Below are 230,686 nucleotides of genomic sequence, written 5' to 3'. Positions count from 1 at the left end.
AAAATGGCGGTCAATCCACCATTCCAATTTAAAGCGATCTGTCGGAAGTCCGGCATTCAGCGAATCATCCATATTTCCATAACAGTTTTCCACGTATGTCGAGCAAATTCCGCCCAGCTTGGATAAATTCAAGTAAGCATTTTTGCTTTCAAGAGGATCATACGTCCAAGTCATCATTGTATATCCTAGTTTTAATGCGGCTTCTTTCTGCTCTTCCTTTAACTGTCTTCCAATCCCTTTATGCTGGTAGTCCGGATGTACACCGAGCAAATGTGAGCATAAATAAGTGTTTCCATTGACATACCCGGGAAAGCTGTAGCTGACACCTACAAGCTTATCCTCAATGAAAGCTCCTAACATCAGCCCGCCATTCTTGACTGCCGTAATCGTTTGATGGACTGGAATAGGCTCCATGCCCCAAACCGTTTTCTCTAATTCCTGTACAAGCTGTAACTCTTGAATTGTTTGAAGTGTACGTATTTCAACCATTTCAATTACCTCTTCATTATCAAATTCGCCTTGGCGTATTTGCGCCCAGATTTTATCGAGCCCCGCTCGATAAATTTCCTCTGAAAATCTGTGGCATCCGCCGGAGGCTTTGACTTTATTCAGCCGGGGTTTGAACCCCCACTGAATGGAATACCAATATGCATTCATCTCACCACTTACAGAAGTGGGAGATTTCTGCTGAATGAAGTTAAAATTAACTAAAGAAAAATCCTTCGCTATTGATTCGGTCGTAATCTTCTTTTCGTTTTTCAAAATTAGCCTTATTCTTGATGGTTACACCAGCAACAATGGCATTGATGAATGAAATCAATGCCGGGGCAATATCCAGGGTGGACATTTCCGCAGAATGGAGCGGTAACAGAATATCGGCTACATCCCTGATCGGAGCAACCGGAGAATCTGTAATTCCAATAATACATGCCTCTTTGCTTTTGGCAATTTCTGCAATATGAAGTGTTTCCTTCATATACCGATGAAAAGACAGAGCAATGAGGACAGAACCGCTGGTCATCCCTGAGATCATAGATAGAACATCGTCTGTATCCCTGCGGATCAATTGAACATTTTTTCTGACAATTCCAAGTGAAAAAGCAAGCCAGTTTGCAATTGGAAAAGATGACCTCAACCCGCATATATACACCTGCTCAGCTGAAGCCAAACGATCAATGGCTTTATGGAAATCCGCCTCGTTGATTCGCATGATCGTTTCTTGGATGAACTGGCTGTCCTTTCCCATCACCTGTTCAAAAAAACGAGGTTCGTCCATTAATTCTAATTTCGAAGAATAGTAGCTGGTCAAACTGCTTTTTTCAAAAACAATTTGATCCCGCACCGTTTTTTGGAGCTCTGAATATCCTGACAAACCAATCGCATAACAAAAACGGATGACCGTCGTCTCACTAATACCGGATTGCTCTCCAATTTCTTTGGCTGAATGTAGCGCAAATTCCCTTGGATTCTTGAGTAAATATCTAGCAACCTTTTGCTGTCCCTTTGACAGGTGGTTGTACCGGGCCTGAATCAATTCCATCAGTTTCATCACTGTTCACCCACATCAAGAAGTTATAACTTTATAATTAATTAAATTTGAAGTTTAAACTTCATTCCATTTTATAAACTTATCATACTTATCGTCTCGGCACAATTACTTTTCAGAAAATTTATGGTTATTTATTCTCAGGCATAGAAAGCTATTCCTTCGGAGTTGATGCTATTCAGTCTTTTGAAAAAAAGTAAAGACACCCCTTTAATTTATTATCAAGACCTAAATTATAAAAAGTTAAATAAATAAAAGGACATCACATATTATATATGACTAATATGTGATGTCCTTTTTTCAGCTAACGCCCCCTTTAGTTATAAAAAAGTTTGATTATTTCAGTGCTCCTTATTCCATTAAAGCGCCCGATTATTGAACAAAAATTAGTTTTTACTCCACTCCATTAAGTATTCTTGCTTATCAGTTTGCTCATCTGTTAATTCTTTTTTTATAACAAAACCATTTTTTTTATAAAAACGTACTGCCGTTACATTTTCTTTATATACTTTCAACTGAATCATATCTCTTTGTCTTTTTACAAAGTTCAATAACTCTTTCCCAGTCCCATTATTTTGATATGCTACATCAATAAAGAGCGCTGCTAAATAGTCATCTACCATTGAAATGAATCCTGCAATTTTTGATTGACTAGTTATAACGTGAGTTTCTGACATCGGAATATACTTTTCTTTCATCTCCTCAATTTGAGCCTTCCAATAATCAGCATCAATAAAATAATGTGCTTGTAAAGAACCTTTGTACCAAATATTAATCAATATATCAATATCGGTATCTTTATATGCCCTTATCATAATATCCCTCTTTTTCTAATTAACTCATACTAAATAAAATGGCCCGAATCTGGAATACTGGACGATTATCTTTATTCCAGATAAGCGCCCGTTAATTGAATAAAGAAAAACAGATATTTATTTGTTATCTAATTTCCTTTCAAGCAACTCTACCCGTTTTTCTAAAGAATCCAATCTATCTTTTTGTAATATGCTGTTGTTTATTGTTGGCTTTAAATTTTTGTAAAGTTGTTTACTCAACCAATACATAAGTGAAAACAGTATTACAAATACGGCTAAAAGAATTCCAATACCAATTAAAGTATCTATAATGCAACAACTCCTCACCCAATAATCTGGCCCGATAATGAAAATAGGACGCAAATCCTTATGTCAGATATGCGCCCGATTGCTTAGTTTGCTAATTTCTTAAATACATTTGCTGAATTTTAGTTTTTTTATTACTATTAACTACCAGGTTAACAATTAGCCATACAACTTGAATTATTACCGGGAATATAAATGCAATTAATAAAACTATAAATGCTGATAATTTTGCCTCAGGTGTTTGAGTAACACCTGCGCCATCAACCTCCCTAAACCAAACGAAAGCTGTACCTACTGCAAAAATAGCTACCCAAAAAATGTTAGCAATCCACCAAAAGAGCCATAGCTTTTTCATTTTCTCACTCCTTATCTTTCTTCATAATTACTGAAAACAATCCAAAATCATTTTTTCCATTACTTCCCATTTTATATTTCTATCTTACAGTGCGAATGAATTCCTGTAAATGGAACTGAGATGTATTTTATGCTAAGGCTTGAGATGTATAAAACTCCACTATTTCCTTCACTGTCACAATACACAACTCCACAATATGGCCCGAATAAGAAAAAATCCTGCTTTGATACAGGATTTTTAATCAAACTTTATTATAAATGATCAATCTTTTTTATAAAACTTCTACAAATCGTTATTCCTCATCCTCATAAAATCGATATAACCCTTTATCTGTTAATTGTTTAATGACTTCTTCTTTAAATGGAATGTTCCCTTCGATTCGAAATAGAACTGTATTATCCAAGATGGATTTCTCTTTAGAAATGGCTATTTCTTTATATTTTGCAATACGCTCTTTCATTGCTTTTAATTCAGCTTCCCGTTTTTTAGATACGAATGCTCTATAATACTCGTTGAAGTCATCCTCTGAACAATTATTAACCTTTATAAAGTGTAATATTAGCTTACTTGTCTGCTCATTATTTAAAACACTAAATGTTCGCCCTATATGGTGAAATGCATGGCAATTTTCACAAATTAAATCTAACCCTTTTAGAATACATAGTAATTCATCTTGGGCATATCCCTCTATTTCATGAACATGAATTCTCTTTAATTCTTCAAAAGGTGGGGCATATCCGCATATAGAACAAGTATAATTGTGTTCTTCTAATACCTGAAGCCTAATCTTCTTCCATAGTGTTTGTGAAAGATTCGCACATGAGTTTCTGGAGCCATTTCATATTCATACCTTTGAATATCTTCAAAAAATTTTTGAATGATTGATAATGATTTATGTACATATTGTTCAGGGCGTGAATTTCGGTGTTTCAGACTATTTTTAGCTTATTCGTGTAAATGTTCGATGTACTTCTCAACATGTGTTCGTTTTAAAGATTTTAAATCCTTCCACGCTGGATCTAAAGAAAATACAAATGTAAAGAACTTTGACAGAAAATGAACATAAATTATTGCTGAACTCCAAGAGAATTTATTTTTACTTAGTAAGTTTACAGTATTTTTTGACTTGTTCTCGAACCTTATCGTCAATCTTTGAGAAGTCAAGGAAATAGTCATGTTTACTTTTGTTGTAATCAATACCGTATTTATCATGTAAAATACGAACATCCCATTTGTCTTTTTCCCATTCTTCACGTTTATCGGTGAATTGGAATAGAGCAATATAAATGTTTGATGGCTTGTCCTTATTAACATGATGTAAGAAACTTTTGTAACGTGAGTTACCCCCTGTAAACACTTGCTTTATCAACTTTTCCATCATGTCATTTTGTACTTGTTCATTTCGATATAAATAGTCATAGAAGTTTGCTATAACTGTAATTGTAAGGTTAATTGTTTTTTCCGTTCGCTTTGCTTTCTCTTGTTGTAGGGGAGTGACTTTTGAACTCTCATAAGGACTTCTTAACCACCCCACAAATTCTACTAAATCTTCTAGCCTAAACTTATAATCTTTTTCTTTAATCTAAGTAGGTAAAAAAATGTTTTAAGGAATAACAATATGTTTTTGAATATTCGGACTTTTTCCTGTTTTATCTAAATACTTTATGTATTTCATGACTGGCATTACAGGGAATCCCTCTTGATCCAGTAATATGTATCTCTTATGGTTATTCTCCAAAATAACTTCTTGTACCTTAATAGCACTTCCCCCTAAAAATCATAGTAACGCTCGGTCTATCGACATTACTACGCCTCCCGCTGTGGGATACATCCTCCACTCGAAACAAACATATGCTTCTATTTATTGTATACATATTAAACTATATTTTTATTGTCTAATTAATGAATCTAATACGTATGAAAAAGGAGGATATATGCTCATATATTGAACATAATATCCTCTTATTAGTTTCTAGTCTATTTAATTTTTAATAAAGATGTCTTTTCATTTGCCATTGATCACAGACATAATCGCTTCGTTGATTTCCTGATAGCTTGTGCACCTGCATATATTCGATGAGAGCCAGCTTTTGATCGTTTCTTTTGAGGGGTTTGGATCGTTTTGGAGCAATGAATGGCAATTAATGATAAAGCCCGGCGTACAATAGCCGCATTGAAAAGCAAATTGTTCGATAAAAGCGCGCTGAATTGGCGTGTCACGCAACCCTTCAATCGTAGTGATTTGATAACCTTGAGCTTCCACAGCCAGCATAATACAGGATTTAAAAGGAAGCCCTCCAACCATGACCGTGCAGGCTCCGCAATCACCATTCAAGCAACCGGGCTTGGCGCCAGTCAATCCAAGCTTAGTTCGAAGAACATGTAAGAGAGTTTCTCCGGCTCGTACGTCAACATCAACCAATTCACCGTTTACTTCTAATTCTACTGAATATCTGCGCCTTTCCACTAGGCTCCCTCCAATTCAAGCAAAAAATCCATCAATAGGTTTCGTAATACGAAGAGACGATACTCTTTTGATCCCTCAATATCTTCCAAGATTGGTTCAGGCACATGTTCCAAAGCTCGCTCTATCCTATTCTCAATAGATACTTCCGATCTGTTTAATTCATTTTCCACCGCTGATGACCGAAACGGAAAGGGACAAAGTCCGCTGAAAGCTGTCCTTATCTGGCCGGATGCATTGATCGCAGCCCCGGTGATGAGGGGATAACCAGTCTCCCACTGCATTCGAATTTTCTGAGCCATAAAAGGCAGCTGAAGAAAGGCTACGTCTGTTCGAATAGATACAAGGAGTTGACCTTCTTCCAATGTTAGTTCATTAATAGGAACTTCCTTGCGTCCTTGAGAATCTGCTATAAGAACATGGCTGTCCGCCAGCAGGAAAGGCAAAACCGCTTCTCTGTAAAAAATTTTTCCGCAAATATTTCCTCCAATCGTAATCTTGTTTCGGGCGGTCCGATCGGCGACTTCCCCTGAAACTTCCGTTAATAACGGAAAGCTATTCTCCTCTTCCAGAGTGGTCAAAGGAATAGAGCTGCCGATTGTTAAAAATTTTGCTGTTTTTTCCAGCACCATCGTTTCCGGGATTTTCTTTATATCAATAATGGAACCTGGCGTATCAATATTCAGCCGGCCAAGCGTTAAAATTTCGGTTCCGCCGGACCAATACATTGGTTCTTTGTTTTCCTGTTTTAGCCTCTGAAACAATTCCACCGCTTCTTCCAACTGCCCAGGACGGTAATATTCCACATAATCCGGCTGCAATTTATGTCCTCCCTTCTTTTGTTCGCCATAATAATTCAGGGGTAAGAGGAAGGTGATGTAGATTCACCTGCAGCGCCGTGGATAAACTATTCGCCAGTGCCGCCGGCATGCCAATCAGGCCATGCTCCCCTACGCCCCGTGCCCCATATGGCGAATCAATTTGAGGGGTCTGAACAAAATCGACAATGTATTCAGGCTGCTCTCCAAACCGAATCGGTCGGTACGTTCGGAGCTGGGGATTAAGAACCCTAGCATATTTGTCAAAAAGAAAGGTTTCCCGCCCTCCAAAGGACAAGCCCATATTCATTGCTCCCATCACCTGGCCTTCGGCTGCCTTTTGGTTTAAAACCCTGCCGATATCAATGACGGATACAGCTTTTAATAACCGATAACGGTATGTTCTTGTATCAATTTCAATTTCCACGCCTTGCGCGCCGACAGTCCATTCAGGGCCCGGCTTGCCTGCACCTGTTTCTTTATCCATCCGGGTCAGATGTCTGAGTGTGTATGTTCCGCTGCCGATGATCTGGCCGCCGACGGCATTCCCGTTTGGATATACATAACCATAAGCAATATCTTTTACAGGAATATGGATGCCTGGGTCATCCCGAAGAAATACTTTTTCATACCCCACTTCCAAATCTTCAACCGGGGCGCGCAAAATGCAAGCGGCTCGTTCCTTTAGTTGCAAAATCACATCGTCGGCTGCTTTAAGGACCGCTCTTCCGGCCATAAATGTGCCCCTGCTTGCAACAGTTTTCCAATGCTCCGGAGTATTTTGAGTATTCACCAGCATTTGAACGTAGACTTTTTCAACCGGCATTTTTAATCTTTCTGCTAAAATCTGTGCCAAGATCGTTTTTGTTCCCGTTCCGATTTCTACAACACCGGACATTAGGTTAATGCTCCCATCTGGATTGAACATTAAGATGACTCCTGAGCTTGAATTTGTATCAATTGTTGAAGTTTTCCAAATACAACTGACTCCTTTGGCTCTTATTATGTTTTCATCAACTTCAATCCTTTGCCAATCATCCCAACGGATTAACTCTTTCAATCTGGTAATGCATTTTTGTACGTTGCCGATGTTGCTTCTATTTAATTTTACCTGAGTAGGTGTCGTATCACCCGGCTTAATTGCGTTTATATATCTAAAATGAAGCGGATCCATGTTTATTTTTTTTGCAAGCATACCCATCGCCCGCTCAAAAGCGAAGTGGACCTCCGAATGGCTAAACCCCCTAAACGGAGCGGGATATGGGTGATTCGTATATATGGAAAGCGAATCGCAGTAAATATTTTCAATCCGATAAGGTCCCGTGCAGTCTACGGCACCTGCCCTAGCCAGGTCGATCGATTTATCGGCATAGGCTCCGCTATCCCATAAATAAAGAAGCTCTGCAGCTTTTAATATCCCGTCTTTTGTGCAACCAAGTTTGACGGTAGCCTCCAGGCCAATATGTCCAGGTGAGGTAACCATATCTTCTTCCCTGTCGTTAACAATTTTCACCAGCCTGCCATCTACCGCCTTTGAAGCAATATATGCCCATATTTCTAGCTGAACAGACGCCTTCCCGCCATAGGCTCCTCCCACCAGCGGAGTTTTCACACGGATGCTGCCTGTTGGAAGGCCAAAATACAGCGCGATCAGTTTTTTAATCATAAAAGGGGCTTGTGATGAAGAAGTAATTTCTACCATTCCATTTTCATGGATTTGCGCAAAGGAACAACGAGTTTCCATTGCCGCATGCTCCGACGGGTTAAACGAAAAAGAGCCTTGTATAGTGACATCGCTCTCTTCCCAGCCTTTCTTGATATTCCCTTTGCGGATTTTGATTTTCGATGCGATATTTGTCCCGGGTACCGGATATACACCGGCAATTTTTTCATAGCTTCCGAGGTTTTCATGAAGCAGGGGGGCGCCCGGTTGAAGAGCTTCACTTGGGGAATTCACAACCGGAAGAGGAGAATATGTAATGCCGATTTGAGTTGCTGCAAGTTGTGCTGTTGCAAGGGTATCTGCGACAACGATGGCAACAACCTCTCCGTAGTACCGTACACGACCAACAGCAATCGGCGGGCGATCACGCATTTCTTCACCCGCGAGCGGAAAATTTCCGCCTGTAATAATGGTGCGGACTCCTGTGATTTCAAGTGCGTTGGATGTATCGATTTCTTCAATTTTTGCATGGCCGTATGGGCTTGTCACAAGCTTTCCGTAAAGCATTTCCTGCGACTCAAAATCGTTTGTATACTTTGCTTTGCCGTTCACTTTTTCCCAAGATTCCTTCCGGGGCACACTTTGTCCAATAATATTCATTCCAACCACCTCCATCCGCATTAGGCATGTTATTTTATCTTATGATGGAGGTGTGAGTTAGATGATATTTTGCTGAAGATGTTAGTTCTTGAACCTCTCGCCACTTAACAACCTTATGGTCTGTTTGAAGTGGGAGATTCCTAATAATACCTTCATAACCGAAAGTTTTGATTAGGCTATCCCCGTAGTTCCTACGGTTAGAAGTCTTATAGCTTCGTTTCTAAGGTTTTGTCCTGCGTTAATATCTCTATCGTGATGTGTGCCACAAGATGGACAGTCCCATTCACGAAGATTTAGATTCTTAACGTCTTTATTTTGGTAACCACAACATGAACATAGTTGTGAACTTGCGAATGTCTTTGACACAGCCACTACTTGCTTGCCATACCATTTTGCTTTGTATTCAAGCATCGTTCTAAATTGTGACCACGATACTTCACTAATCACTTTCGCTAATTTGTGGTTTTTGACAATATCAGTAGAGATCCGACACATTTCGGAAAAACACAGCAGAATGGATTTATCAGATATTAACCTGATTACCGCTTTCCTGTTGATTTCGAGTCAAAATCAAATGCGCCTTGGCGTATTTGCGCCCAGATTTTATCGAGCTTAATCTCGATAAATTTCCTCTGAAAATCTGTGGCATCCACCGGAGGCTTTGACTTTATTCAGCCGGGGTTTGAACCCCCACTTAATGGAACTTCTGCTGAATGAAGTTAAATAACCCCGCGATTGCCAAAAAACTGAGCCACTAGCACCTTTCATATCTTGTCGATGGAGAATAACCGATTAAAAAGACACCATATCCTTGTTATTCTTTACCTCCTCCTCACTTTCTTTAAAAATGGCAAATCCCGTAACTGCATAGATTGCCGCCACCAATGGAGATAATATTGCAAAAAATGCATATGGCAGATACTCTAATGTCGCAACCCCCAAAACCCCAGAAGCAAAAATGGCTCCAGACGACCATGGAACAATAAATGTAGTAATTGTTCCAGCATCTTCTAAAGTTCTTGAGAGAACTCGTTTTGATATGTTTAACTTTTCATACGCCGAACGGAACATTTCACCTGGTATCATTATCGCGACATATTGACTGGCTGATAGCATATTTGTAAAAAAACAACTAAATATTGTGGTAATAATTAACTTTGCTTGAGTATCTACAAATGAGCCCATTTTTCCTAAGATCACAGATATAATTCCTGTTCTCTGCAATATTTCACTAAGGCTAAACACAAGGATCACTAACGTTATTACGGTAAACATTCCTGAAATACCTCCACGCTGAAGAAGCTTATCGATCTCATCAACACCTGTTTGGTATGCAAAGCCGTCCGTTAATGAATTTAGGATAACATCAGGCCCGAATGATGGCTGGAAAATAAATGCAGTCAAAACCGCTGCAAATGATCCAATATTTAATGCAATGACAGGCGGTAATTTTTTTATTATCAGAAAGATTGTTAACATGGGAACCAATAGCAACACTGGGTTAATGGTAAAGTGTTCCATTAATGTGTCCGTGATTAATTCAGTTTTTCCCGACTCATAATCACCGCTGTACTTTAACCCCAATAGCCAATATAAAACTCCAGAAATGAATACTGCAGGTATAGTTGTGTATAACATTGAATGAATATGTTTAAAGATATTTACACCAGCTACCCCGGAAGCTAGGTTTGTAGTATCTGAAAAAGGAGTCATTTTGTCTCCAAAGAGCGCACCTGAAATCACCATTCCCGCAATAATGGGTGCAGGTATCCCCATTCCATAACCAATCCCTATGAATGCAATCCCCAAGGTTCCAATCGTTGCATAAGAACTCCCTGTAAAATAAGTAACTATACAGCATATGATAAAACCTGTAATTAAAAAATATGTCGGGCTTAATATGTTTAATCCGTAATAGATGATTGCAGGAACAATACCCGATACCACCCAAGTCCCAATAATCATCCCAACACTCATAAGAATCAAAATAATCAAAACAGACTTCTTCGTTCCGCATATTAGATACTCTTGAATTTCAGATAACGGAAAACCATTGAACTTCGCTAATAAAACAATTGAAAATATCGCTATTAAAAACACACTTATTACTGAAAACTTAAAATAGGCCAGTCCAACAATTAATACCACTGCAAGTATGAAAATATTCACTAAGGCAAAACCAAATGATGTACCTTTCCTGCTCTTATTCATAATCATCCTCCCTTTATCCTATACTCAAGATTGTTTGTACACAAAAGTGCTCCAAACTTTTGTATCAATTGAATCATGCAGATCAAACACTAAAGAAAGGAGCACCATAAAACTATTTCATATAAAGTTAATTTTCTAAATGAAAAACATCTATCTTACTGATATTATTTATTAAATACCTTACACTTATTTAGAGCTTACTCGCGAAAGATCGTAACGAACAACGTCTTCATACGTTTCCCGGCGTACCACGAGCTCGGCCTCTCCATCTTCGACAAAGACGACTGCCGGGCGAGTGAATCGATTATAGTTGTTTGCCATTGAATAGCCATATGCGCCTGTACTGAACACGGCCAAAATATCCCCATAATTTATCTCCGGCAATGACAAATCCCAGATGAGCATATCACCACTCTCACAACATTTCCCCGCAACTGTAAATTGATCGATCGGCTGCTGATTCATTTTATTGGCAATAGCCCCTTCATATTTAGCTGAATATAGGGCTGGACGTAGGTTGTCATTCATTCCACCGTCTACAGCTATGTACCTCCGGCAACCCTCAATATCCTTGGATGAACCGATCGAATATAATGTTGTGCCTGCATTTCCCACAAGGGACCTTCCTGGCTCAATCCAAATTTCCGGCATGGGCATTTCTCTTTTTTGCACTTCCCCGGCAACTGTCCGACAAATTTCATCAATATATTCTGATGGCGACTTCGGAATATCCGAATCGGTATAACGGATTCCAAAACCTCCCCCTACATTTAAAACTTTAGGGTAAAATTGACATTTATCATATGATTGATCACACAAAGAAAAAAGCTTTTGAATCGCTTGCACAAATTCACTGGAATCAAATATTTGCGAGCCGATATGACAATGAAAACCAAGAACGTGAAATTGTTCCTCCTTCAGAACTTCCCGCAAAGCTGCAAGTGCCGATCCATTATTCAAATCAAATCCGAACTTTGAGTCTTCTCCTCCTGTTGAAATATATTTATGTGTGTATGCCAGTACGCCTGGAGTGACTCGGAGCAGAATGGTTAATTTCTTGTTGTATAGATGAGCAGCATCCCGTAGAAGTTGAATCTCTGTAAAATTATCAACAACGAAACAGCCGATACCTGCCTTAACAGCCATTCCAATTTCATCCCGACTTTTATTACTTCCATGAAAGTGTATCTTTTCCGGCGGAAATCCAGCAAGAAGAGCCGTGTACAGTTCTCCTCCGGATACGACGTCAAGATATAAATTCAATTCATCAATTAGTTGAATCATAGCTACGCAGGAAAAAGCCTTACTTGCATAGGCTATTTTTCCATACGTGTTATTCGAAATAAATGATTGTTGATATAGTTTTGCCATTTTTTTAATGTGCGCGACATCATACACATATAACGGGGTCCCAAATTCCTTTGCAAGACACACTGTATCTACCCCGCCAATTTCAAGATTTCCTTTTGCATTTATCTTGCTTGTACCATGTAAATACATTCTTTTTACCGCCTTTAACTTACAAGTAATCGAACTTCATTATTAAGAAACTGGCTACCTAGCTGTTTAATGCATAATCATATATAATTTTTCCGATGTCTCCCATTACATTCCATGCCGTCTCCGAAGAAACATTGTCCGACAATACGGAAACAATCATTGTTCTGTTTCCCGTAAATAAGATACCGACATCATGTTGGCGGTCGGTATCCCATCCCGTCTTATGGGCCAACTCCCATTTCGGGATTCCTCCTGCCATTTTAGGCATGGGACTTGGAAGCTTTGATGGGAGGCCATTTCTAAATTGCTGCCATTTCAAAATTTGAATCATTTGTTCGCAGGCATGACGAGATACAAGTTGACCGTCAATTAATTTTCTCAACATGAGGTTTACATCTGCCACCGTTACAGTATTTTGCAAGTCCGATTGTGCAGGATATACCATGAGTTTGCGCTGAAAACTGCTATCCTTCATTCCCGTTTCCGATAAAGTCTGCTGTATATGTTCGATTCCGACAAGATCAATCAGTGCGTTTGTAGCCGTGTTATCACTTTGAACAATCATCAGAACCAATAAATCATATACGGATAATTCTATGCCAGGTGTTAAATATTGCAAGGCACCGGCGCCGCCGACCCGGTCGTCCAGATGAACCTTTACATGGTCGCATAATTTTAACTTCTTATTTTCCACAGCCGAAAAAACAGCAGCCATAATAGGAATTTTAATAACACTTTCAGCAGGGAATGAAGCAACTGTCCGATATCCCCAACTGATATCGTTCTCTACGTCTTCAACCATGATTCCCCAGTCTCCGCCCGCTTGGTCAATGAGTTTTTTTATCTGCATTTCAGCTGTTTTCATTTTCAGCTCCCCTTTTACGCTTCATTGCCCCTTCGAATCACTTGGCCGGCCGTTTCTCCTACGTATTTCCCATTAAATACAGTAAGTTTTCCATTGATCAACACGTGAAGAATCCCGGACGGAAGTTGATGAGGTTCTTCAAATGTTGCACAGTCCACCACTGCAGCCGGATCAAAAACAACAAGATCCCCCCAATATCCTTCACGAATCATTCCTCTTTTGCGCAAACGTAATAACTGGGCGGGAGCACTAGTCATTTTACGGACAGCTTCCGGGATTGAAAAAATTTGTTCTTCCCGGGCATATTTACCCAATACGCGTGCAAATGATCCATATAATCTTGGATGCGGTTTTCCACCGAATACACCATCCGATCCGACCATCTGCAAAGGATTTTTCATCACTTTAGTCACATCTTCTTCAACGCCCCAATGGATAATCATCGTAGCCGCCGCTTCCTCTGAAATCAGAAGATCCAATGCGGCATCTGCCGGGTCCTGTTGTTGCATCTCTCCTATCTCTTGTATGCTCTTGCCTTCAAATTTTCGGTTTGATTCTAGAGTGACAGAAGCGATTACAATATGATCCCACCCATTATTCCTGACCGGATTATCATACTTTCCATTATGGAGCATTTCTTCCTTTATCCTTTGACGAAGCTGCGGGTCCCTTAATCGGCTTAGGATTGCACCCGTCCCATCCGCCTGTGCCCAAGGAGGTAAAATGGCCTGAAGCATAGTGGAAGCAGCCGTATACGGATATTGATCAAAAGTAACTTCGATTCCTTCCTGCCGTGCATCTTCTAATTTGTGCAAAGCTTTTTCAAGTTTATCTCTATTGATTTTCCCGCATACTTTAAAGTGGGAAATATGCAAACGGATCCCCGATTGCCTTGCAGCTTCAATCACCTCGTCAAGTGCTTCCAAAGATAGGTTGCTTTCATTTCGAATATGAACAACGAAACAGCCATCATATTTTGCCGCTCCTTTGCATATTTCAATCAATTCTTCTAGGGTTGCATATGCACAAGGAGGATATTGAATGCCCGAAGAAATTCCAAATGCTCCCTGGCGCATTCCTTCTTCAACTAATTCACGCATTTCCTTGCACTCTTCTTTGGTTGCTTGGCGCCCTTCAAATCCAACAACAAGAGTTCGAATATTTCCGTGGGGGATTAAATAAGCCGCATTACCAATGATGTCAGAGCCCTCCAAAAAGGACAGATAATCATCGACTGTCTGCCATGGCCATTCTCCAATGTCCCCATTTAAGCCTTTTAATTGTTTCTGCCATTCCAGCTTTGTGTTTTCGGATACAGGAGCTACGGATATACCGTCCTGCCCAAACAATTCAGTTGTAATCCCTTGAAGGACTCTTATGTTATGGATCTCTGGCTTTGTGCACAGCAAATCCGAATGAACATGCGGATCAATAAATCCGGGAGAAACGATACTACCCGAAGCATCTATCTCCCTTTGCGCTTGTTCGTGAATCATTTTGTCCAATCTAATTATTTTTCCATCAGTGATGCCTATATCAAGTTTGGTCCAGGGATTGCCTGTCCCATCACATACCATTCCGTTGCGGATTATTACATCGTACACGGATCATCGCCCTTTCTATCATTTCTGTTATAAGTCACAATCATCTTAAGTAGTCCGATTTGATACCGATAGATCGGATTTATCGACAATATGAACATGGTCCGTATCAAATACAGGATTGGGCATCGCACTTTTTGCTCCCCAATAATAAGTAACAACAGACAATAACGCTACAAATATTTGATCCCAAGGGGCCAGAATCCATCCGTTTCCGCCAAAGGTGCCTAACCAGCTGAGAATAAACATGGATACATTGTAAAAAACCAACCACGAAGCAGTCTTCATTTGCTTCCTCAATATCGTTTGAGACTTCCTTTTCCCTTTCCAAACGACTATATAAGCAACGAATAAGAATAATTCGAATGCAAATAACCAAGAAATCGTTTTCCAACCGCTCCAATAAATAATAAATGAAGAGATAATGAAAGCGATCGGGGCAATGACAGCAAATCCTTTCAGTTTAAACGGGCGGTGAAGATCAGGTGCCGTGATTCTGAATGCTGCCGCCGAGATTGGCCCGGTAATGAATGCCATAATAGCGGAAGATGCCGCGACACTAACCAAAGCTTCCCAAGAAGGGAATGGCAATGTCCAAAAGACGGCCAGAATAAATGTAAACCAAAGGGCAACTCGCGGTACACCGGTTTTTTCATCCACATTGGTGAATATTTTAAAGAACGTTTTATTTTTTGCCCAAGCATAAATGATTCTTGCAGTCGCGCCAAAACCGACATTTGCAGCGCCGCCTGGTGAAAGAATGGCGTCTGCCATTAGAAGATTCATGAGCCACATCAGTCCCAATAAAGCGGTTAAATCGGCAAATGGGGAACCTAATGATAAACCGGCCCATCCGTTTTCCAAAAGATGACCTGGAATCGCTCCAATATAGGCAAATTGCAACAGAAAGTATAATAGCCCTGCCAAACCGATAGACAGCATCGTCGCAATCGGAATCGTTCTTCCAGGATTTTTCGCTTCCGCGGAAAAATTGATTGTCTGCTGAAATCCTATAAATGCGTATGCAATCCCTGCAGTGGCAATTGCTGATTCCACTCCGCCAAAACCATTGGTTAAAAAGCCATCAACATAAAAATTGGAAGGCGTAAAATAGTTTAGTAGTACAATAATTGTCAAAACCGGAACAGCAAACTTTATAATCGTGACGACGGAATTTATTTTACCGAACACATTGACGCTCCAATAATTGATGAGAAAAAATGTGATAAGCAAAAATAATTGAATCAGCCATCCAAGCACTGTTGGATTATGGGAGCCTAAAGACGGCCACCACGCACTTAAATAGGTTCTTATGGCAACAACTTCTAATGAAGCGCTCACAGAATAGGTGATAAAGGACATGCAGCTAATGATAAATCCTACTAAATCGCCGTGGGAATAATTGGGGTAGCGGATAAATCCTCCTGCACTGGGAAGCGCCCCCCCTAATTCCGCATAAACGAGCGCTAGCATTCCCAAAGCGATGGCAGCTATGACCCATGATAATAATGCTGCCGGTCCAGCAAGTTGTACAGCGGTTTGTGGAGCAAACATCCAAGAAGATCCGATCATAGCACCCAAACCGATGAATGTAACATCAATTAAACTTAATTTTCTCTTAAATGGTTCTTGTTTGCTTTTCAATCCTAAGACCCTCCCGCCTGCCATAAAATATTGTCTGGATGTTTCATTTGGTATGCGCTTACAACCAGATCATCCTTCCATATCATAAAAAAAGAAAAATCATCCCCTTTTCTAATTTTTCAAATAATCAAGGCATGTTATGTACTAAGGTTACACGGCTGTCAACAATACGGTCAACGACCTTAAGTGGCCCGTTTATTCACACCGTTCAACATTTCATATTCCAACCGTCAAAAAAATCACTCTGATATTAGATAAAACCCGCTCTTGCCAATTCTCTGCAAGAGCGGGTTTTGATTTCATTTTCACTTTTACTTACTTCTGGTTTTGAAATAATGAATATTCATTTGTTTTGTGATAATCATATTTTACCCTGAAGCAAGTGATGGACTTAATTCGGCGTGGAATTTGCAGGATTAGGAAATATAATAACCTCTACGATCATACAGTAGAGGTATGCTTTCACTCTATTTTTTTCCTGATGAACCAAATACATTGAACTGAAGTTCATATATTTGCCGCGGACGCCCTTTGTTGATTGGCTGTTCTTCCCCCACAATTAAAGCCAACTCCCTTTCCTCCAGCTTATGTAATATTCTTCTGGCACTGCGGGCGGTGATTCCAAAGCCGTTTGCCAGTTCCGCAGCGGTAATCGTTGTTTTTTTGTACTTTTGACAGTACGAGACAAGTTTATTCATTGTGCCGACACTTAAAGATGCTTTCTTGGCCATGTTGAGCAACTCGGGGTTATCCGATCTGGCGGAATACGCCATGTGCTGCCATTGGCCTAGAGGGCCGAATACATGTCCATCTTGCATCATTAGGTAACAGCTTCCGTCTTTTCCAGCCTTGGCCTTTGATAATGCCTCTCTTGCTTTCAATTCAGCATCGTTGGCTGTATTCCCCAAGCCGATCCCTATACTGATTCTCAGATTTAATTCATGTATCATTGGGTCCTTTAGCGGAAACTCACTAAAGCCTTTTGTTGACTTCTCTATATTCCTGCGTGTTGTGATAAAAGTAATTTCGTCACTTCTATTCCATTCCATTAATGCCTCAACTTCTTCTCCATAGTCCATTAAAAATTTCTGCAGCATTAATTTTTTTTTGCGCATGTCATAATTTGTGAGACTGATATTTTTAGAATAAGGGTCGATATGTATAATACCAATCGCCAATTGCGAACCTTTAAGATGGATGCTTTTACCTTCAAGCATCACCCAGTGAAAGCCTTCTTTAATTGTGGTCTTGCTTGGAAAAATTCTTTGGCACGGTACTTGTAATTCCAATAATTGCTGATAGACGGAATGATAACAAGTGAGCGCCACATCGATTTTTTTGTTTTTCCAAAGCTGATAATGAAATTTCACAACTTCTTGAGGGGTATCTGCCAATTGATATTCATGAGCATATAAGGAATGCAATTGGATTTCCAGCTCTTCAAGCCTTTCCATCACTTCCTGCCTATCTAAAATATCAATGCTGATCTTCAACCTGTCCTTTTCTTTAAAACCGGTCTCCATAAAAACCTGAAACAGGGCCCTATAAAGACTTGCACCAGAATGGGGGAGGTAAATCATCGGTTTATCATCCACATGGGCACATGCCATTTGATAGGGGATCGGCCCTGCGAAAAACAACACATCCACTTGATCCTTACATCTTTGAACAATATCCACTGTTTCCGCAATATTTTCATATGAATATGGGAACATTTCAAGAGATGAAAAGGTCTTACCTACAACCAATATATTTTCTATAAAATTTCGCGGTGATATAACAGCTACCTTAATGTTCATCGTTTTCCCCCATTTTTCTAAGACACCTCAGGCAATTATTTTTTCATGGTTACGAGATTTCTGAGAAATAAATAAAGTTTATTGAAAGATCAGTTAACTACTTGCATGCTGTTTCAGCGCAACACAAGACAATGTCAGGATTTTGGTTCACTGTGATTGCTATTAATAGAATCAACATTAAATGCTCTTCAAGTTGTTCCTTGATGCTATTATAGACCCTTTCCTTTAACGAGTCATCAACACTCCTGGGTCTCTACTTATTAAAACAGATTCATCATAGACCCCTGTCTCTTCTTCCGTATAGCCGAGTCTCGAAAATCCATCACAAAAAAGGATGAAAATGACGAATAAAGGCGCTGGGCACTATTGAGTTTCAGCCAGCAAGTCCGTTACGAATGATTTTTTCAAGTAAATTCAGTTAGAAAATCATGTTAATATCCTTTATATTGATAAAAGGTATATGACTAAAGAGGGTGTAGCAATTGGAGATCCACTTGATAGCAAAACACGAGTTAGAGGCACAAGGAATACAATGGATGGTGACATCGCATCTTACCGGCGTTCATTTGATTCCATGGAATTCAATGGAAGAATTCAAATTTGGTGTAACAAAGCATCAGCCAGACCTTATCATTTTAGATATGGATGGCTGGAAGGATGAGAGCCAAAAGATCGGTGAGATTCTGCAGAAGAAGAGCATCCACTGGCTGGGCCTTTCATCTGAGCGGATTTTCCAGACGGTCTATCAAGCGCTCCGTTTCCGGGCGGAAGATGTCCTCTTTCGGCCATTTTCTCCTATGGATCTGATTAAACGGATTCAGCAATTGCGCTATCAATTAAGAAATGACAAGCACAGTCTGCCGAAACAAACATCAGAAAATGATGGGGCATTGGCCATTGAATACACTGATCTATTTGTGAGCGGACGAAAATACCATGCTCCTTATATGATGGCCGCTTTTTTGACCCCTAAAGCTGAAATCCTTCCCGTCATATTAAACGAATTAGAACAATATCCATTTACCGGGAGATACTGGACATTCGCTTTAACGGATTTTATTTTATGTGTGCGTGAAACACAGGAGCATGATGTATTTCAAGAGGAACATCATGCATTTCTTGCACGCTGGAAGGAAATGATGGATGAGCCACTTGCAATTGTCATTAAAAAAGCCTCTCAGGAAGATTCATTAAAACATACCTATCAACAGATACGGCAATTAATAAGACGGGTCTTTTTCGAAGGGTACGATATTATCCTGACAGAAGAAGAACAAATTACATATCAAGAGATGGATCCATTTCTTACTCCATTGGAACAACGGGAGTGGATTGAAATGCTTGAGCGAAGAAATATAAAAGCAATCCGTGATTGGATGGAGAGTGAATTTCTGACTTTTTTCGAGCCCTATCCAGACCCAGAGGTTGTTCGTGTCCGATTGACCAGCGTACTTGCGCAAATCCGACGTTATATGAAATCACATGATATTAAAACATCCCCCTGGGAATCAGCCTACCACCATGTTTTCCTTCAAATTGTCCAAAACCCGGTCATTTACGACATTATCCAAGAACTGATCAAGTTTACAACAGGATTGCTCACGGAGAACTGGGATAACGGACAAGAAAGAAAACAGAAGCTTGTTGAGAAGGCCAGAGAGTTGATTGAATCCAATTATTGGGATGCCCAATGGAACCTGGCCAAATGTGCCGATACACTTCGGGTAAATAAAAGCACCTTAAGCCGCCGTTTTGCAGCCGAATCCAGACATTCATTCCAGAACACGCTCCATCGTGTGCGAATTAGAGAAGCAAAACGCCTATTAATGGAAACAGAATTATCTATGGAAGAAATTGCACGGTTGAGTGGATACTCTCACCAAACCTATTTTAGCGCCAAATTCAAGCAGCTTGAAGGCTGTTCACCCTCAGCTTACCGTTCAGGGCTGTAAGGTTCGTCCTCCTATCCCTGTACAGTGAGCTTTTTTTATTGGTTCATTTTTCTGAAAGAAAAAATGAAATATATTATAAATAAACGCGAAACAGCTACGAATTAATCAACATTTTATAAAAGCGCAAATAAAACGAAAGAAATTTTTGAAATATTTACTATAAAATAAAATTAACAATGTGAGGAGGTAATGAATATGAACGCGGTCTCAAAAACGAAAGTCATTCGTTACAGAGGGACAAAATTAAATACAAAGGGCTGGCAGCAAGAAGCGGCACTCCGCATGCTGATGAACAACTTGGATCCCGAAGTGGCAGAACATCCGGACAAACTCGTCGTTTATGGAGGTATCGGAAAAGCGGCACGCAACTGGGAATCATTTGACGCAATTGTAGAAACGTTGAAAGAACTTGAAGAAGATGAAACTCTGCTTGTACAATCAGGCAAGCCTGTCGTTGTCTTCAAAACCCATACTGACGCTCCACGCATACTGATTGCAAATTCCAACATTGTTCCCGCTTATGCGAACTGGGATACATTCCATGAACTGGATAAAAAAGGTCTCATGATGTATGGACAGATGACTGCGGGAAGCTGGATCTATATCGGTTCGCAGGGAATCGTTCAAGGAACATATGAAACATTTGCTGAACTTGCGAAGCAACACTTCAATGGCACATTAAAAAATACAATTACCGTTACAGCAGGACTTGGCGGCATGGGCGGGGCACAGCCATTGGCTGTGACAATGAACGGCGGTGTAGTCATAGCTATTGACGTCGATGAAACAAGAATTGACCGCCGCATTGAAACGCGCTACACCGACATGAAAGCCCATTCATTGGACGAGGCCATTCATTTGGCTGAAGAAGCGAAGAAAGCAGGAAGGGCTTTATCTATTGGTTTGGTCGGCAACGCTGCAGATATTTTGCCAGAAATGATTAAACGTAATTTTATTCCGGATGCCCTGACAGACCAAACATCCGCGCATGATCCGCTGAACGGTTATGTACCATCAAAAATGTCATTGGAAGAAGCAGCACAGCTTCGTGAAGCCAATCCGGATGAATATGTAAAGCTATCAAAAGCATCAATGGCCACCCATGTTAAAGCGATGTTGGAAATGATGGAGAAAGGCGCCATCACTTTTGACTATGGAAATAACATCCGTCAGGTTGCCAAAGACGAGGGTGTCGAAAATGCATTTGATTTTCCGGGATTCGTTCCGGCTTATATCAGGCCACAGTTCTGTGAGGGTAAAGGCCCTTTCCGCTGGGTAGCACTTTCTGGAGATCCAGAGGATATCTACAAAACAGACGAAGCCATTCTGCGTGAATTCAGCGATAACGAACACCTTTGTAACTGGATTCGCATGGCACAGGAAAAAATTGAATTCCAGGGTTTACCTTCACGAATTTGCTGGTTAGGATATGGCGAACGTGCCCGCTTTGGAAAAATTCTAAACGACATGGTTGCCAGCGGCGAATTGAAAGCGCCGATCGTTATTGGGCGCGACCACTTGGACTCTGGTTCGGTTGCCTCTCCTAACCGTGAAACAGAAGCGATGAAAGATGGTTCGGATGTTGTGGCTGACTGGCCGATCCTCAATGCGATGGTTAATGCTGTCGGCGGCGCGACATGGGTATCCGTGCACCACGGAGGCGGAGTAGGTATGGGTTATTCCCTTCACGCAGGGGTGGTTATCGTAGCTGATGGTACGAAAGAGGCGGAAGCCCGTCTGCAGCGTGTACTTACAACTGACCCTGGCATGGGTGTTGTCCGCCACGTTGATGCAGGTTATGATATTGCAGTCAATAAGGCACGCGAAACAGGTATGAAAATTCCAATGCTAGATAAAGGGAGTGACCAAAATTGACAAAGCCTGTTTGGATCAAACACGCGGCGCAGCTTGCAACGCTTGCTTCTGATGTGAACGGACCGCGTTCAAAAGAGGCAATGTCGGAATTGGGATTAATTGAAGATGGAAGTGTGTGGCTCGAAGACGGTGTCGTCAAGGCAATAGGCACAACGGTGGAGCTTGAACAGCAATATGCTTCAAAAGCGCATGAAGCGGAAGTTGTGGATGCAACAGGCCACCTGGTGACCCCTGGTCTTGTCGATCCTCATACACACGTAGTATACGGAGGCAGCCGTGAACGGGAATTTGAAATGCGGCTCCAAGGTTCCACGTATATGGAAATCATGAACGCCGGTGGCGGCATACATGCCACCACCCGTATGACAAGGGAAGCGTCAGAAGAAGAGTTGATTGAGCAGTCAACAAGACGCCTGAACTCCTTCCTTGCCCATGGTGTTACAACAGTTGAAGGGAAAAGCGGCTATGGAATGGATCTGGAGACGGAATTGAAGCAGCTCCGCGTCATGAAAAAGCTTCAAGAGACTCATCCGATCGATCTTGTACCTACATTCATGGGCGCCCATGCGGTTCCGCCTGAGTACAAAGGGCGTGAAGATGAATTCGTCAACATTGTCATTAACGAAATGCTTCCTGTCATTGCTGAGGAAAAATTAGCCGAGTTTAACGATGTATTTTGTGAAAAAGATGTCTATACGCCTGAACAGTCCGAACGGATTCTGGAAGCGGGCAAACGTTATGGGCTGACTCCAAAAATCCATGCCGATGAAATTGAGCCATACGGTGGAGCTGAGTTGGCTGCCAAAGTTGGAGCGATTTCGGCTGAGCATTTATTGAAGGCATCTGAAGTGGGAATTCGCGCGATGGCGAAATCCGGTACGATTGCCTGCCTTCTTCCTGCAACTGCGCTTTATTTGCGTGAACAAGCCGCTGCTGGCCGGGTCATGATTGATGAAGGTGTTGCCGTGGCAATTTCGACCGATGCCAATCCTGGTTCATCACCTACAACTTCCATGCCGCTCGTCATGAACCTTGCCTGCATTTCCATGCGGATGACACCAGCTGAGGCACTGACGGCAGCTACATACAACGCCGCCTGTGCAATCAACCGCCAGAATCAGGTTGGATCGCTGGAAGTAGGCAAGCTGGCAGATGTAGTTCTGTGGAATGTGAAAAACTATCAGGAATTGCAATATTTATTTGGTATGAATCATGTACAATCAGTTTGGAAAAAAGGAATCCAGGTGGTGTAACGGATGGGAGAAAATTGGCTTAGTAGACCAGAGTGGTTCTGGAATTCAATTGAAGGGGAGCCTTATTTTGTTCACCAATGGGTTCGCCCGCTTAATGAAGGAACGGGGTCACCTGACCTGCTGCTTTATGGCGCTCCGATTTCACGCTCCTCCATCAGCGTGTCCGGCGCATCTTTATATCCACAAGAATTCCGGAAAATGTGGAAGAACTTCACTACTTACAATTTAGATGAGGATATCGACTTATCAGCATTCCGAGTATCAGATGCTGGAGATGTTGTCATGCATACAACCAATATTTCGGAATCGCATAAAAGGATTGAGGCTTCCACGGCATATCTCGCCCAACAATATCATAAAGCTACTATTTGTATGATTGGGGGAGATCACTCCACGACTGCCTGCGCTGTTCGTGGAATTAAGCAAGCTTTTCCCAATGAAACTATCGGCATTCTGCAACTTGATACACATTTGGATGTCCGAGATCCAGCTGAGCTTGGGCCTGCGAATGGAACGCCGATTAGACAACTTATTGACGGTGGCGTAATAAAAGGTAGGGATGTCTATAACATCGGATTACACGGCTTTTTCAATGCACGACCTCTCGTAGACTATGCGAAAAAACATGAGATTAATATGGTCACACTCAAGCAAGCCAGGAAAAAGGGCGTCTCGGTTCATGTCAAAGAGGCGTTGGATTGCCTATCTAAAAAAGTAGATCGTATTTACGTAACGGTTGATATGGACGTTCTTGATATTACGCAAGCCCCTGGAGTTCCTGCATCAACTCCAGGCGGCATGACGACAGCAGAACTGTTTGACGCATTGATCGAAATTGGAAAATGTACAGAAGTGCACCATCTCGACTTTGTCTGTTTGGACCCGACGAAAGATACGTCAGTTTCTGAAACGGTGAAAACCGGAGTATATGCCTGGTTACAGTTTGTGACAGGGAGAGCGATGGTGCACGTCAAGTAAAAGGTTAAAGTTGTATACATATCGCCGGTTACCGGCGATATGTAGTATTTTTGCAGGTTCACTAATGTAATTCTACATGGAAGCGATTACAGGTGTTTTTTGGAATCCAAATTTGATTATCCGTAATAAGGAGGGAATTATCATGCTAAAAGCTGAAAGGGACATTGCTGAACTTGAAGAAACTGATGAAACCGCCAAACGAAAAACAAGAAAGGGAGTATTTTGGCCTGCTTTTTTCATTGTAGGGGGAGGTGCAATTCTCGGTATCGTTAATAACAAATTATTAACGGACATTGCCATGAATGGATTTGTTGGGTCCTTAAAGGGGCTGGGATGGTTATATCAGATTGTTTCTATTGTGGCATTAGTGATTGTTGCAATTGTGACTTTTTCAAAACTAGGCAATGTACGGTTAGGGGGGGCAAATACAAAGCCTAAGTACAAGTTTTCAGCTTGGTTTGCCATGGCTTTGACCGGCGGTATTGCCACAGGGTTAATTACATACGGTGTAAATGAACCAATTATATATTTCGGAAATATTTACGGGGAAATGGAAAGAGCTGGAGTGGAACCAGGTACCCCGCTTGCAGCTATTTATGCGATGGGCCGCAGCTTCTACAATTGGTCGTTTATTCCCTATGCTATGTATTCATTAAGTGGTTTAGTAGTTGCCTATATATACTACAATCAAAAAAAATCGTTATCTGTATCTGCAACTTTGACTCCTTTGTTTGGAGACAGGATAACAAGAGGAATCTGGCCAAGTATAGTCGATACACTCGCTGTTTTGGCAATTGCTCTCGGTTTAGCATCTTCATTGGGAGCGGGACTTGCCTTGGTAGGATCGGGCATTGAAGCCGTCTATAAAATACCTCAAAGTCCTTTTATTTGGTTGACTTTAACTATTTTAATTACAGCTACTTTTACTTTATCGACATTGAAAGGCTTAGATAAAGGAATTCGCATATTATCGGAAATTAATGTAAAGGTCTTTTATATTATTCTTTTTGCGCTCATCCTTTTGGGGCCGACGTTGTACAATTTGCGTACCTCTACAGCAGGTATGGGATACTGGTTGCAAAATTTTTGGGTATGGGGGCTTGATCCAATTGACATAGGTGGGGAAGCTCTGGTCATGTGGTGGACACTATATGATTGGGCCATATGGATTGCGTATGCTCCGCTTATGGGGATTTATCTGGCAGTCATTTCTCAAGGACGCACAATCCGTGAATTCATGATTGTGAACTGGATATTGCCTTCGGTATTTAGTATCGTGTGGATCGGCATTTGGGGCGGTACTGCTTTAAACTGGCAGCAAAATAATGTTGCAGATTTAGTTGGAACGATAAAGAACAGTGGTGCTGTAGCGGGCTTGTGGACATTTTTATCCAATTTACCATTGGGATTCATTATCATTCCAGTTATAATGTTAACTCTTATTTTATCTTTTGCAACTGCGGCTGACTCAATGGTCCGTTCTATATCTCAATTGTGTACTGCAAACATTCGCCATGATGAGGAACCGGATCAATGGAAAAAGCTTCTATGGGCTATTTCTATCGGTATTATCGCTTTTGTTATGGTAGCATTTGCTGGTGGGGAACAAGGAGTGGATGGTGTTAAATACTTGGCTGCTCTTGGTGGTACGGCTGTTCTGTTTGTTTTTGTCTTACAGGTTGCTTCGGCAATTAAAATGTTTTTTGTAGATGAGGTAAAAAAATAAGAAAGAGGAGGGATATTAAGATGCTACCTAAAGATATTACAAAAGTAACGCTTGGAGAGCCAATATCACTGGAAGACTTAGTGGCCGTTTCACGTTTTAAGGCCAAGATTGAGCTTTCAGATAAATACTGTCAAAGAGTATTGGCTTCAAGGCAACTTGTGGAAAAGTGGATAGAAGAAAAAAGAGTCATGTATGGAGTAAATACAGGATTTGGAGCATTGTCTTCAAAAATGATTATGCCAGAGGAGACAGTCCAATTACAAAAGAATATTCTTTTATCCCATGCTACGTCAGTTGGAACGCCACTTAAAGAAGAGGAAGTTCGGGCCGTAATGCTAATGGTTTTGCAAAACTTAGGACAGGGATATTCAGGAGTCAGACTTGAAATTCTTGAAATGTATAAAGAATTTTTAAATAAAGGGTTGACCCCGTTTGCTCCCGGAGAAGGTTCAGTTGGATACTTAAGTATTGAAGCACATGTCGCACTTGTTTTAATCGGTGAGGGTATGGCCTATATAAATGGAGAGCTTCTTCCAGCAAAAAAAGCACTCCGTAAGATTAATGTAGAGCCTATTCAGCTTACTGCCAAAGAGGGATTGGCGCTTATCAGTGGGACAACCAGTCCCACGGGTATTGGAGCTTTGGCTTTATTTGATATGTTAATGGCTTCGAAAACGGCAGATATTATTGGTGCGATGACTTTAGAAGTATTAAAAGGAACAGTGCGTGCGTTTGACGATAATTTAATGAGTGTTCGACCTCATAAGGACCAAAGAGATACGGCTTTTAATATTCGAACGATATTATCTGACTCTCCTATCTCAAAAAAGTATATGGATTACAGGTTACAGGATGCGTTGTCTCTACGAGCAATTCCACAACTTCATGGGGCAGCAAAGAAAACATTAAACGATGCGTTAAAAACTTTTGATATTGAAATGAATGCTTGTTGTGATAATCCAATTATATGGCCGGATGAAGAAAATGCAAGGGCGATATCCGGGTGTAATTGTGATTCATCCTATATAGGTATTGAACTAGATTCCGCATGTATTGCCGCTACCGCTGTCGCAAAAATGTCAGAGAGAAGGAATAGTCGCCTTATAAACAGCCGGCTTTCCGATTTACCTTCCTTCCTTGTAGGGAAGCCGGGATTAAATTCAGGACTTATGATCCCTCAGTATACACAAGCAGGTTTGTTAAATGATATGAAGATATTATCGCACCCATCAACTGTAGATAATATTTCGACTAGTGCCGATCAAGAGGATTATGTGGCAATGGGGTATAATGCAGCTAAAAAAGCACGTAAAATAGCAGAGAAACTTGAATTTATTTTAGCAATCGAACTGCTATCAATTTATCAAGCTTTTCATTTAATTGATGAGGATTTATCGCCTGGCTCTGCTTCAAGAACTGTATTAAGCCGTATATCAGAATTAGTTCCTGAACTCGATCAAGATTTATATCTCTATCCATACATTCAAAGTCTTCGGGAATTTATTCATTCGAATGAGATTATTTATATAGTTGAAGAAACTATTGGACATCTATTATAGAAGGATAGAATTATTTCTATTTATCCTGAATCTTGCAATGACCTGTTGAAAACAAAGCCGCTATATATTTATTCTTTGAAAAATTCTTAAAAGTAACAATCGCGAAATTGGAAGAGGAAGCATCGGGAAAATGCGTATTTACAACGCTAAGAGAGATTTAAAAAAAGCTTTCTTGAGATTGATATGCCCCTTTAAGTAGATAGGTAAAAAAGTAAAGCCTGTCTACTTAAAGGGGGTTTTTATGTTTAAACAAAGTTATACCATGAATACTAAGCGTTGCTTGCTGTACCCTGCTCTGATAAACTGTCTTTGCAAAAAAATCAAACAGTACGGCCCACCGGAGCTATCAATTGGAATTATTGAATCCTCAAAGTGTATCAGTTATTTTAAAAAGAAAAAGAGCTGCAAAGCCCTTAACATAAGTCGTATCTTCATATTTCTATGCTACATTTTTATAATAATTCTAAGTGATTCTCCTCTTGCCAGTTTGTCAAATCCCTTATTAATATTTTCCAGAGAAATGGTTTCACTGTGCAGTCTGTCAACCGGGAGGCGGCCTTGTTTAAATAGATCTATAAATCTTGGAATATCCCTACTCGGAACACAACTTCCAACATAGGAACCTTTCAATGTTCTTTCTTCGGCAGTCAAAGTTAAATACGGAAAGGAAAATCGATGCTCAGGATGCGGCAAGCCAGTGGTAACAGTAGTACCGCCTCTTTTCGTAATTTGGTAAGCAACTTCCATTGCAGATACCGCTCCAGCGGTTTCAAATGCGTAATCCAGCCCTCCGCCTGTTTGTTCACGGATGGCATGGACGGCATCCGGATCTTTTGAATTGAAAGTATGCGTTGCCCCTAATTCTTTTGCAAGTTGTAACTTGCTTTCGTTTATATCCACAGCTACTACTTTACTCGCCCCAGCGGCAATGGCACCAATGAGTGCACTTAAGCCTACTCCTCCAAGCCCAACGACCGCAACTGTGCTGCCTAACTTGATATTTGCCGTATTTATTACTGCTCCTACACCTGTGATGACTGCACACCCAAATAGGGCAAGCTTCTCGAACGGAATATCCTTTTCAACCTTTATTAATGAATGCCTTGATACAACGGTGTAATTGGAAAAAGCTGATACGCCAACATGGTGATTAACATTTTCCGTTTCTGTATGCAGCCGTCTTCCTCCCGACAATAAGGTGCCTGCAGTATTGGACTCGGCACCTGGCTCACAAAGCGCCGGTCGGCCCTCCTGACATGGGATGCACTGCCCGCAGCTGGGCACAAAGACGCAAACGACATGATCCCCTTCCGCAAGATCGGTAACACCTTCACCCACTTTTGCAACAATTCCAGCCGCCTCATGCCCCAATGCCATCGGCAGCGGTCTTGGCCTGCTTCCATCCATAACAGACAAATCTGAGTGGCATAAACTGGCCGCTTTAATTTGAACAAGCACTTCTCCCCTCTGAGGGGAGTCCAGTTCCAGAGTTTCAATTTTTATCGGCTGACTTTCCGCGTAAGGAATAGGCGCCCCGGATTCACGCAAGACTGCTGATTTAATCTTCACTATCAACCCATCCTTTTTTAAGAGTTTTATCGTTCAGCGACTCAGACTAAATAAGCTTAATGCCAACAAACTTTAGGTCCGTCATTCCTTCAATCGCATATTTGATGCCTTCCTTGCCCAAGCCGCTATTTTTAAACCCTCCATAAGGAATGTGATCAAACCGGCGCACTGATGATTCATTAATCCAAACTCCGCTTGTTTCTATGGCGTCCACCATTTGCATCGCACGATTGATGTTGTTTGTAAAAATCCCTGCATGCAGACCGAATTCTGATTGATTCGCTTTCTTAATTACTTCCTTTTCATCAGTAAACGGTATAATGCTGACGATAGGGGCAAAAACTTCGGCGCATACTACATTCATCCGGGGATTCACATTAGTGATTACTGTTGGCTCCACCATTGTTCCTCTGCGATTGCCACCCAAGACGATGTGAGCTCCCTGCTCTCTCGCTTCCAAAATCCAGGTTTCAGCTCTTTTGGCTGCCTCTTCCGTAATCATTGGCCCGAGCTCTGTTGCCTCATCAAGCGGGTCACCCATTTTTAGTTCTTTTAACTCAGTGACCAATTTATTGATAAATTCATCGTATATTTCATTTTGCACATAAATTCTCTGCGCAGAAACACAGGCCTGTCCTGCGAAGGTAAATCCTCCCAGTACAATCGATTGAACAGCATGGTCCAGATCACAGTCAGAAAAGATAATATTGGGAGCGTTCGAACCCAGTTCCAATGTCACTTTTTTTCTCTTTGCCATCTCATCTATTTTCCAGCCCACTTCATTACTTCCGGTAAAAGAAACTTTTTTCACCAAAGGATCTGTCACAAGCGTTTCCACCAATTCAGTACCTAGCCCCATCACGACATTAAGGGCCCCTTTTGGCAAACCTGCCTGGTCAAAAAGTTTATACAGCTTAGCGGAAGACAACGGGGTTTTTTCCGCCGGTTTAAGGACAACTGTATTGCCCGCTGCAATGGCAGGAGCGATTTTATGGAGCGCCAAATTTAATGGAAAATTAAAAGGGGTGATAGCCGCTACTACTCCTAGTGGGACCCGCTTTGTAAATCCGATCTGGCTTGTGCCTCCAACGGCAATATCCAACGGTATTTGTTCTCCAAAAATATTTTTTGCTCCTTCGGACGCAAGACGCAAAACTTGTACAGCCCGCGTCACTTCTCCTCTGCTCTCACGAATTGGCTTCCCAGCTTCAAGAGTAAGCAATCTGGAAAAATCTTCAAATTGTTGTTCCAATAGGTCGGCCGCATGACGGAGAATGTTTGAGCGCTCATAGGCTGGCATTTTTTTCATTGTTTCATGATAAACCTTATCGGCAGCAGTGACGGCAAGTTTTACGTCATTAACAACAGCACAGGATATGGTCCCAATTACTTTCTGGTTATATGGATTAATAACTTCCAATTCTTTTCTACCGAGCCCTTTAATTTCTTCTCCATCTATAAATGAACCAAATTGAAATGCTTTTTCATCCATTTCCATCTTGTCCTTTCAACATACTAATTCCTATCTAAAGGAATCAATCTCATGAAAGCTGCAATACCTTCATGAGATTGATCTGAATTATTCATAGAATCCTTCTGTCGATTTTATAAATCTATCAAATTGCTTGGTATCATGCCCATACCATACCTGACTATTTGTTCTTTCTGCATATTTCTTGATTTTCTCAACTGTATTTATATATCCGATGGAATCATAAATAATCCCAGGGGGCTTGACTGGCGGTCCATAGTTTTCTGCTGAATACACGGCGTCAGAAGCAAGTAAAATACCTCCCTCACCAGGCAGTTCTATGTGAAGCCCCAAAAGTCCCCAGGCATGCCCTGCACCAAAATTCAATATTTTAATGCCACTGGCAAGTTCAATCTCGTCCTCATTAGACATGATCGTTCTCCACGAAAGATCTTTTTTGATCCAGGCATCAATATCGGCCCAGATATAGGCACCCATCTCTTTCGTCATTGCATATTGCTTCATCGTATTGGACAATTCAGTATCATGCACTATGATCGTTGCATTCGTAAACAATTCCAGGCATCCTGCATGATCCAGATGAAGATGAGATGCAACAACATAACGGATATCCTCCGGTCTTACTTTCAACTGTTCCAGACGGTTAATCAAATAACAAGATTCATCCTGAAAGAGAGGGAACGTCTTTTGAGTGGCCTGCGGCCAGCGGCCTTCCTTACCCATACCTTCCGGGTTACAGCCGGTATCAAACAATATTTTTCCATCCGGATGGTCTATCAGAACAGCGTACACAGGAAACTCGATAAATTCAGCTGGCGGGTTAGGATTATCAATGTTTGCGGGGTTATGCATGGCAACCATAAAGTTTTTATCCATCCTCATTCTCCCGGTATCCAAAACATACAACTTTGTTTGACTCATTTTTATCCCTCCATTTTATCAAATGCGCCTTGGCGTTTTTGCGCCCAGATTTTATCGAGCTCCGCTCGGTAAATTTCCTCTGAAAATCTGTGGCATCCGCCTGTGGCTTTAACTTTATTCAGCTGGGGTTTGCCCCCCCACTGAATGGAATACCTATATACTTTCATCTCACCACTTACAAAAGTGGGAGACTTCCGCTGAATGAAGTTAAAAAGATTGACCCAAACCGCTTAAAAGTCACCTCCCTAACATCATAAAAAGTTAATCTTGATTGACCAAAATGGTTGCTCTCGTCACTTCCCTTGATGCCGATTTATCCAGCGCCGTTTTGATCTCATCCAACGAAAACTCAGCATCCAATATTTTGTCAAAAGGATATTTTCCATTATTGGCAGATAAAAACTGTAATGATTTATATAGATACCAAGGGTCATAACGAACAGCTGATATGATATCAATGGATTTCCTTGTCAGTAAGCCTGGGTCGAACTCTACAAGCTTCCCAGGGGTAATATTTCCAATACTTACAAATCTTCCGCCAGGTCGGATGTAATAAATACCTTCTGCAAAAGCCTTAGGATTTCCCGTTAATTCTATTCCGACGTGCGCACCGCTACCACCCGTTAATTGCTTGACCGCATCGGCCAAGTTTTCCGTTGAGAGATAGTCATTAAAATTCAACGTATAATCCGCCCTGAATTGTTTAGCCTGCTCAAGCCTGCTTTCCACTCCGTCAATCACGATAACAATGGCCCCTTTTTCCTTAGCTACGGCAATTGCGTTCAAGCCAAGGCCCCCTGCTCCTTGGATGACAACAAATTCATTGTAAGTAACCCGTGCCTTGTCTATACCGAAGTATACTTGTGATAACGCACAATTGGCACTTGCTGCCGATACGTCCGAAACATTATCCGGTACTTTATAAAAATACTGGTCAGGGTGGATGTAATAATGCGTTGCATAGGTTCCATGAAAATGCGGTGATTCCTCCGGATCCTTATTCCAGAAGTCGTATGCATGTTCACATAAGTGAAATTTACCTTCTACACAAGGTGTACATTTTCTGCACGTAATGTAGTATGCAGATACAATGCGGTCCCCCTTTTTGATGGGATTGCCGGCGTAGTCCGTGGTCACGCCTTTTCCGGCTGCATATAATTCCCCTATCATCTCATGCCCAAGCACTCCCTTCCTTTTCGTCGGATGCAGCCCCTGCCATATATGAAGCTCGGAGCCGCATATGTTTGTCCTCCTTACCTTCAGTACAACTGCCCCATCTTCCGGCTCCGGGATTTCGTACTCCTGGTAGGACAGTTTTTCCGGTTCAGTCATGACTGCCACTTTTCCCATTTTTTGAGCAACCTTAGTCATCTCATAGCCTCCATTTCTCTTAATATAGCGCTTACATTTTTTAAAAATCTTTACTTCCGCTCCTGTTTGTTTCCTTTTCCGCTTCCAGGATTACCTCGATCAAATTATCCCTAGTCCTTAAAATATGCCTTTCTATTACTTTTCGAAGCTTTTTGGCATCCCTTTGTTTAATCCCTTCGATCATCAGTCCATGTTCCTTATGAGTTTCCTCCAAATGGTCAGCCAATAGGCTTGGCGTATATGGCGGAATCCCTTTCCAAAGTGTATCGATCATGTCATGGATTCTTCTCCAAGGACATCCGCGCCGCAATATATGGTGGAATTCGATATTTAATCTCATATATATTTCAACGTCCTCTTCCGTGTTGCCCAATGACCTCATCATGCTGTCCAACCTAGAAAGCTCCTTGATATCCTCTTCTTCAATATAAGGAAGGGCACGTTCCACCGCCTCCCCCTCAAGCAACACCCTTAATTGGTATATTTCCTTAATATCTTCAACAGATATCGGAGTTACAATGGCCCCCCTCCGCGGTTCGATTCGGACAAGGCCCTCCTTTTCCAACTGAACCAAAGCTTCCCTTATGGGCATACGGCTGACCCCAAGTTTGTCTGCCCACTCTTCTTGAACCAATCGGTCACCCATATTAAAATGCCCCGTTAAAATTACTTCCCGTAGTTTATTTGTTACCTTGCTCTGTAAAGTAGAACGGTCTTGTTCTGTCAATAAATAGCTCTCCATGCAATCTCCCTCTTGAATTAAGTTTGTCATTCCCTGACTCTCTCAAAATTACTTTCTTCTATGAAACTCATAATCGGCCCAATTTCACTCAAATTCTCTAAGTCCATTAGTTTGTCAGTAAAGTATTCAAGCTGCTGTTTGGGCATATTTGAGGTCATTTTCATAAATTTGGCAAGCAGTTCTTTTTTAGTTACCGGTTTTTCCGGGTCACCTTTCGGAAAGTCGGTCATTTTTGTAATCACATTACCTGACGTTAAAAATATCTCAGCCTTCGCTCCCCATTTTTTCGGATATGAGCTTGTCATTTCGGGATCAGCCCTAACAAATACGCGAGCCATCAATTGGCGAACTTTTTTATCCCAAAGTGTTTTTTGATTAAACTGGTCGAAGTCCCCATTCCCCTGTAACAGTGCCAATGCGGTGCAAAATTGGAGGCTAAACTTAGCTGCATATTCTGTACTGGGCTGGCTGTTGTCTGTAATATCGATAGCATTTTGATAAGTATGGATGACTATTTTATCGATTTCTTCAAGGGCGATTCTATCCTCATGATGAAGTTCGATCATAAGGTCCATTACGTGGTGCGTATGACGACAGGAAGCATGGATTTTAAAAGAGTTTTCCGTTATCTTATATTGATCGCCGAGCCCTCGTGTAACCTTTTTCACATCATATTCTTTACTCATGGCTTCAAAAAATCCGCGTCGACCTTCGAGGATTTCACTTGCGCCGGTAAAACCTTTCTGTGCCAGGAGAGCGCTGATTACTCCATTCATTGCCGCTTTTCCTGGGTGCAGTTGTTTGGACATTGCACCATCTTCGATAAACTCCCATAAACCTGCTGCTTGAGTACCAGCGCTTCCGAGTGCATGAGTCAATTCCTCTTTATTTAAGTTCAGTAGTTTTCCTGCTGATGCTGCAGCTCCGAACGTACCGCACGTTGCGGTATTATGCCAATAGTAATAGTGTGACGGCGTGACTGCTTCGCCTATTCTATAGGCAACCTCGTATCCTGCAACAATGGCCGTGATTAAATCTTTTCCGCTTGATTTTTTCCACTCAGACACAGCAATAGCAGCAGGAATGATAACAGTTCCGGCATGAATGATGGATGTTTTATGAATATCATCCAGTTCCATGATATGACTCGCCGCACCATTGACAAGCGCCGCGTTTGTTATGGAATTTCTTCCGCCTATCATCAGAGTTGCCTGGGGCTCTCCACCCAGTTCCCGTACCATTTCCTCCATTATTTTTATGGGCTTTTTTGTTGATCCGGCAATAGCAGAACCAAAGAAATCCAAAATACATAGTTTAGTAAATTCAACAACGTCTTTTGGCAAATCTTCATATTTGATATCGTGAATGTATTCAGCCAGCCTTTGACTTAATACCACAACACTCACCTCTTTTTTTTATAAAGAAAATCGCAAGCGCCTGTTCATCGACACACAGATTGAAGTGCCTTCGACGAAGTAAAGGGTAAGAAGGCAGTCGATAGGCACTGGTACTGGATAAAGTAAAGATCTCCAAACAAATCCCCCAAGCTTTTTGCACTTTAAAAAGAACGAGGCAACCCCAACACATGTTGTGCGACATAGCTTGTGACGAGGTTATTCGTAACCGGCGCCACCATAAAAAGGCGTGCTTCACGAAATTTACGCTCTATATTATATTCAGAAGCAAAACCGTAACCCCCGTACGTATTCATCGCAGCGTTTGCAGCTTTCCATGAGGCTTCAGACGCAAGGTATTTGGACATGTTTGCTTCCGCACCGCAATTTTCCCCGGCATCAAATAATTCAGCGGCTTGATCACGCATCAGCTTAGCCGCTTCTGCATCCATATATGCTTGTGCTATAGGGAATTGCACTCCTTGGTTTTCACCGATCTGACGGTTGAATACGACACGTTCATTTGCATATTGAACGGCCTTATCCACAAAATACTTTGCATCCCCAATACATTCCGAAGCTATAAGGATACGTTCAGCGTTCATCCCGCTGAGGACTTGTTTAAAACCATTTCCTTCCTCACCAATTAAATTTTCCACGGGAATTTCAGCATTTTCAAAAAACACCTCCGTTGTTGAATGATTGATCATTGTATCTATGGGCTGGATGGTTATGTTATTTTTTTGATCCTGCATATCTAGAATGAATAAGCTTAATCCTTCTGTCTTTCTTTTTACCTGATCTTTGGGTGTGGTCCTGGCAAGCAACAGCATCAGATCAGAATGCTGGGTGCGGGAAATCCATATTTTTTGTCCATTGACTAGATATTTATCACCTTTTCTGACAGCTCTTGTCTCTATGCTAGTCGTATCACTTCCCGCAGTAGGCTCAGTAATTCCAAAAGCCTGAAGCCGTAGTTCACCACTGGCGATTTTCGGGAGATAGCGCTGCTTTTGATCCTCGTTTCCATGTCTAAGAATAGAACCCATCGTGTACATCTGAGCATGGCCCGCTCCTGCATTCCCGCCCGAACGATTTATCTCTTCGAGGATAATACCGGCTTCCACCATTCCGAGACCAGATCCACCGTATTTTTCTGGTATTAAAATGGACAACCAGCCGTCATCCATCAATGCTTGAATGAAACCTTCGGGATAAGCCTTTTTTTCATCCATCTCTCTCCAATATGATTCAGGAAACCTTGAACATAATGCTTTTATGCTTTTTCTGATCAGGTCCAATTCCTCAGGCGCACTTACAGCCATATTCATCATGCCTCCCGCTTCAAACGATTTATCCGTAGCTTAATCCTTGTCCTTTTCCAGCACCTGTTTTAACAAATGACTCTCTCTATTCGGAGCCTTATCTTTTTTATAGACCATAAAAGTTCGCTTATAGGTGATGACAATTTCGCCATTTTGGTTATATCCCACAGTCTTCACATGAACAATGCCAACATTATTGCGCGACTTGGATTCACGTTTATGAAGCACTTTAGAATAGGAATAAATGGTATCACCCTCAAACACAGGATTGGGCAAGCGTATTTCGTCCCATCCCAAGTTTGCCATCGCATTTTGGGATATATCAGTGACTGATTGACCTGTAACAAGAGCAAGCGTGAATGTTGAATCAACCAATGGTTCTTCAAACTCTGTCTGCTTTGAATAATAGTCATCAAAATGAATGGGATTGGTGTTTTGTGTAAGCAAAGTCATCCAGATATTGTCTGTTTTTGTGACTGTTCTCCCCAAAGGATGCGGGTAAATATCCCCAACTTCAAAATCCTCGAAAAACCGGCTTGTCCAGCCTTCCTTAATACCCATTTCCATCCTCCCTCTTCGAAAAAATTGATCAGCCTTTATTCATTAGAAAAAGAGCTCAGTCCCAACTCTGTCAAAATGGCATCAGTATGTTCTCCCAAAGAAGGTACCGAATCCATGGCCGGTTCGAATCCTTCCATTGTAACCGGAGGAATTAAAGCAGCAATACTGCCGGCAGTGGTTTTAACCGTCCTCCACCGTTCACGTGCTTCCAACTGTGGATGTTCAAAGAAATCTTTCATCGTGTTTAGTCTTGCATTGGCTATCTTTGCTTTTTCCAATTTTGAAATAACATCATGAATAGACATTTCTTTAAATTGGTTCTCTATGATTCCTTTTAACTCTTCCCGATTTTTTGATCTGTTTGTATTGTTCATAAATCTCGCGTCTGTAACAAGAAAAGTTTTTTTTAGAACATGCTCGCAAAAGCTGGCCCATTCCCTTTCATTTTGTATGCCCAGAAAAACCTTTTTCCCTTCTTTACATGCAAATGAGCCGTACGGATAGATTGTTGAGTGACTAGCACCCGTCCTTTCCGGATCCTTTCCTCCATAAGCAGCATAATACATCGGATAACTCATCCATTCACCAAGGGCCTCCAACATGGAGACTTCCAAAATTGTACCTTCACCTGATTTTTCACGGTTTAAAAGCGCTGTAAGAACCCCTGAGTATACATACATGCCTCCAGCAATATCGGCGATTGATATTCCTGCCTTGGAAGGGGTATCTTTGCTTCCCGTTATTGACACGAGACCTGATTCACATTGGATAAGCAGATCGTATGCTTTTTTGTTTTGGTATAACCCTCCGCTGCCATAGCCAGATAAACTGCATATAATCAACTTTGGGTGTTTTTGAATCAACTTTTTTGGTTCATACCCCATTCTCTCCAATGCTCCTGGGGCAAGATTTTGTATAAAAACATCCGCTATTTCAAGCAGGCGATTGAATGCCTCTTTATCTTTTTCATTTTTTAAATCTAGAACAATGGACTCTTTTGAACGATTGCACCAAACAAAATGACTTGATAATCCATTTACCGTTGTATCATAATTTCTTGCAAAATCCCCAGTTACCGGCCGTTCTATTTTAATGACCCTTGCCCCCAGATCGGCCAATTGGCGCGTTGCAAATGGAACTGCAATTGCCTGCTCCAATGCAACAACTGTTATACCTTTCAATGGAAGCATCTTTTTTCACCTCTCTGTAAGGTTTCACTGCAACAACATCTCTCACATTGTGTTGTTTCTTTCATCATATTCAAGAATCCTTTTTGCCTTTTCCACAATAGGAGCATCTATCATCTTTCCATTTACCTTTGATACACCAAATCCTTCATCTATCGCTTGATAGTACTTTTCTATTACTTCTTTCGCTTCCTTAATTTCTTCGTTTGTGGGAGTGAAAACTTTGTTAATCGTTGCGACTTGGTTTGGATGAATCAATAGCTTTCCTTGAAAACCCAAATTTCTCCCTTTCTCCGCTTCCACCTTCAGCCCTTCCATATCACTGAAATTCGGATAAATCTGATCAATGGGGGGATCTATGCTTGAGGCTTTGGAGACCTCTATCATCTTTGAACGTGCATATAATGTTTCTATTCCATTACTTGATTTGATATTCATGTCAAACATCAAATCTTCAGCCCCAAATGCCAAGCACTTAACCCTACTGCAAGAGGTCGCAATATCATATGCATTATGAAGAGCTTGAGCGGATTCGATAATGGGAACAATCGTTAACGACTTAGGTTCAAGTAAGTATTTCATTTCAATTTGATTCAACATATAATCGGCAATAATCATATCGTCCCTTTTGTTGATTTTCGGAAGAACAATGCCTGTTAAGCCAGGTCTCACCAATTCTTCGAGATCATTTATGAAAAATTCAGTATGTACCCCATTAACCCTTACAAATTTTACATTTGTCCGCATTTTCTTGATTGCCTCTGAAACTTTGACTCTTGCCTCGTCTTTTTTTGATTTAATGACAGAGTCTTCCAAATCAAAAATAATTACATCCGCCTTAAGCTCCTTTACTTTTTTTAGGTGTTTATCCTGGCTTCCCGGTACAAACAACCACGACCTGTACATAAATATCACCTTTTTAGTAGGTTTTTTTGGTTTTGGATATTGGATACAATTATTATCATAATACATTAATTTTTCTGTGTAAAGTAAATAATCTGAATTTAATTAAAAAAATCAAATAAATTGTAATCCCCCTCTATGTCTTTTTATTACAAAGATATCTTTATAGATCAGTCCTTTCATGATAAAATCCACAGGAACACGGGAAAGGAGCTGGCCGCCGTTCAACATTATTTCCGCGCAAAATTGATTTTTGAAATCTGCATGATCCTTTTTGCCGTTGCTTCTGTAGCAACGATTTGGGTTCAAAGCGGTATAAGGATCTTCATCACTTGGACAGTTTGGGCAGTTTTCTTTTTGGACTTCTCTATCCGTTTTTTTCGAGCTGATAATAAATGGACCTTTGTGAAAGAAAATCCCTTTTTACTCATTGCCATCATTCCGCTGGACAGTATTTTTCAACTCGCAAGGATCGCTCGGATCTTCTATTTATTCCGATTAAAGGTCATGACAAAATATTTTGCTTCCCCTATGGTGGACAAGCTGAAAAAGAGAAGGCTGATCATGTTCCTTCCCTTCAATATGATCCTTGTCTTTCTATTCACTATCCCTTTGCATCACTTGGAGCCCGCTATCCTTTCATATAAAGACGCCCTAAAGGAATGCCTTATGTCGCTCGTTTTCTTTGGAAAAGGCAGCCTTCAACCGGTCACTGTCATGGGTAATGCAATCATTATTATTTTAACGATCCTTGGCGTGATCATGCATGCCGCCATCATCAGTTACATATTGGCCTTCATCCTTGAACTGCGGATAACCAAATTCATTCTAAGAAAATCGAGATGGAATCATAAAAATATGTAGATTGAGAAGCTATTTAATCAAGAGGAAATCTGATTGGAAATTCCCGTCCCGCCAAATTCTGGAAGTTATCAACGGCTTTTTTAAACAAGCTGACATTTCAACGATTAGCTAGAACAGCTCGATAAGAAAAAGAAAAACCCTGAATCTAATGCATGAGCTCTACGTTACAGGGCGCTTTTTTGCAAATAAATAAGGAGAGAACCTAATCTCTCCTCCACTCGATTTTATGCTGTTTTTACACTGCCTTTTCTTCCACTATATGCGCGAATGGCTTATCCTGGATTTTAATCGATTCAGTCGGGCATCCATCTAGAGCATCTATCAAGTCATCCTCCAAATCGCCTTCTACGGGGGTAATTCCTTGATTATCGTCTAATATGCTGAAGGAGAATCCCTCTTCATCGTAATCGAAAATATCAGGGGCAACGCCTCCGCAAGCACCACAGGCAATACAGGTATCCTGGTCAACTCGTGTAAATTTAGCCATTTCATCATCTCCTTCCGCAAAGTACACCGTTGTTCAGTTTGTTAATCCGAAAAGCTTCACATAAATTCATTGACAAGCTCCTGGAAAAGTTCAGGTTCCAAATTTAGCTGGGACTGCACCAAAGGTTTGTCAGCATATCCTTTCACCATCTCCTGATACGAAGGCCGCTCTTCTTGGTAGATAATCCCTGTTACAAGGCTGTTGTTTTCCATTAAAGTGTTCATAGCCATTGTACGATTGGTGGGATCATACCCCTCAATATCACTCAGCTTGGTCAAGTTCTCTTTAAACCACTCGTACGTATTCACCTTATTGTAGGTTACGCAAGGACTGTACACATTAATGATTGAGAATCCTTTATGCTGAATTCCAGCTTCAATTGTGGCTGTCAAATCTTTTATATCTGACGAAAAACTCTGGGCCACGAATGTTGCTCCACTGATCAATGCGGTCTCCATTGGCGAGAGCGCTCTCTCGATGGATCCATCCGGAGTGGAAGACGTAATAAACCCATCTTCCGAACGTGGCGATGTCTGGCCTTTTGTTAATCCATAAACTTGGTTGTCCATCACGATATAGGTGATGTCCATGTTACGACGCATGGCATGGATCGTATGACCGATTCCGATAGCAAACCCATCGCCGTCACCACCGGCTGCAATCACAGTGAGATCACGATTGGCCAGTTTCACTCCCTGAGCAATCGGAAGCGCACGTCCATGGACGCCGTGAAATCCATAAGATCTAATATAGCCCGATATCCGGCCAGAGCATCCAATACCTGAAACAAGGACGAGCTCTTCAGGGGTAAGCCCTGTATTTGCAGCCGCACGCTGGATGGCAGCCTGAACCGAAAAGTCTCCGCAGCCTGGGCACCAATTGGGCTTTACACCATTTCGGAAGTCTTTAAATATTGACGTAGCCATGCTCCAGCACCTCCCTGCTCGCTTTATAGACATCCTCTGAATAGAATGGGTCGCCATCAAACCTCAAATGGCTTTGAATTTTATCAATATATCCTACATTCATTTTGATGATATTGGCCAGTTGGCCGGTCGCATTATTTTCCAGGACTAGCACATGCTTGGCTGAATCAATATATGGCCTTACCTGATCTGCTGGAAATGGATGGATTAACCGAATATGCACATGATTTACTTTGACTCCATCTTTTTCAAGCAGTTCCATCGCTTCTTCAATGGCACCCCTTGTGGAATTGAAGCCAATGAGCAGCAAATCTGCTTGCTCATGAGGTGCATGTACTGCAATCGGATTCGGGAATTTTTCCACAAAGTTGCTTAGTTTACGCATCCTTTTGTCCATTTGCTTTTTCCGATTCGGCGCAAATTCGTTCGGTCGTCCCTCTTCATCATGCTCCAGTCCTGTCACATGGTGAATGCCATCTTTTGTACCTGGAAGCACTCTCGGTGAAATGCCATCCTCCGTTATTTCGAAACGCTTAAAATAGGTCGACTTATCTTCTTGCGCTTCCACTTCCTGAACCAATTTTCCCCGTCGAATCTCCACTTGTCCCAGATCAAACGGATTGACTGTCTGCTTGGCCAAAGAAAGCTGTAGATCAGATAAGAGAATAACCGGACATTGGTATTCATCCGCAATATTAAATGCTTCGACCGCATCATAAAAAGCTTCTTCCGCTGTGCTCGGAGCAATTACTACTTTTGGGATCTCCCCATGTGTTCCATAAATCATTTGCATCAAATCAGACTGTTCCTGTTTTGTCGGCAACCCTGTAGAAGGGCCTCCCCGCTGTGTATCCACGACAACTAGCGGTGTTTCAGTCATTCCGGATAGTCCAATGGCCTCCATCATCAGTGATAATCCCGGACCTGCAGAAGCAGTAAAAGCACGGGTTCCAGTATAATTGGAGCCAATCGCCATTGTTACAGCCGCAATTTCATCTTCCGTTTGAATAACGGTGCCGCCGACCTTTGGCAACTTTTTAATCAAATATTCCATGATGTCAGAAGCAGGTGTAATTGGATAAGCAGGCATCAGACGAACTCCCGCAGCTAAAGCTCCCAGAGCAATGGCATCATTTCCTATCATGAACATTCTTCTTATACCATCAGCTTCTGCAAGAGATAATGAAGAGCCTGAGTCTCCCAAGCTGTCTTTTATATACAAATACCCTTCCTGCATCGCCTGCATATTCTTCTGAACAATCTCTTCCCCTTTTCTTCCAAATATTTCTCTGATGACGCTGGTGAAAACCTCAACCTCCAGATTCATCACAGCACATGTAGCGCCAATAGCTACCATATTCTTCATTAAAGAAGTGCCCAGTTCAGAAGCAATTTCCGTAAATGGGACAGCATATAGCTGAGCTTTTGAGTTTTCCGGCTTCGTCGGGTTAAATTTAGCATCAGCAATAATGATGCCTTCTTCTGTCAGTTCATGTTCGTTCAAATCAATCGTTTCTTGGTCAAAAGCTACAAGAATATCTAAATCACCCGAAACTGCATTTACCTTCTCTGTGCTCACACGAATTTTATTATTCGTATGACCGCCTTTGATTCTGGATGAGAAGTGACGATATCCATATAAAAAGTAACCCAGCCGGTTCAGGCCGACGGAAAAGATTTCTCCCGTACTTTCAATTCCTTCTCCTTGCTGACCTCCGACCTTCCATGCGATTTGTGCTTTCATAACAATCCCCATTCCTAAAATTTGGCCTTTTAAATAGACAAACTCAGTTCATGCAACAATGCATTAACAACTAATGGTGACCTTGACGTATTTGCGCCCAGATTTTATCGAACGCCGCTCGATAAATTTCCTCTGAAAATCTGTGGCATCCGCCGGAGGCTTTGACTTGATTCAGCCGGGGTTTGAACCCTCGAAATACCAATAGGCATTCAGCTCACCACTTACAGAAGTGGGAGATTTCTGCTGAATGAAGTTAAAAACGCTCCAATAATTCAATGATGACTTTAAAAGTGGAGGTCGTATCCATGTATGCATATCGGCCTTTCCCATTATAAAAGTTACCTGTTTGAATGACCGGGTACCCCATCTCTTCAAGCATCTTAATTTTTTCATCCATATCATTAACAACAAATGATATATGGTGAACGCCTTCCCCATACGTATCAAGGTGATCTTTCCACGTACTCGGAGAGTCGCCGGGCTCAATCAATTCAATTTGAATCAAAGGAGTATCAATAAACAAATATTTCGACTTAGCTTCTGTAGGCTCCCCTTTATAAATAACATTCGTCAATTCCCTGGGAGCCGAGTAAATAACCTCGGGCTTCTTTACACCAAGCAATTGACAATAAGCATCTGCCGCTGCATCAAGATCTTTCACAACAAATGCAAGCTGCTCCACTTTGTTAGTACCTAACAACGGTCTCATATTTTCATCCTCTGGCTTTTCCCATCCCACTTCCCTTGGCTCTTCACTTTCAAGGAGCTCAATCAAAGTTTTATGGTCAGCAGATGTATCAATATATACGTACCGTCCCTCACTTAAGGTAAATTCACCAGTTTGCAAAACAAGATATCCCTTTTCTTCTATAACCGGAAGATAGGTATCAATTGATTCTACATCAAAAGCGATATGATGAATTCCTTCACCAACCTTGTCCAGAAACTCCCGCATGGTTCCGGGATTCTCATCCGGTTCAATAAGTTCAAATTGAACAGTCGGTGTATTCAAAAAAGCCAATTTGGATCTTGATTCGCTGGGGCTTCCTTTAAATATAACCTTGGAAACAGAGCTGTCGCCTGTCAAAAAAGGCTCCGTTTTTCTTATCCCCAATAACTTTGTGAAAGCTTCATTTGCTGCCTTAATATCCTTGACAACAAATGCTAATTGGTTTATTTTGTTATTGCCCAGTAACGGTCTATTCAAGGAATATCTACTCCTTTTCCGGAAATTCGGTCAACCCAGCCCGCGTACAGACAATCCTCCATCACTTGAAATGATCTCACCAGTGATTGCCTTCGATTCATCAGAAGCCAAAAGAACATAGGCTCCGACATGATCTTCCGATGCCATAGCAATTTGAAGCGGATTACGCTTTCTAATATTTTTTGCTTTTGTCTCATTATCTATAATTTTTACATATGGGGTTAGTGGAGGAATGACAGAAAGGGCTGTCAATGTACCGCCAGGGGCAACCGCATTGACTCGAATGTTTGGAGCCAATTCAAATGCGAGTTGTCGAAGCAAACCGATTTGTGCATGCTTGCTTGCCGTATACCAAACTCCTCCTCCATCCGGGTAGAAGCTTGCACCCGAAACTGTAAAAATCATACTGCCTTTTGTTTTTAATAGTTCATTAACAGCAGCTTTTGCTCCAAAGAATGATCCTTTGACATTGATATTAAACAGATAATCGTATGCTTCTGACACCGCCTCAGGTTCAACATCTACAAACTTGGCAAAGCCATCAAATACTCCTGCATTGACGATGAAAACATCTAGCTTACCAAATTTCTCAACAGTTGCCTGAACTACTTTCTCATTATCTTCGTACTGACTTACATCCCCTTGGATGGCGAGCAAGCTGGACCCAAACTCTTCAGACAATCTATCCAGCTTATCTTTGGATCGGCCGATAATTCCAACCTTTGCTCCTTCATGGATGAACCGGCGCACAACCGCCTCCCCTATACCGGATGTCCCTCCTGTAACAATGACCACCCTATCCTGTAAAGCTGTTCCCATCATCGATAACCTCTTTCGCTCTTGGAGCTTCAACTGCTAGGATGAAGCTCCTTTCATGACTTTTAGTTTGACTTTATTGATCCAACCATTAGACAAAGATTGCCAGATTCCTAGTATTAATCGTTGACTGATCGACAATGAAATCCCGTTTTGACAATTTCCATTGCCCATCCTCATATAAGAACTCATCAATTCTTTCACCGGAAATCAAATCATGATGAATGTCGGTGCTTCTGCTTCTGTAAATAAGCAAATAACTTTTGACTTTGGCGCGCTTTTCTTTTTTATACTCATCAACACGAACATTACTTACAAAACGGCGGGTTCTTGATGGGGGAATCTCTGCCCAGGCATAGTCTGTCTTCAATCTTTCTACCCTCAACTTTAACAATTCAATATCATCATTAAAGGCAAACATATCCGCCGAATAGTCAGGACGCTCAGTTCCTTCCTTATTAACCCTGACTGGCATCCGGTAAAGCAGGCTTGAGTGCATTAAACTATACCACTCATCAAATTCAATATTGTCCAGTAATGATGCTTCATGATATAGCCATTGTTCGAATTCGGAAATGGCTAGCATAGTTTCGATATCCATTTTCTTTCCCCCTTCTAGCCTCACTCTTTGGTCATTAACTCCAGCCAATATTTGTAGAAGTTCCGCTGACTCGCTTCTGAGAATTTATCACCATAAGCAACACCCGGTCCAACAAAGTCAACAGTTTCTCGTTGTAGCCCCATTGTATAGTTATAAGTCAAATTCTTTTGAAATGGCATTGAACCTGAAGCTGCGATAGTGATATCTGTAAAAACTTCTGTATCGTCCTGCTCAAAAATGCCAGAAGGGCTGAATGTAAGAATGAATGCATCTCTTGAACGGTCTTTCCATTCTTGGGGAGCATTTTTCTCTACAAGCATCCACGCTGTTACTTCCATTTTATTGACGCCAATTGGCCTCCACATTCTTACTGATGTGTTAGAGATGGGCTGGCCTTTTATTTCCGTATGTGAAATTAAAAAGGATAAGTTGGGGAATACATTACCAATCATATTTTTCATGTTACTCAGCACTTCATATTGCTCTTTTGTTAAATTCGATTTGAATTCTTCTTTCAATTCTTCAGGAAAAGCAAAAACAGGGTTTGGCATACCCAAGTTCAATCCATGACCATTTTCCGTGTGTATTTGATATCCCCGCTTTGAATATGTTGCACTTGGAACCATTCCAAGTTTTGCGATAGATCCGTGTGTAACCATCGTATGATAAGAGTCTCCGACAAAGTTATCGGAGCCAACCTTCCAGTTGGCATTAACAATAAAGCGCTGCGGCTCACCGACAACTTCCATTTCAGCCCGCCCGACAAGTAAGTCCAAATACCATGTAAGGTTACCTAAGAAATCTATGAGAGGTTCCGCCTCTTCGTTCCAAGTAGCAAATAGTAGTCCCTTATAAGATTCAATTCTAACTTGATTCAAGCCAAGCTTTGAACGGTCGAAATCCTCACTATAGATGTCCTTCTGCAACGGGACACCAATACATTCGCCGGTATTCCTAAAGTTGAAACCATGGTAGGGACATTGGAATGTTCGCTTATTACCCTTATCTGCACGGCAAAGCTTCATACCTCTATGTGTACACATATTATAAAATGCGTTGATTTCGTCATCCCCAGTACGGGTGATAATAATGGAATACCCCGATAATTCACGAGTCATAAAGTCATTTTTGTTGGGTATTTCGGACTCGTGACCGACAAATACCCATGTCTTTAAAAAAACCTTTTCATGCTCCAGATGATAAACAGATTCATCGCCCAATATATATGCTGGAATGGTTCCTTCTTTCGGAATAACCGTTTCTTTTAAATGGTCTGTCAACTGCTCTTTTGTCATCTCTTTTGCGAACTGTTTCGTTTTAATCATTCTTCTTTTCCTCCCTGCTTTAAATCATCCAACCTGCACAACATGTTCCTTATTTTGGAGCGTTGATAGAACACTCAGAGCAGCCAAAAAGCTTGTTTTTGGGTTATCCGGCATCGGATTATTCTCTACTTCAAGCTTTAAGGTTCCGAATGATCCGGCCGCCTCAATCAGATGCATGTTCTTGGATATATTCGGATCAGCGATAATTTTTACGCTGGTCTTATCCGGCCCAAGTCCGGCCAAGGAAAGAACAATCGCCACATTGATATTTCTCGGAAACTTTTTAATCGCTTCGCTTGCCGGACCTTCAAATAGGATTTTTTCTTCTCTCAATGTCTGATCAGATGGCAAAGCAGTTGGAGGCTTTCTTGTTGTTAGAGAAACAGCACCAAGACCATCCATTGCTTTTGCGGACTTAAGGATATCCAGCCCGCCGATAGCACCAGAAGGAACAGAAGCAGTTACATTGTTTTTTCGGCAAATTTCTTGGATATTCTCCAGAAACCCTTCGTCAGCCATTACTCCGATGCTGCTCAATATTAAATCTTTCTCGCTCTCAAGCACCTTCAATGCATACTCCCGAGCGGCCTCGACGGTTGCCACTTCAATGACCGCGTCTATGTCAGAATTGAGAAATGAATCGATATCCCCGTAGGTTTTTGCATTGAATTTTTGCGCTACCTTTGCTGCAACTTCTTCCCGGCGGGAAAAAACCGAATTGATTTTCCCGCCCGGGAGAAGTCCGTCTTTATTGATCGCCTTCAAAAGAAATTCACCTATATTGCCACAGCCGATCAAACCCAATTTCATGAAATTTCACCCTTCCTAATCAGCGAACCCGTACGAATCTGCAAACAACTCAAGACTTCCATGCCTCGTTTCACGAGACAAGCCACTTTCCTTCAAGCCTGGAAAATCAAGGTTCAAATCTTTAAAAATCGTATGATTATTATGGAATACAGCTCCTGCCTCCAGACGATCCGCCACTTCAATTGCTATTTCTTCACTTTCTGTCCAAACGGAGGCCCGCAAACCGAATTGACTGTCATTCGCCAATTCAATCACTTCATCAATAGTAGAGAATGGCAATATCGGGATAACCGGGCCAAATTGCTCTGCTTGAACAATTTCACTATCCTGTTGAACACCTGTTACGATAGATGGAAGCATGAAATATCCCTGATCCCAAGTCTCAGGATCCAGCTGAATCCCTGCTGTCACAACATTCGCACCTGATTTGGAGGTCCTTTCTAGCAATTCCGTGACATAATTAAATTGAGCTTCATTATTGATTGGCCCCATCGTGGCATCCGGCTGAATGCCATTACCGACAACTACTTTCTCAAAAGCTTGCGTCAGCTTCTCAACGAGCTCATCATACCGCGATTCATGAGCATAAATTCTTTTAATAGCAGAACATACCTGACCAGCTGCTCGTAAAACACCCATTTTCAATCTCTCAATCGTGGCTTTATCGAGATTAGCATCTTCAAAAACAATAGCTGGATCGTTGCCTCCCAATTCCATGTATAATTTTTGCAATGTACCGGAAGACTTACGCATAATATCTTTTCCTGTTTCTGTACTTCCTACAAATGCAATCGTTCTGACTCTGGAATCAGAACAAATAAGGTCTCCGATTTCCCTCCCGGATCCGGTCACAATGTTGATAACACCTGCCGGAAAGTAAGATGCTACTACTTTAAGAAAGCTCATGATGGTCAATGGACAGTTGGTAGCAGGTTTCACGATAACGGTGTTTCCTGCAAGCACTGCAGGTATCACTCGTTTGAATGTTAAAATCATCGGTGAGTTCCACGGAGTAATAGTTGCCGTAACACCCCTTGGCCTTCTTCTTATCTGAACATTTTGGCCGCCATTATATGTTTCCGCTCCCCACCATTCGAGCAGTTCCTGCGCCGAGCCTTTCATAACGTCCACACATCTGAGCAAATCGATTTTCGCTTCGACTAATGACTTCCCATTTTCTCGGACAAGTAAAGATACACTTTCCTCCACGATCGTCGCCAGTTCTTCCGCTGCCTCATTCATCCGTGTAGCTCGGTCATGTATATCTGAACGGGACCAGTCTTTGAATGCTTCTGCTGCCGAATCAATCGCCTCTTTGACCAATTCTGGGGAACACAAGGCAACTTCACCGACTTTTTCTTTTTTGTTAGCTGGATTTATAACATCTGCAGTTTTTTCTACCTTTCTCCATTCCCCATTAATCAGACATTGCCCTGATGTATTCGGATAAGTTGCGATCATCCTCATGCCTCCCAATCATAATTTTTTCGGTTTAAATGCCTCTGCTGCTCCTGGAGGTCCGCCAAATGGCTTTGCCATAGGTCCAACCTTATCCATATCCACAACAATCATTGATGGTTTGCGGTTATCCATCGATTTCTTCAGTTCACGTACAAATTCATCTGCTGATTGAATTCTCACTGCATTAAAGTGCATTGCCTCAGCCATTTTTACAAAATCGGGGCTTAATAAATCTACAGCTACCTGGCGTCCATATGCCTCATCTTGTATGTTCCGCAGAACACCGTATCCTGAATCATCGAATAAAATGATGATCAACGGAAGCTGTTCTTCGGCTGCTGTCACCATTTCCCCCGCATTGACCATAAACCCTCCATCACCAGCCATTAAGACGACCTTCTTATCTTTGCAGCCAATTTGCGCTCCAATAGCGGTTGGCAGCCCCTGACCGATTCCTCCTCCAGATGCATGTATGGAAGTGCCAGGTTCGTAGATTTCGTATAACCGACTGCCCCAGACATTCGCCTGAACTGTTACATCCCGAACTAAAATAGTATCTCGTGGAAGCACTTCTTTCATTCCATCCAAAAACTTCACATAAGGCCCAAGTGTTTCCCGCAGTTGGGTACGAACATCTTCTCTCAGCGCACGCACTTCTTCTAAATAGGAAAATTTTGGTTCGATGGATTGTTTCTCTAGTGTTTCGACCATGCTGGCCAAAATGTTTTTAGCATCTCCTACCAATCCAATAGTGGCATTATAACTCCTATTCACAGCTAACCAATCGGCATCTATTGAAATATGTTCTTTGGGCACGGGTACTTTCCAATTTGAGGTTTCATTACCTCTGAATCTAACACCAACACTAATCAATAAATCAGCACTCTTTAAAAATTTTTTTGTAGCCTCATAAGCTGCAAAATGTCCAATACATTGTTCATGATCTTCAGGAATAGAGCCTTTTCCTGATTGGCTTGTAATGACGGCGGCCCCAGTGATCTCAGCCAGTTTCCGAAGCTGCTCCGAAGCTCCTGATGCGTTTACACCGTTCCCAGCCCAAATAACTGGCCGCTTTGATTGTGAAATCATCGCAGTAACCTTCTCTGGAACGATCGGTTTTGTGTCAGGTAAACTTTTAACTTGTATTTCTTCAAGAGTCACATCTTCAATGATGGCTGATTGAAAGTCTATCGGTATCTCAAGAGATATCGGCCCTGCAGGCGCAGCCAAAGCTTCTTGAATCGACTTTCTCATCAAAGAAGATGCCTGTTCGGGCTGTCTCAGCCGGTAAGCATTCTTACAGGCTCCGTTCATCATGGACAGTTGGTCTTTACATTCATGTATATAACCCTTGCCAGTTCCAAGATAAGGAGATGCTACCTCACCTGTAAGATGAAGAACTGGCACTCCTGCAGCCCAGGCTTCAACCAATGAACCTGCTGCATTTCCTGCCCCAGTTCCAGTACTGGTAATCACAACACCCAGTTTTCCTGTCGCTCGTGCATAACCATCAGCCATGTTGACAGCTCCGCTTTCTCCTCTTGAACAAATAAGCTGGATTTTTCCATTTCTAAGTATTGCATCATAAATAGGCATATTATGTATGCTTACAATGCCAAAAGCGACTTCAACACCGGCATTTACCAGCTCTTTGACAACTGCATCTGCAACTGTATATTCCACCTGTTGTTTTGTTTCCATTACACACTCAACCCTCGATCCAATAATATTTAAAGTGCTTTTCCCAGCGCCCCCGCTGTTTCTATCGTTGAACCTGCTACATAACTGGCTTTTTCAGAAGCAAGAAAAACGATCACATCAGCCACTTCTTCCGCCTCTCCAACCCTGCCAAGTGGGATATTCCGCTTCTTCGCTAGATCCGCATAATATTCTTCCGGATCTTGATCCGGTGCATTCTTTAATCTTCTTCTTTCCCATTGATCTGTCTTGATCAGTCCAAGACTGACGGAATTCACCAAAATATTGTCCTGAGCCAATTCCTGGGACAACGTTTTACTCAAATTCAAAAGTCCAGCGCGTGTTGCAGCAGTTGCTACCATATGACGCTCCGGCTCTTTCGCAAGAGTTGCATTGATATTAATAATTCTGCCTCCCCCTCTTTCTACTAGATGAGGATGTACAGCACGCACCGCGTAAATGATGGCAAAATATTTCAATTGAATCTGCTCTTGCCATTGTTCATCTGTGATATCAAAAAAGTATCCCATAACGCTATGTCCTGCAGCATTAACTAGAATGTCAATACCTCCAAAGTAATTCGCTGTTGCCTGGATAAATGAGTCAACATCTTCTTTTGATGTAACATCACACTGTCCAGCGTAAATATCTTCCTTGCTCCCGAACGAAAACAAATGGTTGCTCGCTTTTTCAATCCGTTCCTTGCTTCGGCCGCATATAGCAACTTTTGCGCCTTCTTGCAGAAATGTTTCTGCTGTTTTTAAACCTACTCCTGATGTGCCGCCCATGATAACAGCTACTTTGTCTTTAAGCCCGAGATCCATCTATTCTTTTCCTCCCTTAGGCCCTTCCATAATGATTGAAGATCAAAGCAAGGCAGCCCTTGCTTTTTATGTTTTTATTAGAGGGGGACCTTTCAATATATGAAATGCCCCCCTTTAAATTATTTAGCGATATTGGCAGTAACCCATCCCGGATCAGGCTCTCCACCCATGGCCTTGCGGGCTTCCGGAGTCGGAGGTCCGGCTATTCCCCATTGATCCATAAGGTGTGGAACACGTTTCCATACTCTGGCCCGCCATTCAGATTCATCTTCAATCGTTTCGAGATAACATGTGTACTCCATAACAAATCCGCCCGGATCTTGGAAATAACAGAAAATATTATCTCCCGGCCCATGTCTGCCCGGGCCCCATAATTCTTTCAGACCCGCTTCCCTGACATTGGCAATCCCTCTCATCACTTCGTTCACCGAATCAAGCTCGTATGCAATGTGATTGACTGATGTATGCTGTCCCTGGTTAAAAGCAATCGAATGATGCTTTTTATTACATCTGAGGAATGACATTTGATGTTCACTCCAATCTGTAACTTTAAAACCAAGCACATCCGTATAAAACTCAACAATCATATCCAAGTCCTTTGTATTCATGACAACATGATTTAGTTTTACAGGGTCCACATTCTTTTTATTCCAAATGGAAGTATGCACCTCAGCCCATGCAGACAACTCAATCAGACGATTTTCAGGATCAAGGAAACGAAGTCCATACCCGCCGCCGGCCTCGCTTAAATAACCGGGCGGATCCACGATAATCACATTTTTAGATTGCAGAATCTCTGCTGCCTGGTCTACTGAGTTTTTATCCACCATTCCGAAAGCAATATGGTGTAACCCAGGCTTTTCCCCTTCGTGGAGGCTTAAAATATGATGTTCAGGCCCCGCACCTCGAAAGTAAACCGCCCCGTCATTTTCTGGGGTATCAACCTTATCCAATCCCCATACTTTTTCATAAAATGCAACTTGCTCATCAATATTGGGGGTGATCAAGCTGATATGGCGTAAATGAGTAATGCCTAACATAAGTTTGGACCTCCCATTAATAGTAAGGTAGCTTTCACTCCTGAAGTCTTGCATCAATCCACGCAGCGCTTACTTTCCGCTGATGATGGCTTCTCTTTCTGCAGCACGCTGCTTGCGAAGCTCTTCAAGTGCACTGCCTGCCGGATAAGTTGGTAAGTTAGGCTTACTTGCCCCAAGCATAACTAACATCAATGCTTCCTCGTCGCTATCATTGCGAATTCCTCGGTGAACTCCTGGAGGGCTGCTAATGCAATCCCTTTCATTTAATTTAATCTCATGAATTTCATCACTATCTACTTCTTTAATGAGTGCTGTGACCTGGCCTTTTAAGATGAAGAAAACTTCTTCTACGTCATCATGCAGATGTAGAGGGCCGACACATCCTGCCGGTAAAACCATCGTACTTAAAGTGAAATGCTCCGCCGCTATTACATTTGCATCTGCGTTTGCAGTGGCCCCCCTCCCGATATAACGCATTTGAGCCCTTTTGTACCGAGGATCGACTTCCTCTTGAAACTTCAATACGTTCCAATCAAGCGTGCGATCTTTCAGTCTTGCTACGTACTTTTTCTCAAACTCTTCAACTGAAAATTTTTCTTTTGCCATTTTTAACATCCTCCTTTTCCGTATACAAACTAGTTTGTGTTTTATATACGAAACATTGTTTTATTTTATGAGTTTATGGTAATCAATAATGATAGCGGTGTCAAGATTAATTTTTAAGAAAATTCAAGAGCAAAGGCTTTTTAGGGTCCGACAATGCCCGCAACTGACATTAGGACTTCCGTCAGCGGATGCAGCATTCGGGACTTTACGCTAAAAAATAAAAAAGTACAGACGCTTTTTAATGCGTCTGTACGTGTATGAAGGAAGCTACACCGCTTGCTTGAATAGGCGAACTTCAGCAGCTTCTTTTTTGAGTGAGAAAAGGTAAGCCAACAGACCTAGAAGCGAAGCAACAATCAACATAATGATTGAAGAGCTGAAGCTTCCACCTGATGCATCCCGAAGCCAGCCCATAATGTAGCTTGAAAAGCCCCCCATGATATTCGTGAATCCCATAAGGCCCGCAGCACGTCCAGCAGTTTCAGGTGTGGAAAACTTAACAATAAAGAGATTGCTCAAATGAAAGACTCCGCCTTGTGCTCCCATGGCAAGCCCCATACAAAGACCAGCAATTATTGCACTAGGCGCTATGATGGCATAAGCAAGAAAAAGCGCTGTCATACCGAACAATATGGTGGCCATTAGACTTGGCCTTCTTGTTTTATCAGATAAATAACCGCAAGCAAGTACAAATAGTAGTGCAAATAACCAGGATACTGACGTGATATTTTTCATGCCCTCTTGAGCAAATCCGCGTGCTTCAACCAGATACGTCGGCAGCCATATACTAATGCCGAAAAATAGAAAAGAAGCAATCAACATTCCAATCCAAACGATCCAATAACGGAAATCCTGTATAAATTTTCGATCGGACATCTCATCCTCTTGATCTGTCAACCGAATATATGCCAGTTCTTCTTTACTTAATCCGGGATGTTCTTCAGGAGTATTCCTTGTTAAGAACAAGAACATAGGGATGTTGATAAATAAATTAAAACCAGCAAGGATAAAAAATGCCGCCTGCCAATGGAGAGTTGCAATAATAAACACGAGTATCAAGGCTCCCAACGCTGGTCCTAAATAGTTGCCTGTAATCCATGACGCTTGAGCCTTTCCCAATTCCCTTCGGTTAAACCAGCTTGAAATGAATTTCCCTGATACCGGAATCATCATCCCTTCTCCCAACCCAAGGATAATTCTGCTGACTAAAAACATTTCATATGTATTTGATAACCCAGCCATGATCATTGTAACGGTCCAGACTCCCAGCCCCAAAATGGCCGTTTGGCGTGCCCCTAGCTTATCGATGATAATTCCCCAAAAAAGGTTTGAAAGCGCATACGAAACAGTGAACACAAATGTGATCATGCCTATTTTGGCACTTCTGTCCTCTCCAGTTAATCCCAAAGCTTTTAAAAATTCGGGATCTGTCTGGATAACAGATATCCCCATCTTGTCAATTTGCCCAAAAAACCAGAAAAAGAAAATCGGTACAGCGATATAAAGCCATCTTTTGTTGTTTGAGAACATCGTATACTCTCCTTTAATTCCTTATTGAATATTTATAGGTTTAAATATTCCGTAAAAAGAAACCCCTTTCAATGCGAGTTTTATTGAAACAGTGTTTTATATAAGAAAAATAATAATGCGTGCAGAGAAGTTTGTCAACATAATTTTTCCGCATAAAAAATTATGTTTTATATATAAAACAAAAAATCTTACAAGCTCTCAGTTCTTGTAAGATTTCAATCAGTCATTTTTTATATCCTAAATGATTAGACAATTCTTTTGCTGCTTCAACTACTTTTGGCAAAGCCACTTCTTCAAGGAAATTTTCATGAAATAACGGTTCTGATGTAACCACATTCAATGCTGCCTTTATACTTCCGGTATAATCAAAAATGGGTGCTGCTGCCGAATGGACACCAGGAAGGAAATCACCTTCTGTAATTGCATACCCTTGTTTACGAATTGACTCCAATTCTTTTTGGATAGAAGTAAGATCGGATTCATTAAACTTATCTGTCAATCTTCCTTCCGGCTGATATGCTAGCAGGACCCTGCCATTGGCCAATGCCCGTGCCGGAAGCCTCGCTCCTATATTGACATTGATCATTGAAACATGCCTCACTGGCGCAGTGCCTATGTATACTACCTCTTGATCATCCAAAATAGATAAATGGCAGGACGTTCCAAGCTCATCTCGTAATTTTTCTATATACGGCTGTGCGATTTCAGGCAGCTTTAAACTGCTTAAATAAGCAAATCCTATTTCTAATACCTTAGGAGTCAGGCTATAACGCTTCGTATTCTCATCTTGATCCAGATACCCCATACTTTGCAACGTATATAAAAGCCGATATGGTACTGTTCTACTAACACCCAAGCTTTTCGATATCTCGGAGAGTGATAAAGTGGGGGTCTCTTCATTGAATAGTTTCAGGATTTCCAAACCTCTTACCAAGGAATTCGCACTATATTTTTCTTTATCTGAGTCACTCATTGACAAAGCATCTCCCTAAATAGTTTTTCATCAGGCTTTCTTATTAATCATATGATTAAAATGAACAAGACTCAAGATTTTGCAAAATATTTCATTATCTACAGCAGAAAAAACTGGCAGAGAGATCTCTCCACCAGTTTTCAAATACCTTCAGCCATCACTTTTCCAAAAAGCGGACAACCTTTTCATTAAACGTTTCAGGATCCTCCTGATAGCATAAATGACCCGTGTCGGGAATAATCTCCAATTTTGAATCCGGTATGGATTGATGGAAAATTTCCGCTTCAGAAACAGGTGTCACTTTGTCGAGCTCCCCGCATATGACAAGTGTTGGAACAGAGATGGATTGTAATAAGTCCATTTGATTTAAATTCCCGAGTGAATAAGAGACTGAACGATAGCCTGGGGGCCTCACTTGGGACATAATGCGTTCAGCCTCTTTTATTACCTCTTCAGAAGCATTGGGAGAAAGCAGGTTTCTGGCCCTTTGCTTTGCCAGTTCTGATGGATCTAGATGATTAATGGAGTCCAAACGCTCTTGAAGTCTTTTTTCGTTCTCCTCTTCGGTTAGACCTGCCGCACCCCGGGTAGGATCAGCAATAATCAGCTTATCTACCAAATTAGGGTATCGGTGGACAAAGTCGATGGCAATCGCCGATCCCATGGAATGCCCCAAAAGATAAATAGATTCATATCCTAATGTATCAACAAACTCCTTAAGCACATTCGTAAATTGCGAAAAATGTTTAAACTCTTCTGCTGGATCTGAACTCTTTCCGTATCCTGGAGCATCCCAAGCGATGACCGTAAAGTTATCTTTAAGTGCACTCAATTGATTTTTCCATGACTGAGAGTTATTGCCCAGTCCATGTAAAATAATCAAGGGATGACCATTTCCCTCTTTCGCGTAATGAATTGTAAAATTCGTAAGCTGTACTGTGGGCATTGAATAACAACCTCGCTATCTTTGGATTTTTTTCTAATATATGACCCTACCATAACAGTCTGATAAAATTTTGTTTCCGCATAATAACAAATGTTCTAACAGATATCCTAAAACAAAAATACCAGCAGCCAAGGCTACAATGAAAATCCCTATGTATGTAATCATTCTCCCTTCTAATTTAAACGAACACATTCATAGTTTTAAATATAAAACACAGTTTACAATATAACCAATACAATTATTATTGTTAAATTCAGATTTGTCAACATGAAGTTGAAACTACCTCTCTTTAACTTTGAATATTTCAAGAACTCCACCTCCAATTCGATAATATATTTCCAATCCTCCACAACATTACGAGGGCTCTCTTGTCTTACAAGATCCGACAAAATCCCCTCTTTTTTTCTCACTTTATTTTCCTATCAATTACCGTTATTTAACTTGTATTAATGGCGCTTTTTTCACTAAAAACCCAATCATCACAAATGCAAAAAGATATTGACAATTATATCGGGAGCAAGTTACAATTACCCAAAACATCGACAAAACGATGTTTTGTATGTGAAACGAATAATGATATAAACAGGAGGATGGCAATATGTTAAGAAAAAAATTGGGTGTTCTAGCCGCTATATTTTGTTTAGCCATAACAATGTCTGCCTGCGGCCAAGAGAAAAAAGAGGAGAGTTCGAAGGGTGAAGAACTAGAAAAAATCACCTTTGCTGAACCAGCAAGAATTTTGTCAGTAGCCCCGTTTTACGTAGCGATCGAACAGGGATTTTTCAAAGAGGAAGGTATTGAAGCTAAAATAGCCTCTGGTGGTGGGGGAGCCCAGGTAATTGCTTCTCTTCTATCTGGAGAAGCACAGTTTGCAGTCTCAGGACCACGGAGTATGTTTGCTCCTCTCGATAAAGGCGAAAACTTAGTCGCAATCCAATCTTTAAATTCTGCTCTAACTTTTCAAATCACTTTTTCTAAAAAATATATAAAAGCAAAGGGATTGTCTAAGGATTCACCGTTTGAAGATAAAGTAAAAGCATTGGCTAGCAGTACTATCGGTACAAATCTTGTTGGTGATTCTGGTGATGTTTATGCTAGATACTTAATGAAATTACATAACATCGACCCCAAAGATTTCAAAACAGTCAAACTATCGGGTGATGGATCAAAAATTGGCGGTATGCAAGAAGGAATTGTTGACGGAGGGGTTGCCTCACCTCCGATGGGTCTACATGCCGAAGGTAAAGAAGTTGGTGAAATCATGATCGACATGATGGAGGAGCCGATGTACAAGAATATGGCATGGGAAGTTGTGTTTGCCGACAAAGATTACCTAGAAAAGAATCATGAAACTTCTTTAAAAGTTGTAAGAGCTATCGGAAAAGGTATGGAGTTCACACGTGATCATCCAGAAGAAGCAGCAAAATCTATTTCACCTTATTTTGAAGGGGTCGATGTAGATATCCTTGAAAAATCATTAATTGGATTGAAAGATACTTTCAAGGGTTATGGCGAAATGAATCAAGAAGCATGGGACAATGCCCAAGATCCTTTAATTGAATATAAAGATTTATCTGGCGTCACTAAAGAACAAGATACAGCGGAAGACGTTATTTGGACAAATAAATATATAGATGAAGTCTTCAAATAAACCATTATTAAAGGAGAATTATGAAATGGGAACTGCAAATGCGCTAGAAAACGTAAAATTGTCCACCCGCTTCTTAAATGTTACCTATACAAATAATAAAACTGGTGCAGAAGTAATAGCCTTAGAGAATATAAATCTAGATATTAAAGAGGGAGAATTCATCTGTATCGTCGGCCCAAGCGGCTGTGGAAAGACAACGTTTTTAAACACAGTGGTTGGGCTGCTAAAGCCAAGCAAAGGAGAAATATTATTAGATCAACAGAAAATTAGTGGTCCGGGCAAAGACCGGGCGATGGTATTTCAAAACCCTAGTCTGCTGCCTTGGCGGACAGTTTTAGACAATGTGCTCTATGGCGTCGAATTACAAAAAGAAAGCTCGGAAAATAAAAAGAAAGAAGCGAGAGAATTCATAGAGATGGTTGGATTAAAAGGCTTTGAAAATCATTATCCTCATGAATTATCAGGAGGAATGCAGCAAAGAGTAAATTTGGCTAGAGCCTTAACGGTAGATCCATCATTATTACTCCTAGACGAGCCATTTTCAGCATTGGACGCACAAACGAGAGAATTCATGCAGGTAGAATTACTTAGAATTTGGAGCGAAACAAAGAAAACTAGTCTCTTCATTACACATCAAATTGATGAAGCTGTATTTTTAGCAGATAGGGTTTTCGTCTTTGGAGCAAGGCCCGGACGCTTAGTCAAAATTATCAATGTGCAGATACCTAGACCAAGGGATTTACATGTAAAGCGTGACCCGCAATTCTTACAATTAGTAGACCAAATATGGTCAATTATTGAAGATGAGTCTTCTAAGCAAGGTTTTGAAAATAAGGAGAAGGGAATCTAATCATATGACTAAGAGTGCTACACAATTCGTAGAGTCCGGAATAAAGCTAAACAAAGAAAAGAAGGTAAAAAAAGATAGAAGACCCTTGATTATTAGTATCACTTCCGTCACACTGTTTCTCTTACTTTGGGAAATTGCCTCTCGAAACGCATGGATAAATCCGTTATTTATTAGTTCACCGATTGAAATTTTGCAAGCATCTGTTTATATGGTCCAGGAAGCTTCCTTTTGGGATAACTTAAAAGTAAGCGGTTACGAGTTTTTGGCAGGGTTTGCTTTGGCAATATTAGTCGGTATACCAATAGGTGTGTTTTCGGGATGGAATAAGTATTTTAATGCAATAGTCAACCCTTTCATTTCTGGTTTGTATGTAACACCTAAGGTTGCCCTTTTGCCAGTTATTGTGATTGCCTTCGGAATTGGGCCCGCATCAAAAATTGTTATCGTATTTTTGATGGCTTTCTTCCCCATCGTGATGAGTGCTCAGAAGGCAATGGTGACCTTGGATCAAAATCTGATTAAAGCAGCGCGTACATTCAATGCCAGTGAGTTTCAAATCTTTAAAACAATTGCTTTACCCTCGACAGTACCATTTCTTTTAAACGGAATTAGACTAGGTATTGGCCAAGGGCTAATTGCTGTAGTTGTAGGTGAATTATTTGCTTCAACTGCGGGTATTGGATATCAACTGACAAGCAATGGGCAAAACCTGCAAACGGATCGAATGTTTGTTGGCGTATTGATCATTACTATTACAGGGCTCATTCTTACATTTTTATTAGGTCTTATTGAAAAGCGATTTTCATCCTGGAAACCGGAGCATAAGTAGGAATTTGAACAAAATGATGAAGCAGCCATCGCATGTACAAATAAAGATGAACATTAATGAAGCGGGTTGGTAACCGCATTTCGTTACTCCCGACAACGCGGGCACTTTCGGGAAATTGGTGCCCGTTTTTTGCTATTCCCAACAGATATGGGCTCTTTTAATGGAGATAGATGACCGTTTTTCATTACTTCCGACTAATTTGGGCACTAATAAACCCTACCATTTTTTCCAATTCCCCGTCAGTCAGCGGATGGCCCCAGATTTCCTCACTGTGAGCAAGAAACTATATTCACCGGACCCTCTCATTGGCATTGGCGGATATCGGGAACATCCTTTTCAGCCGATTTCATCAAGAATCCCGCAGACGTTCTTCTTCATTTGACAGACCCGTTTCAATCTCAAGGCCACTGTATATCCCCATTCGATCTTCTTTTTTCAATATCGTAAAATACATACTGCGTGATACTATGTTTACAAGAAAAGTGTACAAAATAGACGGGAAAAAAATCAAAGCTTTTTAATATAAAAATTGGCGGGATCGACTTTACATTCGAGGAAAAAATAAAATGAAACCAGTAATACTCATGGAGCCGTTCAAGTTTTCAGCGGTCCAGTCATCAACGATATCAAATGCGCCTTGGCGTATTTGCGCCCAGATTTTATCGAGCTTCGCTCGATAAATTTCCTCTGAAAATCTGTGGCATCCGCCGGAGGCTTTGACTTTATTCAGCCGGGGTTTGAACCCCTACTGAATGGAATACCAATAGGCATTCTTCTCACCACTTATAGAAGTGGGAGATTTCTGCTGAATGAAGTTAAATAGCATTTGTTAATGAAGGTTTCCGCACAAAAAAGCCCCCTCTTTAAAAGAGAGCCCGTTTGGTAAGTATAGAAGTAATTTATTGAAGAAATATTGAAAGCGCTTTAACAGAAGAGAAACTAAGAAAGGAATGATAGATCTACAGCCAAATTCAAGAAAAACACAGTATGCACAACCACGAATATAAGTCCAGCTTTTGTTGATTTGTTCATAAATTTGTCACTCCTTTTTTAAAGTGTTTTTAGTATATACCCGGAAGAGAAATTTGTAAATATTTTTTTTACCATTTTTTTAAATTTTTTTCTTTGAAACTAGCAATCAAATCTAGGTGTGCTTGTTTCACCGGCCTCCCAGGGTTTACCGCCTCTTCTCTTATAAAACATATGTTTTAAAATAAATAACATGCAAAGCATATCTATCTGCTTGTACAGCCACAGTTTTTGAAAAAAAACGAAGTGGCAGCTAAAACTACTTGGATATAGACATACACTTATACAAAGGGGGTTTTTCATCTTGCCGGGGTTTGAACCCCCACTGAATGGATTACCAATATACATTCATCTCACCACTTATAGAAGTGGGAGATTTCTACTGAATGAAGTTAAAAGGCTCTGGTATTACACGCCTTGATTTTAAGTAGTAATCCCTCTATGGTACAATTTTGCAAAGAGTTAAGCAGATCAAGATCAGATAAGGAGATTGCCACATGGAATCCTACCACTCACTCATCACAAGCCAACGGGAATTTTTCCGGACGAATCAAACAAAGGATGTAGCCTTTCGTCTGAATGCCCTGAAAAAACTGAGGAGTGCCGTCAAGCTGTATGAAAGGGAATTCATTACGGCCCTCAAAACTGATTTGAATAAATCCGAATTTGAAGCATACTCGACCGAAATCGGAATCATATTGGAAGAACTGCGGTTTACAATCAGCAAGCTGCGGTCCTGGGTGAAGCCTGTAAAGGTAAAGACACCGATTACTCATATCGGTTCAGCCAGCTACGTTTATTCCGAACCGTATGGGACGACATTGATCATTTCTCCTTGGAATTACCCATTCCAGCTCGCAGCCGCCCCTTTGATTGGAGCCATTAGTGCTGGAAATTGTGCTATTATAAAGCCTTCGGAGCTCACTCCCAGAACGTCACAGGTTTTTGCAAAAATGATCCGGGACATTTTTCCCCAAAACTATGTCACGGTTGTTCAGGGCGGCGTAGAGACGAGCCAAGCCCTTCTTCAAGAGGAGTTTGGCAAGATTTTCTTCACTGGCAGTATACTCGTTGGAAAAACAGTCATGGAAGCTGCCGCCAAACACCTTACGCCGGTAACGTTGGAATTGGGCGGAAAAAGCCCCTGCATCGTCCATGAAGATGCGAGCTTGAAGCTGGCAGCTAGGCGCATTGCATGGGGGAAATTTACAAATGCTGGACAAACGTGCATTGCACCTGATTATTTATATGTCCACAAGCGGATCAAAGACCGGTTTTTAGCTTTATTGAGAGAAGCGATCCACGAAATGTACGAGGAACAATCCATGACGCGGATTGTGAGTGATAAACATTTTGATCGTCTCACTTCTTTTCTGAAGCAGGGAGAAATTTTGCTGGGAGGAAAATCAAATCGGGAGATGTTATCCATTGAGCCCACTATTCTGACAGATATCACGTGGGATGACCGGGTCATGTCAGATGAAATATTCGGCCCCATCCTTCCGGTTCTGGAATATACAGCATTGGATGACGTGGTCGAAGGTATCCGCAAGCATCCGAATCCTCTTGCACTGTATCTTTTTACCGCAAGTACGCGGATTCAGAATGAGGTCCTGAATTCCATCTCCTTTGGTGGTGGATGCATCAATGATACGATTTACCATTTTGCAAACCCTCATTTACCGTTTGGAGGAGTTGGAACGAGCGGTATTGGCGCCTATCATGGAAAGAACAGTTTTGACGTTTTTTCCCATAAAAAAAGCGTCTTGAAACAGACGACTTTGTTCGATATTCCGTTTCGCTATCCTCATGTAAAAAATGCGTTGAAGCGAATAAAAATGTTCCTTAAGTAGGACTTTAAAGGGGGTGTCTGGGAAGCACGTCAAGTAAGATAAACTTCCGAGACACCCTTTTCATTATAGCAGCTTGTCAAATTCTTTTTGCAGGATACAAGTAACTGGACCAGGTTGACCACCAGCGATTACTGTTTGGTCAATCTCGATTACGGGGGTAATCTCTATTGTGGTGCTTGTGATAAATATTTCATCTGCATTGAGCAATTCCTTTATTGTAAATGGTTCTTCAACAACCTGAAATTTCTTTTCCCTTGCAATTTTAAGTACTTTGTTCCTTGTTATTCCATTTAGGATCAAGTTGTTTGCCGGATGGGTGTATATGGCTTGATCCTTAATAATGAATACATTAGTAGAACTGCCTTCTGTGATAACTTCATCACGGTGAAGAATAGCCTCTTCAAAGCCTTTATTTTTCGCTTTTTGTTTAGCCAAAACACTGCCGAGTAAGTTTAGACTTTTAATGTCACACCTTTTCCATCGAATATCTTCGGTTAAAGTTACCTTTACGCCATTTCTTATCTTTGTTAGGGGCCGATCTAGACTTTGAACATATGCAACTAAAACTGAGGAAGAACCTTCGGGAAAATGATGCGCCCTTGGTGCTGCTCCACGAGTAACTTGCACATAAATAATGCCCGTTTTGATGTTGTTCTTTTCAACAAGCTTCAGCAAATTTTCCTCTAGTTCTGTTAACGTGTAAGGCAAAATCATTTCAATTTGTTCAGCACTTCGTCTTAAACGTTCAATATGGGCATCCATTGCAAAGCATGCTCCATTATATATACGAATAACTTCATAGACTCCGTCGCCAAATTGATATCCGCGATCCTCAATATCGATCGTTACCTCATCCCGCTCTAAAAAACGTTCATTTAATAATATCATTTCATTTCCTCTCTTTATTTTTGATGATTAATCAACATGTTTTCATCCAATAAACAATAAGGAATTTCTTTTACCTCTCTGCCCTTTCTTCCCCGCGTCGTTTTCGCATTGCTTAAGGAATTGTAGATGGCTTCCTCCGTCGCTTCCGCTGCCGCAGTAAAAAGAGAATTCATCACTGACTTATCGTCCCGTAATTGTATAACCTGCTCTGTACAATCATTTGAAAAGTGATCAAACACTTGTGCAGTGGAAAAAGCAATTACAATATCGCCGCTTCCGTGACTCATATGGCTTCCTGTTCTGCCTAATCCAATTCCACAGCGTTTTGCAACACGTTGTAATTGACGTTCATTTAACGGTGCATCAGTAGCTAATACCATAATAATGGAACCATCCGATTCAACCACAGGTTCTTGACTATGGCTTGTTTTTACCTTTTTTGAATAACTGCTATAGTTCCATAGTTCCTCCTGCTTTCCAAAATTACTTAAAACCAGGCACCCGATTGTATATTTTTTTTCTGCTCCTTCGATTGAAATTATTCTGGAAGAACAGCCGATCCCACCTTTATAATCAAAACAAACCATACCTGCTCCGGCGCCTACAGCGCCTTCTTCTACCCGACCTGACGAAGCATTATCAATTGCTTTTCTTGCATGCTGCGGTAAAACAGGCAAGCTTCTTATTGAATTTAGGTAACTGTCGTTGCACTCGCCGACTACAATATTTACAGTTCCAGTGGTGTCCCCGATTTCCGGGTTTTGTTCTAATAAATATTGCAGAGTTCCTTGCGTGACCGCCGGAACACCAAATGTATTTGTTAACATAATGGGGGATTCTAATCTGCCCAATTCATTGATCTGTACTAATCCAGTTGTTTTTCCAAATCCATTAAATACATAACTGGCTGCTGCAACATTCTCCCGAAAAATATTCCCAGCGTGTGGTATAATAGCTGTCACACCTGTACAGACAAATTCTTCGTTTTCCTCAGGGTACTTAAGAGTTACATGACCAACTTGAACCCCCTTAACATCGGTAATGCAATTCTTTTTCCCTACAGGCAAACTTCCAATCTCTAACCCTAACTCCCTTATTTTAACCCTTCCCAATAACTAACACCTCGCAGCGGAACCAAAGGCTCCTCATAAAATTCGTTGTAAAAATACCCCATCGCAGAATTCCTGCGATTATTTATTACCCGTATAATGGATCAAAGGCCATCACACCGAGGTTTAAACAAGCATAAATTCCTCTCCAGGCTTCTAAAAAATCATTACTTTTATAGGCCACTATTCTTGGTGATTTAACATATGATCCAGGAACAAGACTTGATTTCTTACACTCTGCAGTCGAGGTCCATTCTATTTCTAATTCAACAGGTCCCTCGATTGTATAAGGTTTAAAATCACCCAATCTCTTGACTGCCTGAAATGCTTTTGTATGAATTTCTTGATGGGCTTTTTCTAATGACAGGCAGCGGGCTGACCAGCGGTCAATGGACTTCTTAACAATGGCGGTCTCCACTTCACCTAAGCTTTCTGTTGCTTCTTTGCCAAGACAATCATCACCAGAGACCATGATGACAGGAACACCAAAATAACCGGCAATGGCTGCATTGATCTCAACCTCTCCAACCGGCATTCCATTCATTCTCATTTCATACATCTCCGGCCCAACCATTGTTTCATTGGCCACCCCATGGGAATGACCTACCTTAGCATGAAGTCCGATAAAAAGAGCACCATCGAACCCTTCAATTTGTTCAACCATGGATAATTTTTTATTTGAACCCCTGATGATCTCCGCTCTTGGATCAAGATCTTCGTAAATGATATTGATCATGGACCAATGAGCATCATTGACGACAACTTCGCTCGCGCCAGCATCAAAAGCTCCTTCAATCGCAGCATTTACATCCATTGTCATCAATCGTCTGAATTCTTGGAAACGGCTTCCAGTAGGATGCATTTCTTCAGAGCTGACAACCCCGGAAATACCTTCTCCATCCGCTACAATATAAATTTTCATAGTAATGCTCCTCCTAAATGATTATTAGTAAATAAAAATACTTATCATAGCTTTTTATAGGCTTTTAATTTATAATTTAATATCAGAATTTTAAGTTGAAATCATTTATTCGTATAACACTTTATTATCGTTGATAGGTGATTAGATGAATTTAGAACAAATTGAAGCTTTTTTATATGTTTCATTAACAAAAAGTTTTAAAAAAGCGGGTGAAATTCTTTATATTTCCCAACCAACTGTTAGTGCAAGAATAAAATCTTTAGAAAAAGAACTAGGTTGTGATTTGTTTATTCGCCTTGGGAAAAGTATTTCTTTAACAAGAGAAGGGAAAACGTTCCTGCCCTTTGCAAAAACGAGTCTAGAAACCATTCAATCTGGCATATTAACGATTCAACAGAATAACCAAAATATCAAAGATGAACTGAGCATTTCGATTGTCTTATCGATGTCACATTATATTTTTCCAAAGCTCATCAGACAGTTTCACAATACCTACCCAAAAATCAAATTAGCTATTCACTCCGGGCATTCACACAATGTCTTGGAAATGGTGTTGAATCACGAAACACCATTAGGCATCTCGCGTTCAGTTGGTCATCCAAAAATTGAAACTATTCATTTATTCAATGATGAAATGGTTATTGTTACTTATCCCAATCATCCATTTGCTTCGATGGAGAAAGTCTCATTATCGAAAGTTGCCAGGGAAAAACTTCTATTATATGACCACGGTTCCATAGATTGGGTTTTGATAAACAATGCATTCAACAAATTGAACTTAAAACCAAACGCAGTATTGGAAACAGATAATATCGAGTTGGTAAAACAAATGGTGAAAAAGGAAATCGGGATTGGGATTATCCCATTATCATCCATCGTCGAAGAACGACCCCTAAAAGACTTACGTATTATTAAAATCAAAGATCAACCCCAACTGAACCGACCATACCAACTAATCTATTTGAAAGATACTAAAATAGACGGTACGCTGAAAATTTTCATTGATTTCGTTAAAGTAAATATTGGGGCACTTCTTCCACCGCAATAATACAATTTCCACCCGTTAATAAAATGCGCCTCGGCGTATTTGCGCCCAGATTTTATCGAGCTCCGCTCGATAAATTTCCTCTGAAAATCTGTTGCATCCGCCGAAGGCTTTAACTTTATTCAGCCGGGGTTTGAACCCCCACTGAATATGGAATACCAATATGCATTCATCTCACCACTTACACAAGTGTGAGACTTCTGCTGAATGAAGTTTAAATCCAGGGAAGCTTTCAATCATCACTTCCCTGGATAAATGAACCAAAAATATTATTCGTTTATTTTCGCTCTTTTTAAGTCAAAATGACTGATCGTCGTCATGTAAGCACCTTCCACATTTCAGCTTGAACCCAGTTATTTGAACCGAAGTATAGTGGAATAATTGGCATTTCATCCATCATCAGCTGTTCTGCCTTTAACAACAGTTCATCACGTTTCTTGACATCCAGATCGAACTTTGCCTCTTCCAGCAATACATCGTACTCTTTATTTTCCCACAACTCCGTAACTAGGTAACTCTAGAAAAAGTCCATAGGGTCATTATAATCCGCTGTCCAGCCGCCAAATGAAAAATGGTTATTTCCTTCTTCAAATTGCATATCAAAAAATACCTTTGCTTCTAAACTTTCAAGCGCAATCTCTACACCTAGAGTCTCTTTGATTTGGGCTTGTATCGTTTGAGCGATATCATGACCAGTATCCGAAAAAATGTACAGGTATGTCAATTGCGGAAGTTCCTTCAGCCCAAGTTCCTTCAAACCCTTTGCTAATAATTTTTCGCTTCCTCAACATCATGATCTTTAAATTAAGATTGATTCTATTTCATATATAAAGAATTTTCCAATTGATTTTATTTGTTATTGCAATTAAGAAATTTTATCTTAGCAATTATTTTAATAAAGGTTAGGTTACATGAACCCTTCATGACTCTAGTTATTCAAACAGTTGGAGTCAACAAAAGGAGTTTTATTTACTCTGGAAAAAACAGTAAATTATAAAAACACTCTCTTGACTTTTAGATTTCTTAGCCGTATTCTTTTTTCGAAGTTTAGGCTTCATTTTTCAATAAAAAAGCAATTGCTTTAAAAGGAATGCCTGCTATCTTTTCCGTTCTGAATGTATTGGTGAGCGGAGTAACTGGTAAAAGACCCAGGAAACATATTGGATGCACCAACGAAAAAACAGAATCTAAAGAATTAGGATTGTTTCCCTTTTTTAGAAATGAAGTTTCATCAAAGAAAGGAGAAATTGAATGTTAATCGAGCAAATCAAATTGGACCGCCTGCAAATGCCTTTAAAACACCCTTTTGAAACTAGCTTTGGGAGATTAATGAAGAGAGATTTTATAGTTGTTAGTGTGCAAAGTGAAGGCTTTATAGGGTTCGGAGAAAGCACCGCATTTCCCCTTCCCTTTTATAACGAAGAATCAACGGAAACGGTTCTATATATTTTGAAAGAGCTGATCATCCCCCAAGTTTTAAAAATGGAAAAACTAAAACATCCAGAGGACCTTGACCCAATTTTCCAATCCGTCAAAGGGCACCGAATGGCAAAAGCTGCCCTGGAAGGGGCGGTGTGGGATCTTTACTGTAAAAAGAAAGGCATATCACTTGCAAAAGCCCTTGGAGGAACGAAGGGAGAAATTGACGTCGGAGTCAGTATCGGGATCGAGCCTACAATTGAGGAGCTACTTGATCGAGTTGGCAGTTGCATTGACCAAGGCTATAAAAAGATAAAAGTGAAAATCAAGCCCGGCTTTGATGTCAAGCCGATGGAGGCAATCAGGGATCGGTTCGGAATGGATGTTCCATTAATGGCGGATGCCAATTCAGCCTACACCTTGCAGGACATCGACCATTTAAAGCAGCTTGATCCCCTCAATCTGATGATGATTGAGCAGCCGCTTGATTATGATGATATTATTGACCACGGAACCTTGCAAAGGGAGCTTTCCACGCCTATTTGCCTGGATGAAAGCATCCATTCAGTTGAAGATGCAAGAAAAGCGGTGGAAATTGGAGCAACAAAAATCATCAATATCAAGGTTGGCCGGGTCGGCGGCCTGACGGAAGCGAAAAAGATCCATGATTATTGCCAGTCGATGGGTATTCCTGTCTGGTGCGGCGGCATGCTTGAATCCGGCATAGGAAGGGCTCATAATATCGCAATTTCTTCACTCGGTAATTTCACCATACCAGGGGATACGTCCCCATCAGACCGCTATTGGAAACAGGATATCACCGACGCAGAAGTCCAATTTTACAAACCGGGCGTTCTTAAAGTTCCAGAGGGACCTGGGATCGGATATGGAATCAATGAGCAGACATTTAACCATTATGTTGTCTACACAGAATCTTTTCAGAAAATGAAAGTGATTAATTGAGAGGTGAAGCCGCATTGAACAAATATCAATTTAAACCCGTCATAGAAATTAATGAATTGCAACATGCGGTTGATCTGCAAAATAAAATATGGGGAAATGATATTGTCACCTCCCTTGCCCAAATGGTCGCAGCTATTCATAATGGAGGATGTGTCATCGGCGCATTTGACGCAGACCGAATGATTGGCTTCACTTACGGTTTTCCAGGGGTTACAAGCCCCCTGTCAAAACCGCATCTCGTTTCCCATATGATGGCGGTGGACCCCGATTATCGGAATCAGGGTATTGGAGAAAAGCTGAAAAGACAACAACGTGAGTGGGCGATAGATCAAGGCTTTGAAAAAATCACGTGGACCTTCGATCCGCTGGAAATTAAGAATGGATATTTAAACCTTACGAAATTGGGCGGTTATGTGAGGACATACTACGTGTCTTATTACGGAAGCATGCAGGACAAGATTAACAAAGGGATGCCGACGGACAGATTCCTACTGGAATGGGATCTAATGAGCGATCCAGTCGTCAACATGGGCACGAAAAAGGAAAGGTATAGCGAAATCAATGATTATCCGCTTGCACTGGACTTTATCGTCCAACATTCAATGCCCATTTCAGGAGATGTTGCTAAACATACAGAGGAAAGGATTATTCTTGTACCTGTACCAAAAGATATCCAGACACTAAAAAGTAACTCTTTTGAGCTTGCATATGATTGGAGAATGAAAATTAGACAGGTAGTTCAAGAGCTGTTTTCAGATGGATATATTCTGGTTGCAGCCGTCCCGTCTGAATATGTAGGATACTACATTTTAGAAAAAGAATAGGATTGGTTCAAAACGCAGCAGGAGCGCTGCGTTTTGATATTATCCTTTACACTTCAAACTCCCATTCGTCTTTCATATTCAAATACAAAACGAGAAGAGAGTCCTCCAATTCGCGGGTACTTTTCCCCTTCGTATCCCACCCGATCTTTGGAAATAAAATTTCCGCCACTTGCTTCGTCAAATCGTGGCGTTCCTCCATTGGGAGCTGCAGCAGGCGGCTACTGTATGTACGGACCAGATTCCAATCTTGGGCGTTCAATGCGCGAACTGAAAATTCTTCGACTAAAATATCGTGTTTTGAGAGTCCTCTTCTTTGAATTTCCTTTTCGACAGGCGTAAGCTTGCCCAGTCGCTTCGCTTTCCTTTCGTGGACGACCATTGTACCTGCGACCAAATCTCCCACTCTTTTATGCTTAGGATGGAAAAAAATCATCAACAATCCCGTTAAATAACCAGCAGGCAAAGAGTCTACAATTCGCATGAAGTTTCGGATAAAGCTCGATAACAATGTCAGACTATGTCCGTTATCCTGAATCACCCGGATCCCCAGTACTCTTTTTCCAATCGTCTTCCCGCCAAAATAAAATTCCATGAAAATAAAATATCCCCAGTTCAGGACAAACAGCGCTATAATCAATATTGCCATAACAATGGAGGTAATGTCATCATAAAACGGATTCCCATCGATTAACAGAATAAGCGGAATAATAATTATTATTACATTCATCACACCCAAAATGAGCCAGTCTAGCATATAAGCCGCCATTCTGCTTCCCAAGCCGGCCAGCTGAAACTGGATAGAAACGAATTCCGGTGTCTTAACCCCAACCTGTTCTTTTTCCATATTTTTTCCTCCTTTCCCAAGTTAATGTTTCTATTGCTCAGGAGTGTTACTATAATAGAAGAGTATAGATGTCGATCTTTTACAAGAGGTGACGAGTCACATGAATGTAAAGCAGTTTATTAAAAAACACCGGGATGACTGGAAACAGCTAGAGCAGCTTGTAGTTACGATGCATAAACGCAAAAAAGATGTAGCTGGCTCCACGATCGATCAATTTTATCGGCTTTATCAGAAAGCCGCTCAAAATCTTTCGTACTCCCAAACTTATTTTCCACATGAAGAGGTCACCTTCTATTTAAACGGCCTTGTTTCAAAATCCCATAATATTTTATACAAAGATCAAATGTCGAGCATTCAACAGGTGCGCCACTTTTTCACCACGACATTTATCCGGTTACTTTGGGAACAGTGGAAGTTTGTCATTGCAGCCTTCGTGCTCTTTACAATTGGTGCAGTCGGCAGTTACATAGCTGTGGTTCAAGATCCACAAAATATGTATGCTATTCTTCCGCCTGAAATTGCCTATGGCGTCGATCCGGATTCGCTTGGAAGCGACAAGGGGTCTTGGGATTCTTCCGTGATGTCGTCAAGTATTATGTCCAATAATATCAAGGTCGCCATCCTGGCTTTTGCTGGAGGCGTTATTTTCGGATTGTTGACCGTCTATGTCCTTATTTATAACGGAATCATTATCGGGGCCCTTGCCGCCTTGTTCTGGACTCACGGAAAAAGCTATGAATTTTGGGCATATATTGTCCCTCACGGAATGATTGAACTTACCGCCATCTTTATCGCCGGCGGTGCGGGGCTTTTGATGGGATATAAGCTTTTTGTTCCAGGACATTTCTCGAGAGGATACCAATTGAAGGTGAACGCGAAAAGGTCCGTGCAGCTCTTGCTTGGTACGGTCCCGCTGTTCGTCATTGCCGGAATCATAGAAGGCTTCATCACCCCGGCACCCATCCCGCTTGAAGCCAAATACTTCGTAGCATTCGTAACAGTCCTCGGATTGATCTTTTACTTTATTATTGGAAAAAGACTTTTCCTGCGTGAAATCGGAAGACTGGAGCAAATTTGAGACGGGGCGTGACGCCCCGTTTTTTTATGCTTGCAGAGCGGGCCTGTTTGGAAAACCTTCGATGAGGGATGGTCTTTACGATTCGAAGAGTATTTTACATAACTGGACAGTATTATCCTGCTAACGGATCGTATTCTTGACGAACCGGATAGTATGATTCCCAATCCGAGTACGTCCCGTTTCTAGACAGTATTTTCCTCAACTGAGAAGTATTCCCCCAGTTTCGCTACAGCAGATTCCGATTCATCATGTCAATATAATAAGAAACAGCGGCAACCGCTAGTTTTTCCTCATCGGCTTCCATCATGAGCAGTCCCTGGTTTTCCCATTTAGCTTTTTCCCTCTTTTTAAAAAGCATTTGCTGTTGGGCAATGGTTTTGATCATGGCATGCTCCACTTGGTCCGGACTTTCATTTATCCGCCTCTTGATGACTTCATCTTCAACGCCGATCATTAAAAACAAATGACGCTGCCTAATCCGCATCAAATAGGTGAGTGTGTTTTCTTCGTACAGAAATGTACGGATATCGCTAAACAATAGCAGCAGGCTCCGCTTTTTCTGCATGGTTTCCAAAAATGAAAAGACGGCTCCATAGTTCGGTTCCACCGGATCGGCCTGCAAATGATAGATGGATTTCAGGATGGTCTGCATATGCTCCATTCCTTTAGCTGGCGGAACGAAGACCTTCACATCTTTTGAAAAAGCGAGGACAGATACATAGTCCCCTTTCCGCAAGGCAGCCGCTGTTACGGTCATAGCGGCTTCCAATGCCCGTTCCAAACGATTGCCTTTTTTCAGTTCCGCTCCCATCATTCTTCCACAATCTATTAAAATCGTAATATATTTTCCATGCTCGGGCTCATATTCGTTCGTCATGACTTCCTGAAGCTTCGCAGTCTGCCTCCAGTTGATCATGCGCGGATCATCGCCCGCTGCATATTTTCTAATCTGAGCAAATTCTCCTGATCCGCTCTGGAATTTACGAATTTTCATGCCTTCATGCAATAAAAACCTTTGCGCATCCTTCAGGTACTGCTTCGTTTCAGTCATGTCCGGGATTACTTTCAAAGTTTGGGGGAGTTCTGCCGTTTTCTGTTTTTCCCAAAGACCAAGCGTGCTTTTATAGCGGAAATATAGCTTCGTAACCCCATAGTCTCCCCTGACTGGCGCACTCGTTACATACGATACTTCCGTCACCGCTTCTTTATGCCCTATTCCACTTACAGGGAAAGGGCGCCTGAAAGTCTGCGGCAAATCGTCAACAAAAGCAAATGAAAATGGGCGTTTGGAGTAGTTTTCCACTTCTATCTTTATGGTATACGGAAGGTCCCGCTCCATCTCTTCGGGCATGAACCGTTGGAAATTCAGGTCTTTTCTGCCTGGTGAAAAAAACAGGTCCAGAAAGCTTGCCAAAAAAACGATCACATTCATCATGATAATGTATGTCCATGAAACATTCGTCAATACACCAAGCAGGATGAAAAAAGCAGAGATGCCCAGGAAAACAAACAGCAGCCGCTTGGTTGGCAATATTCCCCTATCTTGGAACAGGAACCGAGCCCACAAGCTCTTCAATGACTTGGTCAACAAATCCTCCCTCCAATTCCACATGCGGGGCTAATTGTATCCTATGTCTTAGTGACGGTTTAGCAACGATTTTCACATCGTCAGGTGTTACATAATCACGGCCATCCAAAAAGGCCCACGCCTGGGCGGCTTTCCCAATAGCAATCGCCGCTCTTGTACTAGCCCCATAACGGATTGCCTCCGTCTCCCTTGTCCTACTTACAATTGTCATGATATATTCCAGAACACTGTCGTTCACCGTGGTTTGCATAATCTCTTGTCTGGCTTTTAAAAACTCTTCCATGTCCAGCACCGGCTCAATCGCTGATGTTTCGAAATTGTTTTCGATCACATTTTTCAATACATCTTTCTCTTCTTCGAACGTTGGAAAATCAATCAAGAGCTTAAATAAAAAGCGGTCCTGCTGAGCTTCCGGCAACGGGTAGGTCCCTTCGAATTCAATCGGATTTTGTGTCGCCACAACAAAAAACATTTCTGACAGCGGGTAGGTCGTCCCCTGAATGGTAACTTGCCTCTCTTCCATCGCTTCCAAAAGGGCAGCCTGCGTTTTGGCGGGGGTCCGGTTAATTTCATCCGCCAACAGGATATTTGTAAAAATCGGCCCTTTCAACGTTTCGAAAGAACCTTCCTTCACGTTATAAATAACACTTCCTGTTATGTCGCTTGGAAGCAGATCAGGGGTAAACTGAATACGATTGAATTGTCCGCCTAGAAGGTTTGCGAGAGTTCGGACCGTTGCTGTTTTTCCCGTCCCCGGCACCCCTTCCAGAAGCACATGCCCTCCTGCCAGAATCGCAGACAGCAAGAGTCGAAGATTCGTACTTTGCCCAAGGATCCGTTCTTCATACTTCTCCAACAACGCTAATACTTTTGTACTCATCTCTCTTCCACCACTTTCCTCAGCCGATCAATTTTTTTCGACCATAATAAGTATTCCTGCTTGCTCAATCTTTCTTTATGTAAGACGTCCGTTAAACCGGACAGAAAAGAATCGATATCCTTTTTCTCCATCTGCCCTTTACTTTTACGTTCTAAAAGCAAGGAGAGGCTTCTCCACTCCTGTCGGTAAGGAATGTGCCATTTCTCTTGCAGGATAAATTTCAAATAATCAGCCTGGATGACGATGGAATCATGGTAACGCCGGCCCCTCATATACCAGGCAGCCAATGCACGGATTCCTTCGTCACTGAAACGGACAGTCGCTTCCCTTGGGCTGAATATCGGACCGAACCTCTTTCCTTGATACCAAAGCCAAAGAATAGCGAGGATTCCCCCTTGGAACATGAAGAGCAAGAACCAAATCGGATAAACAGTCAATGCTTTTTCCCCGCCCTGAGGCTGGTGTATATGCTCATCAAATAACAAGTGTCGACCTTCCGTTTCATTCAGCAGCGAAGTAAGAAGGGAAACATGGTCCTTTTTCAAAATCTGTTTATTTGTCATCCATTCCGGGAAAATAGAAACAATCAACTTTCCTTTTCCGTAAGGACGTTCGAGCGCAATTGTCCCTGCATCATCATATAATAGGATGCTGTCCTGCTGCTCCGTTTGAATACGGTTCAAGTATGAAATATCCGCCTTATATTTACCATCTTTTTTACCGTACAGTATTCCTTCTTCTGCTTCTGCCTCCGCTGCGAGAGGGTCCGTTACCAGATTAAACATCCCCTGCGGATTCCTTTGAAATAGTAAAATGGTATTGCCTGCTTTCATAAACTTTTCATAAGCCTTCATTTCTTCACTATTAGGCATATTCAGCGGCTCAACCATGACGAGCACCTGGCTCCCGCCATCATGATCCAATCGTTGCGGAGTTTTATTCCACCTTTTAACGGATTCCACTTCTTCTTTTAAATATGTATAAATTGCCTTTGTACCGGTAGGAGACGGAGAATCGGAAACATAGGCGGGGTAGGCGGCGGGCTGCTTTGACTGTAAGAAATATCCGCCGGCCAAAAAGCATAAAAGAAGAAGGCTAAGCAAAATCCATGTTCTTTTTCCAGATCCTTGCAAACTTCCCCCTCCTATCCTTTCATCGTTTTCTCAGGCTCCTCCAACCATTCCATCGCTTCTTTCCGAAACTGGCCATACTCTTCTTTTTCGAGTTTCCTCTCACCGTATGTCACTTCATCAAAAACACGCGCCAAATGGTAAAATTGATCTGCCCAATTCCGATTAAATTTTTTTAATTCATCATAATACTCCCAATTCGTTTTCCAGATCCTTGCTTCCAGCCAGCTCTTTTGATGAAAATAAAGAAGGGTTGCCAAAAACAAATGGCGCGCAGCCATTGAATAATCCTGCTGTTTTTCCAGCTTAAGTACCTCCGCCAAGTGCCTCTCAGAAGTCCAATCCAGTTCACTCATTGATTGGAGCGGCGATTTATCGCGGTATCGCCTAGACCTTCGCGTATGGCGGACAACAAAATAGACGACTAGCCCCAGCACGATGACGATCAAAACAGCGATCAATATCAAAACTGGGCCTGCAGCCGCGCTTGCCGCTTCGTGGGAAGGAAACAGCTTTTCAAGCTGTCTTACAATCCATTCCTTGGCACTATCCCACCAGCTCTGCAGGAAACCCTTCGTCTGGTTCTCATAAACCTTATATTCAGCTTTGTTTAATATTTCCTGAAGTCTTTCCCTCGCCTGATCAGCATCCAGCATTAACCATCACCTGACCTAGATTTGTGGTGTGTGATATTCCCCAATCATTTCTTTCAAGTCGTCCGCATCATGCCTAATCTTTAGGTCAAAATACATAACGGCATACCCTACAGAAAAAATCATCGTTGTAAAAATACTTACTGCATTGATAATAAGTGAAAGTAGTACACTATTTCCAAGAACCAGTCCAAAAGTCATTTCCAATATTGTGCTAATCATAGTCACAATCAAAGAGAAAATAATAAAGAGCCCAAACAGTACCCAAGTGCGGCCTTTTGTCAATTTCCAACTACGTGAAAGTCCAGGTGTCTCCTCCTCAAAGACGACCGACCCGAAATAAAAACTCCAGCGAGTCAGCAAAAGACCTATTCCTATGAAAAACCCTACGAAAAGCAAAATAGCCAAGATGATGCCGACAACTGGGAGAACAATCGCTCCGACAACACCCGCAATCGTTATGATGATTACCGGTACTACAAATAAACAGAACGCGATCACTCCAAATAGAATGGTGCTTCCAAGCATAGGCCAATAGCGTGAAAACGCCTGCTTAATAACGGAACCGACCGTATACTCTTCACCTTTTCTCATATGGTCTACCGCAAACATGACTGCCGCTGTGGCAACAGGTGCAACAAAAATACTAATAAGCCCCACTAGTGCAATCCCTAAATCAGCACCCAGGTTGACATCTTCCGTATCATCGAAACTCGTAAGGATCTGTTCATACCATGTCTCCCCCACTCCAACCTCCCGGAAAAAACTGACTCCAGAGGCCAACTCGATGATAGCTTGTAATAAATAGATAGGCCCCATAAAAATAAGAAATATTAAAAATAAGTCCTTAAAGTGCCTCTTGCTTAAACTGAAAGTATGATCTAGAATCTGACCAAACCCTTTCGGTCTACTAAATCTCTCATCCATCTTTTGAAAAAACCTCCTAAAAAAAGAATCATATCGACTATTTTAACATTGTTCCTATTGAATGTATGAACTATATGATAATTTCTGGAATTTTTTTAATAAATTTCTTTCGACCATTACCTTCTATTTCTAGAATCTCCTCAATCTAAGATATCACTTTGTATAAGAACCAATTTTACTGCTTAATAAAGGAGCGTGGTTGCTTCTTATTTATATAGTTATGCCGGTGCTGGTGGGTCTCCAATCTAATTCACAATGTATATTAATAAAGACGGAAAATGAAAAGGGCGTGTAAAAAAAACGCTGGCTGTCTCTAAGCAACCAACGTTTTTTCCTAGGCTTTTTTTGGAAAAATAAAATACGTTACTGTTATAACGGCATCAATGATCAGGATGAGCATCCAAATGCCAGTAATCTTTCCAATTGTCGGATCAGTAAACCAGCCTTTTTCAATGAGATGTCCGAGCGCATCCCCGAAATCGTTCAACTTTAATATCTCATTCGGACTACGAAAATCACTGAAAAAGCTTAAAATAAACAACACAGCAGCATACATCAATGCATGAAGCGCGAATTCCTTCCCTTGCTTAACTGCATAATCCAAGCCAAATAATTTCTCCTCTTTTTCCTCTTCAACAGGAGGCTCACCCTTCCACTTTCGGATGTTTCTTTTCATCCATTGGTCAAGCTTCCGCATATCATTTCTTCCGAATGTCAAAGCATACAGAAGGAATATAACAATGATGACCTGAAATGTATCAAAAGTACCAGTGTTTCTGTAGTCCATGACGCCAAGCGCTAAAAGCCAGGCATCGCTGGTAAGCCAAAGGAAAATAAAGTATTTACTGAGCTTTTCCAGACCGAACGCATATCTGACGATAAAGAATCCCAAAAGACTTACCCAAAATATAACCTCCCCCAAGATAAGAAATAACCATTTATATTGAAGAATAAATTCAATCATGAATCTTCCCTCCATTTTCATAAATTGCAAATGCTTGATCTAAAAAACGCAATAGTTTTTCATCTAAAGGGTACCAGCCAAGCCGCGAGGATTCTTCGGGTGATTTTCGCACTTCCCATAATTGTTGTTGAAGCTGTTCATCGTCGCCATATAGCGATTTAGATTTCATCCAAATTTCCTCCACAATAGTCTGAACCTCTATAGAGTTCGGGGGCTGGTCCATCATGTCTTGAAGTGCTTTTATCAGATCGATCCATTCCCCTGTCTCTTTGTTATCGTCATTTATATTTGGAAGCTTTTTAGTCACTTCGTCCACCTTTTCTCCAAACCATTGCTTGGAGTATTTCCTCATCTCCATTTGACCCGTTTGCTGGTGCTGAAGCATTTGTAAAATAAGATCCCAATTTAGTCTTCCTTCAATGGAATGACTATGGAGAAGTCCCACTAGGTCCCTTTCCATTTCTTTAAGAAGTTTCTGTTCTGAGCGGATGAGGTTGAGTTGATTTTTTATATGATCAACCGGATCCAAGTCATCATTTTCAATCAGCTGCTTGATCTCCTTTAAAGAAAAGCCGACTTTTTTCAGGAATTGGATCTGTTGAAGTTTAATAATATCTTCTTTTCTATATGTGCGGTGTCCGCCTTCAGTTACGCCCAAAGGCTTCAATAAGTTAATTGAATCATAGTACCGCAAAGTTCTGGGGGTTACATTGGCTTTTTTCGATAATTCGCTAATGGTGATCATATCATGCACCTCGCTCGTTTCTAACACCAGTATACAAGTTGACGCTGCGTCAACTTCAAGCTATGATCAAATTCGCCTTGGCGTATTTGCGCCCAGATTTTATCGAGCTTAAGCTCGATAAATTTCCTCTGAAAATCTGTGGCATCCGCCGAAGGCTTTAACTTTATTCAGCCGGGGTTCGAACCCCCACTGAATGGAATACCAATAGGCATTCATCTCACCACTCACAGAAGTGGGAGACTTCTACTGAATGAAGTTAAAATGTTCAAAAAGGTTAAGGTTGCGAATTTCGTGGAACGCGATAGCTTTCGTGTTGCTGACAAATGCGCTTTTAAAAGAAGTTTCTTCAAAAAAGCGTAGAAACAAGTCAACAAGGATGGAGCATCTTCCAAAATAAAGTTGTTCCACTCTGATTTGTCTCATACTTATTATAAATGATACTGGGAGAAAGCGGTGAGATTCTCATGTACTATCCACTTCCATACAAAACGGTCAAAACTAGACCGAACGTCATCAAGGTGTCCGGTGAAGGGAAAATTTCTGTTGAGCCGGAAATTGCCGTAGTCAGATTGGGTGTCTCTACGGAAAGTTTAACCTTAGCCCAGGCTCAAGAGGAAAATGCAAGAGCTATTTCTAATATCAAGAAAGCTTTTACCAAAGCAGGCATACCCGAAAACGCGATCAAGACTGACGATTATTCCATCTATCCGCAGCATGATTATGTGGAAGGGCAACAGGTTTTCAGAAACTATAGGGTCGACCATATGCTTTTGGTCAAGGTCATTGAAATCAATCAGGCGGGACCGATTGTCGATATTGCCGTAAGAAATGGGGCCAACATCGTTTCAGGTGTCACCTTTGAAGCAGCCCAAAATGATCAATTTTACAGGAAGGCATTATCCTTTGCCGTCCTAGATGCCCGCAGGAAAGCGGAAACCATTGCTGAAACGTTGAATGTGCAATTGTCCAAAGTGCCTTTTTCTATTGCCGAAATTAATGACAGAGAAGTGATTCCTTATCAGAAGAAAACGTTCGCAATGAACGAAGCGTCCACATCATTGCATCCAGGGACTCTGGAAATTATCAGCCGCGTTCAGGCAGAATTTTCCTATGTTTCTATGTAAACGCTTTCCCTAAATATTTTGAAAACTCCTGTGTTATTTTCAATATCTTCATGTTATAATATAGAAATCTTTATACAAAAGCGGAGGTAGGATGACGCCATGAATACAACGGAGGAAAAGACAAAAACTTTGAATTTGGAAGATATTCTCATTTCGTATCAATTTTTAAAAGATGTAGTGGCACACACACCTTTGCAGAAAAATGACCGGTTATCTGAGCAATATGATTGCCAGGTGTATGTAAAAAGAGAGGATTTGCAACACGTCCGCTCCTTTAAGCTGCGTGGTGCCTATTATAAAATAAAAACGATTGAGCTTGAGGCAAGGGAAAAAGGTGTTGTCTGTGCCAGTGCAGGAAATCATGCACAGGGTGTTGCATACGCATGTGCCCACCTTGGAATTCTGGGAACGATTTTCATGCCGCAAACAACGCCAAAACAGAAAATTAACCAAGTAAAAATGTTTGGACGTGACTTTATAGAAGTCGTTCTGACTGGAGATACCTTCGATGAAAGTTCCGCCGAGGCAAATGCATATGCAGAAGAAGAAGACCGTATCTTCATCCATCCATTTGACGACCTAGACATCATTGCCGGACAGGGAACAGTGGCGGTTGAAATAATGAATGAAATCCACGAGCCAGTCGATTTTGTCTTCGGCAGCATTGGTGGCGGTGGATTGATGGCCGGCCTAAGCACTTATGTAAAAAATGTATCCCCTCATACAAAAATGATCGGTGTTGAGCCAAACGGAGCTTTATGCATGAAAACAGCTTTGGAAAACAACTCTGTGACCGCACTTCCTTCCATTGATAAATTTGTAGATGGGGCTGCTGTCCAATGTGCTGGCCAAAAAACATTTGAATTATCCAAGAAATATATTGATGACATTGTGGCTGTACCTGAAGGAAAAGTATGTACAACCATTCTGGACCTCTATAATCAGCACGCAATTATCGCGGAGCCTGCAGGTGCACTTCCGATTGCGGCATTGGACTTTTATAAAGACCAAATCAAAGGTAAGACTGTTGTGTGCGTCATTAGCGGCGGCAACAACGATATAAGCAGAATGCAGGAAATCAAAGAGAAATCCTTGATGTATGAAGGCCTGCTCTACTATTTCATCGTGAACTTCCCGCAGCGTGCGGGTGCACTCCGGGAATTCCTTGACGAAGTTCTTGGGCCTGATGATGATATCATTACATTCGAATATACGAAGAAAAACAACAGAGAGAGAGGCCCGAGCCTTGTCGGTATTGAACTTAAACGCCGTGAAGACTATGCTGGGCTGATTGAACGGATGGAGGAAAGAAATATTTCCTATACAGAAGTCAATAAGGACAGCATGCTGTTCCACTTATTGATCTAAAATTGAACCAGTCTGAGAACAACATGTTGTTCTCAGACTGGTTTTTCATTTGCAGGATTTCCTCCTGTAAACAGCTGCCGGATACCCTAGTGATGCCCGTTGGATTCTTTAGAGATCTCGCAAGAAACACCTACAAAGTGCCGGATGAAGCTTAGAAGACTCAGTCGCAGCTTTTATTGTGTACCCCTCATTATTCGACTCTCATTGCAATCGAATAGTAAATGCCCTAAGGCTTGATATAGGATTGTACGTTTTGACAGGGCACTCTTTTCCCGGTGAGACAACCCTACACCTAGTCAAGAAAATTTTCTTGAAAGACTGCTCAAAACCTTAATATGAATCAGTTTCGCGCCCCTTTTCCTCAGCCATTTCAGGCGCTTGTTCCCCACCTTTATTTCCAAGAGGATGCATGCTAGACCCTTCTGTACTTGCATTTTTTATTCCTTCTCTAAGACGGCGTCCATATTCTTCATCTGCTTCTTCAGCCAAAGCGATCATTTTTTTCTGGATTCTCTGATCACATTTGGACAGGTCATTCACAAGGTTCGTAATCAGCTCATCTTTTTCCCAATCCTCAAAGCTGCGATATGTGTCTCCTGCCTGCTTAGTATTATCATTTCTGTCAATTGATTCCCTCACAAGGTGTCCTTCGATTTTAGGCGTGTATTCTTTTCCCGGTTGCTCCGCTTCCTTTAATCCTCCAAGAATGGACGGCTCATAATTAATATGCAGATTTTGACCAGGAGCGCGATCCACTTTATATTGCATTTGACCGCCAGTTTGATTGGTAGCCACCCTCTTTTTCGGCGAATTGATTGGCAGTTGAAGATAGTTTGGCCCAACCCTGTACCTTTGTGTGTCTGAATAAGAGAAGGTCCGTCCTTGAAGCATTTTATCATCCGAAAAATCAAGTCCATCTACAAGTACTCCTGTTCCAAAAGCTGCTTGTTCCACTTCATTGAAATAGTCTTCCGGATTTTTATTCAGAACCATTCTGCCTACAGGCAGCCATGGGAACTGATCTTTCGGCCAAATCTTTGTGTCATCAAGTGGGTCAAAGTCAAGCTCTGGATGCTCTTCATCACTCAAAATCTGTACAAAAAGCTCCCATTCCGGATAGTCCCCGCGCTCAATCGCTTCGTACAAATCCTGTGTGGCATGATTGAAGTTTTTCGCTTGTATTTCCTCAGCCTCTTTTTGAGTCAGGTTTTTAATCCCTTGCTTCGGTTCCCAATGATACTTAACCAGAACAGCTTCTCCATCATGATTCACCCACTTATAAGTATTGACCCCTGAACCTTGCATGTGCCGGTAGTTGGCCGGTATTCCCCATGGAGAATATAGAAAGGTCACCATATGAAATGACTCTGGAGAATTAGCGCAAAAATCGAAAAAGCGTTCACTATCCTGTATGTTGGTAATCGGATCCGGTTTAAAGGCATGAATCATATCAGGGAATTTAATGGCATCCCTAATAAAAAAGATCTTTAAATTGTTTCCCACCAAGTCCCAGTTACCATCCTCAGTGTAAAATTTAACCGCAAAACCGCGTGGATCCCGGAGGGTTTCCGGTGAATGACCACCATGAATCACACTTGAAAAGCGGACGAAAACAGGGGTTCGTTTTCCTTGTTCCTGAAAAACCTTTGCCCTTGTATATTTAGAAACAGGTTCATCTCCCGCTTTTCCGTAAGCCTCGAAATAACCGTGTGCCCCGGCTCCTCTTGCATGCACAACACGTTCCGGAATTCGCTCCCGATCAAAATGGCTGATCTTTTCAATGAAGTCATAATTCTCTAGAGTTGCGGGCCCTCTGTTGCCAACCGTTCTTAGATTTTGATTGTTGGTGACTGGATGACCCTGTCTATTTGTAAGAGTCATATCGCCTTCTTGATTTGATTTTTTGTCTATTGATTCTTTATTTTTGTCCATCATGGATGACACTCCTCCCAAAATTTATGTATTTCCATGTAGCGATGTTCGAGTTTAATATTCCCGCTTTATTCCAGTTAATCCACCAATGAAGGATTTTTCCCTTTTGCACCTTCCTATTCGAATAGTGACCGAGTTTTTGGGAAACAATGCTTTTTCAGGCAGCTAACCACTCTATTTATGACCGCCTGCACTTTTTTGAGCACCCTTTCGTGACCGACTTTTAGCCAACCGCACTTTTTCGAGCTTTTTTCCTCTCTATAAGACGGCTGTTTTTAAAAAGACAATATTTTCACGTTCTTGCCATCCCTTCCCCATTTCCATAAAATAGTCTTAATAGCAAGAGAGGAACATAATGAAATCAATATATGGCGGTGATCACTAAAGCAGTGCACCTGTTCTCAAAACCATCAAAAGGTGGTCACCCGCCACGTTTGGGAGGAAAATAAAGACCAAGTCCGCCTGAACCGTTTATCGCCAGAAAGAAAATCGACTGCCTGTGTCTAGGTATGGTAGTCATTTTTATATCAAATACGCCTTGGCGTATTTGCGCCCAGATTTTATCGAGCTCCGCTCGATAAATTTCCTCTGAAAATCTGTGGCATCCACTGGAGGCTTTGACTTTATTCAGCGGGGTTTGAACCCCCACTGAATGGAGTACCAATATGCATTCATCTCACCACTTACAGAAGTGGGAGACTTCTGCTGAATGAATAAAAAGGAGCAGTATTTACCTAAATGAAAAAAAGCTTGTCGAGAAAATATCCACTTTTTCGACAAGCTGTGACACCCAAAGGCGTCTTTTTTTAATTGATACAAATTAGATGATAATACCATCAGCGCAAGGATCATCATTTTATTATTTAAAGGCTTTTCCAAATGCAATTAATATTTGTTTATATGTTTCAACAGATTCTATATTCACATACTCATTGTCACCATGCCAATTACCTCCCGCAGGTCCAAACTCAATGGCAGGTATATTGAACCTAGAAAAATACCTAGTATCGGCAAATCCATGCTGTCCGAAAATCTCAACCCTTTGTTTACTAGTGTTGGCGCTGATTTGCGATATCAAATTCTGCATATGTGTATCATCAGTCGTATTCATGACCGGATCCCCGTATAAGATAATGTCAATCTCACATTCATCAACACTTCGGATTTGCTCTATAATTATTTGTTTGTTTTGAGTAGGGAGAAATCTGATGTCCAACGAAATAATACATGTATCAGGAACTTTATTATACACTTCCCCTCCTTTGATTTTCGCCAAATTAATGGAGGGATACCTAAACAATTCTGAGGATTCTTTTGCAAAAGGAAGGCCAAGAATATGCCTATATAAATCATAAGCACGTAAAATAGCATTCTCTCCCTCCCAAGGCCGGCTTCCATGAGCCGACTTTCCCCTGACAAGTATATCCAATTGGAGAACCCCTTTTGCCTGTAAACCAATCCCTAAATGAGTAGGCTCAGCACATATGACAAAGTCTCCAAGATAACCTGATTCAGTTAAATATTTCGTACAATTATACCCACCGATTTCTTCATCTGTCACAAGCTGTAATTGAATTTTACATTGTAGCACCGTGTCTTTTAAATCGGCAAGTGCACACATCATCGCAGCTACACCTGCCTTCATATCTGCCGATCCTCTACCAAATAATTGACCTTCTGCCTGGTATGGATGAAATTGATCTTCTTTTCCGCTTACAACATCGACATGACCATTCAAAATTAAAGTCTTTTCTCCCTTTCCCACTTCACATATCAACATTTTAAATCCATTATTTTCCAATGTTTTCACAGTCATTCCACGTGAGAGAAACCAGTTCTGGCAATATTTAATTGCTTCATTAGCTCCTTGTTTTGTGGAACTATCAATTCGAATCAAGTCTTCAATCAGGCTTGTCAAACGTTCCCCCATATAGTCACTGCCCCTCTTTCTGTCATGTTCTATTACTAATGAAAAATTCTAAATTATATTTAAATAATTGACAAGCTTTTTTTATTCTAGTAAGATTATTACAAAAGTTCATAAAACATGCAAAGGCGCTATTGACACTTTCCGGAAAAACGAAAGGAATCTTTAGGCGCTTTTTTACTGTCCCCCCTATTGAAAGCGTTATCTAATTGAGATCCTTATGAGGTGGTTCATAGTGCAAACCGGTATATTACTAGTTGAAGATGAAACAATTATACGTTTGGATGTAAAACAAATGCTGGAATCTGCAGGATACAAGGTATACGCCACCGGGGATGGAGAGTCTGCCATTGAAATGGCGTATGAAATTAATCCAGACCTTATTGTAATGGATATTATGATGCCTAAACTCAACGGTCTCAAAGCAAGTAGAATTATTGGTAAAGCTACCGGCACACCGATTATTTTTTTAACAGCATACAGCCAGCCAGATTTCATTGAGGATGCAAAACAGCCGCATGTACTAGGTTATCTTGTAAAGCCTGTAATGGAAGCTAGTTTAATTCCGGCTGTTGAAATAGCTTTGTCACAAGTAAATATTAAAAAGCAAATTACAAACGAAATAAAAAACTTACAGGAGAAGCTTGAGACTCGCAAATTGATAGAAAGAGCAAAAGGCTATTTAATGAAAGTAAAAAATTTATCAGAAGACGAGGCATATGTTTTACTAAGAAAGATAAGTATGAATCACCAAAAGCCGATGGAAGTCGTTGCATCCGCTATCTTAAAGAAATACCAACTAAAAACAAGTGAATAAAAAGCAAAGGCGCTTAATGAACAGTTGATCACTGTTGTTGGAGCGCCTTTTTATTTTGTTAAAAAGTAGCTATGAAAGGAGATTGTTTGACATGTTTAATTATAACTGGATTAACGGAAAGAAATGGAAAACAGAGAAAACGATTCACGTAATGAACCCGGCCACTGGGAAAGTGATTGGAGATGTACCATCTGCAGGAAAAAAAGAAGTTGCAGCTGCCATAGATGCAGCCTCCCGTGCTTATGTGAGTTGGTCTAAGTTAACCCCATCTGAACGTGGAGCTTACTTAACTAAATGGGCTGAAAATTTATTAAACAAACGGGAGGAACTGGCCCTATTGATGAGCGAAGAACAAGGTAAACCGGTGAGTGAGGCGCGCGGTGAAATAGAAGGTAGCGCTCAGTTTATTAAGTGGTACGCAGAGGAAGGTAAACGGATATATGGAGAAGTCATCCCCCCTTCCAGTCAAAATCAACGGATCACCGTAATAAAACAGCCCGTAGGGGTTTGCGCGTTAATTACACCTTGGAACTTTCCAGGTGCGATGATTGCCAGAAAAGTTGCTCCCGCTTTAGCTGCTGGTTGCACAATTATCGTGAAGCCAGCAAGTGAAACACCGAAAATTGCTATAGCCATGTTTGACGAACTCATGGCAACGAAAATACCCGCCGGTGTTGCCAACCTGGTGACAGGCAAGGCCTCTATAATATCCGATGTACTATTCGAAGATCAACGTATACGCAAAATTTCCTTTACTGGTTCTACAAATGTGGGGAAAAAATTAATGAAAAAAGCAGCGGATCAAGTTAAAAGAATTTCACTTGAACTCGGAGGAAATGCGCCTGTTATTGTTTTTCCTGATTCCAATTTGGACGTGGCAGCCGAAAAAATAGTGGAGAATAAATTTGAAAACTGCGGACAAATGTGTAACGGAATCAATGTCATCATGGCACACAAAGATATAGAGGAGGAACTGACCGAAAAAATTAAATATTTGGTCCAGAAAATAAAGGTAGGTGAAGGCACAAAAGCAGATGTACAAATGGGACCGTTAATCAATGATGCCGCCCTCCAACGGATGGAGGACTTAGTGAAGGATGCCAAGGAGAAAGGGGCTACTTTATTGACAGGAGGTGAACGAATCCAGACAGAGCTGGACGGATATTTTTATTCGCCAACAATTTTGACAGATATCACAGATAAAATGGAGCTTATACAAGAAGAAATATTTGGACCCATTGCCCCTATTATGACTTTTGAAAATGAGGAAGATGTTATCGAGTTTTCCAACAAATCGCCTTATGGTCTAGCCGCCTACTTCTTTACAAATGATGTCAATCGGGTGTATCGGATCAGTGAACGCCTAGAGTACGGGATGGTCGGCGTCAATGGAACACAATTAAGTGTTCCTCAAGCACCATTTGGCGGAGTGAAGGAGAGTGGAATGGGGAGAGAAGGCGGCCACTTTGGATTAGATGAATTTGTGGAGCTTAAATATATCTCATTAACCTTGCAGTAAGTCGATCTATTATGAAGGAGATGATTCATACTATGGAAAAGACACTGTCCAATTACAGTGAGGCTAAGGGAACAAGTACCAAGAACAAACTACTCCAATTGATTAAAGAAGGACAAATAGACACCGTCATTCTTGGCTTTTGTGATATGCAAGGAAGATTTATGGGAAAAAGGGTTACTGGCACATACTGTTTGGAAAACGACTTAGATACAGGAACCCACTTTTGCAATTATTTATTAGGGACCGACTTTGAAATGAATGTTCCCGAAGGCTATGAATCAATGAATTGGAATGATGGTTATGGCGATTGGATTGCTAAGCCGGATTGGGATACCTTTAAAGTGATCCCTTGGCTGGAAAAAACAGCGTCAATTTTCTGTGATGTTTACGAAATGGATGGTACCACTCCTGTGGCTGTCGCTCCAAGAAACATATTGAAGAGCCAATTGAAAAAAGCGGCACAAATGGGCTTTCAGCCGTATATGGCAAGTGAGCTGGAATTTTATTTATTTACTGAAACATATGAAACTGCGCATGAAAAGGAATATAGAAGCCTTCAGACAGCAGGTCATGTGAATGAAGATTATAACCTTTTGCAAGGTACAAGAAACGAACCACTCTATCAAAAGATTCGCCAATATATGGACAAGGCCGGTATACCGATCGAATCTTCGAAAGGGGAAGCCTATTATGGGCAGCATGAAATTAATTTGAAATACGCGGATGCCTTAAAAGCGGCGGACCAACATTTATTTTTTAAGCATGGAATGAAGGAGATATGTATCCAAAATGAACGATCCGTCACCTTCATGTCTAAGCCGCATCATGAATGGACCGGTTCTAGCGGGCATATTCACCTCAGTCTCACAAACATCCATACTGGTAAAAATGTTTTTTTTGCCGGCGAAGACGCGAGTAGCTCCATGTCAAAAACGATGCAGCATTTCATGGCTGGCGTTCTATCTTACACCAGGGATTTCTCGTTGTTTTTTGCCCCAAACGTTAATTCATTTAAACGATTTTCCCCAAACAGCTGGGCGCCTGTAAATATCGTATGGAGTAAAGATAATCGTTCAGCGGGTTATCGTGTCGTTGGCAATGACAACCACTTACGATTTGAGTCAAGAATACCTGGAGCTGATATGAATCCTTATTTAGCCTATTCAGCACTCATTGGAGCAGGTTTGCTAGGAATTGAGCAAGAGCTTGAACTGTCTCCAGAATTCAAAGGGAATGCCTATGCGGATCCAAATGTGAAGAGAATTCCCTCCTCTTTGCATGAAGCCATCATGTGCTGGGAAAATAGCGGAGTTATAAGCAAGGTATTGGGAGATAAGGTTGCTAAGCATTATTTGCACGCTGCTACAGTAGAACAGCAGGCGTTTGATAGATTTGTTTCCAATTGGGAGATTGCCAGATATTTTGAACAATGTTAATTAATGAGGTGAAAATAAATGAGATTAAAAGATAAAGTATGCATTATTACAGGTGCAGGTGGAGGCATGGGGAAGGTTGCTGCCCAAATGTTTGCCAAAGAAGGAGGAAAAATTGCAGTATTTGAGCTCAATGAGCAAGCGGGGTTGGAAACAGTGAACGAAATAAAGGAAAACGGTGGAGAAGCAGCTTTTTTCCTGTGTAACATTGCAAATGAACAAAATGTTGCTTCCGCCGTCTCAGAAGTGGTCGAAAAATACGGAAAAATAGATGTTCTATATAATAATGCTGGTGTAATGCCAGCGGAAGATCACTCAGTAGTGGATACTTCGGAAGAAGTTTGGGACTTAGTAATGAATGTAAACGTGAAAGGCATCTTTTTCATGACAAAGTATGTTATCCCTGAAATGGAGAAAAATCAATCGGGCTCTATTATCAATATCGCTTCATTTGTCGCTTTTATGGGCTGTTCAGTACCTCAGGATGCCTACACGGCTTCCAAAGGAGCTGTATGTTCACTCACCAAATCACTTGCCATTCAATTCAGACCAAAAGGAATACGCACAAACGCCATTTGTCCAGGACCAATTGAAACGCCGTTATTAATGGAATGGCTTGTTACAGATGAGGAGGCAAAACGCGTTCGTCTAGACCGGCAGCCGGCGGGACGCTTCGGAAAGCCACAGGATATCGTCAATTGCGCATTATACCTCGCTTCCGACGAAGCCGACTGGACGAACGGCGCCTTAATCAATGTTGACGGCGGTATTACATCAAATTATTTTTAAAAAGCAGTGATTAGCCAACACTCGTCCCTGAATCGGGAGTCTCCTTCATAAAGATTTATAGCAGGCCCTTGTAACCTACTCAAAGGTTCCAAGGGCTTAATCACGTTCCTGCATGTTTATCGAACAATTCTCATCTTTTCTTAGATTAGGCACAGTCAATAGCCTGGAAGGCATCCCCCTCCAGGCACAGGTACTAAAGTAAAGCTACGCTATGGTTGACGTCTGTTTTTCTTCTTCATAAACATACTCTTGTTTTCCAATGATCCCCGCTTCTCTGTCCATCTTCTCCAATTCAAGAGCCTTAGGAACACAAATCCAATAAGCAAATACAACTCCTAAAGCTCCTGCACAAATTTTCCCTATCAATACTGCAGGAATCAGACTCGGTTGAAAGTTGGCAGTATAGGAAAGATGATCACCCAGTAAAAATGCTGCCGACACTCCAAAAGATATATTGATCACTTTGTCCTTTGGCGGCATGTCACGTACAAGTTTGAACATAGCCAGTATGTTAGCTACAGTGGCAAGCATTCCTGCACTTCCTGCTTCACTGAGTCCAATTTTTCTGCCCATGGCTGTAAGAGGCTTTGATAAATATTTACGGATTAAATATACCATTGGAAATGCACCCGCCAGCATAATCGCAATATTCCCTGCATTTTCCAGCGCCCTGAAATTATCTTTTCCATCGGCCATAATAGGATCGAATCCCCATGAACCCAAAATAGTAGAGAAAAACCCGGTAAAGATTTCAACAATAGAAAACACCAAAACGATCTTAATGCTTATGTCCAATAGCTTTCCAAATATCATGAAACCTTTGATCATTAAATCAGAGAAAAAATATAATCCCAATGCAATAATGACTACAAATATAAAAAGCGGCAACAAGTTAACCAGGATTGATAAATAACTTAGTGTGAACTCATAAGTTGATTCTGCACTCGTATCAATGATTGTACGGATCTTTGCATTCGATAGTACAATAATGATACTGGAGATAAAAGCTCCGATTGGAATGGTCAACAGACCTGACATGATGCCAAGCGCCATATATTTATGGTCTCTTTTATCAAGCATGGGTAAACCGAGTGGAATTGAAAACACAATAGTCGCACCGGCCATATAGCCAACGATCATAGCCATGATCCAGCCTTCATAGGAAGATTTCAGAACGTTAGCCAACTGATAGCCTCCCATATCCGTTGCAAGGATGGAAGTAGCAGCAATGGCCGCATCTGCTCCCAGCTTATCAAAAAAGGGACCAAAGACATTCGTTATAAACTTCGACAAATAGGGAATGGAGGCCATAATTCCTGCTGAATTGGCAAAAATGGGACCGACCGTATATATCCCTTCCATAAACTCCTTGCCAAGCCCCTTTTGGGCATCTTTCATTGCAGCAAACGCACCCATGACTGCACAAATCATAATAATATATACTACTATATTTCCGACGAGTTCCAATTAGAATCCCTCCATTTATATTTATTTTTATAATTTATATCAACCGAGGTTAATAGATTTCCCCTAATGTAACGGTAAAATTCAAACAAAAAAGTGCCTATCCGTTTTATCAAAGATAATACGGATAAGCACCATCGCTTGAACTTATGAACTTTTATAGATAATTCATCAGAGATAGAAATCTATCATTTCCTACCGGCTTTTTTACTGGGATGGAAATAATATATTTTTTACTGCTTGTATCAAATTGTTTTCGGATACAGGTTTCACCAAATATCCTAAAATAGAATTGATTTTTCTAATCTTTATAACTTCATCCTGTGTATACGCCGTTAATAATAATATGGGAACATCCAATTTTTCAGATATAATCTCACTCGCTTTAATCCCGTCTACTTTAGGCATTTTTATATCCATAATAATGAGATCAGGCTGTAAAATTTCTGCAAGCTCTATAGCCTTTTCACCGTTATTTGTTGCTGCAACTACATTCAAACCCTCTGCTTTGAGCATTTCAACAATATCCAGACGAACGATGGACTCATCCTCCACTACTATAATCCGCTTGTTCAGCATGATGGTTCTCCTTCGATTGAAAAATAACCGTCGCTACTGTTCCAGGGTACATACGTTGAATATAAAATTCGCCCTCCAAATCGTATTCGACCATCATCTTTACAATATCTAATCCAAAAGAAGCACCGGTATCCTTTGAATATCCAATTCCATTGTCTATAACCTTCATTTCAATTCTGTCATTATTTTTTTTGAAATCGACAATAATTTTTCCTTGTGAATTGCCTTTGAATGCGTGTTTGACACAGTTTTGTATCAGTTCACTAATAATTAATGCAATTGAAACGGCTTTATGGGATGAAAGCTGTAAATTCGATTTTTCATAATTAATCTGTACAGATATATCTTTTTGAGGTTCACTGTACACTATCATATGAGCAATCTTTTCCACCAAATTTAACACGTTTACATCATCTGCGCTTGAGCCTGACAGGATCAATTCATAAACGGCTGCTATACTTAATATCCGGTTAAGACTTTTTTGAAAGTGCGGCTTACTTGCTTCCGGAACTCCATTTCTCATTTGTAAACGCAAAAGACTAGCGACTGTTTGCAAATTGTTTTTTACCCTATGGTGAATTTCCCGAATTGCCACAGATTTTACTATAAGCTGCCGTTCTTTCTCTTTAAGCTCGGTAAGATCCTGTAAAATAATAAATGTTCCGGATGCTTTATTATTGTTATGGTTTAGGGATATTTTCTTTAATTGAAAAAAACGGCTTTTTATCTGAATCTCCCTCATTAATAACGTCTCGGGAAGAGACAGGAGTTCTTCAATAAAAGGCAGATACTCGGTAATCGGTTCACCTACATTACATTTACTCCCATATATTTCATAAATAAGGTTCATAGCCGACGGATTCACATAAACGATATCATCATTTTCATCTATATAAAACAAGGACTCTTCAATGATCTCAGGAACAATTGGATCATTTTGAGTCATTCTTATCATGATATCACTAAGGGTAGCTGTAGCCTTAGACAGCGCTTTCATTTTATCTTCTTCTTCAACCTGTTCGGTGATATCTTTTTCCATTATTAATGTTCCAATTACTCTTCCGTCTTTCCCATTAACCGGAACAACGCTCTGTTTCACCATTTTACCTTCTTGTGTAAGTGCTCTGTTAAGAATCATTTGCTTCCCTGTTCGAAGGGTAAAAAAGACGGCGGGTTCAAAAGCTTCATAGGCAAATTCTCCTGTAACAGGCCGATCGTACAACGAATTCCCATTAGATGGGACCGCTTCTGCAACAATAATTGCATGTTTTAGCTCCTGGGTCGGGCAGTCTATAAAAATATTTGCTTGATTTAAATCTGCAATTAGCTGTAGATTACTTTCTATTTTTTCTATTTCAGCAATATCTTCCTCACTGAGTTGTGTATGCGTGCGACAAATTTCTCTTGCTGATTTAATATGTGCCAATTACAGCCTCCACCTTAACCTCTAATAACATAATGTTACATCTCCTCCTCATTTTTGTCAACATTCTGTTTACTCTGTTTATTATGTCAGACAAAAAATTGAGTATATTAACGAATATGATTAGATTTAACACAAGTTTAATCAAATTCGCCTTGGCGTATTTACGCCCAGATTTTACCGAGCTCCGCTCGACAAATCTCCTCTGAAAATCTATGGCATCCGCCAGAGGCTTTAACTTTATTCAGCCAAGGTTTGAACCTCCACTGAATGGAATATCAATATACTTTCATCTCACCACTTACAAAAGTGGGAGATTTCTGCTGAATGAAGTTAAAACAGGGATTCACATTTTAATAAGATATTTCTCTCAAGACAGAGCTTTATAGGGTTTACATTTACTCTATTAGTAGAGCACCAAAGTGTTGCCCTCCCCTCCCTCTTCCCATAAAATAGCCTTAATAGAAAGTGAGGAACATAATGAAAAATATTTATAGTGATATTATTCAATTCCGCGGTTCCCATTATGATTTCGGTTTTATGCAGGGACAGATTTTAAAGAATTCCCTTATTGTCAAAAATAGGGAAAATCAATGGAAGGTGCGCAGACCGCGATTCAAAATCGATGCTGCTGAAGTGAAAGAGGCGATTACCTCGATTGCACCGGGGGTTTGGGAAGAAATTCTTGGGTTACAGGAAGCGCTGAAATGGCCTTTGGAACGCGCACTAACTGAATTTGGCGGGTACCGATTAGAAATTCCCCGGTCAGGTTGCTCCATTTTAACCGGTGACGGCTATCTCATCCGCAATTACGATTATCATCCGAAAACATATGAAGGACGATATGTATTTTTCCAGCCAGTCAAAAATGGTTATGCGACCGTGGGGCCTAGCCAAAGAATTACGGGTCGTTCGGATGGCTTGAACGAGAAAGGACTCGCCATGGGCTACAATTTTATGAACCGAAAGAGCCCTAAGGATGGCTTCATTTGCGGAATGATCGGAAGGCTTGTTTTGGAGACTTGTGCAAATGTGAAGGAAGCTGTCTCATTGTTAAAAGAAATTCCGCATCGGCATTCGTTCAGCTATATTGTGTATGACCGAAGCGGCGAGACTCATATTGTTGAAGCGACGCCAAGGAAGATCACCGTAAGACAATCAAACGCCTGCACAAATCATTTTGAAGAATTAAAACACGAAAATCGTCATCATCTTGCGGATTCCGAACGCAGACTTGAAGCGATTCGAAAGAATCCCGTTTCGGATAAATACGAAGCTTTCCGTCTATTCAACGATACGGACAAAGGTGTTTTTTCTGGCTTATACAGCAGCTGGGCTGGAACAATCCATACTTCTGCATACTTTCCTAAAGAAATGCAAACATGGATGGCACTGGGGGGAAATCAGGAACCGATGAAGTTTGATTTTGGAGAATGGCTGAAAGGGAAGGACATTATAGTAAAAAGCATAACAGGGGAAGTAGACACGGATATTCCATTCGTACATATGGATGAAAATGCCGACTGGTTTAAAAGGTAGAGCCCCCGACTGAATAGGGGGCTCCAGCCTGATGATGGGCTAAGAAAGAAAGCGAGTATATAATGAACCACTGCCTCATTCATCTCCATCATCTAAAATTGTTTTGGCAATCTTACGATCTAGTTCCTCAAATTTATAATAGGAAATGGTCTGATATAATTCTTTTCTCGTTTGCATGGAGGATAGCCCTTCCTTTTGTGTACCTTGCTCTTTAATAAGCTGGAACACTCTTTCACATGCTTTCGCAGCAACACGAAGGGAAGTCACTGGATAGATTACTAGCTTCACACCCATGCTTGCGAACTCTTCTGCGGTGTAGTAAGGTGTTTTTCCGAATTCCGTCATGTTTGCCAACAAAGGAACCTTGATTTTTTCAGAGAATAATTGAAACTCTTCCTTGGATTGAAGTGCTTCCGGGAATATTACTTCCGCTCCTGCTTCAACATACGCAAGTGCGCGTTCTATCGCTGCATCCAATCCTTCTACAGCACGAGCATCTGTCCGGGCCACCATTACCAGGGACGGAGCAGTCTCTTTCACAGCCTTAATCTTTTGGACCATATCTTCCGTTGAAACGAGCTGCTTCCCATTTAAATGTCCGCATTTCTTGGGCAACTGCTGATCCTCCATTTGGACAGCCGCCACATTGACTTCTACCATTTCCCTCGCGGTCCGGGCAGCATTTAAAACACCCCCAAACCCAGTATCAATATCTACAAGCAGCGGCAAATTCGTAGCGCGGACAAGATCCCTCGCTCGATCTGCCACTTCTGTTGAAGTAACAATTCCCAAATCGGGCAGTCCCCGACTTGCCGTGTAGGCCGCTCCCGATAAATAAAGTGATGAAAATCCTGTTTCCTTCGCCGTTAGAGCAGCCATTGCATCATGGGCACCCGGAACTTGTGTCACATCTGCTGTTGTTAATAGCTTTCGAAACTTGTCTGCAAGATCGCTTTGCGTCATTGGTTGATCAACGATCCAAGCCATTTATCAGCCCTCCCATTATAAGAACAATTCCAGAAATTGCTTAACATGCATTTGCTCAAGCTTTTCTTTATCAAAACATTCTTCCTCAATTTTTTCTGATTGCTTATTTGGGAAATGCGCCCTCAGATTATTTGAAAATTTCTTCTTAATGAGCGGAATAGCTTCTTCCCTGCGGAATCGGTGACCCAAAGGATACTCGCATTCAACATTTTCAGTCGAAGTTCCATCCATAAAATGGACCTGTACAGCATTGGCGATTGAGCGCTTGCTCGGATCTAAGTAATCAATACTGTATTGTTTATTTTCTATGACTTCCATCTTGGCCCGTAAACGGTCAATCCTTTCATCCGCCGCCGTTTCCTCTTCATAATATTCCGCCCGTATATCCCCCTTAATCAAACCAATTGCCGTAATATACTGAAGACAATGGTCGCGGTCAGCCGGATTATGGAGCGGCCCTTGTTTATCAATGATTCGAATTGCCGATTCATGTGTAGTAATGGTGATCCTATCAATCTCATCCAACCGATCCTTGATTTGTGGATGAAGCTTGACTGCACACTCCGCGGCAGTTTGTGCGTGAAATTCTGCCGGGTAAGATACTTTGAACAATACGTTTTCCATTACATAGGAATCAAGAGGCCGCGCAAGCTTTAATTCTTGTTTTTTAAATAAAACATCCTGAAAACCCCAGCCCGGCGCAGAAAGAGCCTGTGGATAGCCCATCTCTCCTTTAACGGCCATCATTGCCAAAAGAACGCCTCTGCTTGTCGCATCCCCGGCAGCCCATGACTTCCGAGAGCCCGTATTCGGAGCGTGACGGTACGTTCTAAGACTGCTATTGTCAATCCATGCATTGGAAAGCGCATTGATGATCTCTTCACGCCCTCCTCCAAGCATCTTTGTCACAACAGCGGTTGTGGCAACTTTAACAAAAAGCACATGATCCAGTCCAACCCGGTTCAAACTGTTCTCTAATGCGAGAACCCCCTGAATTTCATGTGCTTTAATCATCATTTCCAGCACATCCCGAACGGCCAATGGTTCTTTCCCTTCTTCAAGGCGCACTTGACTAACATAGTCAGCCACTGCCAGTATTCCGCCCAGATTATCTGAAGGATGCCCCCACTCAGCCGCCAGCCACGTATCATTGTAATCGAGCCAGCGAATCATGCATCCAATATTAAATGCCCCGCGTACCGGATCAAGTACGTATGATGTCCCCGGCACCCGGCTTCCCTTTGGAACCGTCGTACCCGGCACAAGCGGTCCTAACAGCTTTGTGCATTCTGGATATCGCAACGCAAGTATTCCACATCCCAATGTGTCAAGCAGTACATAACGTGCTGTCTCGAAAGCTTCGTTACTTGTAATCTTCGAATCTAGTACATAGTCGGCAATGTCCTCCAGTAAATGGTCTACATTTGTAGGGCGCTCATTCGTTTTGATCACATCAATCTTCCTTTCTATCCATCATTCCTGTAGAATTAAGAAGCTCATGTTCACTGTAATAAGGCTATATAAGTTGAACGAAAGATTTGCGGTTTATTCCGGATCAAATTTAAACATGTGCAACAGCATTTCCAAATTTCGGACAGTATTTTCGTATGTCAGACAGTATTTTCATATTCTACATAGTTTGAACGAAAATCTTTGATTACGGAACTGAATCTGAGCAGTGCAACAGTTACAAGGGGAACTTTAATTTTAAAGACCGAATATTTTTTCCTCTTCGTCAGTCTGCACTATAGGAGTTTCTGAAATTGACATTTCCCTGTTTCGTATCTAGAGACAAGATGTTTGTTTTTGACAGCAACAATATCCTCATGTGTCACTGCCGTTTCTCGTCCTCCGATCCGAAAATTTCAATTTTCACGTTCAAATAGGCCTTCTCAAGGTTTTGTAAATAAGCCTCCTGCTCAAACTGTCTTTCTGCTGTTTTCATTATTTCCGTTTTTAATTGTGTGTATTGATCTTGAATAGAGCAAGACGAAGACAAACCAAAATTGTTCATGATGCCTGCTTTCAAAAAATTGGTAAAGTAATCCACTGATCCAAACAAAATAAACTCCTTTCAATAAAAAAACAACTTCATTACAGAAGTTGTTAAGGGACGAATGAATAATAAATAAACATGTCAAAATACATGCTTTACCATTTTCGCACTTAACACCTCCCATCTCGCGTAGGTATCGATGTTTGCTGAAACAGGCAGGTCTCCTGGCTTATGATCATCGCTTTTCAAACCTTCCCATTTTCAAGTGAATGAAAACAGTGGCTCCCTTTTGAATCGCTCCCAAATACAGTTGCGCAGACAGCGTCGGAATCCAACCGAACTTCCCTATTAAGCAAATAAAACCCTTTTTATCTGCACCTATTTCTACTTATTCAGTTTTCTTATCAAGCATATCAAATGTTTCGGAAAACTACCAGAAATATCAGATCATTTTTCCTTTTCCCACTCATTATCACTTAACCCGTAAGCTGGACAAAACCTTATAAGAAAGAATAAACCGCATGAAATCCAATGTAAATACACTGATTTCATGCGGTTGATTTTTCACGATTTATACTAATTAAACTTATGTTCCAGCCTCTTTAACTTATTCATATCTTAACGCGTCAATCGGGCTGAGCTTAGACGCTTTGTTGGCCGGAAGAATTCCAAAGATGATCCCGATAAATGCTGAGAAACCAACTCCTATCAGTACAACCAATGGACTGATTGGAGCGGTGATTGGCGCAAATATCGTGATAAGCAGCGCTCCTAATGATGCCAAACCGATTCCAATCAATCCGCCCAATGAGGTTAATGTGACTGATTCAATTAGAAATTGAAGCAATATTTTTCCCCTCGTTGCACCAAGAGCCTTGCGGAGACCAATTTCCCTTGTTCTTTCCGTAACAGATACGAGCATAATATTCATGACCCCAATTCCACCAACCAATAGGGATATGGCAGCAATACTGCCGATGAATAATGTCATCATGTTGACGTATGTTTCGATTTCCTCCATAAACTCAGACAGATTCGGGATATTATACATACCATCTTCTAAATTTTTGTGCTCTGTCAGCGTATTGGCCGCCTCCATCCCGATCTCGGAAAGCCTTTCAGGATCGTCAACGATGATAGCCAGCTGTTCTATTTCATTGTTTCCAAACATCATGGAGATGACAGTCCTCGGCATTACCATCTCACCATCTTCATTCCAGCGAAACTGCTCGGGAACGGGAGATTCATAAACACCAACAATTTTGTAGGGGTTTCCGTCTAACTCTATGATTTCCCCGACAACATCATCCGAGTCTTTAAAAAATTTGTCTCTCGCGACCGTATCAATCATAACAACGCGGTTCATAGCGTCGTTATCTTTATCGTTCAGCGGACGCCCCTCCACTGTTTGAATTTTTTGGGCGGTAAAATATACACCGTCGACTCCTGTAATTTCCATCTCCGCCGTTTTGTCATTGATCATGGAAGTCCCAAACCCCTGATTAGTGGCCAATATAGATTTGACTCCCGGTACTTCTTTCAAAACCTCCAGGTCCAATGAGGTCAGCTCAGGCTCTTCCCAGAACATCTCTTCGTCTTCCGTCTCCATTGGCTCGTATATAAGGTTTATCGCATTTTTATCGGTACTAAACATCTCATCCATCATTTCTTTTTTCGCACCTTGTCCTATTGCCACTATGACAATAACGGCCGCGACTCCAATGATGATGCCAAGCATTGTTAAAATTGACCGGATTTTATGATTCCATATGGACGACAGAGCGATTTTGAAGCTTTCCCACAAATTCATGGCTTCGTCCTCCGGTCATCAATGATTTTTCCATCCCTTAAAGTTATGATCCTGTTTGTATAAGCTGCGATTTCCTCTTCATGGGTAACGATGATGACAGTTTTCCCTTCCTTGTTCAGTTGAACAAACAGTTCCATGATTTGGGCGCTCGTTTTTGAATCAAGAGCACCTGTCGGCTCATCTGCCAAAATAAGGGTCGGGTTGTTCACAAGGGCGCGCGCAATGGCAACCCTTTGCTTTTGTCCTCCCGAAAGCTGGTTGGGCAAATGCTTCACGCGGTCTCCTAACCCAACCTTTTCCAGCATCTGCTTGGCCCTTTCCGCTCTTTCCCGCTTGGACATACCTGCATAAATTAACGGAGCTTCCACATTTTTCTGTGCATTCAACCTCGGCAGCAAAAAGAATTGCTGGAAAACAAATCCGATATGTTCATTCCGCAGTTTTGCCAAATGCTTCTCTTTCGCAGAATTGATATTTTCACCATTCAGTTCAAATATACCTGCTGTGGGATAATCCAAAAAACCAATGATATTCATCAGTGTTGATTTTCCTGATCCCGAGGGGCCCATAATGGCAATAAACTCACCATCTTCTACATCCAAATCAATGCCATGCAACACCGGAACCTGGAGTGACCCGTTCCCATAAACTTTCGTAATCTCACTCAATTTCATCAAAGGTGGTCACTTCCATTCCATCGTGCAAGCCTTCGTTAGGAGCAATGACAACAAGCTCGTCTTTTTCCAGTCCATTTTTGACCTCGATAAATTCGTCATTGGATGTCCCAGTCTCAATTTCGCGCATTTCCAATTTTCCATCTTTCAGTACAAAAACCGTATTGCTATCCTCTTCCTCCAAAATGGCAGCATGAGGGATGGCCATTTTTTTGCCATCTCCGTCTATTTTGATTTCCAATGAAACATGGAATCCTTGACGCAGTTTGGATGTGTCATCTGTAATGGCGACCTTAAATGGATACATAGTGACTCCGCCACCGCCGCCACCATCGGAAAACTCCTCATCCCCGCCTTCTTCATTCGGAAATTGGGAAACAGATTCGATGGCACCTTTCCATTCTTTATCTTTATAAACTTTTGGACGAATAATTACTTTCTGCTTTTCCTTGATTTTTACAGCGTCAAACTCGCTCATTGTGCCAATGACCTTGAATGGCTGGCTTGAAATGATATGTACAGCAGGGTTTGTTTCCCCACCTTCAGTGCTCACAGCATTTCGGTCTACTTTGACAACAATTCCATCAATCTTGCTCGTGACGGTCATTTCTTTGATTTGGGTATCTAAATCATTGATCTGCTCCTGAGCAGATTCAATTTCTGATTTTGTACTTTCATGCTGGGTTTCCATTTCAAGCTTTTCACTCGTCAAAGAATTCACATCTTCTGATGCAGCTTCGTCATCCTCACCATCCCCAGATGGAGCTGGTTTATTTTTCGCATTCGCAATTCGCTTGTTCATTTCTGCTATCTGATTAATTTCCGTCTGGGATCGCTTTTGCACCAAATCCCTTTCTCTAACGGCTTTATTATATTCTGACTGCAATTTGGAAGAATCATAGACAAACAGAGGGTCTCCGGCCTTTACCTTTTGGTTTTCCTTTACTTTGAATTCCGTTACCGCTCCTTTTTCCGCATCCAAATACACTTTTTGCTCATCTTCCGGAACAATTTTTCCAGTTACCAAAATGCTTTCACTCAGTTCCTGCTCTGACACCTTTTGAACAAGAAGAGATTCCTCATCATCTGCTACTGCCATTTTTCCTGCCTGTGCCCTAATCACCAATGTGACCACAAGCGCCAATACCAACACCCCAACAATAGATCCTGCCCATATCCAGGCTTTCTTCTTCACAATATATCCCCCTTGTAAATGATGGTGGAATTCCCTATTTTTTTATATATACTGGGAAATCCCACAAATAGTGACAATAATAACAACGAATTTACACATCAAAAAGATTCAAATTCTATTCATTTCGATAAAAATTACCCCCCATATCTATTAGACGATGCAAGCTGAAAAAGATACTACATAAAATGCAACATTTACGAACATATAACAATAATATTACAAAATGTTTAAAAACTGAAATAAAGGCTAAAAGAAAAATATATATTTTAGAAGAGACTGATCGTATAAATACGGAAATATATAGCTTTTACCACGACTTTTGTTTAACATAAACTTTTTTAATTTGGGGGTCACTATGTCCATTTCAGAAGAAAATCAACTCTTCGTAAGAGAATTGCGTCGTTTGCTTGATGACTATGAACGCTCTCCTCGCAATAAAAAAACTGCTATTATGGAAGATATCTTGATACTCGCTCATGCACTATATAAAAGTAACGATTAAAATTTTCATAGAATCCCACGTATTCTCTACCTATAACAAGCGTCCAAATGCAAGCCCGACCAACTGATAAATACAACCAGTTGATTCCTTTTTTCCTGGCGCCTATAATTTATGTAGATTATTCTATTGGCGAAATTTTTAATGAAATAATCGGATGCCAGGTTTGACGGTGATCGTTATGAGCTTTTTCACCAATAGGTATTCGCTAGGGCGACTTTCATGTCCTTATTTCATATAATGAAGTACTTAATGAATCGGTAACGGTGATTCTTCGCCGTTATCGAACTAACACGTTTATCGGGAAAGGAAATCAGCAGGCATGCAAGACGAACATTTTAAGCAACAAGTTTACGATACGTTTAATTATCTCCATGCTCATCCGGAGCTCAGCTGGGAAGAAGTGAACACAAACCAATTTATGAAGGAGCAGCTTGAAAAAGCCGGCTGCACAGTACGGACATTCAGTGATTGTACAGGTGTAATCGCTGATTTCGGTAATCCTACAAACGGAAACCCGGTTGTAGCGATCCGAGCCGACATGGATGCCTTGTGGCAGGAAGTCGATGGAAAATTCCAAGCCAATCATTCATGCGGCCACGATGCCCATATGACAATGGTACTCGGCGTAGTGTGGAAGCTCACCAAAGACCCTTCCATTAAGGACAAGGTGACTGTCCGCTTTATTTTCCAGCCAGCGGAAGAGGTTGGTGATGGAGCACTGAGAATGGTGGAAAAAGGCGCAGTTGATGACGTTGATTACTTATTCGGTATCCATTTGCGACCTGTCCAAGAGGCTCCTGACGGATATGCGACTCCAGCTATTATTCATGGCGCAGCCAGTTCAATTGAATGTGACATCATCGGGGATGACGCCCACGGAGCCAGACCGCATCTAACGAGCAATGCAATTGAAGTCGGCACCCATATTGTGAATGCCATTAATGCTATTCACTTGGATCCGACCGTTCCGCATTCAGTAAAAGTCACAAAGTTCCATGCTGGTGGAAAAAGTACCAATATTATCCCGGGTCAAGCGTCATTGGCTTTTGATTTGAGGGCACAAACAAATCAGCACATGAAGATGCTGAAAGAAAAAGTATACGAGACTTTAGAGGCAACTGAACAGCTTTTTCAATCTAAAATAAAAATCACAGACGATTATGGAATTCCAGCTGCCGAAGTGGCTCCTGAAGCAAAGGAAATTACCAGACAGGCGATTTCCAACATTTTGGGGCCGGATCATACGATGGACCCGCTGATGACACCGGGCGGAGATGATTTCCATTTTTACACGATTAAAAGACCAGAACTGAAAGCCACAATGATCGGACTCGGATGTGATTTGAAACCGGGTCTGCACCATCCGCATATGACTTTCAACCGCGAAGCCCTTTTCAACGGAATTGACATTATTACAGAGATTGTACAAGTGTTGGCAAAAAAAGGAGAGAACTAGCATTGAAACCAGTTAAAATTAAAGAAGTTGTCCTTCACACTGTAAAGATGAGGCTAATTGCACCTTTTACAACGAGTTTTGGCACGTTCCAGGAAAAGCATGTCTGCCTAGTAGAGGCCATTGACGAATCTGGCATCTCCGGTTGGGGAGAGACAACAACAAGTGACGAACCTTATTATAACGAGGAAACCACACATACAGCGGTTTATATGTTAAAGGATTTCCTTATTCCAAGAATCATCCATAAAACCATTAAACATCCGTTAGATGTCCATGACATGCTCACGTTTGTCCGAAGAAACCAGATTGCGAAATCAGCGATTGAAACAGCAATTTGGGATGTATTTGCAAAGAAGAATAACTTGCCGCTTTCCGAATTGATCGGCGGCATGAAAACGGAAATAGAAGTAGGAAAGAGCATCGGAATCCAGGAATCTCCTGAGAAGCTTGTCGAGAAAGTCGGCGAATATGTGGAGGAAGGATTCCAAAAAATTAAAGTTAAGATTGCACCCGGCGCTGACCTGGACTATATTGAGGCGGTCCGAAAAGCATTTCCGGACGCTCCATTAATGGCAGACGCCAATTCAGCGTATACATTGAATGACATTGAGCATTTGAAAAAGCTCGATCAATACAACCTCATGATGATCGAACAGCCGCTTGCTCATGATGATATTATTGACCATGCCACTTTGCAAAAAGAAATACAGACGCCGGTCTGCTTGGATGAAAGCATCCATTCTTTCGAAGACGCCAGAAAAGCGTTGCAGCTAGGCAGCTGTCAAATCATCAATATTAAAATCGGCCGCGTCGGCGGGCTGGGCGAATCCATCCGAATCCATGACCTATGCAGGGACAACGGAGTGCCTGTCTGGTGCGGGGGAATGCTTGAAACCGGAATCGGACGCGCTCATAACATTGCCCTGACGTCCCTTTCCAATTTTACAATACCAGGAGACACAGCACCGTCGTCCCACTATTGGGACGAAGATATTATCAAGCCTGAAGTCACAATGGATCTAGGAATCATTCAAGTTCAGTCAGGTCCTGGAATCGGTTTTGAGGTCAATCGCGAGAAATTGGAACGGCTCACGGTAGAAAAAGAGAGAATTACTACGGCTGAAACGCTGCATCCGATTCCTTGAAAATAAGAAAAAAAGCGCACGGCGCACACCCTTAAGCTACAAGAACAAGTCAAATTGCGAGGTGGCCAGTTCCTCAGCCACCACAGCAATTTGACTTAGTCCTTACGCCGACGCGACTGTTATTGACCGACATTACTTAATAATGGCATTCCTTCCCATCCTACAAATCAAGGCTATACACCGAAAGAAACATTTAACCACTCCCCCAACTCAAAATGGGGGACAGATTACTATTGTTCTTTTAACTAGTCTATAATCCTGTCAAACTTTTAAGTCAGGTATTTGTACTGACAACCAATAAAACCACCGGCTGATCTGTTTCGTTGTACCATACATGCTTTTCTGTGGAGTCAATGTGTAATGATTCGTGAGCATATAAGGTCTCTTCATGATTTTCCAAGACAACCTTTAATTCTCCTTCTAACACATATACGAATTCCTGACCATGGTGTGTGTATGGAGCAGTATGAGATTCACCAGCCTTCAATTCAATGCGTGCCGGATAGAATTTGGGGTTTTCCATATTACCGACAAGACTTGTGTAAGTAAAATTAGGTTGGACTGCACTTTTTTTCAGTGTTTGTTTTTTTATTGACAGAGTTTCTTCTTCGGCTTCGAAAAAGAGGTTGATGTTTACTTCTAAAGCTTCGGCAATCTTTCGCAATGATGTAAATGTAACTGAACTAATCCCTCTTTCCACTTGGGAAAGAAAGCTTACAGAAAGACCACTCCGCTCACTCACTTCTCTCAGAGTTAATTTTTTACTTTTGCGTATTCGTTTAAATTCTCTTCCCAACTTATTATCCAAATTTTATCAACCCATTCTGGTCGTCTATGCTTCTTTTCTAGCACTATAATAGCGCTAAAAACTCTTGGGAAGCAAATAAAGTGAGTTTTCTATTATTTAAATAGTAACCAAAAACATTCAGTTTGACATTCTGATTACCGATAGATATTACACAATTACTAACAAGGTGGCTTATTGCAAGGTCATTACTCTGCTTTCTTAAAAGTAAGAGATTTTCCTTTTGTTTCTTTTACTATCATTATACTTAGAATTGAAATGACACTTGATATAACTAAGTAAATTGAAATTGGTATAGAGCTATTAAATCTTTTTAATAGACTTAATGAAATCAATGGAGCCAATGAGCCTGCCAAAATTGGTGCTACTTGATAGCATAAAGACAAGGCGGTATATCTGACATGAGTAGGAAATAACTCTGTCATTAATGCTGAGTATGGAGAATACGTCATCGATTGAATAAATAAACCAATAATAATTGCTAACATAATTAACCAATCATTTCCTGTATCCATCATTGGAAACCCAATAAATCCCCAAAACGCAGTTAAAATGGCTCCTGTAACATAGATCGGCTTCCGCCCTAAAATATCGCTAAAATGTCCCATTATTGGAATAAAGAAAAAGTGAATAGCGTGGGCTCCAAACATTAATAATAAAATTTGTGTAGTGTCCTTATCAACCACAAGCTTTAAATAACTGATAGAGAAAGTTACAACCATGTAGTACAAGATGTTTTCTGCAAAGCGGGCTCCGATACCTGCAATTATTGCTTTTTTATGGTATTTCAATACTTCTATAATACCTAATTGTTGTTTTTCTAATTGAGCTTGTTTTTCTTGTGCCTCTTTGAAAACTGGAGCATCATCTACACTTTTACGTATCCACAGACCAATTAATACTACAACTGCTGAGAACCAAAATGCTACGCGCCACCCCCAGTTCATAAATTGCTCGGGGCTTAAGCCATTTGATAAAATTAAGAGAATAATTGTTGCTAATAAATTCCCCAATGGCACCCCTGTCTGTGGCCAACTTGCCCAGTAACCGCGTCTATCATCAGGACTGTGTTCCGATACTAGAATAACAGCTCCTCCCCATTCCCCGCCAAAAGCAAAACCTTGAATCAAACGTAGACTAACAAGCAAGATAGGAGCCCAATAACCAATGCTATTGAATGTAGGAATACACCCCATCAAGAAGGTTGTAATACCAACTATAATTAAACTGAACTGCAATAATTTTTTTCGCCCGAATTTATCACCATAATGGCCAAAAATAATCCCTCCGATAGGTCTTGCCAAGAAACCTACCGCATAGAGGGCAAATGCAGCTAGAATGCCGTCGATAGCACTTCCAGTTTGCTGAAAAAACAATTCTCCAAAAACCAGAGCAGAAGCGGTACCATATAGGAAAAATTCATACCATTCAGCTACAGATCCGATCATAGATGCAGCAACAACTTTTTTTAACATCTTATTATCTGTTTTCTTCATATTTGTACCTATTCCTTTCGCTCAAGGCACCAAACGCAATAAACAAATGTGCCCCAAATGTTATTTTTATTACATAGGAATAATAGTTAACCAAATCACATGGAGGCGAGTGACCCGCTCTGACGTATTTATTAAACATCTAAAAATTTAAGAGAATTAAACAGCACTACGAAGGCTTTAATCTAGTACAGCTGATAATAAGAAACACACATGATCTCCAAGTTCCAGAACAGGTTTATACCGTAATCTTGCCCCTCTCCATTGTATTTTCATAGAAAAAGCGCAAGGCGAGTAGCCTTAGGAAAAAAGTACAATTCAACAATTGGACATGAAGCGCTGCAGTCAAAAGTGAAAACATCCCAAAAGACGAAACTCCATTCAAATCTCACAAAACGTCGAAGCACTTGAAATGAATGCTATTGGAAGCATACTTTTTATTACTAATCTATAACATCTGAAAAACGATGATTGGGAATAATTAATAAATTAGATTATCTCCGCGAGCCGCAAAATGATAGTAGAACACCCCTCTTATCAAATGCGCCTTGGCGTATTTGCGCCCAGATTTTATCGAGCTTAAGCTCGATAAATTTCCTCTGAAAATCTGTGGCATCCGCCGGAGGCTTTAACTTTATTCAACCGGGGTTTGACCCCCCACTGAATGGAATACCAATATGCATTCATCTCACCACTTACAGAAGTGGGAGACTTCTGCTGAACGAAGTTAAACGACTCGCTACCATCAACCAAATATCCCCAATTTCAATGAGGTTTTGTTTTTTTGTTCAAGTTTATGGATGCTGTTTCATGTTTACAAACACGCTTTTGATCTCTGTATAATTAGCGAGGCCATATTCTCCGCCCATTTCACGGCCGATTCCGGATTGTTTATAGCCACCGAAAGGCATCGTCTCCCATTCAAGGCCAAAATCATTGATCCAAACTGTCCCGGATTGGAGTTTACGAGCGATATAATGAGCTTTTTTTACATTTGTCGTCCAAATGCTGGCTGCCAATCCATAACGGCTGTCGTTTGCTCGGCGAATGACCTCTTCCACTGTATCAAACGGAGAGACCGCCATCACCGGCCCGAAGATTTCCTCACGGGCTATCGTCATATCATCTGTAACATCCGCAAAAATTGTCGGCCGTACAAAGTACCCTTTGTCATAGCCACGTTCTCCGCCAGCGACAAGGCGAGCCCCCTCTTCCTTCCCTTTTTCAATATAGAAAAGGACTGTATCCATCTGCTTGCGGGAAACAAGTGGCCCCATTTCCGTCTCCTCATCCAATCCCTTCCCGACTTTTAAAGTGTTTGCCCGTTCGATTAGGCCCTGCAACACTTCGCCATAAAGGGAACGGTGAACGTAAACCCTTGTACAGGCGCTGCAGTTTTGTCCATGATTATACATTGTTCCCGCAAATGCCCCATCAATCGCTTCATTCAAATCTGCGTCTTCCAAAATAATAGCCGGGGATTTTCCGCCGAGTTCCAGTGTAACTCCCTTGATTTGATCCGCTGCCTCTTTCATGACCGATTTTCCCACTGCTGTTGATCCTGTAAAGGCTACTTTATCAACATCCTTATGGCGGATGATCGCCTCTCCCGCCACTCGGCCAAATCCTGGCACGACATTCACCACGCCGTCCGGAAATCCGGCTTCCTTAAACAATTGTGCCGCATACAAAAGGGAAAGCGGCGTTTCAGTGGCAGGTTTAATTACAACCGTACAACCGACCGCCAGTGCCGAGCCCAGCTTCCACGCCGCCATGGCGAGTGGAAAATTCCATGGAATAATCTGGCCGACTACTCCAACTGGTTCATGAACAATATAATTGAGATAATCCGGGGAAACTTGTACAGTTTTCCCTTCAATTTTCGTCGCCCAACCCGCATAGTAGCGAAAGTGTTGAACTGTGCCATCCACATCATCAGCCAATGCAACTGCATACGGTTTTCCATTATCCAATGTCTCTAGTTGCGCCAGCTCTTCCCTGTTTTCTTCAAGCAAATCCGCAAATTTGTAGATGAGACGCGAGCGGGAAGCGGCGTCCATCCTAGTCCATTCCCCTTCATCAAAAGCACGACGCGCCGCGGCAACCGCTAAATCAATGTCTTCCTTTTCCGCTTGGTAAACATCCGCAATCTTCTCCTCCGTTGCCGGATTCAGCACCTCGAACGTTTGCCGATTTTTAGAAGGCACGGATTCTCCATCAATATAAAGTCCCAGCTCCCCTTTTAAAAAGCTTAAAACTTTTGGTTTCAGTTCCACTGTTTTTGCCTTTACATCTGCCATTATTTATCCCTCCAATTTTGATCCTTATCAAATGCGCCTTGGCGTATTTGCGCCCAGATTTTATCGAGCTTAAGCTCGATAAATTCCTCTGAAAATCTGTGGCATCCGCCGGAGGCTTTGACTTTATTCAGCCGGGGTTTGAACCCCCACTGAATGGAATACCAATAGGCATTCATCTCACCACTTACTGAAGTGGGAGATTTCTACTGAATGAAGTTAAAACGTCCAATTGCCCCATTAAATGTTTCAAGGTTTCCTGCTCTTCTTGGCTTAATCCGAGGCGCGGCCTCCGGGCTGGACCGCCAGCAAGTCCTTTTAAATCCATTGCATGCTTGGTAATTTGGACGTATTTCCCGGATCCTTCCAGGAAATTGCAAAGCGGAAGCAACTTATCATATAATTCCCACGCCCGCTCGATATCCCCTTCTGCATAAGCGTCATACATGTCCTTTGCAATCCGTGGCGCAATGTTTCCCGCAACCGAAATCCAGCCTTCCGCTCCGACCATAAATGATTCGAGAACCATATCATCCGCCCCGCAGAATGTTTTAATAAATCCTTTCCCTTGACGGGATATGTCCCTGACATTCCGGATTTCCCCGCTGGATTCTTTAATATGGGTGATATTCTTCACTTCCCTGCCAGTTCGAAGTATGGTATCAACTGAAATGTTTACACCGGAAGTGAAAGGGTTATTATAAATCATGATTGGAAATGAAACGGATTCAGCGACAGCCTTAAAATGCTCATAAATCTCTTCATCCTTTGGATGAGCATAGTATGAGTTGATGAGAAGAGCCGCATCCGCCCCCGTTTCTTCAGCCTGTTGGGTATATTCAATCGCTTCCTCTGTTGTTTCTGCTGCAGTTCCCACAACTAGGGGCAATCTTCCTGCGACTTGTTTCACCGCCACTTCAACGGCTTTGAACCGCTCCTCTTTCGACAAACTTACAAATTCACCCGTACTCCCATTGATTGCAAGCCCATCGACACCTTGTTTAATAAAATACTCGATATTTTGCCTGAAACCATCCCAGTTAATCGATTCATCTTCATACATCGGTGTCACGAGTACTGGATATACGCCTTTTAAATTTGTCATTGTCAATTCCTCCTATTTAGCTAGTAGCTTAGTAAATTGCGCGGATAAAGATACTCAAAACAACGAACAACAAAAGCTGTCATTTTTTCAATCTCACCTCGCATAAATCGCTTACATTTTGAATTATGAAACAATAACTTGGTTGAACATATTATAATTAAAGTATGAATAAAAAGTCAATATAAATTTCACTCACACTGTAAAATGTGGTTAGTCGACTCAAAAAACCCCAAAGGCTTAAAACGTTAAAGGGGTTTTTTACAATCTAACAAACTTACATTCTTACGTATAAGAAACCCTTTCATCAGACATTCCCCGCAACACACTTTTCGTTGTTGCTAAACGATAACAGGATTTTCTTGTTTGCTTTGCTATTAATAGTTTGTTATCCATTCCTATTATGAAATGAAAGTAGAACGTAGATGGTTTCCAAATATAAAAAGGGCTCCTGCCTTTGGTATTATAGCTTGCTGGAAACTATAACCGAAAGAAAGGAGCACCTTAAGGTAAAATCTATTAGTTATTACTTCCTTACATCAATCGTGAAAATCCAATCCGGAATGAACCCGCTTCACTAGCCTGCGCGAATCACAAACTCCCCGAAATGTTCCTGCTTCACACGTTCTTTTGCGTATTGATGGATAATTATTTTTTCAGCCAGATCCACTACTTGGTTCGGGAAGCAAAATTCGATAACCCTGCGCAATTGAGGATAAGTGCTTGTGTCCCCATTGATCATGCCCATTCCTCCACCTGAAACAACATTACCTTTTAATTGTCCATCCTGAAAAATGCAATGAAACCCAAGTCTCGTGAGAATACATCTACATCGTTGGAAGGAGGCACTGCAACCTCGATTATCAAATGCGCCTTGGCGTATTTGCGCCAGATTTTATCGAGCTCCGCTCGATAAATTTCCTCTGAAAATCTGTGGCATCCGCCGGAGGCTTTGACTTTATTCAGCCGGGGTTTGAACCACCACTGAATGGAATACCAATAGGCATTCACCTCACCACTTACGGAAGTCGGAGATTTCTACTGAATGAAATTAAATTTGAAGTTCAAATCTTTTTACCAACAAATAATGATGCATAGGCCCTTCTTTACTTCTTTCAAGAGAAACTGCCGCATAACCCTTTTTGAACAGCTCCTGAAATACAGCACGGGTTTTCAATCTCCAATCCAATGCCAGGCCTATATCCTCTTGCTTTATTTTTTGAAATGCCGCAGGAACTGGAACCATTATTTGTTTCGCATCAGGGATTTCACCATTCAGGGTAAGAGCGGGGCCACTTGCAGTCTCTTTCCACGGGATATAAAAGACGTCATCTGCAATAGAAGTTTGAAGACGTTCATTCACATGCCTGCTTTTGACCCACCATTCCACTTTAAATCGGTCTGTCGGTAAGCCCGCATTCAGTCCGTCATCGAACTCTCCATAGCAATTTTCAATATATGTACTGCAAACCGCACGGAGTTTCGCTAGATTCAAATAGCCATTGCGTGTCTCCAGCGGATCATATGTCCATGTCAGCATATCGTACCCTATTCGGGCCGCTTCCGTTTTTTGTCTGTTTTTTAAAGAAGCACCGATGCCTCTGTCACGGTATTCGGGATGGATTCCCATATTGTGTGAGCATAGATAGACCTTACCATCCTTGAATCCTGCAAAACTATAGCTAAACCCAACAAGCTGATCATCACAATATGCACCAATCGCAAGGCCTCCGTTCCGAATGGCCGTAATTGTCTGGTGTACAGGGATTCCGCCTTCCCCTTGCCAAATGAACTCTTCAAGCTGATACATTTGTCTCATTTCTTCATTGCTGTTCAGAACGCGAATATCAATGGTTGATGTCATCGTGCAGCCCTCTTTCTGTCAAAATTTCTTATTGGCTGCCATCATTATATCAGCTTTTGTTCTATTCCGTATAACTATCGTTGTGATACAAGCTCCCGCAGCTTCACCTTCATGGTTTTGCCGCTCGCCGTTTTGGGAAGTTCGTCCATAAAAGTCACGATGGTCGGGCATTTGAAATGTGCCAGCCCTTTTCTTGTAAAATCAATGATCTCTTGCCCAGTTACTTCCTGTCCGTCCCGCACAACAATAATGGCATGCGGAGTCTCCCCCCACTTTTCATGAGGCGCAGCAATGACAGCCACCTCTTTCACCGACGGATGGTCGTATATAATATTTTCGATTTCTATAGTAGAAATGTTTTCTCCTCCACTGATGATGATGTCCTTTTTCCGGTCAACAATTTGGATGCGGCGCTTTTCGTCTATCGTCCCCATATCCCCGGTATGAAGCCATCCATTGATAATCGTCACATTCGTCGCCACTTCATCTTTCCAATATCCTTTCATGACGCCTGGACCTTTTACAATCACTTCTCCGACTTCTTTACCGTTTTTTGCAACATCATTTCCAAATTCGTCCACCACTCTAACGACAGTTCCGATCATTTCTAAGCCGGTTTTGACTTTTAACATATAATAATCATCATTGGAAACGCCTTCATCTTCGGATGAAATATAAGACGCCAAGCTCAAAGGCGAAGTTTCTGTCATTCCATATACCTGGTAGAATTCCCAGCCGATTTCTTCTTCCAGCTGTCTGATGAAAGCTTTAGGTGGTGCAGAACCCGCGACAATAATCCGGACATTTTGGTCAATTTGCGGGTTTACTTTTATGTATTGATCCATAATCGATTGAAGTACAGTAGGAGCCATATGCATCACCGTGACCCCGTATTTTTCAACCTTTTCTAAGATCACCTTCGGGTCGATCGTTTTTTGCATAATCTGGGTCGCGCCATTCGCTGTATAATAGAAAGGGGATCCCCAACCGTTCACATGGAACATCGGTAAAATATGCATAAGGACATCACGGTCATTTACCCGCAAGTGATGCATGGTGGATAAAGCATGCAAGTAATTATTCCGATGCGTCAGCATGACTCCTTTTGGATTCCCGGTTGTACCGCTCGTATATAGCAAAGTGCTGACATCATCCTCATGCAATTCTACACGAGGAAAGTCAGTCGTCGGAAAAGAAGAAAGCCAACGGTCATAAGAAATGAACCCTTCCTTGTCCTCTTGCAGACCATGAACGATGATTGTTTCTACTGTTTCAAGCTGATCGCGCACCGGCTGAATCAGCTCTAAAAGATCGCAATCAACAAAAAGCACTTTGCTTTCACTGTGATTCAAAATATACACATAGTCCCTCGGCTTCAGCCGTGTATTTAATGAGACCATTATACCGCCAACTTGAAAAATCCCATAAAACCCTTCGTACATTCCCAGCGTATTCGGGGCTAAATAAGCAACCCGATCACCTTTTTCTACACCAAGGGAATCCAGTCCAAATGAAAGACTGTTTACTCGTTCATTTATTGCTTCATAAGTGTAACATTTGCCCTGTTCATCAATAATAGCTGGTTTTCTACCATACAAATGAACTGCCCGATCCAAAAATTGCGTCAACACAAGAGACATCTGAAAATCCCCTCCCTACCAATTTATGAATAATCAAAATTATATCATAAAATAGAGTTGTGAGTTAATTCAAAAGAAACATTTCATAACAAGACCGCTCCTAGACGCAGATATAACTGTTCAAAAAAGAAAAATCGAAAAAGCTTTAACTTCATTCAGCAGAAGTCTCCCACATCTGTGAGTGGTGAGATGAATGCCTATTGGTATTCCATTCAGTGGGGGTTCAAACCCCGGCTGAATAAAGTCAAAGCCTCCGGCGGATCACATATTTTCAGCGGAAATTTATCGAGCGGAGCTCGATAAAATCTGGGCGCAAATACGACAAGGCGCATTTGATTAGACTTTTCGACCACGATAATGAAGATATCCCTGAGGTTACCTTAGAACTATAAAGATAGGGCACTGACTATAGAGACAGCTAAAAGAACGGCTTTTTGCCGAAAAAATCAAAATGGAAGACCTTTTAATATCACAAAGATCTTCCTTTCGCGCTTTACTATTACAGCGTTTTAACAAGAATGGCAGCGATTACAACTGAACCTAACGTTACGGGGTCAGGAATAATGTTTCTAGCCGTTCCTCCATGGAACTCGGTTACAGAGACAACGGCTTTTTCATTTGGATCGATGTTCCAGGCAATAATATACTGCAGATTATTCACAATCTGTGCACCAATGGCAATTGGATCAATAGTGGCTTTTGGTGTTCTCTCTTTCCTTTTACAAGTGGTTATTTTTGCAATTTATTTCAATCTGTTCCAATAACTCCCTTCAAAATGACGAAGTCTTATTTCTCAAGAAGGTCATTCTTAAGAAGAAATTGCGCTATTTCTTCCATTTCTTCTGAGATAGCCCGATCTGTTTCCAACGGCGGGCATATCTTGCGCACTTTTTCAAGAAAATCCCTTGTAGCCGGCGCCAGCTGATTTTCCGCCTGCTCTAAGTAGATGGCCTGCGATGCACAAATCATTTCGATGGCAATGACACGTGCTGAGTTGTGAACGATCTCGCGCGCTTGCCTAGATGCAATTGTCCCCATACTTACATGGTCTTCTTGGTTTGCAGAGGTTGGAATAGAATCGACACTTGCCGGATGCGCAAGCACTTTATTCTCGGACACTAGTGAAGCAGCTGCGTATTGCGGCACCATCAGACCGCATTCCAATCCAGGATCTAATGCGAGGAATGGGGACAAACCACTCAATTGTGGATTGACCAGCCTTTCGATTCGTCTTTCTGAAATATTGGCTAGTTCTGCAGCTCCCACTTTCAAAAAATCCATTGCTAAAGCGATTGGTTGTCCATGAAAATGACCGCCTGAAATAATTTCACCGCTTTCTAACACAATCGGATTATCCGTTGCAGAATTGATTTCCACCGACAAGCGGTCGTTCGCATAGTTGAAGGCTTGCCAAGAGGCCCCATGTACTTGAGGAATACAGCGGATGGAATAAGGATCTTGCACACGGATTTCCCCTTGGCGCGTAATCCTTTTGCTTCCTTCCAGCCATCTTCTGATCCGAGATCCGACAAATTCCATTTCTGGATGCGGGCGAACAGCAAGCAATTCACTTTCAAAGGCGGAGATAATCCCTTGAAGCGCTTCCATTGTTAAGCAGGCTGACATGTCTGCCGCGAGTCCCACACGCTCTGCTTCATTTAAAGCCAATACTCCAACGCCTGTCATCGCCTGTGTCCCATTAATTAATGCAAGACCTTCCTTCGCTTTCAATGAGACAGGAGTAAGCTCAGCCCGCTTCAACGCTTCCCCTCCCGGCAATACTTCCCCCTGATACTCGGCTTTCCCCTCACCAACCAATACAACGGCTACATGCGCCAAGGGAGCTAAATCTCCGCTTGCCCCTACAGAACCTTTACTTGGAACAACAGGGTGAACTCCTTTATTAATCATGCTAACCAAAAGCTGCAAAGTTTCTTTCCGAATTCCGGAGAACCCTTTAGCCAGCGCATTTGCACGCAGAACCATCATGGAACGGACAACTAAGGTAGGTAAGGGTTCACCGACACCCACCGCATCCGCCCTGAGCAGATTCAACTGAAGCTTTGAAATATCTTCTTTTCCAATCTCAATATCGCTTAGCTTTCCAAATCCTGTATTAACACCATATACAATTTTTCCATCATTGATCTGTTTTTCAATTCGCTCTCTACTTGCACAGACTTTGCTCCAATTGGCCTCGGATATTTCGACCTTAGCTTGGCCGTTTACAATTGTTTGGACCTGTTTCCTATTTAACGTTTCACCGTCAAGTGCAATGATACCTGTGGACATGTCCCCAACCCCTTTACATGATTATTCTTGTTGCATCTTAAAGAACCAGCGCCGCAACTACACCGAAAATAAATAACGGGACATTATAGTGGATAAAAGTCGGTACACATGTATCCCAAATATGGTTATGCTGTCCATCGGCATTCAGTCCTGCTGTCGGTCCCAGTGTACTGTCCGATGCAGGCGATCCAGCATCCCCAAGTGCACCTGCCGTGCCAATCAAAGCAGCAGTGGCAAGCGGGCTGAATCCCATCAGCATACACAATGGCACGAAAACAGTCGCCAAAATCGGAATTGTTCCAAAGGAAGTTCCAATCCCCATAGTCACCAGCAGGCCGATCAATAAGAGGACAGATGCTCCAATTACTTTACTGTCTCCTATGACCGAGTTCACAGCCTCAACCAGTTCGGTCACTGCACCAGTCTCCTTTAAAATAGTAGCGTATCCTGAGGCGATCAGCATGACGAATGCAATTGCACCCATTAACTTCACCCCATCCTGCACAACCTGTTCTCCCTCACCGACTTTTACGACTCGTCCAATAAAGATGATAATGATTCCTGCCAACGCCCCAAGAACTAGAGAACTAAATAACACTTGAGTCAGTAACGCAATGATTACTGCACCAATTGTCACAAAATCCTTTAGTTGTAATTTCCGTTTTGATACATCATTTGCCGCCCCAACCTCAGCTAATGCTTTATCCCCCTCCGTATCCTGATAACTTCTTGGTTTACGGTAGGTAAAAAACACGGCAATGAACAATCCGACAAACATTCCAGCCGCTGGAATTGCCATAGCTTTCGGCAGTTGTGACATGGCTATATTCATCCCATTCGCTTTCATTTCTGTTTGTATGATTCCATGAAAAATCAGTCCGTATCCTGCAGGAATGAGTAGGTACGGCATTTTCAAACCAAAAGTAAGGGCACATGCCACCGCTCTTCGGTCAATCTTCAAGTGGTTGAAGAAAAGCAAAAGCGGCGGAATCAAAATTGGAATAAATGCAATATGTACCGGAATCAAGTTTCCCGATAAACAGGTGAGACCAGCAATCATAAGCAGTAAAACTATCTTATTACGATTTTTCTGTTCCAGCAATTTATCTATTAAAATTGAAGTAATTCCCGAGTAAGCAATCATTGCCGCGAATATTCCCAACAGAACATAGCTTAACGCTGTTTCTGATTGGCCTCCCATGCCTCCCAAAAAGATGGAGATTGTGTCTGTCAGAGACAGATTAGCAACCAGTCCGGCTGTTATGGCTGCAATCAACAAGGCGAAAATGACATGCACCCTTGATAAACTTAAAACAGTTAAAACAAGTACAGAAATGACGACTGGATTGGTCAGCATAACCTCTGAATCCCCTCTACTCCGAATTTTGACTGCCGCCATTAGCATCTGAGTAAAAGTTGGCGGCCCAAGTCTTCTTATTTTCCTTGTTGCCGATTCAGAGGTGAGTGTTTTTACAACAATAACTCCAGTGATTATGGTACTGATTTTTTCATTGCCTGAGTCTCCTTGGCCTGTTAGTGGCCTTTAAGCCGTAGTTCCCCCTGCGCTTCAAGCACCTTACTCATGCCTTCTTATGCTTCTCATACCACTCTTCAATAAGAGCAGCCGTCAATCTACCTGTGTTGATCAAATTTTCGATGCTAATGCATTCTCTGAATGAATGAATATTTCGAAAACCTAATCCAAGTGTAAGGCAAGTCAATCCATTTTCATTTAATACATTCGTATCTGCCCCTCCAAGCGTTTCAGTTAACCAAGGACTCACTTGTATATTATGTGCTGCAGCCTGCGCTGTTTCTGTTAGAATGTGATTTTCCGAAATATCAAACCCGCTGTACTTCTTCTCAATTCTAGTTTCCACAGAGCCCCCGTACTTGTGAGCAGCCTCTTGCATAGCCCCTTCCATAGCTTTAAGCTGGTGATCGAGTTTTTCTTTTGAAAAGCTGCGGACTTCTCCACCAACTGTTATGCTTCCAGGAATGATGGATGTTAGCTCTCCACCTTTCATCACTCCAATGTTAGCCAAAGTCTCTTTGTCAATCTCACCCAACTTCATATTAGAAAGGCCCTCAGCGGCAATTAAGAAAGCACTATTTCCTTCCTCTGCATTCAGCGCAATATGGGCGGCATTTCCTTTCACTTCCATCCAGATCCTGCTGCTGTACGGTCCCCTCAAAATGATTTGTCCAACATCCCCGCTACTGTCGAAAATATAGCCTGTCCTGCTTTTCGCTTTGCTGTAATCCATATACCTTGCTCCTACAAGACCAGGTTGTTCGTTTACAGTTAAAACAAATTCAATCGGACCATGCGGCACACCGCTTTCAGTAATTGCTCTGACAGCTTCCAAATAAGCGGCAATTGCTGCCCGATCATCAGCCCCTAATATTGTTGTCCCATCAGAATAAATCACTCCGTCTTTAATGACTGGCTTCAACCCTTCAGTCGGAAGAACTGTGTCCATATGGGTCGAGAAAAACAGCGGTGGAATCGTCGGATCAGTTCCTTCCTTCCAAGCAATTAAATTCCCTACTTCCCCTCTGAAGTTTTTATGGGCCTCATCGAACTCCAAAGTAAAGCCCAGCTTAGGCAGCGCCTCCGTTAAATAATCTGCAACATGCTGTTCCTGCGTGCTGGGTCCATTTATTTTTGCCAGTTCAAGAAACAGCTCCAACAGCCGGTCTTCATCCACCTTTGCGGCAGCTTTTGAAATTTGGTCTGTGCTCATCCAACATTCCCCCAACTATTTTTATTTGGTGATTACAACTTTTCCATCTTTGATTACTGTTTCCACTACATTCGTTCCAAGATGATAAGCGATATGTTTATAGGATGGAACATCCCAAATCTGGATGTCTGCGATTTTTCCTTCTTCCAAAATACCTCTGTCATCCAAATTAAGCGCCTTGGCCCCTCCATATGTAGCAGCTTTGATTGCTTCCTCCACAGAAAATTGGTACAGTCTGCAAGCTAGATTGATGACGAACTGCATCGATTCTGTGTAGCAAGCTGGGCATAGATCAGTCGCCAGGGCAACTTTGACGCCCTTATCCAGCATTTTTCGTGCTTGAAAGGGACGCTTATGTCCCACTGCAAAATCAAGAGCTGGCATCAGTACTGCGGTTACATCGGTTTTTGCCAGACGATCCATCACTTCTTCAGGAGTGAAGTTCATATGGTCAACTGATACCATGTTCATCTCCGCAGCCAAATCAGATCCACCAATATAAGAATAGGCGTCCGCATGGATTTTCGGTTTCAGGCCGTGCTTGATCCCTGCCTCTAGAATCTGTTTGGATTCTTCTGCAGTAAAGTAGCCGTCGTCACACCACACATCACAAAATTCTGCCAGACCGCGCTCGGCTACCCTCGGAATCATGTCATTGATGATTTCCTCGATATACTCTTCTTTTGTCTTGTTTTCCGGAAATCCATGAGCACCAAGAAAAGTATTTAGGACATCCAGTGGTGTTTCTTCCCCAAGCTTTCTACTGATCTCAAGGATTTTAATTTCACTTTCTGTTGTCAAACCATATCCACTTTTACTTTCTACTGTAGTGATCCCATATTCGAGCATCGTCAACATCCGCTTCTTCGCCTGCTCTAGCAGCTCTTCATCTGGCGATTCACGAGTTAATTCCACCGTGCGATTTGGCCCAGTAATAATGCCTAGCTCCTCTAACTTTTTTGGATTGATCCCAGCCACTTTAGCTGCATATTCTTCCACACGAGAGCCGTAAAACACTAGATGCGTATGCGAGTCAACAAACCCGGGTGCGACTACTTTTCCAGAAGCATCAATCATTTTTGCTTCCGAAATGTCATAAGAAGCTCTTACCTCTCTTTCAGACCCAATGCCAGTAATTACTCCATCCTTTACAGCAATCCATGCATTTTTAATGACACCCAAATCTGACTGTTTTCCACTGATAGTCAATGCTTCAGCAGCGTTTGCGATGACCAAATCAACCTTTATTTCTGACAAAGCTATCAAACTCCTTTCCAGTAATCACAAAATCAAAAAGGCAATTGGAGTAACGACGATAAGGGTGAATACAGTTCTCCAAAACCAAATGATAATCAAGTGGCTAATTTTGATCGGGATTTCTGTTGATATAATACAAGGGATTAAGGATGAGAAAAACATGATGGCCGAGATAGAAAGCGTCCCAATAATGAATCTTGTTTCCAGACTTGTATCGACTACAACCAGCGAAGGAACAAACATATCAACCAGGTTTACGACTGCAGCCTTTGCAGCTAGTAGTGGTTCAGGGATTTGCAATATGAATGTCAATGGGTAAAAGATGTACCCGGCATAATCAAAAACTGGAGTTTGGTTGACTAATATAAAACCGAGCAGTCCAATCGACATGATGGTTGGGAGAATCCCCATTGCCATTAATAACCCGTCCTTTACATTAGCTACTATGTTCTTCCCAAGGTTCGGAGCATGCTCGGCTGTTTTCATTGCTTCATTCCAAGCATGCTTCAGCCGTTTTTCTTTGATCATCACCTCAGGCTGTCCTACCCCCGAATAGTATTCATCTTTCATTTTGCTCAGTGGCCAAATTCTCACCGTGATGGCAGTAACTGTAAAAGTGACGACAAGGGTGATCCAAAAATAAAGATTCCAGATCGACATCAAATCTAGCGTATTGGCGACAACAACCATAAATGTCGCAGAAACAGTGGAGAAACCTGTGGCAATAATAGCTGCTTCTCTTTTGGTATACTTACCTTCTTTATACACTCGGTTCGTAATCAGTAAGCCGATAGAGTAGCTCCCGACAAAAGAGGCCACCGCATCTATGGCTGATCTTCCCGGCGTCTTCCAAATAGGCCTCATGATCGGCTGCATCAATGCCCCGATAAATTCGAGAAGACCATACCCAACAAGCAAGGCCAAAAATACTGCCCCGATTGGGACAAGCACTCCAATAGGAATAAGTAATAGATTCAGCCAGTATGGACCCATATCTTCGGCCATCAGCCAGGCCGGCCCAATATTAAACACGACCATCACAGTGGCTATGGCGCCTAATACTTTAAAAAGAGAGATAACCAGATCAACAGTGCTCTTTTTCCAAGATTTATTGTAAAAAGGATACGCGGCTCCCAGTATAACCATTATTAACACATAGACAGAAGCACCAAACCCTACGGTTTCTCGTACCCAGGTGACAAAGTGATCCAATGGAATGGAATTTTTCCCATTTACCGTTATCGGAATGAAAAACATAAAAATCCCAATTATGCTAAACAACGAGAATCTGAATATATTTTTAAATGATTGATAAGATGGTTCTGCCTGGTTTTCCATCACAACTTCCTTCTCGCTCACTGCACTGTCCAATTCACTCATTATTCTCACCACTTTCGACATTTATTTGTCCTTACAAATCAAATGCGCCTTTGCGTATTTGCGCCCAGATTTTATCGAGCCTCCGTTCGATAAATTTCCGCTGAAAATCTGTGGCATCCACCGGAGGCTTTGACTTTATTCAGCTGGGGTTTGCCCCCCCACTGAATGGATTACCAATATGCATTCATCTCACCACTTATAGAAGTGGGAGATTTCTGCTGAATGAAGTTAAAAGTCTGTTGGAGCAGATAATGGTAGAGATTCAACAGGGCTGTTGAATCTCTACTTGTTTTTTCTGGATGAAAAAAGAACTGTTTGAAACTGGCTTGGTTAAGCTTTTACGTCTTCTTTCTCTAAATCTTTTGGTCCGAAAGTGGCTTTTGGTGTCCACCAAAGTGGAATTTGAATGCTTTCGTCTGTAAGTTGTCCTTTTCCATTAGCTACGTCTCTCGCAGTCTCATAGCCTGCTTGTGCATGACGGACAACACCGATACCTGAATCGACTGTCATAGACACTTCCAATCTCATGTCGGATTCTTCCGTTCCGTCTGCGATCATTGTGACACCCGTGTGTACTGCTTCACCCATAGAATAGTTCGCCTGAAGCGCGATTAGGTCACACATGCCGACTGCGTTCAAAAGACCATTCAATACGGGCCAGTCAGATATGAGATCCCCGCCGTCTTTCATGTTTTCTGATTCGAACGTCGGGTTCACGATTGATCCAGAATCAAGGTTGTCACGTGAGAAGGCAACCGGTCCCGAGAGTTCACCTCGGCGGATCATATCGTTGACTTCAAGGGCGAATTCTTTACGCTGTCCGAATCCCATGTAGCAGATTCGCGCAGGAAGCGCCTCAATAGGGATATGCTCTTTTGCCAATTTGATCCAGCGTGTAACGAGCAGGTCATCTTTGAATTTCTCAAGGATCATGTCATCAATTTTTCTTAAATCTTCAGGATCTCCAGACATACACGTCCAACGGAAAGGTCCACGGCCTTCGCAGAAGAGTGGCCGAATATATTCTGCAACGAATCCTGGTAGGCGCTTCGCCTCTTTTTCGTCCATTCCAGCGTCAATACACTCTTTACGGATGCTCGTTCCATATTCGAATGAATGGACGCCAAGATCCATAAATTTAATAAGCGCTTTCAATTCACGAATCATTGTTTCACGTGCTTTTTCTAAATACAGGTCGAAATCTTTTTCACGCAGCTCTTCTGCTTCCTGGACTGTATATCCCGATGGCAAGTAAGAGATTGGGTCATGCGCCGGCGTCATGGACGTTGTGATGTCAGGAAGGAATCCTTTTTCAATGACTTCCTCAAATATATCGGCAGCGTTTCCAACAACCGCGATGCCAATTGCTTTTTTCTCTGCAGCATTTTGCTTCGCCATGACGATTGCTTCGTCTAGTGAATCAACCAATACATCGATGAACCCTTTTTCAATTCGGCGGTTGATGATTTCCACGTTTGAATCACAGAGAATGGCTACCCCGCCATGCATCGTCATCGCTCTTGTCTGGTTTCCGCCCATTCCACCTGCCCCTGCAGTCAAGAGTATTTTTCCTACAAGAGAGTCGTTGTAGTGCAAGCGGGCTATGGCTGACAATGTTTCAAAAGTTCCTTGGATAACCCCTTGTGTTCCGATATATTCCCACGGTGCCGCTGTATAGTTTGCATATATGGTCAAGTTCTTTTCTTGAAGATCATAAAACGTCGGCCAATCAGCTTTCATGATGTTAGTTGTTGCCATAACAACTGTCGGTGCGTATTTATGTGTTTTAAAAACTGCTACTGGCATACCGGACTGTACAACCAATGTCTCATCGTCTTCTAACTCTTTTAATGATTTAACAATGGCATGGTAGGATTCCCAGTTACGTGCTGCCTTTCCGATTCCTCCGTAAATGATCAGCTCTTCAGGTTTTTCCGCATTTTCCATATTATTTTCAAGCATCCGCAAAATGGTTTCCTGTCTCCATCCTTTACAGCGTAGCTTATCGCCTCTTTGCGCCTTTACTTCATACAATATCTCTGGTGTGGACATATAAAATTCCTCCTATGTAGTAAATATTTGCTTTCACACTCATTATTTTCGCAAGTTCCGTGCCAAATTTTTTATAGAGTCTTTTTTTAATAAAAAAACGTCCAAAGCCTGTACTTTCGTAATGATTTGACTCATTTCCACAAACTTCTTTAACAACCTTTTTTCAGCTTAATCGCAGATAAATTTTGCATGCCAAAAAGAGAACTCTAACTGAAAAAAGAAAAAAGTGTTGAATTCGCTTATATTTCAATAGCATGCAAAATGTTTTTGCATGCAGATTATTTTAAAAAGAATTAATTCATGATATATTCGTAATATAAGTGCGTGTTCAAAAGGTTGCCAAATTAGAAGCAAAAGGGTTGAGGGGGCGAAGTTACGAGCAGCGGATTGTAAGCTTTTAGATACATGAGCAGCACAGACACAAGCCAACAAAGAGATTTGTCGCTTAATATTTGATGACTTTTTGAACATCCTCTATAAGGATAATAATTAGGAGGAATGGCTTTGCTGGCACCAGCTATCGGTTCTCTTATTAAGGGCTTTGTAGACGAGGTCATCATTTTAAATATTAATCATGAGATTGTTTGGCACGATACAAATTCGAATTTATCAAAAAACATCGAAATAGGAATGCCTATCTCCAAGCTAATCCCATGTAATGAAGTTAGTTTCGAACATAAAGAGACATTTTCCAAAGTTCTGAACGGAACAAAATATAGCATTGAAGTGAAAGCGCTCACTTTTGAAGTGCCCTACATCATTTTATGTCTTGAAGATTTGTCGGACCTCATAGAAAACAAGAGCAATCGTCTATATTGTCTTGAAAAAGTGATTGACTCCCTTGATGAGGGTGTGATGATGAGCAACTTGAACGGAGATATTGTCCTATACAATGATGCCCAGGAGAAAATGGAGGGATTGAGCAAAACCCAAGTAGTCGGAAAGCCGCTCTGGTCCGCATATAATTACAATCCGCAAAACTCCGAACATAAGCATGTGTTGAAAACAAAAAAGCCTATATTTTCACGGTACAAAGCACACTCAAAAATTGATGGTGTACCTAGATATGTAAACTACAGCACCTTCCCCATTCAAAAAAATGGAGAGACTATTGCTGTGTTTTCAATCAGCACAAACGAGTCCCGGCTGAAGGATAGGCTTCACCAAACGATCGAGGAAAAAAGACATACTGTTGATAATCAGGTAACCAAAACCTATTCAAGCAATGGAACCACGTTTACGTTTGAAGATATTAAAGGAAGAAGCCTAGCCCTAAAAAACTTGATTAAGGATGCACAAAACATCGCGGTACATAATGCAGATGTTTTAATTGTGGGAGAAACTGGGACAGGAAAAGAACTTTTCGCCCAAAGCATGCACAATCACAGTCCACGGTCAGAAAGTCCCTTCGTAGCAGTCAACTGCGCGGCCATACCGGAAAACCTCTTAGAAAGCACCTTATTCGGTACAGTAAAAGGTGCTTTCACCGGGGCTGCTGATCAAGTTGGATTATTTGAATATGCAAAGAATGGAACACTGTTCCTTGATGAAATCAACTCAATGCCGATGACTCTTCAGTCGAAGTTAATGAGAGTTTTGCAGGAACGGCTCGTCAGAAGAGTTGGCTCTAACGAGACAAAACCCGTCAATTGTACGGTGATCAGTGCATCGAATGAGGATCCGGAAATGCTAATTGTGAATAAAAAAATAAGGCTGGACCTATTTTACCGAATTGCAAGAACAAGCCTGTACATTCCGCCGTTAAGGGAGCGTCCGGAAGATATCCACTTCTTTATCGATTATTTTCTCAAGTCTTATCAGGAAAAGTTTTCAAAAATAGCGCCGCCAATGACCGAAGCACTGCGAAGGATGCTCCTTCAGTATAACTGGCCTGGAAATACGCGGGAACTTGAGCATCTAATTGAAAATCTGATGATTCGTCATAGCGATACTGATAGAACCATCGACATAGATCATCTGCCAGTATTTATGAGAGGCAAATTACAGGGTTCCGAGACAAGCAATCAAGAGGTAAAGGAAGCAACACCATTTAAATCCATGTTTACATCCTCAAAAAAACATTATATATTAGCAACTTTGGAGCAATTGGACTGGAACATCTCTGCCTCAGCAAGAAAACTTGGAATCAGCCGTCAAAGCCTTCAATACCATATTAAGAAATATAACCTTGTAAAACCGAATTGACTTCATTGAAGCAGCCGAATCAAGGCTGTTTTTTTGTTGTCTGTCCATAACGCCCCGGACAGTCGAGAGAAGAGTAATCAAATGCCTTGGCGTATTTGCGCCCAGATTTTATCAACCTTAAGCTCGATACATTTCCTCTGAAAATCTGTGGCATCCCCCGGAGGCTTTAACTTTATTTAGCCGGGGTTTCCCCCCTACTGAATGAAATACAAAATGCATTCATCTCACCACTTACAGAAGTGGGAGACTTCTGCTGAATGAAGTTAAAGCGTAATCGGAAAGAATAATGAAAAAGTGAAGTATTTCGTCCATAACGGCGATTTATATGAAATGTGAAGACTTTTGTACAGAATACTGCTTTTGTTCCTTCCTCTTTTCCTTTTCTCTTACAATCCAATATCCTTTATAATGGAAACAGTTTCAGTAAAAGGAGCTGGCGACTTGAAAATACTCGTTGTCGACGACGACCCTCATATTTTAGAGCTGGTTAATATCCATTTGACGCAGGCTGGATATACGGTTTTAAAGGCAGCAAACGGCCCAAATGCCCTTGCCTTGTTAGATAATGAGGTTCCCGATCTCGCTGTCATAGATGTCATGATGCCAGGAATGGACGGTTATACACTGACAAAAAAATTAAGGGCCGAGGCGGATATTCCCGTCCTCCTATTGACAGCCAAAGGAGAACTGGAAGACAAGGCGAAAGGCTTTTTGGCTGGATCGGATGATTATCTTGTCAAACCGTTTGAGCCGAAAGAGCTGCTTTTTAGAATCAACGCCATTTTGAGGAGATATGACAAAGCGATCGATATCTTAATCGAGGTGGGCCCCCTTACGATTAACAGGCAGAGCTATGAAGTATCTGCCGGTAAAAAGGTGATCCTGCTGCCGCTGAAAGAATTTGAATTACTGTCTGTCCTCGCTTCCCGCCCCAACCAGGTATTTACACGCGAAATATTGCTCGAACGTGTTTGGGGATATGACTATGAAGGTGAAGAGCAAACTTTGAATGTACATATTAAAAGGCTCCGCGATAAGTTGAAAAAAGTGGCCAAAAATGTCGTCATTTCAACGGTTCGAGGTGTCGGCTACAAACTAGAGGTAATGCAAAAATGAAATCCCTTTACAGCAAGTTCGTTGTCTTTACACTCGGAACGATGATTATAAGCGCTCTGATCGCTTTTTTAGCTGTCAACACATTTTATCACCAGCTATTAAAAGAAAAAAATGATGAAAAAAACATGGAAATTGCTTTATCATTGGCTTCCTTCATTGAATCCGAGAAAAAACTGGATTTGGAGAGTTTTCTCCAAACCCAATCTGCAACAGGCTATAAAATTTATGTTGTAAACGAGAAGCATAAAACGATTCAATATGGTGCACCATTTCGTGTCAACAATCTTTCGCAGGATGTCGTCAGCGAAGTGTTGGGTGGGCGGGTCTACCACGGAATGAGAGATTTCCCGACCGAAACGTTTGTGACGGGCTTCTTCTCAGACGAGCTGGCCAATACGGTTGGAGTCCCTTTCCGCCATAATGAAGCAGACTATGCCCTCTTCCTCCGTCCTGATATCAAGTTCCTTTTTACAGAGGTACATTATTTGCTTGGCGGCATGGTCATTGTCATGGCGATCATCAGCTTACTGGTCATGTTAACCATCGCCAAAATGCTCATTGATCCGATTACAAAATTAACCGAAGCTGCGAAAAAAGTGGGCGAAGAACAATTTTCCCCTGAACTGGACATCAACCGGCGGGATGAAATCGGGCAGCTTGCCCAAAGTTTTCGAAATATGACGGAGCGGTTGAATGAGAACGACAAGATCCGAAAGGAGTTCATCAGCGATGTGTCACATGACTTCCAGTCCCCGCTTTTAAATATTAAAGGATATGCGGAGCTGCTGATTGACAGCGGTCTTTCAGAAACAGAGCGGCAAAATTATGCAGAAGTGATCCAATCAGAAACTGAGCGGCTTTCTTCATTGACAAAGCAGCTTATGCTTTTAACATCATTGGATCAGCTTGTTTCACCGCTCCGTAAGAGGACATTTAAACTCAATGAGCAAATTATGGAGGTCACCCGTAGATACAGATGGCTTCTTGAAGAAAAAGGTATGTCTTTGTCCATGGATCTTGATGAAACGGAAATCCTGGGAGATCCAGCTTTTTTGGAAAAAGTTTGGGAAAATCTTTTATCTAATGCTTTAAAATATACTGAGGCAGGCGGTTCAATTGATATTACATTGAATAAAGAAGATGATGGAGTAACAGTCGCCTATTGTGACAGCGGCATTGGGATAGAGGAGAAGCATTTGGAACGGATATTTGATAGATTTTATAGAGCAGACGAATCAAGAACGAAGCAAATATCGGGGACGGGCCTTGGACTATCGATTGCCCATCAGGTTGTTAAGCTACACGGCGGTTCTATAGATGTACGAAGGAATAAAAGTAAAGGCATGACATTTAGTGTGAAATTGCCGTCATCCCCGTTCACTAAAAACTAAAATGCTTGTAGAGAATAGGGATGATAACCACTTTCTCTACAAGCAATGGAGAAATTACTCGATTTCATTCGTTAAACTTTCCATTGTAGGCTCATCCATTGGGCCGACAACTTTTGATGCTATTTTCCCATTCGTATCAATGATATAGCTCGTGGGTATGGTAAAAGCTTGATATTGCATACCAATGTCACCTTCTTCGTCTAATGGAATATCAAAAGTAAGACCGTATTCTTTTACAAATTTGTCTATTTCCATTCTCCCTTTATCCATCTTCGTCAAGTTCACGGCCACTATTTCGATGCCATTATCTTTGTTTTGTTCGTAAAAATTTTGCATATGGGGCATTTCAGCCCTACAGGGCGGGCACCATGTTGCCCAAAAATTTAAGATTACCTTTTTCCCTCTATAATCGGATAATTTGACTGTCTCACCATTTAATGTGACTAATTCAAAGTCGGGTGCCATCTTTCCTTCTTTCACTTCAGATAGATTCACACCTGGAACATTTTCATCCGCCACTTTTACGTCTTCCGTTTCAGAATTCGATTTCTCTTTTGCGGCCTCCTTTTCAACCGGCTTCCACAAATTGACGGCTACAATTGCAATGGCTAGTATGATAATTGCGATAGACAAAAGATTTTTTTTCAAGTCATCTTGCCCCCTTATCAGCTTTTATTGCAAGAATGAAAACAATCAAACCCATCCAGATGATTGTCAATGATTCCAGCGAAAAAAGAGAATCGAACCAACTGATGATCAAAAGCTCAAGCAATATAAAAAGCGGAAATATTTGCCTGGATGTTAGGGATTTTTTCTTTTTTTGCGATAGGAGTATTAGAAGGAAGCTCAATAATATAAGGTGGATAAACAGCTCAAGGCTGCTTTTGTCCAAAAAGCCAATTATCACTTGATAACTTGTAAAATAGAGTAGAAAGAGCCAGGCACTTTCTTCATATAAAAATGGGAATCGCTTTAATGCGAAGACCAGTAGATATACAGAAAGGATGGCCAACGCAAAAATATGACCTTTTGTGCCGCCATTGAAATACAAAACCGACAGGGGCATATCTAAAAAAAGGCCCAAATTGAATACAATATAGCTGAGTTTCCATAAAACAAAATAATAAAAAAATCCGTTCCAATACCAATCCTCAACCTTTTTACCCGTAAAAGCCCTGTTAAATAGGGCTGCAACAAACAGCGCACCGGAAGCTGCAACCCAAACAGCTGGAATTGCTAAGCTGCCAACCTGGAAATAGGTCAATTTTTTCTTCCATTCAAATGAATACATTGAATGCTGAACTTGATGTCAATTGACTGAATGACTGACTGAATCATACCGCAATTTTTCACTACTAAATGAGCAATCTTTTCTGCTTGCTGCGGTGCAAAGGGCTCTTCAGCATAAACACGGGCCGAAAAAGAAAGCTTTTCAATTCGATTCGCGTAATCGGGATTTCTAACAGCGGAGACCTGCATTTCGATTTTCTCAAATGCAATTCTTCTTTTGGTTAAAATGGTGCGTAGCAAACTTCCGCTACATCCAGCTAATGAAGAGACAAGAAGCTCGTATGGACGGTAACCGTATGTTTCATCCGGTGAAATAGTTAGCTCCCCAAACCGCAAATCGCCTTTAATATGGTCATTTTCAATCGTAAACTCCATCTCATCACTCCTCTAAAATAATAATAATTTGTATTTGTTAAGGAATGATTAAATTTTTGAATGCAAAGGAAGCTCAATCCAAAAGGTATGACAGTTGCCATCAGTATTGATTCCGACCTTGCCGCCGTGAGAAGCTATAATACTTTTTGTGATGGCAAGTCCAAGTCCTGCACCACCAGTTTCTGCACTTCTTGATTGTTCCATTCGATAAAAACGTTCAAAGATAAGATCTTTTTTTTCGGGATCAATAAATTGACCGGTATGTGTCAAAACAATGGTATATGTTTCATTTTCAATTAACCCATTCACAGTTAATTTCTTTCCGGTATTATAATCAATTATATTTTGAAGTATATTTGTAAAAGCCTGCTTCAAGCCATCCTGATTCGCCTGAATGCCTGCTCGATCAACATGAATTTCAATTTCTGTAAAATTGTCTTCCAATTTCAATTGGAAAGTCGTAATCACTTTGGTCAGCAATTCATTTATCATTAAGAGGCGAAACTGCTTATCCGAGAAAAAGTTCCCTTCATTCCAAGAATTCAATTCTGTTATCAGTTCGACAATTCTTGTTATACGCTGGGATTCTTCAAGCAGTGAACCGAATAATTCAGAATCCCCTTCTATCACCCTGTTTTCCAAGGCTTCCAAATATCCATTTATATTTGTTAAAGGAGTACGAAGTTCATGTGCAATATCACGAAGCATTTCCTCCCTTTGCTCTTGAACGAAATAGAGAGTTTCTGTCATTGAATTGAAATTCTCAATCAATTCCTTCATCTCGCCTGATGTCCTTATATCAATCTTTGTTGGGACGCTGCCTTCCTTTACTGATTTCGCCGCCGCTGATAAAGATCTAATGGGACTCATCATTTTTCTGACTGTAAAATAATGGAACATCCCCACCACGATAAAAACAATAATTCCTACTTTCCAAAGGAACCCATTCAAGGTGTCAACAAGATCCTGTCCTGTGACTTGTTCCGAATTAACCAAAAAACAAGCATAATCCTTGACGGATATGCCTGCAATAAGAATAACGAGCAATATGACAATACTATTAAGGGCGATAAGCCTTGATAAAAGGTTGGAAAATCTTTTATAGAGCCACAAATTTATACCCCATTCCCCGTACGGTTTGAATATAGTCTTTAGGTGTTTTAGTTTTTATTTTTTCACGTAAATTCTTGATATGGACATCAATTGTTCTGTCTGATACAGCCTTTTCATTATTTTCATAGATAAAGGAAAGGATTTGTTCCCTTGATAAAATCTGACCAGGATGCTGCATGAATATATGAAGAAGCTTAAACTCAAAGTTGGTTAATTCAAGCTGTTCACCGTCGATTGACGCCTCCCCTTTTGCCGGCTTAATCGTAAACCCGGTAAAACTCAGCTTTCCGCAGCGGCTCGCGGTCCTTCTAAGCACTGCTTCAATACGGACCATTAATTCTCCAGGGCTGAAAGGCTTGACCACATAATCATCGGCACCCAATTTGAAACCTTTGATCCGTTCCTTTTCAGACACTTTTGCTGTCAGCATAATGATCGGCATCCTGCTTTTATATTCCTCCCGAACCCATCTGCATATCTCTTCGCCACTGATCTCGGGAAGCATCAGATCGAGAATTAAAATGCATGGATCCATCTCTTCTATTTTTTCCTTTGCCTCTAGGCCGTTCACCGCTTCAATCACTTCATACCCATCCCGGTTCAAATAAATTTTTACAAGATTACGTATCTTGGGGTCATCTTCTACAACCAAAACCGATTTTCCAATTAAGTTTTCTTGAAGCAAGCCCGCTTCCTCCTTCTTATCAAAAGAATAGACTATATGATGCCAACCAGGCGCTGATTTTCTGCATTTGTCCGCTCAAGACCAAGAACCCAAGCATAACCATGATCATCCCATTTACAAATGCCAGCCTCGGCAAGAATCTGTTGATTTTTCTCATTGCCTTAAGGGAATAAGAAATGATAATGGAAATGATAAAAAATGGGATCGCCATTCCAAGAGAATAGGCGCCTAATAGAAAAACCCCCTGGCTTAGCGTTTCTGATGAACCCGCCAATAATAGTATGGAGGAAAGAGCAAGTCCGACGCAAGGGGACCAGCCTGCCGCAAACGCCATTCCCAATAATATGGAACTCAAGACACTTTTTGATCCGTGTTCAGCTTCAATTCGTTTTTCCCTCATTAAGAATTTAAACTTCAATAAGCCTGCCATCTGCAAGCCAAAAACGATAATAAGCAAGCCGGCAATCTGCATAATAATGATTCGATAATTCGCCAGCACCTTCCCGATAAAACTTGCCGAGGCTCCGAGCGCAATAAAAATAAGGCTAAAGCCAATGATGAATCCAATTGAACGGGTATAAAGTTTAGTTCGGCTTACTTGCAATTTAGCATTTTCAATTTTCCCACCTGTTAAATGGGTGATATAGGCAGGCAATAGAGGAAATACACATGGGGAGAAAAAAGATAATACGCCCCCCGCAAGTGCAAAAAAGACCCCGACATCATTCATCGATTACTCCCTCCTTTTCAGTTTCATTATAGGATTGAAGTGTTAAAGTTTGATTAAGATTAAAACTTCAATTTGAACTATTATGCTATTCTCTTTTTCCAGGTAAAATCCTTGTAAAAAATCAAAAGAAGGTACATATAAATGTTTTAACGTAAGTCCATTTCATTGGGGACTTAACAGCCCTTTCTGTATCTTCCATGTAAATGCAAAACTCAACTTGTAACCTTCTGTTAATGTTGAGTTCACTTTCGAGATTTAGGATACATATATAACACGAACAAAACAGGAGGAATAAACAATGTCACAAGAAAAATGGAGTATCCGATTAATTCGTATTGCATCGATTTTCGGTTTAATTGGAACAGTTTTGGGTTCACATATGGCGGGGGCGGGATCTTACGCATTCCGCCCGGTTCACGCGCATATTCTTTTGGTAGGCTGGTTATCGATGTTTGCATGGGGAGCTTTTTACAAGATGTTCAAAGTGCGAGCAAAAAAATTGGTCACATTTCACGGTTGGACGGCCATCATCGGTTCGATCGGTTTGACAGCGGGCATGTGGTTCCAATTCATTCAGCCGTTCGGTGTGAATAAAACCTTTTCTCTGATTTTCTATATCGTCGGCGGGTCCATTCTTCTGATTAGCTTCGCCCTATTTATTTTTGTGACCTTCTTTATTGAGAAAGATGGGAAACGATAATGGCTAAAGGAATATTAAAAGGAAATCGCATTTGGTGGTTTTCGCTTATTATATGGGTGGCTTTGGCTGGCATATTGTCAAGCTTTGCACCCGGGGCCAAGGATTTTGTTGCTGCGAATAAAGATGCAGGTCTCCCTGCGGATGCCGAATCTATCATCGCCGACCGCCAATTGGAAAAATATTTCCCTGATGACGATGGACTGCCGCTGTTTGCTGTTTTTTCCAAAGAAAGCGGCCTGACGGATGATGAGATATTGATGTTTACCCAGCAGGCCGAGGATCTGAAGGTGGATAAAAAATACGGAGACATCGAAACAATTCCATTATCTCACATGCCTCCGGAAGTTAGAGATTCGTTTCTCTCAGAAAATAAGAGGACATTCTTCCTTCCCATCACGCTGCCTGAGAACCTTGAAAGCAAAGATTTACATGCAGCAGTAGATCAAATCAAAATGCAGATTTCCGCGGATAATGATGTAAAGGTATCATGGACAGGGCCGGCAGGAATCGCAGCAGATGCGGTTGAACTGTTCAGCCGTGCGGACATTGTCCTATTGCTGTCAACTGTCGGATTAATTTTGGTATTGCTGCTATTAATCTACCGTTCGCCACTGTTGACGCTTATCCCGCTTGTTGGTGCCGCCATTGTTTACACGGTTGTTGATAAAATGATCGGGCTGGCTACGAAGGCGGGATTGTTTACCATTGACAGCCAGGCTGTTTCAATCATGACCATCCTTTTATTTGCGGTGGTAACCGATTATTCGCTGCTCATATTCTCCCGTTATCGCGAGGAACTCCGTACCCATGAACATAAAAGTGCGGCTATTCGCGAAACGATGCGCCATGTTAAAGAGCCGATCTTTTTCAGTGGAAGTACGATTGTCCTTGGGGTAGCAACTTTGTTTTTCGCTTTATACGAGCCTTATCGGAATTTTGCTCCTGCGTTTGTGATTGCAGCAGCCTTCATGCTGATCGCAGGACTGACACTCTTGCCGGCCCTATTCGCATTGACAGGCAGAAAAGCCTTCTGGCCGGTCATTCCAAAGTACGGGGATGAAAAAGCTGACAAGAAAACAATTTGGGGGAAAATTGCCGACAAGGTGACAAAACGTCCGGTTGCCTTTCTAATTCCGCTCGTTCTTCTTTTGGCGCTTGCAGCATGGAATATGACGAAAATAGAAGAGTCATATGATTTAATTGCCTCCTTCCCTGAAGACCTTTCTTCACGGATCGGCTATGAGCAGCTCGGGAAAGATTTTTCTGAAGGAAGTTTGGCACCAGGAACTCTGCTTTTCGTATCTGATCATAAGCTTGAAATGCAGGATTTGCAGTCGGCCATCAAAGATCTTGAGAAAATCAAAGGCGTTGACCAGGTGACTGCGCAAGGCCACCCATTTTCCGAAGACGGAAAAAGCGCCAAGCTTTCATTGCTATTCAAGGGAAATCCATATGAACATGAAGCGTTGGATGCTGTTAAAACTATCCGCGAAAAAAGCGATGAAATTTTAAAAAATGCTGATCTGGCGGATACTGAGCTGTTCGTTTCCGGGGAAAGTGCAAAAAATACTGATCTCAGGGATATCAATAAACGTGACACCATTGTGGTCATGGTATTGATGATCGTCCTGATCTCCGTCATGCTGGGTCTGCAAACTCGTTCCATCATCGCACCTGTCTACATGATGGGGACCATCCTGCTCTCATACGCAGCAACGGTTGGCCTTTCACTATTCCTGTTTAAAGTCTTCTTGGGATTGGATGCCATCAGCTATCGAATACCGCTTTACGCTTTAGTGTTCCTCATCGCACTCGGGGTGGATTATTCAATCATGTTAATCGCAAGGATCCGTGAAGAAGTCAGTTTCATGCCGTTTGCTGATGCTGTCAGAAAAGGCGTTGATCGAACAGGCGGTGTTATCAGTTCTGCAGGATTGATTTTGGCTACAACCTTCCTTGTCCTGGCGACGATGCCTATCTATGAATTAAAGTTGTTCGGATTCATTATGGCTTTGGGGATTTTGATCGATACATTTATTGTTCGTCCGCTTCTCATTCCAGCTATATTGATGCTCCTTGGCAAATGGAGTTTTTGGCCGAAACGCATAGTCAAAAGGAAAGAAGCTACTTAGCATAAAGAAACCGTCATTCCATCTTATGGAGTGACGGTTTTAATTTTAGGTTTTTCAGGCACATTCTCTGACTTCCAAGACGTATTGCTACCATCAAGCTGAATTTATGAAGTGCAAGCATCAACAGACCGCCAAGAATTTGGTCAGCCTTCGTATTCATTTGAAAAGGAAGCAAAGCTGCTGACTGATCGGAAGGGATGCACAACTTTAACATTAACTGACTAAACAATGGGCTATTTTCTTGCCCACCCAGTAATCCATTCAATATAAGTAATAGACAGGCCGGCATTAATAAAATACTGCTCCACCATGAATATCGCTTCAGACTAGAACCAGGTGTAATGACAGGGAACCACATCAGGAAAGACAAGGCAAACAGGCAAAGTATGTAGCTCGTGTGGATAACTAGATTTTTATAAAGAAAAGGAAGAACCTGAGGTAAATGATACAGAAAGAATAATATTGAGAATATGATGAGGGCTGAAAATGAAGATATGTTTCGCTTTTTCCACTTTTGTCCTAACCTTCCGGGAATCCCGAGCAGCAGGAGAGGCGGTACAAAAAAATAAAGAATACTCATTTGCAGCATATGGGTAATGAACGTGAGATGACTGAGAACATATAATGGGCTGCCAATCAACAAGTAGAACAATCCGATACCCGCATGAAACCAATAAAATTGACTGAACCTGATGTCTGGATGTTTTTTTGCCCAGAAACAATACCACACCGATATGCACACAAGGATGATCAAGAGCGGCGTATTCCAGGCAGCCATGCCGCCCAATACCATCATAGTGTTCACCCCCTTTTTTCGAAAACCCCTGCATCTATTCATTTTATTACGGATTCTCCTACTTATGACTTCGACCATTTATCAAATGCGCCTTTGCGTATTTGCGCCCAGATTTTATTGAGCTCTGCTCGATAAATTTCCTCTGTAAATTTGTGGCATCCGCCGGATGCTTTGACTTTATTCAGCCGTGGTTTGAACCCCTCTGAATGGATACAATAGGCATTCAACTCACCACTTACAGAAGTGGGAAACTTCTGCTGAATGAAGTTAAAATTTCCTTAATTTACATTACCTTTATGATCTGAATGATTGAGTCGGCCTCCTTAATAAGTGTGACTCTAGTAGCTTTTTAGCGAAAAGGTTTACTGATTCTATCACCGACTATTCTGCTTACTGGCAGTATCGTTGTCATGCTGTTCCATCATTATCATGTTTGGCCGGACATTTTCCGCTGGGTTTCGTCCCAAACAGCTGCTGGTCTTTCCCATTGTCTTGTTCCGTTTATTCTTGTCAGTATGGCTAGCTCTTTTTGCTGTTCCGTAAAGCAGCGATTTAGAAAAAAACCTTGACTGTTTCAATTCAGCCAAGGTTTTTTCAATCATTTTTTATTACATTATTCTACGTTCCAGCACCACTGACTCCACAAAATCTGTGCATCAATCCATCCTTTGAACAGTTTCTATCGCCGGCATACCCTCCTGGTTCCCCATGCTCTTTTTCCTTGTTAAAGACAATCCATATGTGGAAAGGATGACAGCCCCACTTGCAATCAGAATCGTAACTTTTGACGTGAATACATCCGTCAGCACTCCTCCCACCAGGGGACCGATAATAGCTGCGCCGGCAAAGAATATATTAAATAAGCTGTATAAAGCTCCGTAAGAGTTTTGTTCTCCTTCTTTTTGTGTATTACCAAGCATTGTTAACGTAGGTGAAACCGCGAGCCCTATGCTTGCTCCTAATAATAATAAAGCAATAACCATTTGCAAGGTGGATTTTGCAATAACGACGAAAGGCAGAACTAGACCTGCGAAGAGCAAACCAACCAGCACAACCCGGCTCGGTGTATATTTATTGATTAAAAATCCCGATATAGGAGCCATTATTCCGTAAGTTAATGTAATGACTCCAAACATCAGACCTATAAAAAATGAATTCCCGGTGAATGTTCCGGATAAATAAATCGGCAAAATCGGTTCTAGCATCGTCAATATTCCTTCACCGACAACCATAATGGTCAAGATCCAAACGACTTCACGTTGCTTTAACAGGTCCACAACCCTCTTTGGGACCTGAACAGTTGCTCTTTGCTCATCCTGTAAGTAGATGGCCGCCAAGATCATGACAATGATTAACAGTACCGAAATCGTATAAAATGGGGTTGCATATCCACCAAATTCAATCAGAAAACCGCCAATCGGAGCCCCTAACAATGTACCTGCAGACATACTGGTCATAGCTATCCCCATGGCAAACGCCCTCTCCTTTTTGACAAACATATCTGCAAGGAGAGCCAGCGAGGCAGTCCAAGTTGCTGCCGAAGCAATGCCCTGCAACCCCCTCGCAATAATAAGCATTTCGAAATTGATCGGATGAGCAAATACGATAGTCGAAAGTGTTAATCCAATCAATCCGATCACAATCGGTTTTTTTCTTCCAATTCGATCTGTTAATTTTCCAAAATATGTGGTAAAAATCAATAAAGTAATGGAATAGCTGCTGAACAAAACACCAATCAGAGTTGGTGAAGCGTTGAAGTTCTCTTCATAGTAAGGAGTCAGCGGTATAATAACGCTGTATAGCAGCATGTCTAAAAACAAGATTGCAGTGGCAAACATTAATCCTAGTCTTTTTTTCGTGCTCATCTGCTTAATAAAATTCATATCGCACCTCTATAAAAACACAAAAACTATTTTGGTTTTATTAGTTTTATTAAAAAATATAATTGACCACCAAGCTTATAGCTAAAGCCTGGCATCTTTTTCAACCATTCCGAACAACAATACATTCACAATACCATCCATTGCCTCTTGTACAGTTATTCTATTTTCCCAAATAAAGCGCTGGTCCAATGTCAGATTCGTAGCATCTATGACCAACCGCATGAGTAATTCCACATTTTGCTCTTTAATAAGTCCTTCCTCAATCCCCTGTTCAAGCAGCTTTTTTAAAGCTTCCCATTCCTCCAGTGAATGATTCATTCTTTCCCACTGTTTAGGATAATACTTCTTCATTTGTTCCAGAATCTGCAAATCATAAAACTCATCATATTTTGGAACAACCATAATGGCAGCTTTTATTTTTTCTAAAAGCGTTAAACTTTTGTCTTGAATAATGGCATCCGTTTTTTCATCAAATTCTGTGATCGTTAATTCTATAATAGCGTCAAGAATTTCGATTTTGGAAGAAAAATGCTCATATAAAGTGCGTTTGCTTATGCCCAATCGCCCTGCTAAATCATCCATCGTAAATTTAATTCCTTTATCTTTTACCTCATCAACAAAAGCCTGCATAATCCGATCTTTCATTGAAATACCCCTTTTGGAAACTATTTAAACAAAAAAAGTTTTATCCGTTTATTGATGTTTCTTATTATACAGTGAAGAAAAGAGGGCCGCAAGAGTTTTTTTAACGACAAAAAACATCCCCAGGCGTAGATTTTTTACATCGCCTGAGGATGTGTAACGATTTATTAATTATTTTTAATCAACATTTGTATAAAACTCAGCCGGAACAGCTCCAAAGCTTCTTCTATGGTACAGCATCGGATCCCGCTTTTCTACATTTAAATCAATAACTTTTCCAATTAAAATAGTATGGTCGCCAGCTTCCACTGTTTGATGAACATCACATTGCAAAACAGAAAATGCACCTTCAATTATCGGAAGTCCATATTCAGATATGTTCCACTCACACTGGCTGAATTTTCCACTCTTGGATGAAGCAAAGGCTCTACATGTTTCAACCTGGTCTGCAGCCAAAATGTGTACAGCAAATTTATTCCCCTTTGTAAATGCCTCAAGGGATGAAGAACGATGATCAATTGACCATAGAATGAGGAGTGGATCAAGTGATACCGATGCAAACGAATTTACAGTCAAGCCGAAAGGAATTCCTTCCTCATTCATTGTGGTGACGATTGTTACTCCTGTGGGATAATTGCCAAGTGCCTCTTTAAATATTTGTTGTTTAGCTTCTTTCGTTGCAGTCATTTTCTCTCTCCTTTAAAGAAGTTTTTTACATTTTCAAAGCCCCGTAACTCTTTTATAAAACATGGCAAAAATAAATTCGTTAAACTTTATCAAAGACTCTACCATGTACCATGGTATAAAATATCATTTCACTGCTTAGCCACTATCTGTTTCAGTAATTTCCATTCCTTTAGTTCTAAACGGCGAACCTTTTCCACCACATGCGGATCATTCTCTGCAAGGACGGTCGCCTCTTCCAAAGAATCAGCAATATATACAACCAAACCGCCCGATCCGTCTCCAAAAGGTCCTCTTGCAAAGATCTTTCCTTCTTTATCAAGCTTGTCCAGGTATTGAATATGCCTGGGAAGTACATCTTTATTCCTCTCGGGATCCAGCATATGAAGTGTTGCAACAAAATAAGCCATCAATTATCCCTCCAGATTATATGGCCATTTCCCCTTTTGGGTAAAGAAAGTTATTTAATTTGACCTTCAAACCGCCGCTGCCAAATTTAACACGCGGTTTATTTTCATAACGATCCTTTTGAATATACTCAAGGAATAGTATGATGTTTTTCCGCCGTTCCAGGATATTATCCATGCCTTGTTCATAGAACCAACTGTCAATAGTGTTATATATTCCACGGTTAATGCCATATTTCTCAAAACAGTAATTGACAAAATATAGATCTGAATAATGAACCGCTTCCTCTATATTCATTAGATAACCTCCTAAATTTCAAAAACTGTCTGTGGCGTCTGGAATAAATATTATCCATAATTATGAGACATTCCCAGCGGTTGGTGTGTAAGAGCACGGTTCATTCTAACTATTTCTTCACCCAAAATCGACATCCGGTTCAATACATCGAAATCAACAATTTGATTGCCATCAAAATGATCATTGTGTACATAAACAAATCCTGGAGCGACATAGGCTCGAAAGTAGTTGGCAATGGGCTTCAATTGATTTTCAACCACTAAATAATGCTGATACGTGCCGCCAGTTGCAATAAAACCCATTACTTTATGTCGAAATACATGTGGAGGGATCAAATCGAATAAGTTTTTTAAAGCTCCTGTAATTGATCCTTGAAAAATTGGTGTACCAATAAGATAAAAATCGGCTGAAGATACAATGTCAATTACTTTTTTTGTATCGCCTGTATATGTTGATGGATCACGGCCATCACAGAATTGAACATTATAATCTTTCAAATCCAACAGCTCTATTTCAATATCAGGATAATTTTGTTTCACTTCTTCCAAGGTTTTTCTAACAACAACCCCAGTTTTTGAGCCTGTAATCGTTCCCGAGATGCCCAATAGTTTCACTGAAAATCCCTCCACATTCGTAATGTTATCTCATAATAAACGGATCTGGAATTGGTTCCGAGGATGTGTTAACCCATACTACTTTGCTTTGCGTATAGTCATATATCGCTTCATAGCCGCCTTCTCTTCCATAACCGCTTAAACCTGAACCCCCGATTGGTGCTATAGGTGAAATACTTCGATACGTATTGACCCATACAATTCCCGCACGGACAGCTTTTGCAACCCTGTGGGCTTTTCCAATATTAGTTGCCCAAATTCCAGCTGCCAGTCCATAATCTGTACTATTTGCCAGTTGAATAGCTTCTGCTTCATCTTTAAAAGGGATCACACTAAGGACCGGTCCAAAAATTTCTTCTCTTGTTATTCTGGATTGATTATCGGTATGTTCAAAAATCGTCGGCTGAAAATACCATCCTTTTTCTAATTGCTCTGGTTTTTTACCGCCGTATATCAGATTACTGCCTTCCCGCTTGCCGAAGTTCACATAATTTTCAACTCTTTTTAACTGTGCTTCGGTTGCAAGCGGCCCCATCTCTGTATCGTCCTGGAGTGGATCACCAATTTTTATTTTTTGAACCCGTTCTACCAGTCTATGAATCACTTTGTCATATATATCTTTGTGTAAAAATGCCCGTGATCCTGCAACACAGCTTTGTCCGGAAGCACCAAAAATCCCTGCGATAATTCCCATAGCTGCATTATCAGGATCTGCATCCTCAAAGACAATATTTGGTGATTTTCCTCCAAGTTCAAGGGATAACTGCGCAAAGTTCTCTGCCGAATTGCGCACTACATGACGGGCTGACTCCTCTCCGCCTGTAAAAGCGATTTTTCTTACAAGCGGATGTGTTGTCAGTGCTTCGCCGACAGGTTGGCCAAAACCAGTAACTACATTTACTACTCCTGGTGGAAAGCCCGCTTCTTCGACGAGCCGAACAAGTTCCAAAAGGGAAGCGGAAGTTACTTCAGAAGGCTTAATAACAATAGTGTTGCCAGCTACAAGTGCTGGTGCCAACTTTAAAGTCGTTAAATAAAGCGGTGAATTCCAGGGCGTGATAGCTGCTACAACTCCCAAAGGCTCCCTATTTGTAAAAACAAACATGTCTTGCTTATCAATGGGTAATGTTCTGCCCTGGATTTTATCTGCCAATCCGCCAAAATAGTAATAAAACTCAGGCAGGTATCTTAGCTGCCCACGCATTTCACGGATCAACTTTCCATTATCTGTTGTCTCGAAGGTTGCCAATTCCTCGACATTTTCGGCAATAAGATCTCCAAGCTTCGATACCAAGCGCCCTCTTTGTGTGTAAGTCATTTTGGACCATTCAGAATTCTCAAAAGCCCTTTGTGCCGCATTTACTGCCCGGTCTACATCTTCTGCTATGCCCTCGGCAACTTCACACCATGCTTCCCCGGTTGCCGGATTATAACTTTTGAAATACTTTCCTTCAGAAGAAGGAGTCCACTCTCCATTTATATACATGTCATACTTTATAAGCTGAGTCATAATACTTACTCCCTTCGCTAAATAGAAGAATTATTTCTAATAAACGAGAGTATCATTTCATTTATTACTTCTGCACCCTCCATCGGAAGCATATGTCTGATCTCGGGAACAATTTGAAGCTCGGAACCTTTTATTTTTTCGTGCATTTGGCTCGACATATGCGAAGTGGAACCCACATCATTTTCACCGGTTACAATTAAGGTAGGAACATCAATCTGATCCAACTGTGGCCATAACTCTTCATCTCCAGTGGCAAATAAAGTATAAGCCGCTAAATACGAAGACGGATTATTCGTTTGAAGCCTTATTCTTACTTCATTTACAGCTTCTTCATTCTCTTTAAGAAAACTTGTATTAAACCAACGCTGGATCGCAGGTTCAATCGTTCCGGCTGCCCCATTGGTTTTTACCTCATCCACCCTTTGTAAAATGGCACTTCTTTGCCTGGCCGTCCTGTTTGCCACTGCACTCATAATCGTAAGTGTTTTCAATTTGTTTTTATTTTTTAATGCGAAAGCCTGCGCCACCATTCCACCCATGGAAAAACCGAGAAGATGACATTTTTTAATATTTAAATAGTTTAAGAGGCCCGATAACTGCTCAACAAATTGAGAGAGGGAATAGGGGCCTGGGGGGTGTTCGGACCTACCATGCCCTATCATATCGTAAACAATCACTCTAAAATATTCGGATAATCCCTTTAGCTGCTTATGCCATATCGTATGATCCAATCCAACACCATGAATGAATACCAGGGGTTCCCCTGCTCCCTTTTCTTCGTAAAAAATATTTCCATGATCATACTTAGCTATTGGCATTAGATGAGCCCCATTTCCACCATATCTGAATGACGGTCTCCAGTCCTTGGATGCGGTCTTCCCCCTGTCGATGCTCCAATCGCTACGACAATCTCATCTGCTCTCGGTGCATCAGGAATAGAAGCCTCGAAAGTAATATAGTGAGAACGCTTTGAATCATCGTTTTTATGTACCATCGGAATCGTTACAGTGGACCCGGCCCCGCCGCGCTTATTCGTGAAGCTAAGGATGCTCTTTCCTTTAACTGAATCACGAAACTTATTTCCGAATTTCAACGTATGAATGAAGGCTGAGGCATGTTCAATCTCCCCGTCCACTCCGACGACAGCCGCTTTACCAAATGCCTCCACATCATCAGCCGTGTTAATATGTTTAAATAGCTCGTTGACCAATGTCTCACCAATTTCAGGGGCGTATTCATTAATTTCAGGCATTAGATCTTGCACATATCCTCTGCCAACCCAAGGATTTTTCATAACAAGCATTGTTGCAATCATCCTAATGGGATTATCTAGCTCTTTCCCGCCTTCAATTCTCGTTTCTTCAACAACCGTGTATACTTTACGAATTTGTAACATGAACTTTTCCTCCTGTTGTCCCAGCAAATTTTGGCATTACTTCTTCCGTAAATAATTTCAAGCTCTTCATCATTTTTTCGTGCGGCAAGCCGTTATGGTTCACCCAAAGTAATAAGTTTTGAAGATTTAGCTCTTCTTTTAACTCCTGAATTTTTTCTGTTATATACTCTGGAGTTCCAAAGAGCAGGTTACGCGGATGTAAAAAGTCGTAATTCAACTCTTGACCCGGCTTTACTTCTTCGCCTGGGTCCATCAGGTTGCCAAGACCTCTCCAGTGGCAGATCCAACGGTAATTATTAAGTACTGCCTCCGCGGCATCTTGGCGAGCCTGCTCCATTGTTTCCGCTACATAAACGTCACGGACAAGAGCAATGTCTTCTCCCAATGGAACTTCATAACCGCGAGCTTCAGATGCTTTTTCCTGATAAAGCTTAAAGCGGCCTTTCAATTCTTTCACAGTCGGCATCCAGAAGATCCCTTTAATATTGTTTTGTGCCGCTATTTCAATGGAACGAGGTGAATCAATAGTTTGCCATAAAGGTGGAAACGGCTTTTGGTAAGTTCCGGGCATAATCGAAATCTTATTGATTTCTCCCTTTTCCATATCCATGAAATCTGAAGAAGGTGGGCTCATTGGGTGATTCCAACCAAGTCCTTCTGGTGGAAATTCATAAAATTCCCCTTTATGTGAGAAGTAACGGTTAGACCATGCCTTTTTTAAAATTTCAAGCGTTTCCTCAAACAATGCTCGGTTTTGCGCCTGGTTTTTCGGATCTGCCTGTGAATTCAAGTTAGCTGCTTCTCTTCCGTACAATCCACGTGCCAGTCCAACTTCCACACGGCCCTTGCTAAGCTGATCCAGCATAGCGATATCTTCCGCCAAACGAAGTGGGTGCCAGAATGTGATAACATTTGCTGCCTGTCCGATTCTGATCCGTTTTGTGTGTGCAGCAATATCTGCTCCGATCATTAATGGATTTGAAATCAATTCATTGCCTTCATGTCCAAAATGATGTTCTGTATACCATATGGAGTCATATCCGTTTTCATCGCAGTAAATAGCCTGTTCGCGCGCTTCATCCAAAACTTTGTGATATTCCTCATGCCTTCCCTGTCCTGAAAGGTTAGCAAAAATCCCGAATTTCATATCACATTTCCCCTACCTTTATTGATTTTTTAATAATTTTTGTGCTATTCCTTTTTGTAGCTGCTGACCGCTGGCGCTAACATGCTCACGCATTCTCTTTTCGGCTAGTTCCTTATCGCCGGATTGAATCGCTTCCAAAATCTCTTCGTGTTCTTTCAAAGATTTTTCTAATCGGTTAGGGACTTCAATACTTAAAAATACATATCGATTATAAGGAATTTGATTCAAAAGGATGTTCAGTAAAAAATTCAACTTTGAATTGTCAGAGCCATCAAGGATTACCTTATGAAATGTATTATTTGCCTCAACGTAAAGTTTATGATTGTCGTTCTCTACAGCTTCTCTCATCAATTCCACTGACTCCGCTAATTCTTTAATAGCCTCAGTATTGCCGTTCTCGGCTAAAAGACTTGCTGCAAGCCCTTCCATCACTTCTTTAACCCTGAATAATTCTATTAGTTCCTTTTCTGTAGGCTTTGTCACACAAGTCCCAACCCGGGGAATGATCTCTACCAAACCTTCCCTTTCTAGTTGCTTAAAGGCTTCCCGGATTGGGGTTCTGCTTACTTTGTAATATTCCGATAAAGCGGATTCAGAAAGTTTTTTACCCGGCTCATATTCACCAGTGACAATTGCTTCTCTGATTGCGTTGGTTACTTGAGCAGTTATGCTGATAGTTGAAATCATGTGGACTTCCCCCTCTTCTGCCATGTACCATGGTAATGTTAACTTGTCTCTACCATGTACCATACAAGATGATTCAAATATTAAAGGTTTTTTTTTAGGAAGTCAAGTAAGAATTAAAATTTTTTGAATCATTTTGCTTCAGCTTTTGAATAGTGGTCAGCCGTTAATAATTCATCGGTTAAAGATCCAGCTTTCTCATCTTCCACAATCCCCTGTTCAATGGCCAATTTTTTAGCAATCTTTGGAGCATGCCATAATAACGGCAGCATGATCAGGGATACCGGCACAGCTGCAATCACAACAAATGACTGCAATGCGCTAATTCCTCCGCCGCCTATTTTTATTAAAATAATTCCGATAGTTGCCATGATGACGGACCAAAACACACGAATGACCTTAGGTGGATTTCCCACACCAGTCACACTCATTGAAATGGAATAGGACATGGAATCAACTGTCGTAACTACGAACAAAATTGTTAATAGTAAGAATATAGCTGGCATGATTGTTCCCATTGGCATGCTTTCTGCTATAGCAATAATGGCTGCTGGCAAACCACCCTCTGTCAACGCGCCGCTGATTGCCCCCGTGTTTTGAAGCTCATAGAATATTCCTGTTCCACCTAGGACAGTAAACCAGAAATTTGTAGTTAGCGGAGCAATAATTGCCACTACTATAAAGACTTCTCTAATTTTACGTCCTCTCGAAATTCTTGCAACAAGAAGTGCTACCAACGGACCGAATCCGATAAACCAACCAAAGAAGAAGAGCATCCAATAACCTAACCACTCTTGATCCCCGCGGAATGTGCTGATGTTAATAAATTCCGTTGCATAGGTTCCCATTGAAGAAATAAATGAGTTAATGATAAACTCTCCCGGACCAAAAAGAAGCAAAAAAATTGCAATAAGAACCGCTACATTTACGTTTAACCTGCTGAGCCATTGGATCCCTTTATCAATTCCAGTAATGGTGGATACCAAAACAACTGCTGTAAGGCCAATGATAATCATAACCTGCGTGGAAAAGGAATCAGGCCAGCCAAAGACAGCGTTTACACCATAGCTTACTTGAAGTCCCAGGAATCCAATAGGTCCAATTGTTCCCGCTGCTGCACCTATGATACAAAAAACATCTGCAAACGTTCCCCACTTGCTGTCTTTTATTTTTTCTCCAAAAATGGGATATAACAACGTTCTCGGCTTGAGGGGCATCCCTTTATTATGGTGTGCATACATGATGACGAGTGTACTGATTGCACCATAGATTGACCAGGCGGTAAATCCCCAAGACATATAGCTCTGTGCAAGGGCCGGTCCAATAGCTTCTTTTGTTCCTGCTGCTATATCTGTATGCATTGGCGGGACTTCCAGAAAATAATACATCGGTTCAGCCGCCGCCCAAAAGACCCCCCCTGCTCCAAGTCCAGTTGTCACTATAATGGCAGCCCACTTAAAGAAACTCATGTCAGGCTTACTTTGCTGCCCCAGTATTGCCTGCCCACTTTTGGATAAAGCAATAAATGCTCCCACAGCAAACGTCCCAAGCATTAATATTTGCCAATAGGCACCAAAGAAACGTATGGACAAGTCAAAACCGATAGTTACATATTTGCTGACAAGATCCACTTTTAAAAGCGACATCATCACAAAAAACACAAGTGTTCCACCACTTAAAATAAACACTTTCCAATCAACTTTCTCTCTTACGGAACGCCAACTTTCAAACACTTTATCCCCTCACTTTTTTAAATTTTTGATTACAGGTTTTGGCAAACGCTTTCAATAACACCCCTTTCGTCTACCATGTTACATGGTAGTTTAGTAAAAATACTATAAAATTAATTTGGGAATGTCAATATTTTTTTAATATATTCTTGCAATTTACCTTAATTTAAGTTTATGCAAAACAAAAAAGCCCCTCTGATTATGTTGGGGGATCAAATTTAAAAGGTACTGCTTTATTCTTTTGAAAACGCATTCTTGGAAATTTTGCTCCTATTCGTCAAAACTTTCGATGTATGAAAATCCGATGATGCTTTATATATGTCACGAGGCCAATCACCACAATAATAATGACAGCGCCATTGGCGGCTGTATTTACGATATTGACCTGGGGAACAAGCGTATCAGCAAAATGAATCCACTCTTCCATCCAGGGATCCTTTGCAATGGAAGTAATGGCATTTTGAGCAATGAAGCCTCCCGCAATGACGTTGATCCAAGGAATAGCGACAGCCAGTTTTACAATGAGCCGCAAAAAATAGAGTGCGATTAATAGGCTGCAAAATATCCCCAATGAAATAGTTGGGGTATGGTCGGAAATATTTGAAATGATGAGAACACCATCCCAGCAGATCAAAAAGTCGGTTGCTGCCAAAGCAGCCAATATCTTTGCTTTTTGAAAAATTGAACGAGAAAAACGCGCAGGTCTTACCAGATCCACTCCATAAATAAGTTTTGTTACAAGTTTATAAGAAATGATCAGTAATATGAATCCGGTCAGTACGTGAAACAGCGGAACATCTGACAGCCCTTCTACGACACCAACATATAAAGTCCGAGTAAATGTCAGTAGAACTGCCGCATAAAAGGGAACTTGAAAATTAGAATGTCTTCGCAATATCGCTCCAAGAATCAGCATATTGTCAATGTCGCTTACCATTGTCATCAAGAACACTTGGAGGAAGTCCTGGATCATATAGGCCTGATCTCCTTCCATATGCCTTTCCACTATTTGTATGTGGAAAAGCCCAGATCATTCCCAAACGAAAGAGATTTAGCAGTAGAAAGTTAATAGCCTAGCTACCTGGTAAATTTCATATTGCGAAAAATTTTCTTAGCAAAATAGTGATTGACTTTTAAAACAAAGCGTTATATGGTTAATTACATAAGTAACTAACCAATATGGTGGTGAAGCAGTGAGTAGTTTAATTGATGATGGGCGCCCTATTTTTATTCAAATTGCCGAGAGAATCGAAGATGATATTATTTCCGGCATTCTCGTGGAAGAATCCCAAGTACCCTCCACAAATCAGTTTGCAGCATTTTATAAAATCAATCCTGCTACTGCCGCGAAAGGAGTAAATTTGCTGGTGGATGAAGGAATTCTTTATAAAAAGCGAGGGATCGGCATGTTTGTTACTGAAGGAGCACGAACGAAAGTGATTGAAAAAAGGAAAGAGCTCTTTTTTGAACAATATATCGTTACGATGATACATGAAGCAAAAAAACTCGGAATAACAACTGACCAATTAACCGATATGATTCGGAGAGGAGATGACAAATGATGGGGCAGGTTGTCGAGATAAAGCAATTGGAAAAAGCATATGGAAGCTTTAAAGCTGTACAGAACGTTCATTTTTCTATTCAGAAAAATAAAATTTATGGCCTTCTCGGAAGGAACGGTGCCGGGAAAACCACATTAATGAAAATGATTACTGCGCAGATTTTTCCAACTAGCGGAGATATTAAGGTTTTCGGTGAGATCCCTTTTGAAAATAGTAAAGTGCTTAATCAAATCTGCTTTATAAAGGAAAGCCAGCAATACCCAATTAATTTTACAGTCCAGGATGTTTTGGATGTATCTAAATCACTTTTTCCGAATTGGAATAATGATCTTGCTTACTCCCTTATAAGTGATTTCAACCTGCCCTTAAAAAGGAGGATCAAAAAACTGTCACGTGGAATGTTATCATCTGTCGGCATTGTTATCGGTCTCGCTAGCCGTGCACCGCTGACTGTTTTCGATGAACCTTATTTAGGACTGGATGCCGTATCCCGTGGGATTTTTTATGACCGACTAATGGAGGACTACGTAAAAAATCCGCGAACGATCATTCTTTCCACTCATTTAATTGATGAAGTCAGTAATTTGCTTGAGCATGTATTAGTGATTAAGGATGGAGAGCTGATGATCGACCAAGACGCTGAAGAACTTAGGGGAATGGCTTATACAGTTACTGGCAGATCGGCTCAAGTTGAAGCATATCTGGCTGGAAAAGAAATTGTCCATCAGGAACCATTTGGAGGATTGCTTTCAGCCACTGTCATTGGAAATGGTAATAGCTCCGATCAAAAGCAAGCAGAGACATGCGGTCTTGAAGTAACACCCGTTTCATTGCAGCAATTAATCATTTATCTAACGACCGGGAAACATGATCAAAAAGGGGCGATAGCAAAATGAATATTCAAGGCGTTTTAAACATTCATAGGAAAGACCGATGGGGATGGCTCTTTACTCCAACAATTATCCTCTCTTCAAGCTTCCTGGTCAATCTGATTGTCAGCTTACTGATCAATAATGACAAAAAATTTTACACAGGCGGAGTATCATCCATTTTTATTTATATGCTTGTATTAGGAATTATAGTGGTCACCCAATCCTTTCCATTTGCGATTGGGATGTCTATCACACGAAAGGTATATTTTTGTGGCACTGCTTTGATGGGGCTGATAGCAAGTTTCATCTTAGGCGCTTTGATGTGTATTTTCTCTTTCTTAGAAAACTTGTCTAACGGCTGGGGAAACAGGTTCCACTTCTTCCACTTTCCCTATTTAAACGATGGAACCTTCTACGAGCAATTAGTTATGTATATCATTTTATTTGCCTATTTATTTTTTCTTGGCTTTCTGATTGCAAGCTTTGCACGACGTTTTGGCGGAAAAGGAATGCTGCTTTTAGTGTTGGCTTTTTTGCTGATCAGCAGTATCAGCGTGATTCTGTTACATCAATATCAGGCCTGGTCCCATATCTTCCGCTGGTTCTTGTCTCAAACAGCAGTTGAGCTTTCTTATTGGCTTTTACCGTCTATCCTAATCAGTATAGTCCTTTCATTTTTACTGCTTCGAAGAGCGTCAATTTAGCAACACATGACCATTACATGATATCGATGTCCTCACAATCTTTATTTCTAAAATATTAACAAGTCAAATGCGCCTTGGCGTATTTGCGGCCAGATTTTATCGAGCGGAGCTCGATAAATTCCCTCTGAAAATCTGTGACATCCGCCGGAGGCTTTAAACAAGTTTCAATGATGGTAGCACAAGGGACCGATTCCTACCAAGAAAGAATGATGTGGTGCTGCCACAAGGAACTCGTGTCCTTTGCCTACAAATTTTTGGACTTTTTATCTCCCAAAAAAAGACTTGCCCGCAGGCCTCAAGCCGGTTGGCAAGTCTTTTTTTTAAAAGATAAGAAAGCATAAAATTTTTATCATTTTCATTTCAAAAATCAGATTTCCCTGTCTAGCTCCAGGCGCCTTGCGCTTTTCTTATTTGGCGCTTAATTTTTCGTATGCTGAAATTTTATCATCCAGCTGCAGAGTCAATGCAATTTCATCCCAGCCATTCAAAAGCATTTGGCGGCGGTATGGATCAATCGAGAAAGAGTATGTTTTTCCATCTTCAGTCTCAACTGTTTCGCTTTCTAGATTGACCGTAATCTGAAGCGGTCTTTCTTTACCCGACTGCAAAAGTTCATTAATCTCTGACTCTTTTAATTGAATAGGCAAAATGCCATTTTTAAAGCAATTGTTGTGGAAGATATCAGCAAAGCTTGCTGCAATGACAACACGGAACCCAAAGTCGCCCAAAGCCCAAGGTGCATGCTCACGGGAGGAGCCGCATCCGAAGTTTTCACGGGCCACAAGAATTTCACTGTTTTTATATTCCGGTTTATTTAAAACGAAGTCAGCTTTCTCTATGCCATCGTCATTAAAACGCCAGTGGTAAAACAAATATTGTCCGAACCCGGTTCGTTCAATCCTTTTTAAAAATTGTTTCGGTATGATTTGGTCAGTATCGACGTTCACGCGATCTAACGGTGTAATGACGCTCGTTACTTCTTTAATCGGCTTCATGCGTGAACCTCCCCTTTCATCAAATGCCTTACATCAACGAATCGGCCTTCAACGGCTGCAGCAGCTGCCATTGCAGGGCTGACAAGATGAGTACGGGATCCATTACCTTGACGTCCTTCGAAGTTCCGATTTGATGTAGAAGCACATCTTTTACCCGCAGGGACCTGGTCTGCATTCATGGCAAGACACATACTGCATCCTGTCTCACGCCATTCAAATCCAGATTCAAGGAAAATTTGATCCAGACCTTCCTCTTCAGCCTTAGCCTTTACGGTACGGGAACCTGGTACTGCGATAGCTGTTACGCCTTCGCTTACTTTTCTGCCTTTTAACACTTCAGCAGCTGCTCTTAGATCTTCGATTCTTGAGTTTGTACAGGACCCAATAAATACGTACTGGATGTCTACATCGGTCATCTTTGCCCCACCGGTCAATCCCATATATTCAAGTGCCTGTTCAATTGATTCTTTCTCAGATCCACTCGCAGCATCCTCAGATGTTGGAATGTTTTCCGAAATGCTTACACCCATAGAAGGGTTCGTTCCCCATGTTACAAATGGTTCAATTTCAGAAGCATCAATCTCAATGACTGAATCGTACTCAGCATCAGGATCAGACGTAAGCTGTTTCCAGCCTTCTACTAACTTATCAAACTCTTCCCCAGTCGGAACATGTTCCCGGCCTCTCAAATAATCGAACGTTGTTTCGTCCGGACTGATAAGACCTGCTCTTGCTCCGGCTTCAATGGACATATTACAAACAGTCATGCGTTCTTCCATCGTTAAATTACGAATGGCTTCACCTGTGTACTCAATGACATGCCCCGTTCCAACATCAACACCGTACTTGGCGATGATCGCTAAAATCAAGTCCTTTGCAGTAACTCCAGTGCCAAGCTCGCCGTTCACTTTAACCTGCATTGTTTTCGGCTTTTGCTGCCATAATGTTTGCGTAGAAAGTACGTGTTCCACTTCGCTTGTTCCGATTCCAAAAGCTAAGGCTCCAAACGCACCGTGTGTCGAAGTATGACTGTCTCCACATACAATGGTTTTCCCTGGCTGCGTCAAGCCAAGCTCCGGTCCGATAACATGGACGATTCCCTGGTCAGGATGGCCCATGCCCGCCAATGGCACTCCAAACTCCGCACAGTTTTTCTCCAGCGTAGTCATCTGTGTTTTTGCTATCGGATCTGTTACCTCTTCATTCGTTCTTGTTGGAATGTTATGGTCCATAGTGGCAAACGTAAGATCAGGTCTTCTCACTTTACGTCCGTTTAAGCGCAATCCCTCAAACGCCTGCGGTGATGTTACCTCATGGACGAGGTGCAGATCGATATAGATGAGATCCGGTTTTGAATCCTCACTATGAACAACATGCTTTTCCCAAATTTTTTCAATGATGGTTTTGCCCATCTTCCACACCTCACTTATACGCTGCTAAAATATGGTCTGAAACTAATTCACTTTCAATTTCGTTAATGACTTTTTCCGTCATTTCTGTTGTAGTCAATACTTTTCCGTCTTGTGACTTAAATTCACCTGTGCTAAATCCGGCTTCCAATACTTTTTTGACCGCTTCTTCAATGGCATTTGCTTCCTGATTCATACCAAATGCCGTTCTTAGCATCATCGCACCGGATAAAATGGCTCCCAACGGATTTGCTTTATTCTGTCCTGCAATATCTGGAGCAGATCCATGTACCGGCTCATACAGGCCGAATCCATCTGCACGAAGACTTGCTGAAGGCAGCATTCCAAGCGATCCGCAAATGACGGAAGCTTCATCGCTTAAAATATCGCCAAACATATTTTCAGTTACAATTACGTCGAAAGAAGCTGGAGAAGTAATCAACTTCATGGATGTAGAATCTACAAGCATATGCTCATATTCCACGTCAGGATAGTCAGCCGCAATTTCTTCCACAATTTTACGCCATAGACGGCTTGACTCCAACACGTTGGCTTTGTCTACTGATGATACTTTTTTCTTTCGGATTTTTGCCAATTCAAAAGCAAATCTGACAACACGCTCAATTTCTTCGCGCTTGTATACCAATGTGTCCACTGCTTCTTCATCCGTGTGATAGCTCGGTTCCCCGAAATAAAGGCCGCCTGTCAACTCCCTGACGAACACCAAGTCGACACCTTCTGCAACTTCCTCCTTTAAAGGAGAGGAGGAAAGCAATGTTTTATATGCTTGCACGGGTCTTAGGTTCACACTTAATTCAAAGTGCTTACGAAGTTGAAGAAGCCCCTTCTCCGGCCGAAGTTCCTTTGGATAATGATCCCATTTCGGCCCCCCAATCGCTCCGAGTAAAATGGCATCACTTTCTTCGCATTTCTTGATAGTCTCTTCAGGAATCGGATGACCGGCTTGATCAAGGGCATCTCCGCCGAGTAATCCATGCACCCACTCAAATTCATGTTGGAAGCGGCGGCCGATTGCATCCAAAACTGCCGTTGCCGCATTCGTTACTTCTTTGCCAATACCGTCTCCAGCGAGTACAGCTACCCGTTTCTTCATCCCGTTTTCCTCCTAATTTATCATTTTTTATACTGACGTTGTAATAAGCTGTTTCATTCTCGATTGAAGCAAGCTCCTATTAACTGCATTCAAGTAGGCTTTCGCAGATGCTTCCAATACATCCTGCGCTGCTCCTCGGCCTGTAAATTCTTCACCATTGAATGTAAGGTTGATGACTGCTTCACCCAGAGCATCCCTGCCTTTGCCGATGGAAGAAACCCTATAGTCCAATACATGGACTTTTCCGTCAATGATACGTTCAAGTGTATTAAAGATAGCTTCTACGCTGCCCGCACCGTTGCAGGCATCTTCCTGAATCGTGCCGTCAGGCACTTTGACACGTGCGGTAGCCATTGGGCTATCCTCTGTTCCGTAATGGACCTGAACGGATTCAAGTTCGTAAGTGGCAGCACCTTCATCTTTCAATTGCTGCTGTGTCAAAATAGTCCATAAATCCTCAGATGTAATTTCTTTTTTACGGTCAGCCAATTGCTTGAATTCCTTAAATGCCTGGTTGAGAGCTTCCTTGTCAAGCTGGAATCCCATGGACTTTGCACGGTCATTAAAGGCATGACGGCCGGAATGCTTCCCAAGAACCAAGTTGTTTGATTCTTCACCAATCAATTCAGGAGTGATGATTTCATATGTTGTTGGCTCTTTCAATACGCCGTCCTGGTGAATGCCAGATTCATGAGCAAATGCATTTTTACCAACAATGGCCTTGTTCGCCTGGATCATCATTCCTGTCAGTTGGCTGACAAGCTGACTTGTGCGTTTAATCTCATTTAATGTCAAATTCGTCTGAACATTGTAGGCATCTTTTCTTGTGTAAAGAGCTACGCCAACTTCTTCAAGAGCGGCATTCCCTGCTCTTTCACCCAAACCGTTGATTGTTCCCTCCACTTGATCCGCGCCGTTTTCAATAGCCGCAAGTGTATTGGCCACTGCCATTCCCAAGTCGTTATGGCAATGGGAAGACAACTTTACCTGATCAACATTCGGAACATTATCCTTCATATATTTGAACATGGCCCCATATTCATGAGGTGTTGCATATCCAACTGTGTCTGGAAGATTGATGACGGATGCACCTGCTTTAATTGCTTGTTCTACAATATGCGCTAGGAATACAGGATCGGATCGGAACGCATCCTCAGCGGACCATTGGACAATCGGGAAAAACTGTTTCGCATATTTGATGGACTCAACAGCTGTTTCCACGACTTGTTCAGGAGTCTGCTTCAACTTATGAGTCATATGGATAGGCGAAGTAGCAATGAAGACATGAAGTCTTGGACACTCAGCCACTTTAAGAGCTTCCCATGCAGCATCAATGTCCGATTTGACAGAGCGTGCAAGCCCTGTGACAGAAGAATGTTTGATAGTGGAAGCAATCTGTCTTACAGCATCCAAGTCGCCAGGAGAGGCGGCGGGGAATCCCGCCTCCATAACATCCACTCCAAAGCGCTCCAACTGCTTCGCTATTTCGAGCTTTTCGGCAGTATTTAAATTGACTCCTGCCGACTGCTCTCCGTCACGAAGCGTTGTATCAAAGATGTCAATTTTTCTCACTAGTTACCACTTCCTTGCCGGCTTTCTTTTTGCCCGCTTTAACAAATGGCATCATTTCACGAAGCTCTTGGCCGACTTTTTCGATGAGGTGCTCACTTTCACGTTGGTTGATTGCGTTAAATTCAGGTCTGTTCAATTGGTTCTCAAGCAACCAGCCTTTTGCGAACTTTCCTGTTTGAATATCATCCAAGATATCTTTCATACGATCTTTTGTATCAGCATCAATTACACGTGGTCCAGATACGAAGTCTCCCCATTGAGCTGTATCAGAAATAGAGTAGCGCATGCCTGCCAATCCATCTTCGTACATAAGGTCAACAATCAATTTCAATTCATGCAGACACTCGAAATACGCAACTTCAGGCTGATAGCCAGCTTCTACAAGTGTTTCGAAACCTGCTTTTACAAGAGCTGAAGTTCCTCCACAAAGTACTGCCTGCTCTCCAAAGAGATCTGTTTCTGTTTCTTCTTGGAAAGTAGTTTCCAAAACGCCTGCACGCGCACTTCCGATTCCTTTTGCATATGCTAAAGCGATATCTCTTGCGTTTCCTGTAGCATCTTGGTAAACAGCGAACAGTGCCGGTACACCAGCGCCTTCTTGGAATGTACGTCTAACTAAATGTCCAGGTCCTTTAGGCGCTGCCAAGAATACATCCACATTGGATGGAGGAACGATTTGGCTGAAGTGTACGTTAAATCCGTGAGCAAATGCCAACGCCTTCCCTTCAGTCAATTCAGGTTTGATTTCATTTTCATATACAGCTGTTTGTCTTTCGTCTGGAAGAAGAATCATGATGATGTCTGCTTGGGATGCTGCTTCTCTAACAGTGTAAACTTCATGTCCGTCTTCTTTTGCCGCCTCAGCAGATTTTCCTGGTCTGATACCGACGATTACGTCAAATCCGCTTTCTTTCAAGTTGCTTGCATGTGCATGTCCTTGGGAACCGTAACCCATGATTGCGATTTTCTTTCCTTGGATTGCTGCCTCATTGATTTCGTTATTGTAGTAAACTTTTGCCATTTTAATCCATCTCCCTTTATAATTGTAAAATTGATAGTTGTGGTGCGTCTTGCTTTTGTTGTTCTCGGACAAAGGCTGTTGCCCCTGTCCTGGAAATATCCTTAATCCCATAAGGCTTCAATAGTTCGATAAATGCCTCGACTTTTGAAGGTTCGCCAGTGACTTGGACAGTGATAATATTTTTTCCAATGTCAATGACAGTTGCCCTGAATGGTTCGATGATGCTGTATACTTCGCTGCGAACCGACGGCGGGCAAGACAGTTTGATAAGTGCCAACTCACGGGTAACCGCTTTGTCGGTAATATCCGTCACTTTAAGTACATCAATTTGCTTTTGTAATTGTTTTGAGAGCTGTTCCATTTTAGATAAATCATCAATCGGAACAATCAGGGTCATTTTGGAAATATTAGGGTTTTCTGTAGGCCCTACTGTAATGCTCTCAATATTGAACTGTCTTTTTGAGATTAATCCGGTAATTCTGTTTAACACGCCGCTGTTATTGTGGACTGTCAATGTTACAACGCGTTTCATTCTCCCACCCCGATCATTTCATGTAGTCCTTTGCCTGGTGCAACCATTGGATATACATTCTCATTCTGTACGACGCGGCAGTCAATCAAAACTGGTTCCTTACTGTTCAGTGTTTTTTCAAATACTTCTTTGGCCTCTTGCTCTGTCTCAACTTTATATCCTTTTATTCCATACGCTTCAGCCAGTTTGATGAAATCCGGCTGTTCAGGAATGAGGGATTGGGAATATCGCTCATCGTAAAACTTTTCTTGCCATTGGCGTACCATCCCAAGGGTCTTATTGTTTAAGATGATAATTTTAATCGGTAGATTAAACTCCCTGACAATAGCTAATTCCTGGAGGCACATTTGGAACCCGCCATCACCTGAAATGGATATGACTGTTTTTTCAAGGTCAGCCAACTGGGCACCGATTGATGATGGAAAACCAAAGCCCATGGTACCGAGTCCTCCGGACGTAACCCAATGGTTCGGTCCGTTGAATTCGTAATATTGGGCAGTCCACATTTGGTGCTGTCCTACGTCTGTTGTAACGATAGCATCGCCGCCTGTCATCTCATGGATCATTTTGACCACATGTGGTGAAGACAGTTCGTTTTCGTTGGACACTGGCTTTTTAAACGGATATTTCTCTTTGTATTCCTGGATATGCTCAGTCCAGGCAGAAATCTCTGGCAATTTGAAGTCCATCTCGACAAGCCGTTTCAAAACCACTTTCGCGTCCGCAACAATTGGGATATCAGTAGGGACATTCTTGCCGATTTCCGCCGGATCGATATCGATATGGGCAACTTTTGCATTCGGTGCAAAATGCTTGAGATTCCCTGTTAGGCGATCATCGAAACGCGCTCCGAAGTTAATAAGCAAGTCACATTCTGTGATGGCCATGTTAGCCGTGTAAGTTCCGTGCATACCCGCCATCCCCAAAAATTGTGGATGATCTCCAGGAATACTTCCAAGACCTAGAAGAGTATTGGTAATCGGAAATCCCGTCTTTTCGACGAATGCTTTTAATTCGGCAGCTCCCTTTGAAAAAATGACGCCTGCGCCTGCCAAGATAAGCGGCTTTTTAGCTGTCGATATGACGTTGGCAAGCTTTTGAAGCTGTAAATAATTCGGCTTCGTTGTCGGCTGATAGCCTGGTAAATGGAGCGGCTCATCTGGATATTCTCCGGCTGTTTCTGTTGCGATATCTTTAGGGATATCAATCAGTACAGGGCCTGGTCTTCCACTATTTGCGATATAGAACGCCTCTTTGATGATGCGTCCAAGATCTTCAAGCTTCTTTACTTGATAGTTATGTTTTGTGATCGGCATTGTAATTCCGACAATATCGGATTCCTGAAATGCATCTGTTCCAAGAACAGGACTTGCTACCTGTCCTGTGAAGATAACGAGAGGAATGGAATCCATCATCGCATCTGCGATACCTGTAACCAGATTGGTTGCGCCTGGTCCGGAGGTTGCAATAACAACACCCGGTTTACCTGTTACCCGTGCGTATCCTTCGGCTGCATGGATAGCCCCCTGTTCATGCCTTGTAAGAATATGCTTGATGGGGTTTTTATAAAGTGCATCGTAGATTGGAAGGACAGCACCTCCCGGGTAGCCGAATATTATTTCTACGTTCTCTTTTTGCAATGCTTCTATAAACAAGTCTGCCCCTGTCTTCGCTTGTTCCTGTACGGCCGTGTCTGGTTGTTGGTTGCCAGTTCTCATCGGGAAACCTATACTCACCACTAGCGCCTTCCTTTCAAATTTATATTTTTGAGCATGTACTGACTGTATCTGAATTTTTGGTGCAAAAAAAAAGTTTTCTCAGCCCACACAAAAGGAGAACCTTTCATGCAGGGATGAAAAAACTTTCATGGTACCACCCTACTTTTCAGTGTCAATCACTGACTTAAGAACAGCTGTATAGCCATTCATTGATAACGGGAACTCCTAAGTATCCCCGTGAATCCCTAGTTGCTTTCGCTTTTAGGATCCCGGCTCCAAGGTGATGTCGCGAATGACTGCATTACCGGCTTCCAGCAGCGCCGGCTCTCTGTAAATGCAGGGATTCATCCACTTTTTCCTTATCATTGCCTTCAGTTTTATATTTTCATAACTCCGCCTGTATTTGCGGAAGTGACCAATTTCGAATATCTAGCCAAATAACCTTTTTTGATTTTTGGTTCAAACGGCTTTAAATTCTGTTTTCGTTCATTCAATACTCCATCGTCCACATTCAATTGGATTGTACGGTTGACTAAATCTATGAAGATTTCGTCGCCGTCTTCAACCAGCGCTATCGGTCCGCCGTCAGCTGCTTCCGGTGAAATGTGTCCAATCGAGATTCCTCGTGAAGCTCCGGAGAAGCGACCATCAGTGATTAGTGCCACTTCTTTTCCAAGACCTCTTCCAGCAATAGCCGATGTAGGAGCAAGCATTTCCGGCATTCCAGGTCCGCCTTTTGGTCCTTCGTAACGGATAACCACCACATGGCCCGCCTGGACAGTCCCGTCATTGATACCTTTTTGCGCGTCTTCCTGAGAGTCGAATACTATGGCCTTGCCAAGGAATGTTTTGATTGAAGGATCGACTGCCCCCACCTTGATGACTCCACCGTTTGGAGCAATGTTTCCGTAGAGGATGGATAATCCCCCAACTGGACTATATGCATTTTCCTTCGGTCTTATGACTTCAGAATTTTTAATCACACTGTCTTTTACATTTTCATAAACCGTTTTGCCTGTGACTGTCAGACGATCTGCTTCAACCGCTCCCATCTCACAGAGTTCGCGGATGATGGCACTGATTCCACCAGCATCATGGATATCTTGCATTGTGTAATCTGAAGCCGGAGCAACTTTCGCCAAATACGGAACTCTTTCAGCCACTTTATTGATTCTAGATAAATCGTAATCTATTTCTGCCTCATGTGCAATAGCCAATGTGTGTAAAACTGTATTTGTTGATCCACCCATCGCCATATCAAGCGCGAAAGCATCATCAATCGTGCGCTCGGAGACAAGGTCTCTCGGTTTAATGTCTTCTTTTACCATTCTTACCAAATGCTGTGCGGCCTCTTTGATCAAACGGTGACGTTCCTTTGAAGTCGCAACAATCGTACCATTTCCTGGAATTGTCATACCTAGCATTTCCATCAAAGAGTTCATGGAGTTGGCTGTAAACATTCCAGAACAGGAACCGCATGTCGGACATGCACTTTGCTCAATGTCGAGAAGTTTCTCTGCAGTCATTTTGCCCGCATGATACGCACCTACGCCTTCGAAGACCGAAGTCAATGTTAGCGGCTCTCCTTCGGAAGAGACTCCACCTTCCATAGGTCCGCCGGATACAAAAATTGAAGGGACGTTTGTTCTGAATGCAGACATCAACATACCAGGTGTGATTTTATCACAGTTTGGAATGTAGAATACTCCGTCAAACCAGTGAGCATTGATCACTGTTTCAGCAGCATCCGCAATCAATTCACGGCTTGGGAGAGAATAGCGCATTCCGATGTGTCCCATCGCGATGCCGTCATCTACTCCGATTGTGTTAAATTCAAATGGTACTCCGCCGGCTTCCCAAATGGCTTCTTTGACAACTTCTGCAAATTCATTCAAATGTTTGTGTCCAGGAATAATATCAATATATGAATTACAGACACCGATAAACGGTTTGTCCAGATCTTGTGTTTTAATACCGGTAGCATAAAGCAAGCTTCGGTGAGGAGCACGATCGATCCCCTTCTTTATCATATCACTGCGCATCGTCATCCTCCTCTAATCTTAGCCGACATGTAATGGTTCGTCGTAAACTTTTACTCCATCTGTCAAGGTTACTTCTCTGAAGCTTTCAAGCAATTCCTTTGTTACAGAACCTGGCTTGCCTTCACCGATGACACGTCCATCTACTTTTACAACGGCGATTACTTCCGCTGCCGTTCCTGTCAGGAAGACTTCGTCCGCTGTATAGACTTCATGCCTGGTGAACATGGCTTCTTCGACCTCGTAGCCTTTCTCTCTTGCAATCTCGATGATTGTATTTCTCGTAACTCCCACAAGCGCTCCGATATACCCTGGAGGAGTCAATAATTTATTACCTTTTACTACAAATATATTATCAGCAGAACCTTCGGCGACATAACCTTGGTCATTCAGCATCAGTGCCTCTTGCACGCCAGCAAGGTTTGCCTCTATTTTCACAAGAATATTATTTAAATAGTTCAAAGATTTAATCATCGGGTTAAGGACATCCGAGCGATTCCGCCGGGTGGCCACTGTTGCAATTTCAATTCCTGAATCGTATAGCTCTTTAGGAAAGATCCGAAGTGGTTCGGCAATAACAATCACAGAAGGCTTCCTGCAATTTGCCGGATCCAACCCAAGATCTCCGACTCCACGAGAGACAACCAGGCGAATATACCCATCTTTCAGATTATTTCTGCGGAGAGTTTCCACAAGAATTTGTGTCATTTCCTCCTGTGTATACGGTATGTCAATCATAATGGATTTCGCAGATTCATACAGGCGGACAAGGTGCTCATTTAGTCGGAATATATTGCCTCCGTATGAACGGATTCCTTCAAAAACACCATCCCCGTACAAAAATCCATGGTCATATACCGAAATAACGGCCTCTTCCTTATTAACATAGCTGCCGTTGAGGAATATCCACTGTTCACTCACCTTTGTTCGCCCCTCTCGCACATTTGTCGTTTGTGGATGTATTATATAGTTCCTAATCATAACGCTGATTCCTTGTTTCGTCAACCATTTTTCAGAATCTTTAGCTGTTCAAAAACCCCCGTAAATGCTGTATCCGTTTACATATGGATTGTATCAACGTTCTCTATTTTGGACTTTTAAAAAAAAGAATTCAATCCAAAAATTAAGAGGTTTAAATTTATAGTTTCGTCGGATTAAATCAAATTTTCATATTACAGATTACAAAATCGGAGCTTATGAGGTAAAATAGAGGAAAATCAATAGTTTCGAGACAGGTGATTTTAAGTTGATTTACCAGTTACGGATATTAAAAGGGCTGCTTTATTCAAAAAGAAGCTTCTTCCAATTGGAGAAAGCAGAGACTGTTTATGGGCTTCGTCCCAACATATTGATTTTATTTATCTTAAGTGCCCTCGTCTTTTACGGAGCGGGTTTCGCAGGCATCGGTACGCATGTCATGTCATCTGAATTAACGGCAGTTCCCGGCAGCGTTTTTGAGTGGCTGAAAAACTATTTTGGCTTGGGGCGTTTCATTCACGGGCTCCTTTATGCCGCCTTGATCATCTTCTTTCAGGCGCTCTGGTTCTGGACACTTACAGATATCCCATATACCAAACTTATTGTTTTACAAGCTTTCATATTTCCAATCTTATTATTGGAGCAGGTCATCAACATTGTACTTGCCGTTCAAATGAACCTACCTTGGTTTTCTTCCCCTTTTTCTCTTGGGCCAGTTGCTCATTACATAACTGACAAACGATTTTTAATCTATTTTCTTGGCTCTATCTCTTTATTTAAATTGTGGGTGATTTCAATACAGCTTTACGGTATGCGAATTTTAAGCACCCGACGCCGGCTACCATCATTTATAATCATTATTAGCATCCATATCATATTTTGGCTCGGTACGACATTTCTTGCATTTCTTGATTTTAAAAAGATCTTATAATGAAAGTGTGCTGTGGCAATGAATAAGTGGCTTCGTTTTGCAGTTGTATTGGGAATCATCCTTTTTTTAATAGTGAATATTGTGCTAATCAGCAAAGAAAAGAGTAAAGTCAGCCGCGTTAATCATATTACAGACTGGTCCCAAATAAAAGCAGTGGATATTGTCGATTCAATTCCCGTTGAGGGCATCATTGCAGAAGCCGAGACGTACCATATCATGGCTGAAAAGGATGAAAGCATAGAGGAGTTCTATGTGAGTGAAGGTGACTTCGTTGAAGAAGGAACACCTCTATTTAACTATCAAAGTGATGACATTGACCGTCAAACCGCTATATTGGATGGAGAGATAGAAAGTCTGCAATCAAAGAAAAACAGTGTCCAGTCCCTGATCAATAACTTAAGGTCTATGCCTCCTCCTATTACACCTAAGGCGCCTAATAATGATTCTTATAACAATAACGTTGATCATTCACAACCTCTCCCTGACACCAATCAGGACAGCTATAACGAGGCGGAATGGAAACAGACCATTGAGAAAGAAATTGGCGATAAAACCTTGGAAATGGAAAAGATTGAAGCCGATATAAAAAAACTGGAACAACAAAGGGACTCATATTTAAGTGATAAGGACAATCTGTCAATAACCAGCCCCGCCACAGGAATTATTAAAGAAATAAATCCAGATTCAAACAAGGTCATGACAATTGTTTCTGATGAAACAATAATGAAGGGGAAGCTTAGCGAGGAACTGATGACTCAGGTGGAGGAAGGAATGAAGGTGGATATCCTTTCACATCTATTTAAAGGCCGGTTGGCTGGAGAGATCAGTCAAATCGTTAAGCTCCCTTCTAACAAATCGGATCATAAAAATAAAAGCCTGTACCCTTTTACAGTCATCTTTGAGCAAGAAGAGGAAGAAGTACACATCGGTTATCATGTCACTGCAAATATTATTTTGGAAGAAGAGAACGACGTTCCTGCCGTTCCAGGAAAAAGCATTAAGAATAATGGAGAAAAATCTTATATTTGGGTACTGAACGAAAAAGGGCTGGTTGAAAAGCGGAAAGTCACTACGGGATTAGAAGTAGGGAATCTTTATGCCATTACAGAAGGAGCGGAAACAGAGGAGGTTTACGTAACAGATCAACGAGAAGCAATAGGGCAGGCTCCGTTCATCACTCCTTTGAACCTTCATAAATTGAGCAAAGCTGCTGCAAAAGACATCTCTCGAAAAAAAGCAATCAAATATATATTCATCGGAATATTGCAGCAATAAAATACCAAAGGCCGGACGCCTCTACAAGAGGGCCGGCCTTTTTCTTATTTGCTGCGCTCCAATTTGCTTGCTGCCTCTTTATCAAGGATGATGACAGCATTTGAATGATTTTGCAGAACAGAGGCTGGGCAGCCCTCCGTGACAGGCTCATCGATCATGCTTCTTACCGCCTCCGCTTTGCTCTCCCCAAAGGCCAGCATCAAAACCTCTTTAGCTGACAGGATAGAGGAAATCCCCATTGTAATCGCTTTTGTTGGAACCTGTTCTTCTTTTTCAAAAAATCGTTTATTAGCCTCTCTTGTAGATGCAGTCAATTCGGCAATATGTGTTACGGAGTCAAAGGAGGTGCCCGGCTCATTAAAGCCGATATGTCCATTTGGTCCCATGCCTAGAATTTGGAGGTCAACAGGATTTTTTTTGAGAATTTCTTCGTAACGCTCACACTCTTTCTCTGGATCCTCAACCGCTCCATTAGGAACATACGTTGCAGCGAAATTCATATATTTGAACAATTCTTCATTCATGTAATAATTATAGCTTTGAGGATCAGTTGGCTCCAAACCAACATATTCATCCAAATTAACAGTTGTCACATGGGATACATCAGTATCCGTATTGCGGAGTTTTTCATAAAGCTTCAAAGGGGTGCTTCCTGTTGCCAACCCCATTGTTTGCAGTCCTGTTTCAAGGCGTTGCATAACAATGTCAAAAGCGGCTTTTGTAGCTTCGTCGGGACTTTCGAAAATCAAGACATTCATATTTTTTCCTCCTAACAATATACAGGCGCAAAACAGCTAAATTTAAATCTTGGCCAGGATTCCTGCACTTTTGACAGTAACCCTTTATCAAAAAATTGCCCCCTTGCTTATACCAAGTTAGCCAAACCCTCTGACTAAACACGTATTAATTATAAAGCTCATTTTTTCCAGTTACAATGAAAAAAAAGTTACAAAAATGTTGATTCACTTTCCAATATTTTACTTAGAACCTTAGAATGCGCTACTCATCTGTATCGATTTGTTTACAAGAACAAAAGCCCCAGTTCATCAACATACAGAATGGAATGTCTTCGATGGAATCAAGGATAAGAAGTGCGAGAGTCCCTGTTTACCAGCGCAAAGCTAGACGGACACTGATGAAGGCGTAGTTTGTAATGACCCTGAGCTGATGAACCCTATCACTCGCGCGTACCAGGATGTCCTATCCCAATATCAACTTTTTGTAGGAGAAAGCTTATGGTTTCTACTAATTGATTGTGCTGGAACTAGACTCAGCACATGACGCAGTAAAATGTGATCAACAACAAAAAACCTTGCCTATTTCAAACGAAAATGGCAAGGTTCATCATGTATCAAATTCCGTCCAGTGCCTGCTTCAAATCTTCCCATACATCTTCCCATGCTTCAATACCGACAGACATTCTGATTAAAGTATCAGTAATCCCCATTTTTTTCCGCTCGTCTTCAGGGACAACTGCATGGGTCATTGTCGCCGGATGCTGAATCAATGTCTCAGTATCACCTAGACTGACAGCAAGCCGAATGAGTTTCACCCGATTTAAAATCGCCTGTGCTTCCTCTTTACTCCCTTTGACTTCAAAGCTAATCATTCCTCCCGGCAGCCTCATTTGTCTCTTAGCAAGCTCGTATTGAGGAAAGTCCGGATCTCCAGGATAGAACATTCGTCCAACCTTTGGGTGCGCCTTTAATTTTTCAGCAATTTTTTCAGCATTTTCACAGTGCCGATCAAGCCTCACTGCTAATGTCTTCAAACCACGCAGCAGCAGCCAGGCATCAAATGGAGACATAATTCCCCCGATATCCTTCCTCATTGTCACGCCCATTTCAGCGATCTCCTCTTTGTCAGCTCCAACAACAATACCTGCAACTACATCTCCGTGGCCCCCAATGTATTTAGTAGCGCTGTGGACAACGTAGTCACATCCCAAGGATAGCGGCCTTTGTAAATATGGTGAACAAAATGTGTTATCAACAACAACGCGAATGTCGTGCTCTTTTGCGATCCTTACAATCATTTCAAGGTCAACTAGTTTCATCGTTGGATTAATAGGCGTCTCAACATAAATCACCTTTGTATTGTCACGAATCGCTGCCTTTATCGCTTCTTCCCTGTCCATATCGATCAAATCATGGTCAATATTATATTTTTTCTTCATTATTTGTAAAAGACCGAATGTACATCCATAAATACCACCAGAGCATAAGATATGATCACCGGTATTTGTCAAATGGAAAAGAGTGGCGCTAACCGCTCCCATTCCTGAAGCAAAAGCAAGTGCAGCTTCCCCTTGTTCAAGCGCTGTCATTCTTTCCTCAAGAGCGGTCACAGTAGGATTTCCCAACCTTGAGTATATATGTCCTTCTGATTCTCCTGCAAATCGCCTTTCTCCTTCTTCTGCGGATGGAAATGTATATGTCGAAGTCTGAAAAATAGGCGGAACAAGGCTGCCCAGATAATCAGCTGGCCTATACCCCGCATGGATAACATCCGTTTCAAATCGATTCTTTTTTACCAAGTCAAAAACCCCCTGAAATCCTTCTTATTTCTTATTCTATGATATTGACCTACAGATGAAAAGAAAATCATTCATTTCATATGGAAAAATATGGTTACATTATTAAAATCATGTAACATTTGGTATTATTAACACGAATTGTGAAAAATTTATGCTAGACTGGCTAAAAGGCTATATGTTTAGGGGGAATAAATTGTGCGGAAAAAGTTAGTAGGCGGCGTGGCTACAGTAGCATTAGTGGCAACTTTTTCTGGTAAAGCTTCTGCGGCAAGCCACGAAGTTAAGCCTGGTGACAGTCTATGGAAAATCGCAAACCAGTACAAAACGACTATAAATAATATTAAAAAGTTGAATGGTTTAAGTAGTGATATTATCTATCCAAGGCAAGTTCTTAAAATAGATGGAAATAGCAACACAACTAATAAGCCAACTACCTCAACAACTTCCAAAACCTCAACTCAAGGTCCGGTCACTTCCTCAAAAGCGGGGAATACATACACAGTTAAATCAGGTGATTACCTAATTAGAATTGCCAATGCACACGGTATCACCCTTAGCCAACTAAAACAATGGAACGGTCTGACATCTGATATGATTAGGCCAGGACAGGTATTAAAAGTATCACAAGGTAGCAGTTCATCTGCTCCAGCACCATCAACCTCTTCAAGTCCAAGGCCGTCAGCAAATAGCAACAGCGGCAGTACTACTACATATAAGGTGGTTTCTGGAGATACACTTGGCCGGATAGCTGCAAAATACGGAACAACCGTAGCAAACTTAAAACAAGCAAACGGATTAAGATCAGACATAATTTATGTCGGTCAAGTCCTTCGCCTGAACGGAAGTGCTCCTTCCACAGGCTCCTCTGGAAATAACCAGAATTCAGCTGCTGCTTCAGTGTCAAGGCCAACTCAGGGAAAAGTGGGCAACGTCGTACAATCAGCCAAACAGCATATTGGAGTAAAATATGCGTGGGGCGGGACAACCCCTGCAGGATTTGATTGCAGCGGATTCATTTATTATGCATTTAAACAAGCCGGCCACAACATCAGTAGGTTAGGTACAGACGGTTACTATAATCGCTCATATTATACAAAAAGCCCTCAAGCTGGTGATTTAGTCTTTTTCAAAAATACATATCGCAGTGGTATCTCTCATATGGGAATCTATCTGGGAAGCAACCAATTCATCCATGCAGGAAACAACGGAGTTGAGGTTTCAAGCCTCAATAATTCCTACTGGAAGAGCAAATTTGACGGATTCAAAAAGTTCTATTGAACAGAAAACCGCAACGCAGAAACAGGCGTTGCGGTTTTTTATTTTCGACCTCGAATAAATTCATTTTTCCCTCCAATAATAAGAGCATTCAGTATAACTTGGAGGTAAATGATGTTCAAAAAGATAATCATTGCGGTTCTTATATATTCTTTTACTTTTATTATGCCCCATAACGCCGAGGCTGTTCTTGGCGAAGTCAGCAGAAAGAATGTCATCTTCATGGTGATGGACGGAACAAATTCAGACGTCGTTACATTGGCTAGACATTACAAAGGCAAGCCACTTGCATTGGATCAAATTTTGACAGGCGGAGTCCATACTTATTCTCTGCGTTCAGCCATTACGGATTCAGCAGCGGCTGCGACTGCAATGGCCACCGGACATAAAACAACTGTTGATTTTATTGGAATGGTTCCTGTTAATGAAAAAGAAGGAGAACGCAGAGGCCGTCCGGTCGCAAACGTTTTGGAGGCTGCAAAAGAGAAAGGATTAGCAACAGGAATCATCGCAACGGCTCCTGTTCAACATGCTACACCTGCCGCTTTTTCGGCGCACTCTAATAGTCGGCACCAAATGAAGGAAATTGGCTTTCAACAGGCTCACCAAAATATCGATGTCATGCTTGGCGGCGGAAAAAAGTATTCATTTCTCCCGAGCTCTATTTCTACAAAAAAAGAAATGATGAATTCATACGGATTGCAGCTTCACGGATTTTTTTCTGAAGAAGATATGGCGTATGATTTTGATAGAGAAAAGCTGCATCCTGAACAGCCTTCCCTAGCCGAGATGACCAAAAAAGCTTTACAAACTCTCAATCAAAATTCCAATGGTTTTCTTCTCTTTATTGAAGGGAGTAAAGTTGATTTTGCCGGTCATAAAAATGACCCGGTAGGAATGGTCAGCGAGGTCCTGGCATTTGATGATGCTGTTAAAGAAGCTCTACAATTTGCAAAGACAGACCAGAACACCCTTCTGATCGCTGTCACAGACCATGGCAACAGCGGGTTGACAATGGGAAACAGGCAGACGGATAAAACGTACCCGCAAACACCGCCGGAGCAGTTCACAGAGCCTTTAAAAAAAGCATCCCTTTCTGTGACAGGTGCTCTATCTCAATTAAAGGAAAACAGATCAAATATTAAAGAAGTCTTAAAAAGCTACGGCCTGGATGATCTTTCAAAAGCTCAGATACAACAGATAAAAAAAGAGAAGGACATAGAAAAAGCGATGGTTCAGTTGATGGCTAATCGGGCTCATTTGGGTTTCACTACCCGCGGGCATTCAGGTGAAGACGTCTTTCTATACAGCTATGGTGGTAAAGGAGTTTTGCATAAACCGCAGGGCCTCATAAATAATACGGATCTACCTGAATATGTCATCAAACATCTGAACCTTCCCCCACTTTCTGAACTTACAAATAGAAAGTTTGTGCCTGCTCAGGAGCATTTTGTAAAAATGGGATATAAAACGAAAATAAAGATAAATAAAAACAAACAAGCCAGCTTCATAGCTGAAAACAACGGAAGAACCATTGAATATCCCGCCAACCAAAATATCCGAATGGTTAATGGACAAAAAGAGACACTGCCAGGAATTGTCATCTATAATGGTAAGGATTTCTGGATTCCTCTGCTCTAAGGATCATTACTCTTTGAGGCAATGTTGACGTAAACGAAGTCAAGGGTTGGCTTTATCTCTGTAGCCGATTTGTCAGAAAAGCATTAGGAAATCAGGAAAATCCCATGACTTAGTGGCAGTTGAAGAGCGTTATTCAGTTTTGTGAGTGCCTGTTAGCCTACTTGGTTTTCTTTGCCTTTTCGCCGCCCTTAGCCAAGTTACGCAATTAAGAGATACAAAGAAGGATGATCCTGGATAAAGGGCACTTTTTCGAGGGCTCGGTTGGCCGAATCACAGAAACGAGCATACTCAGTGAAAATAGTCGGTTTGTTGAAGCTCCATACTGAAAACAAACCGTTCACTCTTTTGTGTTTTGTTTCTCCTTAAAAAAGTAACCAATCTACTATTAGTAATGAATACATTAAAAACATCTGAAGTGGTAGCGGACAGAAATAATCCACTTGGGCCCAAATTCAAGGGTGGGGATTAGTTTTTGTTGTTAAATGACAGCAGCGCTACAACAAACACACCAAACGCTAGATAAACAGCTATTGTTTTACGTCCTTTGCAGCTTTCAATTCATATGCAGCTCCGAGGATTTGAATTAACATTTCCCCAAAAAAGACCAGCCAAATCATAGCTGGTCCTCTATTTTTGAGGTGGCCTAACGAGGGTACAATAAATTCGGTTTTTTGAGGCTGATTTTTGAAAGGATTAATGTTTCTCTAGAAGGTCGTACGTTTTTGTTGAAGAAAGATGTTCGGGTGTCTGTTGATTTAAGAGAAGTTCAAGTTGATGGACCCGTTGGGATAAAGAGTGGATTTGCTGATTTGCTTTTCCGAGCTTGAAAATGAGGTCACTGACAAGAAGTTCCAGCGAATCACCTTGATGAGCAGCTCTTCTCAAATATTCACCTCCCTTAGCCTGCGGGCTGACTCGAAACAGCAGGCCTTTCATCTTTTGTTCGCCCTCCCATGAATTTCACTGAAACGGCAATGACTTCGGTAACATAAACTCTTTTTCCATCATGGTTTTCATAATTTCTGGTTTGTATTCTTCCCATGATTCCAACTATGGAACCTTTGCTGCAATACTTAGCTGTATTTTCAGCAACTTTGTTCCAAAGTGTACAAAGCACAAAGTCTGCATCGAATTCACCCTGGGCATTTCGATAATGGCGGTTAAGTGCTAGGGTAATATTCAATACCGCCTTTCCTTCTACTGTGTAACGAAGCTCCGGATCTTTCGTCAGCCTCCCAACCAACGTTACCTGATTTATCAATTGATCACCCCTTTTTGTTTAGTACCTATATCTTATAAGCGAAGCTTCATGATGTAAAATCCACAAAAATCATTTTTCCTCAAGGAATGCTTTTAAAAAGTAAACAGTTCGTTAATTAAATTTCAATTTTTAATGTTTTTTTGTGTTTATAAAAGAATCTTGAAAGTGATTAAAAAAGATCAAACTTTGAAAAAGTATGTCGAATAAAAGCTTCTCATATAGCTATGAAGAAGAATTGAGAAAATGATATACTTTAAAAAAGAACATATGGAGGAGACTCGATTTGAAAACATTTAAAATCGTAGCCCTGCAAATACTCGGTGATCAACATGAGGCAAAAAATATTCCACTTACCGACGGATTGATTATCAATAAAGAGAATGAAGAAGGAAGCTGGATCATTGAGGCTTATGTCGATAACAAATTTCAATCGTATTTCAAGTCTATTTATGAAAAAAGAGAACCATTCGAAATTCGAGTGATTATTACCCATGCAGCCAACGACCCTGCCCCTTTCACCGTTTCAATTCATTCCATCAGACCCGTAAAAGACCACATTAGCGTTTTATTTACAGGTCGTCTGAGCAAGCGCCGGAACGAATACTTAGAATTGCTGCTGGACGATTTGATAAAAGAAGGATTTAGCGGAGAAAAACTATTGAACGAATTTAAGGCAAGAATAAGAATGAAACAGCTTGTTACCAAGGAATAAAAAAAAGCGGGAAGCCCCGCTTTTTATTTATTATCGTCTTCATCCATACGATTATTATTGTTGTCTAAATCATTGTTATCCGTATTGACTCCGTTATTGTTGTCCAGATTATTGTCGTTATTCAAACCATTGTTATCATTGATACCATTGTTGTCCTGAACATTGTCATTTGGCGGTGGCGGCTCTGGATTATTATTTGCGCATCCTGCAAAAAGCAAAGATGACAAGGCGATAGCTCCAATGATTTTTCGAGGTTTTGGATTCATTTGGTAAGCTCCTTTCAGATTTTGTTAGGCCCACTTCTTGTGGGTAAGATCGGCTATTGCCAATTTCCGTTTGTATTGGACCTTATTGGTCTGAACTTAGCTTTCCCAAATCCTCCAAAATTCTTCAATTTTTTTTCGTTGTTTTCCATCAATCCGCTTTTACAATCATCTTTATCCATTATTCCCCAATTGCAAACATGATTTCTGTTTCACATACAATCTCCTCACCCACACGGGCGATTCCTTTTCCTTTGCCCATCGGGCCTTTCACGCGAACAATTTCCACTTCTAAATGAAGCTGGTCGCCTGGCTTAACCTGCCGCTTGAAACGGCATTTATCAATTCCTGCGAAAAACGCAAGCTTGCCCCGATTTTCTTCTCTTTTTAGCATGGCCACTGCTCCCACTTGCGCAAGCGCCTCAACAATCAAAACTCCAGGCATAACTGGATAATCCGGAAAATGTCCATTGAAAAATTCCTCATTTGCTGTTACATTTTTCAATCCAACAGCCCGCTTGCCTTCCTCGATTTCAAGAATCCGGTCAACGAGTAAAAAAGGGTAACGGTGCGGTATAATTTCTTTAATTTGCTGAATATCCATCATGATTCATTCCCCCAGAACAATAAATAGTAAGAAAAGGCTGAGACAGCCTTTACTTTTCTTTATTTACAAGATCAACAATATGAGTCCATGTTTCTTTTTTTAAGGCATCTTGCGGTTTTCCATTACCTATAACAGCGTATCCTGTCACGACGCCGGCAATTAAACTGACGGCGGTTAAAAAAATAACAATCAAAACCCTCAGCCAAATGGGGATGAGCCTAACTTTGATCCTTTTTAAAGACTCTTCCGTATTTTTTTCTTTGTTTCGCTTTTTATCCATTTGCTCATGTGTCTTGGATTGATCTTTGCTGATAAATTTAGCTGACATAGAAAAGAACTCCTTTTGGCCGTTTGAATGAACGTAGAAAAATCAAATGCGCCTTGGCGTATTTGCGCCCAGATTTTATCGAGCTTGCTCGATATATTTCCTCTGAAAATCTGTAGCATCCGCCGGAGGCTTTGCCTTTATTCAGCCGGGGTTTGAACCCCACTGAATGAAGTTAACGTATTCCATTAACCAGACCCATCATTTGGTCTGCAAGAGTAATGGATCTGGATTGAAACTGAATCGAGCGCTGGGAAGCCATCAAATCAGTCATTTCTTTTCCAATATCAACATTGGAAGCTTCCAATACGCCCTGTTGAAGGGAGATCTCCTGCCTTCGGGCTCCGTTCAAATCCGAATAAATCTGGTTTATATTATTATCCGCACCATCAGGCAGCCCTAAAAGCGTATTTCCCATCTGTTCCAGATACTGGGGCTTGTTTAAAGCGATGACTCCTAATCGGAATGCGATATTCTGGCCATTATCCATCGTTGCTTCCAAGGTACCAGGCTGAATCATTTTAACCTCTTCGACTTTTCCAGAAAAAGTAATCACTTGGTCGTTTTCATCTAAGACCAGATGGCCATCTTTTGTTGCAAGCACCCATTGATCCCCGGCATTGACAATATCCAGCTCCCCATTTCGAGTAAACCGGATTTGGGATGTGCCGTCTTCCTGAACTCTTACTTTTAAATACTGATTCTCTTTTGTAAAAGCAATATCAAGGGGGCGGCCAGTTGTTTTCAATGAACCCTGCTTGGAGAGCATCGCTGTTTGGGAAATCCTAGCACCAGGGCTTTGACGGATCCCCAGGGGTGACTGCCTGCCAACTTCTGAGCCGGCGGAAGAATAATTGTTAATCTGTTGAGCCATTAAGTCTGCAAAAGAAGCTTCCCTTGATTTATAACCAGCGGTCTCAGCATTTGCCAAGTTATGGCCGATCAAATCCACTTGTTTGTGTAACTGTCCAAGTGTATTAACAGCCGTTACCATTGTTCTATTCACTCTTCATCATCCTCTATCCGTTGACCCTTCCGACTTCATTAACTGCTTTGTCCAGGCTGCGGTCGTAAGCTTGAACAACTTTTTGATTTGCTTCAAACGTTCTGTAAGCAGTAATCATGTCCGTCATCGAGCGCGTAATATCAACATTCGATTTCTCAACAAATCCCTGAGAAACGGTAAAATCAGTATTTTGGGCAAACGGAAGCTGAGCATCATCTTCCGTCCGGAAAAGCCCGTCTCCATCTTTAGCAAGATTCTCAGGATTATCTGTCAGCACGATTCCTAAAAGGGCGACTTGTTCTCCATTTTCTGTAACCCTGCCGGTTTCGTCAACTTCGAACTCATCGCTAGCTACCCTAATCTGATTACCATTCACATCAAGGACTGGCCAGCCGTTTTCCGTTGTTAATACTCCTGATGGATCGACTGTAAATTTACCGTTTCGTGTATATCTCACCTGACCGTTCTGTTCCACTGAAAAAAAAGCAGTTCCATCTGCCCGATCTAACAGTGCGAGGTCAGTAGAGCGCTCCGTTTGAATAGTATCCCCCTGTATAAAACGCGGGGTAACCTCCTGAACATATACACCAGTATGCAGGGTTCCTACCTGACTCGTCCGGCTCTTCCCAGCATTAAACCGCTCAATAAGCATTTCCGGAAAAGCCCGTACATGGGAATGGTCTGCTTTATATCCCGGTGTTTGGGCATTAGCCATATTGTTTGTTAACATTTCCGTCTTTCGCTGCGAAGCATACATTCCTGATGCAGCTGTAAAAAGGCCTCTTAACATTGATCATGCCCCCTTATCAAATGCGCCTTGGCGTATTTGCGCCCAGATTTTATCGAGCTTCGCTCGATAAATTTCCTCTGAAAATCTGTGGCATCCGCCGGAAACTTTAACTTTATTCAGCCGGGGTTTGAACCCCCACTGAATGGAATACCATTATGCATTCATCTCACCACTTACAGAAGTGGGAGATTTTTGCTGAATGAAGTTAAACTATACTGCGCCTGTCAATTTTATCAATATTCTCCAGCATGATGCCCGTCCCGATCGCAACAGCATCCATTGGCTCTTCTGCTACCAAGACAGGTACACGCAGTTCCTCTACAAGTAATTGATCAATACCATGAAGGAGCGCTCCGCCACCTGTCAAAATAACTCCTCTGTCAATAATATCTGCGGAAAGCTCAGGAGGAGTTTTTTCCAATACATTTTTGGCAGCTTGAACAATAACATCGACCGATTCTCGTAAAGCCCCTTCTATTTCCTTCGAAGTAACAGTGATTGTCCGCGGAAGTCCATTAACCAAATCTCGTCCGCGTATTTCCATTTCCTCATCACGGGAATCAGGGAATACTGTCCCGATATTAATTTTAATGTTTTCAGCTGTTCTTTCACCGATCAACAGCTTGTATTCTTTTTTTACATAGTTTAAGATCTCGTTGTCAAAACTGTCGCCTGCCATCTTAATGGAAGCCGAGGTTACAATATCTCCCATTGAAAGCACAGCAACGTCTGTAGTACCGCCGCCGATATCAATCACCATATTTCCACTCGGCTGAAAAATATCCATTCCCGCACCGATTGCGGCAACCTTAGGCTCTTCTTCAAGGTAAACTTTCTTTCCGCCGCTTTTTTCAGCCGCTTCTTTAATCGCTTTCTGTTCAACACTCGTAATGTTCGTCGGGCAGCAAATAAGAATGCGAGGTTTTGATAAGAATCCTTTTACATTTAATTTATTGATAAAATGCTTCAACATTGATTCTGTAACATCAAAATCGGCGATGACTCCATCCCTTAAAGGACGAATGGCTACGATATTTCCCGGTGTCCGTCCAACCATACGTCTGGCCTCTTCACCAACCGCAAGAACTTTGTTCGTATTTTTATCAATAGCCACAACCGATGGCTCGTTCAAAACGATCCCTTGCCCCTTTACGTGAATCAGAACATTAGCCGTCCCCAAGTCAATGCCGATATCCTTTGCAAACATTTTTTCTATCCCTACCTTCATATATTAGAACTTTATTATGTACACTTCCGAGAACACACACATATCGCTATTATATATTTTATCATACTTGAGCCCCAAAAAGGAATGAAGGATTGACAAACTTTAGGTTTTTTGACTTAGAGAAGAACGGTGATCGACGTTTAGCAGCAGCCAAACAAAGTTTTAAAAATCAAAGAAGAAGGCCTGTAACTTCTTGCCTTCTTCCGCGAGAGACTATTTTTGAAGCTCAGCTTTTTTATACTTTTGTTTGGTCGCTTCTCCCCCCCTGAGATGCCTGATTGATTTATGGTATTCTAAGATGCTTTTCACCTGGTTAGCAAGCTCCGGATTTAATTCCGGGAGCCGTTCAGTCAAATCTTTATGGACAGTACTTTTGGATACGCCAAACTCTTTCGCAATCATGCGAACCGTTTTTCTCGTCTCCACGATATACTTTCCAATCTTGATCGTTCGCTCTTTGATGTAATCGTGCACACCACTCGCCCTCCCTGAATTGGATGTGAGGAGTGTGAAATGAGACTCGTCTTTTGTATATACATACTGGGTCTGCTTTATTGGAACCTTCCACCTGTTCCACAGCATACTGTACGGATAGGAAGTCATTTTTTGCAAATCAGGCTCATTTTACAGGATTTAAACAAATATCAAATGAACGTAGGCTCTATTTAAACGATTACTCACCTCAAGCACTCTCTGTTTTTATCGTGTTGGTATCATCTTATTTGTCCAAGTGAAGATATATGCTCGAAAAAGGCAATAAGGACAAGGTGAAGGACAAATATTTTTATGATAAAAACACATAACAGGAAGAGAAATTTGTGAAAAAATAAAAAAGACAGGCTAGATACACCCTTGCCTGTCTCAATATATCAATTATTCATCTGTCATTTTGGGGGACTGAGGATCCTCTTCCGCATCAGTCTCTTGCGTCTCGGAATCTCCTGCTGCAGGATTTTGTTCCGTTTCACCGGCTGCTTCCTCCTGCTTGTCCGTGTCAACTTCTTCATTGTCTACATCTTCCAAAGCGGTGAATGGCTGCCCGAAAAAGTCGATCGGGTTAAGTGCCGTGTTATCTTTCCGAATTTCAAAATGCAGATGGTTTTTCGCTTCCTTATTCAACTGGCTTGTGCCTGATGTAGCAAGCACTTGCCCTTGCTTAACAGCATCCCCGGATTTAACCTGCATGTCTTGAACCGATTGATAGATCGTCTTAACGCCATTTTCATGTTCCACCTCAACGACGTTACCAAGCAGAGAATCATTTCGAACTGCTGTTACCTTACCGCTAAGAGCTGCCGTTACATCAAACTCAGAGCCGTCTTTCATGGCAATATCAATTCCCATGTTTGTGCGATATTTATTTCCATCTACAATGAGTGCTGCTTCCTGCTCATCCGGCGATGCATTGGCATCAAAGAAACGTTTAATATATTCCACTTCATTTTCGTCTTTCACCGGAACTGAGACATTTTCAAGGGACTGATTGACCTCAATGACTGTATCATTGTTCATACCAGTCAGCTCTTTGCTGTCCTCAGTCAAGTTAGGCTTTTCAGCCGTATTCTGGCCGGCTGTCTGATACCAGAATATCACGGAAATGAGCAATGCAGCACTGGCTAGATAGATTGCTGGAAACACCCACCGCTTACTAAAAAAATTTTTTAGAGAAGATCGCTTCTTTTCTTCCTCTCTCATTTTCATCACCTCTGCCATCATTTTGAACAGAAAGACAGAATTATATACTTGAAAACGAGAAAAACACTTCTTATTTTCTGATATTATGTATTTTTTATTCAACAAAATCAATAATTCACTTGATTTCCACCTTATTTAACAGAAAAGCCGGCGCCCCGTTATGGGGCTGCCGGCTTATATCATTGGGTTGACGCAACTGTTTTATCAAAAAACTGGCTTGCATTTGAAATACTAACACCCTGATAATAATGGGTGACGATATCATCAAATTTTTTCCCTTCCTTTGCCATTCCGTTCGCACCATACTGACTCATTCCCACGCCGTGCCCATAGCCTTTTGTATTTATGATAATGGAATTTCCTTTCCTCTCCCATTTAAAATCGGTCGATTTCAGGTCAAGCTTCTCACGTACCTCTCTGCCTGTAAAGCTCTTGCCGCCAATGGTGACTGCAGCCACCTTTTTTCCTGGTGTTCGTGCTGTAATCGTTCCAACATCTCCCGATTTTTCAATGTTGACATTAAGCCTTTGCTGAAACTCTTTTACACTAATCACTTTCTGGTCATTGAATTTCGGAGAGTGACTGTCCCAAGGGCTTTCTACACTTTTCAAATAAGGTACAGGCTTATCCCAATAATCCTCTGCACTTTCCGTATAACCATTACTTGTGGAGAAAAAGGAAGCGGTAATTGGCTTGTTATGATAAGTAAGAACCTTACCTTCCGTTGCCTTCACAGCTTTCACTATTTTTTCCAGCCTCCATTCGAAATCTTTACCCCATTGGAGCTTCAGTTCCTTCTTATTTTTAAAAACTTGATGGAGAACAGTATCCGTCACATTTGCGTTTTCTGGAACCTGAGAGTTTTCGGGATTAACCAGTTGATTTACAATATAGGTTCTTGCTGTAAGTGCCTGGGCTTTTAATGCTTCCTCTTCAAAATCAGCCGGCATTTCTGACGCTACCACCCCAACCACATATTCTTCTAACGGGAGTTTTTCCACTGACTTCGTAGTGGTACGGTAAACTGCAACTTCAGCAGATGGCTGGGTGGCTGGCTGAGCGGTCTTTTTTGGCGGCAATTTGGCTGGCTGTTCATCTAGTTCAACCGTAGTTTTTTCTTTAGAAAATGGTAGAACGAGTAGGGATGGAACGAGAAAAGAAACGGCGATTAAGAGCGCGGACGTAAAAAGTAGCGGTTTTAGTTGCTTCATGCCTGATGCCTCCAATATAAAAATTAAGGTGACTTGAAAACAATCACCTCGGTCCAATTTATTCAGAAGGACAAGCATTTATGCTATATAAGATCGGTAATTTAGAAAAGCGCAAGATGATTCCCGAGGAGGCAGTTCTTCAGCCACCACAGGGAAGCGGCTTGTACCCGAGGCGAGGGGCTAGGCGCTGGCCGCCTCAATCCGCCACTTCCTGTACGTCGGCAGGCTCAGAACGCGACGTCCTGTCGCTTCGCTTGCACTAGTACTTCCTGTACGTCGTAGCTGGACAACAATCCACTTTGTTCAAATTGTTAAACCTAAAAAACTTATACTTTCTTTTCTTTAATCAAATGCGCCTTGGCGTATTTGCGCCCAGATTTTATCGAGCTCCGCTCGATAAATTTCCTCTGAAAACTGTGGCATCCGGAGGCTTTGACTTTATTCAGCCGGGGTTTGAACCCCCACTGACTGGATTACCAATATGCATTCATCTCACCACTTATAGAAGTGGGAGATTTCTGCTGAATGAAATTAAAAAAACCCGCCTTCGCGGGTTCATCATATCATGCATTCATGTCAGTCACAATATTTGTTTCTTCTTGATTGATTTCGCTGGAAACTTCCGTAATCCGTTCTATATCGGCTCCAAGGCCTTGCAGTTTCTTGTGGAAGTCGAGATAACCACGGTCTAAGTGTTTAAGCTCAGTTACACGGGTATATCCGTCTGCTTTCAACCCTGCGATGATCAAAGCAGCAGCTGCACGCAAGTCGGTGGCAGCAACTTCAGCTCCTTGAAGCTCGCACGGTCCTTGGATAATGACTGAACGCCCTTCAATCTTAATATCACTGTTCATTCTACGGAATTCTTCTACGTGCATAAAACGGTTTTCGAATACCGTTTCTGTAATGACGCTAGTTCCTTCTGCACAAAGCAGCAAAGCCATCATTTGAGATTGCATATCCGTTGGAAATCCTGGATGCGGCATTGTTTTAATATCTACCGGCTTCAGTTTTTCCGGGCCAATCACGCGAAGTCCATTTTCTTCCTGAATGATCTTCACATTCATTTCCTCAAGCTTAGCTACGACAGAAGCCATGTGGTCTGCGATTCCCCCTTCGACGAGCACGTCCCCTCCGGTTATGGCCGCTGCAACCATAAAGCTCCCAGCTTCAATTCTGTCTGGCATAATCGTGTGGTCCGCACCATACAACCGATCGACACCTTCGATAACAATCGTTTCAGTACCGGCCCCTCTTACAATAGCTCCCATTTTATTTAAGTAAGCGGCAAGATCCGCGATTTCGGGTTCCTTCGCACAATTTTCAATCACACTTGTACCTTTAGCTAGTACAGCTGCCATCATAATATTTTGTGTAGCACCGACACTTGGAAAATCCAAGTAAATTTTAGCACCTGTCAATTGTTCAGCAGAAGCTTCAATGTATCCATTTCCTACAGATACTTTTGCTCCCATTGCCTCAAAACCTTTTAAATGCAAATCGATTGGCCGTGAACCGATTGCGCATCCGCCTGGAAGAGCCACGCGAGCTTTGCCTTGCCTTGCCAGTAATGGCCCCATCACAAGCACTGATGCCCTCATTTTCCGAACATATTCAAATGGAGCTTCGATATTGAGTTCTTTTGAAGCATCCACATAAACCGTTTTATTTTCAAATTTCACTTCAGTATTCAAGTGACGCAACACTTCACCAATAGTGTATACATCGGAGAGAGTTGGTACTTCGCGAATGACGCTTTTTCCTTCGCTTGCCAATAATGATGCAGCGATAACAGGCAAAACAGCATTTTTTGCACCTTCAACCTTGACTGTGCCGCTGAGCCTTTTCCCGCCGCGGACGATGATCTTTTCCAAGAGTATTCCCCTCCGCGTCTATTTTCTTTTATATTAGTATTCATTTGTCAGGATGGGTGTGCCTACCGTGAAGTATGTACCATGTCCTGCATTTTTTTTGCGCAGACCAATCTGCAGGTTCATTTCTTCATCGAGAAGAGACAGAGATTCCGAAAAAAGAGAAGAATACGCTGAAATTGATACAAAATCCTCCTCACTGAGTGCCTCTTTTTCCTTCGCCTGAAGAGATGACAATATTTCGCTTGCGTGAAACTGTCCAAACTCATCTTCATCATTGAATACGCCTTTGATACAAGAGAAAACAACAGGGTTTTGATTAAAAATCAGTTCTGTCCTGGATTGTAATAACTTCCATGCTCTTTTGACCGCACTCTTCTCCCACGCTGAACCTGTGACTTCATAGGAAACGTAAGAAACGAGATTGGCCTTGTTGTCGGCAGTCACAGCTTTTATTTTTTCTTCTATATCGCCATGCCGTTTGATTCCTGTCACCGTTTCTTTCTCTGAAACAGCAGACAAAGACCATTCCCAATCGGGAAATGCTTTCTCCAGCCTGGTGACAGTCCATTCCTGTGGTTGTTTACCCAATTCTCTTGTATGTAGAGACCATTCAATGATGGTTCCGTGTTGGTTTTGAACTGCATATGCTAACTTTTCAATATCCAGCTCACTTTGTCCTGCAACACTTGTTTTATTCCCAATAAAAACAGTAATCAAACAAGTGAAAAGCATAAATGGAATCAAATATTTCCTGCAGCGTTCTTTCATTGTACTCTCCCCCTTAACATAAGTGTTTCCACTGCTAAGGAGTACATACTTTAAGAATAACTGCATTTATAGACAATTTATCTATGCCTTTTCGACAAATTTCTTAAATTACACACTCACAACTCAAATCATAAACAAAAAGATGTCGTTTGAAAACGGGCCAAAAGACCTATTTAAAAAAATACTGCAGCTGACGAGACCAATGTAAATAGTCTAAAAAGAAGTTGCTGACGGTAGACCCGATAGCAATCGTTAAAAAAATATACAAAATTCTGGCCTGAAAAACCCGGCCAGCACTTAGAAGCTTATCCAAATGCAGTGCCTGAAGAGCCCAAAAAGTGAAGCCAATAAATATCAAATGCGAAATGATGCTGATGAGAGCCTGTTGACCCAAATCCATTCCATCAATCATTGGAGTGCCTCCTTGTTCGAATGCGTACATCAGAGGAAATGTTCCAGTTGCCTTTCATAAATAACACCTTCCGATCAGGCAAGACCAGAAGGTGTTATATGAAGTGTTTTATCTGTGTTGTGACACATCAATGCGGTTCATCGCACGTTTCAATGCGAGCTCCGCTCTTTTGAAATCTATGTCATCCCGTTTACTTTGCAGAAGCTGCTCCGCACGAGCCTTAGCTTCTTCGGCACGCGCAAAATCAATACTTTCCGCTGTTTCAGCAGCCTGGGCGAGAATGGTGACTTCTTCAGGACGAACTTCCAAAAATCCGCCACTTACAGCAACATATTCTGTTTTGCTTCCATTCTTTAAGCGGACTGCACCGATTTGCAAGGGAGCAACCAATGGAATATGTCCTGGAAGTATCCCCAACTCACCTGATTCAGCTTTAGTGCTGACCATTTCAACTTCTGAATTATAGACTGGGCCGTCTGGAGTGACAATACTTACTTTTAGAGTGTTCATTTGATCGCCTCCTCGTCCCTATTTATGCTTCTACGCCCATTTCTTCAGCTTTTTTCACAACTTCTTCGATTGGACCGACAAGACGGAAAGCATCTTCAGGAAGATGGTCGTATTTACCTTCAAGGATCTCTTTAAAGCCACGAACAGTTTCCTGTACTGGAACATAAGATCCAGGCTGGCCTGTAAATTGCTCAGCCACGTGGAAGTTTTGAGACAAGAAGAATTGAATACGGCGGGCACGAGCAACAGTTAGTTTATCTTCATCAGAAAGCTCATCCATACCGAGAATCGCTATAATATCTTGAAGCTCTCTGTATCTTTGAAGAGTTTGTTGTACTTGACGCGCAACCTCGTAATGCTCTTCACCGACAATTTCAGGAGAAAGTGCCCGAGAAGTAGAGGCAAGCGGGTCAACCGCTGGGTAGATACCCATTTCAGATAATTTACGCTCAAGGTTTGTTGTAGCATCCAAGTGAGCGAATGTCGTAGCCGGAGCCGGGTCAGTATAGTCATCCGCAGGTACATAAATTGCCTGGATGGATGTTACTGATCCAACATTAGTAGATGTAATCCGTTCTTGCAATTGACCCATTTCAGTTGCAAGCGTTGGTTGGTAACCAACCGCAGAAGGCATACGTCCAAGAAGGGCGGAAACCTCTGAACCAGCTTGCGTAAAACGGAAAATATTGTCGATGAAGAAAAGAACGTCTTGTCCTTGTTCATCACGGAAATATTCAGCCATTGTCAAGCCAGTCAAAGCAACACGCATACGTGCTCCAGGCGGCTCGTTCATTTGTCCGAATACCATCGCAGTTTTCTCAATAACGCCAGAGTCTTTCATTTCGTAGTAAAGGTCGTTTCCTTCACGAGTACGCTCACCAACACCAGCAAATACTGAGATACCACCATGTTCTTGAGCGATGTTATTGATCAATTCCTGGATTAATACGGTTTTTCCTACACCCGCACCTCCAAAGAGACCAATTTTTCCACCTTTGATATAAGGAGCAAGCAAGTCAACCACTTTAATTCCTGTCTCGAGGATTTCTACTTCTGTAGAAAGTTGGTCGAACTTAGGTGCTTCACGGTGAATGGAATCGCGTCTTGCACTATCATCGATTTTTTCATCGAGGTCAATATTGTCACCCAATACATTGAAAACACGTCCAAGTGTGACGTCACCAACCGGTACCGAAATTGGCGAACCTGTGTCAATGACCTCCATGTCCCTTTGAACGCCATCCGTTGACGCCATGGCAATAGTACGGACTGTATCATCGCCAAGATGAAGGGCAACTTCCAATGTAAGGTCGATATTCACTTCTGTTTCTGATTGAGCATTGTACGTTACTTTCAGAGCATTATAAATCTCAGGGAGATGGCCATCAGGAAACTTTACGTCGACAACCGGTCCCATTACTTGCAAAACCTGTCCTTTGCTCATTTTTTTCCCTCCTACCTGGGATCAAATATTAATAATAATCAAGTTTGTTTTTCATTCATCTATTCTAATGCGGCTGCACCGCCGACAATTTCAGTAATCTCTTGTGTGATGGCTGCCTGACGAGCACGGTTAAAGGACAATGTAAGGCTGTCGATGAGCTCGGAGGCATTATCCGTCGCACTCTTCATAGCTGTCATCCTTGCAGCATGCTCACTTGCTTTTCCATCAAGCAGTGCCCCGTATATTAAGCTTTCTGCATATTGTGGAAGCAATACCTCAAGAATGGCTTCTGGTGAAGGCTCATATTCATAAGACATAAGCTTAGTTGATGTGCCTAAATCCGTTAAAGGTAGTACTTTTTTCTCGGTCACTTCCTGTGTCAATGCACTTACGAAGTGATTATAGTACATGTACAGTTCATCGAATGTCCCATCGGAGAACATTCCGACGGTATTTCGAGTGATGTCCATGATATCAACGAATGATGGTTGATCTGGCAGACCGGTAATGTCAAGCACAACATTCATGCCTCTTTTTATAAAGAAGTCGCGTCCCATTCGCCCGATAGCAATGATTGCATATTCGTCTTTGCTTTTATGGCGTTGCTGGATTTTCGCATTGACTGCCCGCAAAATACTGCTGTTATATGGTCCTGCAAGACCACGGTCCGCAGTGATGACAAGATATCCTGTTTTTTTGACCGGACGGGATACAAGCATCGGATGCGTTGCGTCTTTACTTCCCAAAGCAATGCTTGCGGCCACTTCCTGGATTTTCTCCATATAAGGAACAAACGACTTGGCATTTGTTTCAGCACGGTTTAACTTTGCCGCAGAAACCATTTGCATGGCCTTCGTTATTTGACTGGTTTTTTTCGTAGAGTTTATACGGTTCTGGATATCACGCAATGATGCCACTGGTTCTCACCACCCTGTATTTGAAGTAATCATAGTCTTTAAAAAGGCGCCAGGGACTCAGAACCTTGGCACCTTCAGCCGTCATTTATCTTAAGAGTCGCTTTTAGCAAATGTTTTTTTGAATGTGTTCAATGCATCTGCCATATCGTCGTCCGCAGGAAGCTTTCCTGTTGTACGAATAGACTCCAATAAGTCTGCACGGTTGTGATCGAGCCATGAATATAATTCCTCTTCAAACCTGAGGATATCCTGTATAGCAATATCATCTAAATATCCGCGTGTCAGAGCGTAAAGAGTCATTACTTGCTTGTCAACTCTGATTGGCTTGTTCAAATCCTGCTTCAGCACTTCAACAGTCCTTTGACCACGAGCAAGTTTTGCTTGTGTCGCCTTGTCCAAGTCAGATCCAAATTGAGCAAATGACTCAAGCTCACGGAACGCTGCAAGGTCAAGACGCAGTGTACCAGCAACTTTCTTCATTGCACTGATTTGTGCGGACCCACCTACCCGGGATACAGAAAGACCCGCGTTGATCGCTGGACGCACACCGGAGAAGAATAGATCGGACTGCAAGAAGATTTGTCCGTCTGTGATAGAGATCACGTTCGTAGGAATATAAGCAGAGATATCTCCTGCCTGTGTTTCAACGAACGGAAGCGCAGTTAGAGAACCGCCGCCTTTTGCATCACTAAGTTTCGCTGCACGTTCCAATAAGCGGGAGTGCAAGTAGAAGACATCCCCTGGGAATGCTTCACGTCCTGGAGGACGGCGAAGAAGCAAGGAAAGTTCACGGTAAGCAGTTGCTTGTTTGGACAAGTCATCATATACAACTAGCACATGTTTGCCGTTGTACATAAACTCTTCACCCATCGTAACTCCGGCATAAGGAGCCAAGTACAAGAGTGGTGCAGGCTGGGCTGCAGAAGCTGTAACAACGATTGTGTAATCCATTGCACCATGTTTGCGAAGTGTTTCTACTGCATTACGAACTGTAGATTCTTTTTGTCCGATAGCAACATAAACACAAATCATGTCCTCTTCGCGTTGGTTCAGGATTGTATCAATAGCAACTGTTGTTTTACCTGTTTGTCTGTCACCAATGATCAACTCACGCTGTCCCCGTCCGATTGGAACAAGAGCGTCAATCGCTTTGATCCCTGTTTGTAATGGCTCGTGAACTGATTTACGATCCATGACGCCAGGTGCAGGGCCTTCGATTGGACGAGTTTTTGTTGTATTAATTGGTCCCATTCCGTCAACAGGTTGTCCTAATGAGTTAACAACACGACCAATGAGTTCCTCACCAACTGGAACCTCCATGATACGTCCTGTACGGCGGACCTCATCACCTTCACGAATTTCTGTATATGGTCCAAGGATAACAATACCGACGTTGCTTTCCTCAAGGTTTTGCGCCATTCCCATGACACCGTTTGAGAACTCAACAAGTTCTCCAGCCATGACATTGTCCAAGCCATAAGCACGGGCAACACCGTCCCCTACTTGAATAACTGTTCCAACATCACTTACTTCTAATTCAGCTTGATAGTTTTCAATTTGCTTTTTTATCAGCGCACTGATTTCTTCAGCATTGATGCTCATGAATTTCACCCCACATTATTCAAATCGTTCTTAACTAGTCAGTTGCCGTCCAAGTCGGTCAAGTTTTCCAAGAAGACTTCCATCAAAGATTCTGTTACCAATGCGTACTTTGACACCACCGAGCATGTTCGGATCAACAATATTTTCGATATTTAAGGTCTGTTTGCCTACTTTTGGAGCAAACACAGCAGAAATGGCCTTGGATTCATCTGCAGTTAAAGATCTGACTGAATAGACAGTTGCTTCGGCAATACCCCGTTCTTCGTTCAAATGATTGATATAGGATTCTGCCACTTCGACTAAGATATCTTCTCTATGTCGATCTGCCAATATCATGAAAGTGTTAGTAACAGGCGAAGATACGTTTGGTAAAGACTGTTCAATCAGATTTCTTTTCTGCACCACAGAAAGCTTTGGAGATTGCAAAAGACTGATAAAGCCTGGATTTTGAACTAGAACCTTTTTTATCGCCCTTAACTCTTCATCAATCTTATCAGATAAGTTCTGTTCTTTTGCTACTTGATACAGAGCCAAAGCGTAGCGTTCAGCAACTACAGGATTACTCATTGCTCCTCGCCTGCTCTTTCGATATACTCATTGATCAGCTTTTCTTGGTCTTCAGCTGTCAATTCTTTTTCAATTACCTTCGAAGCAATCATTACAGATAATGATGCTACTTGCTCACGCAAAGCCGCAACAGCATTTTCTTTCTCCTGTGCGATTTCCAAGCGTGCAGTTTCTTTCAAGCGCTCTGCTTCCTGGCGAGCTGTTTCCATAATTTCTTGTCTTTGGTTTTCGCCATGTTTCTTGGAGTTTTCAATCATGTTCTGCGCTTCTTGACGTGCTTCTTTCAATAAAGCTTTTTGCTCTTCAAGCAATTTATTTGCTTCAACCCGACTTTTTTCAGCCGATTCGATTTCACCTGCTATATGCTCTTCACGCTGCTTCATGATGCCCATCAATGGTCCCCAGGCAACTTTCTTTAACAGCGCCATTAGTATAATAAACATTAGAAGCTGGAAAATGATGTCGCCGCCATTAAAATGTACGCCGGCAATTTCCGTCCCTAATACAAAGCTGCTCGTTAACAAGCTTGCTCCACTCCTTTCGGACTTTTCGTATCGGTTTTGAATCAACCGGCCTTCAACCGGTAGCATGTCAATCGTTCAAATGGTTTTTACTGCTAATAGCGGAATGGATCACTAAACAAGGCGCCTCCGCTTTTCTTATTGTCCAGCTTCGGCACCCAGCCCCTCGAGGTCACAAGCCACTTCCCTGTGGCGGCTAAAGTACTGCCTCCTCGGGAATCGTCTTGTGCTGGTCGGGGCTAAACAAGGCGCCTCCGCTTTTCTTAAAAAATGGCGAAGTGTTTTCTTCTTCGCCATTTTCAAACATGTTCTGATTATTCAATAAATGTTATCTGCCTTGAACCATAAACGCGACAACAACTGCGATGATAGGAACAGCCTCTACCAACGCTACCCCGATGAACATTGTAGTTTGTAGCATACCACGTGCTTCTGGTTGACGTGCAATTCCCTCAACTGTGCGGGAAACGATCAATCCGTTACCAATACCTGCTCCAAGAGCTGCCAATCCGATTGCAATTGCTGCTGCTAACATTCCCATAATAAAGTTCCTCCTTAAAATATATAAAAAGTATTTTGGTTAAAATTCTTTGTCCATTTTGATGAACAAGTATATATTAATGGTCTTCATTGACTTTGTGGGCCAAGTAAACCATTGTCAACATAGTAAAAATAAATGCCTGAATCGCTCCAATAAACACTGAGAATCCCATCCATGCAAGCGTCGGAATTGCCGCTGCAATCCAGCCTCCTGCACCCATGGCTGCAAGGCTTCCGGCCAATAAGCCAAGTAAGATTTCCCCTGCAAAGATGTTTCCATAAAGACGAAGACCTAGTGTTAATGTATTGGCAAATTCTTCAATAATTTTGAGCGGGAGTAAGAACCACATTGGGCTGACATAGCCGCGAAGATATTCGCCAAAACCTTTTTGCTTGATTCCATAATAATGCGATAAAGCCACTACCATTGTTGCCAATGTAAGTGTAATGACCGGATCGGCTGTCGGTGATTTCCACCATAATTCGTCGTTGATAGATACCGAAAATGGTAAACCCAGCATGTTGGACACAAATATATAGAATATTAAGGTTACACCAAGTACGTGGAAGTGTCCGCCTGTTTTCCAGTCCATATTACTTTTAACGATCCCTTTGACGAAATCGAATACCCACTCCATAAAATTTTGCATACCTGTCGGCTTCATCGCCAAAGTCCGCGTACTGATCACGGCAATAATAAACACGATAAGTGAAGCTACAGTAATCATCAATACGTTTCCGAGGTTGAAATACAATCCAAATATTTCTTTAATCGGTGCTCCATGATCCATTTAGAACTCACCTCTCTTCCCGCTGCTTGTCTTTTCTAAAAAGGATGGAGATTAAAGCATCTATCGCTATGACAAGGTAAGATGTCATTAATCCTATAATCACACTTATGAGATTGAAGGTTTCAGGGTATTGCATGGCGATGAATACTCCCAAAATGGCGGCAGCCATCCTGGATAATGTTCCTAAGGAACGCATTTTGCGTCCTGTCAGCACAGCTTCCCCAAACTTGTTCATTCTGCGGACCATCATCCACAGGTTAAAGAAACTGATGGAAGTCCCAAGAATCAATCCCATAAAAATAGATTGGTAAGGAGTGAAGCCCCAACCCAATACAAGAATTGCCAATAAGTACAGTATGTACTTCCTTTGTCTATTAAATAACTGCTGGAGGTTATCCATATCTTTCTAATCCCCCGATTGCCGGATTGTTAAAATAACCCCAAAAACTCCTATTGCCAAACCGGCAAGAAGACAGACAATCAAGAAAAGCGGCTCAAGTCCGATTTTTTCATCCAGCCATCTTCCAAGGAAAATTCCCACTAGAACAGAGCCAGCCAACTGTGCCAAAATGGCAGAATAAAGGGCCATCCCATGAAGCGGATGACGTTTTTTCCTACTCAATTTGCATCATCTTTCGCATTTTTTAATCAGGCTACAAATTCCGTGTTTATTTAACAAAATCCGAACGATTTTTGGATGAAAGAAAGTGAACATACTCTCCTCTTCATACCCTTTGTTAGCATACAATAGGGTTATGTCAAAGTCAACGGGTTTCATGTGAAATTAGAAACAAACTAATCTCGTTTTTTAGTTTGTCACAATTTCATCAAATTTCATCTAACATGTGGTTTTTCGACCTTTTTTTGTCAAGGCTGATGAAAGATAAATCCTCCTTGCAGGAGTACCAAAAACAGGAGGAAATTCTCCTCCTGTTTAATCAACTGGCCGAAAAGGTTCCGGCCTTACATTTTTCTTTTTAAAATAATACAATATGGCATCCGCAATCCGCTTTGAAGCTTCTCCATCGCCATACGGATTCATGGCGTGAGCCATTTTCTTATATTTTTCGGAATCAGTAATCAATTCCGTTGCAAGACTATAGATTGTCTCTTCATCCGTTCCAGCAAGCTTCAAGGTCCCTGCTTCAATACCCTCAGGACGCTCTGTCGTATCGCGGAGAACAAGGACTGGAACACCGAGCGAGGGAGCCTCTTCCTGCACTCCACCCGAATCAGTGAGGATCAAGTAAGCTCGGTTCGCAAAGTTATGAAAATCAATAACTCCAAGCGGTTCAATTAAGTGTATTCGTGGGTCATCTCCCAATTCTTCACTCGCAATGGCTCGGACAACCGGATTTAAATGAACCGGATAGATAACTTGGATATCCGGCTGCTCATTAATAATTCGTTTAATGGCCCTGAACATGTTCCTCATGGGCTGTCCCAAATTTTCCCTGCGGTGGGCAGTAAGAAGAATCAAGCGGTCCCTGCCCAGTTTATCGAGTACCTCATGTTCATATTTGTTTTTTACCGTCGTTTTAAGAGCATCGATCGCTGTGTTGCCTGTAATAAAGATACTGTTTTCTTGTTTATCTTCATTGATCAGATTCCGAGCCGCTTTTTCAGTAGGCGAAAAATGCAGATCCGCAATAATCCCTGTCAGTTGCCGGTTCATCTCTTCGGGAAAAGGAGAGTATTTATTCCAAGTCCTTAATCCCGCTTCAACATGCCCTACAGCGGACTGGTTGTAAAATGCGGCGATACTTGCAGAGAATGTTGTTGTCGTATCGCCATGAACAAGGACAATATCGGGCTGAAGCTCCTTCATTATTCCGTCAAGCCCCTCAAGACTGCGTGTTGTAATATCTATCAGGGTTTGGCTTTCCTTCATGATATTCAAGTCATAATACGGCTCGATATTGAAAACTTCGAGAACCTGATCAAGCATTTGCCGATGCTGGGCGGTAACAGCCACGAACGATTCAAAGTCATGGTCTCTTGCCTTTAGTTCCTTCACTAGGGGCGCCATTTTAATGGCCTCAGGTCTTGTACCAAAAACAGATAGTACTTTGATTCGTCTATTCATTTGGAATCAGATCCCTCTTCTTTCATTTTTATGATAGGAATTACTTTGTTCCAAATAAACGATCCCCGGCGTCCCCTAAGCCTGGTACAATATATCCTTTTTCATCAAGCTTTTCATCTACGCCCGCAACATAGATGTCCACGTCCGGATGAGCTTCCTGGATCACTTCGACTCCCTCTGGAGCAGCGATCAGGCACATAAGCTTAATTTGTTTGGCGCCACGTTTTTTCAATGAATGGATTGCTTCTACAGCAGTTCCACCCGTAGCAAGCATAGGATCGACGACAATGAAAAATCTCTCCTGTACATCACTTGGCAGTTTTAAATAATATTCAACTGGCTTTAAAGTTTCCGGGTCACGGTAAAGACCGACATGTCCTACTTTTGCAGCAGGAATCAATTTTAATATACCGTCCACCATTCCGATTCCAGCTCTGAGGATCGGGACGATGCCTATCTTTTTTCCAGCCAGCACTTTTGAGGTAGCCTTGCTCACAGGGGTTTCTACCTCAATCTCTTTTAACGGCATATCCCTAGTAATTTCAAAAGCCATAAGTGTTGCAACTTCATCAACAAGCTCACGAAATTCCTTTGTCCCTGTATTTTTATCGCGGATGTACGTAATTTTGTGCTGAATGAGAGGATGGTCGATTACATGAACATTGCCCATAGTGCTCTCTCCTTTGTTCTTTTTATTCACGATCAAGACGGGAGCATTCGAAGTGATTCGGATGAACCAATTCACCCTCGCTCTGGTCGCTATATCCTTGCTCATTTTACATAAAAGAAAAACTTTCGGCAAGAACAAAAGCATAAGCGCCTGTTCTTCGACGTACAGACTGGAGCGATTTCGACGAGATAAAGGAAACACGGCGACGAAGGAGCCGATGTTGACTTATCGTAGGAGAAGGCGCGAAGTCTGCTAGTCGATAGGCGCTGGAGCTAGACGATGAACAAAAGCATAAGCGCCTGTTCATCGACGTACAGACTGAGCTGAAATGCGGAAACGCCTTGCTTAACCCCGACAACCATAAGGCAATTCCCGAGGAGGCGTTCCTCAGCCACCACAGGGAATTGCCTTATGACCTCGAGGGGTTAGGCGTTGGAGCTGGACAGAGTGATTTCGACGAGATAAAGGAAAAATGAAGTGCGAGAGTGCCTGCTTATCGGCGACAATCATAAGAGAGTGCTGAGGAAAGCGTAGTTTGCCTTCAGAAGCGATTGGCTTAATCCTTACGCACTCGGCAGGCTTAAGCAGCGACATCCTGTCGCTTCGCTTGCACTAGAACACCGTGTCCGTCGGCCGGCTCAAACAGCGACGTCCTGTCGCCTCGCCTGCACTAGTACTTCCTGTACGTCGGAGCCAATGTTGACTTATCGTAGGAAAGCAGCTTACTTGGAGTACCTCGTGAGAGACTTCTTGAGTGAGCTTCATACAGCTTTGCGACGAGGTGAGGTTTACATCCTCGAATACTCTGCGCCGCAGGAGCACATTGGGCGCGAAGTCTGCTAGTCGATAGGCGCTGGAGCTACATGAATAACAAAAACAACGCCTGTATATTCAGTACATAAAAGAACAGCCTATCCTTTAGACAGACTGTTCATCAAAATTATTCATATAGAGGAAAGCGAGACGTGATCGCTTCAACCTTCTTGCTAGCTTCTTCCAGTTTCTCTTTATCATCGTGATTTTTCAGAACAAAAGCAATCAAAGATGCAATTTCATCCATTTCTTTCATTCCAAATCCACGTGATGTAACAGCCGCTGTTCCAATACGGACACCGCTTGTTACGAATGGACCTTCAGGGTCATAAGGGATTGTGTTTTTGTTTGCAGTGATCCCAACATCATCTAGAACTTTTTCCGCATCTTTTCCGGTTAATCCTAAAGAGCGTACGTCCAATAAAAGTAAATGGTTGTCCGTCCCGTCAGAAACAAGGTTCACGCCTTCCTTTTTAAGACTTTCGGCAAGTCTGTTTGCATTTTCTATAATGAGTTTGGCATAATCTTTGAAATCATCACGCAAAGCTTCTCCGAATGCAACAGCTTTTGCCGCAATGACGTGCATAAGCGGTCCACCCTGTAATCCTGGGAAAACAGACTTGTCAATCGCTTTTGCAAATTCCTCTTTACAAAGAATCATTCCACCACGTGGACCACGCAATGTTTTGTGTGTAGTTGTGGTGACAAAATCAGCATATGGTACCGGATTAGGATGAAGGCCTGCTGCCACAAGTCCCGCAATATGAGCCATATCCACCATAAAATAAGCCCCGACTTCGTCGGCAATTTCACGGAATTTCTCAAAATCAATGACTCTTGGATAAGCACTTGCACCCGCAACAATCAGCTTCGGCTTATGTTCAAGAGCTTTTTGGCGTACATCTTCGTAATTGATGCGATGGCTTTCTTTATCAACACCATATTCAACAAAGTTGTATTGTACCCCACTAAAGTTAACAGGGCTTCCATGGGTAAGGTGTCCGCCGTGTGACAAGTTCATGCCAAGCACAGTGTCTCCATGCTCAAGAATAGTAAAATAAACCGCCATGTTTGCTTGAGCTCCGGAATGCGGTTGTACGTTTACATGCTCAGCACCAAAAATTTGTTTCGCCCGGTCGCGTGCCAAGTCCTCAGCTATATCGACATACTCACAACCCCCGTAATAACGGCGGCCGGGATAGCCCTCAGCATATTTATTTGTCAAAACCGATCCTTGCGCTTCCATTACTGCTTTGCTGACAAAGTTCTCGGATGCAATCAACTCAATTTTCGCACGTTGCCTGTTCAATTCCTTTTGGATAGCTTCATAAATTTGCGGATCTTCTTGTGCGATAGCACTTAAAGTACTATTCTCACTCAGTTTGCTCATATTGCTCCCCCTCATCCTTTCGAGTTTCGCTTGTATTCGTTAATCGCTTATATTTTAACATGAAGGTGTGAATTTTCCAAACTTATTTTAACAAAAACGGAACATTATCATTAAGATGAGCAATGATCGTTCAGTTTTTGACTTTCATATACTGCTCTCGCCCCACCAATTAGCTTTGGCCGTGTCGTTGCAATCGTTACATGGGCGCCACCTATTGATTTTTGATTGACTCTTATAGGTACAGCTACATGCTTTAAATGCATTCCGATAAACGTATCACCTATATCAATACCCGCATCTGCCTTGATAAATTCAACAACAACCGGATCCTTCATTTGTGAATAAGCACAAGTAGCCATGGAACCGCCCGCTTTACGAACTGGAATAACCGTCACTTCTTCCCAGCCATTCTCTAAGGCAGTCTGCCTTTCAACGACCAAAGCACGATTTAAATGTTCGCAGCATTGAAAAGCAAGATGAACCTTTTTATCATCCGCAAACTTTTTCAATTCTTCATATAACATATTTGCCGGTTCCATCACTCCGGAAGTACCAATTTGTTGCCCGGCAATTTCAGATGTTGAACAGCCGATAACCAACACTTTTCCTTCTCCGATGGGCAGATTTTCCCTGCACTCGTCAAGAAGGGTACGCACTTCTTCCTGCCATTGTTCAATTGCCATTTAGAACTCCCCCTTGTTAATTAAGATTATCGTCTATCCGATTCATAATCTGTTATTTTTTGCACCCGCTTTTCATGACGGCCAGCTTCAAAGTCTGTCTTCAGCCAAGTTTTGGCAATTTCACGAGCTAATCCGGGGCCAATTACACGCTCACCCATCGCTAAAATATTGCTGTCATTATGAAGCCTGGTTGCCTTTGCACTAAACACATCATGTACAAGCGCACAACGAATTCCCTTCACCTTATTGGCAGCTATGCTCATTCCGATGCCGGTTCCACAAATTAGGATTCCTCGGTCACACTCCCCGCTTACTACTTTTTCCGCCACAGGAATCGCATAGTCAGGGTAATCTACGGAACAACTGTCTTCACAGCCTAGATCTTCATATTCAATGTTCATTTCATCCAGCAACTGGAGAATTTCCTTTCGGATGTTGACACCACCATGATCCGATGCAATTGCGACTTTCATGAAAGTTTTTCCTCCTTATTGTTCGTTACACGTTTCCTTCATTATAAAAGAAGAGTAGTCCAGTTACCATTTTGGAGCGCTAGGATTTTGACTAATCAAGCGAAAGCTTTTCAATCAAACTTTTCATCTCTTGAAATGTCTCCCGATATGTATGTATATTTCCACCGAAAGGGTCCACAATATCAATGTTGCCTTCAGGCCCCTTGACATACTCCTTCAAAGTGAAAATTTTATCGGCAGCTGCCGGATACTTGTCCATCAGCATTTCTTTATGTGCTCTCGTCATAGTAAATACATATGAAGCCGATTCCAAATCTTCCTCAACCAACTGTTTGGACCTATGCTCGAGCTGTATCTTATTTTCAGCCAAAACTCTCGATGCATTTTCTGCCGCCCGGCTGCCTTCGGCTGAAAATAAACCGGCGGACCTGGCAAAAGCATTCCCATTTTGGATATTGTTAAAAATCGCTTCAGCCATTGGGCTACGGCACGTATTACCAGTGCAAACAAACAGTATGTTTTTCATAGCTGCCCCCTCATAAAGTTTTCTATATATTATATCACTAAAAGAAGTTTCACTACCCAATCCTTAGATTGCCTAGAACAAGGTACAAGCAACAATCCAGACTGAAATGCCTTTAACTTCATTCAGCAGAAATCTCCCACTTCTGTAAGTGGTAAGATGAATGCCTATTGGTATTCATTCAGTGGGAGTTCAAACCCCGGCTGAATAAAGTCAAAGCCTCCGGCTGATGCCACAGATTTTCAGAGGAAATTCATCGAGCGGAGCTCGATAAAATCTGGGCGCAAATACGCCAAGGCGCATTTGATCCGGACTAAGGCAACAAGGCCCTGACCTGTCGCTTCTGCTTGTACCAGGTGTCACTAGGGCATCTATTTCGTCGAAGCTAGACGTATCATAATGTAATAAGATGCTATTAACATTATGCATTATATAGTTTCCTCAACGATAAAAAAGCTGTAATTAGACAGCTTCAGAAGTTTCAACATCATATATACGCATTTTCAGCCAATAAAAGCTAACTTGATACCAAAAACGATTAAAATAAAGCCACCAAGCAGTTCTCCGTAAAAACCGAGCCAGTTTTGTACTTTTCTCCCCAAAATAAGTCCGCTCCATGTTAATAAGGTGGAAACCGCTCCAAAAATAATCATCGCAGCAATCGCCCTTGCACCAAACATCCCCAAGCTTAACCCGGCGGAAAAGCTGTCTAGGCTTAGGACCATACTAAAAAAAATCAATCCCCACCCAATAGGTGTGACAATCGTTTGCTCATTGTTACGAAAACATGAAACAATCATCAAAACACCCATAACAACAAGGAGCATACCACCAATATAACCCGTAATTTTCCCGAAAGTCGTGGACAGTAGATGCCCCGTCATGATCCCCAAAAGGGGCATCGCCATATGAAACAGACCAATTGTTATCCCAATTGAAAATATTTGACGTAATCTAAGTTTAAAAATTCCCAGGCCAAGGGAAACAGAAAAAGCATCCATTCCCACCGCAAATGCCATGATTACTAATGTCACCAATTCAGGAACCATCATGGATAAATCTCCTTTCACCTCGGACGTGCCTATAAAAAATCATATGCGCCGAGATGAGAGAGTAGACATCCTGAAAGGGATTAATAACCATTATCGATGAAGTAAAAGCCGGATTTATTTGTCCGGCTTTCCAAAAATTATTTCTCCGTTTTCCCCTGCGTGACCCTTCTATGAGCAGCCGCTTTTTCAAGTCTGTTCATGATTGCTGCTCCCACTCCTTGAACCGGATAAACCTCCGCATATATCATATCAAGATTCTTTTCATCAAAGCTTCTTAATGCCTGATAAAGGGTATGCGCCACACTCTTTAAATTCGACCGGCTCCCACAAACAGCTACCACATCCGCATTGTAAAAGGAAGCCGATTCCTTAGGAGCAAGAACACCGACCTTTGTGCCTGAATTCCTCTTTTGATCGATCAGTTCTTGAATCCATTCCTTATCCCCGTCTGCTAAAAATAATGGTGCAGACGGTGCATAATGCCGGTATTTCATCCCGGGAGATTTAGGAGAAGACTCTGAATGTTGTAGAGCAGGATCCTGATCCACCTGCCCGATGACTCTTTCAATCTCTTCTTTGGACAAACCGCCGGGACGTAAAATGACCGGAACCTCTGGAGTACAGTCAAGGACTGTAGACTCCAGACCAACACCCGTGGGACCCCCATCAACTATACCTGCTATCAAGCCCTCCAAATCAGCCAAAACATGCGTTGCCATGGTGGGACTTGGTTTTCCGGACTTATTAGCGCTGGGAGCAGCAATAGGCACGCCCGCAGTGTGAATGAGTGCAAGCGCAACCGGATGATCCGGCATTCTCACAGCGACTGTATCGAGACCGGCGGTTACTAATGATGAAACAGCATTAGGTTTCCTTTTGAAAATCAAGGTCAACGGGCCTGGCCAAAATTCATCCATGAGCTTGATAGTCGTTTCCGGGATTTCTTTTGTCAATAAGTCAAGCTGGTCCACATTTGCTATGTGGACAATCAGTGGATTATCTGCGGGCCTTCCTTTTGCATCAAATATTTTTGCAACAGCCTTGTCCGTCAACGCGTTAGCACCTAAGCCATAAACTGTTTCTGTTGGGAAGGCCACAACTTCTCCTTCTTTTAAATAATGTGCAGCTTCCACAACCTGGGGATAAATATTTTTTATATCCACATCAATATCCACAGTCCAATAATTTGTCTTCATTTATTCCACCTCTTTTTAGCTAAAGACCCACCTTTATATAGGGGCATTTCTATCGTTATAGTTTTCAAGTCCAACCTTTGATGAATGAGTTATTAACAACTTGTGGATAGAATCGGGTAAAATGTGGGTAACTTCACGTGTTTTTGTGAATAACCGTTGAAGTTTCCCACAGTAAGCAAGAGTTCCAAGTACAGCATGCCGATTTTGCATTTAAGCTTAACTCTCACACTTTATTTTTACCATATAAAACAAAAAATCTCCCCTTCGAGAGATTCATTGTGTAATCAAATGCGCCTTGGCGTATTTGCGCCCAGATTTTATCGAGCTCTGCTCGATAAATTTCCTCTGAAAATCTGTGGCATCCGCCGGAGGCTTTGACTTTATTCAGCCGGGGTTTGAACCCTCTCTGATTGGAATACCAATAGGCATTCATCCCACCACTTACAGAAGTGGGAGACTTCTGCTGAATGAAGTTAAAGCAGCTCATCAAACAGTTCTTTCAGAAAAAATTTGACCTCTACTTCCTCTTCCTGCTCTCCTACGAATGCTGGAACAGGCACCTCAGTCTGTTCATCCTCTACGTACGATAAGCTTTCATCCTGCTCCATTTCTATATCAACAGCGTTATCCACATCTTCTTCAATCCCTTGACTTACCGCTGCACTGTTGGAAAAATCCAGGAAACAAAGCGGCGGAAAAAGTACACACCACCAGTTGGCCCCTTTTCCTTCACCAAGAGTGATTAAGACAGCTTCATATGTTCCGGCAGGATAAAGGTATTGCCCATATAATTTCGTCGGAAACTGAACATCCCCAAAATCGATGCTGACTGAATATGAAAGGCCGTGCTTTATAAGTTCGTTTTTCGCAATCTTTTCAAGTTCAGGAAGCCTTGAAGAAATCACATGCCGGGCCTCCTCAATAGAAGTCAATTGTTCCACCCACTCGTTAATCTGTTTATTCACAGCATCCCGGACAGCCCGTTTAACTTCCTGATCTTTTTCACTGTCACTGTTGGCAAGAATCCGAAGCCGGATCGCCTCTTCTGGAATAACCTGCACGTTTTCTGCTGCGGAGCTCTCTTGATCCGGAAAATAAAAGTTCATGACAGCTGCCAGCGAGAGAATCGCTATATATGCACTTGCAATGTATTTTTGATAGAATTTTTGTTTACTATTTTTTCTCATATTCCCCACCCGTCCCTTCACTAGGACAGTATGGACAATTTTTAAATCTTATAATCAATCAAATGATATTTTCTGTACTGCCATAGTGACAATACGCTCCCTACCGTTAATATCTCTTACAACGTCAATCTCCGCTTCTGGAAAACTTTTCTCCAGCAGCAGGCTCACATCCTTCCCCTGTCCGTCACCGATTTCAAAAACAACAAGGGATTGTTCCTTTAAAACATTTGGCAATTCAGATGCAAACCGCCGATAGAAATCCAGTCCATCTTCGCCCCCGAACAATGCCGAATGTGGTTCATGTTCGGAGACGACATCTGATAATTCATCATGGGCAGGAATATAAGGAGGGTTGGACACGATGATATCCAACTTCAGTCCATTATCAATAAACGGCTGGAGCAAATCTCCCTGTAAAAACTGAACTTCGGCGTTTAGGCATTCAGCATTTTTTTTAGCCGTCTGAAGTGCCCTTTCAGATAAATCAGATGCAAAAATAGACAGAACAGGCCTTTCCAATTTTAATGTTACAGCAATAGCACCGCTTCCTGTTCCAATATCCGCCGCTTTTAAGCCGGATAAAGATTTAAATGTTGTACCCAGCTTTTTTAATGCAGCCTCAATCAGCTCTTCCGTCTCGGGACGCGGAATCAGAACATCTTCATTTACAAGAAATTTTCTTCCGTAAAATTCTTCATATCCGATGATATGCTGGACAGGCTTGCCTGCTGCATGTTCCTTAACTGCTTCTTCAAAGCGATTCCATTCCTGCTCGGCAAGAGGCATTTTCTGTTCAGCAAGTAGTTTTGATCGACTCATGTTCAGTTGGGCTCTCAGTAAAATTTCACCGGCGTTAGCGTCTCTTCCATTTTCTATTAAAAAAGAAGAAGCCCAGGATAGGGCTTTGAATATAGTCCGTTCATTAGACAATTAATCTTCCACGCTTTCAAGCTTTTTGGATTGATCTTCAACAATCAGTGCATCAATGACTTCACCCAGCTTACCTTCCAAGATTTGATCCAGCTTCTGAATAGTCAAACCGATGCGATGGTCCGTCACACGATTCTGCGGAAAGTTATATGTCCGGATCCTTTCAGAACGGTCACCAGTTCCTACAGCGGATTTACGGTTTGCATCATATTCTTCTTGGGCCTCTTGCTGGAATTTATCATAAATGCGGGCACGAAGAACCTTCATCGCCTTTTCTTTATTCTTAATCTGAGACTTTTCATCCTGGCAGGAAACGACTATTCCAGTCGGAATATGAGTTAAACGTACGGCTGACATTGTCGTATTGACACTTTGTCCTCCAGGCCCACTGGAAGCGAACGTATCGACGCGAATATCTTTTTCATGTACATCTACTTCCACTTCCTCTGCTTCAGGAAGGACAGCTACCGTTGCTGTTGATGTATGGATGCGGCCGCCTGATTCTGTCTCTGGCACACGTTGCACCCTGTGTGCTCCATTTTCATATTTCAACCTTGAAAAAGCTCCATTTCCGTTGATAATGAAAATGATTTCTTTGAAACCACCCAGACCCGTAGAATGTTCTTCGATCACTTCCGTCTTCCATCCGTGGGCTTCTGCATATCTGCTGTACATCCGGTAAAGATCACCGGCGAACAAAGCCGCCTCATCTCCTCCAGCAGCTCCCCGAATCTCCATAATGACGTTTTTATCATCGTTTGGGTCTTTCGGGATCAAAAGAATTTTCAATCTTTCTTCATAATCCTTGATCCGGACTTCCAATTCATCAATCTCTTCCTTAACCATTTCGCGCATTTCGGGATCAAGCTTATCATCCAGCATTTCTTTGGCATCATCGTATTCTGATTTAGCCTCTTTGTACTCCCTATACACTTCAACCGTCTCTGCTATGGAAGATTGTTCTTTCGAAAATTCCCGGAGTTTTTCCGAATTGCTGACAACTTCAGGGTCGCTCAACAACTCATTTAATTTCTCATAACGGTCTTCCACCGATTGTAATCTATCGAACACAAGTCTTCACCTCAAAGTTTTTCCTTACATGCTCTTTTTATAGTACACTGACCACTTTCTGCAAAGCAAACTTTTTTGAAAAAGCACTTCGTTTTATTTTTGTAAGTATCAAATGCGCCTTGGCGTATTTGCGCCCAGATTTTATCGAGCTTAAGCTCGATAAATTTCCTCTGAAAATCTGTGGCATCCGCCGGAGGCTTTAACTTTATTCAGCCGGGGTTTGACCCCCTGCTGAATGAAATACCAACATGCATTCATCTTACCACTTACAGAAGTGGAGACTTTTTGGGAGACTTCTGCTGAATGAAGTTAAAACGTATTGGTTATTAACATGTGGATAAGACATTTTAAAAATAAAAACCCAGCGTTTCATCTGGATTTTTTTAAAGATCATCTATTCTTCACCTTTTACAGACTGTGCCAAATGCCTGCTCACTCCCGCAGGCACTTCATGATGGCGGCGGCACCTTGCCTCATATGCTTCAGAAGCTCCCACTAAAATAATTGGATCATCAAAACAAGCTGGCTCGCCGTTAATTAGACGCTGTGTCCGGCTGGCAGGTTCACCACAGACAACACAAACAGCTTGCAGCTTTGTCACGTATTCTGCCATAGACAGTAACCCGGGCATGGATCCAAAAGGCTCGCCACGGAAATCCTGATCCAACCCTGCTACAATAACTCTATGACCTGAGTTAGCTAACTGATTTACAACCTCTACAATTTTCCCATCAAAAAATTGTGCTTCATCAATTGCAATAACATCTACGTCAGCATGAACCCACTGAAAAATATCGACAGAGTTATCCACAGGTTGTGCCATAGCAGATAGCCCATTGTGGGAAACAACTTCATTAACACTGTAACGATCATCTAATTTCGGCTTGAATATCATCAAATTTTGCCGGGCATATTGCACCCTTCTGATCCGACGAATCAATTCTTCTGTTTTCCCGGAGAACATACTGCCACAAATCACTTCAATTGAGCCCTTTTGGTTGGAGATTTCCACTTATCCACACCTCTATCCATTTTTTTCGTAAGCCACTTCTCATTTGTCCACAAGTTCATAAATGAGTCCGGGCATAAAAAAACAGGCAAGTCGCCTTGCCCGTTTTTCAACGTATGATTATTTAAGTCCGTATTTCTTGTTAAAGCGATCAACACGTCCGTCCGCAGATGCGAATTTTTGACGGCCAGTGTAAAATGGATGGCAAGCTGAGCAAATTTCCACACGGATATTCTCTTTGACAGAGCCGCTTTCAAATTCGTTACCACATGCACATTTTACAGTTGCTTTTTTATATTCTGGATGGATTCCTGCTTTCATTACATTTCATCTCCTTAATGCCCTGAATCATTTGCTGAAACAGAGTTCTATATTACGATGCAGACATAAATCTGCAGTAATTCAAAAAAGCACATTTTTTATTATAACAAGGTGAAAGTAAAAATGCAATTCAAGCTCAACGAAATATTTATCAAATGCGCCTTGGCGTATTTGCGCCCAGATTTTGTCGAGCTCCGCTCGATAAAATCTGGGGCCTCCGCCGGAGGCTTTAACTTTATTCAGCCGGGATTTGACCCCCACTGAATAGAATACCAATAGGCTTTCATCTCACCACTTACAGAAGTGGGAGACTTCTGCTGAATGACGTTAAATCTACTTTGTAGTCAATGCTTCAAAGAACTCTTCGTTCGTCTTTGTTTGCTTCAGCTTACGCAGAAATTTCTCCGCAAAGTCAGGAGTGTCCGACATCGCTTTACGCAATTTCCACATTTTTTCAAGCCGATCTTTCGGTATAAGAAGCTCTTCCTTCCTTGTCCCAGAACGGCGAATATCGATGGCAGGGAAAATTCTTCTTTCGGCCAAAGAACGATCCAAATGCAGTTCCAAGTTCCCAGTTCCCTTGAACTCCTCGTAAATCACATCATCCATACGGGAACCCGTATCTACAAGGGCTGTCGCCAAAATAGTCAGGCTGCCACCCTCTTCAATATTTCTAGCGGCACCAAAAAATCGCTTTGGACGGTGAAATGCCGCTGGATCAATACCTCCGGAAAGCGTTCTTCCACTTGGAGGAATGACTAAATTATATGCGCGGGCAAGCCTTGTGATACTATCCATCAAAATGATCACATCTCGTTTGTGCTCTACTAGCCTCATGGCACGTTCAAGCACAAGTTCAGCCACTTTAATATGATTTTCCGGAACCTCATCGAATGTGGAGCTTACAACTTCCGCATCTACTGAGCGTTCAATGTCTGTAACTTCCTCAGGCCTTTCATCAATTAGCAATACAATCAATTCTGCTTCGGGATGATTTGTCGTAATTGAATTGGCGATCGATTTTAACAGCATTGTTTTACCGGCTTTCGGAGGAGCCACAATCAAGCCACGCTGTCCAAAACCAACCGGGGAAATAAGATCCATGATTCTAGTAGATAAGTTTGAAGGGGTCGTCTCCAGTTTAATCTGTCTATCTGGATACAACGGAGTTAATGCCGGGAAATGGACACGCTCTTTAGCACTTTCTGGATCATCTCCATTGACCGCCTCCACATGAAGCAATCCATAGTACCGTTCGTTTTCCTTAGGCGGTCGCACCTTTCCGGAAACCTTATCTCCATTGCGCAAATCGAAACGGCGAATCTGTGATGCCGAGATATAAATATCCTCAGAACTTGCCGTATAATTAATTGGCCTTAAGAAACCAAATCCTTCAGATTGAATGATCTCCAAGACTCCTTCCATGAAAAAGAAGCCTTCCTGCTCCGCACGAGCTTTTAAAATGGCAAATATCAATTCTTTTTTTGTAAGTTTGCTGTAATAGGAAACTTTGTATTCACGGGCAAGTTCATATAATTCTTTCAGTTTCATATCTTCTAATGAAGAGATGGTTAAACCAGCCATTTCTACACCACACTTTTTCAAATATTTTATTGTTTTTATACTAAATTCGCACACACTTGTTTTCATCCTGCTTTAATCTTCTTGTCTGTTAATCCTCTTGAAGTCGTTGATTGTAATATAACATTATGTTGAGAAAGTGGAAGGATTTTTTTGAGTGCATTTCACATGAAGAATAGGAAGAATGAGACCATGGCGTTGTGATCAAATGCGCCTTGGCGTATTTGCGCCCAGATTTTATCGAGCTTAAGCTCGATAAATTTCCTCTGAAAATCTGTGGCATCCGCCGGAGGCTTTAACTTTATTCAGCCGGGGTTTGACCCCCCACTGAATGGAATACCAATATGCATTCATCTCACCACTTATAGAAGTGGAAGATTTCTGCTGAATGAAATTACACAACTTAAAAGTCATGAAGGAGGGAATACATCCCTCCTAAAATTAAGATTCCACGACCATATTAGGTTTTTTGCTAAGACTGTGTCGGCCTTCGATAAAACGAATTGTTCCCGATTTAGCTCGCAAGACAATTGAATGAGTAGACCCGAAAGAGCCTTTAAATTGAACGCCTTTTAACAATTCGCCGTCTGTTACCCCAGTAGCGGCAAATATGGCGTCATCACCCTTCACCAAATCTTCCATTCGGAATACTTGATTGATATCAATATTCATTTTCTTGCATCGTTCCAATTCAGCGTCATTGGAAGGTACAAGCCTGCCTTGCAGTTCTCCACCAAGGCATTTGAGCGCAGCTGCGGCAATGACACCTTCAGGAGCTCCTCCTGTACCAAACAAAATATCAACACCTGTTTGATCAAAAGCAGTATTGATTGCTCCGGCTACGTCGCCATTATCAATCAATTTGATTCGAGCACCAGCCTCACGCAATTCAGCAATAATTTTTTCATGACGCGGGCGGTTCAACACAGTCGCCACGACATCTTCGATATTTTTATTTTTTGCCTTCGCCACTGCTATCAAATTATCTGTAACTGAGGCATTCAAGTCGATTTTCCCTACTGCTTCTGGACCAACAGCAATTTTTTCCATATACATATCTGGAGCATGAAGAAGATTCCCTGCATCAGCAATAGCAATAACAGACAGAGCATTCCATCCTCCGGAAGCCACTATTGATGTGCCTTCCAATGGGTCAACGGCTACGTCGACTTTCGGTCCTTGCCCAGTTCCAAGCTTTTCACCGATATAAAGCATTGGAGCCTCGTCCATTTCTCCTTCACCAATAACCACTGTCCCTTGCATCGGGATCGTATCAAAAACATTACGCATTGCAGTGGTAGCAGCATCATCTGCTTCATTTTTCATTCCGCGCCCCATCCATCTTGCAGATTTGAGCGCAGCTGCTTCTGTCACCCTTACGAGCTCCATAGTTAAACTTCTTTCCATTGACTTTCCTCCCGTCATTGGCAGCAATCTACTAGATTGCCCTGAAGTAAAAGTATATCATATTCTGCCATTTTCTGTATTGCATATAATTTGCCAATTAAGAAAAGTATATGGCTCGACATGGGGTTTAAGAGCTTTTTAGCTGTTCAATCTCTTGGTCCGTCAATTTTTCACGCCAAATGGTAGCGCCAAGACCATTTAATTTATCCACCAATCCGCTGTAGCCCCTGTCAATATGTTCAAGGCCGGTCACTTCGGTAATCCCTTCGGCCATTAACCCAGCGATAACGAGAGCAGCTCCCGCTCTAAGGTCAGATGCCTTGACTCTCGCCCCCTGAAGGACAGACGAGCCATTAACAATTGCAGAGCTTCCTTCCACCTTAATATTGGCATTCATCCTCCGCAATTCATCAATATGTTTGAAACGCGCGGAATAAATGGTATCAGTGACAATAGAAGATCCTTCTACTCTTGTCAACAAAGAAGTGAAAGGCTGTTGCAAGTCCGTTGGAAAACCCGGATATACGAGCGTTTTGACATCTACCGGCTTCAGTTTGTCACTTTTTCCGATAAAAACCTGTTCATCACTTGTTTCGACCGGGACACCCATTTCTCTTAATTTCGCCGTAAGAGACTCCAAATGATGCGGAATGACATTGTCGATCAATACGCCTTCTCCAATTGCCGAGCCTAAAATCATAAAAGTTCCTGCTTCAATTCTGTCAGGAATTATTGTATGCTGACATCCGTGCAGCCGCTCTACCCCATCTATCCGGATAACATCAGTTCCTGCTCCTTTTATTTTTGCCCCCATGTTTGTCAATAAGGTCGCTACATCAATAATTTCCGGCTCCTTGGCAGCATTCTCAATTACAGTTCGCCCTTCCGCCATTACAGCCGCCAACATGATATTGATCGTAGCTCCGACACTAACAACATCCAGGTAAATTCTGGCACCTTTCAATTCATCTGCCCGAAGGTATAAAGCTCCCTGTTCGTTAGTTACCTTTGCACCTAGAGCTTCAAACCCTTTAATATGCTGGTCGATTGGGCGTGGTCCCAAATGGCAACCCCCAGGCAATCCGATCACAGCCTTTTTAAAGCGCCCTAGCATAGCGCCCATCAAATAATAAGAGGCCCTCAGCTTTTTCACTTTTCCGTTCGGCAAAGGCATTGAAATCATTTTACTCGGGTCCACGTGCATAACATCGTTATCTAGCATAACCTTCCCGCCGATTTCTTCCAATAAGCCGCTCAACGAATCTACATCCGAAATGTCGGGTAGGCCCTCAATTCTCACAGGGGAATCTGCCAGAATGGTAGCTGGTATAAGTGCGACAGCACTGTTCTTTGCACCGCTCACTTTTATTGTTCCTTTTAACGGGTAACCGCCAGCAATCTTTAGCTTCTCCATCTTTGACTTCCTTTCACGCCTGTTAAGGTATCATTTTTTCAAAAAAGGCATTATACCCCTTATTATAAACAAATATTGGCGAAACATGTAGACTTCAGGATCTTAAACCACAAAATTATCACTTATTTTTTCTTGCTTCCCAATCACGGATAAAAGATTCAATTCCCCAATCTGTCAGTGGGTGTTTAAACAGCTGCACAAGCACTTTGTATGGAAGTGTTGCAATATGAGCACCATTTAAAGCGGCTTCTGTCACATGCTGCGGATGGCGGATGGATGCAGCAATGATTTGAGTATCTAGATTGTGGATTGAATAGATATCCGCAATTTCAGCAATGATCTCCGCACCGCTGTGCCCGATATCATCCAAACGGCCAATAAATGGAGAAACATAAGTAGCTCCTGCCCGAGCTGCAACAAGAGCCTGGTTGGAGTTAAAAATGAGCGTAACATTCGTCTTGATATTTTCTTTGGAAAGGATGTTTACAGCTTTCATCCCATCATGAGTCATGGGAATTTTGACCGTAATATTCGGAGCGATGGCTGCCAGTTCCATCCCCTCTTTGACCATCCCATCTGTGTCTAGCGCGAGTACTTCAGCACTAACGGAACCGGGAACAGCTTTGGTAATTTCTTTTAAACGCTCATGAAAAGAAACATCCTCTTTCGCCACCAATGACGGATTTGTTGTAACTCCGTCGATGATTCCAAATTCAATCGCTTTCTCTATTTCATCAAGATTGGCAGTATCTAGAAAAAACTTCAATGGATACAACTCCTTTTTGTAGTATTGTCTAGCTTCAGGCGCCATCCGCTTTTCTTTTATTGTCTAGCTTCGATGGCTAGGCGCCTTGCGCTTTTCTGTATATAACATGGAAACCGCCAAGTAAGCCAGGCGGTTTCATTGTTCTCTATTTCTATAGTTTTTATAAATCAAATACTGGCGTTTACGCTTTTCCACTGTCCAGCTCCAACGCCTAGCCCCTCGAGGTCATAAGCTGATTCCCTGTGGCGGCTGAAGAACTGCCTCCTCGGGAATCGTCTTATGCTTGTCGGGGCTGAGCAAGGCGTTTACGCTTTTCCTGAAGATCCGAAATCTCTCATTTTTCCAATGACAGTTTCTTTGATCGCTTCCCTTGCAGGACCCAAAAACTTACGAGGATCATACATTTCAGGATTTTCTGCGAGCACTTCACGCACACGCTTCGAGGAAGATATCTGGTTCTCCGTATTTACGTTAATTTTAGCTGTTCCCAGGGAAATCGCTCTTTGAATATCTTTAAGCGGAATGCCTGTTCCACCATGAAGAACTAGCGGTACACCTGTTAATTTCATGACTTCTTCCATACGGTCGAAACCAAGATTAGGCTCGCCTTTGTATGGTCCATGAACAGAACCGAGAGCAGGCGCGAAGCAGTCCACATTCGTTTCTCTTACGAGGCGGTCACATTCTTCGGGAATTGCATAAGATGCTTCAGCATCGTCCACTGTCAGGTCATCCTCTTGGCCGCCTATTCTTCCTAGTTCAGCTTCTACTGAAACACCAAACATATGCGCAAGTTCGACCACTTTCTTTGTCAGTTCGATGTTTTCTTCAAGTGGTAGATGAGAACCATCAATCATGACAGAGGTGAAACCTGCATGTATGGCTTTAGCGCACATTTCGAAGCTGGATCCATGGTCAAGATGAATCGCTACTGGGACTGTTACCCCGTATTCTTCCATAAGTGCTTCAACCATGCGTACTGTTAGTTTGAAGCCGCCCATGTAACGAGCCGCACCTTCCGAAACCCCCAAAATAACAGGTGATTTCTCTGTCTGGGCCGCCTGCAGAATGGCCTGCGTAAATTCCAGGTTGTTCAAATTAAATTGGCCAACCGCGTATTTTCCTTCATTTGCTTTATGTAACATCTCTCTCATTGATACTAAAGGCAAAATCTTTTCCTCCTTTAAATATTGGGCTACCCCAATAGAAGCCTCAGTCGTTTTTTTGCAGTATCATCATATCAAATTATTTACTACAATACCAACGATGGAGTATTTTTTGAAGTTCATGTTTTATGTAGTTGCCTGATCTGAATTAACCCTTAAATAATTCTTTACAGCTGAACGGATTTCTTCGATATCAAACGGCTTTGAAAAATGCGCGAGCGCTCCCAATTTTTTCGTTTGTTCAATAAGATCCAGCTCGCCGTATGCTGTCATGATAATGACCTTGATATCGGAATTAATTTCTTTCATTTTTTTCAATATTTCAAGGCCATCCATTCCCGGAATCTTCATATCCAATAAAACAAGGTCCGGAGCATACTGCTCTGTCACACTCAACGCCTGCAAACCATTTGCAGCTTGAAAAATTTCATAGCCCTCTTTTTGTAAAACCTCATTTAATAAAGTCCGTATCCCAAATTGATCATCGACTATTAACACTTTTTCTCTCAATGCTATCCCCCCTTTATTAAATTGCTATTCTAACAACCACCTCAAAAACTTTCAGCTTTAACTTTTCAAATTTTGTTTGTCGTTATATCCTTTCGCTGTCCGATGCCTTATTTCCTTCTAAAGATATATATCCTTTCCACCTTCTCCCACTGTCTCTTTCTTTTTTTCCCAAGTCCAGACATCTATAATAAGTTATAGACGCTTGATGAAAGGAAGTTATTTCATGTTAAAAATGTTATCAACCCAACTGACCGGGCTGTTTTTGAAACTAAAAGAAAAAGAAGAATTAGCCTTGGAAGATGGGGCAAGACTATTAGCCCAGGCTCCTGCAGGTGAAGGTAAAATATATTTTAAAGGCTTCAACGAAATGGAAGGAGTTATTCTTGAAGCCATAGAAGGGGCCGAACCTATGATGCATGCGGAAACACTGGATCAAACGAATGCGCTGACTCATACGGACCGTGTCATTGTCTTTTCTCGCTTTTCCGACACTCCGGAAGCAGTCTCCCTCGGCCAAGAACTTATGGAAAAAGGCATTCCTTTTGTTTCCGTTTCAGCTGCAAAGAATGAGGCAAAAGAGGATTTGACTGATTTGGCCGATATTCATATTGACACGCATGTTATCAGGGCCATCCTTCCAGCTGACGATGGAAAGAGAGTGGTTTTCCCATCCCTAATCGCCGCCCTTTATATTTACCACATATTGAAATTAACTATAGATGAAATTATTTTGGAAAATGAATAAAACTGCCCAGTCCTTTGGGCAGTTTTATTTTAAAGATGCGAATAGCTTTTTAGACATGAAAAGGTATTAGTCCTATTTTCCCAATGCAGCTCCGATAAATCCTTTAAAAAGCGGCTGCGGTTTTGTTGGACGGGATGTAAATTCAGGATGGAACTGGCTACCAATAAACCATGGGTGGTCAGTTATTTCTACAATCTCTACCAACTGTCCATCAGGACTTGTCCCAGAGAATACAAATCCAGCCTCTTCCATTTGCTGGCGATATTCATTATTGAACTCATAACGATGACGATGGCGCTCGCTCACTATTTCTTCCTGATACATTTCATGAGCTTTTGTTCCCGGCTTAAGCTTGCAAGGATAAAGACCTAAGCGCAGTGTTCCTCCCAAGTCGATCAGTTGTTCCTGTTCCGGAAGAAGGTCAATAATAGGATGATCTGTTGCGGGATTGATTTCAGATGAATGGGCTGTTTCAATTCCGAGCACATTTCGCGCATACTCGATGGAAGCCAATTGCATCCCTAGGCAGATTCCCAAAAATGGCACTTTGTTTTCCCTGGCATATTTGATTGCGGAAAGCTTACCGTCAATACCTCGGTCTCCAAACCCGCCTGGCACAAGGATTCCATCACAGTCAGACAGCAATTCTGCTGCATTTTCTGATGTCACAAGCTCCGCGTTAAGCCATTTGACTTCAACATCTGAATCAAAGGCATAACCTGCGTGTTTCAATGCCTCCACTACTGAGATATAGGCATCTGGTAGTTCCACATACTTTCCAACTAAGGCTATTTTAGTTGTTTTAGACAGGGTTTGGACCTTTTCTACCAAGGTTCTCCAATCTGTCATATCCGCCTCGTGGCAAACAAGCTTTAAATGATCACAGACGATTTGATCCAAATGCTGCTCTTGAAGAGATAGTGGAACAGAGTACAATGTACTTGCATCCAAGCATTCAATGACAGCATTTTTTTCGATATCACAGAATAAGGCTATTTTGTCTTTCATATCTTGAGAAATCGGCATTTCTGTGCGAACGACGATAACATTTGGTTGGATTCCCAGGCTTCTAAGCTCTTTTACACTATGTTGTGTCGGCTTTGTTTTCATTTCACCAGCAGCTTTAATATACGGTACAAGGGTACAGTGGATATACATGACATTATCACGACCCACGTCATTTTTCATTTGCCTGATAGCTTCAAGGAAAGGAAGTGACTCTATATCGCCAACGGTACCGCCGATTTCTGTAATGACGACATCAGCATCAGTTTTTTCCGCTGCACGGTAAATGCGATCCTTGATTTGATTTGTAATATGGGGAATGACCTGGACAGTGCCCCCATTATAATCGCCTCGACGCTCTTTTCTGATGACTTCCGAATATATTTTTCCTGTAGTAATATTGCTGAACTTATTAAGGTTGATGTCGATGAAACGTTCGTAGTGGCCAAGGTCTAAATCGGTTTCAGCACCATCCTCCGTTACAAACACTTCACCATGCTGATACGGGCTCATTGTTCCTGGATCCACGTTAAGATAGGGATCGAACTTTTGAATAGTCACATTCAAGCCGCGGTTTTTAAGTAATCGTCCAAGTGATGCGGCAGTTATACCTTTCCCAAGTGAGGAAACTACACCACCGGTTACAAAAATATATTTTGACACAATTTTTCCTCCTTCATCCTGTCCCTATATTTCCACATCTTTGAACCGGATAACCAAAAAAAGCAAAAATGCAAGCGCCCGTTCAGCCTGAAAAAGCTAGATAGCCTCAGCCACGGTACGCCGCTTATCATTCATGGTATCCATCATGTCAAAAACATAAAAAAACGCCCCGCTACAAAAGTAAGGGAGCGTTGAGTATTGTGAGTCAGTCCTTTTTCAAGGAGCCCAAGTAAAATTCTACATACTGGGAGATAAGAAGTCAAGAACTATTCTTCCTCTTCTTCCTCTTCTTCCAGATCTAAATCATCATCATCATCATCCAAGTCATAGTCGTCATCATCAAGCAGTTCCTCATCTTCATCTTCAAAATCAGCTTCTTCTTCACGAAGGGCTTCAAGGCTCTCATCTTCTTCTATGTCATCATCTAAATCATCATCAAAATCTACTTCGTCATCCTCGATATCAAGCAGCAGGTCTTCTTCCTCCAATGCAGCTTTCGATTTTTTCTTTTTCTTCTTCGTCGGTATTGGAGCAATGACTTCTTCGTCTACTTGATCAAACGGATACCATTCACGCAGCCCCCACTGGTTTTCTCCCAATGCTAGGAAACTGCCATCGACATTCAAGTCGGTATAAAATTGAAGCATTCTTGAACGCAGCTCTTCTTCGGGCAACTCCAAAAAATTTCCAATCTCTGCTGTAAGCTCCTGAAATGGCATTCCCTGCTTTTTTTCTTCCAATATGCTTTGCGCAATTTCAATAAAAGACATCTCTTTACGCTCATCCATAGATAATTGCTCAAGTTTCAATCCCTGCACAACCTTTCCGCCTATTGATAAAAGGCCAGCCCGTTGCCTTTAATGCTAAAATATAGATACTCAACATTATAAACAAATATCTTTCCAATATGCTACCTTTTTATTCATTAATTTTTCATTTGGATATTTGATGCACTCGTTGGCAGAATAAAAGCGCTAGCGCCTGTTCATCTACGTACAGACTGAGGTGAAATGCGAAAACGCCTTGATTAGCCCCGACAAGCATAAGACAATTCCCAAGGAGGCGTTCCTCAGCCACCACTTATGACCCCAAGAGGCTAAGCGTTGTAGCTGGACAGTGCCTTCGACGAGATAGAGGAAAAGGAAGTACTAGAGTGCTTGCTTTTCGGCTCAAGCATCGACATCCTATCACTTCGCCTGCACAAGCACCTCCCTGTACGTCGCATTCAGAAAACACGGCGACACAGGCCGTCTCAAGTCGCACATCCTTTAGCTTCAACAGGAGTTGCTAGTCGATAGACGCTGGAACAAGACGTAACATAATGCGATAAAATATTACAACAAAAAAAGCCCAAACACAAACACATTTAGGCTTCTATAAACATGATAGTCTTACGAAGGTCCTTTTAATTTTTCCACCTATCAGTTCCACGAAGCATGATCATCATGAAAAGGTATAGCCACTCATGCTGTGGTATCCATCTCTACTTAGGCGGCCGCCCCTCCGTCCGATTATTATCAGAACTGAGAGTAAGGCGATAACCAAGGTAAAATAATACGACTGAGGTAACTAGAAACGGAATCGCTCCAAGACCGCTTTGGTACAGAAAATAACTGATTGCCGCAGCAAGGAAAAAGCCTATGATCTTGAGCCCGAATTTCATGCACCCACATCCAGTCATATATAAGATTTATTACTTATTTTATCCAGACAGAGAATAAAAATCCAGGATAGGTGGATGTGTTTTTCTCACATATTGCGTCTATACTGTCCCCCCACCTCATATAAGGCATGGGTAATCTGTCCAAGACTTGCTGTTTTGGTTGTCTCCATCAACTCTGCAAAGATATTTCCTCCGCTGATGGCAACCTTTTTCAATCGTTTTAACGCTTCTTCGCCTTCATCTAGATGTTTTTCCTGGAAATCGTGAAGGTTTCGGATCTGCGTTTCTTTTTCCGCTGTTGTTGCTCGTGCCAATTCGATATTGTCCAGTTCCTCTTCGGAAGGGGGATTCGGATTCAGATACGTATTCACCCCGATAATCGGCAGTTTTCCGGAATGCTTAAGCGTTTCATAATACATGGACTCTTCCTGTATTTTCCCACGCTGATACTGAGTCTCCATGGAGCCGAGCACTCCCCCTCGATCATTTAGTCTTTCAAACTCCTTGAGCACGGCGTCCTCAACGAGGTCAGTGAGCTCTTCCACAATAAATGAACCTTGTAGAGGATTTTCATTTTTTGAAAGACCGTGTTCCTTTGTGATAATCATCTGAATGGCCATTGCCCTTCTGACCGATTCTTCCGTTGGTGTCGTGATAGCTTCATCATACGCATTCGTATGAAGTGAGTTACAATTATCCTGTAAGGCCATCAACGCCTGGAGTGTCGTCCGGATATCATTGAAATCAATTTCTTGTGCGTGAAGAGATCTACCTGACGTTTGAATGTGATATTTCAACTTCTGGCTCCGTTCATTTGCGCCATACTTCTCCTGCATGACAATTGCCCAAATCCTCCTGGCCACCCGGCCAATGACCGTATACTCTGGATCAAGCCCATTTGAAAAAAAGAACGACAGATTCGGTGCGAAATCATCGATGTCCATTCCCCGGCTTAAATAGTATTCAACATACGTAAATCCGTTAGCCAGGGTAAAAGCCAATTGTGAAATAGGATTGGCGCCTGCTTCAGCAATATGGTACCCAGAAATCGATACCGAGTAATAGTTTCTTATCTGATGGTCAATGAAATACTGCTGAATGTCACCCATCATCCTTAAGGCAAACTCAGTTGAAAAAATGCATGTATTCTGACCTTGGTCTTCTTTTAAAATATCAGCCTGAACTGTCCCCCTAACTGTTTTCAATGTATGCTTCTTCACTTCTTCATATTCAATTTCAGTCAATTCACGTCCTAGCTCCGCCCGTTTTTTCTTTACTTGCTGCTCAATGGCCGTATTCATGAACATCGCCAGGATGATCGGAGCGGGACCGTTAATCGTCATCGAAACAGAGGTGGATGGGGCACAAAGATCAAAACCGTCATACAGTTTGTTCATATCATCAAGTGTGCAGATGCTAACACCGCTTTCCCCCACTTTTCCATATATATCCGGACGGTAATCAGGATCCTCTCCATACAATGTAACTGAGTCAAAAGCAGTACTTAGCCGTTTAGCCTCATCATCTTTCGATAAATAATGGAATCGGCGATTCGTTCTTTCAGGCGTCCCCTCTCCAGCAAACTGTCGTTTCGGATCCTCCCCCTGTCTTTTAAAAGGAAACACACCCGCTGTATAAGGGTAGGATCCCGGAGCGTTCTCCTTATATATCCAATTTAAAACTTCTCCATAATCTTTATAGGAAGGAAGAGCTACTTTCGGGATGGAAAGTCCTGATAAGCTTTTTGTCTTTAGTTCTGTTACAATTTCTTTGCCTCTTATTCTTGTGACAAATCGATCCTCTGCGTAAGATTTTTTCGTTTCCTCCCAACCCTCCAATACTTTCTTCGAATAGGGAGTGAGCTTTTCTTCCGTTTCTTTTTTTAGTTCCTCGAGGGTCGTCAATATAGCCTCGTGTTCCCCTCTATTTTTTACCGCTTTAATTGTTCCTTCAATTTGAAAGAGCTGCCTTGCGACTTGGACCTGCTCCTCTGCCTGCTTATGATACCTTCTGACAGTATCGGCAATTTCGCGCAAATAATGCTGACGTGAAGCCGGTATAATCACACTCTGCTTTCCTTCTCCTGCATCTTTAGAAAAAGAAACACTCCAGTTCGTACCGCATTTTTCATTCAACAGATCAATCAGGGCCGCAAATAAGGTATTCGTTCCAGGATCGTTGAACTGGCTGGCGATCGTTCCGTACACCGGCATTTTTTCCAAATCCTTATCAAAGAGCATATGGCTTCTTTGATATTGCTTCCTGACCTGATCCCTTGCATCCTCGGATCCTTTTTTCTCAAACTTGTTGATAGCGATAATATCAGCAAAATCAATCATATCGATTTTTTCCAATTGCGTGGGAGCGCCAAACTCGCTTGTCATTACATACATGGAAACATCGCTTACTTCCCTTATTTCGGCATCGCCCTGGCCGATTCCGCTTGTTTCAACAATCACAAGGTCAACACCCATTGCTTTTACGATTTGGATGGCATCTTGGATAGCTTCAGAAAGCTCATTTCTTGAGCCTCGGGTTGCTAGACTTCTCATATACACACGCGGTGAAAAAATGGCATTCATCCGGATCCTATCTCCCAATAACGCTCCGCCTGTCTTTTGCTTGGTCGGATCCACTGATAATACTGCCACTTTTTTTTCCGGAATTTCATGGATAAACCGGCGAATCAGTTCATCAGTTAACGAACTCTTACCCGCACCGCCTGTTCCTGTGATTCCCAAAACCGGTACCTTTTTATTCATTTCCTGAATTTCGGCAAAAACCTTCGAATATTTTTTATTGTCCCTTTCTCCTGCCCGGTTTTCAGCCAATGAGATCAATTTAGCGGCAGCTGAACTGCTGCCTTCTTTTAATCTCTCAACTTCTGCGCTGATAGAATCACCAACAGTTGAAAAATCGCATTCCTCCAGCATCAGGTTGATCATGCCTTGCAGGCCAAGAGTCCGCCCATCCTCAGGAGAAAAAATACGAGCAATCCCGTATTGATGGAGTTCCTTAATTTCACGGGGAATGATTACCCCACCGCCTCCCCCCAAAATGCGTATATTTGCCGCTCCCTTTTCCTTCAACAAATCATGCATGTATTTAAAATATTCTACGTGTCCTCCTTGATAAGAGGAAATGGCAATCCCCTGCACATCCTCCTGAATTGCCGCATTGACCACTTCCTCCACCGATCGGTTATGTCCAAGATGAATCACTTCTGCTCCGCTGGCTTGCAATATTCTTCGCATAATATTGATGGAAGCGTCATGCCCGTCAAACAGACTGGAAGCTGTTATAAATCGGACATGGTGTTTGGGCGTGTAGATTTCATTCACTTTTTCATCCTCCTACTTCCATTTGTCTCTTAAAGCCTTTGATTCCTGAAAAAAGCAAATCGGTCTGGAGGCAAATATAATCATCAATTGAGCATGTTTTTTGCAGAGCCCATCTCCGGAATCCCCACATTTGTCCTTGTACAAAAATATTATGCGCTAATAGCTGCTGATGCTCGTTGCTGATATCGAGCTCTCCATTTTCCACACAGCGACTAATCAATTTTTCAAACATACCGACCATTTCCAATTCTTTCCTTAACACATAAGGTAAGGCTTCATTGGATAAAACCTTTGCTTCCTGATACATAACAAGTACTTCATCCTGCATCTCATCAATGATTCTGAAATAATGATCAATTCCTAGCTTCAAGCTTTCTAACGTCCCTCTTTCAAGATCCATGCTGCTCAGCCTGTTCCTGACCTGCTCATAAATGCTATCGCATACTAGGAAAAGCACATCCTCTTTTGTCCTGATATATTCATATAAAGTACCGATGCTAAAACCAGCAGCTCGCGCAATTTCCCTTGTAGTCGTCCGATGGAAACCTTTCTCTTTAAAAAGGGACACCGCTCCGCGGATCATTTGATTCCTGCGTTTTTCCACAAGTTGTTCGTCTTTGACTGATGCCTGAATCTCCCTTTTAACGGTCAATATGATTCACCTTCTTTCTATTGTCCAGTACTAGTTCTAAAACCGTGTCACTATCTGCTTTTCTATTGGCCAGCTCCGACGGATAGGACGTCCTAGTGCCACCGAAGCCACAGGATGTGGCGACTTGAGGCGACCGACGCACAGGAATGTGCTAGTGCAGGCGAAGCGACAGGACGTTGCTGCTTGAGCCTGCCGACGCACAGGGATGTGCTAGTGCAGGCGAAGCGACAGGACGTCGCTGCTTGAGCCTGCCGAGTGCCATCGGCTCGAGGTCATAAGTCAATCGCCGCTGAAGGCAAACTACGCCTTCTTTAGCGCTCGCCTTATGCTTTGTCGCCGATAATCAGGCACTCTCGCACTTCATTTTTCCTTTATCTCGTCGAAGACGCTCTTGTCTAGTTGCAGACGGCAGGGGCTCGAGGTCGCTTCGGTCAATCCTATGAAGTCAAAGAACGACTTCACTGGATTGCCCTCCAGCGCTTGTCGCCCCTAAACGGCCGTCTTCCACATTTCAGCTCAGTCTGTACGTCGCTAAACGTCGCCCTACGCTTTTCTATTGGCCAGCTCCGGGCTCCAGCAACTAGCAGACTTCCCGCCCCCTCCTACGATAAGTCAACATCGGCTCCTTCGTCGCCGTGTTTCCTTTATCTCGTCGAAGACGCTCCAGTCTGTACGTCGCTAAACGTCGCCCTACGCTTTTCTAATTCGTTAACATTCTGGAAATGACAAGCCTTTGGATTTCCTGCGTTCCTTCATATATTTGAGTGATTTTGGCATCGCGCATATATCGTTCAACCGGATAGTCCTTCGTATATCCGTAGCCGCCAAATATCTGTACTGCTTCGGTTGTCACTTTCATCGCTGTATCTCCAGCCATCAACTTAGACATGGCCGACTCTTTCCCATATGGAAGACCTTCCGACTCAAGCCACGCCGCTTGATAGGTTAATAGTCTTGATGCTTCGATACTTGTTGCCATATCTGCCAATTTAAAGGAGATAGCCTGATTGTCAACGATTGGCCTTCCAAATTGCTTACGTTCCTTCGCGTACTCGACAGCAGCATCTAAAGCTCCCTGGGCGATTCCGACTGCTTGCGCCGCAATTCCATTTCGGCCACCGTCAAGGGTCATCATGGCAATTTTAAAGCCCTGTCCTTCCTCTCCTAGTACATTTTCCGCCGGGACTTTACAGTCTTCAAAAATGATTTCTGTTGTGGGAGAGGACCGGATTCCCAGTTTCTTCTCTTTTTTTCCGACAGAAAACCCTTCGAAGTCTTTCTCAATGATAAAAGCTGTAGAGCTCCGTTTATCCTCCGGATCCAACAGGGCAAAAACAATATAAATATCAGCGATCCCGCCATTTGTTATAAAAATCTTGGAGCCGTTCAAAACATAATGGTCCCCTTCCCGCTTGGCCGTTGTCCTCATACCGCTTGCATCTGATCCGGAACCAGGCTCCGTCAGGCCGTAAGCCCCCATCTTTTTGCCTTCTGCCATCGGCTTCAGATATTTCTGCTTCTGCTCCTCTGTGCCAAATTTATAAACTGGCCAGCCTGCAAGGGATGTATGGGCAGAAAGCGTTACTCCAGTAGATGCACAGACGCGGGACAATTCTTCGATGGCAATGCAATACGCCAAATAATCACTGCCGATACCGCCATATTTTTCCGGCCATGGGATACCCGTCAATCCCAGCCCGGCCATTTTTTGAAAAATATCCACGTCAAAGCGTTCTTCTTCATCACGCTCCGCTGCGGTCGGCTCCACTTCGTTTTTCGCAAAGTCACGCACCATTTTTCTGATCATTTCATGTTCTTCACTTAATTTAAAATTCATCGAGACTCCTCCTCAACCTGTTCTCTCTATTTCAACAATTGCTTACTGATGACAACCCTTTGGATTTCACTTGTTCCTTCATATATTTCCGTTACCTTGGCATCTCTGAAATAGCGTTCAACTGGATAATCCTTCGTGTATCCGTATCCTCCGAATATTTGAATTGCCTCTGTAGCATTTTCCATCGCAGTCCTTGAAGCAAACAGCTTAGCCATCGATACTTCCTTTACACATTGGGCCCCCGTTGCACAAAGGGCAGCCGCACGATATAGCAATAATCTGGCGCTTTCTACAGCGGTTCCCATGTCAGCGAGTTTAAAAGCCACGGCCTGTAGTTCAGCAATCGGCTTGCCGAACTGCTTGCGTTCCTTTGCATAATCGACTGCGGCTTCAAAAGCGGCTTCAGCAATACCAAGGGCCTGTGCAGCAATCCCGATCCGGCCAATATTCAGATTAGCCATTGCAATTTTGAAGCCTTTTCCTTCTTCTCCTAGCAGGTTTTTTGCAGGGACTTTCATGTCATCAAAGGTGAGAGAAACCGTTCTCGATCCGTCTAGTCCCATCTTCTTTTCGTCTCTTCCAATGAGAAGTCCCGGAGTGTCCTTTTGAACAATGAAGGCAGAGATTCCACGGCTTCCTTTAGTTGGATCAGTCACAGCAAAAACAATATAAATATCGGCTTCTCCACCGTTCGTGATGAATATTTTGGAGCCATTGATCACATAAAACTCCCCTCTTTTGACTGCTCTGGATTTGATGGCTCCCGCATCCGAGCCTGCCCCAGGCTCCGTAAGACAAAACGCTGCCAATGATTTTCCTTCCGCAAGCTTCGGAACAAATGTCTGTTTCTGCTCTTCCGTCCCGAACTGGAGAATCGGGTTCGTCCCGACGGAAGTGTGGACGGACAAAATGACTCCCACCGTCGCACTTACTTTTGAAAGTTCATGGATCGCAATGATATAGGAGGTGAAGTCCATCCCCGCTCCGCCGTATTGTTCCGGAGTGGTGATTCCCATTAGGCCCAGCTTTCCCATTTTCTCGATGATATCCCTAGGAAACTCCCCGGCTGACATTCTTTCAATATTCGGCTTAATGTCGGTTTCAGCAAATCTGCGTACCATTTCTCTCATCATCAACTGTTCTTCAGTAAATTGAAGGTTCATCGCTGCCTCCTTCATTCCTCGACGTTTTTTAGTTGATTATTTGTCCTTCGATGGATATACATAAAACCCTCGACCTGATTTTTTCCCAAGCCAGCCTGCTTTTACATATTTTCGTAATAGAGGACAAGGCCTGTATTTATCGTCCCCAAAGCCTTCATGAAGTGTCTCCATAATATAAAGGCACGTGTCGAGCCCGATAAAATCAGCAAGGGTCAACGGTCCCATTGGGTGATTCATCCCAAGCTTCATCACTTCATCAATCGCTTCTTTTGTTGCAACTCCTTCATATAATGTGTAGACTGCCTCATTGATCATAGGCATGAGAACCCGGTTTGACACAAATCCTGGAAAATCATTCACTTCTACAGGTACTTTTTTCAAACGTTCTGTCATTGCTTCCACGGCTTCATACACTTCCCCCTCTGTTGCAAGCCCCCTGATAATTTCCACTAGTTTCATAACGGGAACCGGGTTCATGAAATGCATGCCTATCACCTTTTCCGGACGCTTTGTAGCTGCTGCAATCTCTGTGATGGGCAGAGAAGAAGTATTGGTGGCTAAGATGGCATGGGCCGGTGCATATTGATCCAGCTCCTCGAAAATCTGCATTTTTATCTTTAAGTTTTCAACAGCCGCCTCGATCACGATATCCGCATTCTTGGCATCTTTTAAATCAATTGATTTAATAAACCTTGCAAGAATACGCTCTTTTTCATCTGAGCTAATCCTTTCTTTCTGAACCTGTCTTTCCAAATTTTTAGCAATAACTCCCAGCCCTTTTTCAACGATGTCTTCTTTCATATCGTTTAAATAAACCTGATAGCCTGCTTGTGCACAAACTTGTGCAATTCCTGCTCCCATCTGGCCAGCACCGACAACCATTACTTTTTCAATTTGCATTTATTGTTCCCTCCCCGTCAATCATTTCTCGGAACTTCAATCATCACTGCATCGCCCTGGCCCCCGCCCGAGCATATAGAAGCAATTCCGATCCCTCCTCCTCGACGCCTTAACTCATAAGCGAGCGTCAGAATAATCCTGGCACCGCTGGCACCAATAGGATGTCCAAGCGCTACGGCTCCTCCGTTTACATTCACTCTTTGAGGGTCAAGTCCAGCAATTTTGCTGCTCACCAACGCAACAGCAGCAAAAGCTTCGTTAATTTCAAAAAGGTCAATTTCTTCTGCTGTTTTCCCACACTTTTTTAACAGTTCATTGATAACAAGACCAGGGGTTTCGGGAAAATCCTTTGCCTCAACTGCAACCTCCGCATGACCGACAATGAACCCAAGGGGATTTCTTCCTTCGTGATTTGCTCGTTCTTCGCTCATTAACACGAGAGCCGCTGAACCATCGTTCACCCCCGGAGCATTACCAGCGGTGATCGTTCCATCCGGCCCGAAAGCAGGTTTAAGCTGAGCTAATTTTTTTATCGATGTATCGCTCCGCGGTCCCTCGTCCTGGTCCACAACAAGCGGATCTCCTTTTCGCTGCGGGATTTTCACTGGAATGATCTCCTCTGCAAAAACTCCTTTATCTCTTGCCTGGATAGCCAGTTCATGGCTTCTAAGTGCCCAGTTATCCTGAGCTTCTCTCGTAACCTCATATCGTAGTGCACTATTATTTCCGTATGTCCCCATATGGAAACCTGAAAAAGAGCAGGTCAGGCCATCATGAATCATCAGGTCGATTACCGATGCATCTCCCATCTTGTAGCCCCACCTGGCTTTCGGCAATATATAAGGGGCATTGGACATCGATTCCATGCCACCGGCCACAATGACTTCCTCATCACCTGCCCGGATAATCTGATCTGCCAATGTGACAGCCCTCATTCCTGAAGCACAAACCTTATTCACAGTCTCCGTCTTCACTTCCCAAGGGATTTCTGCCTTCCTTGCCGCTTGCCTTGATGGAATTTGCCCTTGACCTCCTTGTAAAACTGTACCAAGAATTACTTCCTGAACTTCCTCCGGCCTTACTTCGGATCTGACCAACGCTTCTTTTACAGCGATTCCGCCAAGGTCAGATGCAGTCAATGAACTCAAGCTGCTGCCAAATTTTCCAAAGGGGGTTCTTGCACCTTCAAGAATTGCTGTTCTAGTCATTCTTTCATCTCCCTTTTAATCTATTAGAATTACACAGATGCCCTTTAACGATGTACAAACAGGACAGAAATGCGAATACATCTTAGTTAGCTCGGGAAAATGGGGCATTCCCCAAGAAACAGTACTTCAACAACTACCGGTAATCGGATTAATCATTGCGGGGCTAAGCGTCGAAGCTGATGTTATCCTCTAATACCACTTCTCCGATAAAGATAGAAAAAAGTGGAGCCTTTTCGAAAATAAGAGGGTAATGTTTGCCAGTCGCTGGACTCTGAAGCTGATACTTTCCCCCCTTTACATATAAAACGCTTTCAAAAAGACGACTGAACGCTCACTCGATTAATTTTTTTAGAAGGAGGTGCTCCTGTTAAAAGAAGCACCTACGAAGCTTTAACCGTTCCCGACTCTCCAAATACGGCCTTTTCCAAAAGCTCTGCTACATCATATGTTTTTACTGTATCCTCCACTTCTTTTGCCTTAGTGCCGTCTGACAGCATCGTCAGGCAGTATGGGCATCCGGAACTGATAACGGAAGGATTGACAGCAAGTGCCTGCTCAGTTCTGGCAACGTTAATGCGCTGTCCTGTATCTTCCTCCATCCACATCAATCCACCGCCGGCTCCGCAGCACATGCCGTTTTCACGGTTTCTTTCGATTTCCACAAGAGTGACACCTGGAATCGATTTGAGAATTTCCCTTGGAGGATCATAGACGTCATTATAGCGTCCAAGATAACAGGAATCGTGAAAAGTGATTTTTTCATTTACTTCATATTTTGGCTTTAAGCGTCCTTCTTTCACCAACTGATCAAGCAGTTCGGTATGATGATAAATTTGGGCTTCCAATCCAAAATCAGGATACTCATTTTTAAATATATTATATGCATGAGGGTCAATTGTCACAATTTTTTTAACGTTATTTTTCTCAAATTCTTTAATATTAGCAGCAGCCAGCTCTTGAAATAAAAATTCATTACCGAGACGCCGTGGCGTATCGCCAGAGTTTTTCTCCTTGTTTCCAAGGATAGCAAATTTCACTCCGGCTTCATTCAACAGTTTCACAAACGACAAGGCGATCTTCTGGCTGCGATTGTCAAACGCACCCATTGAACCCACCCAAAGCAGATATTCGAATTCTTCTCCGACTTTCTTCAGCTCTTTGACGGTTGGCACCTGCACATCTTCCCGAAGCTCACGCCAGTTCTCTTTTTCTTTCCGATTCAGCCCCCAAGGGTTGCCCTGCCTTTCGATATTTTGCATGGCCCGCTGTGCATCTGGATTCATTTTACCTTCCGTTAGAACAAGATAGCGGCGCATGTCGATAATATGACTCACATGCTTGTTCATGACCGGGCATTGGTCTTCACAATTCCGGCATGTTGTACAAGCCCATAATTCCTCTTCCGTGATGATATCGCCAATCATACTCGGCTGGTAATCTAATGATGCAGCTACTTCGGATGCACCTTCTCCTATGCCAGCCTTTGCAATTTGATTGCCAAGCGTGTTCGCGAAAGCATAAGTCGGAACCCATGGCTGCTTTCTCGTTACAGCAGCCCCGTAATTCGTTAAATGGTCTCTGAGTTTGATCATGATATCCATCGGGGACAGCATTTTTCCCGTACCTGTCGCTGGACACATATTCGTACATCGACCACATTCCACGCAAGCATAAAGATCCACGAGCTGAAGGTCTGTGAACTCATTGATTTTTCCCACACCGAAAGTTTCTGCTGTTTCATCCTCGAAATCAATCGGTTTCAGCTTTTTACCTCCATCCATCGGCTCCAAATAAACATTTGCTGGACCTGCAATCAAATGAGCGTGCTTTGATTGCGGCACATAAACAAGGAAAGCAAGTAAAATCAGGAGATGAATCCACCAAGCGATATAAAATATACCCCCCGAAGCAAACGGACTCATCCAACTGAATACGGTTGCAATTCCAGAAGCCACAGGCTCAGTCCATGTCAGCGCCTCTTCTTGCCAAACAAGCGCCATTCCATTCCCAAGCAAAACGGACAGCATGAGTCCCCCGATAAAAAGAAGGACAAGCCCTGCATAGAAACCACGTTTTAGCCTCACTAACTTTTCAATATACCGCCTATAAAATGCCCATACTACTGCGACCAATATAATGAGCGTCACGATTTCCTGGAAGAATTTAAATCCAGGATAGATAGGACCGAGTGGAAGATGAGAACCCGGAACGAGTCCTTTCCAAATGAAATCGATTGCACCAAATTGCACGAGAATAAATCCATAGAAAAACATGACATGGATGATTCCGCTCTTTTTATCTTTTAGCAGTTTTTTTTGTCCGAAAACAAATGTCCAAATATTTTTCAGCCGCTCTTTGACGTCATTATCAAATTCAGCCTTTTTTCCAAGTTTAATAAACTTGATGCGTGTCATGACTACATAGACAAAAAGAGAAATACCGTATGCAGTGACAAGCAGAAACGCTATCCAGTTCAACCACAGCAAAGCATGCATATGAAGTAACCGCTCCCTTCCGAATGTTTACACATCAAATGATTTTTCTGAAAGTTATTAACTCTATTATATAATGAATGAGCATTCAGTCAAGATGAAAAATGAAAAAGCTGCCCCCATTGTAATCATTAGGGACAGCTAAAAGGAAATATTTAATATGCAGGTATATCATTTGGAGTTTACATTGATGAGAGAATCTTCCGAGGCTATTTGCATTTACTTCATTCCAATTAAATTTTTGAGGCGGTGAATATCCGATTCATTTGTCCATGTCCGATTTTCTAAAAGTTCAACTTTTGCTTCCAGCTCGCCCTGCTTTGACTCGGATGAATCCAATCTTTTATTCAAGTCATCAAATCTTTTGAACGTTGCTAGCTTGAACCCATCCAAATCAGCCTTAATTTCCTGCTGGCCATGGATTAATGCCCCAAGCAATTCACTGTGTTCACCAAGTTTCTGGCTGTGCTCATCCAGTTTTCTGCCTTGTTCATCAAGCTTCTGGCTGTGCTCGTCCAACTTTTCACTGTGACCACCGAGAATTTCCAAAATCAAATCTAACTTTTCATGAACATCCAAATCTTTTCCCCTCCTTTCTTTAATTTTATTCTATCATACACACCCGATAAAAAAACCGCATTAATTCGACAAGCTTGATTTGATACTATTGCATAGTTTTTCCGAGCAATCCTGCATCCCTTTCAGGATAGTTTGTCCCAGTTTGGAAGAGGGTCTTCCCGTTGTTAAGTTTTCACCCTTTTGCGTTGCAGCCACCACAATGCCATCTTCCCAGCCATTTGGGCGGAGCTTTTCTTTCAAAGCGGTTTGCTTCCCTTCTAAAGCAGACGCCAGTGACTCAATCAACGTATTTTCACTAACCTGCCCATTGATAAAAAGCCAAGTATGAAAATAATTCAGGTGACAATCTGCAGTCAATATGATTAATATGGAAAATCCTTCTTCATCATATGCAGCATACTGTGTGTATATCTGATCAGCTGAATGGGTCTGCATCTCAACAGTTTTTTCATTTTTTTCTATGAATAACCTGCCTTTACTAATGACGAATTTTTCCTTCCACCCCAGACCAGATCCTCGTGAAGCAGACGCTATTGTTTTTAGTGGGATGGGCGAATGAAACATGACACCTTCATCATTTCTAGATAAATAATTTTCATCCAAGGTTGTCCTCTCACCCCACTCTGGCTCTGGTATGAGTACCATATTGGGCTTCGGTACCTCCGGGTGCGGGTGATTTTCCAGCACTGTTTTATAAACCTGCTGTATCAATGTTTCATTCAGAACGTCTTCTGGTGTGCCAAGACAAACGACTTCCCCTTCATTTAAAAGAAGCAGACGGTCGCAATAAAGACTGGCTAGATTAAGATCATGAAAAACCGTAACAACTGTAAGTCCTCTTTGCCTGGTCCACCTTTTCAATTGATCAAGCAAACCCTTTTGGTGGGACAGATCCAGATGATTTGTCGGTTCGTCAAGTAAGAGTATGTCCGGTTCTTGTGCAAGTGCCTGAGCCAGAAAGGCCCTTTGCCGCTCGCCTCCGGAAAGCTCTTGCAATGATACCCCCTGAAATTCCTTGATCTTTGTCAAAGTCATTACTTCTTGGACAACTGCCTCATCTTTCGGGCTCCATGTTTGAAACAAACCTCTCTGATGAGCATACCTTCCCAGTTCAACTGTTTCTTTAACAGTGAACGGGAAGACTTCACTTGTGACTTGCGGCAATACGGCTAACAGCCTTGCTAGCTTTTTCGAAGAATATTGTTGAAGAGAACGGCCATCAATCATTATTTCCCCATGTTTAATTGAAAGAACCCTGCTTATCATTTTAAGCAGAGTCGACTTTCCGCTTCCATTCGGCCCAAGAATTCCAAACATTTCTCCTCGGCTTACAGAAAAAGATACATTTCTTAAAATATTTACATCCGAATAGCCACCAGAAAGATTTTTTACTTGAAGCATGTCACCCACTTCTTTCCATTCGTCTTCTCAACAAAATAAAAGCAAATACAGGAGCTCCTATCAATGCAGTGATAACACCAATAGGAATTTCTGCCGGTTCAATGACACTCCTCGCAGCCAAATCGGCCAAAATTAGGAATCCTGCACCGATTAACATGGAGAGCGGGAAAAGGTGCTTATGATCCGGTCCCCATAATATTCTAGTCAAATGCGGGATGACTAGCCCCACAAAACCGATTGCACCCGAAACAGCTACTGCAGCTCCGGTGATCATGGAGCTGGCCGCAAGGACAGCAAATTTCCTGGCAGGTACATTAACACCAAGATATTGGGCACGCTCTTCCCCAAAGGCTATGGCATTCAGCTCTCTTGCATTCAATAAAAGCACAGCGCTCCCTACAATCAGGAATGGCAAAATAATTTGCACATAGCTCCAGCCTCTCATTGAGACACTTCCCAGCAGCCAACCAATGATTTGCCTAAGTTCCTCCCCGGACAATGCAATCATCAAGGAGATGAGGGCTCCTAGAAATGAACTGAAAATAATGCCCGTTAGAATGATTGTTTCCACTTTCATGGATCTGTCAATACTTTTGGCAAAAAAAAGCACAATCACAATGGTGATGAATGCTGAAGCGATACTTAGAAGAGGCAGGGTATATATTCCCACCAATGGCAAGGAGATTCGGTAAAACAAAGTGACAACCGCTCCGACAGAAGCACCTGAAGAAACACCCAGCGTATACGGATCAGCAAGTGGATTACGTAGCAGTCCTTGAAAAGCCGCGCCTGCAATTGCAAGTGACGCACCAACAAGACCTGCCAGCACTACGCGAGGAAGGCGAATATTCATAACAATATTGGCATACATCGGATCAGTTTGTTTCTCGTTTAAAACTGGCAGAACCTGCCCAAACATTATATTTACAATATCTCCTACGGGGACTCTCACAGATCCTATCGAAATACCAGCAAGAATGGCGGCAACCATAAAAATGATTGCCGCAGAATATGCTGTAATGTTACTTGCCGAAAACTTCCGGATAAACAGCTTTTGCAAGCTCCTCTACTCCTTCAACGATCCGCGGGCCAGAACGGCTTACAAGACTTTCGTCCACCATGTAGACCTTCTTGTCTTTGATTGCTGTAATGTCTTGCCATCCTTTGCGATCAAGTACTTGGTCCACCGCATTCTCTACATTATTATAGTTCACGATGATCACATCGGGATTTGCTTTAATGATCGCTTCTTCGTTCATCATTGGCCAGCCCTCTTCTTGAACAGCATTCTTTGCGTTGATCGTTTTCAGCATTTGGTCCATAAATGTATTTTTTCCAGCTGCATAGATTTCAGGCGCCGGAGAAATCTCTACAAACACTGATTTTTGATCTTCTTCCTTGATTTCAACCGCTTTCTTTTCAATCTCGTCCAGTTTTTCTTTCATCACATCGGTGACATTCGAAGCTTCTTCCGTATGTCCAGTCGCTTTGGCAATAAAATCAACAGTATCATACACTTCATCAAAACTTTCGGCATTGTGAACAACAAGAACTGGTATCCCGCTATCCTCCAATTGTTTTATCCCCGAATCCCACATATCTCCGGCTGAAGCGTGTGCCAAAACAAGATCCGGCTTCAAAGAAATGATCTTTTCAATGTTTAATTCAAGCCCTGCCACCTTCTCTTTGTCTTTTACATCTTCAGGGTAATTATCATGCTCAGAAACACCTACAACTTCACTTCCTGCACCGAGAGCAAAAAGAATTTCAGTGTTGCTTGGAATCAGCGAAATAATTTTTTCCGGCTTCTTATCAATGGTTACTTCTTTATCTACCGCATCTTTCAGCGTTACCGGAAAACTGTCCTCTGAAGCTTGCTCGGTTTTGGGTTCAGTATTTTCTTTCCCTTTATTGGCTTCTTCCTGGTCGCCACAGGCTGTCAAAAACCCTATCAGCAATAATGCCATTAACAATGAATAAATCTTTTTCATACAGTAAATCCTCCTATATAAAAAATAAAAAACATCCCCGTGCGCAGGAGATGAGTATGTATAAGGACATGAATACCAAACAGACATTGCCAGCTGTTTGTCACCTCTCCCATCCGCGCAGGTTTTTGGTGTTTGGATTCGGCAGGTCTCCTGGCTCATGTTCATCGTATCCTACCCCTTCCCATGCATCAAAAACACAGTGGTTTAAGTAGAAGACTCCCATTTACAGTGGCGGGACCGCGTTGGAATTTCACCAACTTCCCTTTTCAGCTTTCATGCTTACAGCACGGAAAGCAACCGCATCCAGCTTTATAATTTTTTAGATTAAATGTAATTATACATGATTTATTCCGTTTTCACAGCTTTTTCACCATTGTTTTGGGGAATACTAATCAAGTGTTCTTCTTTAATTTAGTTTCGGGGAGGGGATTCCATTGAAGTGGTTGATCGGGTCCATCATTTTAATAGTTGTAGTATTGATTGCCGCTTCTGTGGATTTTTTTATAGGCAGGTATGTTCATGAAAAAAAAACAAGGCACAGTAGCTATCCTGTTAGAAATGGACATCTGCAATTAATCACAAGCGGCCCTGACCTTTTCTCTAATTACTTTGATGATCTCTACAAGGCGGAATCGAGTATCCATGTGCTCTTTTATATTGTAAAAAATGACCGCTTCAGCGAACTGTTTTTTGAAATATTGATCGATCAAGCCCGAAAAGGGATCAAGGTACGGCTTCTGCTTGACTGGTTTGGAAGCAGGGAGGTTTCAAAAAAACTTATTAAAAAGGCCCGCTCTGCCGGAGTTGAAGTCACATTTTGCCACCGCCCTCGCTTACCCTTTTTCTTTTTCTCCCTCCAACAACGAAATCATCGAAAAGTGACCATCATCGATGGAAAAATCGGTTATGTAGGCGGATTTAATGTGGGAAAAGAGTATATTGATCTGGATCCTGTTCTTTCACCTTGGCGTGACTATCACCTCAGGATCAAAGGAGAAGGTATATCTGATCTGCAGTCAGAATTTCTGATGGACTGGGAGCAGGCAACAGGTAACAGTCATTTGGAGGACCACTCTCTTTTTCCTCCTTTAGAGAAAGGGCCGATGCCTCACCGTTTTTTTCCAACACGGGGAATCAACGCGGAAGAAGAAATCCTGCGTCTTATTAACCAAGCGGAAAAGAGGATTTTTATCGGTACCCCCTACTTCATTCCTCCTGAAAAACTGGTGGAAGGACTCATGCAGGCAATTCAAAGAGGCATCTCCGTATCAATTCTTGTCCCGAACAAATCGGACCATCCGATTGTAAAGGAGGCTTCGCTGCACTACTTGCGGAAACTTCTTGGAGCCGGAGGGACTGTCTATCAATATGAGGACGGTTTTTTTCATGCGAAAGTCATTTTAATAGACGGACGGATTTGCGATATCGGAACAGCCAACTTTGATTACAGAAGCTTTAAACTGAATTACGAAATCAATTGTTTCATTTACAATCAAGATTTCATTGAGGAAACTGAAAGAATCGTTCAGGAGGATATAAATCTTTCCAGCAAGTTGTCTGTAGAAGATCTTGCTGATCCGCCTTTTTCTTTTCGCTTGAAAGGATGGGCCGGAATGCTGCTGAAAAGCTTTTTATAAAGAAAAGGGTAAGGCGCGCATTCTTAAGGCGACAAGCACTACACAAATTGCGAGGAGGCTGCTTCTCAGTCACCACAGAAGAGCAGCAGATTTTCATCACATCGTGTGAAGCATCTCTGAGAATGCTTCATGGAGCTTTGCTATGATGTTCCAATTACTTCCTCAAATAAGCTTTGCCGCAGGAGCACATTCTACTTTGAATATGCCTCCTTGCTGGCTAGATCCTTCCGCCGATGGCGCCTGGCCGACTTAAAGCGTAGCGTTCTGAGCCTGCGACGCACAGGGATGTGCTAGTGCAGGCGAAGCGGCAGGATGTCGCTGCTTTGAGCCTGTCGACGGAAAAGATGTCCTAGTGCCACCGAAGCCACAGGATGTGGCGCGACTTGAGGAGGTCGAGTGTCATCGGCTCGAGGTCATAAGCCAATCGCTGCCGCAGGAAAACTACGCCTTCTTCAGTGCTCGTCTTATGCTTTGTTGCCGATAATCAGGCACTCTCGCACTTCATTTTTCCTTTATCTCGTCAGGAGGCGTCCAGTCTGTACGCCGCTTAACTCGCCCTACGCTTTTCTATTGTCCAGCTTCGGGCTCCAGCGACTAGCAGACTTCCTTCTCCTTCCTACGATAAGTCAACATCGGCTCGCCTTTGGCTTCACCGTGTTTCCTTTATCTCGTCAGGAGGCGTCCAGTCTGTACGCCGCTTAAC

General features: G+C 42.0%; 216 protein-coding genes, 5 pseudogenes, 2 riboswitches and 1 other annotated feature (1 of these 224 only partly in view). Of the genes and pseudogenes, 40 read left to right on the top strand and 181 right to left on the bottom strand.

Annotation, left to right across the window (positions count from 1 at the left end):
- The 18 genes and pseudogenes from D5F11_RS03580 to D5F11_RS03505 all read right to left on the bottom strand — a co-directional run.
- Positions 1 to 657, bottom strand: partial view of a GNAT family N-acetyltransferase gene (locus tag D5F11_RS03580; protein ID WP_306428766.1) — the 5' portion only. It extends 327 nt beyond the left edge of the window; 657 of the gene's 984 nt are visible here — the first part of the coding sequence; the start codon lies at positions 655 to 657; its stop codon lies beyond the left edge, outside the window.
- A gap of 46 nt (positions 658 to 703) precedes the next feature.
- Positions 704 to 1,549 carry a MurR/RpiR family transcriptional regulator gene (locus D5F11_RS03575; RefSeq protein WP_120114673.1) on the bottom strand — a complete coding sequence of 282 codons (846 nt, stop codon included), beginning with the start codon at positions 1,547 to 1,549 and terminating at the stop codon, positions 704 to 706.
- 383 nt (positions 1,550 to 1,932) lie between these two features.
- Positions 1,933 to 2,361, bottom strand: a complete 429-nt coding sequence (locus tag D5F11_RS03570) for an N-acetyltransferase (RefSeq protein ID WP_120114674.1) — start codon at positions 2,359 to 2,361, stop codon at positions 1,933 to 1,935.
- Positions 2,362 to 2,761: 400 nt separating this feature from the next.
- Positions 2,762 to 3,022 carry a DUF3923 family protein gene (locus D5F11_RS03565; protein ID WP_120114675.1) on the bottom strand — a complete coding sequence of 87 codons (261 nt, stop codon included), beginning with the start codon at positions 3,020 to 3,022 and terminating at the stop codon, positions 2,762 to 2,764.
- 292 nt (positions 3,023 to 3,314) lie between these two features.
- Positions 3,315 to 3,482 (bottom strand): hypothetical protein, encoded by a 168-nt coding sequence (locus tag D5F11_RS25885; RefSeq protein WP_185830483.1) that lies wholly within the window; start codon positions 3,480 to 3,482, stop codon positions 3,315 to 3,317.
- Positions 3,483 to 3,832: 350 nt separating this feature from the next.
- A pseudogene (locus D5F11_RS03560) lies at positions 3,833 to 4,310 on the bottom strand (tyrosine-type recombinase/integrase); the annotation flags it as partial.
- Positions 4,311 to 4,313: 3 nt separating this feature from the next.
- Positions 4,314 to 4,781, bottom strand: a pseudogene (locus D5F11_RS03555) (site-specific integrase); the annotation flags it as partial.
- 246 nt (positions 4,782 to 5,027) lie between these two features.
- Positions 5,028 to 5,489 (bottom strand): (2Fe-2S)-binding protein, encoded by a 462-nt coding sequence (locus tag D5F11_RS03550; RefSeq protein ID WP_120114676.1) that lies wholly within the window; start codon positions 5,487 to 5,489, stop codon positions 5,028 to 5,030.
- On the bottom strand, positions 5,489 to 6,307 hold the full coding sequence (locus D5F11_RS03545; RefSeq protein ID WP_120114677.1) for an FAD binding domain-containing protein: 819 nt from the start codon (positions 6,305 to 6,307) through the stop codon (positions 5,489 to 5,491). Before D5F11_RS03545 ends, D5F11_RS03550 begins: the two co-directional genes overlap by 1 nt.
- 1 nt (position 6,308) lies before the next feature.
- Complete coding sequence (locus D5F11_RS03540) at positions 6,309 to 8,627, bottom strand: xanthine dehydrogenase family protein molybdopterin-binding subunit (RefSeq protein ID WP_120114678.1); 2,319 nt, start codon at positions 8,625 to 8,627, stop codon at positions 6,309 to 6,311.
- A 171-nt stretch (positions 8,628 to 8,798) separates the two neighbouring features.
- Positions 8,799 to 9,137, bottom strand: coding sequence for an RNA-guided endonuclease TnpB family protein (locus D5F11_RS03535; protein WP_342776001.1), 339 nt, complete (start codon positions 9,135 to 9,137; stop codon positions 8,799 to 8,801).
- Positions 9,138 to 9,239: 102 nt separating this feature from the next.
- Positions 9,240 to 9,395 (bottom strand): hypothetical protein, encoded by a 156-nt coding sequence (locus D5F11_RS25880; protein WP_185830482.1) that lies wholly within the window; start codon positions 9,393 to 9,395, stop codon positions 9,240 to 9,242.
- A gap of 24 nt (positions 9,396 to 9,419) precedes the next feature.
- The gene (nhaC, locus tag D5F11_RS03530) at positions 9,420 to 10,838 is read right to left on the bottom strand and encodes a Na+/H+ antiporter NhaC (RefSeq protein WP_185830481.1); all 1,419 of its coding nucleotides are present in this window, start codon (positions 10,836 to 10,838) and stop codon (positions 9,420 to 9,422) included.
- Between the two features lie 186 nt (positions 10,839 to 11,024).
- Positions 11,025 to 12,338 carry a diaminopimelate decarboxylase gene (lysA, locus tag D5F11_RS03525; RefSeq protein WP_120114680.1) on the bottom strand — a complete coding sequence of 438 codons (1,314 nt, stop codon included), beginning with the start codon at positions 12,336 to 12,338 and terminating at the stop codon, positions 11,025 to 11,027.
- A gap of 58 nt (positions 12,339 to 12,396) precedes the next feature.
- Entirely contained in the window at positions 12,397 to 13,203 is an 807-nt protein-coding gene (locus tag D5F11_RS03520) for a serine hydrolase (protein ID WP_120114681.1), read from the bottom strand.
- Between the two features lie 14 nt (positions 13,204 to 13,217).
- Positions 13,218 to 14,807: an N-acyl-D-amino-acid deacylase family protein gene (locus D5F11_RS03515; protein ID WP_120114682.1), complete on the bottom strand. Its 1,590-nt coding sequence runs from the start codon at positions 14,805 to 14,807 to the stop codon at positions 13,218 to 13,220.
- Positions 14,808 to 14,852: 45 nt separating this feature from the next.
- The gene (locus D5F11_RS03510) at positions 14,853 to 16,448 is read right to left on the bottom strand and encodes an APC family permease (protein ID WP_245998051.1); all 1,596 of its coding nucleotides are present in this window, start codon (positions 16,446 to 16,448) and stop codon (positions 14,853 to 14,855) included.
- A 467-nt stretch (positions 16,449 to 16,915) separates the two neighbouring features.
- The gene (locus D5F11_RS03505) at positions 16,916 to 18,247 is read right to left on the bottom strand and encodes a helix-turn-helix domain-containing protein (RefSeq protein WP_120114684.1); all 1,332 of its coding nucleotides are present in this window, start codon (positions 18,245 to 18,247) and stop codon (positions 16,916 to 16,918) included.
- A gap of 482 nt (positions 18,248 to 18,729) precedes the next feature.
- Between D5F11_RS03505 and D5F11_RS03500 the strand changes: the two genes are divergently transcribed.
- The 6 genes from D5F11_RS03500 (at position 18,730) to D5F11_RS03475 (ending at position 27,590) form a co-directional block, all read left to right on the top strand.
- Entirely contained in the window at positions 18,730 to 20,199 is a 1,470-nt protein-coding gene (locus tag D5F11_RS03500; RefSeq protein ID WP_120114685.1) for a response regulator transcription factor, read from the top strand.
- A 195-nt stretch (positions 20,200 to 20,394) separates the two neighbouring features.
- Positions 20,395 to 22,074: a urocanate hydratase gene (gene hutU, locus D5F11_RS03495; RefSeq protein WP_120114686.1), complete on the top strand. Its 1,680-nt coding sequence runs from the start codon at positions 20,395 to 20,397 to the stop codon at positions 22,072 to 22,074.
- Entirely contained in the window at positions 22,071 to 23,327 is a 1,257-nt protein-coding gene (hutI, locus tag D5F11_RS03490) for an imidazolonepropionase (protein ID WP_120114687.1), read from the top strand. The genes hutU and hutI (D5F11_RS03490) overlap by 4 nt, the downstream gene beginning before the upstream one ends.
- A 3-nt stretch (positions 23,328 to 23,330) precedes the next feature.
- A complete protein-coding gene (locus tag D5F11_RS03485) occupies positions 23,331 to 24,305 on the top strand; it encodes an agmatinase family protein (protein ID WP_120114688.1) in 975 nt (324 codons plus the stop codon).
- A 142-nt stretch (positions 24,306 to 24,447) separates the two neighbouring features.
- Positions 24,448 to 26,031 (top strand): BCCT family transporter, encoded by a 1,584-nt coding sequence (locus tag D5F11_RS03480; RefSeq protein ID WP_120114689.1) that lies wholly within the window; start codon positions 24,448 to 24,450, stop codon positions 26,029 to 26,031.
- A gap of 20 nt (positions 26,032 to 26,051) precedes the next feature.
- Complete coding sequence (locus D5F11_RS03475) at positions 26,052 to 27,590, top strand: HAL/PAL/TAL family ammonia-lyase (protein WP_120114690.1); 1,539 nt, start codon at positions 26,052 to 26,054, stop codon at positions 27,588 to 27,590.
- Between the two features lie 444 nt (positions 27,591 to 28,034).
- On the opposite strand, the gene D5F11_RS03470 is transcribed toward D5F11_RS03475, so the two are convergent.
- The 11 genes from D5F11_RS03470 to D5F11_RS03425 form a co-directional block, all read right to left on the bottom strand.
- On the bottom strand, positions 28,035 to 29,159 hold the full coding sequence (locus D5F11_RS03470; protein WP_120114691.1) for a zinc-dependent alcohol dehydrogenase family protein: 1,125 nt from the start codon (positions 29,157 to 29,159) through the stop codon (positions 28,035 to 28,037).
- Positions 29,160 to 29,205: 46 nt separating this feature from the next.
- Complete coding sequence (locus D5F11_RS03465; protein ID WP_120114692.1) at positions 29,206 to 30,657, bottom strand: aldehyde dehydrogenase family protein; 1,452 nt, start codon at positions 30,655 to 30,657, stop codon at positions 29,206 to 29,208.
- Between the two features lie 81 nt (positions 30,658 to 30,738).
- Complete coding sequence (ahlS, locus tag D5F11_RS03460; protein WP_120114693.1) at positions 30,739 to 31,572, bottom strand: AhlS family quorum-quenching N-acyl homoserine lactonase; 834 nt, start codon at positions 31,570 to 31,572, stop codon at positions 30,739 to 30,741.
- Between the two features lie 2 nt (positions 31,573 to 31,574).
- Entirely contained in the window at positions 31,575 to 31,739 is a 165-nt protein-coding gene (locus D5F11_RS25875) for a hypothetical protein (RefSeq protein ID WP_185830480.1), read from the bottom strand.
- A gap of 94 nt (positions 31,740 to 31,833) precedes the next feature.
- A complete protein-coding gene (locus tag D5F11_RS03455) occupies positions 31,834 to 32,943 on the bottom strand; it encodes a zinc-binding dehydrogenase (RefSeq protein ID WP_185830479.1) in 1,110 nt (369 codons plus the stop codon).
- 40 nt (positions 32,944 to 32,983) lie between these two features.
- Positions 32,984 to 33,685 carry a GntR family transcriptional regulator gene (locus D5F11_RS03450; protein WP_120114873.1) on the bottom strand — a complete coding sequence of 234 codons (702 nt, stop codon included), beginning with the start codon at positions 33,683 to 33,685 and terminating at the stop codon, positions 32,984 to 32,986.
- A gap of 26 nt (positions 33,686 to 33,711) precedes the next feature.
- A complete protein-coding gene (locus tag D5F11_RS03445; RefSeq protein WP_120114694.1) occupies positions 33,712 to 35,082 on the bottom strand; it encodes an MmgE/PrpD family protein in 1,371 nt (456 codons plus the stop codon).
- 161 nt (positions 35,083 to 35,243) lie between these two features.
- Positions 35,244 to 36,404, bottom strand: coding sequence for an acyl-CoA dehydrogenase family protein (locus tag D5F11_RS03440; RefSeq protein ID WP_120114695.1), 1,161 nt, complete (start codon positions 36,402 to 36,404; stop codon positions 35,244 to 35,246).
- 39 nt (positions 36,405 to 36,443) lie between these two features.
- On the bottom strand, positions 36,444 to 36,965 hold the full coding sequence (locus tag D5F11_RS03435) for a MaoC family dehydratase (RefSeq protein ID WP_120114696.1): 522 nt from the start codon (positions 36,963 to 36,965) through the stop codon (positions 36,444 to 36,446).
- Positions 36,966 to 37,000: 35 nt separating this feature from the next.
- On the bottom strand, positions 37,001 to 38,155 hold the full coding sequence (locus tag D5F11_RS03430) for a CaiB/BaiF CoA transferase family protein (protein WP_120114697.1): 1,155 nt from the start codon (positions 38,153 to 38,155) through the stop codon (positions 37,001 to 37,003).
- A gap of 42 nt (positions 38,156 to 38,197) precedes the next feature.
- Positions 38,198 to 39,058, bottom strand: coding sequence for an HpcH/HpaI aldolase/citrate lyase family protein (locus tag D5F11_RS03425; RefSeq protein ID WP_185830478.1), 861 nt, complete (start codon positions 39,056 to 39,058; stop codon positions 38,198 to 38,200).
- A gap of 135 nt (positions 39,059 to 39,193) precedes the next feature.
- Here D5F11_RS03425 and D5F11_RS03420 point away from each other — a divergent pair, with 135 nt between their 5' ends.
- Positions 39,194 to 39,919, top strand: a complete 726-nt coding sequence (locus D5F11_RS03420) for a hypothetical protein (protein ID WP_120114699.1) — start codon at positions 39,194 to 39,196, stop codon at positions 39,917 to 39,919.
- A 235-nt stretch (positions 39,920 to 40,154) separates the two neighbouring features.
- Here D5F11_RS03420 and D5F11_RS03415 read toward each other — a convergent pair whose 3' ends face one another.
- The 17 genes from D5F11_RS03415 to D5F11_RS03340 form a co-directional block, all read right to left on the bottom strand.
- Positions 40,155 to 40,406, bottom strand: coding sequence for a ferredoxin (locus D5F11_RS03415; protein ID WP_120114700.1), 252 nt, complete (start codon positions 40,404 to 40,406; stop codon positions 40,155 to 40,157).
- A gap of 56 nt (positions 40,407 to 40,462) precedes the next feature.
- Complete coding sequence (locus D5F11_RS03410; protein WP_120114701.1) at positions 40,463 to 41,332, bottom strand: 2-oxoacid:ferredoxin oxidoreductase subunit beta; 870 nt, start codon at positions 41,330 to 41,332, stop codon at positions 40,463 to 40,465.
- Positions 41,313 to 43,076, bottom strand: coding sequence for a 2-oxoacid:acceptor oxidoreductase subunit alpha (locus D5F11_RS03405; RefSeq protein ID WP_120114702.1), 1,764 nt, complete (start codon positions 43,074 to 43,076; stop codon positions 41,313 to 41,315). Before D5F11_RS03405 ends, D5F11_RS03410 begins: the two co-directional genes overlap by 20 nt.
- Before the next feature lie 70 nt (positions 43,077 to 43,146).
- Positions 43,147 to 43,278, bottom strand: coding sequence for a hypothetical protein (locus D5F11_RS27680; RefSeq protein WP_281277056.1), 132 nt, complete (start codon positions 43,276 to 43,278; stop codon positions 43,147 to 43,149).
- 51 nt (positions 43,279 to 43,329) lie between these two features.
- Positions 43,330 to 44,283, bottom strand: a complete 954-nt coding sequence (locus D5F11_RS03400) for a VOC family protein (protein ID WP_120114703.1) — start codon at positions 44,281 to 44,283, stop codon at positions 43,330 to 43,332.
- Between the two features lie 30 nt (positions 44,284 to 44,313).
- Positions 44,314 to 45,105: an SDR family NAD(P)-dependent oxidoreductase gene (locus D5F11_RS03395; RefSeq protein WP_120114704.1), complete on the bottom strand. Its 792-nt coding sequence runs from the start codon at positions 45,103 to 45,105 to the stop codon at positions 44,314 to 44,316.
- A gap of 85 nt (positions 45,106 to 45,190) precedes the next feature.
- Positions 45,191 to 45,700, bottom strand: a complete 510-nt coding sequence (locus tag D5F11_RS03390) for an aromatic-ring-hydroxylating dioxygenase subunit beta (RefSeq protein ID WP_120114705.1) — start codon at positions 45,698 to 45,700, stop codon at positions 45,191 to 45,193.
- A gap of 20 nt (positions 45,701 to 45,720) precedes the next feature.
- Complete coding sequence (locus D5F11_RS03385) at positions 45,721 to 47,025, bottom strand: aromatic ring-hydroxylating oxygenase subunit alpha (RefSeq protein WP_120114706.1); 1,305 nt, start codon at positions 47,023 to 47,025, stop codon at positions 45,721 to 45,723.
- A gap of 24 nt (positions 47,026 to 47,049) precedes the next feature.
- Entirely contained in the window at positions 47,050 to 47,835 is a 786-nt protein-coding gene (gene nadX / locus D5F11_RS03380; protein ID WP_120114707.1) for an aspartate dehydrogenase, read from the bottom strand.
- 15 nt (positions 47,836 to 47,850) lie between these two features.
- Entirely contained in the window at positions 47,851 to 49,296 is a 1,446-nt protein-coding gene (locus D5F11_RS03375) for an aldehyde dehydrogenase family protein (protein WP_120114708.1), read from the bottom strand.
- A 15-nt stretch (positions 49,297 to 49,311) separates the two neighbouring features.
- Complete coding sequence (locus tag D5F11_RS03370; RefSeq protein ID WP_120114709.1) at positions 49,312 to 50,997, bottom strand: thiamine pyrophosphate-binding protein; 1,686 nt, start codon at positions 50,995 to 50,997, stop codon at positions 49,312 to 49,314.
- A gap of 29 nt (positions 50,998 to 51,026) precedes the next feature.
- A complete protein-coding gene (locus D5F11_RS03365) occupies positions 51,027 to 51,818 on the bottom strand; it encodes an SDR family oxidoreductase (RefSeq protein ID WP_120114710.1) in 792 nt (263 codons plus the stop codon).
- 119 nt (positions 51,819 to 51,937) lie between these two features.
- A complete protein-coding gene (locus D5F11_RS03360; protein WP_120114711.1) occupies positions 51,938 to 52,858 on the bottom strand; it encodes a VOC family protein in 921 nt (306 codons plus the stop codon).
- A gap of 69 nt (positions 52,859 to 52,927) precedes the next feature.
- Complete coding sequence (locus tag D5F11_RS03355; protein ID WP_120114712.1) at positions 52,928 to 53,464, bottom strand: cupin domain-containing protein; 537 nt, start codon at positions 53,462 to 53,464, stop codon at positions 52,928 to 52,930.
- A 267-nt stretch (positions 53,465 to 53,731) separates the two neighbouring features.
- Positions 53,732 to 54,994 (bottom strand): MFS transporter, encoded by a 1,263-nt coding sequence (locus D5F11_RS03350; protein WP_120114713.1) that lies wholly within the window; start codon positions 54,992 to 54,994, stop codon positions 53,732 to 53,734.
- A gap of 223 nt (positions 54,995 to 55,217) precedes the next feature.
- Positions 55,218 to 55,967, bottom strand: a complete 750-nt coding sequence (locus tag D5F11_RS03345; protein WP_120114714.1) for an IclR family transcriptional regulator — start codon at positions 55,965 to 55,967, stop codon at positions 55,218 to 55,220.
- Between the two features lie 157 nt (positions 55,968 to 56,124).
- Complete coding sequence (locus D5F11_RS03340) at positions 56,125 to 56,913, bottom strand: alpha/beta fold hydrolase (protein ID WP_120114715.1); 789 nt, start codon at positions 56,911 to 56,913, stop codon at positions 56,125 to 56,127.
- 598 nt (positions 56,914 to 57,511) lie between these two features.
- Here D5F11_RS03340 and D5F11_RS03335 point away from each other — a divergent pair.
- The 4 genes from D5F11_RS03335 (at position 57,512) to D5F11_RS03320 (ending at position 63,125) form a co-directional block, all read left to right on the top strand.
- Positions 57,512 to 58,564: an ABC transporter substrate-binding protein gene (locus D5F11_RS03335; protein WP_120114717.1), complete on the top strand. Its 1,053-nt coding sequence runs from the start codon at positions 57,512 to 57,514 to the stop codon at positions 58,562 to 58,564.
- 25 nt (positions 58,565 to 58,589) lie between these two features.
- Positions 58,590 to 59,414, top strand: coding sequence for an ABC transporter ATP-binding protein (locus D5F11_RS03330; protein ID WP_120114718.1), 825 nt, complete (start codon positions 58,590 to 58,592; stop codon positions 59,412 to 59,414).
- Positions 59,415 to 59,418: 4 nt separating this feature from the next.
- Positions 59,419 to 60,243 carry an ABC transporter permease gene (locus tag D5F11_RS03325; RefSeq protein WP_185830477.1) on the top strand — a complete coding sequence of 275 codons (825 nt, stop codon included), beginning with the start codon at positions 59,419 to 59,421 and terminating at the stop codon, positions 60,241 to 60,243.
- 1,526 nt (positions 60,244 to 61,769) lie between these two features.
- The gene (locus tag D5F11_RS03320) at positions 61,770 to 63,125 is read left to right on the top strand and encodes an aldehyde dehydrogenase (protein ID WP_120114721.1); all 1,356 of its coding nucleotides are present in this window, start codon (positions 61,770 to 61,772) and stop codon (positions 63,123 to 63,125) included.
- A gap of 63 nt (positions 63,126 to 63,188) precedes the next feature.
- Here D5F11_RS03320 and dat read toward each other — a convergent pair whose 3' ends face one another.
- From dat to D5F11_RS03305, 3 genes are all read right to left on the bottom strand, one after another.
- Entirely contained in the window at positions 63,189 to 64,013 is an 825-nt protein-coding gene (dat, locus tag D5F11_RS03315; RefSeq protein WP_120114722.1) for a D-amino-acid transaminase, read from the bottom strand.
- A 14-nt stretch (positions 64,014 to 64,027) separates the two neighbouring features.
- Entirely contained in the window at positions 64,028 to 65,125 is a 1,098-nt protein-coding gene (locus tag D5F11_RS03310; protein ID WP_120114723.1) for a DmpA family aminopeptidase, read from the bottom strand.
- An 85-nt stretch (positions 65,126 to 65,210) separates the two neighbouring features.
- On the bottom strand, positions 65,211 to 66,044 hold the full coding sequence (locus tag D5F11_RS03305) for a M55 family metallopeptidase (RefSeq protein WP_120114724.1): 834 nt from the start codon (positions 66,042 to 66,044) through the stop codon (positions 65,211 to 65,213).
- Between the two features lie 145 nt (positions 66,045 to 66,189).
- Here D5F11_RS03305 and D5F11_RS03300 point away from each other — a divergent pair, with 145 nt between their 5' ends.
- Positions 66,190 to 67,092, top strand: a complete 903-nt coding sequence (locus D5F11_RS03300) for a LysR family transcriptional regulator (protein ID WP_120114725.1) — start codon at positions 66,190 to 66,192, stop codon at positions 67,090 to 67,092.
- Positions 67,093 to 67,107: 15 nt separating this feature from the next.
- On the opposite strand, the gene D5F11_RS25870 is transcribed toward D5F11_RS03300, so the two are convergent.
- From D5F11_RS25870 to D5F11_RS03295, 3 genes and pseudogenes are all read right to left on the bottom strand, one after another.
- Complete coding sequence (locus D5F11_RS25870; RefSeq protein WP_185830476.1) at positions 67,108 to 67,251, bottom strand: hypothetical protein; 144 nt, start codon at positions 67,249 to 67,251, stop codon at positions 67,108 to 67,110.
- 154 nt (positions 67,252 to 67,405) lie between these two features.
- A complete protein-coding gene (locus D5F11_RS25865) occupies positions 67,406 to 67,561 on the bottom strand; it encodes a hypothetical protein (protein WP_185830475.1) in 156 nt (51 codons plus the stop codon).
- A 45-nt stretch (positions 67,562 to 67,606) separates the two neighbouring features.
- Positions 67,607 to 67,849 (bottom strand): annotated as a pseudogene (locus tag D5F11_RS03295) (ABC transporter substrate-binding protein); the annotation flags it as partial.
- Positions 67,850 to 68,340: 491 nt separating this feature from the next.
- On the opposite strand from D5F11_RS03295, the gene menC (D5F11_RS03290) reads away from it, so the two are divergent.
- Together menC (D5F11_RS03290) and D5F11_RS03285 are read left to right on the top strand one after the other, a co-directional pair.
- Positions 68,341 to 69,471: an o-succinylbenzoate synthase gene (gene menC, locus D5F11_RS03290; protein ID WP_120114727.1), complete on the top strand. Its 1,131-nt coding sequence runs from the start codon at positions 68,341 to 68,343 to the stop codon at positions 69,469 to 69,471.
- A 14-nt stretch (positions 69,472 to 69,485) separates the two neighbouring features.
- Positions 69,486 to 70,295, top strand: a complete 810-nt coding sequence (locus D5F11_RS03285; RefSeq protein ID WP_120114728.1) for a GNAT family N-acetyltransferase — start codon at positions 69,486 to 69,488, stop codon at positions 70,293 to 70,295.
- A 46-nt stretch (positions 70,296 to 70,341) separates the two neighbouring features.
- Here the strand turns inward: D5F11_RS03285 and D5F11_RS03280 are convergent, their stop codons facing one another.
- Positions 70,342 to 71,139, bottom strand: coding sequence for an RDD family protein (locus D5F11_RS03280; RefSeq protein ID WP_120114729.1), 798 nt, complete (start codon positions 71,137 to 71,139; stop codon positions 70,342 to 70,344).
- Between the two features lie 100 nt (positions 71,140 to 71,239).
- On the opposite strand from D5F11_RS03280, the gene D5F11_RS03275 reads away from it, so the two are divergent.
- The gene (locus D5F11_RS03275; protein ID WP_120114730.1) at positions 71,240 to 72,217 is read left to right on the top strand and encodes a stage II sporulation protein M; all 978 of its coding nucleotides are present in this window, start codon (positions 71,240 to 71,242) and stop codon (positions 72,215 to 72,217) included.
- Between the two features lie 226 nt (positions 72,218 to 72,443).
- On the opposite strand, the gene D5F11_RS03270 is transcribed toward D5F11_RS03275, so the two are convergent.
- From D5F11_RS03270 to D5F11_RS03240, 7 genes are all read right to left on the bottom strand, one after another.
- On the bottom strand, positions 72,444 to 73,748 hold the full coding sequence (locus D5F11_RS03270; RefSeq protein WP_120114731.1) for a DUF58 domain-containing protein: 1,305 nt from the start codon (positions 73,746 to 73,748) through the stop codon (positions 72,444 to 72,446).
- 7 nt (positions 73,749 to 73,755) lie between these two features.
- Complete coding sequence (locus D5F11_RS03265) at positions 73,756 to 74,685, bottom strand: AAA family ATPase (protein ID WP_120114732.1); 930 nt, start codon at positions 74,683 to 74,685, stop codon at positions 73,756 to 73,758.
- Positions 74,682 to 75,818 (bottom strand): DUF4350 domain-containing protein, encoded by a 1,137-nt coding sequence (locus D5F11_RS03260; RefSeq protein ID WP_120114733.1) that lies wholly within the window; start codon positions 75,816 to 75,818, stop codon positions 74,682 to 74,684. Before D5F11_RS03260 ends, D5F11_RS03265 begins: the two co-directional genes overlap by 4 nt.
- An 11-nt stretch (positions 75,819 to 75,829) precedes the next feature.
- Complete coding sequence (locus tag D5F11_RS03255) at positions 75,830 to 76,471, bottom strand: DUF4129 domain-containing protein (protein ID WP_120114734.1); 642 nt, start codon at positions 76,469 to 76,471, stop codon at positions 75,830 to 75,832.
- Between the two features lie 15 nt (positions 76,472 to 76,486).
- Positions 76,487 to 77,395, bottom strand: coding sequence for a hypothetical protein (locus D5F11_RS03250; protein WP_120114735.1), 909 nt, complete (start codon positions 77,393 to 77,395; stop codon positions 76,487 to 76,489).
- Between the two features lie 334 nt (positions 77,396 to 77,729).
- Positions 77,730 to 78,359 (bottom strand): hypothetical protein, encoded by a 630-nt coding sequence (locus tag D5F11_RS03245; RefSeq protein ID WP_120114736.1) that lies wholly within the window; start codon positions 78,357 to 78,359, stop codon positions 77,730 to 77,732.
- Positions 78,352 to 79,104, bottom strand: a complete 753-nt coding sequence (locus D5F11_RS03240; protein ID WP_120114737.1) for a MerR family transcriptional regulator — start codon at positions 79,102 to 79,104, stop codon at positions 78,352 to 78,354. Before D5F11_RS03240 ends, D5F11_RS03245 begins: the two co-directional genes overlap by 8 nt.
- Positions 79,105 to 79,568: 464 nt before the next feature.
- On the opposite strand from D5F11_RS03240, the gene D5F11_RS03235 reads away from it, so the two are divergent.
- Together D5F11_RS03235 and ilvA are read left to right on the top strand one after the other, a co-directional pair.
- The gene (locus D5F11_RS03235) at positions 79,569 to 80,228 is read left to right on the top strand and encodes an SIMPL domain-containing protein (protein WP_185830473.1); all 660 of its coding nucleotides are present in this window, start codon (positions 79,569 to 79,571) and stop codon (positions 80,226 to 80,228) included.
- Between the two features lie 99 nt (positions 80,229 to 80,327).
- Positions 80,328 to 81,596 (top strand): threonine ammonia-lyase IlvA, encoded by a 1,269-nt coding sequence (gene ilvA, locus D5F11_RS03230; RefSeq protein WP_120114739.1) that lies wholly within the window; start codon positions 80,328 to 80,330, stop codon positions 81,594 to 81,596.
- A 330-nt stretch (positions 81,597 to 81,926) separates the two neighbouring features.
- Here ilvA and D5F11_RS03225 read toward each other — a convergent pair whose 3' ends face one another.
- The 4 genes from D5F11_RS03225 to D5F11_RS03215 form a co-directional block, all read right to left on the bottom strand.
- Positions 81,927 to 83,531 (bottom strand): catalase, encoded by a 1,605-nt coding sequence (locus tag D5F11_RS03225; RefSeq protein ID WP_425470724.1) that lies wholly within the window; start codon positions 83,529 to 83,531, stop codon positions 81,927 to 81,929.
- Positions 83,532 to 83,949: 418 nt separating this feature from the next.
- Positions 83,950 to 84,192: a hypothetical protein gene (locus tag D5F11_RS03220; protein ID WP_126646489.1), complete on the bottom strand. Its 243-nt coding sequence runs from the start codon at positions 84,190 to 84,192 to the stop codon at positions 83,950 to 83,952.
- Positions 84,156 to 84,308: a hypothetical protein gene (locus D5F11_RS25860; RefSeq protein ID WP_185830472.1), complete on the bottom strand. Its 153-nt coding sequence runs from the start codon at positions 84,306 to 84,308 to the stop codon at positions 84,156 to 84,158. Before D5F11_RS25860 ends, D5F11_RS03220 begins: the two co-directional genes overlap by 37 nt.
- Before the next feature lie 79 nt (positions 84,309 to 84,387).
- Positions 84,388 to 85,458: a M20 family metallopeptidase gene (locus D5F11_RS03215; protein ID WP_120114740.1), complete on the bottom strand. Its 1,071-nt coding sequence runs from the start codon at positions 85,456 to 85,458 to the stop codon at positions 84,388 to 84,390.
- 232 nt (positions 85,459 to 85,690) lie between these two features.
- On the opposite strand from D5F11_RS03215, the gene D5F11_RS03210 reads away from it, so the two are divergent.
- The 4 genes from D5F11_RS03210 to D5F11_RS03195 all read left to right on the top strand — a co-directional run bounded on the left by D5F11_RS03210 (position 85,691) and on the right by D5F11_RS03195 (position 90,013).
- Positions 85,691 to 86,272 (top strand): ANTAR domain-containing response regulator, encoded by a 582-nt coding sequence (locus D5F11_RS03210; protein ID WP_120114741.1) that lies wholly within the window; start codon positions 85,691 to 85,693, stop codon positions 86,270 to 86,272.
- 91 nt (positions 86,273 to 86,363) lie between these two features.
- A complete protein-coding gene (locus D5F11_RS03205) occupies positions 86,364 to 87,791 on the top strand; it encodes an NAD-dependent succinate-semialdehyde dehydrogenase (protein ID WP_120114742.1) in 1,428 nt (475 codons plus the stop codon).
- A gap of 32 nt (positions 87,792 to 87,823) precedes the next feature.
- Complete coding sequence (locus tag D5F11_RS03200; RefSeq protein WP_120114743.1) at positions 87,824 to 89,227, top strand: glutamine synthetase family protein; 1,404 nt, start codon at positions 87,824 to 87,826, stop codon at positions 89,225 to 89,227.
- A gap of 18 nt (positions 89,228 to 89,245) precedes the next feature.
- Positions 89,246 to 90,013, top strand: a complete 768-nt coding sequence (locus tag D5F11_RS03195) for an SDR family NAD(P)-dependent oxidoreductase (RefSeq protein ID WP_120114744.1) — start codon at positions 89,246 to 89,248, stop codon at positions 90,011 to 90,013.
- Positions 90,014 to 90,217: 204 nt separating this feature from the next.
- On the opposite strand, the gene eutH is transcribed toward D5F11_RS03195, so the two are convergent.
- From eutH to D5F11_RS03180, 3 genes are all read right to left on the bottom strand, one after another.
- Positions 90,218 to 91,480 carry an ethanolamine utilization protein EutH gene (gene eutH / locus D5F11_RS03190; RefSeq protein ID WP_120114745.1) on the bottom strand — a complete coding sequence of 421 codons (1,263 nt, stop codon included), beginning with the start codon at positions 91,478 to 91,480 and terminating at the stop codon, positions 90,218 to 90,220.
- 204 nt (positions 91,481 to 91,684) lie between these two features.
- Positions 91,685 to 92,056: a response regulator gene (locus D5F11_RS03185; RefSeq protein ID WP_245998048.1), complete on the bottom strand. Its 372-nt coding sequence runs from the start codon at positions 92,054 to 92,056 to the stop codon at positions 91,685 to 91,687.
- Entirely contained in the window at positions 92,022 to 93,482 is a 1,461-nt protein-coding gene (locus tag D5F11_RS03180) for a sensor histidine kinase (RefSeq protein ID WP_245998045.1), read from the bottom strand. The genes D5F11_RS03185 and D5F11_RS03180 overlap by 35 nt, the downstream gene beginning before the upstream one ends.
- 477 nt (positions 93,483 to 93,959) lie before the next feature.
- Between D5F11_RS03180 and D5F11_RS03175 the strand changes: the two genes are divergently transcribed.
- Positions 93,960 to 95,018 (top strand): C45 family autoproteolytic acyltransferase/hydrolase, encoded by a 1,059-nt coding sequence (locus tag D5F11_RS03175; RefSeq protein WP_120114746.1) that lies wholly within the window; start codon positions 93,960 to 93,962, stop codon positions 95,016 to 95,018.
- Between the two features lie 75 nt (positions 95,019 to 95,093).
- Here the strand turns inward: D5F11_RS03175 and prpB are convergent, their stop codons facing one another.
- From prpB to D5F11_RS03145, 6 genes are all read right to left on the bottom strand, one after another.
- Entirely contained in the window at positions 95,094 to 96,005 is a 912-nt protein-coding gene (gene prpB / locus D5F11_RS03170) for a methylisocitrate lyase (protein WP_120114747.1), read from the bottom strand.
- Between the two features lie 15 nt (positions 96,006 to 96,020).
- Entirely contained in the window at positions 96,021 to 97,457 is a 1,437-nt protein-coding gene (locus D5F11_RS03165; protein ID WP_120114748.1) for a bifunctional 2-methylcitrate dehydratase/aconitate hydratase, read from the bottom strand.
- 379 nt (positions 97,458 to 97,836) lie between these two features.
- Positions 97,837 to 98,067 carry a hypothetical protein gene (locus tag D5F11_RS03160; protein WP_120114749.1) on the bottom strand — a complete coding sequence of 77 codons (231 nt, stop codon included), beginning with the start codon at positions 98,065 to 98,067 and terminating at the stop codon, positions 97,837 to 97,839.
- Between the two features lie 131 nt (positions 98,068 to 98,198).
- A riboswitch (cobalamin riboswitch) is annotated at positions 98,199 to 98,398 on the bottom strand.
- Positions 98,399 to 98,608: 210 nt separating this feature from the next.
- Positions 98,609 to 99,811, bottom strand: coding sequence for an ABC transporter permease (locus tag D5F11_RS03155; RefSeq protein WP_120114750.1), 1,203 nt, complete (start codon positions 99,809 to 99,811; stop codon positions 98,609 to 98,611).
- Entirely contained in the window at positions 99,808 to 100,488 is a 681-nt protein-coding gene (locus D5F11_RS03150) for an ABC transporter ATP-binding protein (protein WP_373316041.1), read from the bottom strand. Before D5F11_RS03150 ends, D5F11_RS03155 begins: the two co-directional genes overlap by 4 nt.
- Positions 100,472 to 101,680, bottom strand: a complete 1,209-nt coding sequence (locus D5F11_RS03145) for an efflux RND transporter periplasmic adaptor subunit (RefSeq protein WP_120114752.1) — start codon at positions 101,678 to 101,680, stop codon at positions 100,472 to 100,474. Before D5F11_RS03145 ends, D5F11_RS03150 begins: the two co-directional genes overlap by 17 nt.
- A 355-nt stretch (positions 101,681 to 102,035) precedes the next feature.
- Here D5F11_RS03145 and D5F11_RS25855 point away from each other — a divergent pair, with 355 nt between their 5' ends.
- The 3 genes from D5F11_RS25855 to menC (D5F11_RS03135) all read left to right on the top strand — a co-directional run bounded on the left by D5F11_RS25855 (position 102,036) and on the right by menC (D5F11_RS03135) (position 104,783).
- Positions 102,036 to 102,182, top strand: coding sequence for a hypothetical protein (locus tag D5F11_RS25855; RefSeq protein ID WP_185830471.1), 147 nt, complete (start codon positions 102,036 to 102,038; stop codon positions 102,180 to 102,182).
- Positions 102,183 to 102,501: 319 nt separating this feature from the next.
- Positions 102,502 to 103,638: a M20 peptidase aminoacylase family protein gene (locus tag D5F11_RS03140; protein ID WP_120114753.1), complete on the top strand. Its 1,137-nt coding sequence runs from the start codon at positions 102,502 to 102,504 to the stop codon at positions 103,636 to 103,638.
- 2 nt (positions 103,639 to 103,640) lie between these two features.
- The gene (gene menC / locus D5F11_RS03135; protein WP_120114754.1) at positions 103,641 to 104,783 is read left to right on the top strand and encodes an o-succinylbenzoate synthase; all 1,143 of its coding nucleotides are present in this window, start codon (positions 103,641 to 103,643) and stop codon (positions 104,781 to 104,783) included.
- Positions 104,784 to 105,057: 274 nt separating this feature from the next.
- Here the strand turns inward: menC (D5F11_RS03135) and D5F11_RS03130 are convergent, their stop codons facing one another.
- From D5F11_RS03130 to D5F11_RS03070, 15 genes and pseudogenes are all read right to left on the bottom strand, one after another.
- Complete coding sequence (locus D5F11_RS03130) at positions 105,058 to 105,591, bottom strand: helix-turn-helix domain-containing protein (RefSeq protein WP_120114755.1); 534 nt, start codon at positions 105,589 to 105,591, stop codon at positions 105,058 to 105,060.
- Between the two features lie 185 nt (positions 105,592 to 105,776).
- Complete coding sequence (gene abaF / locus D5F11_RS03125) at positions 105,777 to 107,084, bottom strand: fosfomycin efflux MFS transporter AbaF (protein WP_120114756.1); 1,308 nt, start codon at positions 107,082 to 107,084, stop codon at positions 105,777 to 105,779.
- Positions 107,085 to 107,875: 791 nt separating this feature from the next.
- On the bottom strand, positions 107,876 to 109,381 hold the full coding sequence (locus tag D5F11_RS03120; RefSeq protein ID WP_120114757.1) for an aldehyde dehydrogenase family protein: 1,506 nt from the start codon (positions 109,379 to 109,381) through the stop codon (positions 107,876 to 107,878).
- Positions 109,381 to 109,557, bottom strand: a complete 177-nt coding sequence (locus tag D5F11_RS25850; protein ID WP_185830470.1) for a hypothetical protein — start codon at positions 109,555 to 109,557, stop codon at positions 109,381 to 109,383. Before D5F11_RS25850 ends, D5F11_RS03120 begins: the two co-directional genes overlap by 1 nt.
- Before the next feature lie 8 nt (positions 109,558 to 109,565).
- A complete protein-coding gene (gene dapA / locus D5F11_RS03115; protein ID WP_120114758.1) occupies positions 109,566 to 110,483 on the bottom strand; it encodes a 4-hydroxy-tetrahydrodipicolinate synthase in 918 nt (305 codons plus the stop codon).
- Positions 110,484 to 111,117: 634 nt separating this feature from the next.
- Positions 111,118 to 111,341, bottom strand: a pseudogene (locus tag D5F11_RS27895) (sulfite reductase); the annotation flags it as partial.
- A gap of 190 nt (positions 111,342 to 111,531) precedes the next feature.
- A complete protein-coding gene (locus tag D5F11_RS03105; protein WP_120114759.1) occupies positions 111,532 to 112,344 on the bottom strand; it encodes a GNAT family N-acetyltransferase in 813 nt (270 codons plus the stop codon).
- Between the two features lie 74 nt (positions 112,345 to 112,418).
- Positions 112,419 to 113,984 (bottom strand): long-chain-fatty-acid--CoA ligase, encoded by a 1,566-nt coding sequence (locus tag D5F11_RS03100; protein WP_120114760.1) that lies wholly within the window; start codon positions 113,982 to 113,984, stop codon positions 112,419 to 112,421.
- A 529-nt stretch (positions 113,985 to 114,513) separates the two neighbouring features.
- Positions 114,514 to 114,687: pseudogene (locus tag D5F11_RS25685) on the bottom strand (amidohydrolase); the annotation flags it as partial.
- A gap of 83 nt (positions 114,688 to 114,770) precedes the next feature.
- The gene (gene hutH / locus D5F11_RS03095; RefSeq protein ID WP_120114761.1) at positions 114,771 to 116,276 is read right to left on the bottom strand and encodes a histidine ammonia-lyase; all 1,506 of its coding nucleotides are present in this window, start codon (positions 116,274 to 116,276) and stop codon (positions 114,771 to 114,773) included.
- Positions 116,277 to 116,313: 37 nt separating this feature from the next.
- On the bottom strand, positions 116,314 to 117,633 hold the full coding sequence (locus tag D5F11_RS03090) for a Na+/H+ antiporter family protein (protein ID WP_120114762.1): 1,320 nt from the start codon (positions 117,631 to 117,633) through the stop codon (positions 116,314 to 116,316).
- Between the two features lie 223 nt (positions 117,634 to 117,856).
- Entirely contained in the window at positions 117,857 to 119,023 is a 1,167-nt protein-coding gene (locus D5F11_RS03085; protein WP_120114763.1) for a M20/M25/M40 family metallo-hydrolase, read from the bottom strand.
- A 21-nt stretch (positions 119,024 to 119,044) separates the two neighbouring features.
- Positions 119,045 to 120,280 carry an imidazolonepropionase gene (hutI, locus tag D5F11_RS03080; protein WP_120114764.1) on the bottom strand — a complete coding sequence of 412 codons (1,236 nt, stop codon included), beginning with the start codon at positions 120,278 to 120,280 and terminating at the stop codon, positions 119,045 to 119,047.
- Positions 120,281 to 120,304: 24 nt separating this feature from the next.
- On the bottom strand, positions 120,305 to 121,618 hold the full coding sequence (locus D5F11_RS03075) for a YjiH family protein (RefSeq protein WP_120114877.1): 1,314 nt from the start codon (positions 121,616 to 121,618) through the stop codon (positions 120,305 to 120,307).
- Positions 121,619 to 121,990: 372 nt separating this feature from the next.
- Positions 121,991 to 123,712, bottom strand: coding sequence for a urocanate hydratase (locus D5F11_RS03070; protein WP_120114765.1), 1,722 nt, complete (start codon positions 123,710 to 123,712; stop codon positions 121,991 to 121,993).
- Between the two features lie 504 nt (positions 123,713 to 124,216).
- Here D5F11_RS03070 and D5F11_RS03065 point away from each other — a divergent pair.
- The 3 genes from D5F11_RS03065 to D5F11_RS03055 all read left to right on the top strand — a co-directional run bounded on the left by D5F11_RS03065 (position 124,217) and on the right by D5F11_RS03055 (position 128,424).
- Positions 124,217 to 125,917: a sigma-54 interaction domain-containing protein gene (locus tag D5F11_RS03065; RefSeq protein ID WP_185830469.1), complete on the top strand. Its 1,701-nt coding sequence runs from the start codon at positions 124,217 to 124,219 to the stop codon at positions 125,915 to 125,917.
- Between the two features lie 441 nt (positions 125,918 to 126,358).
- Positions 126,359 to 127,033: a response regulator transcription factor gene (locus D5F11_RS03060; protein ID WP_120114767.1), complete on the top strand. Its 675-nt coding sequence runs from the start codon at positions 126,359 to 126,361 to the stop codon at positions 127,031 to 127,033.
- Positions 127,030 to 128,424, top strand: coding sequence for a sensor histidine kinase (locus D5F11_RS03055; RefSeq protein WP_120114768.1), 1,395 nt, complete (start codon positions 127,030 to 127,032; stop codon positions 128,422 to 128,424). Before D5F11_RS03060 ends, D5F11_RS03055 begins: the two co-directional genes overlap by 4 nt.
- A 54-nt stretch (positions 128,425 to 128,478) precedes the next feature.
- Here the strand turns inward: D5F11_RS03055 and D5F11_RS03050 are convergent, their stop codons facing one another.
- Genes D5F11_RS03050 through D5F11_RS03025 form a run of 6 tightly spaced genes read right to left on the bottom strand, consistent with a single transcriptional unit; the run spans position 128,479 to position 132,617 of the window.
- The gene (locus tag D5F11_RS03050) at positions 128,479 to 129,072 is read right to left on the bottom strand and encodes a peroxiredoxin family protein (protein WP_185830468.1); all 594 of its coding nucleotides are present in this window, start codon (positions 129,070 to 129,072) and stop codon (positions 128,479 to 128,481) included.
- A 1-nt stretch (position 129,073) separates the two neighbouring features.
- Positions 129,074 to 129,688 (bottom strand): lysophospholipid acyltransferase family protein, encoded by a 615-nt coding sequence (locus D5F11_RS03045; RefSeq protein WP_120114769.1) that lies wholly within the window; start codon positions 129,686 to 129,688, stop codon positions 129,074 to 129,076.
- Positions 129,685 to 130,089, bottom strand: a complete 405-nt coding sequence (locus tag D5F11_RS03040; RefSeq protein ID WP_120114770.1) for an OsmC family protein — start codon at positions 130,087 to 130,089, stop codon at positions 129,685 to 129,687. The genes D5F11_RS03045 and D5F11_RS03040 overlap by 4 nt, the downstream gene beginning before the upstream one ends.
- A 48-nt stretch (positions 130,090 to 130,137) precedes the next feature.
- Positions 130,138 to 131,202 carry a HAMP domain-containing sensor histidine kinase gene (locus D5F11_RS03035; protein ID WP_120114771.1) on the bottom strand — a complete coding sequence of 355 codons (1,065 nt, stop codon included), beginning with the start codon at positions 131,200 to 131,202 and terminating at the stop codon, positions 130,138 to 130,140.
- The gene (locus tag D5F11_RS03030) at positions 131,189 to 131,887 is read right to left on the bottom strand and encodes a response regulator transcription factor (protein ID WP_120114772.1); all 699 of its coding nucleotides are present in this window, start codon (positions 131,885 to 131,887) and stop codon (positions 131,189 to 131,191) included. The genes D5F11_RS03035 and D5F11_RS03030 overlap by 14 nt, the downstream gene beginning before the upstream one ends.
- 19 nt (positions 131,888 to 131,906) lie before the next feature.
- Positions 131,907 to 132,617 (bottom strand): cytochrome c biogenesis CcdA family protein, encoded by a 711-nt coding sequence (locus tag D5F11_RS03025; protein ID WP_120114773.1) that lies wholly within the window; start codon positions 132,615 to 132,617, stop codon positions 131,907 to 131,909.
- A 298-nt stretch (positions 132,618 to 132,915) separates the two neighbouring features.
- Here D5F11_RS03025 and D5F11_RS03020 point away from each other — a divergent pair, with 298 nt between their 5' ends.
- Both D5F11_RS03020 and D5F11_RS03015 read left to right on the top strand, forming a co-directional pair.
- A complete protein-coding gene (locus D5F11_RS03020) occupies positions 132,916 to 133,317 on the top strand; it encodes a hypothetical protein (RefSeq protein WP_120114774.1) in 402 nt (133 codons plus the stop codon).
- Positions 133,317 to 135,449: an MMPL family transporter gene (locus tag D5F11_RS03015; protein ID WP_120114775.1), complete on the top strand. Its 2,133-nt coding sequence runs from the start codon at positions 133,317 to 133,319 to the stop codon at positions 135,447 to 135,449. Before D5F11_RS03020 ends, D5F11_RS03015 begins: the two co-directional genes overlap by 1 nt.
- 13 nt (positions 135,450 to 135,462) lie before the next feature.
- Here D5F11_RS03015 and D5F11_RS03010 read toward each other — a convergent pair whose 3' ends face one another.
- The 15 genes from D5F11_RS03010 to D5F11_RS02945 all read right to left on the bottom strand — a co-directional run bounded on the left by D5F11_RS03010 (position 135,463) and on the right by D5F11_RS02945 (position 148,213).
- Positions 135,463 to 136,245, bottom strand: coding sequence for a cytochrome c oxidase assembly protein (locus tag D5F11_RS03010; RefSeq protein WP_185830467.1), 783 nt, complete (start codon positions 136,243 to 136,245; stop codon positions 135,463 to 135,465).
- A 62-nt stretch (positions 136,246 to 136,307) separates the two neighbouring features.
- Entirely contained in the window at positions 136,308 to 136,472 is a 165-nt protein-coding gene (locus tag D5F11_RS25845) for a hypothetical protein (RefSeq protein WP_185830466.1), read from the bottom strand.
- 429 nt (positions 136,473 to 136,901) lie between these two features.
- Entirely contained in the window at positions 136,902 to 138,128 is a 1,227-nt protein-coding gene (locus tag D5F11_RS03005; protein WP_120114778.1) for an MFS transporter, read from the bottom strand.
- 81 nt (positions 138,129 to 138,209) lie between these two features.
- The gene (locus D5F11_RS03000; protein ID WP_120114779.1) at positions 138,210 to 138,773 is read right to left on the bottom strand and encodes a TetR/AcrR family transcriptional regulator; all 564 of its coding nucleotides are present in this window, start codon (positions 138,771 to 138,773) and stop codon (positions 138,210 to 138,212) included.
- Positions 138,774 to 138,947: 174 nt separating this feature from the next.
- A complete protein-coding gene (locus D5F11_RS02995) occupies positions 138,948 to 139,457 on the bottom strand; it encodes a flavin reductase family protein (protein WP_120114780.1) in 510 nt (169 codons plus the stop codon).
- Positions 139,458 to 139,585: 128 nt separating this feature from the next.
- Positions 139,586 to 139,864: a YciI family protein gene (locus D5F11_RS02990; RefSeq protein WP_120114781.1), complete on the bottom strand. Its 279-nt coding sequence runs from the start codon at positions 139,862 to 139,864 to the stop codon at positions 139,586 to 139,588.
- Positions 139,865 to 139,880: 16 nt separating this feature from the next.
- Positions 139,881 to 140,159: a hypothetical protein gene (locus D5F11_RS02985; protein ID WP_120114782.1), complete on the bottom strand. Its 279-nt coding sequence runs from the start codon at positions 140,157 to 140,159 to the stop codon at positions 139,881 to 139,883.
- 50 nt (positions 140,160 to 140,209) lie between these two features.
- Positions 140,210 to 140,773 (bottom strand): NADPH-dependent FMN reductase, encoded by a 564-nt coding sequence (locus D5F11_RS02980; RefSeq protein WP_120114783.1) that lies wholly within the window; start codon positions 140,771 to 140,773, stop codon positions 140,210 to 140,212.
- 25 nt (positions 140,774 to 140,798) lie between these two features.
- Positions 140,799 to 142,283, bottom strand: a complete 1,485-nt coding sequence (locus D5F11_RS02975) for an aldehyde dehydrogenase (RefSeq protein WP_120114784.1) — start codon at positions 142,281 to 142,283, stop codon at positions 140,799 to 140,801.
- Positions 142,284 to 142,300: 17 nt separating this feature from the next.
- Entirely contained in the window at positions 142,301 to 143,101 is an 801-nt protein-coding gene (locus tag D5F11_RS02970; protein WP_120114785.1) for an alpha/beta fold hydrolase, read from the bottom strand.
- Positions 143,101 to 143,679 carry an amino acid synthesis family protein gene (locus tag D5F11_RS02965; protein WP_120114786.1) on the bottom strand — a complete coding sequence of 193 codons (579 nt, stop codon included), beginning with the start codon at positions 143,677 to 143,679 and terminating at the stop codon, positions 143,101 to 143,103. Before D5F11_RS02965 ends, D5F11_RS02970 begins: the two co-directional genes overlap by 1 nt.
- Positions 143,663 to 144,826, bottom strand: a complete 1,164-nt coding sequence (locus D5F11_RS02960; protein ID WP_120114787.1) for an LLM class flavin-dependent oxidoreductase — start codon at positions 144,824 to 144,826, stop codon at positions 143,663 to 143,665. Before D5F11_RS02960 ends, D5F11_RS02965 begins: the two co-directional genes overlap by 17 nt.
- An 18-nt stretch (positions 144,827 to 144,844) precedes the next feature.
- Positions 144,845 to 145,513: a GntR family transcriptional regulator gene (locus D5F11_RS02955; RefSeq protein ID WP_244862142.1), complete on the bottom strand. Its 669-nt coding sequence runs from the start codon at positions 145,511 to 145,513 to the stop codon at positions 144,845 to 144,847.
- A gap of 128 nt (positions 145,514 to 145,641) precedes the next feature.
- A complete protein-coding gene (locus tag D5F11_RS02950) occupies positions 145,642 to 147,243 on the bottom strand; it encodes a BCCT family transporter (RefSeq protein WP_120114789.1) in 1,602 nt (533 codons plus the stop codon).
- Positions 147,244 to 147,517: 274 nt separating this feature from the next.
- On the bottom strand, positions 147,518 to 148,213 hold the full coding sequence (locus tag D5F11_RS02945) for a hypothetical protein (protein ID WP_126646488.1): 696 nt from the start codon (positions 148,211 to 148,213) through the stop codon (positions 147,518 to 147,520).
- Positions 148,214 to 148,433: 220 nt separating this feature from the next.
- On the opposite strand from D5F11_RS02945, the gene D5F11_RS02940 reads away from it, so the two are divergent.
- Genes D5F11_RS02940 through D5F11_RS02930 form a run of 3 tightly spaced genes read left to right on the top strand, consistent with a single transcriptional unit; the run spans position 148,434 to position 150,378 of the window.
- Complete coding sequence (locus D5F11_RS02940) at positions 148,434 to 148,802, top strand: GntR family transcriptional regulator (protein WP_120114791.1); 369 nt, start codon at positions 148,434 to 148,436, stop codon at positions 148,800 to 148,802.
- Entirely contained in the window at positions 148,802 to 149,698 is an 897-nt protein-coding gene (locus D5F11_RS02935) for an ABC transporter ATP-binding protein (protein ID WP_185830493.1), read from the top strand. Before D5F11_RS02940 ends, D5F11_RS02935 begins: the two co-directional genes overlap by 1 nt.
- Positions 149,695 to 150,378 carry a hypothetical protein gene (locus D5F11_RS02930; protein ID WP_120114793.1) on the top strand — a complete coding sequence of 228 codons (684 nt, stop codon included), beginning with the start codon at positions 149,695 to 149,697 and terminating at the stop codon, positions 150,376 to 150,378. The genes D5F11_RS02935 and D5F11_RS02930 overlap by 4 nt, the downstream gene beginning before the upstream one ends.
- Before the next feature lie 407 nt (positions 150,379 to 150,785).
- Here D5F11_RS02930 and leuD read toward each other — a convergent pair whose 3' ends face one another.
- The 9 genes from leuD to ilvE all read right to left on the bottom strand — a co-directional run bounded on the left by leuD (position 150,786) and on the right by ilvE (position 161,699).
- On the bottom strand, positions 150,786 to 151,373 hold the full coding sequence (leuD, locus tag D5F11_RS02925; protein ID WP_120114794.1) for a 3-isopropylmalate dehydratase small subunit: 588 nt from the start codon (positions 151,371 to 151,373) through the stop codon (positions 150,786 to 150,788).
- The gene (gene leuC / locus D5F11_RS02920; protein ID WP_120114795.1) at positions 151,370 to 152,785 is read right to left on the bottom strand and encodes a 3-isopropylmalate dehydratase large subunit; all 1,416 of its coding nucleotides are present in this window, start codon (positions 152,783 to 152,785) and stop codon (positions 151,370 to 151,372) included. The genes leuD and leuC overlap by 4 nt, the downstream gene beginning before the upstream one ends.
- Before the next feature lie 10 nt (positions 152,786 to 152,795).
- A complete protein-coding gene (leuB, locus tag D5F11_RS02915) occupies positions 152,796 to 153,896 on the bottom strand; it encodes a 3-isopropylmalate dehydrogenase (protein WP_120114796.1) in 1,101 nt (366 codons plus the stop codon).
- 27 nt (positions 153,897 to 153,923) lie between these two features.
- Positions 153,924 to 155,468 carry a 2-isopropylmalate synthase gene (locus D5F11_RS02910; protein WP_120114797.1) on the bottom strand — a complete coding sequence of 515 codons (1,545 nt, stop codon included), beginning with the start codon at positions 155,466 to 155,468 and terminating at the stop codon, positions 153,924 to 153,926.
- Positions 155,455 to 156,489, bottom strand: a complete 1,035-nt coding sequence (ilvC, locus tag D5F11_RS02905) for a ketol-acid reductoisomerase (protein ID WP_120114798.1) — start codon at positions 156,487 to 156,489, stop codon at positions 155,455 to 155,457. Before ilvC ends, D5F11_RS02910 begins: the two co-directional genes overlap by 14 nt.
- Before the next feature lie 16 nt (positions 156,490 to 156,505).
- The gene (gene ilvN, locus D5F11_RS02900; protein ID WP_120114799.1) at positions 156,506 to 157,021 is read right to left on the bottom strand and encodes an acetolactate synthase small subunit; all 516 of its coding nucleotides are present in this window, start codon (positions 157,019 to 157,021) and stop codon (positions 156,506 to 156,508) included.
- Entirely contained in the window at positions 157,018 to 158,739 is a 1,722-nt protein-coding gene (ilvB, locus tag D5F11_RS02895; RefSeq protein ID WP_120114879.1) for an acetolactate synthase large subunit, read from the bottom strand. Before ilvB ends, ilvN begins: the two co-directional genes overlap by 4 nt.
- A 127-nt stretch (positions 158,740 to 158,866) precedes the next feature.
- Positions 158,867 to 159,114: a binding site (T-box leader), on the bottom strand.
- Between the two features lie 2 nt (positions 159,115 to 159,116).
- On the bottom strand, positions 159,117 to 160,781 hold the full coding sequence (ilvD, locus tag D5F11_RS02890; protein WP_120114800.1) for a dihydroxy-acid dehydratase: 1,665 nt from the start codon (positions 160,779 to 160,781) through the stop codon (positions 159,117 to 159,119).
- Positions 160,782 to 160,799: 18 nt separating this feature from the next.
- Positions 160,800 to 161,699 (bottom strand): branched-chain-amino-acid transaminase, encoded by a 900-nt coding sequence (ilvE, locus tag D5F11_RS02885; protein ID WP_120114801.1) that lies wholly within the window; start codon positions 161,697 to 161,699, stop codon positions 160,800 to 160,802.
- 325 nt (positions 161,700 to 162,024) lie between these two features.
- On the opposite strand from ilvE, the gene D5F11_RS02880 reads away from it, so the two are divergent.
- Complete coding sequence (locus D5F11_RS02880) at positions 162,025 to 162,687, top strand: hypothetical protein (RefSeq protein WP_120114802.1); 663 nt, start codon at positions 162,025 to 162,027, stop codon at positions 162,685 to 162,687.
- 18 nt (positions 162,688 to 162,705) lie between these two features.
- Complete coding sequence (locus D5F11_RS02875; RefSeq protein WP_120114803.1) at positions 162,706 to 163,962, top strand: efflux RND transporter periplasmic adaptor subunit; 1,257 nt, start codon at positions 162,706 to 162,708, stop codon at positions 163,960 to 163,962.
- 44 nt (positions 163,963 to 164,006) lie between these two features.
- On the opposite strand, the gene nagB is transcribed toward D5F11_RS02875, so the two are convergent.
- Together nagB and megL are read right to left on the bottom strand one after the other, a co-directional pair.
- Positions 164,007 to 164,720, bottom strand: a complete 714-nt coding sequence (gene nagB, locus D5F11_RS02870) for a glucosamine-6-phosphate deaminase (RefSeq protein WP_120114804.1) — start codon at positions 164,718 to 164,720, stop codon at positions 164,007 to 164,009.
- Positions 164,721 to 165,313: 593 nt separating this feature from the next.
- A complete protein-coding gene (megL, locus tag D5F11_RS02865; protein ID WP_120114805.1) occupies positions 165,314 to 166,498 on the bottom strand; it encodes a methionine gamma-lyase in 1,185 nt (394 codons plus the stop codon).
- 195 nt (positions 166,499 to 166,693) lie between these two features.
- Between megL and D5F11_RS02860 the strand changes: the two genes are divergently transcribed.
- Entirely contained in the window at positions 166,694 to 167,776 is a 1,083-nt protein-coding gene (locus D5F11_RS02860) for a C40 family peptidase (RefSeq protein ID WP_185830465.1), read from the top strand.
- A gap of 111 nt (positions 167,777 to 167,887) precedes the next feature.
- Complete coding sequence (locus D5F11_RS02855) at positions 167,888 to 169,414, top strand: alkaline phosphatase (RefSeq protein ID WP_120114807.1); 1,527 nt, start codon at positions 167,888 to 167,890, stop codon at positions 169,412 to 169,414.
- Between the two features lie 693 nt (positions 169,415 to 170,107).
- Here the strand turns inward: D5F11_RS02855 and D5F11_RS02850 are convergent.
- The gene (locus D5F11_RS02850) at positions 170,108 to 170,299 is read right to left on the bottom strand and encodes a hypothetical protein (RefSeq protein WP_120114808.1); all 192 of its coding nucleotides are present in this window, start codon (positions 170,297 to 170,299) and stop codon (positions 170,108 to 170,110) included.
- A gap of 13 nt (positions 170,300 to 170,312) precedes the next feature.
- Entirely contained in the window at positions 170,313 to 170,675 is a 363-nt protein-coding gene (gene ssb / locus D5F11_RS02845; protein ID WP_120114809.1) for a single-stranded DNA-binding protein, read from the bottom strand.
- Positions 170,676 to 170,958: 283 nt separating this feature from the next.
- On the opposite strand from ssb, the gene D5F11_RS02840 reads away from it, so the two are divergent.
- Positions 170,959 to 171,387, top strand: coding sequence for a YwpF family protein (locus D5F11_RS02840; RefSeq protein WP_185830464.1), 429 nt, complete (start codon positions 170,959 to 170,961; stop codon positions 171,385 to 171,387).
- 23 nt (positions 171,388 to 171,410) lie between these two features.
- Here the strand turns inward: D5F11_RS02840 and D5F11_RS02835 are convergent, their stop codons facing one another.
- From D5F11_RS02835 to D5F11_RS02620, 45 genes are all read right to left on the bottom strand, one after another.
- The gene (locus tag D5F11_RS02835) at positions 171,411 to 171,653 is read right to left on the bottom strand and encodes a hypothetical protein (protein ID WP_120114811.1); all 243 of its coding nucleotides are present in this window, start codon (positions 171,651 to 171,653) and stop codon (positions 171,411 to 171,413) included.
- 178 nt (positions 171,654 to 171,831) lie between these two features.
- A complete protein-coding gene (fabZ, locus tag D5F11_RS02830; RefSeq protein WP_120114812.1) occupies positions 171,832 to 172,257 on the bottom strand; it encodes a 3-hydroxyacyl-ACP dehydratase FabZ in 426 nt (141 codons plus the stop codon).
- Between the two features lie 49 nt (positions 172,258 to 172,306).
- Entirely contained in the window at positions 172,307 to 172,585 is a 279-nt protein-coding gene (locus D5F11_RS02825; protein WP_120114813.1) for a DNA-directed RNA polymerase subunit beta, read from the bottom strand.
- Positions 172,575 to 172,748, bottom strand: coding sequence for a hypothetical protein (locus tag D5F11_RS25840; RefSeq protein WP_185830463.1), 174 nt, complete (start codon positions 172,746 to 172,748; stop codon positions 172,575 to 172,577). Before D5F11_RS25840 ends, D5F11_RS02825 begins: the two co-directional genes overlap by 11 nt.
- Before the next feature lie 9 nt (positions 172,749 to 172,757).
- Positions 172,758 to 173,588, bottom strand: coding sequence for a flagellar hook-basal body protein (locus D5F11_RS02820; RefSeq protein WP_120114814.1), 831 nt, complete (start codon positions 173,586 to 173,588; stop codon positions 172,758 to 172,760).
- A gap of 13 nt (positions 173,589 to 173,601) precedes the next feature.
- A complete protein-coding gene (locus D5F11_RS02815; protein WP_120114815.1) occupies positions 173,602 to 174,378 on the bottom strand; it encodes a flagellar hook-basal body protein in 777 nt (258 codons plus the stop codon).
- A 205-nt stretch (positions 174,379 to 174,583) separates the two neighbouring features.
- The gene (gene mreB / locus D5F11_RS02810; protein ID WP_120114816.1) at positions 174,584 to 175,585 is read right to left on the bottom strand and encodes a rod shape-determining protein; all 1,002 of its coding nucleotides are present in this window, start codon (positions 175,583 to 175,585) and stop codon (positions 174,584 to 174,586) included.
- Between the two features lie 234 nt (positions 175,586 to 175,819).
- Positions 175,820 to 176,080 (bottom strand): sporulation transcriptional regulator SpoIIID, encoded by a 261-nt coding sequence (spoIIID, locus tag D5F11_RS02805; protein ID WP_120114817.1) that lies wholly within the window; start codon positions 176,078 to 176,080, stop codon positions 175,820 to 175,822.
- A gap of 399 nt (positions 176,081 to 176,479) precedes the next feature.
- Positions 176,480 to 177,301, bottom strand: a complete 822-nt coding sequence (gene spoIIQ, locus D5F11_RS02800; protein ID WP_245998044.1) for a stage II sporulation protein SpoIIQ — start codon at positions 177,299 to 177,301, stop codon at positions 176,480 to 176,482.
- A 179-nt stretch (positions 177,302 to 177,480) separates the two neighbouring features.
- Positions 177,481 to 178,512 carry a stage II sporulation protein D gene (spoIID, locus tag D5F11_RS02795; protein WP_120114818.1) on the bottom strand — a complete coding sequence of 344 codons (1,032 nt, stop codon included), beginning with the start codon at positions 178,510 to 178,512 and terminating at the stop codon, positions 177,481 to 177,483.
- 563 nt (positions 178,513 to 179,075) lie between these two features.
- Positions 179,076 to 180,386, bottom strand: coding sequence for a UDP-N-acetylglucosamine 1-carboxyvinyltransferase (gene murA / locus D5F11_RS02790; RefSeq protein WP_120114819.1), 1,311 nt, complete (start codon positions 180,384 to 180,386; stop codon positions 179,076 to 179,078).
- 33 nt (positions 180,387 to 180,419) lie between these two features.
- Entirely contained in the window at positions 180,420 to 181,154 is a 735-nt protein-coding gene (locus D5F11_RS02785) for a YwmB family TATA-box binding protein (RefSeq protein WP_185830462.1), read from the bottom strand.
- A gap of 169 nt (positions 181,155 to 181,323) precedes the next feature.
- Complete coding sequence (locus D5F11_RS02780) at positions 181,324 to 181,566, bottom strand: DUF1146 family protein (protein ID WP_120114821.1); 243 nt, start codon at positions 181,564 to 181,566, stop codon at positions 181,324 to 181,326.
- Between the two features lie 108 nt (positions 181,567 to 181,674).
- Entirely contained in the window at positions 181,675 to 182,076 is a 402-nt protein-coding gene (locus D5F11_RS02775) for a F0F1 ATP synthase subunit epsilon (protein WP_120114822.1), read from the bottom strand.
- 22 nt (positions 182,077 to 182,098) lie between these two features.
- Positions 182,099 to 183,520, bottom strand: a complete 1,422-nt coding sequence (gene atpD, locus D5F11_RS02770; RefSeq protein ID WP_120114823.1) for a F0F1 ATP synthase subunit beta — start codon at positions 183,518 to 183,520, stop codon at positions 182,099 to 182,101.
- Between the two features lie 59 nt (positions 183,521 to 183,579).
- Positions 183,580 to 184,437 (bottom strand): F0F1 ATP synthase subunit gamma, encoded by an 858-nt coding sequence (locus D5F11_RS02765; RefSeq protein ID WP_120114824.1) that lies wholly within the window; start codon positions 184,435 to 184,437, stop codon positions 183,580 to 183,582.
- 90 nt (positions 184,438 to 184,527) lie between these two features.
- Positions 184,528 to 186,039: a F0F1 ATP synthase subunit alpha gene (gene atpA, locus D5F11_RS02760; protein WP_120114825.1), complete on the bottom strand. Its 1,512-nt coding sequence runs from the start codon at positions 186,037 to 186,039 to the stop codon at positions 184,528 to 184,530.
- Positions 186,040 to 186,069: 30 nt separating this feature from the next.
- Entirely contained in the window at positions 186,070 to 186,606 is a 537-nt protein-coding gene (locus D5F11_RS02755; RefSeq protein ID WP_120114826.1) for a F0F1 ATP synthase subunit delta, read from the bottom strand.
- Positions 186,603 to 187,130 carry a F0F1 ATP synthase subunit B gene (gene atpF / locus D5F11_RS02750; RefSeq protein ID WP_120114827.1) on the bottom strand — a complete coding sequence of 176 codons (528 nt, stop codon included), beginning with the start codon at positions 187,128 to 187,130 and terminating at the stop codon, positions 186,603 to 186,605. The genes D5F11_RS02755 and atpF overlap by 4 nt, the downstream gene beginning before the upstream one ends.
- A 325-nt stretch (positions 187,131 to 187,455) precedes the next feature.
- Positions 187,456 to 187,668 carry a F0F1 ATP synthase subunit C gene (atpE, locus tag D5F11_RS02745; protein WP_120114828.1) on the bottom strand — a complete coding sequence of 71 codons (213 nt, stop codon included), beginning with the start codon at positions 187,666 to 187,668 and terminating at the stop codon, positions 187,456 to 187,458.
- 76 nt (positions 187,669 to 187,744) lie between these two features.
- The gene (atpB, locus tag D5F11_RS02740) at positions 187,745 to 188,458 is read right to left on the bottom strand and encodes a F0F1 ATP synthase subunit A (protein WP_120114829.1); all 714 of its coding nucleotides are present in this window, start codon (positions 188,456 to 188,458) and stop codon (positions 187,745 to 187,747) included.
- A gap of 7 nt (positions 188,459 to 188,465) precedes the next feature.
- Positions 188,466 to 188,858 carry an ATP synthase subunit I gene (locus D5F11_RS02735; RefSeq protein ID WP_120114830.1) on the bottom strand — a complete coding sequence of 131 codons (393 nt, stop codon included), beginning with the start codon at positions 188,856 to 188,858 and terminating at the stop codon, positions 188,466 to 188,468.
- A gap of 6 nt (positions 188,859 to 188,864) precedes the next feature.
- Positions 188,865 to 189,080 carry an AtpZ/AtpI family protein gene (locus tag D5F11_RS02730; RefSeq protein ID WP_120114831.1) on the bottom strand — a complete coding sequence of 72 codons (216 nt, stop codon included), beginning with the start codon at positions 189,078 to 189,080 and terminating at the stop codon, positions 188,865 to 188,867.
- Between the two features lie 312 nt (positions 189,081 to 189,392).
- Complete coding sequence (gene wecB, locus D5F11_RS02725) at positions 189,393 to 190,544, bottom strand: non-hydrolyzing UDP-N-acetylglucosamine 2-epimerase (protein ID WP_120114832.1); 1,152 nt, start codon at positions 190,542 to 190,544, stop codon at positions 189,393 to 189,395.
- Positions 190,545 to 190,584: 40 nt separating this feature from the next.
- Positions 190,585 to 191,214 carry a uracil phosphoribosyltransferase gene (gene upp / locus D5F11_RS02720; RefSeq protein ID WP_120114833.1) on the bottom strand — a complete coding sequence of 210 codons (630 nt, stop codon included), beginning with the start codon at positions 191,212 to 191,214 and terminating at the stop codon, positions 190,585 to 190,587.
- A gap of 940 nt (positions 191,215 to 192,154) precedes the next feature.
- Entirely contained in the window at positions 192,155 to 193,417 is a 1,263-nt protein-coding gene (locus D5F11_RS02715) for a serine hydroxymethyltransferase (protein WP_120114834.1), read from the bottom strand.
- A gap of 110 nt (positions 193,418 to 193,527) precedes the next feature.
- On the bottom strand, positions 193,528 to 194,100 hold the full coding sequence (locus D5F11_RS02710; protein WP_120114835.1) for a TIGR01440 family protein: 573 nt from the start codon (positions 194,098 to 194,100) through the stop codon (positions 193,528 to 193,530).
- A 26-nt stretch (positions 194,101 to 194,126) separates the two neighbouring features.
- The gene (rpiB, locus tag D5F11_RS02705; RefSeq protein WP_120114836.1) at positions 194,127 to 194,573 is read right to left on the bottom strand and encodes a ribose 5-phosphate isomerase B; all 447 of its coding nucleotides are present in this window, start codon (positions 194,571 to 194,573) and stop codon (positions 194,127 to 194,129) included.
- Between the two features lie 91 nt (positions 194,574 to 194,664).
- Positions 194,665 to 195,099, bottom strand: coding sequence for a low molecular weight protein arginine phosphatase (locus tag D5F11_RS02700; RefSeq protein ID WP_120114837.1), 435 nt, complete (start codon positions 195,097 to 195,099; stop codon positions 194,665 to 194,667).
- Between the two features lie 210 nt (positions 195,100 to 195,309).
- On the bottom strand, positions 195,310 to 195,525 hold the full coding sequence (locus D5F11_RS02695) for a hypothetical protein (protein WP_126646486.1): 216 nt from the start codon (positions 195,523 to 195,525) through the stop codon (positions 195,310 to 195,312).
- 74 nt (positions 195,526 to 195,599) lie between these two features.
- Entirely contained in the window at positions 195,600 to 196,148 is a 549-nt protein-coding gene (locus tag D5F11_RS02690; protein WP_120114838.1) for a manganese efflux pump MntP, read from the bottom strand.
- A gap of 137 nt (positions 196,149 to 196,285) precedes the next feature.
- Complete coding sequence (locus tag D5F11_RS02685) at positions 196,286 to 197,344, bottom strand: L-threonylcarbamoyladenylate synthase (protein WP_120114839.1); 1,059 nt, start codon at positions 197,342 to 197,344, stop codon at positions 196,286 to 196,288.
- Positions 197,345 to 197,567: 223 nt separating this feature from the next.
- Positions 197,568 to 197,777: a hypothetical protein gene (locus tag D5F11_RS02680; RefSeq protein ID WP_126646485.1), complete on the bottom strand. Its 210-nt coding sequence runs from the start codon at positions 197,775 to 197,777 to the stop codon at positions 197,568 to 197,570.
- A 40-nt stretch (positions 197,778 to 197,817) separates the two neighbouring features.
- On the bottom strand, positions 197,818 to 198,531 hold the full coding sequence (spoIIR, locus tag D5F11_RS02675) for a stage II sporulation protein R (protein ID WP_120114841.1): 714 nt from the start codon (positions 198,529 to 198,531) through the stop codon (positions 197,818 to 197,820).
- Positions 198,532 to 198,585: 54 nt separating this feature from the next.
- Complete coding sequence (gene prmC, locus D5F11_RS02670) at positions 198,586 to 199,461, bottom strand: peptide chain release factor N(5)-glutamine methyltransferase (RefSeq protein WP_120114842.1); 876 nt, start codon at positions 199,459 to 199,461, stop codon at positions 198,586 to 198,588.
- Positions 199,462 to 200,532 (bottom strand): peptide chain release factor 1, encoded by a 1,071-nt coding sequence (gene prfA / locus D5F11_RS02665; RefSeq protein ID WP_120114843.1) that lies wholly within the window; start codon positions 200,530 to 200,532, stop codon positions 199,462 to 199,464. It abuts the gene before it with no gap.
- A gap of 394 nt (positions 200,533 to 200,926) precedes the next feature.
- Complete coding sequence (locus D5F11_RS02660) at positions 200,927 to 201,544, bottom strand: thymidine kinase (RefSeq protein ID WP_120114844.1); 618 nt, start codon at positions 201,542 to 201,544, stop codon at positions 200,927 to 200,929.
- 117 nt (positions 201,545 to 201,661) lie between these two features.
- Positions 201,662 to 201,862, bottom strand: a complete 201-nt coding sequence (rpmE, locus tag D5F11_RS02655) for a 50S ribosomal protein L31 (RefSeq protein ID WP_018708415.1) — start codon at positions 201,860 to 201,862, stop codon at positions 201,662 to 201,664.
- A gap of 81 nt (positions 201,863 to 201,943) precedes the next feature.
- Positions 201,944 to 202,138, bottom strand: a complete 195-nt coding sequence (locus tag D5F11_RS02650; protein WP_120114845.1) for a hypothetical protein — start codon at positions 202,136 to 202,138, stop codon at positions 201,944 to 201,946.
- A gap of 57 nt (positions 202,139 to 202,195) precedes the next feature.
- Positions 202,196 to 203,446: a transcription termination factor Rho gene (gene rho, locus D5F11_RS02645; protein ID WP_120114881.1), complete on the bottom strand. Its 1,251-nt coding sequence runs from the start codon at positions 203,444 to 203,446 to the stop codon at positions 202,196 to 202,198.
- 438 nt (positions 203,447 to 203,884) lie between these two features.
- Positions 203,885 to 204,850 carry a class II fructose-bisphosphatase gene (gene glpX / locus D5F11_RS02640; protein ID WP_120114846.1) on the bottom strand — a complete coding sequence of 322 codons (966 nt, stop codon included), beginning with the start codon at positions 204,848 to 204,850 and terminating at the stop codon, positions 203,885 to 203,887.
- A 127-nt stretch (positions 204,851 to 204,977) separates the two neighbouring features.
- A complete protein-coding gene (locus D5F11_RS02635) occupies positions 204,978 to 206,264 on the bottom strand; it encodes a UDP-N-acetylglucosamine 1-carboxyvinyltransferase (RefSeq protein ID WP_120114847.1) in 1,287 nt (428 codons plus the stop codon).
- 118 nt (positions 206,265 to 206,382) lie between these two features.
- A complete protein-coding gene (gene fsa / locus D5F11_RS02630; RefSeq protein ID WP_120114848.1) occupies positions 206,383 to 207,030 on the bottom strand; it encodes a fructose-6-phosphate aldolase in 648 nt (215 codons plus the stop codon).
- 305 nt (positions 207,031 to 207,335) lie between these two features.
- On the bottom strand, positions 207,336 to 208,199 hold the full coding sequence (gene fba / locus D5F11_RS02625) for a class II fructose-1,6-bisphosphate aldolase (RefSeq protein ID WP_120114849.1): 864 nt from the start codon (positions 208,197 to 208,199) through the stop codon (positions 207,336 to 207,338).
- Between the two features lie 123 nt (positions 208,200 to 208,322).
- A complete protein-coding gene (locus D5F11_RS02620) occupies positions 208,323 to 208,706 on the bottom strand; it encodes a response regulator (protein ID WP_120114850.1) in 384 nt (127 codons plus the stop codon).
- A gap of 223 nt (positions 208,707 to 208,929) precedes the next feature.
- Between D5F11_RS02620 and D5F11_RS02615 the strand changes: the two genes are divergently transcribed.
- Positions 208,930 to 209,451: a DUF2529 family protein gene (locus D5F11_RS02615; protein WP_120114851.1), complete on the top strand. Its 522-nt coding sequence runs from the start codon at positions 208,930 to 208,932 to the stop codon at positions 209,449 to 209,451.
- A 72-nt stretch (positions 209,452 to 209,523) separates the two neighbouring features.
- Here the strand turns inward: D5F11_RS02615 and D5F11_RS02610 are convergent, their stop codons facing one another.
- From D5F11_RS02610 to D5F11_RS02545, 14 genes are all read right to left on the bottom strand, one after another.
- Complete coding sequence (locus D5F11_RS02610) at positions 209,524 to 211,119, bottom strand: CTP synthase (RefSeq protein ID WP_120114852.1); 1,596 nt, start codon at positions 211,117 to 211,119, stop codon at positions 209,524 to 209,526.
- Between the two features lie 266 nt (positions 211,120 to 211,385).
- On the bottom strand, positions 211,386 to 211,928 hold the full coding sequence (gene rpoE, locus D5F11_RS02605) for a DNA-directed RNA polymerase subunit delta (protein WP_244862145.1): 543 nt from the start codon (positions 211,926 to 211,928) through the stop codon (positions 211,386 to 211,388).
- Between the two features lie 674 nt (positions 211,929 to 212,602).
- Positions 212,603 to 212,782: a hypothetical protein gene (locus tag D5F11_RS02600; protein WP_120114853.1), complete on the bottom strand. Its 180-nt coding sequence runs from the start codon at positions 212,780 to 212,782 to the stop codon at positions 212,603 to 212,605.
- Between the two features lie 86 nt (positions 212,783 to 212,868).
- On the bottom strand, positions 212,869 to 216,123 hold the full coding sequence (gene icmF, locus D5F11_RS02595) for a fused isobutyryl-CoA mutase/GTPase IcmF (protein ID WP_120114854.1): 3,255 nt from the start codon (positions 216,121 to 216,123) through the stop codon (positions 212,869 to 212,871).
- Between the two features lie 4 nt (positions 216,124 to 216,127).
- Complete coding sequence (locus D5F11_RS02590) at positions 216,128 to 216,775, bottom strand: TetR/AcrR family transcriptional regulator (RefSeq protein WP_120114855.1); 648 nt, start codon at positions 216,773 to 216,775, stop codon at positions 216,128 to 216,130.
- Between the two features lie 700 nt (positions 216,776 to 217,475).
- On the bottom strand, positions 217,476 to 218,612 hold the full coding sequence (locus D5F11_RS02585) for an acyl-CoA dehydrogenase (protein WP_120114856.1): 1,137 nt from the start codon (positions 218,610 to 218,612) through the stop codon (positions 217,476 to 217,478).
- A gap of 26 nt (positions 218,613 to 218,638) precedes the next feature.
- Entirely contained in the window at positions 218,639 to 219,775 is a 1,137-nt protein-coding gene (locus D5F11_RS02580) for an acyl-CoA dehydrogenase (RefSeq protein ID WP_120114857.1), read from the bottom strand.
- A gap of 36 nt (positions 219,776 to 219,811) precedes the next feature.
- The gene (locus tag D5F11_RS02575; RefSeq protein WP_120114858.1) at positions 219,812 to 220,675 is read right to left on the bottom strand and encodes a 3-hydroxybutyryl-CoA dehydrogenase; all 864 of its coding nucleotides are present in this window, start codon (positions 220,673 to 220,675) and stop codon (positions 219,812 to 219,814) included.
- Positions 220,676 to 220,692: 17 nt separating this feature from the next.
- Positions 220,693 to 221,883, bottom strand: coding sequence for an acetyl-CoA C-acetyltransferase (locus D5F11_RS02570; protein WP_120114859.1), 1,191 nt, complete (start codon positions 221,881 to 221,883; stop codon positions 220,693 to 220,695).
- Positions 221,884 to 222,263: 380 nt separating this feature from the next.
- Complete coding sequence (locus D5F11_RS02565) at positions 222,264 to 224,378, bottom strand: (Fe-S)-binding protein (RefSeq protein ID WP_120114860.1); 2,115 nt, start codon at positions 224,376 to 224,378, stop codon at positions 222,264 to 222,266.
- Positions 224,379 to 224,594: 216 nt separating this feature from the next.
- Entirely contained in the window at positions 224,595 to 224,954 is a 360-nt protein-coding gene (locus tag D5F11_RS02560; RefSeq protein WP_120114861.1) for a hypothetical protein, read from the bottom strand.
- A gap of 60 nt (positions 224,955 to 225,014) precedes the next feature.
- A complete protein-coding gene (locus tag D5F11_RS02555; RefSeq protein WP_120114862.1) occupies positions 225,015 to 226,355 on the bottom strand; it encodes an ABC transporter ATP-binding protein in 1,341 nt (446 codons plus the stop codon).
- 1 nt (position 226,356) lies between these two features.
- Positions 226,357 to 227,415 carry a FecCD family ABC transporter permease gene (locus D5F11_RS02550; protein WP_120114863.1) on the bottom strand — a complete coding sequence of 353 codons (1,059 nt, stop codon included), beginning with the start codon at positions 227,413 to 227,415 and terminating at the stop codon, positions 226,357 to 226,359.
- The gene (locus D5F11_RS02545) at positions 227,378 to 228,346 is read right to left on the bottom strand and encodes an ABC transporter substrate-binding protein (RefSeq protein ID WP_120114864.1); all 969 of its coding nucleotides are present in this window, start codon (positions 228,344 to 228,346) and stop codon (positions 227,378 to 227,380) included. Before D5F11_RS02545 ends, D5F11_RS02550 begins: the two co-directional genes overlap by 38 nt.
- 123 nt (positions 228,347 to 228,469) lie before the next feature.
- A riboswitch (cobalamin riboswitch) is annotated at positions 228,470 to 228,663 on the bottom strand.
- A 117-nt stretch (positions 228,664 to 228,780) separates the two neighbouring features.
- Here D5F11_RS02545 and cls point away from each other — a divergent pair.
- Entirely contained in the window at positions 228,781 to 229,983 is a 1,203-nt protein-coding gene (gene cls, locus D5F11_RS02540) for a cardiolipin synthase (protein ID WP_120114865.1), read from the top strand.
- Positions 229,984 to 230,686 lie beyond the last annotated feature (703 nt).

The organism is Siminovitchia terrae (genome assembly GCF_003605405.2).
Lineage (GTDB): Bacteria > Bacillota > Bacilli > Bacillales > Bacillaceae_C > Siminovitchia > Siminovitchia terrae.
Note: the sequence above shows the minus strand (reverse complement) of the source record. Positions and strands in the feature narration are given on the sequence as shown.

Coding starts and splice junctions, on each gene's coding strand:
- D5F11_RS02565 (WP_120114860.1), bottom strand. CDS start 224,378: ATGCATGCTTTGCTGTGGTTGAACTGGATAGCGTTTCTGCTTGTCACT.
- D5F11_RS03195 (WP_120114744.1), top strand. CDS start 89,246: ATGAGATTAAAAGATAAAGTATGCATTATTACAGGTGCAGGTGGAGGC.
- D5F11_RS02700 (WP_120114837.1), bottom strand. CDS start 195,099: ATGAAAAACATACTGTTTGTTTGCACTGGTAATACGTGCCGTAGCCCA.
- D5F11_RS02985 (WP_120114782.1), bottom strand. CDS start 140,159: ATGAATATAGAGGAAGCGGTTCATTATTCAGATCTATATTTTGTCAAT.
- D5F11_RS03410 (WP_120114701.1), bottom strand. CDS start 41,332: ATGGCTACGTCAATATTTAAAGACTTCCGAAATGGTGTAAAGCCCAAT.
- D5F11_RS02555 (WP_120114862.1), bottom strand. CDS start 226,355: ATGCTTCAAGTAAAAAATCTTTCTGGTGGCTATTCGGATGTAAATATT.
- hutH (WP_120114761.1), bottom strand. CDS start 116,276: ATGTCCACAGGTATCATTGCACTTGACGGTGAAACGTTAAATAGGAAA.
- D5F11_RS02695 (WP_126646486.1), bottom strand. CDS start 195,525: ATGCATAATGTTAATAGCATCTTATTACATTATGATACGTCTAGCTTC.
- D5F11_RS03320 (WP_120114721.1), top strand. CDS start 61,770: ATGGAATCCTACCACTCACTCATCACAAGCCAACGGGAATTTTTCCGG.
- D5F11_RS03395 (WP_120114704.1), bottom strand. CDS start 45,105: ATGATGGGAACAGCTTTACAGGATAGGGTGGTCATTGTTACAGGAGGG.
- D5F11_RS25855 (WP_185830471.1), top strand. CDS start 102,036: ATGTCCATTTCAGAAGAAAATCAACTCTTCGTAAGAGAATTGCGTCGT.
- abaF (WP_120114756.1), bottom strand. CDS start 107,084: ATGAAGAAAACAGATAATAAGATGTTAAAAAAAGTTGTTGCTGCATCT.
- D5F11_RS02690 (WP_120114838.1), bottom strand. CDS start 196,148: ATGATGGTTCCTGAATTGGTGACATTAGTAATCATGGCATTTGCGGTG.
- D5F11_RS03205 (WP_120114742.1), top strand. CDS start 86,364: ATGTTTAATTATAACTGGATTAACGGAAAGAAATGGAAAACAGAGAAA.
- prpB (WP_120114747.1), bottom strand. CDS start 96,005: ATGGCTTGGATCGTTGATCAACCAATGACGCAAAGCGATCTTGCAGAC.
- D5F11_RS03010 (WP_185830467.1), bottom strand. CDS start 136,245: ATGATGGTATTGGGCGGCATGGCTGCCTGGAATACGCCGCTCTTGATC.
- D5F11_RS02775 (WP_120114822.1), bottom strand. CDS start 182,076: ATGAACACTCTAAAAGTAAGTATTGTCACTCCAGACGGCCCAGTCTAT.
- nagB (WP_120114804.1), bottom strand. CDS start 164,720: ATGAATGTCTTGATTTTCGAAAGTCCCGACGAAGCTACAAAAGCCGCT.
- D5F11_RS03215 (WP_120114740.1), bottom strand. CDS start 85,458: ATGGGGGAACGTTTGACAAGCCTGATTGAAGACTTGATTCGAATTGAT.
- D5F11_RS02990 (WP_120114781.1), bottom strand. CDS start 139,864: ATGGCTTATTTTGTTGCAACACTTCATATGCTGGATCCCGAGAGGAAT.
- D5F11_RS02825 (WP_120114813.1), bottom strand. CDS start 172,585: ATGTCAGCTAAATTTATCAGCAAAGATCAATCCAAGACACATGAGCAA.
- ilvN (WP_120114799.1), bottom strand. CDS start 157,021: ATGAAACGCGTTGTAACATTGACAGTCCACAATAACAGCGGCGTGTTA.
- D5F11_RS02570 (WP_120114859.1), bottom strand. CDS start 221,883: ATGACTAGAACAGCAATTCTTGAAGGTGCAAGAACCCCCTTTGGAAAA.
- D5F11_RS03200 (WP_120114743.1), top strand. CDS start 87,824: ATGGAAAAGACACTGTCCAATTACAGTGAGGCTAAGGGAACAAGTACC.
- ahlS (WP_120114693.1), bottom strand. CDS start 31,572: ATGAGTCAAACAAAGTTGTATGTTTTGGATACCGGGAGAATGAGGATG.
- D5F11_RS03085 (WP_120114763.1), bottom strand. CDS start 119,023: ATGAGCACAGACCAAATTTCAAAAGCTGCCGCAAAGGTGGATGAAGAC.
- D5F11_RS03255 (WP_120114734.1), bottom strand. CDS start 76,471: ATGCTGGATGCTGATCAGGCGAGGGAAAGACTTCAGGAAATATTAAAC.
- D5F11_RS03455 (WP_185830479.1), bottom strand. CDS start 32,943: ATGACTAAGGTTGCTCAAAAAATGGGAAAAGTGGCAGTCATGACTGAA.
- D5F11_RS03265 (WP_120114732.1), bottom strand. CDS start 74,685: ATGAGTACAAAAGTATTAGCGTTGTTGGAGAAGTATGAAGAACGGATC.
- D5F11_RS03225 (WP_425470724.1), bottom strand. CDS start 83,531: ATGATGGACAAAAATAAAGAATCAATAGACAAAAAATCAAATCAAGAA.
- atpE (WP_120114828.1), bottom strand. CDS start 187,668: ATGGGAATGTTAGCAGCAGCAATTGCAATCGGATTGGCAGCTCTTGGA.
- D5F11_RS02685 (WP_120114839.1), bottom strand. CDS start 197,344: ATGAAGACAAATTATTGGACTGTGGATATTGATGTGGATATAAAAAAT.
- D5F11_RS03250 (WP_120114735.1), bottom strand. CDS start 77,395: ATGGATGAGAGATTTAGTAGACCGAAAGGGTTTGGTCAGATTCTAGAT.
- D5F11_RS03465 (WP_120114692.1), bottom strand. CDS start 30,657: ATGGAAATGGATGAAAAAGCATTTCAATTTGGTTCATTTATAGATGGA.
- D5F11_RS03055 (WP_120114768.1), top strand. CDS start 127,030: ATGAAATCCCTTTACAGCAAGTTCGTTGTCTTTACACTCGGAACGATG.
- atpD (WP_120114823.1), bottom strand. CDS start 183,520: ATGAGCAAAGGACAGGTTTTGCAAGTAATGGGACCGGTTGTCGACGTA.
- D5F11_RS03155 (WP_120114750.1), bottom strand. CDS start 99,811: ATGAATTTGTGGGAAAGCTTCAAAATCGCTCTGTCGTCCATATGGAAT.
- D5F11_RS03070 (WP_120114765.1), bottom strand. CDS start 123,712: ATGTCCACACCAGAGATATTGTATGAAGTAAAGGCGCAAAGAGGCGAT.
- D5F11_RS03005 (WP_120114778.1), bottom strand. CDS start 138,128: ATGAATTTTATTAAGCAGATGAGCACGAAAAAAAGACTAGGATTAATG.
- D5F11_RS03090 (WP_120114762.1), bottom strand. CDS start 117,633: ATGCTGACCAATCCAGTCGTCATTTCTGTACTTGTTTTAACTGTTTTA.
- D5F11_RS03305 (WP_120114724.1), bottom strand. CDS start 66,044: ATGAAAATTTATATTGTAGCGGATGGAGAAGGTATTTCCGGGGTTGTC.
- D5F11_RS02575 (WP_120114858.1), bottom strand. CDS start 220,675: ATGCAAATTGAAAAAGTAATGGTTGTCGGTGCTGGCCAGATGGGAGCA.
- glpX (WP_120114846.1), bottom strand. CDS start 204,850: ATGGAAAGAAGTTTAACTATGGAGCTCGTAAGGGTGACAGAAGCAGCT.
- D5F11_RS03485 (WP_120114688.1), top strand. CDS start 23,331: ATGGGAGAAAATTGGCTTAGTAGACCAGAGTGGTTCTGGAATTCAATT.
- D5F11_RS03020 (WP_120114774.1), top strand. CDS start 132,916: ATGTCACAAGAAAAATGGAGTATCCGATTAATTCGTATTGCATCGATT.
- D5F11_RS25875 (WP_185830480.1), bottom strand. CDS start 31,739: ATGAAAGTATATAGGTATTCCATTCAGTGGGGGGGCAAACCCCAGCTG.
- D5F11_RS02945 (WP_126646488.1), bottom strand. CDS start 148,213: ATGATCCAGGACTTCCTCCAAGTGTTCTTGATGACAATGGTAAGCGAC.
- D5F11_RS03505 (WP_120114684.1), bottom strand. CDS start 18,247: ATGAACATTAAGGTAGCTGTTATATCACCGCGAAATTTTATAGAAAAT.
- D5F11_RS03000 (WP_120114779.1), bottom strand. CDS start 138,773: ATGAAAGATCGGATTATGCAGGCTTTTGTTGATGAGGTAAAAGATAAA.
- D5F11_RS03025 (WP_120114773.1), bottom strand. CDS start 132,617: ATGAATGATGTCGGGGTCTTTTTTGCACTTGCGGGGGGCGTATTATCT.
- nadX (WP_120114707.1), bottom strand. CDS start 47,835: ATGAAATTGGGTTTGATCGGCTGTGGCAATATAGGTGAATTTCTTTTG.
- D5F11_RS03345 (WP_120114714.1), bottom strand. CDS start 55,967: ATGAGTGACTCAGATAAAGAAAAATATAGTGCGAATTCCTTGGTAAGA.
- atpB (WP_120114829.1), bottom strand. CDS start 188,458: ATGGATCATGGAGCACCGATTAAAGAAATATTTGGATTGTATTTCAAC.
- D5F11_RS25850 (WP_185830470.1), bottom strand. CDS start 109,557: ATGAATGCCTATTGGTATTCCATTCAGTGGGGGTTCAAACCCCGGCTG.
- dat (WP_120114722.1), bottom strand. CDS start 64,013: ATGATATTATTAAATGAACGTTTTTTAGAGCGGGATGAGGTAACGATC.
- D5F11_RS03175 (WP_120114746.1), top strand. CDS start 93,960: ATGAAAAATATTTATAGTGATATTATTCAATTCCGCGGTTCCCATTAT.
- D5F11_RS03375 (WP_120114708.1), bottom strand. CDS start 49,296: ATGATCGCAACTTATCCGAATACATCAGGGCAATGTCTGATTAATGGG.
- D5F11_RS02835 (WP_120114811.1), bottom strand. CDS start 171,653: ATGAATCCAAAACCTCGAAAAATCATTGGAGCTATCGCCTTGTCATCT.
- D5F11_RS03360 (WP_120114711.1), bottom strand. CDS start 52,858: ATGTTAGGCATTACTCATTTACGCCATATCAGCTTGATCACCCCCAAT.
- leuC (WP_120114795.1), bottom strand. CDS start 152,785: ATGGGCAAAACCATCATTGAAAAAATTTGGGAAAAGCATGTTGTTCAT.
- D5F11_RS03420 (WP_120114699.1), top strand. CDS start 39,194: ATGTCTTTTTATTACAAAGATATCTTTATAGATCAGTCCTTTCATGAT.
- D5F11_RS03480 (WP_120114689.1), top strand. CDS start 24,448: ATGCTAAAAGCTGAAAGGGACATTGCTGAACTTGAAGAAACTGATGAA.
- atpA (WP_120114825.1), bottom strand. CDS start 186,039: ATGAGCATCAATGCTGAAGAAATCAGTGCGCTGATAAAAAAGCAAATT.
- D5F11_RS03405 (WP_120114702.1), bottom strand. CDS start 43,076: ATGAAAGCACAAATCGCATGGAAGGTCGGAGGTCAGCAAGGAGAAGGA.
- D5F11_RS02710 (WP_120114835.1), bottom strand. CDS start 194,100: ATGGCAATTGAACAATGGCAGGAAGAAGTGCGTACCCTTCTTGACGAG.
- D5F11_RS03245 (WP_120114736.1), bottom strand. CDS start 78,359: ATGATTGAATTTATTCTTCAATATAAATGGTTATTTCTTATCTTGGGG.
- D5F11_RS03325 (WP_185830477.1), top strand. CDS start 59,419: ATGACTAAGAGTGCTACACAATTCGTAGAGTCCGGAATAAAGCTAAAC.
- D5F11_RS02965 (WP_120114786.1), bottom strand. CDS start 143,679: ATGTTACAAATTCGTAAAGTATACACGGTTGTTGAAGAAACGAGAATT.
- spoIIR (WP_120114841.1), bottom strand. CDS start 198,531: ATGAGAAAAAATAGTAAACAAAAATTCTATCAAAAATACATTGCAAGT.
- D5F11_RS02585 (WP_120114856.1), bottom strand. CDS start 218,612: ATGAATTTTAAATTAAGTGAAGAACATGAAATGATCAGAAAAATGGTG.
- D5F11_RS03280 (WP_120114729.1), bottom strand. CDS start 71,139: ATGGAAAAAGAACAGGTTGGGGTTAAGACACCGGAATTCGTTTCTATC.
- D5F11_RS03240 (WP_120114737.1), bottom strand. CDS start 79,104: ATGATCACCATTAGCGAATTATCGAAAAAAGCCAATGTAACCCCCAGA.
- mreB (WP_120114816.1), bottom strand. CDS start 175,585: ATGTTTGCAAAGGATATCGGCATTGACTTGGGGACGGCTAATGTTCTG.
- D5F11_RS03540 (WP_120114678.1), bottom strand. CDS start 8,627: ATGAATATTATTGGACAAAGTGTGCCCCGGAAGGAATCTTGGGAAAAA.
- D5F11_RS03350 (WP_120114713.1), bottom strand. CDS start 54,994: ATGTTCTCAAACAACAAAAGATGGCTTTATATCGCTGTACCGATTTTC.
- D5F11_RS03475 (WP_120114690.1), top strand. CDS start 26,052: ATGCTACCTAAAGATATTACAAAAGTAACGCTTGGAGAGCCAATATCA.
- D5F11_RS03105 (WP_120114759.1), bottom strand. CDS start 112,344: ATGACATCAACCATTGATATTCGCGTTCTGAACAGCAATGAAGAAATG.
- D5F11_RS03120 (WP_120114757.1), bottom strand. CDS start 109,381: ATGGCAGATGTAAAGGCAAAAACAGTGGAACTGAAACCAAAAGTTTTA.
- D5F11_RS03140 (WP_120114753.1), top strand. CDS start 102,502: ATGCAAGACGAACATTTTAAGCAACAAGTTTACGATACGTTTAATTAT.
- D5F11_RS03565 (WP_120114675.1), bottom strand. CDS start 3,022: ATGAAAAAGCTATGGCTCTTTTGGTGGATTGCTAACATTTTTTGGGTA.
- ilvD (WP_120114800.1), bottom strand. CDS start 160,781: ATGCGCAGTGATATGATAAAGAAGGGGATCGATCGTGCTCCTCACCGA.
- D5F11_RS03440 (WP_120114695.1), bottom strand. CDS start 36,404: ATGGCTGTAAGTGCGCCTGAGGAATTGGACCTGATCAGAAAAAGCATA.
- D5F11_RS03370 (WP_120114709.1), bottom strand. CDS start 50,997: ATGGAAACAAAACAACAGGTGGAATATACAGTTGCAGATGCAGTTGTC.
- D5F11_RS03015 (WP_120114775.1), top strand. CDS start 133,317: ATGGCTAAAGGAATATTAAAAGGAAATCGCATTTGGTGGTTTTCGCTT.
- upp (WP_120114833.1), bottom strand. CDS start 191,214: ATGGGCAATGTTCATGTAATCGACCATCCTCTCATTCAGCACAAAATT.
- D5F11_RS02780 (WP_120114821.1), bottom strand. CDS start 181,566: ATGATTGATGGAATGGATTTGGGTCAACAGGCTCTCATCAGCATCATT.
- rpmE (WP_018708415.1), bottom strand. CDS start 201,862: ATGAAAGCAGGAATCCATCCAGAATATAAAAAAGCAACTGTAAAATGT.
- rho (WP_120114881.1), bottom strand. CDS start 203,446: ATGGCTGGTTTAACCATCTCTTCATTAGAAGATATGAAACTGAAAGAA.
- menC (WP_120114727.1), top strand. CDS start 68,341: ATGTTAATCGAGCAAATCAAATTGGACCGCCTGCAAATGCCTTTAAAA.
- D5F11_RS02970 (WP_120114785.1), bottom strand. CDS start 143,101: ATGCCAATAGCTAAGTATGATCATGGAAATATTTTTTACGAAGAAAAG.
- fabZ (WP_120114812.1), bottom strand. CDS start 172,257: ATGATGGATATTCAGCAAATTAAAGAAATTATACCGCACCGTTACCCT.
- D5F11_RS03575 (WP_120114673.1), bottom strand. CDS start 1,549: ATGAAACTGATGGAATTGATTCAGGCCCGGTACAACCACCTGTCAAAG.
- nhaC (WP_185830481.1), bottom strand. CDS start 10,838: ATGAATAAGAGCAGGAAAGGTACATCATTTGGTTTTGCCTTAGTGAAT.
- ilvB (WP_120114879.1), bottom strand. CDS start 158,739: ATGAGAACTGGCAACCAACAACCAGACACGGCCGTACAGGAACAAGCG.
- D5F11_RS25880 (WP_185830482.1), bottom strand. CDS start 9,395: ATGAAAGGTGCTAGTGGCTCAGTTTTTTGGCAATCGCGGGGTTATTTA.
- D5F11_RS03185 (WP_245998048.1), bottom strand. CDS start 92,056: ATGCTGAACAAGCGGATTATAGTAGTGGAGGATGAGTCCATCGTTCGT.
- D5F11_RS02960 (WP_120114787.1), bottom strand. CDS start 144,826: ATGAAATTCGGGATTTTTGCTAACCTTTCAGGACAGGGAAGGCATGAG.
- D5F11_RS02735 (WP_120114830.1), bottom strand. CDS start 188,858: ATGGATAACCTCCAGCAGTTATTTAATAGACAAAGGAAGTACATACTG.
- D5F11_RS03335 (WP_120114717.1), top strand. CDS start 57,512: ATGTTAAGAAAAAAATTGGGTGTTCTAGCCGCTATATTTTGTTTAGCC.
- D5F11_RS03425 (WP_185830478.1), bottom strand. CDS start 39,058: ATGTACAGGTCGTGGTTGTTTGTACCGGGAAGCCAGGATAAACACCTA.
- D5F11_RS03385 (WP_120114706.1), bottom strand. CDS start 47,025: ATGATTAAAACGAAACAGTTCGCAAAAGAGATGACAAAAGAGCAGTTG.
- D5F11_RS02715 (WP_120114834.1), bottom strand. CDS start 193,417: ATGAGCAAACTGAGTGAGAATAGTACTTTAAGTGCTATCGCACAAGAA.
- D5F11_RS02930 (WP_120114793.1), top strand. CDS start 149,695: ATGAATATTCAAGGCGTTTTAAACATTCATAGGAAAGACCGATGGGGA.
- ilvA (WP_120114739.1), top strand. CDS start 80,328: ATGAATACAACGGAGGAAAAGACAAAAACTTTGAATTTGGAAGATATT.
- D5F11_RS02580 (WP_120114857.1), bottom strand. CDS start 219,775: ATGAACCTTCAATTTACTGAAGAACAGTTGATGATGAGAGAAATGGTA.
- D5F11_RS02635 (WP_120114847.1), bottom strand. CDS start 206,264: ATGGAGAAGCTAAAGATTGCTGGCGGTTACCCGTTAAAAGGAACAATA.
- D5F11_RS02600 (WP_120114853.1), bottom strand. CDS start 212,782: ATGAAATTCGGGCTCAAGATCATAGGCTTTTTCCTTGCTGCGGCAATC.
- spoIID (WP_120114818.1), bottom strand. CDS start 178,512: ATGAAGCAACTAAAACCGCTACTTTTTACGTCCGCGCTCTTAATCGCC.
- D5F11_RS03300 (WP_120114725.1), top strand. CDS start 66,190: ATGAATTTAGAACAAATTGAAGCTTTTTTATATGTTTCATTAACAAAA.
- D5F11_RS02815 (WP_120114815.1), bottom strand. CDS start 174,378: ATGTTAAGAGGCCTTTTTACAGCTGCATCAGGAATGTATGCTTCGCAG.
- D5F11_RS03450 (WP_120114873.1), bottom strand. CDS start 33,685: ATGGAGAGCTATTTATTGACAGAACAAGACCGTTCTACTTTACAGAGC.
- spoIIQ (WP_245998044.1), bottom strand. CDS start 177,301: ATGAGAGAGGAAGAAAAGAAGCGATCTTCTCTAAAAAATTTTTTTAGT.
- dapA (WP_120114758.1), bottom strand. CDS start 110,483: ATGACAAATTTAAAAGGCGTATATCCAGTACTCGTGACACCGATGTAT.
- D5F11_RS02785 (WP_185830462.1), bottom strand. CDS start 181,154: ATGAAAGAACGCTGCAGGAAATATTTGATTCCATTTATGCTTTTCACT.
- D5F11_RS03365 (WP_120114710.1), bottom strand. CDS start 51,818: ATGGATCTCGGGCTTAAAGACAAAGTAGCTGTTATCATGGGCGGCACA.
- D5F11_RS02545 (WP_120114864.1), bottom strand. CDS start 228,346: ATGAAAAAGATTTATTCATTGTTAATGGCATTATTGCTGATAGGGTTT.
- leuD (WP_120114794.1), bottom strand. CDS start 151,373: ATGAAGCCGATTAAAGAAGTAACGAGCGTCATTACACCGTTAGATCGC.
- lysA (WP_120114680.1), bottom strand. CDS start 12,338: ATGTATTTACATGGTACAAGCAAGATAAATGCAAAAGGAAATCTTGAA.
- rpiB (WP_120114836.1), bottom strand. CDS start 194,573: ATGAAAGTCGCAATTGCATCGGATCATGGTGGTGTCAACATCCGAAAG.
- D5F11_RS02855 (WP_120114807.1), top strand. CDS start 167,888: ATGTTCAAAAAGATAATCATTGCGGTTCTTATATATTCTTTTACTTTT.
- wecB (WP_120114832.1), bottom strand. CDS start 190,544: ATGAATAGACGAATCAAAGTACTATCTGTTTTTGGTACAAGACCTGAG.
- D5F11_RS25885 (WP_185830483.1), bottom strand. CDS start 3,482: ATGAAAGAGCGTATTGCAAAATATAAAGAAATAGCCATTTCTAAAGAG.
- D5F11_RS02615 (WP_120114851.1), top strand. CDS start 208,930: ATGTTAAAAATGTTATCAACCCAACTGACCGGGCTGTTTTTGAAACTA.
- D5F11_RS03415 (WP_120114700.1), bottom strand. CDS start 40,406: ATGGCTAAATTTACACGAGTTGACCAGGATACCTGTATTGCCTGTGGT.
- D5F11_RS03355 (WP_120114712.1), bottom strand. CDS start 53,464: ATGGCAAAAGAAAAATTTTCAGTTGAAGAGTTTGAGAAAAAGTACGTA.
- D5F11_RS02875 (WP_120114803.1), top strand. CDS start 162,706: ATGAATAAGTGGCTTCGTTTTGCAGTTGTATTGGGAATCATCCTTTTT.
- D5F11_RS02935 (WP_185830493.1), top strand. CDS start 148,802: ATGGGGCAGGTTGTCGAGATAAAGCAATTGGAAAAAGCATATGGAAGC.
- D5F11_RS03520 (WP_120114681.1), bottom strand. CDS start 13,203: ATGAAAACAGCTGAAATGCAGATAAAAAAACTCATTGACCAAGCGGGC.
- D5F11_RS03075 (WP_120114877.1), bottom strand. CDS start 121,618: ATGGAAAACCAGGCAGAACCATCTTATCAATCATTTAAAAATATATTC.
- D5F11_RS03330 (WP_120114718.1), top strand. CDS start 58,590: ATGGGAACTGCAAATGCGCTAGAAAACGTAAAATTGTCCACCCGCTTC.
- D5F11_RS03430 (WP_120114697.1), bottom strand. CDS start 38,155: ATGCTTCCATTGAAAGGTATAACAGTTGTTGCATTGGAGCAGGCAATT.
- D5F11_RS02755 (WP_120114826.1), bottom strand. CDS start 186,606: ATGAGTAATCCTGTAGTTGCTGAACGCTACGCTTTGGCTCTGTATCAA.
- hutU (WP_120114686.1), top strand. CDS start 20,395: ATGAACGCGGTCTCAAAAACGAAAGTCATTCGTTACAGAGGGACAAAA.
- D5F11_RS02975 (WP_120114784.1), bottom strand. CDS start 142,283: ATGACTCAGCTTATAAAGTATGACATGTATATAAATGGAGAGTGGACT.
- leuB (WP_120114796.1), bottom strand. CDS start 153,896: ATGAAGAAACGGGTAGCTGTACTCGCTGGAGACGGTATTGGCAAAGAA.
- D5F11_RS02955 (WP_244862142.1), bottom strand. CDS start 145,513: ATGATTTCAACTATCAGCATAACTGCTCAAGTAACCAACGCAATCAGA.
- ilvC (WP_120114798.1), bottom strand. CDS start 156,489: ATGGCAAAAGTTTACTACAATAACGAAATCAATGAGGCAGCAATCCAA.
- D5F11_RS03435 (WP_120114696.1), bottom strand. CDS start 36,965: ATGGGTATTAAGGAAGGCTGGACAAGCCGGTTTTTCGAGGATTTTGAA.
- D5F11_RS03340 (WP_120114715.1), bottom strand. CDS start 56,913: ATGCCCACAGTACAGCTTACGAATTTTACAATTCATTACGCGAAAGAG.
- D5F11_RS03275 (WP_120114730.1), top strand. CDS start 71,240: ATGAATGTAAAGCAGTTTATTAAAAAACACCGGGATGACTGGAAACAG.
- D5F11_RS03390 (WP_120114705.1), bottom strand. CDS start 45,700: ATGGATATCGAAACTATGCTAGCCATTTCCGAATTCGAACAATGGCTA.
- D5F11_RS02680 (WP_126646485.1), bottom strand. CDS start 197,777: ATGAATGCCTATTGGTATTCCAATCAGAGAGGGTTCAAACCCCGGCTG.
- D5F11_RS02995 (WP_120114780.1), bottom strand. CDS start 139,457: ATGACTGCAACGAAAGAAGCTAAACAACAAATATTTAAAGAGGCACTT.
- D5F11_RS03100 (WP_120114760.1), bottom strand. CDS start 113,984: ATGTCTCTTGTGTTGACGCAATTTTTGGATCGGGCAGTTCATTTGTAT.
- D5F11_RS03235 (WP_185830473.1), top strand. CDS start 79,569: ATGTACTATCCACTTCCATACAAAACGGTCAAAACTAGACCGAACGTC.
- D5F11_RS03040 (WP_120114770.1), bottom strand. CDS start 130,089: ATGGAGTTTACGATTGAAAATGACCATATTAAAGGCGATTTGCGGTTT.
- D5F11_RS03570 (WP_120114674.1), bottom strand. CDS start 2,361: ATGATAAGGGCATATAAAGATACCGATATTGATATATTGATTAATATT.